This is a genomic window from Streptococcus intermedius SK54 = ATCC 27335 (assembly GCF_000413475.1).
GTDB lineage: Bacteria > Bacillota > Bacilli > Lactobacillales > Streptococcaceae > Streptococcus > Streptococcus intermedius.
This window is the reverse complement of record NZ_ATFK01000002.1, coordinates 115,344-290,000: the sequence shown is the minus strand read 5'-3', so window position 1 is coordinate 290,000 and position 174,657 is coordinate 115,344. Positions and strand designations below refer to the sequence as shown.

Annotated in this window: 160 protein-coding genes, 3 tRNA genes, 2 rRNA genes, 1 other RNA gene, 13 pseudogenes and 2 riboswitches (2 of these 181 running past the window's edge); of the genes and pseudogenes, 40 read left to right on the top strand and 139 right to left on the bottom strand. The window is 38.0% G+C overall.

The annotated features are described in order from the left end of the window. From HMPREF1654_RS04090 to HMPREF1654_RS04055, 8 genes are all read right to left on the bottom strand, one after another. Positions 1-1,878 (bottom strand): 23S ribosomal RNA (locus tag HMPREF1654_RS04090); it reaches 1,023 nt to the left of the window's first position. Positions 1,879-2,019: 141 nt separating this feature from the next. Beyond that, positions 2,020-2,092, bottom strand: a tRNA-Ala gene (locus tag HMPREF1654_RS04085). A 56-nt stretch (positions 2,093-2,148) separates the two neighbouring features. Then, a 16S ribosomal RNA gene (locus HMPREF1654_RS04080) occupies positions 2,149-3,704 on the bottom strand. The 16S and 23S rRNA genes sit together here with 1 tRNA gene alongside, the layout of an rRNA operon. Before the next feature lie 221 nt (positions 3,705-3,925). Next, complete coding sequence (locus tag HMPREF1654_RS04075) at positions 3,926-4,408, bottom strand: hypothetical protein (protein WP_014829578.1); 483 nt, start codon at positions 4,406-4,408, stop codon at positions 3,926-3,928. A 31-nt stretch (positions 4,409-4,439) separates the two neighbouring features. Further along, positions 4,440-4,865: a transcription antitermination factor NusB gene (gene nusB / locus HMPREF1654_RS04070; RefSeq protein ID WP_003077471.1), complete on the bottom strand. Its 426-nt coding sequence runs from the start codon at positions 4,863-4,865 to the stop codon at positions 4,440-4,442. Further along, a complete protein-coding gene (locus tag HMPREF1654_RS04065) occupies positions 4,858-5,247 on the bottom strand; it encodes an Asp23/Gls24 family envelope stress response protein (protein ID WP_003077589.1) in 390 nt (129 codons plus the stop codon). Before HMPREF1654_RS04065 ends, nusB begins: the two co-directional genes overlap by 8 nt. Before the next feature lie 109 nt (positions 5,248-5,356). Beyond that, a complete protein-coding gene (gene efp, locus HMPREF1654_RS04060; protein ID WP_003077808.1) occupies positions 5,357-5,917 on the bottom strand; it encodes an elongation factor P in 561 nt (186 codons plus the stop codon). A gap of 58 nt (positions 5,918-5,975) precedes the next feature. Continuing rightward, positions 5,976-7,037, bottom strand: a complete 1,062-nt coding sequence (locus HMPREF1654_RS04055; RefSeq protein WP_003077449.1) for a M24 family metallopeptidase — start codon at positions 7,035-7,037, stop codon at positions 5,976-5,978. 147 nt (positions 7,038-7,184) lie between these two features. On the opposite strand from HMPREF1654_RS04055, the gene HMPREF1654_RS04050 reads away from it, so the two are divergent. Next, entirely contained in the window at positions 7,185-7,940 is a 756-nt protein-coding gene (locus tag HMPREF1654_RS04050; RefSeq protein WP_003077557.1) for a hypothetical protein, read from the top strand. A gap of 37 nt (positions 7,941-7,977) precedes the next feature. Here HMPREF1654_RS04050 and uvrA read toward each other — a convergent pair whose 3' ends face one another. Continuing rightward, positions 7,978-10,803, bottom strand: a complete 2,826-nt coding sequence (gene uvrA / locus HMPREF1654_RS04045) for an excinuclease ABC subunit UvrA (RefSeq protein ID WP_003077752.1) — start codon at positions 10,801-10,803, stop codon at positions 7,978-7,980. Between the two features lie 122 nt (positions 10,804-10,925). Between uvrA and HMPREF1654_RS04040 the strand changes: the two genes are divergently transcribed. Both HMPREF1654_RS04040 and HMPREF1654_RS04035 read left to right on the top strand, forming a co-directional pair. Further along, positions 10,926-11,870, top strand: coding sequence for a magnesium transporter CorA family protein (locus HMPREF1654_RS04040; RefSeq protein ID WP_003070861.1), 945 nt, complete (start codon positions 10,926-10,928; stop codon positions 11,868-11,870). Positions 11,871-11,885: 15 nt separating this feature from the next. After that, positions 11,886-12,563 carry a DUF1129 domain-containing protein gene (locus HMPREF1654_RS04035; protein ID WP_003077758.1) on the top strand — a complete coding sequence of 226 codons (678 nt, stop codon included), beginning with the start codon at positions 11,886-11,888 and terminating at the stop codon, positions 12,561-12,563. A gap of 151 nt (positions 12,564-12,714) precedes the next feature. On the opposite strand, the pseudogene HMPREF1654_RS04030 reads toward HMPREF1654_RS04035, so the two are convergent. The 17 genes and pseudogenes from HMPREF1654_RS04030 to HMPREF1654_RS03950 all read right to left on the bottom strand — a co-directional run bounded on the left by HMPREF1654_RS04030 (position 12,715) and on the right by HMPREF1654_RS03950 (position 29,144). Continuing rightward, a pseudogene (locus HMPREF1654_RS04030) lies at positions 12,715-13,233 on the bottom strand (GNAT family N-acetyltransferase). A gap of 408 nt (positions 13,234-13,641) precedes the next feature. After that, positions 13,642-13,881, bottom strand: coding sequence for a 30S ribosomal protein S18 (gene rpsR, locus HMPREF1654_RS04025; protein WP_000068664.1), 240 nt, complete (start codon positions 13,879-13,881; stop codon positions 13,642-13,644). A gap of 36 nt (positions 13,882-13,917) precedes the next feature. Beyond that, entirely contained in the window at positions 13,918-14,388 is a 471-nt protein-coding gene (locus tag HMPREF1654_RS04020) for a single-stranded DNA-binding protein (protein WP_003074535.1), read from the bottom strand. A gap of 11 nt (positions 14,389-14,399) precedes the next feature. Further along, entirely contained in the window at positions 14,400-14,690 is a 291-nt protein-coding gene (gene rpsF / locus HMPREF1654_RS04015) for a 30S ribosomal protein S6 (RefSeq protein ID WP_003077639.1), read from the bottom strand. A 288-nt stretch (positions 14,691-14,978) separates the two neighbouring features. After that, positions 14,979-15,809, bottom strand: coding sequence for a hypothetical protein (locus HMPREF1654_RS04010; protein WP_003077480.1), 831 nt, complete (start codon positions 15,807-15,809; stop codon positions 14,979-14,981). A 68-nt stretch (positions 15,810-15,877) separates the two neighbouring features. Then, entirely contained in the window at positions 15,878-16,714 is an 837-nt protein-coding gene (locus tag HMPREF1654_RS04005) for a hypothetical protein (RefSeq protein ID WP_003077839.1), read from the bottom strand. A gap of 9 nt (positions 16,715-16,723) precedes the next feature. Then, on the bottom strand, positions 16,724-18,031 hold the full coding sequence (locus tag HMPREF1654_RS04000; protein ID WP_003077710.1) for a hypothetical protein: 1,308 nt from the start codon (positions 18,029-18,031) through the stop codon (positions 16,724-16,726). Positions 18,032-18,053: 22 nt separating this feature from the next. Next, positions 18,054-18,353, bottom strand: coding sequence for a hypothetical protein (locus HMPREF1654_RS03995; protein ID WP_003077672.1), 300 nt, complete (start codon positions 18,351-18,353; stop codon positions 18,054-18,056). A 14-nt stretch (positions 18,354-18,367) separates the two neighbouring features. Continuing rightward, entirely contained in the window at positions 18,368-18,649 is a 282-nt protein-coding gene (locus tag HMPREF1654_RS03990) for a hypothetical protein (protein WP_003077760.1), read from the bottom strand. Positions 18,650-18,658: 9 nt separating this feature from the next. After that, positions 18,659-19,051 (bottom strand): hypothetical protein, encoded by a 393-nt coding sequence (locus HMPREF1654_RS03985; RefSeq protein WP_003077724.1) that lies wholly within the window; start codon positions 19,049-19,051, stop codon positions 18,659-18,661. 11 nt (positions 19,052-19,062) lie between these two features. After that, positions 19,063-19,365: a DUF4176 domain-containing protein gene (locus HMPREF1654_RS03980; RefSeq protein ID WP_003077585.1), complete on the bottom strand. Its 303-nt coding sequence runs from the start codon at positions 19,363-19,365 to the stop codon at positions 19,063-19,065. 9 nt (positions 19,366-19,374) lie between these two features. Continuing rightward, complete coding sequence (gene essC, locus HMPREF1654_RS03975) at positions 19,375-23,799, bottom strand: type VII secretion protein EssC (RefSeq protein ID WP_014829574.1); 4,425 nt, start codon at positions 23,797-23,799, stop codon at positions 19,375-19,377. A gap of 17 nt (positions 23,800-23,816) precedes the next feature. Further along, positions 23,817-25,052 (bottom strand): type VII secretion protein EssB, encoded by a 1,236-nt coding sequence (gene essB, locus HMPREF1654_RS03970; protein ID WP_003077682.1) that lies wholly within the window; start codon positions 25,050-25,052, stop codon positions 23,817-23,819. A gap of 3 nt (positions 25,053-25,055) precedes the next feature. Continuing rightward, positions 25,056-25,295, bottom strand: a complete 240-nt coding sequence (locus HMPREF1654_RS03965; RefSeq protein ID WP_003077579.1) for an EsaB/YukD family protein — start codon at positions 25,293-25,295, stop codon at positions 25,056-25,058. Further along, the gene (essA, locus tag HMPREF1654_RS03960) at positions 25,296-25,760 is read right to left on the bottom strand and encodes a type VII secretion protein EssA (protein ID WP_003077812.1); all 465 of its coding nucleotides are present in this window, start codon (positions 25,758-25,760) and stop codon (positions 25,296-25,298) included. Continuing rightward, a complete protein-coding gene (gene esaA, locus HMPREF1654_RS03955) occupies positions 25,761-28,772 on the bottom strand; it encodes a type VII secretion protein EsaA (RefSeq protein ID WP_003077485.1) in 3,012 nt (1,003 codons plus the stop codon). It abuts the gene before it with no gap. An 81-nt stretch (positions 28,773-28,853) separates the two neighbouring features. After that, entirely contained in the window at positions 28,854-29,144 is a 291-nt protein-coding gene (locus HMPREF1654_RS03950; RefSeq protein WP_003077647.1) for a WXG100 family type VII secretion target, read from the bottom strand. Positions 29,145-29,393: 249 nt separating this feature from the next. Between HMPREF1654_RS03950 and HMPREF1654_RS03945 the strand changes: the two are divergent. The 3 genes and pseudogenes from HMPREF1654_RS03945 (at position 29,394) to HMPREF1654_RS03935 (ending at position 31,741) form a co-directional block, all read left to right on the top strand. Then, a pseudogene (locus tag HMPREF1654_RS03945) lies at positions 29,394-30,436 on the top strand (GtrA family protein). Next, a complete protein-coding gene (locus tag HMPREF1654_RS03940; protein ID WP_003077550.1) occupies positions 30,433-31,338 on the top strand; it encodes a phosphodiester glycosidase family protein in 906 nt (301 codons plus the stop codon). Before HMPREF1654_RS03945 ends, HMPREF1654_RS03940 begins: the two are co-directional and overlap by 4 nt. After that, positions 31,313-31,741 (top strand): hypothetical protein, encoded by a 429-nt coding sequence (locus tag HMPREF1654_RS03935; protein WP_014829573.1) that lies wholly within the window; start codon positions 31,313-31,315, stop codon positions 31,739-31,741. Before HMPREF1654_RS03940 ends, HMPREF1654_RS03935 begins: the two co-directional genes overlap by 26 nt. Before the next feature lie 185 nt (positions 31,742-31,926). Here the strand turns inward: HMPREF1654_RS03935 and HMPREF1654_RS03930 are convergent. The 5 genes and pseudogenes from HMPREF1654_RS03930 to metE form a co-directional block, all read right to left on the bottom strand. After that, a pseudogene (locus tag HMPREF1654_RS03930) lies at positions 31,927-32,214 on the bottom strand (hydrolase); the annotation flags it as partial. A 177-nt stretch (positions 32,215-32,391) separates the two neighbouring features. Further along, entirely contained in the window at positions 32,392-32,907 is a 516-nt protein-coding gene (locus HMPREF1654_RS03925; RefSeq protein ID WP_003077465.1) for a DUF6568 family protein, read from the bottom strand. Next, positions 32,897-33,706, bottom strand: coding sequence for a CDP-diacylglycerol diphosphatase (locus HMPREF1654_RS03920; RefSeq protein ID WP_003077819.1), 810 nt, complete (start codon positions 33,704-33,706; stop codon positions 32,897-32,899). The genes HMPREF1654_RS03925 and HMPREF1654_RS03920 overlap by 11 nt, the downstream gene beginning before the upstream one ends. Before the next feature lie 28 nt (positions 33,707-33,734). Further along, entirely contained in the window at positions 33,735-34,880 is a 1,146-nt protein-coding gene (locus tag HMPREF1654_RS03915) for a hypothetical protein (protein ID WP_003077732.1), read from the bottom strand. A gap of 440 nt (positions 34,881-35,320) precedes the next feature. Further along, positions 35,321-37,573, bottom strand: coding sequence for a 5-methyltetrahydropteroyltriglutamate--homocysteine S-methyltransferase (gene metE / locus HMPREF1654_RS03910; protein ID WP_003077440.1), 2,253 nt, complete (start codon positions 37,571-37,573; stop codon positions 35,321-35,323). A gap of 252 nt (positions 37,574-37,825) precedes the next feature. Beyond that, positions 37,826-37,913, top strand: a riboswitch (TPP riboswitch). Between the two features lie 83 nt (positions 37,914-37,996). Between metE and HMPREF1654_RS03905 the strand changes: the two genes are divergently transcribed. Genes HMPREF1654_RS03905 through HMPREF1654_RS03895 form a run of 3 tightly spaced genes read left to right on the top strand, consistent with a single transcriptional unit; the run spans position 37,997 to position 40,543 of the window. After that, a complete protein-coding gene (locus tag HMPREF1654_RS03905; protein WP_003074546.1) occupies positions 37,997-38,557 on the top strand; it encodes an ECF transporter S component in 561 nt (186 codons plus the stop codon). Position 38,558: 1 nt separating this feature from the next. Next, positions 38,559-39,893 (top strand): ATP-binding cassette domain-containing protein, encoded by a 1,335-nt coding sequence (locus HMPREF1654_RS03900; protein ID WP_003077778.1) that lies wholly within the window; start codon positions 38,559-38,561, stop codon positions 39,891-39,893. Beyond that, positions 39,890-40,543 (top strand): energy-coupling factor transporter transmembrane component T, encoded by a 654-nt coding sequence (locus HMPREF1654_RS03895; RefSeq protein ID WP_003077836.1) that lies wholly within the window; start codon positions 39,890-39,892, stop codon positions 40,541-40,543. Before HMPREF1654_RS03900 ends, HMPREF1654_RS03895 begins: the two co-directional genes overlap by 4 nt. Positions 40,544-40,611: 68 nt before the next feature. Here the strand turns inward: HMPREF1654_RS03895 and HMPREF1654_RS03890 are convergent, their stop codons facing one another. Beyond that, positions 40,612-42,219, bottom strand: coding sequence for a glycoside hydrolase family 13 protein (locus HMPREF1654_RS03890; protein ID WP_003077498.1), 1,608 nt, complete (start codon positions 42,217-42,219; stop codon positions 40,612-40,614). Positions 42,220-42,442: 223 nt separating this feature from the next. On the opposite strand from HMPREF1654_RS03890, the gene HMPREF1654_RS03885 reads away from it, so the two are divergent. Then, positions 42,443-43,351, top strand: a complete 909-nt coding sequence (locus HMPREF1654_RS03885) for an ABC transporter ATP-binding protein (protein ID WP_003077719.1) — start codon at positions 42,443-42,445, stop codon at positions 43,349-43,351. A 13-nt stretch (positions 43,352-43,364) separates the two neighbouring features. Next, entirely contained in the window at positions 43,365-44,123 is a 759-nt protein-coding gene (locus tag HMPREF1654_RS03880) for an ABC transporter permease (RefSeq protein ID WP_003077842.1), read from the top strand. A 324-nt stretch (positions 44,124-44,447) separates the two neighbouring features. Here HMPREF1654_RS03880 and HMPREF1654_RS03875 read toward each other — a convergent pair whose 3' ends face one another. The 10 genes and pseudogenes from HMPREF1654_RS03875 to HMPREF1654_RS09755 form a co-directional block, all read right to left on the bottom strand. Then, positions 44,448-45,314 (bottom strand): sensor histidine kinase, encoded by an 867-nt coding sequence (locus HMPREF1654_RS03875; RefSeq protein WP_003077746.1) that lies wholly within the window; start codon positions 45,312-45,314, stop codon positions 44,448-44,450. A gap of 2 nt (positions 45,315-45,316) precedes the next feature. Beyond that, positions 45,317-45,994, bottom strand: a complete 678-nt coding sequence (locus tag HMPREF1654_RS03870; RefSeq protein WP_003077611.1) for a response regulator transcription factor — start codon at positions 45,992-45,994, stop codon at positions 45,317-45,319. A 342-nt stretch (positions 45,995-46,336) separates the two neighbouring features. Then, positions 46,337-46,999 (bottom strand): annotated as a pseudogene (locus HMPREF1654_RS09925) (family 1 glycosylhydrolase); the annotation flags it as partial. 24 nt (positions 47,000-47,023) lie between these two features. Then, positions 47,024-47,566, bottom strand: coding sequence for a GNAT family N-acetyltransferase (locus HMPREF1654_RS03860; protein WP_003077531.1), 543 nt, complete (start codon positions 47,564-47,566; stop codon positions 47,024-47,026). Positions 47,567-47,649: 83 nt separating this feature from the next. Next, a complete protein-coding gene (locus tag HMPREF1654_RS03855; protein ID WP_003077458.1) occupies positions 47,650-48,480 on the bottom strand; it encodes a GIY-YIG nuclease family protein in 831 nt (276 codons plus the stop codon). Positions 48,481-48,618: 138 nt separating this feature from the next. Further along, positions 48,619-49,353 carry a PHP domain-containing protein gene (locus tag HMPREF1654_RS03850; protein ID WP_003077663.1) on the bottom strand — a complete coding sequence of 245 codons (735 nt, stop codon included), beginning with the start codon at positions 49,351-49,353 and terminating at the stop codon, positions 48,619-48,621. A 218-nt stretch (positions 49,354-49,571) separates the two neighbouring features. Continuing rightward, positions 49,572-49,874 (bottom strand): annotated as a pseudogene (locus HMPREF1654_RS10200) (DUF3847 domain-containing protein). Between the two features lie 106 nt (positions 49,875-49,980). Continuing rightward, the gene (locus HMPREF1654_RS10115; protein ID WP_014829571.1) at positions 49,981-50,322 is read right to left on the bottom strand and encodes a hypothetical protein; all 342 of its coding nucleotides are present in this window, start codon (positions 50,320-50,322) and stop codon (positions 49,981-49,983) included. Next, positions 50,286-50,543, bottom strand: coding sequence for a hypothetical protein (locus tag HMPREF1654_RS10110; protein ID WP_003077463.1), 258 nt, complete (start codon positions 50,541-50,543; stop codon positions 50,286-50,288). Before HMPREF1654_RS10110 ends, HMPREF1654_RS10115 begins: the two co-directional genes overlap by 37 nt. Before the next feature lie 58 nt (positions 50,544-50,601). Continuing rightward, positions 50,602-51,048, bottom strand: a pseudogene (locus tag HMPREF1654_RS09755) (DUF4368 domain-containing protein); the annotation flags it as partial. Between the two features lie 194 nt (positions 51,049-51,242). On the opposite strand from HMPREF1654_RS09755, the gene HMPREF1654_RS03830 reads away from it, so the two are divergent. Further along, complete coding sequence (locus HMPREF1654_RS03830) at positions 51,243-52,388, top strand: cobalamin-independent methionine synthase II family protein (RefSeq protein WP_003077435.1); 1,146 nt, start codon at positions 51,243-51,245, stop codon at positions 52,386-52,388. Positions 52,389-52,666: 278 nt separating this feature from the next. Here the strand turns inward: HMPREF1654_RS03830 and HMPREF1654_RS09920 are convergent. Both HMPREF1654_RS09920 and HMPREF1654_RS03820 read right to left on the bottom strand, forming a co-directional pair. Next, positions 52,667-53,048 (bottom strand): annotated as a pseudogene (locus HMPREF1654_RS09920) (VOC family protein). Continuing rightward, positions 53,038-54,477 (bottom strand): glycoside hydrolase family 1 protein, encoded by a 1,440-nt coding sequence (locus HMPREF1654_RS03820; protein ID WP_003077665.1) that lies wholly within the window; start codon positions 54,475-54,477, stop codon positions 53,038-53,040. Before HMPREF1654_RS03820 ends, HMPREF1654_RS09920 begins: the two are co-directional and overlap by 11 nt. Before the next feature lie 111 nt (positions 54,478-54,588). Here HMPREF1654_RS03820 and HMPREF1654_RS03815 point away from each other — a divergent pair, with 111 nt between their 5' ends. Together HMPREF1654_RS03815 and HMPREF1654_RS03810 are read left to right on the top strand one after the other, a co-directional pair. Then, positions 54,589-55,458, top strand: a complete 870-nt coding sequence (locus HMPREF1654_RS03815; RefSeq protein ID WP_003077609.1) for an AraC family transcriptional regulator — start codon at positions 54,589-54,591, stop codon at positions 55,456-55,458. Positions 55,459-55,472: 14 nt separating this feature from the next. After that, positions 55,473-55,982 (top strand): HXXEE domain-containing protein, encoded by a 510-nt coding sequence (locus HMPREF1654_RS03810; protein WP_003077830.1) that lies wholly within the window; start codon positions 55,473-55,475, stop codon positions 55,980-55,982. Positions 55,983-56,564: 582 nt separating this feature from the next. On the opposite strand, the gene HMPREF1654_RS03805 is transcribed toward HMPREF1654_RS03810, so the two are convergent. From HMPREF1654_RS03805 to HMPREF1654_RS03775, 7 genes are all read right to left on the bottom strand, one after another. Further along, positions 56,565-57,917 carry an MATE family efflux transporter gene (locus tag HMPREF1654_RS03805; RefSeq protein ID WP_003077451.1) on the bottom strand — a complete coding sequence of 451 codons (1,353 nt, stop codon included), beginning with the start codon at positions 57,915-57,917 and terminating at the stop codon, positions 56,565-56,567. A 62-nt stretch (positions 57,918-57,979) separates the two neighbouring features. Beyond that, complete coding sequence (locus HMPREF1654_RS03800; RefSeq protein ID WP_003077753.1) at positions 57,980-58,549, bottom strand: TetR/AcrR family transcriptional regulator; 570 nt, start codon at positions 58,547-58,549, stop codon at positions 57,980-57,982. 213 nt (positions 58,550-58,762) lie between these two features. Next, positions 58,763-59,080 (bottom strand): PTS sugar transporter subunit IIA, encoded by a 318-nt coding sequence (locus tag HMPREF1654_RS03795; protein ID WP_003077657.1) that lies wholly within the window; start codon positions 59,078-59,080, stop codon positions 58,763-58,765. 9 nt (positions 59,081-59,089) lie between these two features. Then, positions 59,090-59,410: a PTS sugar transporter subunit IIB gene (locus HMPREF1654_RS03790; protein WP_003074583.1), complete on the bottom strand. Its 321-nt coding sequence runs from the start codon at positions 59,408-59,410 to the stop codon at positions 59,090-59,092. Between the two features lie 17 nt (positions 59,411-59,427). After that, complete coding sequence (locus tag HMPREF1654_RS03785) at positions 59,428-61,119, bottom strand: family 16 glycosylhydrolase (RefSeq protein WP_016670383.1); 1,692 nt, start codon at positions 61,117-61,119, stop codon at positions 59,428-59,430. 20 nt (positions 61,120-61,139) lie between these two features. Further along, positions 61,140-62,036 carry a DUF7916 family protein gene (locus HMPREF1654_RS03780; protein ID WP_003074588.1) on the bottom strand — a complete coding sequence of 299 codons (897 nt, stop codon included), beginning with the start codon at positions 62,034-62,036 and terminating at the stop codon, positions 61,140-61,142. Positions 62,037-62,048: 12 nt separating this feature from the next. Then, positions 62,049-63,314, bottom strand: a complete 1,266-nt coding sequence (locus HMPREF1654_RS03775; protein ID WP_003074590.1) for a PTS sugar transporter subunit IIC — start codon at positions 63,312-63,314, stop codon at positions 62,049-62,051. Between the two features lie 172 nt (positions 63,315-63,486). Between HMPREF1654_RS03775 and HMPREF1654_RS03770 the strand changes: the two genes are divergently transcribed. Next, positions 63,487-64,665: an ROK family transcriptional regulator gene (locus HMPREF1654_RS03770; protein WP_003077443.1), complete on the top strand. Its 1,179-nt coding sequence runs from the start codon at positions 63,487-63,489 to the stop codon at positions 64,663-64,665. Positions 64,666-64,928: 263 nt separating this feature from the next. Here HMPREF1654_RS03770 and HMPREF1654_RS03765 read toward each other — a convergent pair whose 3' ends face one another. The 6 genes from HMPREF1654_RS03765 to HMPREF1654_RS03740 all read right to left on the bottom strand — a co-directional run bounded on the left by HMPREF1654_RS03765 (position 64,929) and on the right by HMPREF1654_RS03740 (position 72,267). Then, positions 64,929-65,558, bottom strand: coding sequence for a putative bacteriocin export ABC transporter (locus HMPREF1654_RS03765; protein WP_003077437.1), 630 nt, complete (start codon positions 65,556-65,558; stop codon positions 64,929-64,931). Between the two features lies 1 nt (position 65,559). After that, the gene (locus HMPREF1654_RS03760; protein WP_003077781.1) at positions 65,560-67,557 is read right to left on the bottom strand and encodes a bacteriocin-associated integral membrane family protein; all 1,998 of its coding nucleotides are present in this window, start codon (positions 67,555-67,557) and stop codon (positions 65,560-65,562) included. Between the two features lie 59 nt (positions 67,558-67,616). Beyond that, the gene (locus tag HMPREF1654_RS03755; RefSeq protein WP_003074603.1) at positions 67,617-67,913 is read right to left on the bottom strand and encodes a lactococcin 972 family bacteriocin; all 297 of its coding nucleotides are present in this window, start codon (positions 67,911-67,913) and stop codon (positions 67,617-67,619) included. 800 nt (positions 67,914-68,713) lie between these two features. Then, positions 68,714-69,982, bottom strand: coding sequence for a TRZ/ATZ family protein (locus HMPREF1654_RS03750; RefSeq protein ID WP_003077623.1), 1,269 nt, complete (start codon positions 69,980-69,982; stop codon positions 68,714-68,716). 123 nt (positions 69,983-70,105) lie between these two features. Continuing rightward, a riboswitch (purine riboswitch) is annotated at positions 70,106-70,208 on the bottom strand. Positions 70,209-70,278: 70 nt separating this feature from the next. Further along, positions 70,279-71,214: a peptide-methionine (R)-S-oxide reductase MsrB gene (msrB, locus tag HMPREF1654_RS03745; protein ID WP_003077728.1), complete on the bottom strand. Its 936-nt coding sequence runs from the start codon at positions 71,212-71,214 to the stop codon at positions 70,279-70,281. A gap of 117 nt (positions 71,215-71,331) precedes the next feature. After that, positions 71,332-72,267, bottom strand: a complete 936-nt coding sequence (locus HMPREF1654_RS03740; protein WP_003077804.1) for a dihydroorotate oxidase — start codon at positions 72,265-72,267, stop codon at positions 71,332-71,334. 335 nt (positions 72,268-72,602) lie between these two features. Between HMPREF1654_RS03740 and gdhA the strand changes: the two genes are divergently transcribed. Continuing rightward, positions 72,603-73,949 carry an NADP-specific glutamate dehydrogenase gene (gene gdhA, locus HMPREF1654_RS03735; protein ID WP_003077512.1) on the top strand — a complete coding sequence of 449 codons (1,347 nt, stop codon included), beginning with the start codon at positions 72,603-72,605 and terminating at the stop codon, positions 73,947-73,949. A 56-nt stretch (positions 73,950-74,005) separates the two neighbouring features. On the opposite strand, the gene HMPREF1654_RS03730 is transcribed toward gdhA, so the two are convergent. The 7 genes and pseudogenes from HMPREF1654_RS03730 to HMPREF1654_RS03705 form a co-directional block, all read right to left on the bottom strand. Next, complete coding sequence (locus tag HMPREF1654_RS03730) at positions 74,006-74,374, bottom strand: EXLDI protein (protein WP_003077552.1); 369 nt, start codon at positions 74,372-74,374, stop codon at positions 74,006-74,008. A gap of 62 nt (positions 74,375-74,436) precedes the next feature. Then, entirely contained in the window at positions 74,437-75,339 is a 903-nt protein-coding gene (locus tag HMPREF1654_RS03725; protein ID WP_003077520.1) for a DUF2268 domain-containing putative Zn-dependent protease, read from the bottom strand. 183 nt (positions 75,340-75,522) lie between these two features. Further along, positions 75,523-75,648, bottom strand: a pseudogene (locus tag HMPREF1654_RS10195) (DUF4352 domain-containing protein); the annotation flags it as partial. A gap of 63 nt (positions 75,649-75,711) precedes the next feature. After that, positions 75,712-76,566 (bottom strand): mechanosensitive ion channel family protein, encoded by an 855-nt coding sequence (locus tag HMPREF1654_RS03720; protein ID WP_003074617.1) that lies wholly within the window; start codon positions 76,564-76,566, stop codon positions 75,712-75,714. 147 nt (positions 76,567-76,713) lie between these two features. After that, positions 76,714-78,153, bottom strand: coding sequence for an APC family permease (locus tag HMPREF1654_RS03715; RefSeq protein ID WP_003077488.1), 1,440 nt, complete (start codon positions 78,151-78,153; stop codon positions 76,714-76,716). 253 nt (positions 78,154-78,406) lie between these two features. Beyond that, positions 78,407-78,814, bottom strand: coding sequence for an SRPBCC family protein (locus tag HMPREF1654_RS03710; protein WP_003077720.1), 408 nt, complete (start codon positions 78,812-78,814; stop codon positions 78,407-78,409). Between the two features lie 100 nt (positions 78,815-78,914). Further along, a complete protein-coding gene (locus HMPREF1654_RS03705) occupies positions 78,915-79,661 on the bottom strand; it encodes a LysR family transcriptional regulator (RefSeq protein WP_003077559.1) in 747 nt (248 codons plus the stop codon). Between the two features lie 108 nt (positions 79,662-79,769). Between HMPREF1654_RS03705 and HMPREF1654_RS03700 the strand changes: the two genes are divergently transcribed. Beyond that, the gene (locus HMPREF1654_RS03700; protein WP_003074627.1) at positions 79,770-80,288 is read left to right on the top strand and encodes a DUF4865 family protein; all 519 of its coding nucleotides are present in this window, start codon (positions 79,770-79,772) and stop codon (positions 80,286-80,288) included. A gap of 160 nt (positions 80,289-80,448) precedes the next feature. Here the strand turns inward: HMPREF1654_RS03700 and trxA are convergent, their stop codons facing one another. From trxA to HMPREF1654_RS03675, 5 genes are all read right to left on the bottom strand, one after another. Then, entirely contained in the window at positions 80,449-80,763 is a 315-nt protein-coding gene (gene trxA / locus HMPREF1654_RS03695; protein ID WP_003074629.1) for a thioredoxin, read from the bottom strand. Positions 80,764-80,867: 104 nt separating this feature from the next. Beyond that, entirely contained in the window at positions 80,868-82,289 is a 1,422-nt protein-coding gene (locus tag HMPREF1654_RS03690) for a C69 family dipeptidase (protein ID WP_003077740.1), read from the bottom strand. A 61-nt stretch (positions 82,290-82,350) separates the two neighbouring features. Then, positions 82,351-84,684: an endonuclease MutS2 gene (locus HMPREF1654_RS03685; protein WP_003077475.1), complete on the bottom strand. Its 2,334-nt coding sequence runs from the start codon at positions 84,682-84,684 to the stop codon at positions 82,351-82,353. A gap of 59 nt (positions 84,685-84,743) precedes the next feature. Beyond that, complete coding sequence (locus HMPREF1654_RS03680; RefSeq protein ID WP_003070931.1) at positions 84,744-85,292, bottom strand: CvpA family protein; 549 nt, start codon at positions 85,290-85,292, stop codon at positions 84,744-84,746. Further along, the gene (locus HMPREF1654_RS03675; RefSeq protein WP_003074635.1) at positions 85,289-85,594 is read right to left on the bottom strand and encodes a hypothetical protein; all 306 of its coding nucleotides are present in this window, start codon (positions 85,592-85,594) and stop codon (positions 85,289-85,291) included. The genes HMPREF1654_RS03680 and HMPREF1654_RS03675 overlap by 4 nt, the downstream gene beginning before the upstream one ends. 85 nt (positions 85,595-85,679) lie before the next feature. On the opposite strand from HMPREF1654_RS03675, the gene rnhC reads away from it, so the two are divergent. From rnhC to recD2, 3 genes are all read left to right on the top strand, one after another. Beyond that, positions 85,680-86,570: a ribonuclease HIII gene (rnhC, locus tag HMPREF1654_RS03670; RefSeq protein WP_003077692.1), complete on the top strand. Its 891-nt coding sequence runs from the start codon at positions 85,680-85,682 to the stop codon at positions 86,568-86,570. Positions 86,571-86,573: 3 nt separating this feature from the next. After that, positions 86,574-87,188 carry a signal peptidase I gene (gene lepB / locus HMPREF1654_RS03665; protein ID WP_003077544.1) on the top strand — a complete coding sequence of 205 codons (615 nt, stop codon included), beginning with the start codon at positions 86,574-86,576 and terminating at the stop codon, positions 87,186-87,188. 225 nt (positions 87,189-87,413) lie between these two features. Next, positions 87,414-89,768 carry an SF1B family DNA helicase RecD2 gene (gene recD2, locus HMPREF1654_RS03660; protein ID WP_003077655.1) on the top strand — a complete coding sequence of 785 codons (2,355 nt, stop codon included), beginning with the start codon at positions 87,414-87,416 and terminating at the stop codon, positions 89,766-89,768. Between the two features lie 214 nt (positions 89,769-89,982). On the opposite strand, the gene dinB is transcribed toward recD2, so the two are convergent. Beyond that, entirely contained in the window at positions 89,983-91,047 is a 1,065-nt protein-coding gene (gene dinB / locus HMPREF1654_RS03655; protein ID WP_003077853.1) for a DNA polymerase IV, read from the bottom strand. Positions 91,048-91,378: 331 nt separating this feature from the next. Between dinB and pflB the strand changes: the two genes are divergently transcribed. From pflB to HMPREF1654_RS03630, 5 genes are all read left to right on the top strand, one after another. Then, positions 91,379-93,694 (top strand): formate C-acetyltransferase, encoded by a 2,316-nt coding sequence (pflB, locus tag HMPREF1654_RS03650; RefSeq protein ID WP_003074645.1) that lies wholly within the window; start codon positions 91,379-91,381, stop codon positions 93,692-93,694. A 160-nt stretch (positions 93,695-93,854) separates the two neighbouring features. Beyond that, entirely contained in the window at positions 93,855-94,571 is a 717-nt protein-coding gene (locus tag HMPREF1654_RS03645) for a threonine/serine exporter family protein (protein WP_048785449.1), read from the top strand. Positions 94,572-94,574: 3 nt separating this feature from the next. Further along, complete coding sequence (locus HMPREF1654_RS03640) at positions 94,575-95,024, top strand: threonine/serine exporter family protein (protein WP_014829568.1); 450 nt, start codon at positions 94,575-94,577, stop codon at positions 95,022-95,024. A 132-nt stretch (positions 95,025-95,156) separates the two neighbouring features. Further along, on the top strand, positions 95,157-96,329 hold the full coding sequence (locus HMPREF1654_RS03635; RefSeq protein WP_003077772.1) for a hydroxymethylglutaryl-CoA synthase: 1,173 nt from the start codon (positions 95,157-95,159) through the stop codon (positions 96,327-96,329). A gap of 1 nt (position 96,330) precedes the next feature. After that, the gene (locus HMPREF1654_RS03630; protein ID WP_003077459.1) at positions 96,331-97,611 is read left to right on the top strand and encodes a hydroxymethylglutaryl-CoA reductase, degradative; all 1,281 of its coding nucleotides are present in this window, start codon (positions 96,331-96,333) and stop codon (positions 97,609-97,611) included. 28 nt (positions 97,612-97,639) lie between these two features. Here HMPREF1654_RS03630 and fni read toward each other — a convergent pair whose 3' ends face one another. From fni to gla, 8 genes and pseudogenes are all read right to left on the bottom strand, one after another. Further along, positions 97,640-98,656, bottom strand: a complete 1,017-nt coding sequence (gene fni, locus HMPREF1654_RS03625) for a type 2 isopentenyl-diphosphate Delta-isomerase (RefSeq protein ID WP_003077502.1) — start codon at positions 98,654-98,656, stop codon at positions 97,640-97,642. Then, positions 98,653-99,651, bottom strand: coding sequence for a phosphomevalonate kinase (locus tag HMPREF1654_RS03620; RefSeq protein ID WP_003077659.1), 999 nt, complete (start codon positions 99,649-99,651; stop codon positions 98,653-98,655). The genes fni and HMPREF1654_RS03620 overlap by 4 nt, the downstream gene beginning before the upstream one ends. After that, on the bottom strand, positions 99,644-100,588 hold the full coding sequence (gene mvaD, locus HMPREF1654_RS03615; RefSeq protein ID WP_003077756.1) for a diphosphomevalonate decarboxylase: 945 nt from the start codon (positions 100,586-100,588) through the stop codon (positions 99,644-99,646). Before mvaD ends, HMPREF1654_RS03620 begins: the two co-directional genes overlap by 8 nt. After that, the gene (gene mvk / locus HMPREF1654_RS03610) at positions 100,570-101,448 is read right to left on the bottom strand and encodes a mevalonate kinase (protein ID WP_003077595.1); all 879 of its coding nucleotides are present in this window, start codon (positions 101,446-101,448) and stop codon (positions 100,570-100,572) included. The genes mvaD and mvk overlap by 19 nt, the downstream gene beginning before the upstream one ends. A 165-nt stretch (positions 101,449-101,613) precedes the next feature. Beyond that, the gene (locus HMPREF1654_RS03605) at positions 101,614-102,549 is read right to left on the bottom strand and encodes a serine hydrolase domain-containing protein (RefSeq protein WP_003077486.1); all 936 of its coding nucleotides are present in this window, start codon (positions 102,547-102,549) and stop codon (positions 101,614-101,616) included. Then, the gene (locus HMPREF1654_RS03600; RefSeq protein ID WP_003077825.1) at positions 102,546-103,286 is read right to left on the bottom strand and encodes a CppA N-terminal domain-containing protein; all 741 of its coding nucleotides are present in this window, start codon (positions 103,284-103,286) and stop codon (positions 102,546-102,548) included. Before HMPREF1654_RS03600 ends, HMPREF1654_RS03605 begins: the two co-directional genes overlap by 4 nt. Positions 103,287-103,367: 81 nt before the next feature. Continuing rightward, positions 103,368-104,629: pseudogene (locus tag HMPREF1654_RS09745) on the bottom strand (DUF308 domain-containing protein). Positions 104,630-105,121: 492 nt separating this feature from the next. Beyond that, the gene (gene gla / locus HMPREF1654_RS03585) at positions 105,122-105,973 is read right to left on the bottom strand and encodes an aquaglyceroporin Gla (protein ID WP_003070952.1); all 852 of its coding nucleotides are present in this window, start codon (positions 105,971-105,973) and stop codon (positions 105,122-105,124) included. A gap of 107 nt (positions 105,974-106,080) precedes the next feature. Between gla and HMPREF1654_RS03580 the strand changes: the two genes are divergently transcribed. Beyond that, positions 106,081-108,360: a Xaa-Pro dipeptidyl-peptidase gene (locus HMPREF1654_RS03580; RefSeq protein WP_003077745.1), complete on the top strand. Its 2,280-nt coding sequence runs from the start codon at positions 106,081-106,083 to the stop codon at positions 108,358-108,360. Positions 108,361-108,396: 36 nt separating this feature from the next. Next, complete coding sequence (locus HMPREF1654_RS03575) at positions 108,397-108,696, top strand: YbaB/EbfC family nucleoid-associated protein (protein ID WP_003077600.1); 300 nt, start codon at positions 108,397-108,399, stop codon at positions 108,694-108,696. Positions 108,697-108,746: 50 nt separating this feature from the next. On the opposite strand, the gene HMPREF1654_RS03570 is transcribed toward HMPREF1654_RS03575, so the two are convergent. Genes HMPREF1654_RS03570 through HMPREF1654_RS03560 form a run of 3 tightly spaced genes read right to left on the bottom strand, consistent with a single transcriptional unit; the run spans position 108,747 to position 111,859 of the window. After that, entirely contained in the window at positions 108,747-110,501 is a 1,755-nt protein-coding gene (locus tag HMPREF1654_RS03570) for a glycerophosphoryl diester phosphodiesterase membrane domain-containing protein (RefSeq protein ID WP_003077565.1), read from the bottom strand. After that, complete coding sequence (locus HMPREF1654_RS03565) at positions 110,498-111,316, bottom strand: hypothetical protein (RefSeq protein WP_003077431.1); 819 nt, start codon at positions 111,314-111,316, stop codon at positions 110,498-110,500. The genes HMPREF1654_RS03570 and HMPREF1654_RS03565 overlap by 4 nt, the downstream gene beginning before the upstream one ends. Before the next feature lie 48 nt (positions 111,317-111,364). Continuing rightward, a complete protein-coding gene (locus HMPREF1654_RS03560; RefSeq protein WP_003029403.1) occupies positions 111,365-111,859 on the bottom strand; it encodes a DUF536 domain-containing protein in 495 nt (164 codons plus the stop codon). Positions 111,860-112,024: 165 nt separating this feature from the next. On the opposite strand from HMPREF1654_RS03560, the gene aao reads away from it, so the two are divergent. Both aao and HMPREF1654_RS03550 read left to right on the top strand, forming a co-directional pair. Next, complete coding sequence (gene aao / locus HMPREF1654_RS03555) at positions 112,025-113,200, top strand: aminoacetone oxidase (RefSeq protein WP_003077736.1); 1,176 nt, start codon at positions 112,025-112,027, stop codon at positions 113,198-113,200. Between the two features lie 44 nt (positions 113,201-113,244). After that, positions 113,245-113,700, top strand: a complete 456-nt coding sequence (locus HMPREF1654_RS03550; RefSeq protein ID WP_003077687.1) for an 8-oxo-dGTP diphosphatase — start codon at positions 113,245-113,247, stop codon at positions 113,698-113,700. A 31-nt stretch (positions 113,701-113,731) separates the two neighbouring features. Here HMPREF1654_RS03550 and HMPREF1654_RS03545 read toward each other — a convergent pair whose 3' ends face one another. From HMPREF1654_RS03545 to tsaB, 10 genes and pseudogenes are all read right to left on the bottom strand, one after another. Continuing rightward, a complete protein-coding gene (locus HMPREF1654_RS03545) occupies positions 113,732-114,472 on the bottom strand; it encodes a MerR family transcriptional regulator (protein ID WP_003077522.1) in 741 nt (246 codons plus the stop codon). Positions 114,473-114,549: 77 nt separating this feature from the next. Then, positions 114,550-116,250: an ABC-ATPase domain-containing protein gene (locus HMPREF1654_RS03540; RefSeq protein WP_003077445.1), complete on the bottom strand. Its 1,701-nt coding sequence runs from the start codon at positions 116,248-116,250 to the stop codon at positions 114,550-114,552. 15 nt (positions 116,251-116,265) lie between these two features. After that, the gene (locus HMPREF1654_RS03535; RefSeq protein ID WP_003077747.1) at positions 116,266-117,438 is read right to left on the bottom strand and encodes an MFS transporter; all 1,173 of its coding nucleotides are present in this window, start codon (positions 117,436-117,438) and stop codon (positions 116,266-116,268) included. Positions 117,439-117,650: 212 nt separating this feature from the next. Then, positions 117,651-118,193 carry a PadR family transcriptional regulator gene (locus HMPREF1654_RS03530; RefSeq protein ID WP_003077851.1) on the bottom strand — a complete coding sequence of 181 codons (543 nt, stop codon included), beginning with the start codon at positions 118,191-118,193 and terminating at the stop codon, positions 117,651-117,653. A gap of 123 nt (positions 118,194-118,316) precedes the next feature. Continuing rightward, positions 118,317-119,059: pseudogene (locus tag HMPREF1654_RS03525) on the bottom strand (class I SAM-dependent methyltransferase). Between the two features lie 121 nt (positions 119,060-119,180). Continuing rightward, on the bottom strand, positions 119,181-119,519 hold the full coding sequence (locus HMPREF1654_RS03520; RefSeq protein WP_003077641.1) for an AzlD domain-containing protein: 339 nt from the start codon (positions 119,517-119,519) through the stop codon (positions 119,181-119,183). Next, positions 119,509-120,204, bottom strand: a complete 696-nt coding sequence (locus HMPREF1654_RS03515) for an AzlC family ABC transporter permease (protein WP_003077633.1) — start codon at positions 120,202-120,204, stop codon at positions 119,509-119,511. The genes HMPREF1654_RS03520 and HMPREF1654_RS03515 overlap by 11 nt, the downstream gene beginning before the upstream one ends. 9 nt (positions 120,205-120,213) lie before the next feature. Then, positions 120,214-121,224 (bottom strand): tRNA (adenosine(37)-N6)-threonylcarbamoyltransferase complex transferase subunit TsaD, encoded by a 1,011-nt coding sequence (tsaD, locus tag HMPREF1654_RS03510; RefSeq protein WP_003077506.1) that lies wholly within the window; start codon positions 121,222-121,224, stop codon positions 120,214-120,216. Further along, positions 121,214-121,657 carry a ribosomal protein S18-alanine N-acetyltransferase gene (rimI, locus tag HMPREF1654_RS03505; RefSeq protein ID WP_003077764.1) on the bottom strand — a complete coding sequence of 148 codons (444 nt, stop codon included), beginning with the start codon at positions 121,655-121,657 and terminating at the stop codon, positions 121,214-121,216. Before rimI ends, tsaD begins: the two co-directional genes overlap by 11 nt. Continuing rightward, on the bottom strand, positions 121,654-122,337 hold the full coding sequence (tsaB, locus tag HMPREF1654_RS03500; protein ID WP_003077661.1) for a tRNA (adenosine(37)-N6)-threonylcarbamoyltransferase complex dimerization subunit type 1 TsaB: 684 nt from the start codon (positions 122,335-122,337) through the stop codon (positions 121,654-121,656). Before tsaB ends, rimI begins: the two co-directional genes overlap by 4 nt. Before the next feature lie 276 nt (positions 122,338-122,613). On the opposite strand from tsaB, the gene HMPREF1654_RS03495 reads away from it, so the two are divergent. Continuing rightward, entirely contained in the window at positions 122,614-122,844 is a 231-nt protein-coding gene (locus HMPREF1654_RS03495) for a DNA-dependent RNA polymerase subunit epsilon (protein ID WP_003077554.1), read from the top strand. 3 nt (positions 122,845-122,847) lie between these two features. Beyond that, entirely contained in the window at positions 122,848-124,530 is a 1,683-nt protein-coding gene (gene rnjA, locus HMPREF1654_RS03490; protein ID WP_003077695.1) for a ribonuclease J1, read from the top strand. A 155-nt stretch (positions 124,531-124,685) separates the two neighbouring features. On the opposite strand, the gene gap is transcribed toward rnjA, so the two are convergent. Further along, positions 124,686-125,693 carry a type I glyceraldehyde-3-phosphate dehydrogenase gene (gene gap, locus HMPREF1654_RS03485; RefSeq protein ID WP_003074699.1) on the bottom strand — a complete coding sequence of 336 codons (1,008 nt, stop codon included), beginning with the start codon at positions 125,691-125,693 and terminating at the stop codon, positions 124,686-124,688. A gap of 454 nt (positions 125,694-126,147) precedes the next feature. Between gap and HMPREF1654_RS03480 the strand changes: the two genes are divergently transcribed. Genes HMPREF1654_RS03480 through HMPREF1654_RS03470 form a run of 3 tightly spaced genes read left to right on the top strand, consistent with a single transcriptional unit; the run spans position 126,148 to position 128,227 of the window. Next, positions 126,148-126,426 (top strand): hypothetical protein, encoded by a 279-nt coding sequence (locus HMPREF1654_RS03480; RefSeq protein WP_003077743.1) that lies wholly within the window; start codon positions 126,148-126,150, stop codon positions 126,424-126,426. A gap of 59 nt (positions 126,427-126,485) precedes the next feature. Next, entirely contained in the window at positions 126,486-127,622 is a 1,137-nt protein-coding gene (locus tag HMPREF1654_RS03475) for an ABC transporter permease (RefSeq protein WP_003077496.1), read from the top strand. Next, positions 127,619-128,227, top strand: a complete 609-nt coding sequence (locus tag HMPREF1654_RS03470) for an ATP-binding cassette domain-containing protein (protein ID WP_003077827.1) — start codon at positions 127,619-127,621, stop codon at positions 128,225-128,227. The genes HMPREF1654_RS03475 and HMPREF1654_RS03470 overlap by 4 nt, the downstream gene beginning before the upstream one ends. A gap of 163 nt (positions 128,228-128,390) precedes the next feature. Here the strand turns inward: HMPREF1654_RS03470 and fusA are convergent, their stop codons facing one another. The 9 genes from fusA to rsgA all read right to left on the bottom strand — a co-directional run bounded on the left by fusA (position 128,391) and on the right by rsgA (position 137,285). Next, positions 128,391-130,472, bottom strand: a complete 2,082-nt coding sequence (gene fusA, locus HMPREF1654_RS03465; RefSeq protein WP_003074701.1) for an elongation factor G — start codon at positions 130,470-130,472, stop codon at positions 128,391-128,393. A 148-nt stretch (positions 130,473-130,620) separates the two neighbouring features. Then, positions 130,621-131,091 (bottom strand): 30S ribosomal protein S7, encoded by a 471-nt coding sequence (gene rpsG, locus HMPREF1654_RS03460; protein WP_003026449.1) that lies wholly within the window; start codon positions 131,089-131,091, stop codon positions 130,621-130,623. A gap of 19 nt (positions 131,092-131,110) precedes the next feature. Beyond that, entirely contained in the window at positions 131,111-131,524 is a 414-nt protein-coding gene (rpsL, locus tag HMPREF1654_RS03455) for a 30S ribosomal protein S12 (protein WP_003026451.1), read from the bottom strand. 482 nt (positions 131,525-132,006) lie between these two features. Then, the gene (gene purR, locus HMPREF1654_RS03450; protein WP_003077581.1) at positions 132,007-132,825 is read right to left on the bottom strand and encodes a pur operon repressor; all 819 of its coding nucleotides are present in this window, start codon (positions 132,823-132,825) and stop codon (positions 132,007-132,009) included. A 92-nt stretch (positions 132,826-132,917) separates the two neighbouring features. Next, positions 132,918-133,862 (bottom strand): 3'-5' exoribonuclease YhaM family protein, encoded by a 945-nt coding sequence (locus HMPREF1654_RS03445; protein ID WP_003077508.1) that lies wholly within the window; start codon positions 133,860-133,862, stop codon positions 132,918-132,920. Next, positions 133,852-135,108 carry a DNA recombination protein RmuC gene (locus HMPREF1654_RS03440; RefSeq protein ID WP_003077738.1) on the bottom strand — a complete coding sequence of 419 codons (1,257 nt, stop codon included), beginning with the start codon at positions 135,106-135,108 and terminating at the stop codon, positions 133,852-133,854. The genes HMPREF1654_RS03445 and HMPREF1654_RS03440 overlap by 11 nt, the downstream gene beginning before the upstream one ends. A 1-nt stretch (position 135,109) precedes the next feature. Further along, positions 135,110-135,742 carry a thiamine diphosphokinase gene (locus HMPREF1654_RS03435; RefSeq protein ID WP_003077645.1) on the bottom strand — a complete coding sequence of 211 codons (633 nt, stop codon included), beginning with the start codon at positions 135,740-135,742 and terminating at the stop codon, positions 135,110-135,112. Beyond that, positions 135,735-136,394 carry a ribulose-phosphate 3-epimerase gene (rpe, locus tag HMPREF1654_RS03430; RefSeq protein ID WP_003077561.1) on the bottom strand — a complete coding sequence of 220 codons (660 nt, stop codon included), beginning with the start codon at positions 136,392-136,394 and terminating at the stop codon, positions 135,735-135,737. The genes HMPREF1654_RS03435 and rpe overlap by 8 nt, the downstream gene beginning before the upstream one ends. Positions 136,395-136,406: 12 nt before the next feature. Beyond that, positions 136,407-137,285 (bottom strand): ribosome small subunit-dependent GTPase A, encoded by an 879-nt coding sequence (gene rsgA, locus HMPREF1654_RS03425; RefSeq protein WP_003077493.1) that lies wholly within the window; start codon positions 137,283-137,285, stop codon positions 136,407-136,409. Positions 137,286-137,397: 112 nt separating this feature from the next. On the opposite strand from rsgA, the gene HMPREF1654_RS03420 reads away from it, so the two are divergent. Together HMPREF1654_RS03420 and HMPREF1654_RS03415 are read left to right on the top strand one after the other, a co-directional pair. Continuing rightward, positions 137,398-137,480: transfer RNA gene (locus HMPREF1654_RS03420), tRNA-Leu, on the top strand. A 131-nt stretch (positions 137,481-137,611) separates the two neighbouring features. Next, positions 137,612-137,700 (top strand) — tRNA-Ser (locus tag HMPREF1654_RS03415). Positions 137,701-137,764: 64 nt separating this feature from the next. Here HMPREF1654_RS03415 and rsmA read toward each other — a convergent pair. From rsmA to HMPREF1654_RS03290, 28 genes and pseudogenes are all read right to left on the bottom strand, one after another. Then, complete coding sequence (rsmA, locus tag HMPREF1654_RS03410) at positions 137,765-138,640, bottom strand: 16S rRNA (adenine(1518)-N(6)/adenine(1519)-N(6))-dimethyltransferase RsmA (RefSeq protein WP_003077789.1); 876 nt, start codon at positions 138,638-138,640, stop codon at positions 137,765-137,767. Positions 138,641-138,658: 18 nt separating this feature from the next. Then, positions 138,659-138,787: a hypothetical protein gene (locus HMPREF1654_RS10305; RefSeq protein WP_003074715.1), complete on the bottom strand. Its 129-nt coding sequence runs from the start codon at positions 138,785-138,787 to the stop codon at positions 138,659-138,661. 193 nt (positions 138,788-138,980) lie between these two features. Continuing rightward, complete coding sequence (locus tag HMPREF1654_RS03405; RefSeq protein WP_003074717.1) at positions 138,981-139,715, bottom strand: hypothetical protein; 735 nt, start codon at positions 139,713-139,715, stop codon at positions 138,981-138,983. A 449-nt stretch (positions 139,716-140,164) separates the two neighbouring features. Beyond that, entirely contained in the window at positions 140,165-140,596 is a 432-nt protein-coding gene (locus tag HMPREF1654_RS03400; protein ID WP_003074719.1) for a hypothetical protein, read from the bottom strand. A gap of 315 nt (positions 140,597-140,911) precedes the next feature. Next, entirely contained in the window at positions 140,912-141,484 is a 573-nt protein-coding gene (rnmV, locus tag HMPREF1654_RS03395) for a ribonuclease M5 (protein WP_003077629.1), read from the bottom strand. Then, positions 141,484-142,260, bottom strand: a complete 777-nt coding sequence (locus tag HMPREF1654_RS03390) for a TatD family hydrolase (RefSeq protein WP_003077477.1) — start codon at positions 142,258-142,260, stop codon at positions 141,484-141,486. The genes rnmV and HMPREF1654_RS03390 overlap by 1 nt, the downstream gene beginning before the upstream one ends. A 134-nt stretch (positions 142,261-142,394) precedes the next feature. Further along, positions 142,395-142,529 carry a 50S ribosomal protein L34 gene (gene rpmH / locus HMPREF1654_RS03385; protein WP_003026476.1) on the bottom strand — a complete coding sequence of 45 codons (135 nt, stop codon included), beginning with the start codon at positions 142,527-142,529 and terminating at the stop codon, positions 142,395-142,397. A gap of 137 nt (positions 142,530-142,666) precedes the next feature. Continuing rightward, positions 142,667-143,299 (bottom strand): hypothetical protein, encoded by a 633-nt coding sequence (locus HMPREF1654_RS03380; RefSeq protein WP_003074728.1) that lies wholly within the window; start codon positions 143,297-143,299, stop codon positions 142,667-142,669. Positions 143,300-143,366: 67 nt separating this feature from the next. Then, positions 143,367-143,630 (bottom strand): annotated as a pseudogene (locus HMPREF1654_RS10355) (hypothetical protein); the annotation flags it as partial. Positions 143,631-143,685: 55 nt separating this feature from the next. Then, positions 143,686-144,723: an RNA-binding cell elongation regulator Jag/EloR gene (jag, locus tag HMPREF1654_RS03375; RefSeq protein WP_003077618.1), complete on the bottom strand. Its 1,038-nt coding sequence runs from the start codon at positions 144,721-144,723 to the stop codon at positions 143,686-143,688. A 12-nt stretch (positions 144,724-144,735) separates the two neighbouring features. Continuing rightward, a complete protein-coding gene (locus tag HMPREF1654_RS03370; protein WP_014829564.1) occupies positions 144,736-145,551 on the bottom strand; it encodes a membrane protein insertase YidC in 816 nt (271 codons plus the stop codon). Continuing rightward, positions 145,535-145,894, bottom strand: a complete 360-nt coding sequence (gene rnpA / locus HMPREF1654_RS03365) for a ribonuclease P protein component (RefSeq protein ID WP_003074739.1) — start codon at positions 145,892-145,894, stop codon at positions 145,535-145,537. The genes HMPREF1654_RS03370 and rnpA overlap by 17 nt, the downstream gene beginning before the upstream one ends. Before the next feature lie 256 nt (positions 145,895-146,150). Next, on the bottom strand, positions 146,151-147,662 hold the full coding sequence (gene glpK, locus HMPREF1654_RS03360) for a glycerol kinase GlpK (protein WP_003077583.1): 1,512 nt from the start codon (positions 147,660-147,662) through the stop codon (positions 146,151-146,153). Positions 147,663-147,814: 152 nt separating this feature from the next. Continuing rightward, entirely contained in the window at positions 147,815-149,164 is a 1,350-nt protein-coding gene (locus HMPREF1654_RS03355; protein ID WP_003074745.1) for a glucose-6-phosphate isomerase, read from the bottom strand. A 238-nt stretch (positions 149,165-149,402) separates the two neighbouring features. Next, positions 149,403-150,650, bottom strand: a complete 1,248-nt coding sequence (locus HMPREF1654_RS03350; protein WP_014829563.1) for an MFS transporter — start codon at positions 150,648-150,650, stop codon at positions 149,403-149,405. A gap of 192 nt (positions 150,651-150,842) precedes the next feature. Then, positions 150,843-152,267 carry an ABC transporter ATP-binding protein gene (locus HMPREF1654_RS03345; protein ID WP_003077516.1) on the bottom strand — a complete coding sequence of 475 codons (1,425 nt, stop codon included), beginning with the start codon at positions 152,265-152,267 and terminating at the stop codon, positions 150,843-150,845. Continuing rightward, entirely contained in the window at positions 152,268-152,999 is a 732-nt protein-coding gene (locus HMPREF1654_RS03340; protein ID WP_003077454.1) for an energy-coupling factor transporter transmembrane component T, read from the bottom strand. Then, entirely contained in the window at positions 153,000-153,578 is a 579-nt protein-coding gene (locus tag HMPREF1654_RS03335; RefSeq protein WP_003077748.1) for an MptD family putative ECF transporter S component, read from the bottom strand. 46 nt (positions 153,579-153,624) lie between these two features. Beyond that, positions 153,625-155,355: an ABC transporter ATP-binding protein gene (locus HMPREF1654_RS03330; protein WP_003077651.1), complete on the bottom strand. Its 1,731-nt coding sequence runs from the start codon at positions 155,353-155,355 to the stop codon at positions 153,625-153,627. A 1-nt stretch (position 155,356) separates the two neighbouring features. Further along, a complete protein-coding gene (locus HMPREF1654_RS03325) occupies positions 155,357-157,093 on the bottom strand; it encodes an ABC transporter ATP-binding protein (RefSeq protein WP_003077483.1) in 1,737 nt (578 codons plus the stop codon). Between the two features lie 156 nt (positions 157,094-157,249). Further along, positions 157,250-158,212: a helix-turn-helix domain-containing protein gene (locus tag HMPREF1654_RS03320; protein ID WP_003077577.1), complete on the bottom strand. Its 963-nt coding sequence runs from the start codon at positions 158,210-158,212 to the stop codon at positions 157,250-157,252. Between the two features lie 264 nt (positions 158,213-158,476). Further along, on the bottom strand, positions 158,477-159,343 hold the full coding sequence (locus HMPREF1654_RS03315; protein ID WP_003077802.1) for an Rgg/GadR/MutR family transcriptional regulator: 867 nt from the start codon (positions 159,341-159,343) through the stop codon (positions 158,477-158,479). 101 nt (positions 159,344-159,444) lie between these two features. Further along, an RNA gene (gene ffs / locus HMPREF1654_RS09730) (signal recognition particle sRNA small type) lies at positions 159,445-159,543 on the bottom strand. A gap of 26 nt (positions 159,544-159,569) precedes the next feature. After that, complete coding sequence (locus HMPREF1654_RS03310) at positions 159,570-160,112, bottom strand: hypothetical protein (protein ID WP_003077762.1); 543 nt, start codon at positions 160,110-160,112, stop codon at positions 159,570-159,572. Next, a complete protein-coding gene (gene tadA / locus HMPREF1654_RS03305; protein WP_003077676.1) occupies positions 160,109-160,576 on the bottom strand; it encodes a tRNA adenosine(34) deaminase TadA in 468 nt (155 codons plus the stop codon). Before tadA ends, HMPREF1654_RS03310 begins: the two co-directional genes overlap by 4 nt. A gap of 11 nt (positions 160,577-160,587) precedes the next feature. Further along, complete coding sequence (locus tag HMPREF1654_RS03300; protein WP_003077527.1) at positions 160,588-161,187, bottom strand: restriction endonuclease; 600 nt, start codon at positions 161,185-161,187, stop codon at positions 160,588-160,590. An 18-nt stretch (positions 161,188-161,205) separates the two neighbouring features. Beyond that, positions 161,206-161,490, bottom strand: a complete 285-nt coding sequence (locus HMPREF1654_RS03295) for a restriction endonuclease (RefSeq protein WP_231840236.1) — start codon at positions 161,488-161,490, stop codon at positions 161,206-161,208. A 251-nt stretch (positions 161,491-161,741) separates the two neighbouring features. Beyond that, complete coding sequence (locus tag HMPREF1654_RS03290) at positions 161,742-163,034, bottom strand: adenylosuccinate synthase (protein WP_003077484.1); 1,293 nt, start codon at positions 163,032-163,034, stop codon at positions 161,742-161,744. A 355-nt stretch (positions 163,035-163,389) separates the two neighbouring features. Between HMPREF1654_RS03290 and HMPREF1654_RS03285 the strand changes: the two are divergent. Next, positions 163,390-164,091, top strand: a pseudogene (locus HMPREF1654_RS03285) (glutathione biosynthesis protein GshAB); the annotation flags it as partial. A gap of 86 nt (positions 164,092-164,177) precedes the next feature. Here HMPREF1654_RS03285 and HMPREF1654_RS03280 read toward each other — a convergent pair. The 10 genes and pseudogenes from HMPREF1654_RS03280 to HMPREF1654_RS10100 all read right to left on the bottom strand — a co-directional run. Then, entirely contained in the window at positions 164,178-164,735 is a 558-nt protein-coding gene (locus tag HMPREF1654_RS03280) for a GNAT family N-acetyltransferase (protein ID WP_003077549.1), read from the bottom strand. Between the two features lie 814 nt (positions 164,736-165,549). Then, entirely contained in the window at positions 165,550-166,287 is a 738-nt protein-coding gene (locus HMPREF1654_RS03270) for an ABC transporter permease (RefSeq protein ID WP_003077680.1), read from the bottom strand. Further along, positions 166,284-167,180 carry an ABC transporter ATP-binding protein gene (locus HMPREF1654_RS03265; protein ID WP_003077741.1) on the bottom strand — a complete coding sequence of 299 codons (897 nt, stop codon included), beginning with the start codon at positions 167,178-167,180 and terminating at the stop codon, positions 166,284-166,286. The genes HMPREF1654_RS03270 and HMPREF1654_RS03265 overlap by 4 nt, the downstream gene beginning before the upstream one ends. Then, positions 167,173-167,433: a hypothetical protein gene (locus HMPREF1654_RS03260; RefSeq protein WP_003077691.1), complete on the bottom strand. Its 261-nt coding sequence runs from the start codon at positions 167,431-167,433 to the stop codon at positions 167,173-167,175. Before HMPREF1654_RS03260 ends, HMPREF1654_RS03265 begins: the two co-directional genes overlap by 8 nt. Beyond that, a complete protein-coding gene (locus HMPREF1654_RS03255; protein WP_003077473.1) occupies positions 167,423-168,505 on the bottom strand; it encodes a radical SAM/SPASM domain-containing protein in 1,083 nt (360 codons plus the stop codon). The genes HMPREF1654_RS03260 and HMPREF1654_RS03255 overlap by 11 nt, the downstream gene beginning before the upstream one ends. Next, positions 168,492-169,304, bottom strand: a complete 813-nt coding sequence (locus HMPREF1654_RS03250) for a radical SAM protein (RefSeq protein ID WP_003077547.1) — start codon at positions 169,302-169,304, stop codon at positions 168,492-168,494. Before HMPREF1654_RS03250 ends, HMPREF1654_RS03255 begins: the two co-directional genes overlap by 14 nt. Next, positions 169,305-169,568 (bottom strand): radical SAM domain protein, encoded by a 264-nt coding sequence (locus HMPREF1654_RS03245; protein WP_003077490.1) that lies wholly within the window; start codon positions 169,566-169,568, stop codon positions 169,305-169,307. 70 nt (positions 169,569-169,638) lie between these two features. Beyond that, a complete protein-coding gene (locus HMPREF1654_RS10380; RefSeq protein ID WP_016670377.1) occupies positions 169,639-169,746 on the bottom strand; it encodes an HGH motif RaS-RiPP peptide in 108 nt (35 codons plus the stop codon). Positions 169,747-169,830: 84 nt separating this feature from the next. Continuing rightward, positions 169,831-170,685 (bottom strand): Rgg/GadR/MutR family transcriptional regulator, encoded by an 855-nt coding sequence (locus tag HMPREF1654_RS03240; protein ID WP_003077649.1) that lies wholly within the window; start codon positions 170,683-170,685, stop codon positions 169,831-169,833. Positions 170,686-170,961: 276 nt separating this feature from the next. Next, positions 170,962-171,231 (bottom strand): annotated as a pseudogene (locus HMPREF1654_RS10100) (alcohol dehydrogenase); the annotation flags it as partial. Positions 171,232-171,520: 289 nt separating this feature from the next. Here HMPREF1654_RS10100 and HMPREF1654_RS03230 point away from each other — a divergent pair. From HMPREF1654_RS03230 to hslO, 3 genes are all read left to right on the top strand, one after another. Next, a complete protein-coding gene (locus HMPREF1654_RS03230; protein WP_003077806.1) occupies positions 171,521-172,339 on the top strand; it encodes a hypothetical protein in 819 nt (272 codons plus the stop codon). Positions 172,340-172,357: 18 nt separating this feature from the next. After that, positions 172,358-173,629 (top strand): toxic anion resistance protein, encoded by a 1,272-nt coding sequence (locus tag HMPREF1654_RS03225; RefSeq protein WP_003077837.1) that lies wholly within the window; start codon positions 172,358-172,360, stop codon positions 173,627-173,629. A gap of 208 nt (positions 173,630-173,837) precedes the next feature. Next, positions 173,838-174,657, top strand: partial view of an Hsp33 family molecular chaperone HslO gene (hslO, locus tag HMPREF1654_RS03220; protein WP_003077705.1) — the 5' portion only. The gene runs 53 nt beyond the window's last position; 820 of the gene's 873 nt are visible here — the first part of the coding sequence; it begins with the start codon at positions 173,838-173,840; its stop codon lies off the right edge, out of view.

Sequence of the window (174,657 nt, the reverse complement as noted above, 5' to 3'; positions counted from 1 at the left end):
TTCGCTTACGCTAAGCACTCCTCTTAACCTTCCAGCACCGGGCAGGCGTCACCCCCTATACATCATCTTACGATTTAGCAGAGAGCTGTGTTTTTGATAAACAGTTGCTTGGGCCTATTCACTGCGGCTGACCTAAATCAGCACCCCTTCTCCCGAAGTTACGGGGTCATTTTGCCGAGTTCCTTAACGAGAGTTCTCTCGCTCACCTGAGGCTACTCGCCTCGACTACCTGTGTCGGTTTGCGGTACGGGTAGAGTATAAATTATCGCTAGAAGCTTTTCTTGGCAGGGTGACATCACTCACTTCGCTACTAAACTTCGCTCCCCATCACAGCTCAATGTTAGAGATATAAGCATTTGACTCATATCACACCTTACTGCTTAGACGTGCTCTTCCATTCGCACGCTTGAGTTAGCCTTCTGCGTCCCTCCTTCACTCTATACTCTAGTACAGGAATCTCTACCTGTTGGCCATCGGATACACCTTTCGGTCTCTCCTTAGGTCCCGACTAACCCAGGGCGGACGAGCCTTCCCCTGGAAACCTTAGTCTTACGGTGGACAGGATTCTCACCTGTCTTGCGCTACTCATACCGGCATTCTCACTTCTATGCGTTCCAGTGCTCCTTGCGGTACACCTTCTCCACACATAGAACGCTCTCCTACCATACCTATAAAGGTATCCACAGCTTCGGTAAATTGTTTTAGCCCCGGTACATTTTCGGCGCAGGGTCACTCGACTAGTGAGCTATTACGCACTCTTTGAATGAATAGCTGCTTCTAAGCTAACATCCTAGTTGTCTGTGCAACCCCACATCCTTTTCCACTTAACAATTATTTTGGGACCTTAGCTGGTGGTCTGGGCTGTTTCCCTTTCGACTACGGATCTTAGCACTCGCAGTCTGACTGCCGACCATAATTCATTGGCATTCGGAGTTTATCTGAGATTGGTAATCCGGGATGGACCCCTCACCCAAACAGTGCTCTACCTCCAAGAATCTTTCTGTCGACGCTAGCCCTAAAGCTATTTCGGAGAGAACCAGCTATCTCCAAGTTCGTTTGGAATTTCTCCGCTACCCACAAGTCATCCAAGCACTTTTCAACGTGCCCTGGTGCGGTCCTCCAGTGAGTTTTACCTCACCTTCAACCTGCTCATGGGTAGGTCACATGGTTTCGGGTCTACAACATGATACTAAAACGCCCTATTCAGACTCGGTTTCCCTACGGCTCCGTCTCTTCAACTTAACCTCGCATCATATCGTAACTCGCCGGTTCATTCTACAAAAGGCACGCTCTCACCCATTAACGGGCTCGAACTTGTTGTAGGCACACGGTTTCAGGTTCTCTTTCACTCCCCTCCCGGGGTGCTTTTCACCTTTCCCTCACGGTACTGGTTCACTATCGGTCACTAGGGAGTATTTAGGGTTAGGAGATGGTCCTCCCAGATTCCGACGGGATTCCTCGTGTCCCGCCGTACTCAGGATACTGCTAGGTACAGAATCTATTTTAAATACGAGGCTCTTACTCTCTTTGGCTGATTTTCCCAAATCATTCTTCTATAAATTCTGAGTCCACATTGCAGTCCTACAACCCCGAAGAGTAAACTCTTCGGTTTGCCCTTCTGCCCTTTCGCTCGCCGCTACTCAGGCAATCGCTTTTGCTTTCTCTTCCTGCAGCTACTTAGATGTTTCAGTTCACTGCGTCTTCCTCCTCATTCCCTTAACAGAAATGGGTAACAGGCATCAACCTGCTGGGTTCCCCCATTCGGACATCCCTGGATCAACGCTTACTTACAGCTCCCCAAGGCATTTCGTCGTTTGTCACGTCCTTCTTCGGCTCCTAGTGCCAAGGCATCCACCGTGCGCCCTTACTAACTTAACCTTATTTTGACCTTTCAGTCATAAACTCATTAATATTCACAGCGTTTTCGGTTTATTTTCTTGTTACTATTTGATATCGTTATTCAATTTTCAATGTGCTACTTTAGGATATCATCAACTAAAGGTGAATTCCATATCCTAATGGAGCCTAGCGGGATCGAACCGCTGACCTCCTGCGTGCAAAGCAGGCGCTCTCCCAGCTGAGCTAAGGCCCCACAAGACCTCTCAAAACTAAACAAAACGAACTCAATGTCTTCCGTATTTTCCTTAGAAAGGAGGTGATCCAGCCGCACCTTCCGATACGGCTACCTTGTTACGACTTCACCCCAATCATCTATCCCACCTTAGGCGGCTGGCTCCTTACGGTTACCTCACCGACTTCGGGTGTTACAAACTCTCGTGGTGTGACGGGCGGTGTGTACAAGGCCCGGGAACGTATTCACCGCGGCGTGCTGATCCGCGATTACTAGCGATTCCGACTTCATGTAGGCGAGTTGCAGCCTACAATCCGAACTGAGACTGGCTTTCAGAGATTAGCTTGCCGTCACCGGCTTGCGACTCGTTGTACCAGCCATTGTAGCACGTGTGTAGCCCAGGTCATAAGGGGCATGATGATTTGACGTCATCCCCACCTTCCTCCGGTTTATTACCGGCAGTCTCGCTAGAGTGCCCAACTGAATGATGGCAACTAACAATAAGGGTTGCGCTCGTTGCGGGACTTAACCCAACATCTCACGACACGAGCTGACGACAACCATGCACCACCTGTCACCGATGTACCGAAGTAAAGCTCTATCTCTAGAGCGGGCATCGGGATGTCAAGACCTGGTAAGGTTCTTCGCGTTGCTTCGAATTAAACCACATGCTCCACCGCTTGTGCGGGCCCCCGTCAATTCCTTTGAGTTTCAACCTTGCGGTCGTACTCCCCAGGCGGAGTGCTTAATGCGTTAGCTGCGGCACTAAGTCCCGGAAAGGACCTAACACCTAGCACTCATCGTTTACGGCGTGGACTACCAGGGTATCTAATCCTGTTCGCTCCCCACGCTTTCGAGCCTCAGCGTCAGTTACAGACCAGAGAGCCGCTTTCGCCACCGGTGTTCCTCCATATATCTACGCATTTCACCGCTACACATGGAATTCCACTCTCCCCTTCTGCACTCAAGTTAAACAGTTTCCAAAGCCTACAATGGTTGAGCCACTGCCTTTAACTTCAGACTTATCTAACCGCCTGCGCTCGCTTTACGCCCAATAAATCCGGACAACGCTCGGGACCTACGTATTACCGCGGCTGCTGGCACGTAGTTAGCCGTCCCTTTCTGGTTAAGTACCGTCACAGTATGAACTTTCCATTCTCACACTCGTTCTTCCTTAACAACAGAGCTTTACGATCCGAAAACCTTCTTCACTCACGCGGCGTTGCTCGGTCAGGGTTCCCCCCATTGCCGAAGATTCCCTACTGCTGCCTCCCGTAGGAGTCTGGGCCGTGTCTCAGTCCCAGTGTGGCCGATCACCCTCTCAGGTCGGCTATGTATCGTCGCCTAGGTGAGCCGTTACCTCACCTACTAGCTAATACAACGCAGGTCCATCTGGTAGTGATGCATTTGCACCTTTTAAACATCTACCATGCAGTAAATGTTCTTATGCGGTATTAGCTATCGTTTCCAATAGTTATCCCCCGCTACCAGGCAGGTTACCTACGCGTTACTCACCCGTTCGCAACTCACAGAATACGGTGTAGTAAACTACGGTGCATCCTGTGCGTTCTACTTGCATGTATTAGGCACGCCGCCAGCGTTCGTCCTGAGCCAGGATCAAACTCTCATTTATAGTTTGAGTCTTCACTCATTTCTGTCACTGACAGATTTATTTGCTTATGTTTGACTGACTGTCTCTCAACAGTCGCCTGCACATTGGTTCGTCTTGTTCAGTTTTCAAAGGTCTTTATCGCCATTCAAGCGACAACTATCTTAGTATATCACCTACTACTCTTCTTGTCAATACCTTTTTTCATCTTTTTTTCTAACGCTCTGATATTTCCCTTGATTACGCTACATCTCATAGTCTTTTAAGTAGGTTCGTAACTCTCGAAGCATCGCTTGGCGGCCTTTGAACCTTTCATCTGCCAGTAACCGCTCATACTGCTCTTGCTTGGCGGGACTCAGTTGCTTTTGATAGGACTTTAATTGATCGCGGAGTATTACCAACTCGTCTAGATACAGACCTTTCAGACTTAACTTGTGCCCAATCTCACTTACCTCTTCATACACTTGGCGATCCAGTTTGCGCTTTTGACTTTCTTGTTTGCGCAGAATATCCTTTATGTGATTCCGAAACTTTGTCTTATAGTAGACATAGAGATGGGCTTCTTCCTCTACCAAATAGGGGTGGCGACTTACCAACTCATACAAGACTATCATCCCTTCTTGATCCCAATCGCTTAGCTCCCACAGATGGACATAATATTCCCGCCGACACTTCAGCACAATTCCCCTTACTTTCTCATATAACTTATAAAAAAGAGGACTTCGCACCCTCTTTTTTCTTTGTTCATTTCTTGAAATTTTATTCTGTGATAAATTTACTCAAAATCCCGTTAATAAACTTACTTGATTTCTCATTGGAAAAATTTTTAGACAATTCAATTGCTTCATTGAGTGCAACTAGCTGAGGTGTATCAAACTCTGTCATTTCAAACAATCCCAATCGAAGAATATTTTTTTCTACTAACGTCAGACGTCCTAAAGTCCAGCCTTCTTTTAGATAGTGACTAATTTTCTCATCCAATTCACTTTTGGACTGTTCGACACCCATGACAAGATTCAATAAAAATGTAGGAATTTCCACATCTGAATCGCTTGTAGAATCTTTATCATATGTATATGCAAAGCGACAAGCTTCTATCACATTTCTTTCATATTCCAAACTCATTAACGCTTGAAAAGCACGCTCACGTAGTTGTCTTCTCATTTCCAGCTGTACATCAGTCATTGAGAAAATCCTCATCGAACAAATCTTTTAAATCCGGTTTTGGTGTTTTTTCTGGAACAATGCCAGCTACATGAATGTTCACTGCAGATAATTCAACCTCTGCCATATCAGAAACAGCACTTTTCACTGCTTTCTGAATAGCCACTGCTACCGCTGGAACACCTACACTGTATTCTAAATATAAATAAATGTCAACAGTTACTTCGCCGTCACTGGCGGTATGAAGATAGACACCACGTCCTAAAGAACGTTTTGCAAGGTTATCAGACATACTTTTATTTGCGAAAGAGTAAACACCATCTACTTTAGCGGTTGCAATAGCAATAATTTTTTCTAAGACACGTGGTGCGATAACGATTTCGCCTAATTGTTCAGTTGCCATAACTTGTCCTTTCTTAAGACACAAAGATATTCTGGGAGTCTGTTCAATGATTGCTAGACTCCAAGTCCCCGTTTAATAGTAATTAAGAACTTCTAGTTCTTAGAATAAATTATGCACGAGAAACGTAGGTTCCTTCTTGCGTATTGATAATCAATTTTTGTCCGACTTCGATAAAGTCTGGTACGTTTACTACGAGACCCGTTTCAAGAGTAGCTGGTTTACCAGAACCTGTTACTGTTGCTCCTTTGATAGAAGGTTGTGTATCTGTTACAACTAATTCTACGGTCGTTGGAACCGTAACACCAATAACTTCACTTCCGTAGAATTGAATTTTCACTTCTGAATTTTCAAGGATAAATTTCAATTCTTGCTCTACATTCGCTACTGGGATTTCATATTGTTCAAATGACTCTGTATCCATGAAATAAGCCGTGTCATCCATTTGGTATAAGTACTGTGCTGGGCGTGTTTCAATAATCGCTTGTTCAAATTTTTCTTCTGGACGGTAAGTTGTATCAAAAGTTGAACCTGTACGTACATCACGTAGTTTCATACGCATAACAGTATTCCCTTTACCTGGTTTATGGTGGCTTGCTTCAAGGACACGAATCAATTTCCCATCCGTTGTTTCAAACGTCATACCAGCTCTCAGCTTACTTGCTTCAATCATTATTATTACCTCTTTTAAAATAGATTTCTCTTTATTTTATCATAAAGATTGACAATTCTCAAATCACAATTAGCTCTTTTGGGGCAAGAGTCAATACTTCACAACCTGTTTCCGTGATGACAAGATCATCTTCAATACGGACGCCATATTTACCATCCAGATAGATACCTGGCTCATCTGTTAAAACCATCCCTGTTTCAATCGACTCAGAGGACTTACCAAAGTAAGGGATTTCATGAATATCAAGCCCAATTCCATGGCCAATCCCATGAGTAAAATAAGCTCCGTAACCCGCATCATTGATGATCTGACGTGGAATCCGATCAAAGTCAATACGACTGACTCCAGCCTTGGCTTGATCAATCAAAGCCTTGTTGGCACGCAAGACAATATCATAAATCTCACGTCCCTCATCCGTCACATGCCCTACATGAACGGTTCGTGTCATATCGCTAACATAGTGATTGTAATAACAACCAAAGTCCATCGTCAAGGTTTCACCAGTTTGAATCACTTTCTCACTAGCTACTCCATGAGGCATGGCAGAACGGTATCCCGAGGCTATGATGAAATCAAAAGACGCACCTGAAGCACCTAGTTTGCGCATGCGAGCATCTAAAAAGTTCATAACTGCCAACTCGGTTGTCTCACCTGGTTTGATAAAGTCTAATACATCTAGAAAGGCTTGATCGGAAATTTGACAAGCTTTTCGAATCGTATCAATTTCTTCCACGTCTTTTATCATGCGTAGATTCTCGATGAAACTGCTCATAGCTATCAGTTTATAGGCTGCAAATACGCTTTTCAGCATCTTGAAATAGGCATAGGGCACTTGATCATCAAAGCCAATTTTTTCTAATTTATCGTCCCCAATGATTTTAGCGATTTCTCCCAAAGCATCACGCGTTTCAATAATATCAAATCCTTTGACCACACCTTTGGCAATCAAGGTATAGCGGGAATCTGTCAAAAAAATCCGTCGCGTTTTGCTAATAAAAACCGTCGCTTCTGTTCCGCTAAAACCCGTCAGATAGTAAATATTCTTCAAATTGGTTACTAAGACAGCATCACACTCTGTCTGTTTTAAGGCTACTTCAAATTTTTCAACTCTTGATAACATGAGAAAACCTCCGTAAAATGATTCAATTTATTATAGCAAAAAAACACTGAAAATAATACAATCTATATAGTTAGGATTAGATGAAATTGACATTTGAAAGCGATAAATGTATAATTTTTGTTATACAAGAAATAATGAGGTAACGATATGAATAAAACTGAATTACTGTTACAAAGACTAGATGAGATTGGTCAGTCTCTAAAAGATTCGAAACAAGCACTAGCTTTGCTGGCACTTGGTTCTTGCGGAACAGAAAGAGAACGATTGGATCAGTACTCAGATTTAGACTTCTTTGTTATTGTAAAAGATGGCTACAAGCAGACCTATATCCAAGACCTAACCTGGTTAAGTAAGCTAGAACCAATTGCATTTCACTACCAAAATACAGTAGACGGACATAAAGTTCTATTTGAAGATGATGTTTTTTGTGAATTTGCTGTCTTTGAAGCTCATGAACTAGTAAACATTCCCTTCGCTGAGGGCAAGATTATCTGGAAGGAGGTCGGTTTTGATGAAACAATCTGTCAGCCACAAAGACTGCCATCAAAAGAAAACAGAGACCGTGAATGGCTGTTGGGAGAAATTTCATGCAATCTATATTTAGGGCTAGGTCGCTATCAGCGAGGCGAAAAATTAGCTGCTTATGATTTCATCCAAAACAGAGCCGTCAAGCTTTGGACTGAACTAATCAGTTTGGAAACCACTTCTAAATCTAATTTTATAGATGTCTTTAATACCAACAGACGATTTGAAGACGGTTATCCAAAGGAAGCCGAGCAATTGCCTCACTTTTTGCAAGGTTACGAACGCATTTCTGAGTCTGCTCAAGCACTCCTAGAATATCTGGATAAACACTATTCTCTTAACCCATTTATAAAAGAAAAAATTCGTAATTTATTATAAAAAAGACTCTGCCTAAAAAAGCAGAGTCTTTTAAATCTTATTTTAACTTTCCTTTTAGATACTGGCCAGTATAGCTAGCAGAGTTTGCAGCTACTTCTTCTGGTGTACCAGTAGCAATAATAGTACCTCCACCAATACCACCTTCTGGTCCAAGATCAATAATGTGATCGGCCGTCTTAATAACGTCCAAATTATGTTCGATGACGAGAACCGTATTGCCATCGTCTACAAAACGTGATAGCACTTGGAGAAGTTTCGCAATATCCTCCGTGTGCAGACCTGTAGTTGGTTCATCCAGAATATAGAAAGACTTACCTGTTGAGCGCTTGTGAAGTTCGCTGGCTAGTTTCATCCGCTGAGCCTCACCACCAGAAAGAGTTGTGGCAGGTTGTCCTAATGTTACATATCCTAGTCCTACGTCTTTGATGGTCTGAAGTTTCCGCTCAATTTTAGGAATATGCTTAAAAAATTCCACTGCATCATTGACCGTCATATCCAAAACTTGAGCAATGTTTTTCTCTTTGTAGTGCACTTCCAAGGTTTCACTATTGTACCGTGTTCCATGGCAAACCTCACAAGGGACATAAACATCTGGTAAAAAGTGCATCTCAATCTTGATAATCCCATCCCCAGAGCAGGCCTCGCAGCGTCCCCCCTTCACATTGAAAGAGAAACGCCCCTTTTTATACCCACGAATCTTAGCTTCGTTGGTCTTAGCAAAGAGATCGCGAATATCATCAAAGACGCCAGTATACGTCGCTGGATTGGATCTTGGTGTTCGGCCGATCGGGCTCTGGTCAATATCAATCAAACGATCAATATGCTCAATTCCTGAAATATTTTTGAATTTACCCGGTTTGTCTGAATTACGATTGAGTTTTTGAGCGATTGCTTTTTTCAAAATGGAATTAACCAAGGTGGATTTCCCAGAACCGGAAACTCCCGTCACGGCTATAAATTTTCCTAACGGGAAGCGGGCCGTGATGTTTTGCAAATTGTGCTCTCGCGCACCTGTTACTTCAATAAAGCGGCCGTTTCCTACGCGGCGCTCCAATGGCACTGGAATTTCACGTTTGCCCGATAAATACTGACCTGTAATTGATTTCTTGCTTTTTGCAACTTGCTCTGGAGTGCCTGCCGCAACAATTTCACCACCAAAAACACCTGCTCCAGGTCCAACATCAATCAACCAATCCGCTTCGCGCATAGTATCTTCATCATGTTCAACCACAATGAGAGTATTGCCCAAATCACGCATTTTTTTGAGACTGGCAATCAAGCGATTGTTATCCCGCTGGTGTAGACCAATAGAGGGTTCATCCAAGATATAAAGAACACCACTGAGATTGGAGCCAATTTGAGTTGCCAAGCGAATCCGCTGACTCTCACCACCCGACAATGTTCCAGCAGAACGAGATAGTGTCAAGTAATTAAGCCCGACATTATGAAGAAAAGTCAAGCGATCGCGAATTTCTTTAATAATCGGTGTTGCAATGGCCACTTCATTTTCAGTCAAAGTCAGATGAGAAAGTAATTCTAAATGATCTGCAATAGACAAATCAGATACTTGCCCAATATTAACACCACCTTCACCCCCCACTTTAACAGACAAGGCTTGTGGATTCAATCGATAACCATGGCAACTTGCACAAGTCAACTCATTCATATAAAGACGCATTTGGCTACGGGTAAAATCACTGTTAGTTTCATGATAGCGGCGGTTGATATTGGTTACTACTCCTTCAAAAGGGATGTCGATATCCCGCACGCCACCAAATTCATTTTCATAGTGAAAATGGAACTCTCGACCATCTGAGCCAAAGAAAATCAGCTGTTTTTCTTCCTCACTCAATTCCTCAAAAGGCTTATCCATCTCGATGCCAAAGGCTTCCATCGCCTGAGCTAACATTTGCGGATAATAACTAGAAGAAATTGGATTCCACGGTGCTAGAGCTCCTTCACGTAATGATTTACTACTATCAGGCACTACAAGATCCAAATCAACCTCTAACTTGATACCTAAGCCGTCACAGTCAGAGCAGGAGCCAAATGGGGCATTAAAAGAGAAAAGGCGCGGTTCGAGTTCAGGAACCGTAAAACCACAGACTGGACAGGCATAATGCTCGGAAAAGAGTAATTCTTTGCCATCCATCGTATCAATCACCACGTAACCTTCCGCAAGCCTTAAAGCTGCTTCAATCGAATCAAATAATCGACCGCGTACACTCTTCTTAATGACAATCCGATCCACCACTACTTCGATATCGTGCTTTTTCGTTTTAGAAAGCTCTGGGACTTCGGTTACATCATAAATATCTCCATCCACGCGCACCCGAACATATCCATCTTTTTGAATTTTATCAAAGATTGTCTTGTGCTGTCCTTTTTTCTTACGGATAACTGGCGCTAGAATTTGTAATCTCTGACGTTCGGGTAATTCCAAAACTTGATTGACGATTTGTTCTACAGAAGAAGCTTTAATGGCTCCATGCCCATTGATACAATATGGAGTTCCCACACGCGCATAGAGCAAACGGAGGTAATCATTGATTTCTGTAGCTGTTCCGACTGTTGAACGAGGATTCTTGCTAGTCGTTTTTTGGTCAATGGAAATAGCAGGGCTAAGACCGTCAATTGAATCCACATCTGGTTTTTCCATGTTGCCCAAAAATTGACGGGCATAAGCCGACAGGCTTTCTACATAACGCCGTTGTCCCTCTGCATAGAGAGTATCAAAAGCTAAGCTAGACTTGCCTGAACCAGACAGCCCTGTCACTACAACCAACTTATCCCGCGGAATCGTAACATCAACATTTTTTAAATTATGGGCTCGCGCTCCATGAATGATAATTTTATCCTGCATTCTTACCACACTTTATTTTAGACTTCTTTCTATTATAACAAAATTTTCTACAATCTTTTACCCAAAAACTCGGAATTTTATAGTATAATAGTACGGTGTGCAAATAACTGAAGGAGGCAAACATGAAACAAGTCTTTCTATCAACAACAACTGAATTTAAAGAAATTGATACGCTTGAGTCGGGGACTTGGATTAATTTAGTCAACCCTTCTCAAAGTGAGTCTACTGAAATTTCCAATGCCTTTGACATTGATATTACGGACTTACGAGCACCCCTTGATGCAGAGGAAATGTCTCGTGTTACCATCGAAGATGAATATACTTTGATTATCGTGGATGTTCCAATTACAGAGGAGCGAAATAATCAGACTTACTATGTAACCATCCCTCTAGGGATTATTATTACCGAAGATGCGATTATTACTACCTGTTTGGAAAAACTTCCATTGCTCGATATTTTTATTAATCGACGGTTACGTAATTTCTATACATTTATGCGTTCTCGCTTTATTTTCCAAATTCTTTATCGAAACGCCGAGCTGTATTTGACAGCGCTTCGTTCCATTGATCGTAAAAGTGAGCAAATTGAAAGTCAGCTACACAAGTCAACTCGGAATGAAGAACTAATTGAACTCATGGAACTTGAAAAAACGATTGTCTATTTTAAAGCGTCCTTAAAAACCAATGAGCGTGTAATTAAAAAATTAACCAGTGCTACAAGTAATATCAAAAAATATTTGGAAGATGAGGATTTGCTAGAAGACACACTCATCGAAACTCAACAGGCAATTGAGATGGCAGATATTTATGGAAATATCTTGCACAGTATGACAGATACGTTTGCTTCTATTATTTCAAACAATCAAAATAACATCATGAAAGCTCTAGCTTTAGTGACGATTGTCATGTCCATTCCAACTATGATTTTCTCAGCCTATGGAATGAACTTCAAAAATAATGACTTACCACTCAATGGGGAACCACATGCTTTTTGGATTATTATTTTTATCGCCTTTGCAATCAGTGTTTCCTTAACAGTCTATCTCATTCACAAAAAATTATTCTAATTAAAAGGAGATCTTATGTCACACATTTCTTTGGCTAAACTCAGTAAAAAAAATCAAGAATTTATCCGTATCGCAACCCACCAACTCATCAAAGATGGAAAGACAGACGAAGAAATTAAAGTTTTACTAGAAGAAATTATTCCCACGATTCTTGAAAATCAATCCAAAGGAATTACCGCCCGCGGATTTTATGGAGCACCTACTGTTTGGGCAGCGAATTTTTCAGAAGCAAAAGAAAAAGAATCTCAAACTATCAAAGAAAATACCAATCCGTATCTCATGATTATGGATGCTTTCTTATTTGTCTTTAGTTTATTTGCTATCTTAAATAGTAGTGTTAACTTATTCTCCAAAAATCCTAGCAATTATGGTATTGTGACGATTGTACTTGGTAGCGCGGTGGGGGCACTCGTATTTTATGGAATGTATTACTTTATTTACCGCTTTTATTATACTGATCAAGATCAAAGTCAAAAACCACCATTTTTCAAATCACTCCTTATCATTTCAGCTGCTACGATGTTATGGGCTATTGTTCTTTATGGAACAACCTTCCTATTACCAGCCATTTTAAATCCAAAACTACCAAACTTATTTATCCTTGTGTTCGGTGGTGGAACTTTGGCACTCCGTTTTTATCTCAAGAAAAAATTCAATATCCGCAGTGCTCTTACCTCACCAAGACAAGTTTAATATCATATTTATGATAATAGTTAAAATCCACTTTGAATTAAGTGGATTTTTGAGTTCTCTTTCGCTGTATTCTATTGTATCCAACCGCTGTCAAGCCTAATCAATCAACGCAAACTTTTCTTGAGCGCCAGCTAATGTTGTCTCCAACTTTTTACTTTACCTTTTTGGATAAATACAGCACCAAGTCATCATTGTTCTCACATGGAACATAAGCTGCGAGCAATTGTTGTTATACCAGACACCAGAACCATCTGGAATAAAACCGGATTTGATATAAAGACGCTGTGCTGCTCCATAACCATGATGCAAACCAACTCCCAGAGTCACTACATTGGAGAATTTTTCTGCCTCCTGCACTGCCTTTTCCAGCAAAGTTCTGCCAATTCCCTTGCTTTGAAACTTTTCAAAAACATTGAAATCTGACAATTCAGGATAACGTCCGGCAAAAGGGCCGTGTTTTGCAATTGGCAAGATTGTGATATAGCCTGCTAACTCGGCACCTAGCTCAGCAATCATCAGCAATCAACACTTGCCGCTTGCCCTCCTCCTGTTCATGGAAATATTTTCTTAAAATTTCCTTCCGACCGGGCCAGCCTTGAGCCATAAAGCTTTCAGATAGAATGTCTATATCAGCCAAGACCATCTCTCTAATGGATAAGTATTCTTTCATACATTCCTCCTTTACTGGATTTTTCTCCATTATAACATATTGTCTACTCAACAGAACCATCAACAAAGTAGGAGACTAGTCACAGACTGTGTCCCCTTCTTAACCTGAACTAAAACTTTTGACTGTTCTTCGAATTTATTTTAAGGTACAGTTCTAACTTAGAGTGGCACCAATACCTCTAATACTGTAAAAAATCACAAGCTAGCAAGACAAGCTGGCAAAAATGAAACTAGGATTCAACAAAGAGACGTAACATAACGCGAAATACTCTTTTAACGTTGCAGCTAGTGCTCGCAAAGGAAGGATTATTTTGATTTTCTCAGAATATAAGTTCTCTGCCCTTCTCCATCTAGGTAAATTAAACCAGAAGATATAGAAAAATCCCCGTCAACGACAGGGAATTTTCTATTAATCTTCATTTACGAAAGGCATCAAAGCCATTACGCGAGCGCGTTTGATAGCTGTTGTCACTTTACGTTGGTTCTTAGCTGAAGTTCCTGTTACACGACGAGGAAGGATTTTCCCACGTTCTGAAACAAAACGGCTAAGAAGCTCAGTATCTTTGTAATCAACATATTCAATTTTATTTGCTGCGATATAATCAACTTTTTTACGGCGTTTAAATCCGCCACGACGTTGTTGAGCCATATTCTTTCTCCTTTATATCATTATTCTGTTTACCCATTAAAATGGTAGATCGTCATCTGAGATGTCCATTGGATTGGTATTCCCAAATGGATTTTCATCACGAGAAAAGTTGGGTACTTGGTTGGCAGAAGGTGAACTTCCAAAATTGTTAGAAGTATAGCCGCCAGAAGATTGACCTTCACGACTAGCGCGACTTTCCAATAACTGAAAATTATCCGCTACGACTTCTGTCACATAGACACGTTGACCTTGCTGATTTTCGTAGTTACGTGTCTGAATGCGACCAGTAACTCCGATAAGAGCTCCTTTTTTAGCCCAATTTGCAAGATTTTCTGCCTGTTGGCGCCAAATTACAACGTTAATAAAATCTGCTTCTCTCTCGCCACTTTGATTTTTAAAGTTGCGATTAACAGCAAGAGTAAAAGTTGCGACCGCTTGATTTTGCGGCGTATAGCGAAGTTCGGCATCTCGGGTCATCCGACCCACAAGTACAACGTTATTTATCATAGTAACCCTTCTTATGCGTCAAGCTTGACAATCATGTGACGAAGAATGTCAGCGTTGATTTTTGAAAGACGATCAAATTCATTTAAAGCAACTGCGCCTTCAGCTTCAACGTTCACGATATGGTATAGTCCTTCACGGAAATCTTGGATTTCGTATGCAAGACGACGTTTTTCCCAGTCTTTTGATTCAACAACAGTTGCACCATTGCCAGTCAAGATAGAGTCAAAGCGTGCTACCAAAGCGTTTTTCGCTTCTTCTTCAATGTTTGGACGAATAATATAAAGAATTTCGTATTTAGCCATTGATTTTTCCTCCTTTTGGTCTAATGACCCCTAGATTTTACAAGGGGTAAGTGAGGGATGCTCACGAGATACTATTATACTAAACTTTCTGAGAAATAGCAAGAAAAACTCGCATATGTTTTTTGAAAGCAATCTCTGTAATTCATAAACTATCTTCTAATTTAGAAAAAAGTAAAATTTAGTTTGAGATTTGATCAGACAAAAATATTAGAATGTGAAGATTAACATCAAGTGTTTTCCAATCCTCTGAGTACTAGCTTAGTCGGTAGAATGTAACATTGCCTACTTCTACTTGCTCTCTTTTGCTTTCTTAGAGCGCGGTCCATACCACTCCTCAACCGTATAACCAGACAGCTCCCGATACTCTTCCATATATTTTTTAATATAATAACCTTGAAAATTGTCTGCACCTAGAGCAATCATAAAATAAATAGGAATTACAAATATTAACGGTAAAATCAATGACCCAATAATTTTAAAAAAATCATTATGTTGCGCATTATTCGGAAAAAGCCATCGAAGAAGAATTAAAAGAAAAGCAATTATTCCACCATATTTTTTGGCAAACACAACAAAATACTCTAGAAAACGGACTAATGGGTTCTGAAACTCTTTCTGTCCATACAAGGCTTCCAAAGTGCTTGTTTTAAACCACTGATAACATCTAAGTAAGATTAAAATATAAACACTACTGAAAAATAAGCTAGAAAATAAAGAACCTAAATATTGTCCTGCACCTCCTATTATTAAAAATATACCTTGTAAGACAAAACAGAACATCACAATAAACATCGTTCTGTTATAATAATAATAGGATAAAACACGTCTGTCTTTTAATCCTGTTAATACTATGAAATAATGAAAAATTTCAACTGTACCAACTATAAGTAATAGTAGATTAATAATCGATACTTTTTGAAAGAAGAAACTAGCTCCAAAATGGTCTGTTGCAAAACCTATACCATATCCCATGAATAGAAATAAAATCATAGTAAATCCACCTATAATCTTTCGCCAATACCCCTTTTCATTAATATCTTCCATAGCGGTCTGAATATATTTGTCAGTCACTAGATTCATACTTTCTTCCAACGAAGCATTAAAGATTGTTTGTTTCATCGTTTCCTCCTATCCAAACCAGCCAAGACTCGGGGGCTTTTAAGTGAGATAAAAAGCCCTGTGCACTCTTACCTCATTTTACTATTCCCTTTTGCTTTCTTAGAGCGCGGTCCATACCACTCCTCAACCGTATAGCCAGACAGTTCCCGATATTCTTCCATATATTTTTTAATATAATAACCTTGAAAATTGTCTGCACCTAAGGCAACAACAAAGTAAACTCCTACAAGCATTAAAAATGCATAAAATATAACCCCCGCTGTCCTAAAAAATTCACTATGATGATTAATGGGGAAAATCCATCGAAGAACAATTAAAAGCAAGACAATTATTCCGCCATATTTTTTGGCAAACACAGTAAAATACTCTAAAAAACGGGCTAATGGATTCTGAAACTCTTTCTGTCCATACAAAGCTTCCAAAGTACTTATTTTAAACCACTGATAACGATCTAAAAATGCAAAACCATAGATAAAAGTGAATAAGATACTGGCAAAAGAATTCCCAATAAACATTCCTGCTCCTGAAATAGCTACGATTATTAATTGTAAATAGAAACACATAGTTATCCGAAACATATTTTTATAGTAATAGTAATAAGAAAGAACTCGATTATTCTTAATCTTTAAAATATCCTTTATATAAATTACAAAAAATAATACCCCTAATCCCAGTAAAATTGCCATCCATACAGATACCTTTAGAAAATAAAATCGAACATGCAATGTATCTACCGCAACACCTAACCAATACATCAGAAACATGAAGAATAAGGTTGTTAACCCACCTATAATCTTCCGCCAATATCCTTTTTCATTAATATCTTCCATCGCGGTCTGAATATACTTGTCGGTTACTAGATTCATACTCTCTTCCAACGAAGCATTAAAGATTGTTTGTTTCATCGTTTCCTCCTATCCAAACCAGCTGAGACTCGGGGCTTTTAAGTGAGATAGAAAGTTCTGTGCACTCTTACCAATCCCACTCATGCTTTTAGCAAGCTTTCCAACACCTTGAGTAATAGATTGGCTGGCAGAAGTAGTAACATTCCTAATGGAACTGGCAACAGCTTTACCAACTCCTCTCAGTTTATCAATTCCTTTATACGCTTTATCTTTAAGCCAATCTTTAGCATTTGGAAATAAAAATTGTCCTAATTGAAGCCCCGCACCAATACCAAAACCAATTGCTGCTCCTATAGGGCCACCAACCGAAGCTCCCATCAAAGCGCCATCTAGTGGTCCGATACTTGCAATTGCATCAATTGTTCCACCTACAGCAGATTTTCCAACATCTCCATAAGCTTTGTCATTTTTATCAAAATATGAGCTGACACTTGATACAACTCCTTTTGCTCCTACGAGAAACCACGGAGAAGTAATAACCTTTCCTAAACCTGTATTTGCAAGTTTGCTGAGAAGTTTTACAGGTTTACATTCTGCTAATTTTGTAGCCCATTCCACAAACTTCCCACCTTTGTTTAGCAGTTTGTAACCTTTGTCATAAATCTTTGCCATTATATTTAAGACTTTATCCTGACCCTTAAGGGATAACTTATCTGCCCACTTAACAAAGAAATCATTATCAATCAAAGCATTCATCAAGCTTTTTGGAAGCTTTTCTGAGTCGTTGATTTTATTCATCAAGCCCCAAAAGAAGCGGTCAATTTTCCCATTTTTAGCAATCGTTGCTAAAAATTTCTCATTTCCCAAGAGCTTTTCTAGTGCTTTACTCGGATTTGTTTTCGCTAACATTAGCAGGCGCTTTACATAGTCGTTATCACCAATTGCTTTTCCATATTTTTGAATCCAAGCCATGACCTCACGAACCTCTTTTTCATGAGCAATCTGATTAGATAACTGACCAACTACTTCGGTCACTTTACTTCTATCAGTACCCGTTGATAAGCCAGAAAAAGTCGAAGCATATGCATTATCTGTTGAGACTACGCCATTTAGGGGATTACTACCACCCTCCATTGACATATTATTTAGAACCGTTTCACACTGCCTCAAACTGACCAATTCCGTTTTAGCAGTTGTATAGGCTGAAAAGCTTTCTACGATTCCGATATCTCGGTCGTCCAATTCTCCAATATGTCTGCTGACTTGATTTAAGAAGTTATTTTCAACATCGTTAGCAAGTTCTGTAACTTTTGATTTTACATTTCTAGAGGTTTCATAATAAGTTCCCAAGGGAATTTTAAATGTTCCTTCTGCCATATCCTCTCCTATCTATTTCTCATTAATTACCATTAACAGTCTGCTGTGCTTTTTTATCAGCTTCCTTGATTAACGTCTCAATCTGATTTGCATTTGTTGACACAGTGGACCAACTCTCTTTTTCTGTATTCAGTTTTGTAAGTAAATTGGATAGCTCCGTAGATAAATTTGTAGTTGCATTTCCTTCTAAATGCTCATCTACACTCTTTTTTAATTTTTCTAGCTCTGTTATGAGATTCCCAAAATTATCTCCTATTTTTTTCAACTCAGACTCTAATGCCTCATGCTTCCCTGCATCATAACTAATCTTACCATCTGCCATTTTAGTACTCTCCCTTACCCAAACTTCACTGAAGCCTCTTCTGTAGAAATATCTTCTGTAAATTTCCTTGCATTAGTGGCAACAACCATACATTCTGCGACTAGTTCTTTTTGTGTATCAAGAGTTTTATTAATGGAATTTACTAATGAAGAGTAGGCCTTTCCTGTTAAAACATCTTGAAAGGCACTGAACTGAGCAATAGAAGATACCGTTGATACTCTATAAATATCCACTTTTCTTTCAAAAGCTGTGATAGCAGTTGCTACGGTTTCTTTATCCATTTTAATGGTTGTCATACAATCTCCTTATCCAATCATTTGCAACAATCTTTTTTTAACGCTTTCGTCAACATATAAGTTTGCTACAGATTGCCTTTTTAAGGCTCTATTTTTTGCTGAATCTTTACTATCATATGTTACATTCACTACATACTTATAACTCTGTACCTCAAACTCAAGTTGATTAACTAATGCAGTGATTTGCCCATCCACAGCTGCTAAAAAGCTTGACTTTCTACCTGCAATATTCTTTGACAGTTTTTTCACTTCGTTTATATATTCATCAAATTTTGTTTTTGCGTTTCCTTCCCAAGCACTAATCTCTGATGATACACCACTGACATTATCTGTCGTATCCCCTGCAGAAGTAATGGTTGATTTAAAGCTTTTCAACGCTGCGATTCTCTCATCATAGTTCATTTCGCCTCTCCCTATTTTATTTCTTTTTTAGGAACTGTCACTTTTTTTAACCATTCTTCATAGACTTGTAAAAAGCGATCTTCTTCATCATCTTTCAAACCTTCAAAAACAATTCGATCTATATTTTCATGATTAAAGAAAATTGTATTGTTTGGATTGACACCTGTTGGATAAAGACATCCCATATAGTCTACAAATACATCTGAATTTGTTTCTTCGTCTTGGTAAATAACACCGCGCCCAACAACCATTACTTTTTCTGTACCATCTTGTAAATAGAGCACCGTTCCTAACGGATATAATTGATTTGTCATTGTTATCTCCTATATTTCATTTGTTATAATTTTTATTTTAGTATATTTTTCATTGTTATACAAGTACATTTCATCATTTTGAAGTTGAAGTTCTTTTGATATCTCCTCGTGTTTTATAAGCGCTTGATCATACATCCTCATCGCTACAAAAGCAGTTGATACCTCCTCTTTTATAACTTGAACAATAGTATCTGTTTTATAATAAATCGACTTTGTCCCAGCAATCACAAAATGAAGGCCATATTTATATCCTTCAGTATAAAGAGTTTTAAAGTCAGCCGCAAATGATGAAAATCTCTCTAAAAAGACAGATAAGTCTGGGATGATAACGAAAGTTTCAACATCTTTTGGAGCCACTTTTCGGTCCGCCAACTCTTTTTTCATTTGGTCAAATAACTGTTCACTCATTTTACTATTGAGATAAACATCTGCTATAGAATTTAAATAGTTGTATTCATCACTTGCATCTGCCACTAAAATATGCCCTTTGAAAGATAGATTATTTACAACAGTTACAATATGTGATAAAACATTTTCTAAATGAAGCTTACTTTCATATAAAATGACGATATTCTTCAAATTGTAAATAGGCAAGCTCACGTTTTCTACATGAAGCAAATCCAATCCTATTGGTAGTTCATTAATCTTAAGAGCTGATTGAACAGACTCTTTTGCTAAAAATTCTTCTAGAGATAACTTCTCTGGGACAATAGGAATAGGTTTTGGTCGAGACCCATTCCACATTTGAGACATTTTTTCTGCCTCTGTTTGAATAGAAGCAATTATTTCAAAACTTTCTTTCCCATTAGCTGGTAGTGCAACTTGGAAGACCTCTGGTTTTCCATATTGAATAAGACCGCGTCCTGGAATATTTTCCATAATATAATCATGACGTCCCATAATAGTTTTAGATTCATTATCTTCGGTTAGCTTAAGTACCATACGAGTTTTCAAATTAGCTTGCAACGCAGGCTTTAACACTCCAATACGGCTTGCTGTTATAACCATGTTCATTCCAAGACTACTACCATCTCTCAACAGAATTTGGAAAAGAGCCTCTAACTTCTCACCCGAGACTGCCTCTTTTACTCCATCATAGCTATCAACAATAATAAGCAATTGAGGAAGAGGTTTCCCAGTAATTTTACGATACATCGTAATGTTAGAAACAGCAAACTGACTAAACAATTTCTTACGAGCTACAATTTCTTCATGAATACGCAAAATAAATTTTGATATTTTCTCCTGCTCCTCTACCATAAAATAATCTGCCGTATGAGGAAGATTGCGTAGTGACAAAAGACCGTTTGTTCCAAAATCAAACAAGTAAAAATGTATCAATTCTGGTGTATTCTGCCGAGCCAAATCCATGACAAGAGTTTGAAGGAAAGTAGATTTACCCATACCTGGAGCAGAACAAAGTATTAAGTTACCATCAACCTCGAAATGATGGCAAGCAATTTCCTGTGCCTGCTGACTAGGAACATCCACAACACCAAGAATTGCTGTTAAACTTCCGCTAATATTGCTTTCCCACAGTTCTTGGAAATTGCCCACTCGTAAGCTTTGAACATTTATATGTTTTTCTAACGGCGGAAGCCACGGCTGCGGCAAGGCAATAATTTGTTCTCTTTTTGCTTCCTGAATCAACTCTGCTACAATAGCATCTAGTTCTGTAGGAACCTGTTGAATGTCATCGATGTGTTCTAAACCAGATAAATCTTCATTAAGTAATTCATATTGACCTAAGGCGTTTATTTGATAAATCGTATGATCCTCAATGCCCTGACCTTCTTTTTCAGGCTGATAATCTGCACCTGACCAAGCAGACTGGAAGAGTTCATACACCTCATTGTTGCCTACTTGCAGATAAGCTCGCCCAACTTGAGTAATTTCTGCCGCATCTGGTGTATGAAGCATTTCATTGGAATCACTCTTATCTGCTACTTTCAATGCAATTTTAAAACGCGAGTTAGACCAAATCTGATCATCTACTACGCCTGTCGGTTTTTGTGTAGCAAGGATTAGATGAATTCCCAAGGAGCGCCCAATACGTGCGGTAGAAACCAATTCCTTCATAAAATCTGGTTGATTTGCTTTTAATTCTGCAAACTCGTCTGAAATCAAAAATAGATGAGGCATTGGTTCAGTAGCTTCTCCCAGACGATATTTCTTCTGATATTGATTGATATGATTTACATCATATTGTGCAAAGAGGCGCTGTCTCCGTTTTAATTCTGCATTAATAGAGACCAGTGCTCGCATAGATTGGACGCCATCTAAATTGGTAATCGTCCCAAGTAGATGTGGTAAATCTTTAAATAGATTGGCCATCCCTCCGCCTTTGTAATCAATGAGCAAGAACCCTACGTCATAAGGGTGGAAATTGACTGCAAGAGACAGAATATAAGACTGGATAATTTCAGATTTCCCAGAACCAGTCGTTCCTGCAATCAAGCCATGCGGCCCATGGGCTTTTTCATGCAAATTGAGTGAAACAACATCCCCTTGACCTCTCAATCCTAACGGCACAGCCAAACTCTTATAAGGAGCATGCTCTTTCCAACGGGAAGTGATGTGTAAATCTTCAACTGTCTCTGCTTGATAGAGCTCCATAAAGGTAACTGAATCCGGAATCGAACTTTTCAGATTTTGTAAATGATTCAACGGCGCCAAACGACGAGCAATACGTTCTTTATCATAATCAACAGGAAAATGGTCTAATTGAAAATCAATTTCTTTTAATTCGCCTTCTTCCAATACTAATTGGCCCATGTTGCGGTCTTTGATATTGATAACAGTCTTTACATTTTCAGATAGAGAGCTGAGGACGTCTTCTACGAAGATAAGACTGCAACCAAGATTTGTCGGATCTTCTGTGAAAAATTCCATAATCACATGATCAAGAATCAGCTTTTCATCCGTCACCAAGACAATATAATGTGGGGTAAACAAAGTTGATTCTCGCTTACTCTGTTCCGCTTGTTGATGCTGTCTTAATTTCAAGATCTGGTTTAAACTATTTAAAACCTGATCACGTGTTCGTTGATTATAAATCAGACCTCGTACATTGAGATTCTGTAAACTGGCATGAGGAAACCACCGCATCCAATCCCACTCTTCTTTTTCTTCCTCCGGTACAATAGTAATAAATTGCACATCATGATAACTATGGAAAAAAGCAATTTGATTGATCAGCAACTGTAGTTGTTCAATCACCAAAGAACGAGGACCAATATAACCAACTGGACCATGTGCTAGATTAGCAACAATCGGCATGTCTTGAATCTTTTTATGACGAGAGTATAGACGATACCCTTCTTGTTCTAACGAATCTGTCTTTTTACTTCTCTCTTTTTGATCATAACTAATATGATAGCTGGTCGGAACTGTTCCTAAACCCAGTCGATAATGTAGAAAATCAAAGTGAAGAGGTGTCTTTTCATAAATACGATGATTGTACTCTTGACTCAATTGATCTAATACAGTGACGGAAGGATAATGGTACAGTTGTCCTTGTCTTTGCTCTTTTTGAAGCTTCATAAACTCCATTGATTTTTTTGCTAGATAGAGTCGATAATTTTCGATTCTATCTGCAACATTTTGCTTGTATTGCCGACGATTTTTAAAATAGCTAGTAATCGAAAAGATAATTGTCATCAAAGACATAGACAAAGTCGCCAAAATATAGAGACCACGCGGCTGAAATAACATAATAAGCACAGTCACTCCTATCATAACCATAGGTGGTAGGATCAGCCGTATCAACTCACCAGCCGGCTTTTGAATTTCAGCTTCTGGTGCATTCAAACTTACTTTATCTTCTGAACTACGGTAAATAATACGCGGCGATCGATGATAATCTGGATATTCATCATAAAAATCATAATTTGACTGATATTTTTCAATAATTTCTTCTTTAACACTGACCGCACCCAACACTTGAAGTTCATCTTCAAATACTTTTAATTTAAGATTGGCAACACTTAACTCATCGCCCATTTGAAGCGGAAGACGAGAAGCTTTCGTTTGGATGTTATTTAAGTAAAGTATTCCCTTTAGCTGTTGGAGAATCCATTCTTTCCCTTCTTTCTCTAAACGAAATTGAATGGCAGGGGATGAAATCTGAATATCGTTTGTGGGTACCGATCCTACTAGAAATTCTTGCCGTTGAAGTGGCGCTAAAACACGAGAAACAGCATCTAAAAAGTAAAAAAACAGCTCTCCGATTTTTTGACCTTCCAAACATTCTCCTGCATCTTCTCCTATTTGATAATAGACTCTGCTATCTCTTAGCTTTAATGTCAAAGGAATAACCTGAGCAGGAATTACCAAGTGAGCCTGTTCCTTATTAGAAATCACATAGTTCTTATCTGGTTCAAGAACTAGTTCATATCGTAAATCTTCCGCATAAATTGCTAAAGAAACCATCATAATTTTCTTCCTATTCTTTATTTTGAACTGCTTGTAGTAGATGATTTACTAGCTTCTGTTGACGAACTTGAGGATTTTTGACTAGAATCTGGTGTCAATTTAGCCGTTCGTTCTTTCCAATATTTTTCATACTCTGATTTCAAATTACTCAATTGTTCTTCACGTTTTTGACCAGAAAGATTTTTATCCTCACGGACCTCTTTTATTTTCTGGGTCAAAGCATAAATAATAACATCCGAATCATCCAATCGTTTAGCAATATCAAGTGCGTTATTCGTTCTATTTCGCCCAATTTCGATCCAGTAATCCAAGTAAAGCTCATCGGATTTCAGAGTAACATTATTTAAAATCGTTTTGCGCTGTTCATCAGAAAATTTCAATCCTTGAATATAAGAATAAGCCAATTCATACTTTTGCGTATATGGTAAATCTTTTAATGCTACATTTTCTAATTTTGAAATGACACCTGTATAGTCTACCTTGATAAAAGCTGTATCTGCTTTCAACAACTTTTCCTTAAATGGACCTTGGATAAATACCAAGTAGGTTAAAGGAGCAAGTAAGAGAACCAGTCCCACCGTCAACCAAATTGATGCAAATTTATACAGCTTATACTGGGATTTTGATACAAGCGTAAGTTGTGCTTGTTCCTCCTCAAATTTTTCATGATAGTTTGCTGACAATTCTTTTTCTAAAGCTTCTATTGTTTCTAATTCTCGAATTTTCTTTAAAAAAGGAGAAACAGGCACAACTTCCAGCGAACCTTGATACAGATTACTGAAAGAATCCTTGGTAAATAATGTATAGATAAAACATTTAACCTGTCTCAAAAAATCTGCTTCATCAATCTGCTTTGGAACCATCACTTCTGGTAAACCACGATAAGCAATCAGTGGGCAACCATCTTTTGTTACGAAAATATTTTCAGGAGCCAAAAAAAATGTCACAGGAAGTTTCAATACTTCTCTTAATTTCAATAAATTGAGAGAAAAGCGTAATTTCTCAGAAAAAGTTCTAGATTTTAATTCTGTATAAGAGAGCCATTGATCTTTCACAAAATATGTAAATATAACACTATCCGAATCATAACTGAACTCTGATTCTAAAAACATAGGGTGATGCAAGTTTAAAATTCTCAGTTCATCTATGTTTTGTGTGGCAATATCTGAACGCTTCACTGTCAAATGCCACCATTCCTGACTCTTTTCAAATTCAAAAGCCTGCCCTGAAAACTCCACTATTTCTTTTTCCACTTACTACACCTCCACTATTTCTAGGATATCACCAGTTGTTACTGGGTAATTTGATAAAACCTTTCCCTCATCTAAAATCAAACCCTTATTTTTTATACGAAGTTCATATTTTTTGCGTGCGTCTGTTTTCCCTAAAATCTGATCTAATTCCCGGATTAGCTTTCGAATTTCAAGGTTACATGGAATTCTCATGTCCATTTTAGTATCTCCAGACAATAAGGTAATATTTATATGCTGCTCCATTTACAATTCTCCTCTGTTTATCCTGTATGTTTCAAAACCAGCTAACACTACCAAAAGCACAGCTAACATGCCATATAAAAGTGTTGGTACTATGTCCGAAAAAACAGTATCATCTTCTGACACAGTTGCAGCTGCACTGGTTTGATTAAAATGTTGAGAAGTAAACAGTTCCTTCGTATGATACCAATCTGCTTTTACACTTTTTTTTATAAATAACTGTTTGGCTTGATTTTGCGCGTGCAGATTCTGTTCTTCTTTTAATTTTTCAAGTTGTACTGTTGTTCGAGACAGGAACAAAGAAGCACTTAGCTCGGATGAGTTATCTGTACTCCTTTCTTCCCCTCTCTCTAATCTTTGACTATCGAACGAAAGAGTATTATCTCTAAAATCACTTGCATAAGAGGAGGTTGCAGTCAGACACAAGAGTACTGTAACACACAATACAACAGTCAATTGTTTTTTCATTTATACCGTTTCCTCAACGATTGGTGATGATTTTCTTACAACAAGATTCACAATCATCAACATAAATACGATTAGTAATAAAACAATAAATAAGATAAAACCAGCAGGCCTTCCTGTAAAGTAGCCCGAAATGCTATTTTCAATAAATGACAAGAAATTTAGACGTTTTATGATAGCTGGCAATCCTTTTAAAACAACAGTTGTTCCAATTGCATTTGATAAATAAACAAAACTAATTAACATAAAAAGACTAAGCCCCATGCCAACTACTTTATCCAGTTTCATAACTAAATATTGCCCTTGAACCAAAGCAAGGCTAAAGAAAATCATTAGTAAGATCCAAGCAGGCATATATTCTTTTTCAACAGCCAGTTGTCCACTGGAGATAATCCCTAACGAAAGACCAATTACCAAGCTAAGACCAGTTAAACTGCCAACATTGAAGAGATCTTTTGTAAACATGTCATCGATTTTAAATTTATCTTTTGTTTTTTGCGCTATCTTCTGTGTTGCAAAGATATAAGCTGTAAATAAAGTAATCACTTCGAGTAGCAAAATCCAAGTAAACGGCTGATATACTTTCTCAGTTGCTTTCATAGACGATGCTCTTTCGACCACTGGTTTGGAGAGGAAGTCAAGAAATGCTTCATTTGGAACTCCGTTTGTGTGAGCATTCTTTAAAACTTTAGCAAAAGCTGTTGTGAAGGCACCACTATCCGTTAATTCCTTTTCAAAGCTTGACATAACATGTTCCGCATCATTTGATAGTTTTTCACCATTTGCTTGCGCTTGTTTCACTTCGTCACTAAATGAACTAAAAATCTGATTAACAGTTTTTGCTTCCTCAGAATTATGACTTGCTGTAGATTGAACATCAGCAGTTGATGCCATCAGACTCTGTAATTGTGTGTTTAGTTTAGCAATATTAGAATCTGTTTGCGATAAAGTTTTTGAGTATTGAGATTGTTTGGTTATCACAGCAGATAACTGAGATTTCAATTCTTCTACATAAGTCAACTGTTGTGAAATCTGGTCTGTCACACGTTGATTTGTTTCCTTAATAGCAGCAAGTTGAACAGATAATGGTTCTTTCAGTGCTTCAAGCTCTTTCACCCGAGCATCCAAGACAGATGTTGTCATATTAGATGAAAGATTGTTCAAATTTTGTGTAATAGACCTGCTTAGTAAATCAATTAAAACATTTGAAAGATTTTGATTAAATATTCCATCGACCGAAGCTATCAAGTTTGTTCGTACTCCATTCGCGCCTTTTGGATAATAACTGTTAATCAATTCTCCTGCATAGTTATAAGCATCTATAATTTCTTGTACTTTGGTAGAATAAGCGGCTACAGCCTTTCGATACGCTTCTTCGTTAGTTTTAACAGTTGCAGCAGTTTGTCCATCAACTGTCAAAGTTATGGCTTGATTGGTAATTGTTTCTGTCGATGAAACAGGATTAGTATGTTTATAGTTCACAATAAAAGTGTTCTTTGATTTTTTAATCGGTGCCACTACTGATGCCCCCATATAGGTAGTACCATTGATTACAATAGACTCAACTTGTACAGTATCAGGTGTACTCACCACTACATCCACTTTTTTTTCAGTTAAATCAGTGTTCGTCTCCACCGTTTCAGCTACTGATTTCTGTTTATTTAACTCTGCCAATGCGGCATCCAATTCCGTCTCAAGATTAGATGGCTTGAATTGTTGACCAAATTCAGAAGCTGCAAAATCTCCAACATCATAAGTTAGTCGGTTAGATGCAGTTGGTTCAATAGCATTTAATTTAGAAAGGATATGAGCAGGAGATAGATTTGGAAGTTTGTTTACTACTTGTTGAACCTTTTCTTTTCCTTTGCTTACATAAGTGTGATAAGCTGATTGGTAATTTCCTGCAGTTTTTTCATCTTTTGCAAATAAATCTTTAACTGTAATGTCTTTATCTTTACCAAAATAAGCTGTTAATTGTGAATGTACAAATGTCTTGACAGATTCTTTTTGCTCTTCTAACTTATTTCTCTCAGAAATCAAAGAAGCTTTAACAGTATCAATTTGTTTGATTAGATCTTTGTTTAACTTACTATAAGAATCTTTATCATCCTCATCTCCTGTTCCAATTTGCTTACTTAATAACTCTTGAGTCGACTTCAATGATTGAAATAAAGTTTGAGTTGCATCGCTTAACACATTATTATTCATAGTCATTAAAGAAGCAATAAAATCTTCATAATTCACTTGCCCCTCTGAACGCTGAGCAACAAGTTGTTCAAAATCAGTCTTATATTCATTTTGTTGACCCGCGAAACGAGTATATTGATCGATTGTCCCATTCAATGATTTTATCAAGTTATCATTTGAAGAAACTGTACTGGTAGTTTGAGCCACAAGATTTGGAAAATAAGATTTAAAATTGACAGCAGGTTGATAAAGGCTTGCTCGATAGTTCCCAATATTTGTTGTCTGTGTATCAGCCAATGCTTGAACATTTTGCTGCGCTGTATAAAGATTGGCCAAAATACTAGCCACGTACAAGTCAACCAGCTGTTTGTTCAAATCAGCCACAATATTTTTCCCAACTTTATTGGCTTCATTTTCTATTTGAAAATTTCCATTTGAATTTACTTTATACATAACATTCACTTTATCTACATTTGTATTATTTATATCTAAAACCTTGGCAGAAAAATCACTTGGAATAGTAACCATTAATTGATACTTTCCTGTATTCAATCCACTCTCCGCTGTCCCTCGGCTAACAATAGACCAATTTTGTGAATCATCTCGTTCAATATTTTTAATATAACTCGCACCTAAATTATATTCTTTGTCACGATTGGTTACAGGCTTATCTTCATTAACAACTGCAACATTTAATTTACTAATCTTAGTCGCTTCTTGCTTAGCTGAGGTATTATTCTCTTGAATTTTTATATTCAAAAAAACAACCATTACAAATACAACTATAAGCAAGGCAATTGTTGCAATTAGATTTGGCTTTTTAAACATTTCTTTTTCACTCCCTTTTCTATTAAAAATAAAAGAGAGAAGGCTGAGAACACCTTCCCTCTTTTATTCGAATGTCAAGCGTTACCCATTAATTTGAGAAGCAATATCTTGGTCAGTTTGCTCAATAATGTCAGCAACCTTGTTTAACTGAGCATGAATGTCGCTCAATAATTGTGAGAATTCTCTAATTTTTGGTGATAACTCATTGAATTGAGCTTCAAAACTATCAAAAGCAGTACCATCCCAGTTTGCATCAATAACTGCTTGCTCATTTGTCAAGCTTGATAAAATTTGATCAATCTCTTCTGACCCCGAGCTGTACTTAAGAGCTGAAGCTCTTAACTCTTCTGGGGTTAATTTAATTTGTGCCATAAAATTAGACTCCTTTATTATTCATTTACTAGATAATGATAGCATATTACAAACGATTTTTCAATAATTTTCTTAATCATATACCTATATTTTCTAAAAATTTACATAACATTCTCCTCATTTACTCTGTTTTTCTTTACACTTTCTTCTCTAAAACCTTAAAGAAAGCTGATATCAGTTAGCTTTAAGTTAGCATCTCTATACTAATGTGTATCTTTTCTATCATTTGTCTAAGAAAGGAGTACACACATGGATTTTTTAGTCATTCCCGCTTACAAACCTGACCTCACTCTCATTCATCTTTTACAAAGGGTGAAGGCAAAGAGTTCCTTACACATCGTTGTTGTTAATGACGGTAGCCCAGCTAGTTATAATTCGATTTTTCAAGAAGCTCAGAAATGTGCCACCATTTTATGCTATCCAAGCAATCAAGGAAAAGGACAGGCATTGAAAAACGCTTTTACTTATATTGATACCTTAGGGCAATATGGGACGGTAGTTACAGCTGATGCAGATGGTCAACACAACGTATGGGATATTTTTCGCGTGAGCAAAAAAGCTCAAGAAAACCCCAACCACTTAATTCTGGGAGTTCGTTCTTTTTCTGGAAAGGTCCCTTTGCGATCGGCTTTTGGAAATAAAGTAACACGATTCCTATTTCAGCGACAGACTGGTGTTTCTGTGACAGATACTCAGACCGGACTTCGTAGCTTTACAACCAATATGATTCCATTTATGTTAGAGATTGAAGGACAGCGTTATGAATACGAAATGAATATGCTGTTATCTGCTTCTACAAAATATCCTATCATCGAAGTTCCAATTGAAACCATTTATATCAATGACAATCAAGCTTCTCACTTTAGACCAATACGCGACGGACTCATGATTTACAAAGATATGTTTAAATTTGCTCTCTCCTCCATCAGTAGCTTTTTGATTGACTATATTGTTTACGCTCTGACACTTTTAGTGCTCGCTGCGACGCCAACTAGTCTTAAAGTTTTACTAGCAAATGGAGTCGCTCGTGTCACTAGTTCAATTTTCAATTATTCAGCAAATAAAAAGCTGGTCTTTAGAAATAGAGACAGTATTTCCAAAACAGGGACTGGTTATTTCGGGCTAGCCTTGGGCTTGTTTATCCTCGATACCCTTCTAATCAGACTGTTTTATGCAATCTTTGGGCTTCATTTGCTGATTGTTAAAATCATTGTTGGAGCTCTACTCTTTTGCCTATCCTGGCTCGTTCAAAAAAAATTATTTTCAAAGAAAGGACGCATACTTTATCATGAAGTTTTTCAAAAAATCCTATGCTTATGCTAGTCTCTTTGGTATGTTGTTGACAGGGGCGTTTACCTACTCAATGTTGAAAACTTTTGTTCTATCAGAAGCTATTACAACGGTCAAATCTTCTTCTACCTCAACCAGCACAACAAGTGCTAAAACAGCAACAAATGCGACAAAGACAAATACAAGCTATAAGGACGATAATGTTTCCATTAACCTAACTACAAAAACCGTCAGCAACACAAAAGTGTACATTGCAGATATTACGGTCAGCTCCCCCAAATATCTTAAAACTGCTCTAGCGCAAAATACATATGGAAATAACGTAACCGCTAAAACTTCGGTTACAGCAGCCAATAACAATGCCATTCTGGCTATCAACGGTGATTTCTACGGAGCAAATACAACTGGTTACGTCATCCGCAATGGTGTTGTCTATCGAAATACCGTTCGTGAAGATGCTAGTAATGGTGATTTAGCAATCTATAAAGATGGGAGTTTCGGAATTGTTTACGAAAATGATGTTTCTGCTGAAGACTTGGTTAAAAATGGTGTTGTAAACCTTCTTGCCTTTGGTCCTACTTTAGTTAACAACGGTAAGATTACTGTTTCAAGTAATTCGGAAGTGGGGCAATCCATGGCTTCTAATCCACGTACAGCTATTGGGATAATTGATAAAAACCATTATGTCATCGTTGTATCAGACGGCCGAACATCTGAAAGTCAAGGCCTGTCTCTTTACCAACTAGCTCAGGTGATGAAATCCTATGGTGTTAAAACTGCTTACAATCTGGATGGCGGTGGTTCGTCTACTCTTTACTTTAATGGAAAAGTCGTCAATAAACCAACGACTAACGGAACAATTTCAGAAAGGGCGGTGAGTGACATTGTCTACATTGGTTACTAAAACAAACAACAAACGTTTTAAAAAGACAGCGGTGGTCTATACCCTCATTACAGTATTTTTCTTTATCTTTAGTCGCATTTACGAACACTTCAGTTTTGGAGAGACTTCAGTCTATATGCACTGGCTCTTCGGAGTACCGCTAATAGGCGGGGTTGTGCTCCTTATTTTTCAAAAACTTATTCTTAATCTTTCGCGACTCAGTCTCAATCTTTGGAATTCTGCAGTCGCAACCATTGCCGCTGGCGTTCTTTTTCGCGGTATTGTCAATCTATCTGGTCGCTCTACCACACTAGATTTACCTTACTGGTATGTTGGACTTGTATTAGCCGGGCTAGCCCTACTCTCAATGATTTTTACCAGAAGCGTATGGGAGATAGACATACAAGATATCAAAAAGGATTAACACATACAGAACTTAAAACATCATGGTCCCCTCTCTTTACAAAACAAGAGTCTGAGAAATCTTATTTTCCCAGACTTTTTTCATTCACAGTCATAAACATCTCCTGTCAGTGGATCAATGACTTCTGCTAGCTTAAAATGCCCCTGGTCATAATGGGAATGACAGATAGCACAGTTACTAAAGCGCACCTTGGGGTCACCGAAAGCCAGAGTATCCTTCCTGCCAGCATGCAGATGTTGTAAGAGAACCTCAATGGCATGCGTCTTGGTAATATCTTTGACTCCCAAATCACCAAAAAGAGCATGCTTGCCCTTGCCTCCCCAAGTACCTATCTTAAGCACAGGAAAAGCTGACTTAGAGTCTAGATGACCTTGGTAGTTTCTGAGAATAAAGCTGACTTTGTTCAGGTCATCCCGATAGAGCTCCCCACCATAAACCAAGCCCTGAAGGGCTTCTTCTGCCTCCATTGAAATCCTCACAAATATTGGTACTATTCTATGAAAGATCTTTCTCACTAGAAATAACAAGAAAAGCTTTATTAACAATTGATAATCAAAAAGTGATTAGAATGATTTCTAATCACTTTCCGCCCAGCATAACTATTTTCTTGTATTATCAAGTTCGTACTTTTTCTTGTAAAAAGCACAACACTACTTTTCTCCTTTCATCCATTGGAGTAACTCTTCATCTGAATCACCACTATACATTTCAAAATGATTATCTGAGTCTATCCTTAATAAGGTCGGAACGCCCTCGATTTGATACTTCTTTCCAACTTCTTTGAGTTTGGCATCAGTAGAAGCCTTCTCTGAGTCTAAATAATAAATCTTAAGCTTCAAATCTTGCGCAGTCTTTTTTAAAATCGGGACAAACTCTTGACAATGTGGACAAGTTTTTTTCCCAACATATAGAAATAGTGGTGTTTTTATTTTATTTTCTAGAATATCCTTTGCAGTAATTTTAACAAAATCTTGGGTATTTTTTTCATATTCTAAAATCTGAGTCTGCTCACCACTTTGCTGAACGTTCTCAATTGATCGATTCGATTCTGAAGAATGCCTTCCTGATGTCATCAGTTTTACACCATAAATCAAACAGCCAATTGTTGCGACGAGCAACAATACAACAGTCACTATTTTTTTATAACCTATATGTCTAGTTTTCACTTGTTCCTCCGAATGCACAATTAGGATCTGCTAAAATTCTATTTGGGGCTGCTAAAACTGGATCATCTGTTACCATCAGCAAAAATGTACTTTGATCCAATGGCCAGAGTGCTATTCCGAAATTCGGATATCTTTCTCCAGCCAATCCTTGAATCATTCGATGTAAGCGACCTTTTCGCACATCATTTATAGTTACTTTTCGGGCAACAAAATTCATTGCTTGCTTTGTGAAAGGATTTTCTACAGTAAAAGGAAGTTTTTTCCAGTCAAATGTGTATTGTTTAATATTTTCAGGATCTGAAAATTTTCTTTTATATTCTTTCTTCATGCAAGTCATATGAATGTGCAAGCGATCCTGTGTCCGAGATTGGGTTGCATTGACTGAAAATAAGTAATCCCTGTCTTCTAAACTCACTCTTTGACCTAGCCGTTTTGCGAGCTTTTTATTCATCAAGAAGCGATTTTCCCACGCTAAATTGAAATAACTTGGCGTTCTGCGACTGAACAAAATACTATCTTCTACACCGTGAATATTATCATTAGGTAAGAATAGTAATTTAGCAAGTCCATCTCTAGAGTTTAAAATGGTATAGTTGGTATCTTTACGCACAGATACTTTTGAGCAAAATCTCGGCCAAGACTGATGATTTTTTTCCGCATACACACATTTATTAACTAGTTTTACCAGCTTATATTTAACTTTTTGAGGTGGAATGAGCGAATTTTCTGATGCTAGTACACTTACACTAGAAAACAGAACTACAAGTCCTATAAAAGTTTTAAATAAGCGTTTCTTCATATAATAATTTCCTATCTCTAAAAATATTTTAACGAACTATCCCTTTGGCAATTAAATCAGGGTGTTGGTGTTCTTTTTTTACGTTAATTTGTGCTTCATCATATGAATCATTTGGTAATTTGATAGCAGAAACTGGAACAAAGAAACCTGTTTTATCATAATAGTCTTTCTGCATTCTTTGTGCTGCTCCAAGGGATTCTTTTGTTTTGTTAGCATCTTCAGTTTCAATAAAGAAGAAACTCATAAACGGAACTTTCTTAACATCCAATCCCTGATCCTCTGCTGGCCAGCCACTTGTGATAATTTCAGAATGTCTAAATGTTCCTGTAACATTTTGGAAATATCTAGTTGCTCGCATGGAAATGAATGAATTATGAGCAGCATACCGTTTGTTTCTCAAATCAAAACCACATTGTTCTTGATAGAACAATTTGCTGTGACTTTTATTATAGTGTCTTTTCCATTTGTAGAAAGTTTTTACATCAATAAGATGACATCTTTCGGAAAAATCTGTATTTACCTTCTCAATCCCTTTAGGATCTTTTAAAACAACTTTATTTGTTTTTCCACAGCCATATTCATCTCGATAATCAGTATAGCCATCGATTGGAAATTGACACAAGGCACGCAGAGAAATTTGCTTGTTAGGTTTTTGAGGCATTCTACTTGTTGGATAAGCAATGAAGCCTGCAGTATAAGTGAATGGGAAGCGTTTAAAACCTAAGTCTTTCCTTAAATATGTGAAAGAAAGAACGTTCCCTCTTTGTTTTGCTTTCGGAGATACTGACCAAGGTACATAGTACGTTCCGCCTGGTGTATATAGCCCTCTCATCAATAGGCCAGAGCATTCGTACGCTGCTTGATTATAAGCACATTCTCTTCGCGTATCCTGATATTGCCTGTTCAACTGTGATTCTAATTCTGCAATCGTACGGTAACTTCTGCCAGCATAAGGATCTTTAGATTTTTCCTCTGAACCAGGTTCTTTTAGCCACTGTCCCTTCTCTTCATCATTATATGGAAAAGCTCTATAAGGCGTCAGGTCTTTTGCGAGCTCTAGACCATCTTCATTGATTTCTGCGGAGACAGTAAAACTGCTAAAGCTTAGCAAGCTCATACTCATCATACCAAATATCAGCAGATATTTCAGACATTTTAAATTTTCACGTTTCATTATTAAGCCCTCTCTAATTGATAACAATAACTTAAACTTTTCATTATAGAATAGACGCAGTTTGTATATATTTTATTAGACATTATTATATCTTACTTAATTTACACCTCCCTTTTTTCTTTACTTTGCTAATCAAATTTTCTGTCTAACTCATCTATTCCTCCCTTCAAAAAAAATAATTTGTCAAATGATAATTTACTTTAATCTAAAAATAGGGGAATAACACTCTTATCAAAGCAAATAATATCCCTAAGCTCAAATAAGTTTCTATTATAAAATGATTAGCTTTTGTCATTTATCTATTTTATTATACCTCTAAATATTATAATTGTAAACGTTTTTCCTATGGTTTTATCCGAAATTATAATATTATTATATAAAAAACAAAAACCACTAAAATGAATCTGACATCAAAATCAACTCTTGAGGTTCGAGGAGGATTATTTCAAGTGTTGTCTAGCTGCTTTGGCTGCTTCTATTAAGCGCACCAAGCTAGCCTTGGTTTCTGGAATACCACGAGTTTTAAGACCACAGTCAGGATTGATCCAAACTTTCTTGCTTGGTACTTTATCCAAAATGGCTTCAATCGTATGGTCAATTTCCCCTTCATTTGGCACGCGCGGTGAGTGGATATCGTAAACTCCAGGCCCCACTTCTGTCTGGAAGTTCTTAGCCTTGAGCTCGTCCAGAATTTCCAAGTTAGAGCGGCTTGCTTCAAAGGAAATCACGTCGGCATCCATGTTGTCGATAGCTGGGATAATATCAGTAAATTCTGAGTAACACATGTGAGTGTGGATTTGCGTGTCTGGAGCGACTGTTGAATGTACCAAACGAAAGGCTGGAATTGCCCAGTCCAGATAGTCTTCATACCAGTCGCTACGACGGAGTGGCAATTTTTCACGAAGAGCAGCCTCGTCGATTTGGATGACCTTCACGCCTGCAGCTTCAAGGTCAAGCACTTCATCCTTGATTGCAAGGGCGATTTGAAAAGTAGAATCCTTAATAGAGATGTCTTCACGCGGGAAGGACCAGTTGAGGATAGTTACAGGACCAGTCAGCATACCTTTGACAGGTTTGTCTGTACGGCTTTGGGCGTAGCTAGACCATTTGACAGTGATTGGGTTGAGACGGGTTACATCACCCCAGATGATTGGTGGCTTCACCCCACGCATACCGTATGATTGTACCCAACCATTCTTAGAGAAGAGGTAACCAGACAGGTTTTGACCGAAGTACTCAACCATGTCATTACGCTCAAACTCACCGTGAACCAGCACGTCAAAGCCGACTTCTTCTTGCCACTTGATCCAGTCATCGATTTGCTCAGCCAAGAACTTATCATAGTCTTCTGCTGATAGCTCACCCTTACGGAAGGCCAAGCGTTTGACACGGACTTCTTCGGTTTGAGGGAAGGAGCCAATTGTCGTAGTTGGCAACGGTGGCAGATTGAGTGTCTTGTGCTGGATTTCCTCACGCTCTGCAAAGGCTGGCAGGCGAGTGTAGTCAGCGTCTGTCAAACCAGCAATCCGCGCACGAAGTTCTGCATTTTCACCCACACGTTCAGTCGCAAAGAGTTCTTTGTTAGCAGCAAGTGCTTCTGCACCACCGCCATTGCGAATAACAACCAAGTCACGGATTTCATCCAATTTTTCTACTGCAAAGGCAAAGTGGTTCAAGATTGCTGGTTCAAATTCTTCATTAGCTGTTGTAAATGGCACATGGAGCAGCGAACATGAGCTTGTTAAAACAAGATTTTCAGCTGAGATTTGCTCAAGCACTGCCAAGCTCTTTTCGTAGTTATTGCGCCAGATGTTCTTGCCATTGACAATCCCTGCATAAAGAGTCTTATCAGCTGGGAAGCCACCTTTAACAAGTTCAAGAGTTTTCTTACCTTCAACGAAGTCAAGACCGATGGCATCAACTGGCAAGTTCACAAGGTCAGAGTAGACGTCACGAACGTCACCAAAGTAAGTTTGAAGCAAGACTTCAAGACCTTTCTTGTCAGCCAAGAGTTTGTTGTAGAGGTTCAAGAAGAGAGCTTTTTCTTCAGCTGACAGATCCTTGACCAGACTTGGCTCATCCAGCTGGATGCGCTCCGCACCCAGCTCTGCTAATTTCGCAAAGACTTCTTGATAAGCTGCCATCAAGGCATCTACAAAGTCAGCTGGTGCCATACCATCTTCAAAGTCAGATACTTGCAGGAGAGTGAATGGGCCGACCACAACAGGACGGGTTACTAAGCCTAGCTCTTTAGCTTCTGCAAATTCGTCAAAAATCTTGTGGCCTGCAAGTTTTACTTGAGTTTCTTTTTCAAATTTAGGAACGATGTAGTGGTAGTTAGTGTTGAACCATTTCTTCATCGGAAGAGCACGGACATCCCCTTTCTCGCCCTGATAGCCACGAGCCAAGGCAAAATAACGCTCCAAGTCAGTCAATTCTAACCCTTGCACAGATGACGGTACTACGTTAAAGAGAAAAGCTGCATCTAGCACATTGTCATAATGTGAAAAGTCATTTGACGGAATCTCTGAAATTCCTTTTTCCTTAACAATATTCCAGTGCTTAGCGCGCAGTTCTTTGGCCGCAGCCAGAAGCTCTTCTGCTGAGATTTCATGTCTAAAGTATTTTTCAGTTGTAAATTTCAATTCGCGGAATTCACCCAAACGCGGAAAACCAATGATAGTCGTTGACATAAACGTCCTCCAAAATTTTTCTTGATTTTATCTTATCAGAAAATCGTCTCTCTGCATAATTAGAATTTATATGGGGTGTTATAATGATAAACTATAGCAAACTTGCTTAAACTTATTACAGGTTACTTTTACAGTATATCATTTAACATTTTATAGCGTTTCAAGTGATAACGCTCTCCAAACCGAAACCTTTAGAATCCTTTTCTTGCTATTTTTGAGAATAGATGTTAGAATAACAACATAATAAAAAACAAAGAACATTTGGGGTGCTGAGGCTGAGATTATACCCATTGAACCTGATGCAGTTAATGCTGCCGCAGGGAAATGTATAAAAAAGACCAAAACGTTCTAATCATTTGTGTGATTAGATTTTATTTTGTTGTGCCAAAACTCCTCATCTGCTTTGTTAGAAGGAGTTTTTTTATGTTTCAAAAATGGAGTTTACGAGATGTTATCCTCTTAGCTCTTTTAGCTGTTTTATTCGGAGGAATCTTTGTCGGTTCCGGTTTCCTTTATAACATTTTAACAGCTATTTTAGCACCGGCAGGCTTAAAGCCATTTGCTAATGAAGTTTTATTTGGGCTCTGGTGTATGGCGGCTCCTATATCATCTATGCTTATTCGTAAAGCGGGCAGCGCTACGATTGGAGAAGTATTTGCAGCCCTCGCTGAAGTTCTGTACGGGAGCCAATTTGGCCTGAGTACTTTGATTTCTGGACTCATTCAAGGATTCGGGAGTGAACTTGGTTTTGCAGCAACACGATACAAACGCTATGATTGGCTATCATTGATCTATAGTACCATAGGGGCGACCTGTTTGAGCTTTGCCTATGAATATTTTAAAATTGGTTATTATGCTTTCAAACCTGAGTTTGTTTTAGCATTGTTTGTTGTTCGCTTTCTTTCGGTATTCTTCTTCTGTGCTGTTCTGGTTAAAATCATTATGAATCTTTACAACAAGATTAACCAATCCGCTGGTAAATAATATGGGATTAACATTAGAGCATATTTATCTTAGAGATGTCTTTGAAGACTTAACCTTTACCTTTGAAACAGGAAAAATGACACTCTTGATTGGTGATACCGGTGCTGGCAAATCAACCCTTTTCCGGATTTTAACAAATTTCAATGAATTAGACTTTGCTGGAGAGGTAAAGTTAGGTCATACATTGCTGTCTCACTTACCGATTCATGAACGAGTTACCTATCTTAGTATGATGTTTCAAAATCCAAGCCGTCAATTTACCATGACAACCCTTTATGAGGAATTGATTTTTACCTTGGAAAATCTCCAAACGCCTGCTGAACAGATTGATGCAAAAATCAAGTATGCTATCACTCTTGGGAAAGTAGAACACCTGCTCCATCGTAATTTTCTGACCTTATCTGGCGGAGAAAAACAACAAGTTTCTCTAGCCGTTCTGCTAGCTATGGATTCACAAATTATTTTGTTAGATGAACCCTTTGCTTCTGTCGATCAAGTAGCACGCAAACGCTTGATTCATTTATTAGCAGATTTGACAAAAATGGGGAAGACTGTTATTTTATGTGACCATGATCGTAGCCTCTATGCTGACTATGTCGACTGCCTTGTTGAATTAAAAAATGGGAAACTTTTTAAACAAGATGTAGCTCTTTTAAAAAAGGCTCCTCCAAGTTATCAGTTGGTATGCGAACATACTCAGCAAAGCCCTTTCTTACAGCTGCAACATGTCTCCTGCCAATTTGACCAAAATACACTTTTTACGATTGAAGACTTTGCTTTTCAGAAAGGTATTACGACTCTCATCGGGGCCAATGGCACTGGTAAATCAACTCTCTTTCGTGCCATTTTGCAATTGCAAAAATACAAAGGCAGCATGCGCTATCAGGGTCGAAAAATTAAGAAGAACAAGAAGTTATATCGCCATATTACTGCCGTTGTTCAAGATGCTGAAAAGCAATTCATTCGGACGACCCCCGCAGAGGAATTAAACCTGCCCTCTCTTTCCAGTGAAAACCAATCAAAGACACAAGAAGCCTTAACTTTGTTTGGTTTAGACAGGAAAATGGATTCTAGTCTTTTCCACTTGAGTGGTGGGCAAAAAAAAATCATTCAATTATTATCTATCCTGACCTTGGAAACCCCTGTCATACTCATGGACGAACCATTTACTGGGTTAGATAAAAAGGCCTGTGATTTTTTTGCCAATTGGATTAAAGACAAGGCTGCTCAGCAAAGCTTTATAATTATTTCTCATCGTTTGGAGCCCTTGGACGGCATTAGTGATCATTTGGTAGAGCTGACGTCCGACGGGCTGACAGAAAGAAGGTCGCTATGAAAAAAGAAGAAACAAATGTCTTCGCCCTTGTGCTCCTTCTCATTGCCTTGACATTAGAAATTTCCTTTATCCAATCAACGTGGCTCAACTGTGCGATTGTCGCAGGAGTACTCTCCCACCTCATTTACCTAAGGAAATGGTGGGGCATTTTCTGGACACTGCTCTTACCTTTGCTACCAGCACTAGCAAATTACTGGGCTATTCAACTTCATGGAGATAATAGTCAAGCAATGATACTGTTTACCCGATCTTTTGCTTTAGCAGCTTTGGGAATGACCTTTTTATATAGCGTTCATCTCAATCAGCTCTTGCGCTATTGGCAACAAAAAGGCCTTCCAAGTCACTTCACCTATGGACTGCTCGTTGTACTAAACGCCATTCCAGTCATTCAAAAAGAAATCCAAGCTGTCCGAGAAGCGAGTCTCCTGCGAGGAAAAACACTTCATTTCTGGTCACCACTCTTTTATATCAAAGCTATTTTTATCGCTTTTAATTGGCGAGATTCTTACATAGAAGCTATGTACGCCCACGGATTTGATGAAACAATCAAGCGAAGTTGTTACCGACAATTGGAAACACCCAAAAGTGCAAGTCTTACTTGCTTCTTGATTTTCCTCCTTATCAATTTGACCCTTTTGATCCCAAGATAGAACTCGACACAAAAAATACTGTGGAATTTTTCACAGTATTTTTTATGTTTTTGTTCTTGCCAATCTTTCTACTCAATTTCCACACAAAAAGCATCCCAGCCTTGTAATTTATGGGTTTGAAGTATCTTAGTTACATCTGTGTTAGCAATCAAAACTTCCTTTACAGTATTTTCCAAGACAAAACTTTGCTCTTCATTTGAGAAGTTCATCACGACCAGATATTTCTTTGTTGTCGTTTCTCGTAAATAAGCAAACACCTTATCAGCCGTTTCAAGTAGTTTAAAATCTGCTGTCACCAACCAATCATTGCTCTTTCTCAATTGAATCAATTGTTGATAAGTATAGAAAATAGAATTCGGATTTTCCAAAGCTGCTTCAACATTGACTCTTGGATAATTAGGATTGACAGCCAGCCACGGTTGACCAGTTGAAAAACCAGCATGCTGATGGGCATTCCACTGCATAGGCGTGCGAGCATTGTCCCGCCCAATCGTACGAATACTGCCCATAATATCATCGAGCGGCACACCCTTATCAAGGGCTTCGCGGGCATAGTTGAGAGATTCAATGTCTTCAACATCTTCTAAGTTCTTGAAAGGATAATTGGTCATACCAATTTCTTCCCCTTGATAAATGTAAGGAGTCCCACGCATCAGATGAAGGAGAATTGCTAAAGCTTTCGCTGACTTTTCGCGGTATTTCGTATCATTTCCCCATATGGAGACAACGCGCGGAAGGTCATGGTTATTCCAAAAGAGCGAATTCCAACCTTCCTCTACACCTAGTTCATTTTGCCATTTGGTAAAAATTTCTTTTAATTTTGGTACGTCCAATTCATCTGCTACATCCCATTTTGGTTGATTCGGCTTATGTTGAAGACCAATGTGCTCGAATTGGAAAACCATAGATAATTCATGATTCTTTGGGTCTGAATACTGTTTTGCAATGTCAGGAGTTGCTCCCCAAGTTTCACCAACTGTCAATAAATCCTTATCCCCAAAAGTCGCACGGTTCATTTCCTGCAAGTAAGGATGCAGCATTGGACCATTATTGACAATTTTCTGGTCAGGTACCTTTCCAATCATATCAATCACATCCATGCGAAAGCCACCAATTCCTTTGTCAATCCAGAAATTCATCATCTTGTAAATTTTTTGACGTAGAGTTTCATTTTCCCAATTAAGATCCGGTTGTTTTGTGCTAAAGAAATGTAGATAATATTGACCAGCTTTTTTATCATATTGCCAAGCAGAACCGCCAAAAATAGAGTCTAAATCATTTGGTTTGTCTCGCCAGATATAATAACTGTGCTCTGGACTATCTGGATGTTCTCGCGCCTCTACAAACCAAGCGTGCTCGTCAGAAGTATGATTGACCACCAAGTCCATAATGATTTTAATATCGCGCTTCTCTCCTTCTGCGATCAGTTCTTCCATATCCTCCATAGAGCCAAAAATATCTGCAATTGCTTCGTAATCAGCAATATCATAACCGTTATCGTCCATCGGACTCTTATAAACCGGAGAAAGCCAAATAGCGGTAATTCCAAGTTTCTTCAAGTAATCCAATTTACTTGTAATTCCTTGTAAATCACCAATTCCATCTCCATTGCTATCCATAAAACTTTTTGGATAAATCTGATAAATTACGGCATCATGCCACCATTTTCTTTGCATTGTGCATCTCACTTTCATCTTTTTCACCTTCCATACTATATAATTTTTCACTTCTTTGCAAGCGTTTGCGTTATATTTTAGTCTTCTTTTTACACGTAAAAAGTTTAACTCTGTAAATTTTAGAAATATTTGAGAATTACTTGAGACTTATTTGACAAGCATTTTGTATACTAATCCTTGAAGAGAGGAGAAACTCTACGATAGAAAAAATGGAGGTCACATTATGGAAACTATTTTGAATGTGAAACACATCAGTAAGAGATTTGGTCAACAGCTGGCTCTAGATGATGTTAGTCTTACTGTGAAACAAGGAGAAATTTACGGTCTAATTGGGAAAAATGGAGCTGGTAAGACAACACTCATCAAAGTGATTACCCAGCTGATTCAGCCAAATAGTGGTACGATTGCTCTCTTTGGTTCTTCCACCAAATCTGAATGGACACATGCACTCAAGCGAGTCGGTTCTGTCATTGAATCTCCAGCGGCTTATGCCCACCTGACCGCTTATGAAAATTTAAACTATTGCTGCAAAATACGACATATTCCCAATGCAAATAAGGTTATTCAAGAAACTCTCTCTTATGTCGGCCTAACCAATACTGGTAAGAAAAAGTTTCGAGATTTTTCTCTTGGAATGAAACAGCGCTTAGGTATCGCTATTGCACTTCTATCAAAACCAGATTTGATGATTTTAGATGAACCAATCAACGGACTTGATCCTGTCGGAATCAAAGAATTCCGACAACTAGTGCAGCAGCTCAATGACGAATTGGATATGACTTTCATTATCTCTAGCCATATTTTAAGTGAACTTTATTTAGTTGCTACAAAATTCGGAATCATCGAAAATGGGAAACTCATCAAAGAAATTACTAAAGCAGAGTTTGAAGAAGAAAGTGAAGATTATATTGTTTTGAAAACAAATAATCTCGCCAAGGCAAGCAACATACTCCACGATCATCTGGGCTACCGTCTGAAAGTCGTGAATGCAACAGATGAGATACACATTTTTACTCATTCGCATGAGATTAACACTATCATTCAAGAATTAGGAAAGATGAATATTGCTATCAACGAAATCTACTATGCGCGCCAAGACTTAGAAAAATACTTTACAGATTTGGTAAAATAGAGGGAGGTTTATCATGATTCATACTATTCAAGCAGACTTTTATCGTTTCTTTCGCTCAAAGGGTTTTTGGATTACGGAGTTCTTCTTTATCATCACACTATTATCTGGTGTGCTCTATGGTGTTATGGGGAATGTAGGAGTACATACAGACACAAAAGCTTTAAACGCATTGGAGAAGAAGAGTGGTTGGACTGGTTTTGAAGCTATCACTAAAACTTCTGGTAATTTTAGTAATACTATTATTTTTATTATCATCCTTGTTGTTTTATTAATTGGAATTGATCTTACTCAAAAATTATATAAAAATTCTATTACTAGCGGTATCTCACGAACAGAATTCTATTTATCTAAATTCTTTGTTCTAGCTAGTCTTATCGTGTTTCAAATGATTTTAACCTATTCTGCATTTATTCCAGCTGCACTCATCAATGGCATTGGAACAGCACCAAAACATTTCCTTTCGAATTTTCTCATTATGATTGGCGTCCAATTTATCTGTGCCTTTGCTTGGGTTAGTCTTGTTTCATTCACATTATATGCTACTAACTCTATTATAGCTGCTATTTTCACCTATTTTGTCGGCGTTTCCTTGCTAAGCCTGCCAACTATCTTTTATCCAGATGTTGATTGGTTGAAATACTTGGACATGCAATTCTATTTTGACATGGTCTCTAAGCAAGATATGGTCTTCAAAACCATAACAATTGCCCTTCTCATCACACTTTTCTTTGCATTTAGTGGTTTACAAGTATTTAAAAGAAAAGATTTATAGCATACAAAAAGGCTGGGAAAAAGATCCTAGCCTCGTTTTATTATGATCGAAAGTTCTTAACATGGTCACTGATTGCTCAACAGCCAATGGCTGTCGAGGTTGCAAATTAGGCTTTCGAAGCAAGTTACTTTCATTTTTTAGTTGTCTTTTCGATTCCCAAAAATTTATTTAACAAAAACTTCGTTTTCTTCATCCATCACTTCACAAGGCTGGGACTATTTAAAAGGTCTGGGAGACCTTTTAAGCCTGAACCTAGAAACAAGAGAGCAAAGCTAAAAATAGTCAATTTTTAGTTCTGCCCCACCGCCTTTCTGTATCAAGCCCTTACAAACGAATAAGCAACTCAAACCATACATCCTCTGCCTTCATTTCTAGCTGCCCTTGCAGGATTTCCACCAACTGCTGGGTGATATAAAGCCCTAAGCCAGAGGATTCTTCTGCATTTGAGAGATTCTCAGAATAAAAACGGTTGGTTAATTTTTCCAAATATTGAATGGGTTGGCGAACAACGTTTTTTACGCTTAAAAGAATAGATCTATCTGTACGTGTCAAAGATATCTGAGCTGTTTCTTTACCATGCTTGAGGACATTACTTAACATATTTTGGACAATTCGTTCCAAAATTTCTGGATCTGTCTCTAGCACTAACCCTTCTTGCAAATTCACCTGTAAGTCAATTCCTTCTTCTTGAAAAGCATCATAAAAAGAAAGCATTTGGTTCGTTATCAGTTTGGAAATATCTATTTGTCGAAACTGCGGTCGAACAGCCCCTTCCATAAGTCGGCGATATTCCATAAGGGCTTCCAAACGATTGGAAACAACAGATAGATTGGTCGCAATTTTCAATAATTGTTCATTCTCTTCTTTTCCCTTCATAAGCTGTTGGGTATAACCGCTAGCGATGGTCAAGGGTGTGCGAATATCGTGAGCAATATTGCTAATAGCCATATCCAAAGTTTTCTTCTCCTGGCGAGCAATAAAACGTGTTTGTTCTACTTCTTGAAAGAGTTTTTCCACTTCATTTGCCACCTCAATCATTGTTTGACCATGATATTGAGGTGTTAAGCGTATCTGACTACCAGTTTCTCGTTTCTCACGAATCTGTTGTGAAAGATTACGGACTGCAATATGATAACGCAATAGCAAGAGTCCAAGCAGACTGATTAATGCAACTAGTATCCAAACCAGCATTCTTAGTCCTCCTTAATTCTCACACCTAAGCCCCAGATTGTTTCAATGTATTCTTCAGTCGGATCTAGTTGGGCTAATTTTTTGCGAAGATTGCTAAGGTGAGTGTTCAGCGTATTATCTCCCGGCAAGTAGGGTTCTTCCCAAACCAATTCAAATAATTCTTCTTTTGTGTAAATTTTCTTAGGATGACAAAGCAACGTTTGCAAGATTTGATACTCTTTTCTCCCTAAACGAACTCGATTGTCTCCCTTAACTACTTCAAATGTATCTGGTAAAAGGCGGATATTTTTAACTCGTTGTATCTCATCTATTTGATCTCGTGAAAAGTGGCTTCGCAGCTGCACCGTCACACGTGCAAAAACTTCATCCAGATTGAATGGTTTAACAATATAGTCATTGGCACCATTTAACAGATATTGACTGACCAGTGATTTCTCACCTAAAGCAGTCAGCATGACCACTGGAATCTGACTGCTTTTGCGAATTTCTGCTAAGACTTGATCACCATTTTTTCCCGGTAACATAATATCCAGCAGCACCAAATCAATCTTCTGCTGTGCAAATACAAGCAATCCTTCTGTTCCAGAATAAGCTGAATAGACTCTATGTTCAGCTTGAAACAAATCTTTTAAAAGTTCATGAATATCGTTATTGTCTTCTATGATTAAAATATTTGCCATATTTCTTCCATTTCTAATGAAATCTTTTATCCTTAGTGTAACAAGGAAAAAGACGGAAGTCAACGGAAAGTCAAACAGAGTCTAGGGAGAACAGTGCCTTTAACTGACACTGCTCTTGCAATAAATGCGCAACGTATCAGCGACGTTCAAGGTTATTTGTTTTTCAAATTCAAAAGAATACCTGATGAAATAAACAATATTTTGTCTATTGCAATCTCCAACAATCAACTAAAGTATTAATTATGGATGTTAAACTATACAAAATGTCTGGGTACTATTTTGCACTAGAGCCATAAAGTGATTAATATTTTCAATATTAAAAGCTGGAACACTCCAGCTTTTCTATTTCACAGATACTCCATTAGTCGCGATGACTTCCTTATACCAGTCAAAGGATTTTTTCTTGGAGCGTTTGAGTGTTCCCTTGCCTTCATTGTCTCGGTCCGCATAGATAAAGCCATAGCGCTTCTTCATCTCGCCAGTGCCAGCTGATACCAGATCATTACAGCCCCAGGCCATGTAGCCCCACAGAACCACGCCGTCTTCATTGATAGCTTCTCGCATAGCCTTTACATAGGCCTAGGCCGCCAGATAGTCAATCCGGCAATCATCAACCACATAGCCATTTTCATCTGAAGTATCCACTGCACCCAGACCGTTTCCCACGATAAACATGGGTTTTTGATAGCGATCCCAGATGGTATTTAGCGTAAGGCGCAAGCCCAGAGGATCAATCTGCCAGCCCCACTCAGACCTTTCCAAATAAGGATTCTTGAGAGAAGCAAAGATATTGCCCTCCGTCAGCTCATTGACCTTAGGAACGCCCGAAGCTACCCGACTAGAGTAGTAAGAGAAGGAAATGAAGTCCACCGTATGCTCCTTGAGCAGCTGCAGGTCTTCTTCTGTCATTTCGACAGTGATGCCCACGCACTCCCAAGTTTTCTTAGCATAGTTGGGATATTCACCACGCGCCTGCACGTCGACGAAGAAATAGTTTTTCCTGTCCCAAACCATGCAAAAAGACTAGTTTCATATGCTGTTCCTTTCAGTCACATTTATCCAGTACCGCTTCATCATGTTCCCCGTTGATTTATCCAAACGGCTATCTTCATAGACACCTCCGTTTGCAAGGATAGTACGTTCAGAACCAATATTCCAGTCTGCGCAGGTCACCAAAACCTTGTTAATGCCTAATTTCTTAGCTTCTAACAATGCTAGGCGCAGCTGCACTTTAGCGTAGCCTTTCTTACGCTCATCAGGCCGAATAGAATAACCAATGTGGCCTGAAACATTAAGCAAACCTAAACTATTTAGATGATGTCTGACATTGCAAATACCAATCATTCGCTTATCGGACTGACGAATGCAGAGAAAAACCGTTGCTGTCCATCCTTCTTCTGCTGGTTTATCCTTTGAGAGCCTGTCTAGGTAAACCAGCCAATCAGACAACTTATCAAATTTGTAAAGACCAGCTCCGCCGTACATGTGCGCACTTTTAAACGCTTCCTTATAAGCCAGTAATTCCTCTTCCCAATCAAGACTGGGACGAACTAGGATTAAGTTTTCGGTCATAATGTGCACTCGCTTTCGTTGAGTTTATTTTAATATGATTCAATTTGTAAGTAAAATCAATATTCAAAAGCTATCAATTAAAATTAATTATCATTATAACCAAATTTTATTGATTGTAATACCTTCTTCCACCATTGTTCCCGACCAATAATATAATCATCATCAACTTTTCCATTGAAGTTTTCCAAAAGACTGTATTGAAAATTTTCTTTTACATAGTTAAAACCTTTTTCTGTGACTAATTTATGGAGTTCTGTATTACCACCATGACCATTATTTACATATGAATTCCATCTACTAAGCAACATTTTATCTTTACTTGTAGCTGAACCAACATATAACTGTCCTGTTTTTTTATCTGTAATTAGATAAACAGCTTTTTGATTTTGTAAAGCAGTTAACCAATCTCTCTTCTCCAGTCTAAAAATACTTTCTAATTGAGAATATGATAAACAAATTTCATCATAACCATTAAAATCATCACCTCGCCATGGTTCTGATAGGATTTCGGAAACGATAACATCATCATAAAGACTTGCATATTTTCTCACTCTCATGCGACCTGGCTTATATTTTATGATTAAACGATCAAAATATGGTTTAAATTTTTCTACATTTTCTCCTTCATAACCTTGATCATTATATCGATTTAAATCTTTAGTCACTTTTTTTACCATAGTAACCAAATATTTATCATAGTCTACTTTTACTACATTTATCACCGTTTCTCCAACTTTAAAATGTTTCTTATCAGCATTATAGAAAATATTCCAATGGTTAACTTGTTCTTTATTAGATAGATAATAATCTTTTGTATAATTCACATCGCTTTTCCACACATGAAAATAAATTTTTACATGTGGAATTTCTTCTTCAGTAAATCCAAATATATCATTTAATTTTATATCACTCATTTCAATATCCCCAATCTATCATAATCATTCAATTTAGCTATAAAACCGTATGTTTGCTGGCGTGCCGAACCACATGAGCTGGCTGACAATAGGAATACTGTTTACAAACGAAATGCTACAACAACCCACCGCTGCTTTTTAAATTATATCCCCCTCTTCAATTCCATACTCATCTAAGATGTCTTGAATTTTGTCAAAGGCTAGGCGGAAGTGTTCGAGTTTGTGACCGTCGGAGCCGATGGAGTATTTGTGGCAGCCTAAGTTTTTGACTAGGCCTAAGGCATAGCGGTAGAGATGCTCGTGTCCATAGAGGTACATGGACTTGCTGTTGAGTTCAAAGGCTAGGTTGTGGTCGATCATCTTGTGAAAAATGCTGCGCAGCTGGGCTTCATGAGTCTTTAATTCATCAATCGTCAGGTCAAACAAGCGAAAGCCATAGTCGAAATGCGCCAGCACATCAGCTTCTACGCGCCCGATAGCGTATTCCAGCTTGTCTAGGTATTCTTGGATAATGGTCTCTTTGTCCATATCTGCCACTTCATCATCCAGATAATCATTGACCCCGTTGTGGTGGACAGAAAGTAATTTCAAATCATAGTCCTTGTCAGCTAGGAAGCTGAGAATATCCGCTTCACGGGGTTGGTAGTAGCCAATTTCAATGCCTCGCTTGATGCGGTTGCTGTATTTCACATTAAGCTCGGCTATTTCTTTAGAATAAGCCTCATAATCAGGCACATCATCCTGCTGAGTGTAGGGGTTGGACAGGTCGTAGTGCTCAGTTGTGACGATATCACCATCATAGTGAGCTAGATAGTCTTCAAAATGAGCGTCAGAATCATAGGAAAAATGGGTGTGTAAATGGTTATCGCGCATCGGTTATAAGTTGCTCCTTGTTTTTCTTCTATTTTACCAAAAAGGAGAGGGAAGAGAAAACTTATTTTCATTTGGATTAAGAGCTTTTATATAAAAGATGTCACCTTTTTAAAATGATGTATCATTTTCATCTAAAGGGAAAAACAGTCATTTTTAATGGTAAAATAGCAATCATTATATGATATCGAAAGGAGATACAATGCTATTTCAATATAACGTCAGCCCGCTTCTTGCTCTCGTGGTTCTGTATTTTTCTTTCCTCTTTCTTCTCGCTTCTCTATGATTTTTAAAATTTTTTTATTGATTATTTCTTTCGGAAATGTGATTAATTGATAAAATTCATCTTTGGTAAAATCCTTACTCTTGGTAAAGATACTTTCAAAGACTGCTCCTTTTTCATAAAGCCGTCTATCTCTTTTCTTTCATTCTTCCTGTTTCTACTGACTGATGAGCTTTTTTCTTTTGTTTTGTAACTGCTTGATTTCTTCTGCCATTAAGACTTTTTCATCTATATTTTTCATTTTTCTGTTTTCCTCTCTTTCTGTTTTTGAGCAAAGAAAAACCAGTAAACCTTTTTTGATTCACTGCTTCCTTGAATTTTAACTATATTTTTTGATCTACTAATTTTTATTTATGAATTGTCCAATAATCTTTATATGAATATCCATCATGCGTTCCTACTAAAAAATTATCCGATTTTGTAAAACCAATGCCAGATACAGCAGATATTCTTTCAATGGCGTAATTAGGAACTTTAGTAATAACTTCTTCGCAATCAAATAGTTCATAAGTTGGCGGAACTATAAGCTCCAAAATTTCTTTAATAACTTCTTCTTTTTCATATTCGCTTTTCAAATCCAATCTAAGTACGCTCATGCCATTAAACTTATCTTCTGATGTTCTATTAAACAGTTCAATAGTTCCAATTACTTTTAGTGAAATCTTATCAATAATAACCCAACGAACCATTTTGTCTGATATGATTTTAGCCAAAAATCAATAGCTTGTTTCATCTTGTCTTTTGTTGAATAGTAAAAATTATCCCCATCACAATTATCGCTGTTGAAAAAAGGCAATGAATTTTTATCACTATAAACTGCGAATAAATCTTCTACATCATCTTTATCTACAAATCGGAGTAAAAATTTTCCACTTTCAAATTTAGGAACGTTCTCATATACATTTGACATAGTTTAGCCCTCCTAACTAATATATCTCACCTTGAATTTGTTATATATTATACCATTTTTAAGCTATTTTTTCTATATCGGCTTTCTGTGGTATTTGACAGCTCCCTATAAAGTTAAAGTACACATCAACTTGTTGTTTTCTGTCTGTTCCTTTTCTTCCCTCTGTTGCTTCATGAACTACAACTTTTTCTATATAGTCATTTATCATTGGTATAATCAGTTCCTCAATATCGGTATATTTCTCTATCATTTTTAGAAATTTATCAGTGTTAACTTTTCTCTGATGACCGCTTTCTATTTCTTGTTCAAAATACTGTATTTATTTTTCTAAATCTTGTTGCTCTGTATTATCGAACATTAATAATCTATCAAAGTGTTTTACAGGAATTTTTCCAAGTGTGTGCTCTTCATATAGCTTTACAATAAGTGTTGGTAATTCGACATTTCTTGATGATAGTTTTTCTAACTTCTCTTTATCCCCTTGATACTCTTCTTCTCTTTTTTCAACATAAAAAATTTTTTAACTCTATAAACGACTAAATTAGTTCATTTGCAAGCGAGAAGAGCCCTAAAACGAGACTTTGCCTTTTAGCCCGAGATATAGTTTTAAGCTATACCTTTTTCTCTAAATTAACTATTTTTCAAAAGTGCTCAGCTTTTGTACAATAAAAAGCAAGAAATTTAGAAAGAGGCATGTATATGACACAATCAAAATTCCAACTAGTTGGATCTCTTCTTCGTCCAGCTGATCTGCTTGACTATAAAAATAAAATTGAACATCGTGATGACATTCAGTATCCTTTTTATGATAGTTTTCCGGGTTATCATGAAATAGAAACAGCAGAGATTAAAAAGGTCATTGCTGATGAAAAGGCAAATGGTATTGATATTTTGACAGATGGTGAATATTCTAAGTCCATGTGGCATTTAGATTTTATTTGGGGACTTAAAGGTATTGAACGCTACATTGCAGACCACGGCTACACTTTTAAAGACCATGATGGCGGACAGTACGAAACACGTAAAGACATCGGTATTCGCATTACCCAGCCACTTTCAGGTAAAAATCATCATTTTTTAGATATTTACAAACTGCTCAAGGAAGAAGCTGGTGATAGGCAAACAAAATTAACGATTTGGGGACCTGCGCATGCTTATACTGAACTGACTATCTTTGATAAACTTGCTGGTGAAGGGCAAGTTTACAAAACCAATGACGAATTAAAAGCTGGTCTTATCAAGGCCTACAAGGAATTCTTGACAGAATACAAGGAAGCTGGCGGTGAGATTATCCAGTTTGATGATTGCCTTTGGGAACTTTTTGATGAATCAAATCCTGCTTCGTTTTTTGCTGATGGCAATGCTGCGCTGGCTGATTTAGCTGATGAATTCATTGCGATCAATAACGAGGTAGTTGATTACGGGCATCAATTAGGACTCAAAGTTTGGACACATAACTGCCGCGGAAATTATGAAAGCCGTTCTGCCTCAGGCGGAACTTATGAAGCGATTGCGGAAAAATTCTTGCGTGATCAACACTATGACCGCTTCTTCTTAGAATGGGACAGTGACGTCTCAGGTGATTTGAAGGCTCTTGCTTCTCTTAAAGATAAAGATGCTGAGGTTGTTCTTGGACTCCTTTCCAGTAAGACAACTGATCTTGATGATGAAGAACGTGTTCTCAAGTTATTAGAACAAGCCAGCACCATTTTGCCTAAGGAACGTTTGCTGCTGTCACATCAATGCGGTTTTGCTTCTTGTGATTCTGGCAATGAGTTGGCTATCCCGCAGCAATGGGCTAAAATCAAACAAGGCCAAGAAATCGCTAAGAAATTTTGGGGTTAAACTGCAAGCACATGACTATTTAGCGAACACTGACAAAAACGCGAAAACAAACTTCTTTTTGAGGTTTGTCTTTTTGATTTCCAGCAATAAATACCACTGAAAAAAATACTATTAAAATGATTTCTCTATTGAGAAATTTTTGAAGACAAAACTACAATAATCTACACTTCAACCATTTTCCCTTGCCCCTCTGTTACAATTCTTCAGTTCATTTGTGTAATCTGAAAAAGACTGAATCGAAAGATTCGGCCTTTTTTATAAGGAGCAAATTTATCAAATTATACTGTCAATTCAATCTGATTGCCTTCCAAAGCTAGAATACAACTTTCATAGTAACCATCGCCTGTCAAACGTGGCCTGCTTAAAAGTTGATAGCCGTCTTCTTGGTGTCTAGTTGTCAGTTCATCTACCTTTTCTCTGCTCCCTAGCCTGAAAGCAATATGATGATAGCCCAAAAAGAGAAGCTCTTGATTTTTCTTAGTCAGCTCTTCTTTTCGGGTCATGATTTCCAGCCTTGCTCCTTCGTCAAAGCTGAGGAAGTAAGACTGCAAGCCAGCTTTGGATGATAGAGATGATTAGTTTTTGCATTAAAATGCCTTTCAAAAAACGCTTAGCACCTTCTAAATCTCGACCATAAAGAACTACATGTTCAATCTTCATAGAGTTTTTCTCCATTCGTTGCAATAACTTCTTTATACCACTCAAATGATTTCTTCTTGTAGCGAGCTAAAGTTCCTGTCCCATCATCATTTCGATCAACATAGATAAATCCGTAGCGTTTACTCATCTGAGCTGTTGAAGCAGACACAAGGTCAATACAGCCCCAAGTGGTGTAACCCCAGAGTTCAACGCCATCCTCAATGGCTTCACCAACCTGTTGTAAATGTTGTTGCAGATAATCAATGCGATAATCATCTTCAACAGTTGGACCATTAGGACCATCTATCAAAACATCCTTAGCGCCAAGACCATTTTCTACGATAAAGAGTGGTAATTGGTAACGGTCATAGAAAGCATTGAGAACCAAACGCAGACCAATTGGATCAATTTGCCACCCCCATTCTGAAGCTGTTAAATAAGGATTTTGTAGACCTCCTAGAACGTTCCCTTTCCCAGAAGAATAACTTTCTGGGTCATGCGCAGCAACTACGCTCATGTAATAAGAGAAGGAGATGAAATCCACGGTATGCTCTGCCATCAATTCTTTATCACCTGGTACAAATTGGATCTCAATGTCATTTTCTTTGAAGAAGCGGTTCATATAAGCTGGATATTTACCACGCACATGAATATCTGAAAAGAGATAATTTTGATTTTCAAACTCACGGGCAGCCAGTACATCCTCTGGTTTTGGCGTCATCGGATAAGTCGGCATGGCTAGCACCATACACCCAATCTTAAAATCTGGATTGATTTCATGCCCAATTTTAGTTGCAAGAGCTGATGCCACTAGTTCGTGATGAACAGCTTGATAAAGATCTTGTTTGGACAATTCTTCTACTGGAGTTGCAATCCCTCCACTCATAAACGGCGCATGTAAAACAGAGTTGATTTCATTAAAGGTCAACCAATAGTTCACCTTATCTTTGTAACGAATAAAGACAGTACGAACATAACGCTCATAAAAGCCAATCAAATCACGATTTGCCCAACCATTATATTGACGCGCCAAATGCAAAGGTGTTTCATAATGCGATAAAGTCACTAAAGGTTCAATGTTATATTTGGCCAATTCATCAAAAAGGTCGTCATAAAACTTTAGCCCTGCTTCATTTGGCTCCGTTTCATCGCCATTTGGAAAAATTCGTGACCAAGCAATAGAAGTACGATAAACCTTGAAGCCCATTTCTGCAAAAAGGGCAATGTCTTCTTTGTAACGATGATAAAAGTCAATTCCTTCCAATTTGAGGTTGTCAGCTGTTGGCCTATCTGTAATTAAAGGATTGAGATCACCCGCGTTAGACGATAGACCGCCTTTTGGCGTCACATCTTGAACCGAAAGACCTTTACCGTCCACATCGTAAGCACCTTCGTATTGATTGGCAGCTGTTGCACCACCCCAAAGAAAATCTGCTGGAAATTTACCCATGGCTTCTACCTCTTTTATTTTTTACTCAATTATATTATAATCTTAAGAAAGAATATTTTCTAACACAATTCTTCTATAAATTGGTATTATTCTACGAAAGAGGCAACACTTATGGATCTGGGAACATTACATAAAGATATCGTTTACAAAAACCAAGGTACTCCGTACTCTCTCACACGAACCATTACCCGAAATGGTCAACCAGACATTCTCTTTCATTGGCATACGGATATTGAACTGATTTACGTCCATGAGGGGACAGCACAGTTTCACATTGATTATGATTACTTTAATAGTGAAGCAGGTGATATTATCCTTATTCGTCCCAATGCTCTTCACTCGATTCACCCGATTGAAAATCGCCGCCATTACATGGATGCTCTCAACTTTCATTTGGATTTGATGGGCTATTCTACTATGGACCAAGCCAGTATTAACTATTTGCAGCCACTTTACAATGGACAATTAGATTTTGTACACGTCATCAAGCCTAATCAACCAGCCTATACAGACATTCGGCAATGTTTACTTGATGCTATGAAAATAGGCTATTATCGCACAAAATATTTTGAATTTCAACTCAAAGCCCAGCTCAATCAACTCTTTTATCTTTTATTTGAAAATGGTTATGTCATTTCAAAAGAGCAAACCTTAGAAGGCTATCGCAAGGAAGAAAAAATCCGTACCATTATTGACTATATCAGCGCTCATTATCAAGAAGAAATCACTATTGACCAACTTGCCAAAATTTGTAGTTACAGCGATACGCATTTCATGAATTTCTTTAAGAAACATTTGGGGGTGTCTTGTATAGAATATGTAATTCAATTTCGCTTGCGAAAAGCGGCTGAACTCTTGCAGCATTCTACCTTACCCGTCCTAGAAATTGCTGCCCAATCTGGATTTAACAACCTCTCTAACTTCAATCGGCAGTTTAAAAAGTATTACCAACTAACTCCTAGTCAATATCGTAAAAAATAACAAGGAGGGACTCCATGAAAGATATTATCTGGTTATTTCCACTGCTTTTCATTTTTCATGATTTAGAAGAAATCATTGGTTTCATACCATGGCTACAGCGGAATGAGCGGCTACTGGCCAAAAAAGCCACGGCTATTCTAAAGACCCACAAAGACTTATCCACAGAAGGGTTCGCACTAGCTGTGGCAGAGGAATTTGTCATGGTGCTCTTTGTCGCTTTCTTGGCTCTTTTTTACCATACTCGCTTCCTTTACCTCATCTGGTTGGGTGGATTCGTCGCTTTCGCTCTTCATCTGGTGCTTCATATCCTGCAAGCTATCTGGCTTAGGCGCTATATACCAGCGCTTGCAACCTCTATCCTGTGTTTACCGGTTAGCAGTATCATCATTTGGAAAACCACCGCTTTACTTCATGTCAATACAATTGAACTTCTTGTTTTCAGTCTCATTGGTATTCTCATCGTTATCGTCAACCTATTTTTTGCACTTTGGTTAGGAAAACAATTTTCTGACCGGTTAAACTAAAGCCATTTTGAATATCTAAAATAATGCTTAAACCGTATCTACCATTCCCTCAGGTTTCAGAGAAAAGCGCAGATGCATCCCAATGTACTAACTTGGTAATATTTTCCTTCCCACCAACGCGAACAACAATTCCTGAACTAAGTCAGTATAATCTTTTGCCATAATAGCTCTCTTTTAATTTTCAGGCTATTTTGCACATATAAATATTTGACAACTGTGACAAAAAACCTAAACATATATCAAATAGAAAGTAGTTTCTCTACTTTCTATTTCGTATTTGCCTACATGACCACTAACAATCCATAAGTTAGGATAGCGCAACTTCATTTCATTATAAACGATTTCTAAAACTTTTTAAAAACCATTATTAAATCGAAACCAACGAAAGTTCTAAAATAAAATTAGCCACTTGAAGATGGAACACAACTTGTTTTGAATATCACAAAAGAGAGAACCAATCTGATTCTCTCATATTTAATTATAACTTTCCCACTATAATTAACAAGGAGTCTATTTATACTAACTATAAATCGTTCTCTTTCCTAATCAATTTAAGCAAACTATAACCTTTTTAGAAACAAATTACTTCATAGTTTTAAGTTGCCTCAAATCTTTAAAATCTTTAGACAATACCACTATTACAATTACCGAGAGACATATATCTATCACAAATGATCCTATGTATATGGACTGGATACCAAAAATTTTTGGTAATACAATCATAAGAGGAATATACAAAAACAACTGTCTCCCAAGTCCGATTGCCATTGCAGGAGTGGCTTTTTTTATTGACGGCCAGAAGGTCATGGCTGTCATAGTAACAGAAAGCAGTGGAGCAATTGACATAAATATTCTGAAACTGAAAATATAGCTAGGGTCAAAATTGACTTGCGGCAACATACTTCCTAAAACAAGCTCTGGACTAATCATCGAAAAAAGCCAAAATGGCAACATGATGATCAATGCTACAAAAGAAAATATTTTAAACGAACTTATACTTCTTTCATATTTTTCAGCTCCGTAATTTATACCTGCCACCGGTTGCAACGCTCTCATAAGTCCATAAATAGGCGTAAGAGAAAAATTAAATATCCTAAATACAGCTCCATAAAAAGTAATATCAAGCTCACTTCCATAGGCTTTCAATGCCCTTAGAATAATCACGCCTTGTATAATACCCATTACACTCATAATAAGTGATGGCATTCCTAAAGAAATAATTTTTTTGATTATTTCTCTATCGGCTCTTATGGTAAATATATTTGCATTAAAACTCGCTTTTCCCTTCTTGCAATAGGTTACAAATAAGAACGCATAAACAAACATACCTATATTTGTACCCCATGCCGCTCCAGCGACACCCATATTGAGAACCTTCATCAATATATAATTTGATATGATATTCACCACAAGACCTATTCCCATCATAATGGCAGCTGTCTGCATCTTGCCTTCAGCTCTTACTATCATATTGTATGCAAGACCTATAATCCAAAAGAAACTCCCTATCAGGGTAATCCTGAAGTAAGTCACAGCGTAGGACAAGGCCTCTCCTTCAGCTCCGATAGATGTGAGTAAGGGTGTCATAAACACGAACCCGAAAAACATTATAATCACTGTAACTACTATGGAAATCAAATTTGCATTTCCGACAATTTTTCCCTGAGTGTCCTTGTCATCTTCACCTAACAAAATACTGAGGTAAGAACCCGCTCCTACACCCACTAATGAACCTAATCCTAGACTCAATTGTGTAAGAGGATAAACGATGGATATTCCAGCAAATGCTGTCTCTCCTACTAATCTACCTACAAATATTCCATCAAAAATGACGTTTAACCCATATAAAATCATGGCAATAATAGCCGGCAGTGAAAGCTTATAACAAACTTTCCATAAATCTTCATTTAATATCATTTCTTTTTCTTTATTCACATGTTTTTCCTTTCAAACATTTCTTCACGCCTTTAAAGTTTAAATATAGTCTCTAACTAGAATTATGTTAGATAAGCCTCAAACATAAGCTTGAGCATCTCTTTCAGTTTTGCTCTATCGACATTATCAAACAGATAAATGCCCATATACAAACAGTTCATCAAAAAAGTAAATTCACGATTACTTATTGCATTGTATTCCTCCAATCCTTCCTTTTTAATAAATTCCACAAAGTTATCATGACTTTCATCATATATTTTTTCAAATAACATTTTAAATTTATCATTTCCCTGCATCTCTATAAGAAATACAGTGTATAAATCTTTATACGGATTTTTATCCAAGATTCTTTCCAACAAAATGTCCACAATTTTGTCTCTTCGACTCAGTAAATTTTCCCTCATAGATTTTTGCACAATATCTTTTCTATACTCATCACCATCTCTTAAAAGTTCTAAGAAAATCTCCTCTTTATTGGAAAAATGATGGTACATTCCACCTTTGGATATCCCTACTGCCTGTACTATTTCTTCCATAGTAATTTTTGAATACCCTTTGTCCACAAAAAGTTTCAAGGCAATCTCTTTAATCTGTTTTCTTCTTTTTTCTTTACTTAATCTTTTTCTTTCCATGATCCAACTCCTTATAGACTAGGTCGTCGGTAATGAAATAATACTACTTTTAGATTTTTTTGTCAAGCTTGCATTTTACAATTTGAAATCATATTTTTAAATATTTTCTGTGTATAGAAAGCTGTAGGGATAAGCCTCTTCAAACAAAAAAACCTTGGTAAAGCACTTTTCTGCTCTACCAAGGTAAAGAGGTTTTCGTCTCAATCACTTCAGTCATATCTTGTTTAGACGTTCATGTATATCAACAACTTCTTTTGCCAAATCAATAAAAGTTAAACTAGTCATCAAATGATCTTGAGCATGCACCATTAAAAGACTAAACTCAATTTTTTCACCTTGAGCTTCCTGTGTCAGCATTTCTGTCTGTGACTTGTGTGCTAAAACTAATGCCTCATCTGCTGCTTTTAACTTTTCATGTGCTTCTTCAAAAAGGCCTTTTTTAGCTTTTTGAATTGCTTCAAAAGCATTGCTCTTCGCCTCGCCACCATACATAATGAGGGACATGATACTTTCTAAATTTGAATTTTCCATATCAACCTTCTAGCCTCCGATCAGTTCCTCAGCTAATGCTAGCACCTTTGAACCGTTCATCATGCCATAATCCACCATTGGGATAACTCCAACTGGGATATTCTTTTGAGCTAACTTTTCTGTAAATTGATCTAAAAGATAGCGCACTTGCGGGCCCAATAACAAGACATCTACTTTCTTCTCAGAAAGGATATCATCTACTTCTGGTGCTGGAACTGCAAAAATTTCTGCATCTAATCCTTTTTCATCGGCTGCAGCTTGCATTTTTGTAACAAGCAAGCTGGTACTCATACCCGCAGCACATGCCAACATAATGGTTATTTTAGCCATGGTTTTTTTATTCCTTTCTATTCAGTAATTGTCAAAGTCACCGTTTTTCTAGCAACTTTTGATTCATAAGTCATATTTGACGAATAAGCGCTATAGTGAATATTATACACTCCTGGTTTCAATTGCGCAATTTTATTTTTTTCAGCTTGCCCTTTTACCAATAAATCAACAGAAGTGTTACCACCCTTATCTTGGAATGACTGCTCATTGTCAATTGAGTAATCCACCTGATAACCTGGTGTTGCAGTAATTCCCTTTAATAAGTCAGGAATTTGACCTTTTGAAATAGTCACATTGCGAACGCCATTTAACTTAGGAGCATTCGCATAATATTCTTGCGCTTGTTTTTCTTGCTCCGCATTGCGAGAGTATGAAACATAGTCTATAGCAAATTCAGTACCTGCTAAGTTTTGACCAACTGGTCCTGGCCAAGCACCACCCATTGCTAAGTTTAATTGGGCAAATTGCGGTTTGTTCAAGATTTTTCTAGCAGTTTCATCATCGCTATAACGGACTGAACGAACCACTTTATTATCTACTAACCAATCAATGTGATCTTTATACCAGTCAATCGCAAATGTATGATAATCATCATTAAAAGTCCCATTAGGAAGACTGTAGGCTGTACCATTTCCAGCAAATTTTCCATTATCTTTTTCTCTTTGACCATAATGAAGTGTTTGGTAAACTGTACGATTTCCTCTGGAGAGCAGATTTTGTTCTCCAACTAATTCCATGATATCAATTTCACCAGTTGAAGGCCAACCATGTCCTTGAGCTGAATGAATCTTGCCATCTAATGTAAAATCTGAACCCAGAGTCCAAAATGCCGGAAAAACTCCTTGACCTTTCGGAAGTTTCGCGCGTACCTCGAGACGACCATAGAGGAATTCTTTCTTTCCATGCGTTCTCACGCTGCCAGAATTATAAATAACCTTGCGGCTTTTGTCGCGCGGATTTGCATATTGATCTTCGGGAGCACGATTGGTTGCTCTTAAGATAAGATTGCCATCTCGCAAGAAGACATTCTCTTTGCTTCTAACGTAATGTTGTTGTTCGATGCCTCGAATTGAGCCTAATTCATAACCCCAATTTGTCTTATCCAGTTCTGTGCCATCAAAATCATCACGCCAAATTTCTTTATAGCTTTGTTGATTAGACTGGGCTTTCATTTCAACATTATCAATGTATATGTTAGACTTTTTCGTTCTTTCATCATCTGACCATTTTACCAATTGGAGTAATACTTTGCGATGATTCCCAGAATGAAAAGTAAAGGTATATTTTTTCCAGCGAGTCGTGTTGACATTCTGATCAACTGCTGCTCCTGAAGAATTTTTCACAAGTTCTCCTTGCGTATTATTGTCAAACCATCTCGCTGTAAAATAACCTATAGCTCCTTCCGTATCTGTTTTAGCATAAGCTGAAACAGTGTACGTTGTATTTGGTTTTACATCAATAACTTGCCCAATGTAGCCACTGGCTTTATTATTTGTAATTGCCGTTGCAGGAACTACACCTGAATATTTCCCGTTACCATAGCTGACTTTAGAACTAATTTCACCTTTATTTCTGGAAGTCCAGCCGGCTTCGCCCTGTTCAAAATCCCAATTCTTTACGAGATTTGTGTCGGCAAAGACCTTATGGGATGCAAACAACATACAGCACACGGTTACTAGTATTACCAGTGAAAATCTTTTTTTCTCCATTTTCACTCATCCTCACATTTCTACCGATTAACGGATCTTGCTAAACGTGACACAGTATGTCGAATGCCACGAATAGTATTGCTCAGTGCATAAATATTATCCACTACTGCCAAACCACCATAGCCTGCATCCCCAATATGTTGAATATCAACACCACAAATTTTATTACGAAGTGCGATTTGTTTAATTGTTTCAATATCTGACGTCTCTTGGCTAGTGCCAATAGCGCTTAAGACTAAACCTCTTTTACTATGTACTAGATCTACGACAGCTCTCATTTCTTCATCACTAAAAGCAGGAACTGTACCAACCGCTGGCACCAAAATCACATCTGCACCAGCTTCTAATAATTGTTCAGCTATCTGAATGTCTGCAACCGGCTCAGATACCCCTGCACCGTGCATTTTCCCAGCTATAATCAAACCTGAAAAATGCTGCTTAGCTAATTTTACTGCATCAATAATTTCTTTATTGCTAACTCCTGTTCCTGGATTACCTGTCAAACAAACAAAATCAAAACCTAATTTTTCGATTTGCTCAAAAGAAGCCTGACTAGCTTGCCGACCGGCAGCAATCACTTGTACTTCTTCCAACATATCAGCTTCCAAATCAACAGGTTCTAAATTCACTCCAATCGGAGCTCCCACTAAGCGATGCAATTCGTGAACAATTTGCTCTTTTTTACAATCTAAGCCAAATATTTCTGGCTGAAAAACATCTAAACAATTCAGTAGAATCATATCTGCGCCGAACGCTCTTGCAATTTCAGCATTGGTGATATCTCCGATAAAGGTTTCACGAATGACCACATTTTCAGATAAGACAACCCGCCCTTCACTCGCTTGAATGCTTTGCTTGAGCTCTTGGGCTGTCATATTCAAAATTTCCGAAGGATTTGCACTAATTAATCGTTTCATATTCTCATCTCCCTACTGATTTTCTTCTGCTTTAAAGCGTTTTTCAATAGCAATCACAAATGGAATATAGATTAAAATATCAATTACAATAAGAACAGCTTGTAAAATAGACGCTTTAAAACTTCCCGTTGCCAGCAAGCCACTAATAATCGGAGGAGTTGTCCAACCTGGGTCAGTATATGTTAACGGTACAAGACCACTTGCCATGGATGACCATGCAACGATGAGATTCGCAATCGGTGCCAAAATGAATGGGAACAGAAGCAAGATATTTAAGACAATTGGAACACCAAACATCGTTGGCTCATTGATATTGAACAAACCTGGAACCACTGTAATAGGTGCCAGTGTTTTGATTTGTTTGCTTGATTTTCTCTTTTTCGCCAAATAACCAATCGCTAATACCAAGCCAATAGTTGCGCCGCCACCGCCAATGAAGACAAAATTATCCATAAAGACACTGGTAAAGATATGCGGTAGTTTTTCCCCTGCTTGATAAGCAACTTTATTGGCATCGAGATTCGAAAGCCACAATGGTTTCATAACCGCATTGACAACATTGCCTCCATGAAGTCCAACAAACCAGAATGAACTATTTAAAGCAACTAGAATCATCAAACCAAATAAATTATTACCTAGTAGGCCTAGCGGTTTTCCTAAAACAGTTTGAGCTACTGCATGCAAATTTGGTAGTTTTAAACTTGCTAAAAGGGCATAAACCAACAACCAACCTGTGATAATCACTGCACCTGGAATAATGGCGCTGAAACTTTTTGAAACTGCCGGTGGAACACCATCAGGCATTTTAATTTGGACATTATGATTGATGAACCATTGATAGATATAACCATTTACCAAACCAAGAATGATTGCTACAAAAAGACCTTGTGAAGCTAAAAATGCTGTGGGAACACCGTTTCCTGTTTTAGTAGCAAGGAATGGTGTCACTGTGATAAAGGCAGCAAGCGAGATAATCCCAGAAGGAATCCCATCCACTTTGTATTGGCGGCTCATATAGTAGGCAATCCCAAAACTGGCTACCAAACCAATCAGACCAAAACTACTATCCACGCCTTTCCATAGATAGGCAGAAACCCCAATTTTTGTCAAATAAGCTTCCCATCCTGGAACAGGAAAACTAGCAATAACCATAAACAAAGAACCAATCAACAGTAATGGTACTGCAAGCGTAATTCCATCCCGAATTGCCACTAAGCCTTTATTATTTCCCAGCTTAATGGCAATGGGCATTAACTTCTCTTGTAAAAATTTGTCCATCTTTACAATCTCCTTTGGTTATAATATATTATTAATCAGCAGATAAAATCAACTTTATCTTACTTTTTAATTATATTTTAAAACGATTTTTCGTAAAAGTCAAGCGCTTTCACTTATATTTGATAATTTTTTATAATCAATATATAATAGATGCAGGGAAGGATGGTAGATAATGAATCAAACGAAAAAACAAGCTGAATTACGAACAATTATTTTAGATAAAATTTACGCCAAGGGGCCAATTTCTCGCATTGATATTTCAAAAGAGACGGGCATTACTCCTGCTACAGTTAGTGCGATTACAGGAAGTTTGATCCAAGAAAAACTGCTGTATGAGCTGGGGGAAGATGAAGAACACACAAAAGTCGGGCGAAAGAAAATCCTCTTGGGTATAAAAAAACAGCACTCTTATTTCATCGGTTGCGAACTATCAGAAAAATATTTTTCTTTTGTGTTGAGTGATAATACAGGAAATGTGATTGATAAAGAGAAAGCAACTGTCAGCTCAGAAAAGATTCTGTCAGAAGGTGCAGATTCATTTTGTCACTTACTGAGACAATTCATTTCTCAACATGTATCCTATCCGATTCAGGCTGTAGGAGTAGCCATTCCAGGGCGATATCTGCACAATGATTTGATTACAACAAATAATCAAACATGGAAACAATTTGATTTAGCGAAGATTAAAAACGAGTTTTCTTTTCCAATTTACTTTTCTAATAATGTCAATTGCATGGCACTAGCAAAGCGCCTTTTTTCTGCTTACCAACTGGATGAGAATTTTATCTATTTTCATTTTGCAAGGGGTATGCACTGCTCTTATATGTACAATGGCAAAATCTACGGCAAAACCAATATTGTCATCGGCGAAATTGGTCATACCGTCGTTTGTCCTGACGGAGAAGTCTGTGGTTGTGGACGCAGAGGCTGTTTGCAGACTTATGCTAGTGAAAGCTGGCTGATAAAAAAAGCTAAAATCATCTTTGAAACTGCCGAGTTAACACATTTAAAATCACTTGTCACAGATAAAGAAGAGATCACGATTCAAACTATTCTTACGGCATACAACTTAGGAGACCAATCCGTCCTCAATATCTTGCATTTGGCATTTAAGTATCTGGCACAATCCCTTCTCAACCTCAGTATGATAATTGATGCCAAGAAAATTTATCTGCACAGCCCCATTCTGACTGATGACAAAGTCATTGCAGCATTCTACCAAGAAATTGCCCAACAGCCAAAATTACTCTTCAAAGACTTACCTGAACTCATCATCGAGCCTTACGATGACTTCACTGGCGCAATAGCTGGCGTTGCGCTTTGTCTGCAAAAAGAATTTTTGTCTATTTAACTTTATTATGACTTCTGAACTTAGTGCGTATTTTTATTACAAAAGAGGTTAGGACAACTGTCACAAACCTCTAATTTTTTACTATAAACTACAAGATGTATTTGCTAAATAGTCTGAAATTAGTGTAACAACTTTTGTCAGACCTAGCCATTCTTGCGGAGGCAGAGCGATCCCCTCGCGTTACTAATTTTTATTCTACTCTCTGTTTCTCTCATATTTCAACAAAAGAAGCTAAAGGCAATATAAGTAAAATTATTTCACATTTACAAATCATGAATAGAAATAACTTCATCTGCCATCTCCCAAATGATAGGATTATGCGTTGCAATAACAATGACTCTATGGTCATTTTTTAAAGCTATCAGTCTTGTCATAATATCTTTTGATGTTTCAGGATCAAGGGCAGCTGTTGGTTCATCCGCCAAGATAAGAGGCGGATTTTTTAAGATAATTTTAGCCAAGGCAACACGCTGAGCCTCACCACCAGATAGTTCAAAAATCCTTTTGCCTAAGTCAAGATAGTCCAACCCTACATTTTTTAGAGCTTCTAATTCCCTCTTTTGCCGCTCATCTTTTTTCAACTTTTGTCCAATTAAACCTAATCTTAAATTTTCATCAATCGTTTGATTTTCTAATAAACCAAAATTTTGAAAAAGATAGCCCAGTTCCTTGCGGAAAAAGTCGCTGGTTTTATATTGTTTCAAATTCTTTCCACGATAAATAATTTGACCTTCATAACTCTCTAATTTTGCCAGCATATTTAACAAGGTTGTTTTGCCGCTACCACTTAATCCGATTAGAGCATATGTTTTACCTGCCTTAAATTCAATAGAAATATCCGAAAATAGCAGCCGTTCTCCAAATTGTTTACTTACTTTTTCTAAACGAATCATCTTATGCCCCTTTCAAAATCATCACAGACATTTTACTTTCTTTCTTCATTTGAAGCTGCAATAATACTACAGAATTTCCAGTAAATAGCAAAAATACTATAAAACTCAGCCAAATGCTTTGTGTCAAAAAGAGACTAGCTAACAGCCCAAGGAAAAACACCAATAATTGTGCCAATAAATAAGAGTGATGCAATTCCCAAAAAGTGAATCCAGAAACTTGTTTAATAAAAATATCTCGTCGAAATTCCTCAAAATAAAGTAAGTTCATCGTATTAAAGAGCAAAATCGAAGTCACTATTCCTAAGACAGCTCCTGCAATTGTCATCCAGATTTCAATTTGAAGTTTCTCGACTATCCTTCGGTAAACCAGTCGAGCGGGAGTCAACTCAGATGCCCAGTGAGAAATTTGGTATTTTTGCAACAACTCTTGTGTTTCTTTTACACCATTCAAAAGAAGATCATTTTGTAACGTATTGCTCCAAAATTCATAAGATTGCTCTCCTGTAGACTGAGGTGTCAGAACTACTATAATGGGGTCTTTTAAATATTGCTGATAAGCAATCGGGGTTGTATTATACACAAATCGCATTTGATTGACTGGAAGATAAGACACTATCGCTTTCATTTTTTGTTGTTCTTCTCCCTGACGAGAAGCGATCATTGATACATCTTTTTCGTACAATACAGTGTACTTTTTTTGCTCTGCTTTCAAGCTTTCTGGCAAAAGTAAAGCAAACTCTCCTTGCTGCAAATTGTTTATCTTTTCTCTTATGGCTGAATCAAGTTTTATACCTTGTTTTTGGAGATAGTTCGGCGTGACAAATAAAACATTTCCCTGTGGGCTGTAATCCTGCCAATCTGAATGTCTTTCAGTCGGTTGTTTAAAAACTTGTTGTACTAAATTATGCTTACTCAGTAACGCATCATGCTTGGCAACAGCCTCCTTAACAAACTGGAACCAACGCCACTCTTTCGGATCAATTTTCTCAGAACGTTTTATGTTTAGTCCATCTCGACTGCGAGTCAACTGTACTAGTCGACTTTCCTGCGCCCAGGCTTGTCTTCCTTTCTCTTGCTGTTGCCAAGCTTTCGAATAGATGAAAGCTCGATTAATTCCCAAAGAAACAATGATAACCGCGACTAACTGCCCTATCAAAATCAAACTGATGATCCCTCTGACAGGAATCTGCCCTTTGATAACTTGCATAAGATGAACTTTTTTAATTCCTATCGCAAATAGAGCGCAAAAATTGAAAGAAATCCCCAATAGTAGTAGATTATAGACGAATATTCCTACAACCATTAAGTACAATGCAGCAAAGGGAAAAGAAAAGACAAAGGTCGCAAGTACTGCACCCAAAAGAGCAGGAAAAATTCCCAGCAAACAACTTAGGAAATCTTCTTTAATTGGGTCAGTAAAGATTTTCCAACGATGCTCACCTGAAATCAACCGAATCCCCGCAGTTCTCAAAGCCCGAATCTGACTAATAACACTAAGAGCGGCAAAACAAAGCAAGAAGATAAACAAGCTCAATAACTGAAATCCACTGCCAAAAATAGCCGCTAATGAACCAAGGAGAAAAGGCTTCACCACTGATAAGTGCGTTAAACCTAACTGGTTAAGCTCCTCTTTTAACCGCTCAACCGTTAGTTTTCCTCTAAAAATAAAGTAATTGGATTCAACGCCTCTTGCCTGTTTGGAGTCAGCTTTTTCTACTAAACCTCTTGGCAATTTCCCTTTGCCAAAGCGATTATATGAAACCACAGAATCACCATTGGAACCTGCCTCATAGTGTTGTATCGCAATCAAACTATTCGTTTCATTTGCTAACTTAGTCAGCTTTTCAGCTACTTTTTTATATTGAATACCCGATGCATTGCCTCTCACAGCAACAAATGGATAATAACGCGAGACCACTGTAGCTGATATAATAGTAAATACCCATATAAAAAAACAGCAGACTAGCACATTAGAAATCACTACAAATATCCGTTTCATATTCTGCTCCTTTTCTTTAAAAAGGAGACGAAAATCGTCTCCTCCTGCCTATAACAACCTCACCAACCAGCATCAAAAGTGACTCTCTCCCCAAAATTAGTGTTAATAAAAGCATAAGATGTATGACCAGCCTGCACCGATGGTCGACGTTCATTATTTCTTTCTAAGCTTCCAACATAGGAAAAGTGATACCTATCTCTATGATAATAATTAGAAAAAGCACCCCAATTTCTTGGATCGTGATGGCCGCCATAATTCCATTCGCCACCCAGGTGTGAAACTGCAAAAACTGGCAACACTAATGAAAATGTTAAGATTGTGAATGCAGTAACAACTACTGTTCGTATCTTTACCATATTTTCTTCTTCTTCATAAATACAATAATGAAATATAATAATGCAAAAGGCAATATTTTTTATCATTGACAAGCGGCTATCTGAATATCGTTTCCGTTTTTCTATCCTTTCTACAGAGAAGCGCTTTCACACTTTTATTATATGCCTCAAATATCTATTTGTCAACTCTACAAATCTATCTATTTTGCCGGCGAACAAAAAGAAAAAGTACTCTTAATTATACGAAAGAGTCGCTTTAAACTATCATTCATAAAATCCATTTTTTATACTTCACTAACAATCAAACAGCACTAAGAATCGATCCACAAGCCATACTGGAGTACAGCAAAGTGAAGCGGACAAAGTTTGAAGAGATTTTCACAGAGTATTAATCGAGAGGGGGGCTTATTTTACAGACTTATAATAGTACTTTGAGCAATCATGGATGTTTATCCAATAATAGAACACATAAATAACTGCTATAACTAGCACTACTAAAATCGGTGTTACTTGAATTGTTTCAGATTCGACAGCCGCTTTATAGTTACAAGCATTGGCAACACGCTGTCCACGCACTAACAGCCGATGATGATCGACACCCTAGAGAGTATAAATTCTCAACATGCAATAATCCTCCCAAAGCTAACACATCATCTGACTCTACGTCCCTCCGCATAGCTCGAAAGGTTAGAGGAATAGACATAGACAACTGTATCCCTAATTTAATGCAAAAAAACAACGGCAGCAAAACCGTTGTTTTTTTGCATTGAAACACTTGTGTCCCAGTCTCTTCTTTTTACTATAACTTATAATGCATTTTCTTATAAATCACTCAATTCTACTGTTAGAACCTGTCCATTTTTTACGACCTGCTCACCAGCTATATAGACATCTTTAACATCATTTCCTTTAGCAGCATAGATCAGGTGAGAGAGCATGTTTTCCTCTGGATACAAGTGCACCTTTCCTTTCGGCTGAATGATTAAAAAATCTGCTTGCTTACCAACTTCTAAGCTGCCAATCTGATCATCCATACCAAGTGCTTTAGCTCCCTCAATCGTCATTATTTTCAGAGCTTGCTCAATGGTAAATTGAGTTGCATCACCTGTGCGCATTTTCTGTAAAAGGGCAGCGGTACGGCTCTCTTCAAACATATCTAAATTGTTGTTAGAAGCAACCGAATCCGTTGCAAGTCCGACTATTACACCAGTTTGAACTAAGTCTGTTACAGGAGCAATCCCTGATGCTAATTTGAGATTGCTGATAGGATTATGAGCGATATGAATATTTGATACTGCTAATTCAGCAATTTCTCGTTCATTTAATTCTACACCATGAGCAAAGACACCATCATGCTCCAGATACCCTAAGTCCTTTAAGAAGGCAAGCGGACGTTTTCCATAACGCTCTAAAATCATACCATTTTCTGCTTGTGTCTCTGCCACATGGATGTGCAATTTCAATTGCAATTCTTGCGCTAGCTTCAAACTGCCTTTTAACAAGTCCTTACTGCAACTATAAGGAGCGTGCGGTGCCACCATTACTTTAAAACGTTCATCATTGTATGCTAGAATTTCCTCAATAATAATCCGAGTACGTGCTAAGGTTTCTTCTGTTGTCTCTACATCTGAGCTAAACAAAGTTGGTGAAAAATAACAACGCATTTTAGAACCTGCTACAACTTCATGAATTTGCCCAATTTCCACACCATTTGGATTATACATATCATTAAAGGTCGTTGTTCCCGTCTGAAGCATTTCTATAAGCGCTAACTTAACCGCTTGTGTCGTCACTTCTGGAGTAGAGTCCCTCTCTGCTGGCCAAATGTAATCTTCTAGCCATTCGTGAAGATTGCTATCATCTTGAATACCACGAAGCGTAGTCATTGCAGAATGGGTGTGACAATTCACTAGACCAGGCATAAGCCACGCGCCTTCACAATCTACCACCTCATCTGCTCGATCTACCCAAGTAGCATTCTCATTTCCACAATAGACAATCTTATCCTCATGTATTACCAGTAGTCCATTTCGATAGACGTGAAAATCTGCATCACATGTTACCAAATTCACCTGTTTAAATGCTTTCATTCCTTCTCCTTTAAAGCAAATATCAGAGCCATTCAGGTCTTATATTTAGGAGCAGGGCAGGGTAGAACACAACATAGCTATCCTACAACTACTTAACATTTAACCTGATACTCTATTTGTGTTTGACAACATAACTAAGGACTATGCCACGCTTATTTACGGTAAGACGGTAGAAACTCTCCAACCTTATTATGGAGATTATATGTTTTCATGAATTTTTAGTTATTGTAGCAAAATACGTCCTAAATAGCAAGTTCTGAAGCACAAGAACAAGTGATAAACTGAACGCATCCTCTTCATCTCATATATGAAAGTAAATAGCCATAGCCTGTTTCTTCCATTTCTTCTTTTTTGATAAAGCGTAACGCTGCTGAATTAATACAGTAGCGCAAACCGCCTTGTTCCTGCGGACCATCTGTGAAAACATGCCCTAAATGCGCATTCCCAGAGCGAGAACGCACCTCAATTCGCTCCATACCGTGACTTTTATCTTGATAATACTTAATCACATCTTTGGCAATTGGTCTTGTAAAGCTTGGCCAACCACAACCAGAATCAAACTTATCACCGGCAAAAAACAGTGGTTCTCCTGTTGTCACATCTACATAAATGCCTTCTTCAAAAGTTGCAAAATACTCATTTTGGAATGGTCGTTCAGTTGCAGCATGTTGGGTGACCTGATAAGCTTCTTCAGACAGTGTCTCCTTTAAAGTTAGCTCACTCGGTTTTTCATACTGACTCGGGTCTACTAAAGGTTGGTAAGCATCATTGACATTGATATGACAATAGCCACTGGGATTTTTCTTGAGATAATCTTGGTGATATTCCTCTGCTAAAACATAATGGCGCAGCGGTTCTACTTCTACTGCAATCTTCTGACCAAATTGCTCTTCCTGCTCTTTCGTGACTTCGGCAATGATGGGTGCATCCGTATCATTTGTATAATAAATCCCTGTGCGGTATTGGCGCCCAATATCATTCCCTTGCTTATTGATAGATAAGGGATCAATCACTCGGAAGTAATAAAGCAAAATTTCTCGCAACGTAACAAGATTGTCATCATAGGTCACCTGAACTGTTTCAGCATGATCAGTTTGGTGAATCAACTGATAATTTGTCGATTCTACTTGTCCATTGGCATAACCGACAGTTGTATCAGTCACCCCTTTGATACGAGAAAAATATTCTTCCAATCCCCAAAAACAACCACCTGCTAGATAAATTTCTGACATAAAAACACCTCATTTCTTTATTCTTATTTTCTCACAAATTCCTAAAATATTATAAGGATTTGATTAGAAGTTTCTTTAAAATGATACGACAAAGAAATACTGTAACGTCTCCTCTAATTAATTCAGGTGGTTCAATTTCCCACGAAAATCTTCTATACTTTCGTAGCCTTTTTCTGCCATCATCACCTTCAGCTCTTCTGTAATACGCTCAAAGGACTCTACACCCTCTTTGTGAAGCGTTGTTCCGACTTGTACCATGCTGGCTCCACAGAGAATATGTTCAAAAGCATCTCGACCAGTCAACACACCACCTGTACCAATGATTTGAATAGTAGGATTGAGACGTTGATAGAAAGCATGAACATTAGCAAGAGCAGTCGGTTTAATATACGCCCCACCAATTCCGCCAAACCCATTTTTCGGACGGATAACAACTGATTCATCCTCAACATACAAACCGTTACCAATTGAATTGACACAATTGACAAAACAAAGTGGGAATTTATTAAAAATTGCTGCTGCTTGATCAAAATGCACAATATCAAAATAAGGTGGTAATTTAATCCCCAGCGGTTTGGTGAAATAATCAAATACGTCACTCAAAATTTTATCTGTCATTTCAAAATCATAAGCAATCTGCGGTTTACCAGGTACATTGGGGCAGGAAAGATTGAGCTCAGTCAAACCTTTAAAATCACTATCCTGCACCTTTTTCAGAAGCGTGTGGGTTTCTTCTGGCGACAATCCCACAAGAGATAAAAAGAATGTTCGATTGGGCTCTATCTTTTGCAAATCTAATAAGTAATCCAGATAGTAATCTAGTCCATGATTTGGTAACCCCATTGAATTGATAGAGCCTAGCGGTACATCTTGGTAACGAGGTTCAGGATTTCCTGCTCGGGCTTGCAAAGTGGCTGTCTTAGTGACAAAGGTTCCTGCAGCAGACTGTTTGACTTTTTCTAGCTCCTCTATTGTCATACAAGCTACTCCAGCCGCATTCATCAGGCAATTGTCAAAAGAAAAACCAGCAATTTGTGTTTGAGTTGATACCATGAAATACTCCTTTAGTTTTTTCTATTGTACCACTAAAAGGAGAAATATGACTCTTTTAATAGAATAGAAGGAGAAAATGTTCGTAATCAGGAAAAAATTTTTGCTAAGCAATGACTTGTTATAAATACATGTTAGAATTTTCAGAAAATTCAACTTTTTTCTTTACAGTATAAAATTTTTCTGCTATAATGACACACATAATAAAAGATAATACACATCGAACTTGGACAATAGTCTAGCAAGAAGATTGGCTTCCTTGTGTTCATCGAACACGGCGTCCGCCTCCTATTTTGTACGACTTTTAACCGTCCTCATATCTTATTAAGGAGAAGTCTATGACAACTGCTAAAGAATATATCCAAAGTACTTTTGAACTGGTGAAAGCTCGCAATGCTCACGAAGCAGAATTTCTACAAGCGGTGGAAGAATTTTTAAACACGCTCGAACCCGTTTTTGAAAAACATCCTGAATACATTGAAGAAAATATCTTGGCACGTATCACCGAGCCAGAACGCATCATCAGTTTTCGCGTCCCTTGGGTTGATCGCAACGGCAAGGTGCAAGTCAATCGTGGTTACCGCGTTCAATTCAATTCCGCAGTTGGCCCCTATAAAGGCGGACTTCGGTTCCACCCAACAGTCAACCAAGGAATTTTGAAATTTCTTGGTTTTGAACAAATCTTTAAAAATGTCTTGACCGGTCTACCGATCGGCGGTGGTAAAGGTGGAGCTGATTTTGATCCGAAAGGCAAGACGGACGCTGAAGTCATGCGTTTCTGTCAAAGTTTTATGACAGAATTACAAAAATATATCGGCCCTTCTCTTGATGTCCCTGCAGGTGACATTGGAGTTGGTGGACGTGAGATTGGCTACCTCTATGGTCAATACAAGCGCCTACGCCAATTCGATGCTGGGGTCTTGACTGGCAAACCTATTGGCTTTGGTGGTAGCTTGATCCGTCCGGAAGCAACTGGTTATGGGCTTGTTTACTACACACAAGAAATGCTCAAAGCGAATGGCGAAAGTTTTGATGGCAAAACCGTTGTTGTATCGGGTGCCGGAAATGTCGCCCAATATGCTGTACAAAAAGCAACAGCTCTCGGTGCTAAAGTTATTTCCGTATCCGATTCAAATGGTTATGTCATTGACAAAGATGGTATTGATTTTGACCTTCTAGTTGATGTAAAAGAAAAACGACGTGCTCGTCTGACAGAATACGCTGCTGAAAGGGCAAGTGCTACTTACCATGAAGGTTCTGTATGGACTTACACTGAGAAATATGACATAGCTCTGCCATGTGCTACACAAAATGAAATCAATGGCGAAGTTGCGAAACGCTTGGTAGCTCAAGGAGTGATCTGTGTATCTGAAGGTGCCAACATGCCGAGCGATCTTGATGCTATCAATGTTTATAAAGAAAATGGACTCCTTTATGGGCCTGCTAAAGCAGCAAATGCTGGTGGTGTCGCAGTATCTGCTCTGGAAATGAGCCAAAACAACCTTCGTCTGTCATGGACTCGCGAAGAAGTTGACGGCCGTCTCAAGGACATCATGACCAATATCTTCAACACAGCTAAATCTACCGCTGAAACTTACGGACTTGGCAAAGACTATCTGGCTGGCGCTAACATCGCTGCCTTTGAAAACGTAGCGAACGCTATGATTGCTCAAGGTATTGTTTAAGCACTATCAAACGGGAACCAAAAGAAATCCGACTGCTTATCAAAGCAGCCGGATTTTTATATATCTAATTTTTCAAAAAATTTTCCTGCTGCCTGCTTTTCTTTTAGCTTCTCCAGCAGTTCACTCTCTAAAAAAGGACACAGTTCGTCAAAAGCTTGACAAACCTTAAAGACAATCTCTCTGTCCAACTGGTCATAAGCTAGTTCATAATAGTCCTTCTTATGATGCCAGTTCTGGTCATAGTTGACATCTGTCCGTTGATAGTAAACAATGTTTTGTTTCGGTGTCAGGTAAATCTTCTGTGTTAGAATACTTTTCTGATCTTTGGACAGCTTGCTACGGCTGAAAATCTTAACACCTTGAAAAATCTTGTGCTCATGAATACCTTGATTTGTGACTTTCAATTCAACTCTTTTATGGTACATATAGTCACCTCCAGAAATTACCTACATTATATCAGGTTCTGGCAAATTTTCAAATAAAAGTGTCATTTCCAAAAGGCTTCAGTCGCCTCTAAAATCTCTGCTGTTGGTGTTACTGTGGCCTCAATAATGCTCTTGCCTGTCCTTTTCAGATAAGCTTGTATCAGATGATAGCCATAAGCATAGCCCGCAGCATAAGGCATACCAACCGGTATCTGACCTTGAAGCTCTGCAATTTCATCACCGTAGAGATAAGGAGCCATTTCCGCCATCCCTGTTAGCTGAAGCTGACTTGAGATGATGGGCTTAATCTCCTCTAATTGCTCTGGACTGGTTGAAGTAACCCAAGATCCGATGAGCTCCTTGCCATAGAGTTCAGCAGCAAAAGACTCTGCCAACCCCTCACTGACTACCCAGTCTGCTAGTGTCGTCTGCTGGTTCCATTTGATAAATTGGAAGCGGACATTGTGGTTGCACTCGTGAGCCAGTGCCGCTTGAATACGTGGCAAAGTATAGTCATTGGGCAGTATGCTTAACATGAGATAACCTGGAATTCCACCATCTCCGCTGTAACCCTTATTGAGTTGTAGCATAGGTTTTTCTGGATTGCCCAATAAAATAGTAAATTGATAATCCTCAACCTCTAAATCATAACCAGCTTGTTCAAAGAGACCAAGACTTCTCTTGATGGTTTCCTGGCAGTCTTGCCAAAGCTGATCTGAACTGAGGGCATCAATAGCTGGTCTATCCTTTTCTGAGAGAGTTGCGGGCAACTGGTTCATAAAGCCAAGTAGAAACAGAGCATCAAATCCTCCAGGATACTTTGCCTTCAAAGGAATGTGTTGAGTTTGGTATTTGGTTGCAAAAGGTGCTAATATTTTAGCTCTAAAACAGCCTTCCCTTTTTTCCAAGGGTAATTCGAGCAACTCCTGATAAACTTTATCTGAACGAATGATATTGATGTGCATAGTAATCTCCTTTTCTAATTTTTACCAGTATACACCCTCCTCTAAGGTCAGAGTCAAGAAAAAGATTTGAAACATTTATCTCAAATCTTCTTTTATTTATAAAATGAATTGCTTCCACCTATGAAGTTGTGTTTAGAAATTAGAAAAGGCACTAAAGTGATGGGCTGTGACCCCCTATTGCCTCTACTTTTTCTCTTGCTTTGTCTTATTTTTCTCCTTTTGCCGTTTGGCATTTTCGTAAGTTATGGTATAAGTATCCTCAGCGCCACCTTTTTCTTGTCCATCAAAGACTAAGTCAAAGCGGATAGACGTAACCGCTGAGCATCGTTATTTCATCTGGTATTTATGCACCCAGCATAATTTCCTTTCTGTTTATGCCAATGTATAAATGGTTGGCAAATCAATTCCTCCTTTTAAGAGAGCATCATGATACAATCTGTAAAATTGATGATAAACAGTGCTTTGTGTACCACTTTGGACTGTAATACTGACACGAAAATAAAATTGTCCATTGTCTCCGAGTTGTGGACCTAAAATGACAGGTTCTTGTAAAATTTCTGCTTGCTTGGCAGCATAATCTTGATTGACTTGCTGGATAATCCGAGTAACTTTCTCCAAATCCGTCTGAGCGTAAAGGGGAATATCAATAAGTGCACGCATATTACCTCGCGAGAGATTACTCACAACAGTGATATTGCGATTAGGAACATAATGCAGTGTGCCATCCGCATCACGTACTTGTGTCGTCCGAATGCCTACACTGACTACAGTTCCGGCAATTTTAATTGAGCCATTCGTCAGCCGAACACTGTCTCCGACATCTAACTGCCGCTCCAACAAAATAAAGAAACCATTGACCAAATCGGACAAAAAACCTTGAGCTCCCATTCCGATAGCCACCCCAGCAATCCCTGCACCAGCTAAAAGACTGGAAACCGGCAAACCTAAAATGGATAAAATCCAATAGATTAAAAGGAAATAAAGGGCATAATTGAGGACGTTCTCAATCAAACGGCTAATGGTCTTCTGTCGAGCAATATCGCTACTAGAAAACTTTAATGATGGAGAAATGATCCTGCTGACAAAGACATGAAGAAGTTTCTTCGCAATGTAAAATAAGATCAATAAAAATAACAGAGAAATCAGCTTGGAAAAGGCATCATCTAAAATAGTCGTCCAATTAAACTGTTTAAAATAACGAGAAAAAATATTGCTTGAAAGAAACATTGCTTACCTCATACAATCTCATTTATTCCAGTATCAGAAGGAATATAATCTATTATAGCACAAAGCCCTTACTTGAAAAAGGATAGGATTTTTAGATTTCTTAATAAGAAAAAGCTGGGACAGTATTTTGACTTGCCCCAACTCTCTTCATTTCTTCTCTCGACGAGCAGCCAGTGGAAGAAGCAAACCTAAGCCTAAGAGGGCTATAGGAGTAATAATATTTGTGATGAGGGTAAACCACCATTCGGTTGGATGAGTTGCCATATCTACTTGTGGAGCCATCCCCAGAATACAAGCAAAGGCAGTGAAAGCAAAGCCCCAAGCACCTACTAGAAAACCAAGTCTACGATTTTTTACAAATTTGTATTCGACGTTTTTAAATTTATCCCATCTACGGTACAAGAACATATACGCTACAAAAACCCAAAGGAAACACATTGGAGAGACGATAGCATTAAGATTGGTCATCCATACAACCAGACCATCGATTTCCTTCAATCCAAGAAGTGGCAGTACAATGATAATTGCTACTAGTATTCCTGTTAAAAGATAGCCATTAATCAGCATCCCTGACTTGGTACGCTTACGCAACCAGCTTGGAATAAAATCTTTGTCCGCACTACCCAAAAAGATTTGCAAAGGCGCATCAATACAAATGGCTAGTGTAGCTGCTTGTCCAATTGCTTGAGTAAGAGCATAGACAGTAACTAAGAAATTGCCTATTCCCCAATGCTTCCCTAAAACAGCAAAGGCTTGGTAGGCACCATTCCTCATCAAATCGGCTGGGATATGGTTGCTATCAAAAATCATGGCCATGGCGAGAGAGCCTAAAATAGCACAAGCTCCAACCATGATAACCATAGCTATCATACCTTTTGGAAAGCCCTTTGCTGGATTTTTCACTTTATTAACATAAGGAGAGATGGCTTCCGCTCCACCTACTGAGAAGACTAACAATGCAATCGTCGTAAAATAGGAGAAATCAAATTTTGGAATATAAGTTGATAAACGGTCCATGTGTTGGGTGGCCAATTGTAGATCTGACTTAATCAAAGGCACACCAACAGCCATTAGAATAAAGAGAACTGACATGATTAACATAGCTCCTCCAGCCAGTGTTCCCAAAAATTTCAGGGCTTTTAATCCCTTGGTCGAAATATATAAGAGGAATAGGAAAGTTAGTAAAGAAAGACCAACAATCATTGGCATGGACAGACTTTCCAAAATTCGTCCATTCCCCTGAAAGGCCCACCCTAGAGCGATTAAAATTGTTTGAGGCTTTTGAGCCAAATATGGTATCTGCACTACCCAGTAGGTCCAAGCTGCAAAAAATGCTAGCTGTTTAGTAGACGTAGACTTAATCCAATCACTAACCCCACCTTCACTATTCTTAAATGTTGAACCCAGCTGCCCAACCATCAGTGTATAAGGAATAAAATAGATAATCAGCAACAGGATCCATGAAGTAATCACGACAATTCCCTGCTGAGCAAAATTATTCACGACATTACCTAAGCCCCAAACAATATTAAAGGCTATCAAGGCTATCATGAGCCAACTTAACTGCTTAGAATCTTTTTCTTCCATACGATTCCTCCTTCCAATCGCCAAAAACTCTTTTTGTCTCTCATATTAAAGGCAACAATTAAGTAAATTATTAATATATTTCATTGTTATTATAACACTTTAAAAAATAAAATAAATCGCTTTCAAAAACTAATTATCACTTTTTTCTTTTTAGCTAGGATGCAACATAAGAATAACATTACAACTTTAGTGTATCTTGCACCCCCTTCAATTTAACAAAAAGAAAAATATTCTCTAGCTAAGTAGAGAATTCTTATTTTTCCAAACAATTTTTTAAAATAAAAATAGATTGAGGAACATCTGAGAAAACTTGGCTTAAAAATTCCAAATGTTGCTGATCTTTGCTATCTAAAGCTACGGTGTGCTTGACATTTACAGTGCCATCATCGTTCTCAATGATCTGATGACCAAAAAGGATATCTCCAAACGGGGTCGCTGTTTTATCCCAAAATTCCTCAAAGGGCTTGACAAGTGTCAGCTGATATTCTATTGGGGGCATTCCTTCGAGTTCCATTATCCCACAAGATCCTGTCTTAAATCCACCATTTAATGTAATATTTTTTAAATCTTCTTCCCAGTCATACCACTTTTCAATATTTTCATAGTAGGACCATACATCTTCTTTTGCTGCTTTCATGCTTAAACTGAAACTAAATTCCATTACAATAACTCCTTTATAATATGTATACTTATTATAAGTATATTTACAATATTTGTCAAATGTTTTTTCTTTCTAGCACTAATATTTCTTCTAAAATAGCCTACTTAATTTGATTCTGCTTTTCATACTGATAAAATGGGATAAGAATGATGTCTTGGTCGTATGGCTTGATATTCGCTCTCTTATTTAGCCATTTAGGCAATAGTGCGATTCCTTTCCCGTTTTCAACTAAGCTGATAATGTTCTCAAAAGAATCAATTTCTACAACTGATTTTAAATGAGCAAACTTCATTAAGCTTTGTTTTCTAAAAGGGCAATTTTTATCTTTATTAACGAATATGGGCATTTCCTCAGTAGCCTTTATGATGCTCGAATAAGCATAAACTGACTCAACATGTCCGATAGTCTCATCATAATGTTTCAAATTTTCAATTTTTTGAAAGCAAAAAATTTTATCAAAGTCTTCCTGATGAGCAATGATTGGTATATCCGAAGTTTTTTGGATATTAATCTCACTTTTATCCAAATCAATTGTTTGCGAATTATTAATATCGTGATTGAATAACAATTCTGAAATTAAGATCGATATTTTCGAGGTTTCACATTTCTTTTTTAATTTCTCTAAATTGTTAGAAGTTTCCTTACAAAATTGATAAAATAAGTCTCCACTTTCTGTCGGGACTAAACCATTATATTTTCTGTAAAATAATTTCGTATCTAATTCAGTTTCAAGCACCTTCAATCTAGCACTGAGATTAGATTGTGCATATTGTAATATCTTTGAACTTTTATTTATTGATCTTGTCTCATAGATTGTCACAAAAATGCTCATATCATTAAAATTCATTTAAAACACCCTATCACTTTTTATGATAATTATATCATTTTTAAGTATTATTCAACATGATATAAATCATTTATACTGTCAATAGTTCATTAGAAAAGGGGTACTGCAATGCAAGCAATGCAATATACTATAAAATTACCAGCAGATTATGATATGGATATCATTAGACAACGTGTCCGAAATACAGGTCATTTGATGGATGGATTCGACGATTTGTTTTTCAAAGTTTATTTAATCTCTGAAAAATCTGAAGGCCAATTATTTAACAGTTACTGTCCGCTATATATTTGGAAAAATACCAACGGAATGACAAAATTCATATTTGATGGTTACTTTGATCATATTTTAAATTCGTTTGGCTGGCAAAATATTGAAATCGGAATAACTTCATCAGTCGAAATATCTGATCATTTTGACTCAAGTAAATATGCTACATTAGAAGTCATTGATATAGAAGCATCTGAAAGTTTAAAATCCTTTACCATTCACGAGCAAATGCAAAACAACGAAAGTGGCAAAGCCGTTATTTTCAATCCTGATAAATGGAAAAAATGTATCTTTACTTTTTATACCAATAAACCCGACACACAACTACCAACATTTGAAATTTTGCACATTTCACAATAAGCGCTTATGATAAGTTATAGGGAAACGCCTGAGCAAACACTTCTTCAGTATTTTGCACACTATGATAGTATACTTGCTCTTCCCAAAATTGTATGACCTTTACTGTCATCGGCTAAATGAAAAAATCGTTACGACATGTAACGATTTTTTGGCTATGCTATTAACTCAATTCGGCGATAATAGCCTTGAGCTGATCTTTGGTGTGAACACCAGCGACTTGCTTAACGACTTGACCGTCTTTCTTGAATAGAAGGGTCGGAATGGACATAATACCAAATTCACGGGCAGTATTTGGATTTTCATCCACATCCATTTTAAGGATTTTCACTTCATCTTCATGGACTTCCCCTGCCAACTGCTCTAAGATAGGCGCCTGCATACGGCATGGACCGCACCAAGTTGCCCAAAAATCAATCAAAACGAGTCCGTCTTTTGTTTCTTCTGCAAAATTTGCATCTGTAACTGCTGCTACCATATTGTTCTCCTTTGACAATGACTAATGTCATCGCTCTATTTCGTTCTTGACATCATTCTACACTAAAAAGAAGCATTTGCAAAATATTTGCTACGGATAAGGCCTCAGTCACTCAAGGAGAAATGGTTGGTCATGAGATTGCTGGCATCTAAGAGAATTTTTTCCAAGAGCTGATCTGTCGCTTCTTGTACCTTATCGCTCATGGCTTGATTTTCAGCTTCAAAGTCAACAGCTTCTCCCTTAGCCAGGGCTCGGTCTACCCGACCAATCATTTCGTGCCCCCAAGCCATAGTCTTTTCCTGATAATCATCCAAATCACCAACATGACTGCTGAAATGAGCATCAGCCAGTCCAGCGATTAAGCGATTGGCCCAGTAGAAGGAATCCGTCAAAACCTTGTCCGTCGTGTTGGCAAAGTAGGCTGGTGTTGTAGAGACTTGGGTAAAGAAAGGAACAGCTGTATTGTAAGGCATGGAGCCGTAGGACAGCCACTGGATCCCTGCCGTTTCCTGCGGTTGGTTAGGGCGCAGCTGCAAGATGGCTGTCTGACTGGTCCGATTGATCCCGATAGTTCGAAAGGCCCGTCTGCTGTGGCAGTCTCCCTCAGCTCCATAAGGATCATAAGGCGAATCCTGGTAGTGACTGCTCAGGACATACTTGACATCTTCGATCGTAATCTTGCGGTAAGGCTTGCGGCACCAAGGAATGAAGAAACTCCTTGGATCTTGCTCCACTTCTGGATTGAGAAAACGCTGAATATCCCAAGCTCGCGGTGTATTGTAATGGCGATCCTTGTCCTTCTGGCTGCCAAAAGCATAACGTGGATTGAAGCCCTCATCATCTGAATAATTCAGATTGAGATGGTTTTCCTCGATAAAACTTTTAAGATTTGGATGACAGAGGAAGTGCTCTGGATTGTCAAATTCAAAATAATCACTGCCCAGCTGATTTGGATTGGTCACATAGGCATCATCCGGCACGCGCCGCGCCATCCAATGGTGGCCGCCAATGGTTTCCAGCCACCAGATTTCATTGACATCCGAAATAGCAATCCCATTAGACTCATAAGTACCATATTCTTCTAGGATTTTCCCTAAGCGTAGAATCCCTTCGCGAGCCGTCTTGATATAGGGCAAGACCAGTGTGAGGATATCTTCTTCGCTGATACCTGACTCTACCAAAGGATCCGCCCCTAACACTCGGCTGTTGGTCGTAATCGTTTCCGTCGCACTGACAGCAACATTATAGCTGTTAATCCCAGCTGCTCCCCAGATCCCGTCTTTGGGCACTGCGTCTGGCACCGCCGTATAACGGACTGGATTGTCCGGCAAATCTATCTCAAAGGACGTCAAAACTGACTGATAATGGCGGGGCTGCTCTTGTGGCTCCACTACAACAAATTTCTTGGGTGTAAAGACCCCGTTTTGTGAATCCTCTGTACGAGCCACAATGGTTGAACCATCGTAACTGGCCTTCTTCCCCACTAGAATCGTTGTACAAGAATCTTGTATGTCTTTTTGTCTCATAAATATTTCCTCTTTTCAATTTTTTTGTTATGAATCGTTTTGCTTTATTCACTAACTCTTTTCACTTAAACACCACAATCGTCGCGCCGCTGCCACCGGCATTTTGCGGAGCATAACCAAAGGACTTGACGTGCTTGTTGCGGCGGAGGTACTTAGTCACACCTTCACGGATCACACCGGTCCCGATACCGTGAATAATATCAACCTGAGCCATGTTGTTGAGGAGAGCCTGATCAATAAAGGCGTCCAGCTCTTGCATAGCTTCTTCATAACGCTTGCCTCGCAAATCCAGTCTAGCTCTTGGTCCGCTTGTGGTTGTTCGTTTCACCACATTGACCTGCTTGCGCTTAGGCTGCTGCTCCTTTTCAGCCTTTAGAAGATTAAATTCCTGCTCTTCTAGAGTCATCTTGATAAGACCGACCTGAGCCTCCCAACGGCCGTCCTTGAGCTGCTTGACCAAGGTTCCTCGCTGACCATAGCTGGTTACCAGAATATCATCTCCCACCTTGGGCGCACGATTTTTCTTGGCCTGCTTGAGCACCTTGTTCTTTGATAAATCAACGGTTTCTGGCGCCAACTTTTTAAGCTGGGCCTTAGCTTCGATAATCTCATGCGGTTTGAGACTAGACTTATCATGGAGATTTTTGAGAATGCTCTCACTCTCTGACAAAGCCAGATCAACAATTTCCTGAGCTTCCAACCGTGCCTTATTGAGTTCGGTTTCTTTCTCTCGGTTAAACTCATTGTAAAGTTTTTTGAGTGCTCGGTTAAATTTGAGATTTTCCTGCTCAACCTCACGGATATTGTCTAAGCGCTTGCGGCTTTCCAGCGTTTGCTCCTCCAGTCTCTCAATGATCCGATTGACATCGCTGTCCGTGTTGGTCTGCTCTTGGGCATGGCGAACGACAAGTTCCGACAAGCCCAAACGGCGAGCAATTTCAAGGGCATTAGAACGCCCTGGCACCCCCTGCATAAAGCGATAAGTTGGTCTTAGACTTGCCGTATCAAACTCCATGCTAGCATTTTGTACGCCAGCCATTTCAATCCCATAAGCCTTAAGCTCTGGGTAATGAGTCGTTGCCATTGTCTTGACCTGCCGCAGTCGCAGGTCTTCAAGGATTGCCATCGCAAGAGCTGCACCCTCCTGCGGATCGGTTCCAGCTCCAAGCTCATCCAGAAGTACCAGAGCATTTTCGTCTACTTGCTCTAAAATGGCAACAATATTAGTCATGTGGCTAGAGAAAGTCGATAAGCTCTGCTCAATAGACTGCTCATCTCCGATGTCGGCAAAAATTTGGTCAAAAATCCCCACTCGACTACCATTATCCGCCAAAATAGGCAGACCAGACTGCGCCATGAGTTGAGCCAAGCCCAAGGTCTTCAGCATAATTGTCTTCCCACCTGTGTTAGGACCAGTAATGACGATTTCCGTTAAATCCGACGCAAAGTACAAATCATTAGCCACTGCATTTTCTATCAAAGGATGAGTAACATGGAGCAGGCGAATATCCTTACTATCAGACAGCATCGGCACCACCGCGCCTCTCTCCTGCATAAAACACACTTTCGCCCGAACTAGATCCAAATGCCCAATAATCCAAGCGTTATTAGCAATTTCAGCAATATGAGGACGTATTCGGTCGGACAACTCTTGCAAGATACGTAGAATCTCATGACGCTCGTCTGCCTGTGCATTGGTGATTTCTTCGTTGAGGTTGACTACTGCCCTCGGCTCGATATATACTGTATTTCCACTAGCAGAAATATCATGTACCACGCCTGAAATCCGATTACGAAATGTATTTTTAACTGGCAAAACATTGCGACCATTTCGACTAGCTACTACTTGATCTACCAACATATCGCCCTTCGTTTTGAGAATATCTTGCAGAATATCTCTTACTTGAACTTCATTTTCTTGAATTTTCCGACGAATGCGAGCTAAATTGTCACTCGCAAAGCTTTCGACAAATCCACCCTCATTGATGGCTTGCAGTAATCCTTGCAGGTTAGGAAAAGCCAATAATTTTTCAAAAAGACGGTTCAAGCGTTGCAAATCAACATTTTCCAACTTATCATAGAAATCAGTTAATTCTTGCGTGACAGTTAAAATACGCTTCAGAGCAAGAAATTCTTCAATATTTAAGTCGCCTTCCAGCTCCAAACGCTTGGTCAGTCCAGTAATATCTTGAGTCGCAGCCAAGCTGAAATGCGGACGCTGCACAAAAATCTGCTGCATGTCCGTCATTTCTAAAAATGCTGTCTCCAACCGTTCCTGTTTATTAGATGGAAAAAGCTGTCCTAGCTCTAAACGGCCTTGTTCTGTTAACAGATAGGGTTCAAAGAGTGCCTTGATTTTCCCAAATTCTAATGTTTCTAAAATTTTTCTATTCATATGCTTATCTTTCCCGATGAAAAAGAAACTCAGCTAGCACCACCAACTGAGTCTTTGTATTATCCAATGATTTTGGTCACCCAGAGTTGTTTTAACACTCCTGAAGTAATCGGTGTGTGACTAATAATAAAACGAGCTATACTACTTGTATTGAGATGATTTTGAACAACTGGCAAGGGAATCGTCGCCAAAACGGTTAGGAACATTTGAATCCCAAACAAGGTAACACAAAGAGCTAAAACACCACTAGCAACATTGTACCAACGCTCGTTAGCTTTTTTATTTGGAACCAAGTGGATAAAAATTCCAATAAAACGAGCTACACTATACACAATCGTATAAATTACGAGATAAGCCAGACCAGCATAAAATACCTTGTCCAACTGGAACAATTGGCTACTTGGGAAAAAATACGTAAATGTCCCTTCCTGAGCACTCGCATAAGGTACCAAAAGATTGATTTGTTCACCTAAAGATTGGTATAGTAGCCCTGCGATAATAGCTGAAACGATCGCCGAAATAGTATAATAAGTTTGTAATACAATTCCGCGTGAGTAGCCAATGTAAAAACTCCAAGCTAAAATTAGCAAAATCACTAACGAAATCATACAGTTTCCTCTTGTTCACTAACTTTTTGCTTGTTGGCTTCTAGCACTTTCTTACGAAGTTCTTCCAGCTCTTGCTCCTTGTCATCAAACTCAATTTCACGTGACAATTGTGTCGCTAAGCTATTGATTGCCAGTAAAATAGCTAGTGTTTCATCATCAGCCATCGGCATCTTTTCTTTAATTGCGTGATATTTTTCTGTCGCAACCTTTTCGACCTCTTCCATGAATAAATTATCGTGTTCTGTTGTTAAGGTTACGCTTTTCTTTCCGAAAATAAATTTGTATCGATTTAAGTTTGCCATAAAATCACCTCAAAATATTATACCAAAAGGAAGCTATTTTGTCAGTTTTTAAAGAAATTTATCACTTTTATGGTACAATAACAATATGGAAAGTATTACTTTACAACCCAGTGAGAAACAAATTCAAAATTTTGTTGCCCAATACCAGGCACAGCTTGTTTCTAGTAAAAATCCTTATATTCGTTACCTTTTTAAGCTTGATAAGGCAACTGCCTCCATCTATACTTCAGGAAAAGTCCTCTTCCAAGGAGAAAAAGCAGAACAGGCAGCACAATTTTTTGGCTATCAGGCTTCCAGAGAAGAAACGACAGCTCCTCAGCAAAATTGTCCTCTTATCGGGACAGATGAAGTCGGCAATGGCTCTTATTTCGGCGGACTTGCTGTTGTGGCATCTTTTGTCACAACAGAACAGCATAGTTTTCTACGAAAGCTGGGAGTTGATGACTCTAAAAGCCTGACAGACCAGAAAATCAGGCAAATCGTTCCCTTGTTAAAGGAAAAGATTCAGCACCAAGCTCTGTTACTGTCTCCAAAAAAATACAATCAAGTCATTGCTGCTGGCTATAACGCAGTTTCTGTCAAGGTTGCTCTCCACAATCAAGCGATTTATCTGTTACTACAAACAGGAGTACAGCCTCAAAAAATCGTTATTGATGCTTTCACCAGCGACAAAAATTATCAAAAATATCTCCAGCGAGAAAGCAATCATTTTCCAAACCCTATTACGTTAGAAGAAAAAGCCGAAGGCAAATACCTAGCGGTAGCAGTCAGTTCTATGATCGCACGCGACTTATTTTTAGAAAATCTTGAAAATTTAAGTCAAGAGCTCGGCTACGAATTACCTAGTGGAGCAGGAGTAAAGTCCGATAAAATCGCAAGTCAGCTTCTTCAAACCTACGGTATGAAGAGTTTGGAAGCGAGCGCAAAACTACATTTTAAAAATACTGAAAAAGCCAAAAAACTTCTAGAAAGGTAAGTTATGCAAGCAAAATCAACTACTTTTTCAAAATTTATGAAAGAATGGGGATTTTTTATCCTCTTTATGGCGATTCTATTCTTATCACGCGCCTTTTTCTGGGTTCCTGTTAAGGTAGATGGTCATTCAATGGATCCGACTTTAGCAAACGGAGAATATTTATTTGTGGTCAAACACCTCCCTGTGAATCGCTTTGATATTGTCGTTGCAAGCGAAAAAGACGAGGATGGGAAAACCAAGCAAATTGTCAAGCGTGTTATCGGTCTTCCCGGAGACACTATCCGTTACGAAAATGACCAGCTTTATGTAAATGGTAAAAAGACTAATGAACCCTACCTTAAAAACTATATAACAAGATTCAAAGAAGATAAATTGCAGTCAACCTATTCTTATAATAGTTATTTCCAATCTTTAGCAGATAAAGCCAAGTCCTTTACGCAAGATGCCAATGGCAACACTAACTTCACCATTGAAGTTCCAAAAGGTGAATACCTGCTTCTAGGAGATGATCGTCTCGTTTCAAAAGATAGCCGTCAGGTAGGAACGTTTAAAGCTAGTCAACTTCAAGGTGAAGCAAAATTCCGCTTCTGGCCTTTGAATAGAATTGGCACTTTCTAGTCAAGGAATTTTACTTTGATTATTTGAGTCTGGAACATCCGTTTCCAGGCTTTTACCATATCTTTCTGATGACAAATCACAACGGTTGGCTAATCATTCTAGCTCCTTGTCAAGCAAGAAAGGATAAGCTAGTTGCTTATGTAAAGGCGGGACGACAAAAGTGACTTCTTACGAAATACTGACGTTTGTCCCATTCCCATTCTTTTAGTATTAAACAGGAAAATTATGGAATTTTACTTTTCAGGTACCATCGAACGCATTATCTTTGAAAATCCCAGCAGTTTTTTCCGGATTCTGTTGCTAAATATTGACGACACCGATGCGGATTTTGATGATTTTGAGATTATTGTCACCGGCACTATGGCAGATATTATAGAGGGGGAAGACTATACCTTCTGGGGAAATCTCGTGCAACACCCTAAATATGGTGAACAGCTCAAACTAATACGCTATGAGCGTGCTAAACCAACCAGCAAAGGCTTGGTCAAATATTTTTCAAGCGACCATTTTAAAGGAATCGGTGTAAAAACAGCACAAAAAATTGTGGATCTCTACGGCGATAACACGATTGATAAGGTCTTGGCAGAACCCGAAAAATTACATGATATTGTAGGCCTTTCTGCTAAAAATCGCGAAGCCTTTATTATGAAATTAAGACAGAACTACGGTACCGAGCGAGTCCTTGCAAAGCTATCTGAGTACGGCATTTCAAATAAACTTGCCTTTCAGATTCAAGATTTTTACAAAGAAGAGACTCTCGAAATTGTCGAACACTATCCTTATCAATTAGTGGAAGATATTCAAGGAATAGGATTTAAAATTGCCGACCAACTGGCGCAAAGCTTAGGAATTGAAAGTACTGCTCCAGAGCGCTTCCGTGCAGGATTACTCCACACACTTCTAACCCAGTCCATGGAAAAAGGCGACACCTATCTTGAAGCAAAAGAGCTTCTGGAACACACCATTGAACTTCTGGAAAGCTCCCGACAGATCGAACTAGATCCAAATTCCGTTGCAAATGAGCTAGCTCATTTGATTGAAGAAGATAAAGTCCAACATGTCGATACGAAGATTTTTGAAAACAGTCTCTTTTTTGCTGAAGAAAGAATTTGCAACAATCTCTTACGCATTCTGGAGAAGGGAAATCAAAATAAATATGAACCAGAAAACATCGAAGCTGCGCTTGCTCAAATCGAAGAAAAATTTGCTATTTCTTACGATGCGATTCAGAAGCAAGCTATTTGCGATGCTATCCAGCATAAAATTTTCATCTTAACAGGTGGTCCTGGAACTGGAAAAACGACTGTTATCAATGGAATTATTGCTGTCTACGCGCTGCTACATGGTCTGGATTTACACAAATCTCAAGATTTACCTATCCTTTTAGCCGCTCCAACTGGGCGTGCTGCTAGACGCATGAATGAATTAACAGGACTGCCAAGTGCGACGATTCATCGGCATTTAGGCATGACAGGAGACGATGACACCAGTCATTTAGACGATTATTTGGACGCAGATTTTATTATTGTGGACGAATTTTCAATGGTAGATACTTGGTTAGCCAATCAACTACTCAGCAATATCTCTTCCAATAGCAAGCTACTCATTGTCGGAGATGCCGACCAGCTACCCTCTGTCAGTCCTGGACAAGTGTTAGCAGATTTGCTGAAAATCCCCCTCCTTCCACAGACCAAATTAGAAAAAATTTATCGGCAGGGCGAAGATTCCACGATCGTTACCTTAGCTAGTCAGATTCAAAAAGGCACTCTGCCAATTGATTTCATTGAAAAAAAAGCAGATCGTTCTTATTTTGAAGTTCGTAGCGAGCAGATTCCACAGATGATTGAACGCATTGTGGAAGTCGCTATCCGTAGTGGTATTCCAGCTCAAGATGTACAAGTACTTGCTCCTATGTACCGTGGACAAGCAGGAATTGACCACATCAATCAACTCATGCAAGATCTGATCAATCCTGTTGTAAAAGAACAACTTATCTTTGAAGCTACTGATGGTCAATACCGACAAGGTGATCGGGTTATTCATCTCGTCAACGATGCTGAAAGCAATGTGTTCAACGGTGATTTGGGTTATATCACCGATTTACTACCAGCAAAATATGCTGATTCCAAGCAAGATGAACTGACTATCAATTTCGACGGCAATGAGATTGTTTATCAACGCAGTGAATGGTACAAGATTCGTCTGGCATACGCTATGAGTATCCACAAATCTCAGGGCAGTGAATTTCCAGTCGTCATTTTACCGATTACGTCTAGCAGCCACCGCATGCTGCAACGCAATCTTATCTATACTGCTATCACCCGCGCCAAGAGCAAATTGATTCTTCTTGGGGAAAAGTCTGCCTTTGCCTTTGCTGTCCAAAATACTGGGACAACACGTAAAACCTATCTCCTTCAACGTTTTGCAAATCTACCAACAGATGAAAAAATAATGCACACTTCTATGGATGATTTGAAAACAAGCGTGGAAGACTATGTCTTGACTGAAGAAAATTTTTCGAAAATAAATCCTATGATCGGACTGACTGAAGAAGATATCCACAGTATCTTTGGCAACTAAAATCGAATGAATAGAAATTGCCAGCTCGCAAAGCTGACCCCCCTCACTCTCTAATTTCTATGTTTGAACTAAAAAACGCATTAAGCCATCTTTGATGCTTGCTAGGTCAGCCCTATTGACCTGCTTTGAGTACACCAAATAAAGACTGCATCATGAAGGATTATCTTTACATAAAAGAGTCTGAGATATGTTTATCTCAGACTCTTTTACATTCTTACCCAAATCCTGTCACTGTCACACCTAAAAGTCGCACACCACTTACTTGTTCATCTAAGCTATCATAAATTTCATGGGCAATGCGCTCAATCTGCTCTGCATCTTGCGTCCTAGTCATTAAACTTTGCCTCTTTGTCAACGTCGAGAAATCCGCATAACGAATCTTCAGGACAATCGTCTTCCCAGACTTTTCATGTTTTTTTAAACTACGAGCAACCTTTTGCGATAAAAGTGTCAATTCCTTTTTTATGTCGTCTTCGTCATATAGTAATTTTCCGTAAGTCCTTTCCTTACCAATAGACTTACGAATACGATTGACTTTCACTGGTGAATTACTGATGCCTCTTGCCTTGCGGTAAAGGTCAAAACCAAACCGCCCAAACAAATCAATCAAGGTCATCTCAGAAATTTTCAACAAATCTTCTCCCGTATAAACACCCATATCATGCAGCTTCGCCACTGTCTTCTTCCCAACACCATAAAATTCACTTACATCCATTGGAGAAAGGAAGGATTCTGCTTCTTCGGGCAAAACAACTGTCAAACCATGAGGTTTTTTATAATCACTAGCCATTTTTGCTAAAAATTTGTTATAGGAAACACCCGCAGAACTTGTTAAATGAAGTTCTGTCCATATCTCGTGCTGGATTAGCTTGGCTATCTTGACAGCAGATTTTATACCCAATTTATTTTTTGTCACGTCTAGATAAGCTTCATCAATACTGAGGGGCTCAATCACATCTGTATACCGTTTAAAAATGTCTCGAATTTCTTGACTGACAGCTTGATATTTTTCATAATTTCCCGAAATGAAAATCGCCTGCGGACAGCGTTCGTATGCTTCTTTAGAACTCATTGCTGAATGTACACCGAACTTTCGCGCTTCATAATTGCAAGTCGAGACAACACCCCGTCCACCAGTCAAACGAGGGTCTCTCCCTATGATGACAGGTTTTCCTTTTAGGTCTGGGTTGTCTCTTTCTTCTACGGAAGCAAAAAAAGCATCCATATCAATGTGAATAATTTTCCGAGACGTATCATTGTTGAGCGGAAAAATTAACATTTATTCTCCTACAAAGTATTAAAGTATAAATAAAAAAGCAGCTATTACATACAAGGTAAACCACAGGAAATCAAAACCTGTAATAGTTTTACTTTTCCCATGATCAACTTCTCCCTTGACTTTGTAAACTATCTAAGTTTATTAAACTCTTTTCCTATTTTCATCTAATCTTTCAAAATTATAACACAGTTATACAACTTTTGTCAATCTGTATTATAAAAGAAAGTGCTTTTATTATTATATTTCGTTTGTGTAAACGATTACTATATGCTATACTGATTTTATAAATGTAACAGTTTTGTGTTACTAGAAAGATTCAAGAGGAAAAAACATGGTTGTTAAAACTGTTGTCGAAGCACAAGATATTTTTGATAAAGCTTGGGAAGGCTTCAAAGGCGATGATTGGCGAGAAAAAGCCAGTGTATCTCGTTTTGTACAAGCAAACTACACTCCTTATGATGGAGATGAAAGTTTCTTAGCTGGACCAACTGAACGCTCTCTTCACATTAAAAAAATTATCGAAGATACAAAAGCACATTATGAAGAAACACGTTTCCCAATGGATACACGTGCCACTTCAATCGCTGATATTCCAGCAGGATACATTGATAAAGACAATGAATTGATTTATGGTATCCAAAATGATGAATTGTTTAAGTTGAATTTCATGCCAAAAGGTGGTATCCGTATGGCAGAAACTGCCTTGAAGGAACATGGATATGAACCTGATCCTAAAATGCATGAAATTTTCACAAAATACGTGACAACTGTAAATGATGGTATTTTCCGTGCTTATACAACCAATATTCGTCGTGCACGTCATGCGCATACCGTTACAGGTCTGCCAGATGCTTACTCACGCGGACGTATCATCGGTGTTTATGCTCGTCTTGCACTTTACGGAGCAGATTACTTGATGGCAGAAAAAGTTGAAGACTGGAATGCTTTGACAGATATTGATGAAGAAACAATTCGTCTTCGTGAAGAAGTCAATCTTCAATACCAATCATTAAAAGAAGTTGTTCGCCTGGGTGACCTTTACGGAGTAGATGTTCGCCGTCCTGCCTTTGACGTTAAAGAAGCTATCCAATGGACTAACATTGCCTTCATGGCTGTCTGCCGTGTCATCAATGGTGCTGCTACTTCTCTTGGACGTGTGCCTATCGTTCTTGACATTTATGCAGAACGTGACTTGGCTCGTGGTACTTACACTGAATCAGAAATCCAAGAATTTGTTGATGATTTCGTCTTGAAACTTCGTACTGTAAAATTTGCTCGTACAAAAGCATACGATCAACTCTACTCAGGTGACCCAACCTTCATCACAACGTCTATGGCGGGTATGGGAAATGATGGTCGTCACCGTGTAACAAAAATGGACTACCGTTTCTTGAATACACTTGACAATATTGGTAACTCACCAGAGCCAAACTTAACAGTTCTTTGGACAGATAAATTACCATATGCATTCCGTCATTACTGCATGCACATGAGCCACAAACACTCTTCTATCCAATACGAAGGTGTAACAACAATGGCTAAAGACGGATATGGTGAAATGAGCTGTATCTCATGCTGTGTGTCTCCGCTCGACCCAGAAAATGAAGAACAACGCCATAACATCCAATACTTTGGTGCTCGTGTAAACGTATTAAAAGCTCTTCTTACAGGTCTTAACGGTGGTTACGATGATGTTCACAAAGATTACAAAGTATTTGACATCGAACCTATTCGTGATGAAGTCCTTGACTTTGATACTGTTAAGGCAAACTTTGAAAAATCGCTCGATTGGTTGACAGATACTTACGTAGATGCATTGAATATCATTCACTACATGACAGATAAATACAACTACGAAGCTGTTCAAATGGCCTTCTTGCCAACCCATCAACGTGCTAATATGGGATTTGGTATCTGTGGATTTGCCAATACAGTTGATACATTGTCAGCTATTAAGTATGCGACAGTCAAACCAATCCGTGACGAAAATGGTTATATCTACGACTACGAAACTACTGGCGAATACCCACGTTGGGGTGAAGACGATCCTCGTTCAAATGAATTGGCAGAATGGTTGATTGAAGCTTACACTACTCGTCTTCGCAGCCATCGACTTTACAAGAATGCAGAAGCGACTGTATCACTTCTCACTATCACTTCGAACGTTGCCTACTCTAAACAAACTGGTAACTCACCGGTCCACAAAGGGGTATACCTCAACGAAGATGGTTCAGTAAACTTATCTAAATTAGAATTCTTCTCACCAGGTGCGAACCCATCTAACAAAGCTCGTGGTGGTTGGTTGCAAAACCTCAACTCACTAGCCAGCCTTGACTTTGGCTATGCAGCAGATGGTATCTCTCTCACTACACAAGTTTCACCTCGTGCTCTTGGTAAAACTCGTGAAGAACAGGTAGATAACTTGGTGACGATTCTTGATGGTTACTTTGAAAATGGAGGACAGCACGTCAACTTAAACGTTATGGACTTGAAAGATGTCTATGATAAGATTATGAATGGTGAAGATGTTATCGTTCGTATCTCAGGTTACTGTGTCAATACCAAATACCTTACTAAAGAACAAAAAACTGAATTGACTCAACGTGTCTTCCACGAAGTTCTCTCAATGGATGATGCCCTCAGCTAATTCAATTCTATTCTCAAAAACCAGTTGGAAATTCCAACTGGTTTTCTTCTTTTTTATGCTATAATAGAGGTATTGTTAGTTAAAAGAAAAGGGTGTACATATAGTGGAGAAAAGAGATGTAGAAAGGGAAGACAAATTTAATCTAACCGTTGATGTCCTGATGTTAGCAGGTACGCTTTTGCTTCAAAGTGGTTCTGAAATTTATCGGGTTGAAGATACCATGATTCGGATTGCCCATTCTCAAGGAATTATGGATTGTAATGCACTCGCAATGCCAGTTGCCATTTTCTTTTCAATTGAAAACACCAATATTTCGCGTATGAAACGCATTACTCATTCAAACTATAATATTGAAAAAGTATGTGATGTCAATCAAGTGTCACGTGAGCTAGTTGGTGGGAAGATCAGTCTTGAAGAAGCTTTTAAGAAACTGATTCAGCTAAAAAAGAAAAAACCTCCATATACAAACAGGCAACTAACACTTGCGGCGACCATTAGCGCTCCTTTTTTCTCTATCATGTTTGGGGGCAATCTCTATGATGCACTCGGAGCTGCTCTTGCGACCTTCTTTGGCTTTTCTTTTTCTCTTTCAGTCAACAAATTCGTACGTATTCCTTTTGTCACAGCTTTTGCCGGTGCTTTTGTTTTTGGACTGCTGGCACAAATCTGGGCACGTTATTCTGGCTTTCCTTCAAGTGCGGACTTAATCATCGCTGGCGCTGTCATGCCTTTTGTCCCTGGCATTGCTCTAACCAATGCTGTCCGTGATTTAATGACTAACCATCTCAATTCTGGAATGAGCAAAATTTTTGAAACATTGCTAATTACCCTAGCGCTAGGAGCCGGCACTTCCGTAGCTCTCATCCTAATGAAATAAAAGGTGATTCCATTGACTGTCTTACTACAAGCTGCTGCAAGTTTTCTTGCGATTGTAACGTTCTTAATCGTTTTAAATGTTCAAAAAAGCATGTTAATTCCAGGAGGAGTTCTTGGAATGTTTACATGGCTATTATATTATATGTTAAAAGAGCCTACAAATGTTATCATTGCTACATTTATTGCAGCCATTATCGGGTCTTGCATTAGTCAAATATTGAGTATTCTCTATAAAACACCAGCTGTCGTCTTTATCTTAGCCATTCTGGCTCCTTTGGTTCCAGGCTACCTTTCCTATCGCACAACTGCCTTTTTTGTTACTGGAAACTATAGCCACGCTATGGTAAACACGACACTAGTAGTGATTTTAGCCTTGGTCATTTCGATTGGAATGGCTAGCGGTACAGTCGTGCTTAAATTATATCATTATCTTCAACAACATCATTCTTCCTAATTCAACATAAACTTTAAAATGTCCAAAGTCCTTCTTTTTACAAGAAGACTTTTTTCTCAGTTTCCACTTTAATTATGATAAAATGGAATAGAATAAGTTTGATATAAAACCGAAAAATATACAGAGGTACTGATGAATATTGGAATTGATAAAATTGGCTTTGCGACAACCAATTACGTATTAAAATTAGCAGATTTAGCAGAAGCACGCGGCATTGTCCCAGATAAACTAAGTAAAGGGCTCCTATTAAAAGAACTCAGTATCGCTCCTATTACTGAAGATATCGTAACTATGGGCGCGAGTGCTGCAGAGTCTGTTTTAACAGCAAAAGATAAAAATGAGATTGACATGGTTATCGTAGCCAGCGAATCTGGAATTGACCAAAGTAAGGCTTCTGCTGTTTTTGTTCATGGCCTGCTGGGGGTTCAGCCATTTGCACGTAGTTTAGAAATGAAAGAAGCGTGCTACAGCGCTACTGCTGCACTAGATTATGCGAGGCTACATGTCGAAAAACATCCCAACTCAAAGGTGTTGGTCATTGCAAGCGATATTGCTAAATACGGTGTCGATACCCCTGGGGAACCGACCCAAGGGGCTGGAGCAGTCGCTATGCTCATCACGAATAATCCACGAATCCTCATTTTTAATGAAGATAATGTTGCTCAAACACGAGATATTATGGACTTTTGGCGGCCAAATTATTCTACAACGCCGTTTGTCAATGGCATGTATTCCACACAACAGTATTTAGATAGCCTAAAAACAACTTGGGTGGAATATCAAAAACGCAATCAAGTATCTTTAAAAGATTTCGCAGCTATTTGTTTCCACTTGCCTTATCCTAAGCTAGCTTTAAAAGGCTTGAAAAAAATTATGGATAAAAGCTTGTCCCTTGAACAACAAGAGCAACTACAAGCAAATTTCCATCAATCTATTCTTTACAGTCAAAAAGTAGGCAACATCTACACAGGCTCTCTCTTTTTAGGTCTCCTTTCTCTACTTGAAAATAGCTCAACACTTAAAACAGGTGACCGGATTGCGCTCTTTAGTTATGGTAGCGGAGCTGTATCAGAAATCTTTAGCGGTCAGCTTGTAGCAGGCTTTAAGCAACGCCTTCAAACCAATCGTATAGAAATGCTCAACAATCGCACGCCACTAAGCATACCAGATTATGAGAAAATATTTTTTGAAGAAGCTCAACTAGATCAAAATGGTTCTGCTAGCTTTATGAACTATGAAAATCAGAACTTTGCTTTAGCAGAAATTGTTGAGCACCAACGTAGATACATCAAGGTGGAAAAATAACATGAAGTTAAGTTGGACAGTTTTTTCTAAAAAATCGCTACAAGAACGATTAAAGTTCTTGCAAGATTATCACTTGCTAAACAAAGACAACCAAATAGGTCTTGAACACAATTACACACTTCCTCTTTCGACAGCCGACCAAATGAGCGAAAATGTAATTGGAACACTTGCTCTTCCCTACGCTCTTGTTCCTGATGTCATGGTAGATGAGCAAATTTATCAGGTTCCTTTCGTAACAGAAGAGCCCTCTGTTGTTGCAGCTGCCACCTTTGCAGCAAAAATCATTAAGCGTTCTGGTGGCTTCAAAACAACTGTTCACAATCGTCAAATGATTGGACAGGTTGCTCTCTATCAAGTAGCAAATATTGAAGTAGCTATAAAAAATATCCAAAACCACAAGCAAGAGTTATTAGAATTGGCCAATCAAGCACACCCATCGATTGTCAAACGTGGAGGTGGAGCACGCCATTTGCATATGGAATATCTAAATGGTGAAGCTGAATTTCTAATCGTCTACCTAACAGTTGACACCCAAGAAGCTATGGGAGCCAATATCCTTAATACCATGCTAGAAGCATTAAAAACACCATTAGAAGACTTATCTGGTGGTAAAAGCTTGATGGCAATTTTATCAAATTATGCGACGGAAGCCTTAGTAACTGCCACCTGTGAAATTGATATCCGTTTTCTTGACCGAAATAAGTCAAAAGCCCTTGATATTGCTAAGAAAATAGTGTTAGCAAGCCAATTTGCCAAGCAAGATCCTTATCGCGCCAGCACCCACAATAAAGGCATTTTCAATGGCGTTGATGCTGTTGTATTAGCGACAGGAAATGACTGGCGGGCAATTGAAGCGGGAGCACATGCCTATGCTAGCAGAAATGGAACTTATCAAGGATTGACGACTTGGTCCATAAAGGAAGCTACTCAAACACTCTACGGAGAGATTACTCTTCCACTTCCCATCGCTACAAAAGGCGGTTCCATCGGACTCAATCCTACGGTGCAAGTTAGCTTCGATTTGCTAAAACATCCAACTGCCAAAGAGTTAGCTAGTATCATTGCGTCTATCGGTTTAGCACAAAATTTTGCAGCTTTGAAAGCGTTGGTTAGCACCGGTATTCAACACGGACACATGAAACTACAAGCCAAGTCTCTCGCTCTTTTAGCAGGAGCACAGAATACAGAGGTTGCTCCTCTGGTCTCTCAACTCATTTCCGAGAAAAATTTTAGTCTCAAAAGAGCGCAAGAGATTTTAGAAGACTTTCGTCAAAAATCATAAGCAAAAAAGAATCCGATAAGTGAGCAACTCATCGGGTTTCTTTTTTTATTTGATTTTGTGCTTCTTGCAAACGTCCATACAAAAGATAAGGTACTTGCCTTAACTCCATCAAATTTTGACAAGCAAGTGCACACATAATCAAGCGTATATCTTCCTTCCAACTATTGATAATAGAAATGACTTCGGTTACTGAATACCTCTCAATTAATTCTAACATCGTGCGCGAAAGCCCAACAGCTTTGGCACCTAAAACAAATGCCTTAACCATATCAAGCGGCTGACGTACTCCGCCGCTAACAAGAAGGTCCATTTTATCCATCATCGGCTGAGCATTCAATAAGGCCTGAAGAGTAGACTGCCCCCAATTATTGAGATAATCACGATTGCCACCACGCCTGTTTTCAATATAGGCGAAGCTCGTTCCGCCACGTCCAGAAAGGTCTACTGTTCGGATACCCAAATCATAAGCCATTTGAATCGTCGCTAAGTCCATACCAAAACCAACTTCTTTCAACACCACTGGAACTGTACTCTTCTCAGCGTAATCTTTTAAATGTGTTCGCCAAGTTTTAAAGGAACGTTCTCCTTCAGGCATGAGCAATTCTTGCATGAGATTGATGTGCACTTGTAAAAATAGAGGGTGAAGATTTGTGATAGCCTGCTGTCCCAGTGAATAGGGCTTATCCAGTCCAATATTGGTGGCAAGGAGTAGATCTAGCTTATCTTTTTTAACGGCATAAGAATCGTCCGCTGGATTATTCAAAGCAGCACTGTAAGATCCTGTGACAAACAGAATACCGCACGCTTCCGCTACTTGAGCCAAGCGTTGATTGATGGCTTTCCCCTTCTCGCTTCCACCTGTCATAGCATTAATGTAAAACGGAAACTCCCAGTCTCTACCTGCAAAATGCGTTGTTACATCAATCTCGTCCAAATCATACTTAGGAAGCGAGCAATGAATGAGCTCCATGTCATCAAAACTATTATAAGGCGACTCGTACTTAAGTGCGTACTTTATGTGTTCATCTTTACGATTTTGACTCATCTATCCCACCTCTCCTTATATAAAACCTCGATTCCTGCCGCTTGCCACCGCTCCACTAAGATTTGACTGGCTTCGGAATCAAAAGACAAGGCTATGCCACAGTCACCACCGCCAGCGCCGCTGCTCTTTGCCATACAGTCCAATCCTCGACTAGACCTTTTTAAAGCTCTCAATTTTTCATTATAAATAGCAGGGCTCAGTTGCAGCAGGAGGCAACTAACTTTTTCTAGACTTTGCTTCACAATTTCTTTCTCACCAACAAGCAACGCTTTCTCCAGTCGAAGGACTTCTTCTTGCGTTTGTGTTAAAAAAATTGATGAGATTTTTGCTTTGACTTGATTGATGAGAACGCTAGAAATAGCTGGTTCTCTCGTCCAGCCCACGAGGAAATCACATGGAAGCTGTGGATGGATTGTCCGGATAATGTATCCCCAATCTTGGGCCACTATCTTTTCTAAAGGAAGCTCATTAATCTGCTCTGCTATTTTTTTTCGATTAAAAGATTGGTAATAAATCAAGTCCTCATAGGCGATACAAGCTACATCTCCCATTGAACCATTATCTCCCCGTTTAAGGAGAACATAGGCTGCCAACTTAAAGGTTTCATCCGCAGATAATGTCACATCAAACAAAGATGCTATCGCCCTTATCGTCACAACCACTACGCTACCACTAGATCCTAAACCGAGCTTTTTCCCATCTCGTTCCATTTTCCCAGTAATGGTTAAAGAAAAAGGACTTAATGAAATAGATTGACTTTGTAAAAACTCATCCATGACAGCAACCGTCTCTTGAATGAGACTGTAATCATCATCAGGTGTCAGATCCACAGCATGGTCAAACATATCTGAAAATAGGCGATACTGTTCGGCAAAATGAATTTTCCCAGTCATGTAGATAGGAATATGTTTCAAAATCGCTCCTTGACCCGCCGTCAAGACAGAATATTCTCCTGCTAAATATAATTTCCCACATGTTCTTACTGTCTTAATCATCTGGTAATTCCTTCGTTTTAGAAACAATGAGATGATATTTCTCAGCAAATATTGGTACTAAATGTTCCAAATCTTCTTCTAAACACAAAACTTTTACATTTGGTCCTGCATCCATGGTGAAATAGCAGCGCTCTCCCTCACTTCGTAATTGCTTAACAAAATCCATCGCTTCATAACTTTTCTCGGTCAAATAAGAAAAAGGGGGGCTTGCAGTCTGAGTGGTAGCATGCATGGCAAGTGCATTTTTTTCTGTTAGTTCTCCAATTTTAGAAAAATGATTGTTAGAAAGATAAATCAGCATAGCTTTGTAATCTTCTTCTGACTGTCTCACCCAATCATCAAATATTGTTGAAGTTTCTGCACACCGTTTCATACCTTCACGACTCGAAATAGGCTTTTTCTGATCATATAAGACCAACATAATCATGGCTAATTTCAAATCCGTCTTTACTGGATAAATTTCACCGCTATCTTTGTCCCAAGCCGAAATTGGACCATAAAAGCTCCGCGAAGACGAGCCAGAAGCTAATTTTGCTTTTTGTGCCAGTTGTTTTGTGGACAAGTGCAGTCCAAAAAATTCATTGCATGCCTTAACGAGGGCAGACAAACCGCTTGAGCTAGAAGATAAGCCTGCTGCTGTCGGCATATTATTTTTTGTATCAATTCGCACAAACCCAGAGCCTGCTGGACGGAAACGATCTATGATTTCACCCATTTTTTTGTGTTCAGTTTGATCTTGCAAAATACCATTGATGTAAAATTCATCTGACTGGGCACTGGCTGGCAAACTTGATAAGCTCGTTTCTGTGTACATATTTTCCAAGGTCAAAGAAATGCTGCTCGTCGCAGGAATCATCTCAACAGTATCTTTCTTACCCCAATATTTGATAATGGCAATATTAGCATAAGACCGCACGTTTACAGACTTTCGATCCATGTATGCACAGCTCCTTTCTCTCTCAATAACTGGGATAGCCAACTAGCTTTTTCTTTGTTAGCCACTAGAGCAATGATGCAACCGCCAAGACCACCACCGCTCATTTTCGCACCAAGTGCTCCATTTGCTTGCGCCATAGAAACCAGTTTATCTGCTTCTGGGCAACTAACACCTAAACTTTTTAGGCTGAGATGAGCTTCTGACATAGCCATACCAATTGCTTCTAAATCTTTAATTTTCAACGCTGCTTCAACTTCATTCGTCAATTTACCAAGCTGATGCAAATGTGGTAAAGCCCTTCTTCCAATACTCTCCACCTTTTGAATCGCTTCGCGTGTATGCCCATAAATCCCTGTGTCTGCTATCACAAGATAAGCTCCAAGATTCGTCTCAAACTCTGAAAAACCAACATTTTTGATAAATTTAATAGCACGATCGCTCAAGCAAGTCTTCGCATCCAATCCACTCGGATTCATGTGGGCAATCATCTCCGCTCGATTCGCTAAAATCTCAAGAGTTTCTTTATCTAAATCTTGCTCATAATAGTCAAAAACAGCTCGAATCGCAGCAATGCTCACTGCCGCCGAAGAACCCATTCCCCGCTTTTCAGGTACCATTGATTCAATCTCGCAACGAATATCAGCCTCTTGTATCCCTAAAAATTCTAAAGAAGCAAAAACCGCCATAGAGAGGGTATCTTCCTCGTATAAAACCCATGTATGATTTGACGGTAGAATACGACAAGTCACTTCGATATTATTTAAAGGCAAGGCTAACGCAGGGTAACCATATACAACAGCATGTTCCCCTATCAAAATAATTTTACTATGTGCCCGACCGACACCTACTTTTTTCGTCATAGTCTCTCTCTATATCACATACTTCATCTATTATTTTAATATAATTCAGAGAAAAAAGCGATCGTTATTTTTCAATTCCTTTTATATTCCAAACTAATTTATTTCAACTCTTAAAACAGCGAAAAAGAGCAGGAAACCCAGCTCTTACTCCTACTGTCTTCATTTTTACAGTTCTTGTTTTATAAAATCCATGAGCTTATTGCGTTCTAAAATCCACTGCTCACGTTCATCCTTCTCATACGTCCGATTGGAAAGAAAAATAACTGCTTTCTGCTGCGCACGATTAAACATAATAAACGTTCCTGTATAACCTGTGTGTTGCAACCATTCTCCATCTAAATCCCAAGCAAGACTGCGCTTTTTCCCAACTTCTCTTGAAAAATTTTGTGTCAAGATTGCTGCAAAATCATCCTGCAAATAATGTTCCAAAAATATTTCTAAATCTTGAACAGTAGAAAACAGACCCGCACTCCCTGCATGTCTGCCTAATACACGCGCTTTTGGATCATGTACAATGCCTGATTTCACACCACGAACAGTCGGAACTGCCTGCTCAACAGGCCCAAAGACTGTTTTTTTCATATGCCAAGGCTGACAAATCTCTTGTGCAACTATTTTATCCAAGGAGGAATGAAAAATTTCTTCCAACATAAAACCTAGCAATAAAAAGTTCACATCTGTATAACGAAAACTCCTGTTATCTAATACCGTTAAATGATTCAAGGCATCCGTTAATTCTGTGGCATTGAGTTTATTACGATTTGGAATAAAAGGATCTAACCCTGATGTGTGAGTCGCTAGCTGCCTCACCGTGACAGAATCATCCTGAAAAGCCGGGTAGTAATTCGTCAAAGGCTGATTAAGATCAACAGCTTGCTGATCCACCAAGAAAGCAAGTATCGTTCCGACACCCACAACCTTGCTGACGCTTGCCAAGTCATACAATAACCCCGCCCGACTTTTCTCGCCTCGCTCAGGACTACTCTCACCGAGATAGGCTTCCTGCCACTTTCCATGAGCATACAAAGCTAAGCTAGCTCCGGGATAAATACATTGTATAATCTGCTGTTCAACTTTTGAGAGAATCTTATTCAAACTCATACCGCTTCAATCCAGATTTCAATCTGGCTGTCATCTTTTGTTAAGAAAAATTTACCTGACTTAGGTATAAAATTTTCTTTTCCTTGAAATAAGGTTTGCAAAGCTGCTACGTCGAACTGTTCAACGGTAAATTTGATTGTTGCTAAATCCCAAGTTTGACTGCTCTCTGTCACCAAATCTGACCCATCTGCTTGTGAGAATGCTAGAATAGACTGATTTTCTAGCCATTCCCGATAAAAAGTGACTGCCTTTTCCTCATCTAAAACGTTAATCTGAATTTTCTCTATGATAAATTGACTAAGTCCAATAAAATCCTCTAATGGTTCAAATGCTGGGGCTATCAGCATTCTATCCAAAGTCGTCCAGTCTTCCTCACTATGCAATAAAAACTTATCTCCTTCTGGAGAGCTTGCTTCAAAGGCATAACCATTTTTCCCTTGATACAGCGTATCAATCTTATTGCCACGCGCTAAAAGCGCTTCAATTTCTCGTGGATTGGCTACTTTGATAATAATTTTAGCTAATTTCTTTGTTCCTACAACTTTGCGAGTCCGCATACTGGGTGACTCTTCTAGCTGTAATTTTTCAACTTTTGTTTGATCTCCAAGACTGACAAAAGCTCCTTCTTCTAACAGATCTTTCATCCCTAAAGTTTGACGATAAAAGGCAAGATTGTTTTTCCGATTATTGATTTTTAATACTGGTATCGTATTTACAATTTTATTTGTTGAACTCATAAATTCCTCCAAGCCTTTCTATTTTAAATAATTTTTGTATATTTTACAAATATTTATGTTCAAATAGAAAAAATTGTAATATTACTGATAAATACTTCGTGCCACTACTAAATCATTCGCTGACTCAAATTCATATTGAAGGTAAGATTGATAAGTTCCTGGCGCAATAATCCCACGCATATCTAAAATGGCTGTTCCAGCTTGTCCAATGATACTATCTGCAAGCAAGCAACAATTGGTCGACAAAACAAAATAGGTTTTAAAACGACTCGTTTTAAACTTATATAAATCAGCTCCCAATTCATACCGCAACTTATAAGCATATGTATGGTCATTATTTTTTAACTCAGCCGATGGATTCCACACTGCCAGTAGTTCATCAATTTCAGCCAAGCGTTTCTCCACAGCACGTTTTTGTGCATCTGTTAAAGACAAACCATAACCAAACAAGGTTTTTTTGCTTTCTTCTTTGCACAAGTCAATATAAGCATCTTTATCCACTTTAAACAAAACACCATCTCCAATCGTACCAAATAAACGCTCAGAAAAGGTATCATAACTACCATAAGAAATAACTTTTCCTTGATAGCAAATATCAACGTGCCCAATCATCCCAAAAAGATTTTGATCGGATGTATGAATCAACACTTCTAAGTCAACCGACTTTTGATCATTTTGAATACGGCTGTAAACTTTTTGGTGGCCTCGTTTTTCACCCTGCAACAAATGATTGAAACGATTCAATTGCTCTGCTGGGAAAAAGGCAGCAATAATGACAGGAAGATTGATTCGGATATGACGTCGAAGCTGCTTTTTCTCCAAATCTGTATTGAAAAAGCACCATCGCGAACATTGGAAAAACCTAATAATATTAAATAAATACCAACAATTAAAAATTGCATTCTACCGTCCTTGCCGGGAGAAAATACAGTGGTTAGCCCAATTCCACCATAAACCAAAGTATCAAAAAGATAACGAAAGCTACCCTTGAGCTTATTCTGACGATAAAGAAAATAAGTAATACCATAGACTGCTGCCGTACACAGTTGATAGCATCCTAATATGATAATGACAATATTGACCGGTATATTACTGGCACGGTTAAGAAAGCCAACAACCGATCCTACAAGAATATGCAAAAGAGCAGAAATAAGGCTAATACGATTCCTCACTAAAAAGCGAAAGAAAAGATTAATGGTTCCTACAAATAAAAAGTAAATAGCCAATAAATCTAGGGCAAATTTTGTAAAATCAACACCATTTGCAATAATGATGGCTCCAAAAACAATTGCCAAAATACCAAATAGGAGTGTTCGTCTGCCACTTAATCTGTCAAATTCCATTTCATCTCTCCCAAAGAAAAGATAGAGTCAGATCAAAACCAGTATTTTGTAAAAAATCGATTTTTCTGTCCACCCTCGAATGTTAACTTGGTTGTCGCTAAAAGGTTAGACGAAAGTTTCTAGCTTTAGATCGAACGATGCAATAAACCAAAATGTAGTACCCGATTAGTCGAAGAACTCCCATAAGCAGTAGATACTCAATACCACTTGCTTGCCCAACTCAGAAGAGTAGTTATGACACTACATTCACTACCTCAACAGTTCCCGAAACTATCTCACCATCATTAGCACTACCTATCAACCACTATATTTCAGCGTAAATAACATAAGATAAAAAGATAGGGATTTCATCTCAAACTCATTGTTGTTATGCCTACTCTGCTAGTATAACATTTTATCTCAGCAAGCGTCTAATCGCTTGCCTATTTTTAACCAGACTGGCGCTTAAACATCAAAAAACGGCTCGCAAGAACCGTTCTTCATTTTTACAGATTATCCATAAATCAACTTGTAAAGTGCCACAGCAACAATACCGGCAAGAATCGGAGACACGACTGGTACCCAAGCATACCACCATTTTGAATCTCCTTTATGTTCACCAAGAACTGATTTCGGAAGAAGGAAGTGAAGAATACGTGGACCTAAGTCACGTGCAGGGTTCAGACCTGGACCTGTAGGACCACCGAGTGATGTTACTAATGCCATTACGAGGAAACCAAGCGCTAAATGAGCCACAGCGAGGCCAGCATTGATGTGGGATCCAATGGCAACTTTTCCTTGAAGTTGTGTTGCATCAACTCCTCGAGTTGCAGCGTATTTGATAACTTCTGCGCCAAAATAATTCTTAGTCATTGCCATCGCTGCAAAGAACAAAACAAATGAACCAATAAATTCATTGATAAAACCGTTTATCATAGAAGCAGCATGTGATTGCTTGCTTCCATCATCAGTATTCACAATGGTTGAGAACGAACCCAAAATAGCATTTGGATTGGTTGTTTGTAAGTAATAAGGGCGGTGACTTGCTACTACTAGCGCTTGACCGAACATTGCTCCTAATAACTGTGCAATAATGTAAGGTACGACTTGCACCCAAGGGAAATAGCCACTAATCGCAAGTCCCAGTGTAAAAGCAGGATTGATGTGGTTTCCTGATACATTTCCAAACATAAGTGCAGGAATCATAACTCCCATACCGTAACCAACTGCGATGACTAACCAGCCACTTTGATGACCTTTCGTTCCCTTTAATTCCACATTGGCAACCGCTCCGTTCCCCAAAATAATGAGAATTGCCGTTCCAAGGAACTCTGTAATATATTTCACAATCCATGTGACGTCCATTTTGTTCTCCTCTTTCATTAAAAAATTTTAGACAAATCCTATTTTATCAGTTACAATGGATAATGTAAAGGTTATTTTTTGATAAAATGTAAAAAAGGAGTAAAAATATGCGCTATAATCAGTATAGTTATACACCAGAAATAAACGAAATAATACTTGCTGAAATGGAAAGTATGGGCTTTTCTTTTCCTTCAAATCATTCTGATAAACAACATTTAGAGACTTTTGTACGGAGAACTTTTTTTAATTATAAAAATACAGACTACGCCTTAAAATCATTGGTTGCCGATTCAAAAACAGACTTACTTAGCTTTTTTACATCCCATCAAGAATTGACAGCAGAGACCTTTTATATTATTGCTTTTCAATTACTAGAATTTGTGCCTTTTGTGGACTTTGACGATGTAGAAAAATTCCGAAAGGACGTAAATTTCCCCATTATCTATGGAAACCTACTTGAAAATCTGTATCAGTTACTCAATACGCGCACCAAAAACGGTAATCTCTTGATTGATAAACTCGTCAGTAATGGTTTGATTCCAGAAGATAATACTTATCATTATTTCAATGGTAAAAGTTTAGCGACCTTTACCAGCCACAATGCTATCCGCGAAGTTGTCTATGTAGAATCACGCGTGGATACTGATAATGATAGTCTACCTGATTTGATTAAAGTCAGTATTATTCGTCCTCAATTTGACGGAAAAATTCCTGCGGTTATGACTGCTAGTCCCTATCATCAAGGAACGAATGATAAGGCTAGCGATAAAACTCTGTATAACATGAATGTGGACTTGATTAAAAAAGAGACTGGAAAAATTACTGTTCATGACCCAGAACTGCACTTGGTTGAACCTCAAGGACAAGCTACATTAGTTGAGCAAACGGAAGAAACACTTGGGCATATCGGTACTTATACACTCAATGACTACCTTCTTCCTCGTGGTTTTGCTAATTTATATGTATCAGGTGTGGGAACAAAGGACTCTGACGGTCTTATGACGAGCGGAGATTATTATCAAATTGAGGCTTATAAAAATGTTATTGATTGGTTAAATGGTCGCTGTCGTGCTTTTACTGACCATACCAGACAACGAGAAATCAACGCCACTTGGTCCAATGGAAAGGTTGCTACAACAGGAATCTCTTACCTCGGAACTCTGTCAAATGGGCTAGCTACAACTGGCGTAGATGGTCTTGAGGTCATTATTGCTGAAGCTGGCATTTCTTCTTGGTACAATTATTATCGTGAAAATGGTTTGGTGACAAGTCCTGGGGGCTATCCTGGTGAAGATTTTGACTCTTTGACTGAATTAACTTACTCACGCAATCTTCTAGCGGGCGAACGTCTTCGTCACGATGCCGAGTATCAAAAGAGCCTCAAAACATTAAAAGCAAATTTGGAGCGCGAAACGGGTGATTATAATCAATTTTGGCATGACAGAAACTATCTGATTCACGCGCACAAGGTCAAAGCCGAAGTCGTCTTCACTCATGGCTCCCAAGACTGGAATGTCAAACCGCTGAATGTTTACAATATGTTCCACGCCTTGCTACAAGACATCAAAAAACATTTATTTTTCCACAACGGCGCTCACGTTTACATGAACAATTGGCAATCCATTGACTTTCGTGAATCTATGAATGCACTTCTCAGCAAGAAACTGCTGGGCTACAATTCCCACTTTGAATTGCCGACTGTGATCTGGCAAGACAATAGTCAGGCTCAAAGTTGGCTGTCTTTAGAAACATTTGGCGATCAGAAATACGGCACTCATTTCAACCTAGGTAAAGACACACAAATTATCCCAAACCAATATGCTCAAGAAGACTACGACCGTTTTAGCAAAACTTATCAGACTTTCAAAAATGAACTTTTTGACGGAAAACTCAATCAAGTGACAGTGAATGTGACACTGGAAAAAGATTTATTCTTAAATGGTCCTGTTAAACTTAACCTTCGCCTTAAATCCAGTACTGATAAAGGCTTGATTTCTGCACAATTACTGGATGTTGGACACGCCAAACGGCTCCTTCCACTACCTAGTGTACTTGCACCAAAAGCTATGGATAACGGTCGCTTTTATATGTTGGAACATTTGATGGAATTACCCTTCAAAGAAACACCACATCGCGTCATCACCAAAGGTTTCCTAAATCTTCAAAATCGCACTGATTTGCTAACAGTCGAAGAAGTCACACCAGATCAATGGATGGAAATTTCTTTTGAACTTCAACCCACTATCTACAAAATGGCAGCAGGCGATACACTCCGTCTTGTCCTTTATACTACTGACTTTGAACACACTGTCCGTGATAATACCGACTATCACTTAACAATTGATTTAGAAAAATCTAGCCTAGATATACCAGATGTGTTAAAATAAAATCATAACTATTGAATATTAAGGAGAACCCAAATAATGATGAACATGCAATCAATGATGAAACAAGCACAAAAGCTACAAAAACAAATGGAAAAAGGGCAAGCCGAGCTTGCGGCGACAGAATTTGTTGGCAAATCCGCTCAAGGTCTCGTAGTCGCAACTCTTACAGGTGACAAAAAAGTCGTCAAAATCGACTTCCAAGAAGCTGTTGTCGACCCAGAAGACTTAGAAACTTTATCTGACATGACAACCCAAGCAATCAATGCTGCCCTTGCTGAGATTGATGATGCAACCAAGAAAAAATTAGGTGCATTCGCAGGGAAGTTACCATTTTAAATACACTAAAAAACCAGCCCCTCCTAGTTCATTACTAAGAGGGGCTTACCTTATGTAAAATTAAAAAAGTCAAAAGCTTGATTGATTAGCAAGTCGGCGTATTTAGGATTATTTTGCAATTCTTTAATAGCTGTTTGTACTAACTGCACATCATCAGTGATAATGCCATCTACACCTAAACGCAACGATTTTGAAATAGCATTTTCATCATTGACCGTCCAATCATACAGTTTCTTATCCGTTTGCCACAGTTTGAAAATAAAATTATCATCAAGTGTGGAGTACTCCATTGTATAGCCACTTGCCTTAGTGCGTGGGAAAATGGTATTGTAAGGAAGAATGAAAAAAGTTGGAATGCTGGCATCATATTTAACTACTTTATTGATGACTTTATAATCCAGTGAATGCATTTGGTGGCCATATTGTTTAATGGTGTTCCCATATTTATTCAGAAAGCGCTCCATCATATCAGGCGAATCTTTCTTACTGGTTTTTATTTCAATCAGCAAACGTTGACCCAATTCATTAGCACGTTTTAAATAAGCATCAAAACTCGAAATCTTTGTACGATAGCCATTTTCAGTAACATCCAAAGATGTTAATTCTGTCAACGTCAAATCTTGTGGCTTCGCGTTGACTCCAGTCAAGGCAGATAAATTCGCATCATGCATCATGACAAATTGTCCATCCTTTGTTTCTTGAACGTCCATTTCAATATAGTCTGGCTTTAATAAGGCTGTCTTCTCTAACGATTGAATCGTATTTTGGACACCGTTTGCCCGTGAAACACCACGATGTGAAATCACAGCAGGATTGTTGCTCAACGGAATCTGAAGATAACTATAACCCTCAGCTGCAAATGCTAAAAAAGCAATCGACATAACAACCCAACGATAGAGTCGATCTAACTTCCTGCGTGCACTGTGACAAAGTCTTTTCTCTGTCAAAAAAGCTACAAATTTAACTAAAAAATAGGTCAACATCAAATAGTGAGTCGTTTTCATCAGCACATAATTGACAACTCCGGCTATAAGCGCAGTTTGATTGGACTGACCGTCCATATAAGTTTGAAGGCACAATAATGGAATCGTTATAGCGAAAAAGAGTAGAAAACTCTTGGTAACAATCCAAAACAAGTGCCAAGAATAGAACAGCAAACGCTTATGTGTTTTTTCCAAACTAAATCGAACCGCTTCTCCGACGGAGACATTCTCAATCAGAATTTTTGGCAACGCAAACATCAAACGGACAGCAATCAACAGCATCAGCAATACTAGTAAAGCAAGTCCCATTCCAGCTAAAAAGTAAGTATCTCGCAAATAAGACACGATAAAATTCGGAATTAAAATTTTATTTAAATAATAAATTTTCAAGATTTTCCGAATGAACGGAAAAAGCAAAGCAATGTACAATAAAACAAATGCAACTTTGCTGGGACGAACTTGTTTTAAAAGTGAAAAACCATCAGAGACTGTTTTTTTAGTGAATGCAAAAAGTGTATTTCCCTGCTGAGTCAGCAAATTATGAGCACCTAAAAAGAGCAAACCAACCTGAAAATAAGCGACTAGCAGATTCACTAGAAATAATACAATAAATGCTAGAGTTAGCAGCAGATTGCTGGATAGTACCGCTAAGACATTATTGTACGATAAAAATTGATAACCTGTCAGCCTTAGCAAAGAATCTGCAGCCCAGGAATTAAAAGGTAACCAGAGATACTCCATTACCATAAAAATGATAAAAAATAAAAATAAAATTTTATCAAGGTTGTAATACAGCTTATGAAAGTCTAAACGTTGTTTCATCGTTCTCCTTTAACTATCTCATCAGTAGAAGCATATAGAGAATTCGCTATGCGAATCAAATCTCCATAACTTTTCTTTAATGTTTCAAAAGCAGTTCTAACCTCTATAGGAATTTCTACGTGCGAAATATAGCCTCTTCCCCTTGGTCCATAGCCCGATTCATCATCTAACAAACGATGAATTTCTCCCATCAACAGACTGATATAATGCTCTATTTCCCACATACCGTAAATCGACTGTTTAAATTCAAGCTTCTGATTCTTTACGGTTACATCAGCCTGATAAGTAGCAAAATTGATGATACATGTATCTGGAGAAAGATAGTTCCTGATTCCTGCTTCCATACGCGCCTGCATTGTCGCATCTTGACTAAGAATGATAGAATGAAAATCAATCTTTTCTCTTTTCAGCAAATCCAACAAATAAGTGATGTTGTTCCCACAATTAGTCGAGTGAGATTCCAAGTAATCAGCCGTTAAATTATACCTTTCTTTCAAATAAGCATTAAAAATTTCTGCCTCCGAAAAAGTTTGTGTTTCTATTTTCGGATATTTCTTTGCGACCACTTGCCGAAGAGTCTCCGTCGTATGCCCTGCCCCACCGACAATAACATAAGTCTTTGCTATTCCCTCTAACATAGCCTGCGCCAAAACGTCTCCACCAGCCAAAATACTTCCGCCAAACAGAACCATAACATCAACTTGTTTCAAGTGATATTTCTTTTTTAACGCTAACTGTGTTAATTCTGGCAAATCGCGTTTTCCACAAAAAGAGCCAAGGATATTGATATTGTTTGCTAGTTCTTCCTTTACCATACTTTTCATTCTATAAAAAAATCCCAGTTTCTTCAACCGAGATTCTCATTATCTTCCAAATAATCTTGCAAAGAAGCCCTTTTGTTCTTGTGCTTGTACTTTTTCCTTAGCTTCGTCTAATTCTAATAGCAACGTTTCACGTTCATTCATGGCCTTTGCAGTCAGTTGTTGCTGTTGATCTAATTGCTTATCTTTTTCAGCGATTTGAACATCTTTCACACGCAACTGCTCATCTTTTTTAGCCAATTGAACATCTTTTGCTTTTAGCTGATCATACAAGCGCACGATTTCAGCATTTTTCTCATCTACTAAAATTTCCATGAGTTCACGCTGTTTCACGTCCTCGCTGACTGGTTCATCTTCAAAAATCGTCTTTTTGTAGATTTCCTCCAGTTTTATCAAACCGCTACGCGTCACAACAGTGACCCCTTTTTCATTTTTGTCAGTATCTTCGGGTGCAAGAGTTTTAACTCGATTATTCATTGCCTGACGGCTAATTCCTAAAATTTCGGCTAACTCGCTGACTGTTTTTTCAATTGCCATAATTTCCTCTAAAACATTTCTAGATATAGATACCTAAATCTTATCATATCAAGGCTTAACTGTCAAATTTGCTCTAGATTTCAAGGAATTTTACCACATTTATGATACAATAACATTTAATAAATCCCTTATATACTCATTCCAAGAAAGAGGTACAATGGTACAATGAAACATTTTGATACAATCGTTATAGGCGGAGGTCCGGCCGGCATGATGGCTGCCATTTCCAGTTCTTTTTATGGACAGAAAACCCTGCTTCTCGAGAAAAATAAACGTCTGGGTAAGAAACTAGCAGGAACAGGTGGCGGTCGCTGCAATGTGACTAATAACGGAAACTTGGATGACCTCATGACTGGCATTCCTGGCAATGGTCGCTTCCTGTACAGCGTCTTTTCTCAGTTTGACAATCATGATATTATCAACTTTTTTACAGAGAATGGTGTCAAACTCAAGGTCGAAGACCACGGTCGTGTTTTTCCAGCTACAGATAAGTCTCGTACCATTATCGACGTATTGGAAAAGAAGATTGCAGAGCTGGGTGGCTCTGTCATCACCAATACCGAAATCGTCTCTGTCAAAAAATCCGATGAGCGTTTCACTGTCAAATCCAGCGAGCATGCTTGGACCTGTCAGAAATTGATTGTGACAACAGGCGGTAAGTCTTACCCTTCCACTGGCTCGACAGGCTTTGGCTACGAAATTGCCCGGCACTTTAAGCACACTGTGACCAACTTGGAAGCTGCCGAAAGTCCTCTTCTGACCGACTTCCCTCACAAAGCACTTCAAGGGATTTCGCTGAACGATGTGACTCTGAGCTATGGCAAGCATGTCGTCACCCACGACCTGCTCTTTACCCACTTCGGGCTATCCGGTCCTGCTGCCCTACGTATGTCTAGCTTTGTCAAGGGAGGAGAGGTTCTCTCACTAGATGCCTTGCCTCAGCTTTCTGAAAACGAATTGACAGAATTTCTAGAAGAGAATCGGGAAAAATCCTTGAAGAATGCCTTGAAAACCTTACTTCCTGAACGCTTAGCTGAATTTTTTGTTCAAGGCTTTCCCGAAAAAGTCAAACAGCTAACGGAGAAAGAACGTAATCAACTCGTCCGGTCCATCAAGGATCTCAAAATCCCCGTGACTGGTAAAATGTCCCTTGCTAAGTCCTTTGTCACAAAAGGCGGCGTCAGCCTCAAAGAAATCAATCCTAAAACTCTGGAAAGCAAACTCGTTCCCGGCCTCCACTTTGCTGGAGAGGTCCTAGACATCAATGCCCACACGGGCGGCTTCAACATCACATCTGCCCTTTGCACCGGCTGGGTGGCAGGGGGCTTGCATTATGAGTGATTGTATAGATTTCACCATTCAGGTCAAACAAAAGGAATAAGCAAATGAATCGACTAGAAAATGTAGAATTCGTCAACATGTGCATGATTTATGACGGAGAAAAAGTTCTCGTCCAAGAACGAGTGAAGTCTGACTGGCCCGGCATTACTTTTCCTGGCGGGCATGTAGAGCGCGGAGAATCTTTTACCGATGCAGTTATCAGAGAAGTCAAAGAAGAAACTGGACTAACCATCTCCAAGCCTCAACTTTGCGGTATAAAGGATTGGTATGATGACAAGGATTTTCGTTATGTCGTACTGCTCTACAAGACAGAGGACTATTCCGGTGTGCTGCAATCCTCAGATGAAGGAAAGGTCTGGTGGGAAGATTTTAAAAATCTGTCCCATTTAAAGCTGGCAACCAGTGACATGTCTGATATGCTGCGTGTTTTTTTAGAAGACGATTTAAGTGAATTCTTTTACTATAAAGACGGCGACGACTGGATTTATGACTTAAAGTAGAACAAAATAGGCTAGGAAATTCCTAGCCTATTTATTTCGCATTGGTTCGAACGTAAACTGCAATCACATCTGCTGTATACTGGGCAGTGCCTGGTCCAAATTTATCGATATTTTTCTTGAATTCTGGATTGTGGACATAGCCCTGACCGATGTGAGCAAAGACTTGCAGTGAGCAATCAAAGCCATAAGTGCGAATGGCTTGCAAGAGCTGCTCTGCCTGCTCTTGATTTTCTGCTGCCTCAACTGGCAAGCCTTGTTGCATATTCTCTGCCAGACTTTGAAAAACTTGATTGAAGGCTGCGGCAGATTCTTCTTCCCGTCCATTTTGACGAACCAATGCTTCCGACATGACTTCTTGACCGTATTCCTCTACAGCTTCCTGGTAGTATTTATGATTATCTTCGTAGGTAAAACCTACAAATTTTTCTTCTAATGTCATCTTCTTTTCTCCCTTTTGCGCTTGAATGGTATTCTGCAAAGTAGAGATTAAAGTATCTAGGTGATCTCTTTCCTGTTCCAAATACTCCAACTGTCGTACTAGATGTGGCAATAAGGCCTGATCGTCCTGACTCAACAGCTCTGCTATTTTCTCCAAGGAAAAGCCCAAGTACTTATAGTAAAGGATGACTTGTAGGCGCTCTAAATCAGCTTGACTGTAGGTTCGGTAGCCATTTTCTGATTTAGCAGGCACTAAAAGCCCAATTTTATCGTAGTGATGTAGGGTTTTGACAGAAACACCTGAAAGCTGGGCAGCTTTTTTGATATGGTACATGTAATTGCCTCCTCGCCTAACTAGTATATACTATGACCTTAGGGAAGGGCAAATTTTTAAAAAAATTTTCTACAATGTTACTTTATTTTCAAACCTCGATAACGATTAAGCGTGGCATAAAATTCCTGTTTTCTTGGTAAAGCTAAGTTGCCGGGATGTCCAGTATAAGGTGAGACAGCATCTAATCCAAAAGTTTCAATGTGTTGATAAAGTTGTTCAACCGCTTCTGATAAAGAAGAATGGTCATTTAAAAAATGATTTTTAAAATAGGCTAACATAACAGCAAGAGCATTAGTTTGACTGTCATCGACTAACTGCTCTAACCCAGATAAATCAATCGTTTCCCAACCATAAAGAAGATGCAATCTTCCCTTGGCTCTTAGACGATCTTCCTTACCAGATAAGGGGAAACTAGAACTAAGAGGAACACGCCTACTAAGGATTTCAAAGGGTTCCACAGAATCTTCTCGATTGTAAGAATCAGCTGTTGCAATATTTTTTGCCTTAGCCGTAACATCTTTAGGTAGGTATTCATCCATCATAATAACTCTGTCAGCAATTTCAAAATAATCGCCTGAGCCGCCAATAATTAAAATAGTTGATACCCCTAAATCTTTATAGAGGGATTGTACTCTATCAACAAAAGGTGTGATTGGTTCTTTTTCTTTGACAATCAGCTGCTGCATCCTTCTATCACGAATCATAAAATTCGTAGCCGATGTATCTTCATCAATGAGAAGCAAAGATGCCCTAGCTTCCAATGCTTCCACAACATTCGCAGCCTGCGAAGTACTGCCGCTGGCATTCATGGTTGAAAATTGTTTTGTAACTTTATTACCAGGCAAATGATTAATAAAGGGACTGATATCTACCTTTTGAATAGAGCGGCCATCTTCCGCACGAATTTTTACTGCATCAGAAACCGTTAGTACAAATTCACGACCATCATTAGGAATATGGTTATAAACACCACGTTCAAGTGCCTGCAAAACTGTCGACTTTCCGTGAAAACCGCCACCCACGAGCAAGGTAATTCCTTTTTTTATGCCCATGCCAGTCACAGTTTTTCCGCTTGGTAAATGAAATTCTATTTCCAGATTGGCCGGACTTTGAAAAGGTTTGGCTCCTATCAAAGGCTTATCTGAAATTCCGCTTTCTCTTGGTAAAATTGATCCATTTGCTATAAACGCGACTAAATTTTGTTTAGGTAATTCTTCTCTGAGATATTTTTGATCCAAAATAAGATCAATCTGAGTTCGTAAAGCTGTCTGATTTAGATGACGATAGAAAAGAGCTTGCTTAATGATTTCTGGAAGAATATCTTGAAAAATTCGATTTGCCGCTTTTCCTAAAATGCGTCTCCCAGCAGCCGGTAGACCAACTTCAAAACGAACTTCAATCTGATTATCTTTTATTAAAACAGCTGTTCGCTCCAACATTTCTTGGCCACAGCGGTCAATCATAATGAGACCGCTGGTACCTGTCCCTTTTACTGAATGATTAAATTTTTGGCTTTGTTTATAAAAGTTTCGTGTTAAAAAATCCGAAACAGCAATTCTCTTATTCTTTTGATTGATGTACTCTTTGGGAATGTCCACTGTTTCACGCTGTATAAGAATTCTCATCTTTGATGGTGGAGCGTAGGGATCTACCTGAACATGATCAATCGCTAAAATATAATCAGGAAACCGATAAAAACCTTTTATTCTTTTATAGCCTGAGTAGCTTTGCCCATCTATAGACAGCAATAGCTGCTGAAGTTTTTTATATTCTTTCAAAACGAAACCTCCTTTTTAATGATTTAAGCGACTTACAAAAACCATCATATAAAGAACGATGGCACCTGCCAAAATAACATAAGCCCATTGCAGACCAAAGTTTTCAGATAAGAGACCACTCAATACAGGGCCTATCATCATACCGACAGAATAAGCTGTATTATAAATCGCAAATGTGAAACCATAGCTAGCATTTTCTTTTTCCTGAGCTAAATCAGCCATACGAGGCAGACTAGGTGCAAGAATCATTCCCATACCGATGCCAATCAGACTCAAAGCTACTATTTCTAAATAGATATTGCTAGTAAGAGTGACAAATGCCATGGCTAGCGCAGTGATAATGAAACCTAGAACAGTCATCCTTGCATGACCTAATTTTGTAGAGATCCTCCCAATCAGAGGAGCAATGACTGCATAAGCAATCGTAGGCACAGCGAAAAGTAATCCTATAACAAGTGGTGTAGCATGAAATACTTCTTCAAATCTAGCGGGTAAAGTCGGCTGCAGGGCACTTGGAACCGCAGCACCAATCATGACAGCACCGACTATCAATAGAAACTGCTGATTTCTTAACAGTTCAAATGGCTGCTGTTCTGTTTGTTTCCCTCTATGCGGCTCTTCTTTCAATAAAAGAAGACGCAGCAAACCATCTAAAACAGCCATACCTGCTGCTACAAAAAATGGAAACATATAACCACCAATTTGGTAGAGCCAGCCGCCCAGACTTGGACCAACAAGAATCCCCATAGCCTGACCTGATAAGGCAATTCCCATAGCTTGCCCTCTCTCTTCAGATGGATAAAAATCTGCCAAGAGAGCCAAACCAGCTGTCCATGTGATTGCAGCAGCACAGCCTTGTAAAATACGAGCTAAAAGCAAAAACCAAAAAGTATTTGCAAAAGCAAAGAGTAGGGTTGCAGCTGCCAAACCAAGAATTCCCCAAAGCATCGGCCCTCTACGGCCAAGCTTGTCAGAAATCATTCCAAAAATAGGAGTTGTGATTAACAGGGCTAAAGCATAGCTTCCAAATAAAAACCCCAAAGCTGTCTGGGAAATCCCTAAAGAACCTGCGTAAATTGGTAGGATTGGCACAATCATACCATGAATAAACATGTCTGTAAAAATGGCTAAAGCGACAACAAATAAAGCTTTTTTTCGATTGGTATTTAATTTTTCTTGTTTTTTCATAGTGATTCCTTTCAATATATAAATCTTTAGATTGTATTGTCAAACCACCACTGCCAGCTTCCTCCACCACCGATAACAATCATTTCAGTTAACTGTCTAAAACTCTGAAACAACAGTATCCTTTTTTGATAATTATTCATTTTTACTCCTCGTTGTATATTCTATATTGAATATAAGAGTAGTTTTTAAGAGTTAGAATGTTTTCTAACCCTCTACTGCTCTTCAGTTTGCAAATAGTCTTGAGCCTGCTTGATAAAATCTCGTTGGGCACGAACTATCGCCAGCATATGATCAAAAATTAGTTGTACCATAGGCGATATTTGATTGTTCAAAGCTTCTCGTTTTTGTTCCCATCCCTGTAAAATAAGCATTTCTTCCCGGTCTAACTTATTTTCCTGCTCCTGCAGAGCTAAGCTCACCTCATCATCTGATAATTGCTCATAAAAAGACAAACCAGCATATAAAGCCGAAGGATAAGTAAGGACTGGGCTTTCCAAAGCTTCACGAATAAGTTCTTTTAAATGGACTCTTCCCTGATCTGTTATCTGATAAATCACTTTTTGGCGATGACCTGTCTGCTCGACACTAGAAATAGTAATATATCCTTCATGCTCTAATTTCTTTAGAGCATGATAGATAGAGCCTACTTGAACAGCTCCCCATCTTTGAGCGTCTGTTGTCTGCATCATTTGCTGAACATCGTAACCCGACATTGCTTTCATATCCAAGATAGCTAATACTAATAATTTTGTCATCATCTCACACCTATAATCAACATTGAATATTCTTGAAAAAGTATAACAAGTTTCATAAAAGATGTCAAGTACTCCGACAAACAAAAAAACACCCTCCTAGATCGAGTCCAGAAGGTTAATTCTCTATTTCCAGGAAACCATAGCAATAAAGCCCAGTTTTTCTTGATTTTTTTGAGACATCTTAAACATCTTCATAAATTGGCTGTAATTTTCTTTCTTGAGGGCATTGAAGCAGATTTTCAGGGTACCACCCAGTCCTTCGTCATATATCATACCTCGAAGGCTCATCAAGGTCATTTCGCCAACAAAGGTATCTACACAATCAAACGAGTGAGAGCGAGCTGAATCCAAGACCCTTCTGTCAGAGGACCAACATTAACATTAATCGCACGTGACAGCTCTTCCCGGACATTCTCATCTTTTTGCTTGAGCATGACGTCGTGGGTCAGAAGCACTCCGCCTAGCTTCAGCATCCGGTAGTACTCATCCATATATTTGGCCTTTCCCTTCTCTGTCTGCATGGTCAGCATGACTTCATTAATAACGATATCAAAAGAATTGTCATCATAAGGCGGCTTCATGGCATTAGCCTGCTCAAATGTGACGAGCTCACCAACACCAGCCTTGTCTCCATTAAGCTGAGCTTGATTCAGCGAAATCTTATCCAAATCAACTGCAGTAATCTGGCAGCCATATTTTTTAGCTAGTTCGATCGTTGTGGTTCCCATATTGCAGGCAACTTCTAGAACCTTCTTTTCGCTGGAAAACTGCCCCTGCTCAATCAGCCAGTCTGTTGCCAGCTTACCACTAGGGCGAAGGCGTTTCTTTCCTATTTTTGCTAAAAATTTATGGCCTGCTTCTGCCATTTCCGAACCTCTATGATTTTGATTGGTTCCATTATAGCATAAAATATTATATTTTCAGACAATTCTTAGAGTTTAGTAAAAACAGACCGAATCAATCGATTCAATCTGTCTTGTCTCTTCTTTACAAGCCAAGAAATCCAGCCAGATAGCGCAGCAAGGCCATCAAGACTACGCCAAATACAACAGTTGCAATCAAGTTTTTATACTTAAAGGCAACATAGCTAGTTGGAAAAACAGCTATTAAATCTAGCCATTTGAAGGTTGGCAGCTGCCCTATCTTCCCATTTACAATGCTGGATAAAATCAAGGCAAAAATAATAGAGACTGGTAAATACTGTAAAAACCGCTCTACAATCTTAGGCAAGCCACGATATTTCACCAATACAAATGGACTAATCCGTGATAACCATGTCACCAAGGCTGAAAAAAGAATGGCGACAAAAATATAATTATTTATCATCTAGCATTACCCCCACAGCACAGCCTAATAAGGTCGACATTAGAACAGCTAAAGACGAAGAAACAAGCATACTTAACGCATAAAATGATAAAGCTACTACAGCCAAAATTACGATTAGTTTTTGAAGTTTTGTTTTATGTAACATCACTAAAAATTGGGAAGAAAAAATACCAATAAACATGCCCACAAGCGCAAAGTCTAATCCAAACACTTCTGGATTTGGCAAAAGACTTCCTAATGTCGTTCCGACCACCGTTCCTATCATCCAAGCAAGGTAGCTTGTTATATTATTTCCATACATCCATTGAAGCGAAATATCCTTTGTATGAACGTGCTCACTTAGTAAAACGCCGTATGTTTCATCTGTCAAAAGGATTCCGATACCGATATTTTGCCATAGACTTGCATGTCGAAAAAAAGTAGATGTATGAAGTCCCAGCAAAAATAGACGCAAATTGATCAAAAAGACTGTCAGAAGAATAGCTGTCACTGGTGCATGGATGGCAAGGAGTGCTAGCATAGCAAACTGAGCGCTTCCTGCATAAACAAGAATACTCATTAGTGCCATTTCAAGAGGAGTGACATAGGGAGCACCAATAATGCCACAGGCTAAGCCAATACTAATATACCCCATAGCCGTTGGCGCTGCAGCTTGTGCACCCTGTTTAAATGTCTGTCCGCGCATTGTTCTCCTTTACTCCATCGTCTCAAACGCCAGACTTGGCTTGGCATTCAGATTTAACGTTGCAAGATTGGCGTTGTTCCACTCGCTGACACTGGCATAAGCAATCATTCCTGCATTGTCACCGCAGAGACGCAGAGGCGGTATGATAACCTTGACGTCTGTTATTTCAGCTGCTAAACGTTCACGTAAGCCTTGATTAGCTGCAACACCACCCGCAACTACTAAAGTCTTAACTGGATATTTTTCCAAAGCATTTTTTGTTTTTACCATTAAAATATCCAGAACCGCTGCTTGAAAACTAGCTGCCAAATCTTCTTTAGATAATACTTCTCCTTTTTGCTGGGCATTGTGATGCAAGTTGATAAAAGCAGACTTGAGACCGGAAAAGGAAAATTCCAGATTATCTTCCTTGATCATAGCCCGCGGAAAATCATAAATATCCTGTCCTTTATGAGCCAATTCATCTATCTCACGCCCTGCTGGATAGGTCAAGCCCATGACTCGACCGACCTTGTCATAGGCTTCACCGACCGCATCATCGCGGGTTTCCCCAACAATCTTATAATCACCAACCTGACTGACGTAGACCAGCTCCGTATGACCACCGCTAACCAATAACGCTAAAAGTGGATATTCTAAGGTTTCCTCATGTTGGGCTGCCATCAAATGTCCCGCCATGTGATTGACTGGAATCAGCGGAATCCCATGAGCCCAAGCAAAGGACTTGGCAGCCGCCAATCCAACCAAAAGAGCCCCCACCAAACCAGGTCCGTAGGTGACCGCTACTGCTGTGACGTGCTCCTCGCTAATCCCTGCCTCTGCCAGGGCCTCCTCAATACAAACCGTAATTACCTCCACATGGTGACGGCTGGCCACTTCCGGTACTACTCCGCCAAAACGCTTGTGGCTCTCAATCTGGCTGGCAATGACATTGCTCAAAAGCTCAGTCTCATTCTTCAGAACCGCCACGCTGGTCTCATCACAAGACGTTTCAAAAGCTAAAATATATCTATCTTCCATAGTTCTCCCTTTTCATGACGATCGCGTCTTCCACTGGCGCATGGTAATAGGCCTTCCGCCGCGCGATTTCTTCAAATCTTTCTTTTTTGTAGAATAGCAGAGCTGGCTTGTTGGACTCCCTCACTTCAAGGAAAATCTCTTTGTTAATTGGCAGATGTTCAAACAAAGCAGTCGCAATTTTCTTACCTTGATAAGCCTTCTTAACCGCAATTTGCAAGACTTCCGCTTCAAAATCTGACTCCTGAAAAGCCAGGAAACCAATTAAATTTTGACCCTCTAGAGCTAAAATATAGCTCGACAAAGGATGTTGTAAATCTCTCTCTATTTGTTCCATGCTCCATGGACTGACTGCATACACGTCTTTCAATACCTGATAAATCTGCTCTGTCAAATCAACAGTCTGCTTTTTTTCATTTCTTTTAATCTCAATCATAAGCGTTTGATGTAAGACTCGTTCGTTTCTTTATGATTTTTGAGCCAATTTTCCTCCGCTTCCACTCTCTTGAGATACTTAGGAACGAAGTCATGGATAGAGCAAACTGGCAAGTGCAACCCGATTTTTGCAAGAAGTATAGTATCTGGCAGGGTTCGTTTGATAAGAGCATTTGGCAGAACGGTTTGAATCTGCTCTGTGAAGTTTTCAACTTCTCCTACAAAGGTTACTTGAGAAGCAGACTTGGCTTTTTCCAAGACCTCTTCAAAAGATAAATGAGCTTCTGGCTGAACGGTCCTACCATTTTTATAAAAACCAGCATAAACATTGTTGCGTCTAGCATCCATGAGCGGAATAACCAAGCCATCAATACTTTCTGGTACCAGAATCTGTAAGCTAGAAACTCCAACTAAACCAATCTTAAGGGTATGAGCCAGAGTTTTAGCTGTTGCCACAGCAATTCGCAAACCTGTATAACTACCCGGACCTTCTGCAACCACAATGCGTTCTAAGTCAGTTGGTTTTAAATCCAAACTTTCCATGAGAAAATCAATTGCTGGCATCAATGTAATGCTATGATTTTTTTTAATATTGATTGTCATCTCAGCAAGCAACTGTTCATCCTCTAAAATAGCAATTGCCAGTGCCTTACTAGAGCTATCAAAAGCTAAAACTTTCATTTTTGTATTTCCTTCGTGCTAATCTACTTTCTATTATACTACAAAAAATACGGATTTCCTCAATATGATTTACAAAAAACAAGACCTTGTGAAAATCGTTTTCCTAGATTTTCTTATTTCTTTCTTTTACTAAATAACCTTTTTATGATATAATAATTATAATTGTAACGTATCAAAATCAATTTATTACTCGGATAACCAAATAGATGAAAACCGCCCTTGAAAATAAGGTGGCTGTTTTCTGGTAGATTGAGTATGAATAAGAAAGGAACTGAAATGATTTACAAAATTTTTTATCAAGAAACAAAAGAACGCAATCCACGACGCGAAAACACACATACGCTTTACTTGGATATTGATGCCAAAGACGAATTAGACGGACGAATAAAAGCACAGAAACTTGTTGAAGAAAAAACACCTTACAATATTGAATTTATCACATGCTTGTCTGATAAACATTTAGAATATGAAAAAGAATCAGGCAACTTTACAATTACGGAGCTTTAAACCATGTCTTATACCTTAAAATCCGAAGAAGTCGGTGTATTTGCCATTGGTGGTCTAGGAGAAATCGGAAAGAATACCTACGGCATCGAATACCAAGATGAGATTATCATTGTCGATGCTGGTATTAAATTTCCTGAAGACGACCTTTTAGGGATTGATTACGTCATTCCTGATTATTCCTATATCGTAGAAAATATTGACCGTATCAAAGGAGTGCTCATCACTCACGGTCACGAAGACCATATTGGTGGAATTCCCTTTCTTCTTAAACAAGCAAACGTTCCTATTTATGCTGGTCCACTTGCACTTGCACTTATCCGTGGTAAATTAGAAGAACACGGTCTCTTACGCGATGCCAAGCTCTACGAAATCAATCAAAATACTGAGCTTCAATTTAAAAATCTAAAGGCAACCTTCTTCCGTACCACTCACTCCATTCCAGAACCTTTGGGAATTGTCATTCACACACCTCAAGGGAAAATAGTATGTACCGGTGATTTTAAATTCGACTTGACCCCCGTTGGAGAGCCCGCTGATTTGCACCGAATGGCTGCCCTCGGTGAAGATGGCGTTCTAGCATTGCTGTCTGACTCAACCAATGCGGAAATTCCGACTTTCACAAACTCTGAAAAAGTCGTTGGACAGTCTATCATGAAGATCATCGAAGGCATTCATGGACGGATTATCTTTGCCTCTTTTGCCTCAAATATCTTCCGCCTCCAACAAGCTGCGGAGGCTGCTGTTAAAACTGGGCGAAAAATTGCCGTTTTTGGACGCTCAATGGAAAAAGCCATTACCAATGGAATTGAGCTAGGTTACATCAAAACACCTAAAGGAACCTTCATCGAACCAAATGAAATCAAAGATTACCCTGCTGGTGAGATTCTCATCATGTGTACAGGTAGTCAGGGAGAGCCAATGGCGGCCCTTTCACGCATTGCAAACGGAACACATCGTCAAGTACAGCTTCAACCAGGTGATACAGTGATTTTCTCTTCTAGTCCTATCCCAGGAAATACTACTAGTGTCAATAAGCTTATCAACACCATTTCAGAAGCAGGCGTTGATGTTATCCATGGAAAAATCAATAACATCCATACATCTGGACACGGAGGTCAACAAGAGCAAAAACTCATGCTTCGTTTGATAAAACCGAAATATTTCATGCCCGTCCATGGTGAATACCGTATGCAAAAAGTGCATGCGGGACTTGCAATGGATACTGGAGTGCCTAAAGACAATATCTTTATCATGAGCAATGGAGATGTTCTAGCGTTAACTGCTAATTCTGCTCGCATTGCTGGAAGTTTCAATGCACAAGATATTTATGTCGATGGCAATCGTATTGGAGAAATTGGTGCTGCAGTCCTTCGTGACAGACGTGACCTTTCCGAAGATGGCGTTGTCCTTGCAGTAGCCACTGTTGACTTTAAATCCAAGATGATCTTAGCCGGTCCTGATATTCTCAGCCGCGGTTTCATCTATATGCGGGAATCAGTTGAACTGATCCGTCATAGCCAACGTATTCTTTTCAATGCGATACGTATTGCATTGAAAAATAAAGATGCCAGCATCCAGTCTGTCAATGGAGCTATTGTAAATGCTCTTCGGCCATTTTTATATGAAAATACAGAGCGTGAGCCTATCATTATTCCAATGATTTTAACACCAGATGAAGAACTCTAGCAAGATAATCTTGCATAAATAGCTAAAAAAACAACTTGATCTAATAATTTCAAGTTGTTTTTTTTCATGGAGCAAATCATAATCGGAATAATTATATACGGTTTTTAAATAACAACAAAAAAGAGAGGCAATCCTCTCTTCTCTATACTAATGAATTATTTAGCGATTTTTGCAAAGTATTCAAGAGTACGTACAAGTTGTGCAGTGTATGACATTTCGTTATCATACCAAGATACAACTTTCACCAATTGTTTTCCATCAACGTCAAGAACTTTAGTTTGAGTTGCATCGAACAATGAACCGTAAGCCATACCTACGATATCTGAAGATACGATTGGATCTTCTGTGTAACCGTATGATTCGTTAGCTGCTGCTTTCATAGCTGCATTTACTTCATCAACAGTAACATTCTTTTCAAGAACAGCAACCAATTCAGTAACTGATCCAGTTGGAGTTGGAACACGTTGAGCTGAACCATCAAGTTTACCGTTCAATTCTGGAATAACAAGACCGATAGCTTTAGCAGCACCAGTTGAGTTAGGAACGATGTTTGCAGCACCAGCACGAGCACGGCGAAGATCACCTTTACGATGTGGACCGTCAAGGATCATTTGGTCACCAGTGTAAGCGTGGATAGTAGTCATCAAACCTTCAACGACACCGAAATTGTCTTGAAGTGCTTTAGCCATTGGAGCCAAACAGTTTGTAGTACATGAAGCACCAGAGATAACTGTTTCAGTACCATCAAGAACATCATGGTTAGTGTTAAATACGACTGTTTTAACATCGCTTCCACCAGGGGCAGTGATAACAACTTTCTTAGCTCCACCTTTAAGGTGTTTTTCAGCTGCATCTTTCTTAGCAAAGAAACCAGTTGCTTCCAAAACGATTTCTACACCATCAGTAGCCCAATCGATTTGTTCTGGGTCACGTTCAGCAGAAACCTTAACGAATTTACCGTTAACTTCGAATCCACCTTCTTTAACTTCCACAGTACCATCGAAACGACCTTGAGTTGTGTCATATTTCAACAAGTGTGCAAGCATTACTGGATCTGTAAGGTCGTTGATACGAGTAACTTCAACACCTTCTACGTTTTGGATACGACGGAATGCAAGACGACCAATACGACCGAAACCGTTAATACCAACTTTAACTACCATTCGTGATTTCCTCCTTATGAAAATCAAAAAAATTTTTATGTGAAAAGAGTAACTTGAGTTGCTACAAATCACCTTTCAACATATCTATTATATACTTTCTCTCTTAAAATTGCAACTGATTTCAGCATAGTAAAAGAAACCTCTTTTTGTTTTTTCAAACTTTTTTCACGATAGCTCCCATACATTACAGAAAGATTCAGCATTAGAAGTACTATGCCTTGTCACAAAATCTATTTGTAGTCATATTCATTTGATTTCTAATATTAGTACTTTAGCTCTTTTCAAATTCTGTAATTATCTATAAAGTATTTTGTGATTTTTCTAAATTATCAGAAAAAGAACAATAATGTGGACATTTTATACGTGAAAGCGCTTTACATTTTGCAGTTTTTATGATATAATAAAAAATGTCTAGACAAACACTTTTATATTTATTGTAAGGAGGATAAATACAATGGTGAAAAAAGTTAAGAAAAACGCTTTATTGATTGCAATTCTTGCAACTTTACTTGGTCTAGGTGCCAAAAATATCGTCTCAGCTGCTAACATAGCCTCAGTTGTACACACTAAATATGAGGTTCATCTTGTTATGGGTGGAGTCACTCGAACATCTTATTCTTGGATGAACTTGTATTATCACAGAGGTTTTCGTGTATCCAAAATAGAACGGATTAATCGTTATGAAGGTATTAATCCAGCATTTCTTTATATCTATCACTATCAGACTTATTAATAGCTAAACATAGAGGCTATCAATCTAGCCTCTATGTTCCTTTTGTACGAGGTATATTTATGGATTTTTTTCGCTTTGAACTGAAACGCTTTCTAAAAAGTCCCAAAAATAAAATCTGTCTAATCCTGCTGGCTGCCATCTTTTTGGGGCTATTTATCTTCAACCAAACAGCAATAAACAAGCAGAGCTTCAATAGCAATCTGGCTATTATCAGAGAGCAGCTCCAACAAAGCAAACAATCGGTGAAAAATTTACAAAGTCAGGCTCAGCTAAATCCTGCCGATAAGGTTATCAGTCAACAGCTAAAATTGGAACAAGAAAGAGAAGTTCTTCTATCAGAAGAATTAGCCGCTTTAAAAAAGAAGGATCTAGAAAAAGTTGCTCAACTGGAATATCAGGGCTTGTTAACCCTACTTAACTCCACAACAGACAAAAACTCTGATGACTATCAGAATTTAAAAGCTAGTATCCGTTACCGCGAAGCTGTAAAAGCAGTCGGAGGAAGTCCGAGTCTTTCATTTAATAACACAAGCGAAGCTGCCTTTAGCATAGGCCACATCATGACAGCCTGGCTGTCCTCTACCACCATCTTTGTTCTCATCACCGTCCTTATAGCCGATTCCCTCAGTAGCGAGATTGAGAGTTCGCAGATTCGTTTTTATCAGCTGCTGGGCGGTCGCAAGCTCAAGCACCTGCTCATCAAACTGCTGGTTCCTATCTTGGTGACCTTTCTGTTCACCCTCCTGCTCTTCGCTGTCCTCTATGTAGCCAAAGGCCTGCTGGACAGTTTTGGCACCTGGAACTATCCTTATCTCTACCTGGACCGGACTATTGTGCCCATCTGGCAGATTGTCCTGCAAACCCTGCCCCTCTTTCTGGTCGCCCTCCTCTTCCTGGCCAGCCTGGGTCAGCTCCTGTCTCTCATTTTCAAGAAAAGCCTGGTTGTCATCGGCCTGATTGTTGTCTTCTTGACTGGTTTTCTCACTTTATCTCAAGAAGAATGGTTCCAGCCTCTCAAGAAATTTTTTCCTTTTGAATATCTTGGCTATGGGCAGCTCATCAATGACATTAAAATTCTCCCTCAGAATGCCTTCCTCATAGGAGTTGTTTATCTGCTCGTTTTGAGTTTGGGGTTTATACTAGCTTCCCATTATCTATATCAGCATTACTATTATAGAAAGGATGGGAAATTATGACAGGATTCTCTATAAACAATCTAACAACAACTATCTTTCAACAGTTAACGTTTGAACTGACAACTCCAGGGCTTTATGGAATGATCGGACCAAACGGCATTGGCAAAAGCACCCTCTTTAGTCTAATCAACGGAGAAATCAAAGGATTCGATGGAGAAATCCAAAGCGGAAAAGTTGCTTACATTCCAAGCCTAGACATTTTTGACAAGCATCTGTCAGCCCATGACTATCTCACATTATTGTCCTCAGAGGAGCAAAGTACATTTCAGAAAAATTTAGCTAGAATGGGCGGAGCTAATTATTTCAAGAAAAAAATCGGAAAATATTCTCTAGGAATGAAAGAGCTGTTCGCTTTCTTATATGCCCTGTCTATTCAAAGTGATATTCTTATTTTAGATGAGTTGCTGGACGGGCTGGATGAACGAAGACGTTTCGCCGCATACAATTTGCTAAAAGAATACGGCTCTGAAAAAATTATTTTACTGACCTCTCATAATTTATCCGAAGTCTTCAAAGTATGTGACACCGTCTTTCTTTTGAGCAAAAACTCCTTAAAAGCTCTTGATAGTTCCGATGATGCGGCTAAGTTTCTCTTTTCTCTGTAGAGTTGAATCATTAATTGTTCAGATTCCACAAGGATCTGAACTCTTTTATAATCATAACCATCCGTCAAACGGGTGGTTTATTTGTCTCGCACCTTACGGAGCGAGACGGACTGAAAGTCACATAAAAAACGCCCGCAGCTGCGGACGTGTAAGTTTTGCTTAATTAAGCTTCACCTTTATTTTTCTTAATGATTTCTTCTTGTACTGACTTCGGTACATCTTCATAGTGGTCAAAGACCATCATGAAAGTACCACGTCCTTGAGATGCTGAACGAAGAACTGTTGCATAACCGAACATTTCAGCAAGTGGTACATAAGCACGCACGATTTGGCTGTTACCATGAGCTTCCATACCATCAACACGTCCACGACGAGCTGTTACATGTCCCATAACATCACCAAGGTTTTCTTCTGGAACAGTAATAGTAACAAGCATCATTGGTTCAAGAATAGTTGGTTGCGCAGTCTTAGCAGCCTCTTTAAGAGCAAGAGAGGCAGCAACTTTAAAGGCTGTTTCTGATGAATCGACATCATGGTATGAACCATCATACAGTTTCGCCTTCACGTCAACGATTGGATAACCTGCAAGGACACCGTTAGCCATTGACTCAACCAATCCTTTTTCTACGGCTGGGATAAATTCACGTGGAACGACACCACCAACAATAGCATTTTCAAATTCGAAGCCTTTTCCTTCTTCATTTGGAGTAAATTCAATCCAAACGTCACCGAACTGACCTTTACCACCAGATTGACGTTTGAAGAAGCCACGCGCTGATGTTTGGGCACGGAAGGTTTCACGGTAAGATACTTGAGGAGCACCCACATTTGCTTCCACTTTGAATTCACGACGCATACGGTCTACGAGGACATCCAAGTGAAGCTCACCCATACCAGAGATAACTGTTTCACCAGTTTCAACGTTTGTTTCAACACGGAATGTTGGATCTTCTTCAGCCAATTTTTGAAGAGCAATACCCATCTTGTCTTGGTCAGCTTTAGATTTTGGTTCCACCATCAATTGGATAACTGGCTCTGGAACTTCGATAGATTCAAGGATAATTTTTGCTTTTTCATCCGTCAATGAGTCACCAGTCGTGGTATCTTTCAAACCAACAGCTGCAGCAATATCACCTGCGTAAACAGTTTCGATTTCGTTACGGTGGTTTGCGTGCATCTGCAGGATACGTCCGATACGTTCGCGTTTACCTTTAGAAGTATTCAATACGTATGAACCGCTGTTCAAGACACCTGAGTAAACACGGAAGAATGTCAAACGACCTACAAATGGGTCCGTCATAATCTTGAAAGCAAGTGCTGCAAATGGTTCTTCATCAGAAGCTGGACGAGTTTCTTCTTCGTCTGTATCTGGGTTTACACCTTTAATAGCTGGAATATCAAGTGGGCTTGGAAGGTAGTCAATAACTGCATCAAGCATCATTTGAACACCTTTGTTCTTGAAGGCAGAACCAGCAAGAACTGGGAAGAATTCAACATTAATCGTTGCCTTACGGATTGCAGCTTTCAATTCTGCCTCAGTAATTTCTTCACCTTCAAGGTATTTCATCATCAAGTCTTCGTCAGTTTCAGCAACTGCTTCGACTAATTTTTCACGCCATTCTTGAGCTTGTTCAAGGTAATCAGCAGGAATTTCTTCTTCAAGAATATCTGTCCCAAGGTCGTTTGTATAGATTTCAGCTTTCATACGAACCAAGTCAATGATTCCACGGAAGTCGTCCTCTGCACCAATTGGTAATTGAATTGGGTGAGCATTTGCTTGAAGACGATCATGAAGGGTACTTACTGAGTAAAGGAAGTCTGCACCGATTTTATCCATTTTGTTAGCAAATACGATACGTGGAACACCATACTCAGTTGCTTGACGCCAAACTGTTTCCGTTTGAGGTTCAACACCTGATTGTGAATCAAGAACAGTTACAGCACCGTCCAATACACGAAGCGAACGTTGTACTTCAATAGTGAAGTCCACGTGTCCTGGCGTGTCGATAATATTGACACGATAATCTTTCCATTGTGCTGTTGTTGCAGCAGATGTAATTGTAATACCACGTTCTTGTTCTTGTTCCATCCAGTCCATTTGTGAAGCACCTTCGTGTGTTTCACCAATTTTATGGATTTTACCGGTATAGTAAAGAATACGTTCAGTCGTTGTTGTTTTACCAGCATCGACGTGAGCCATGATACCGATGTTACGAGTTTTTTCAAGTGAAAATTCGCGAGCCATTTGCTTATTTCTCCTATTATTTTATTTACAGTTTATTATAACATATTTTAAGAAAAGCGAGTAGGCAAATCCTACCCGCTTGTTGATTACTCATGCTAATTAGTAAGAGTACTGAGCTTTTTGCAAGTCTCTAAAAAGAGTAGCAATCTTACCAACGGAAGTGAGCAAAAGCACGGTTAGCTTCAGCCATACGGTGAGTATCTTCACGTTTTTTAACAGCTGCACCAGTATTGTTTGCCGCATCCATAATTTCTTTCGCAAGACGATCTTGCATAGTGTGTTCTCCACGTGAACGTGAAATAGTTACCAACCAACGAAGACCAAGGGTTGTACGACGTTCTGGACGAACTTCAACTGGGACTTGATAGTTAGACCCACCAACACGGCGAGCACGTACTTCAAGTACAGGCATGATGTTTTCCATAGCTGTTTCAAATACTTCAAGTGCATCGTTTCCAGTAGCTTCTTTGATTTGCTCAAAGGCTCCGTAAACGATAGAAGCCGCTGTACCACGTTTCCCATCAAGCATAACGCGGTTGATAAGACGTGTCACTAATTTTGAATTGTAGAGCGGATCTGGCAATACTTCGCGCTTAGGCGCACGGTTTTTACGACTCATTTATCTTTATCCCCTTTCCTTATGCTTTTGGTTTTTTGGTACCGTATTTAGAACGGCCTTGCTTACGATCAGTTACACCTGCTGTATCAAGTGCACCACGAACGATGTGATAACGTACCCCTGGAAGGTCTTTTACACGTCCACCACGAAGAAGCACAACACTGTGTTCTTGCAAGTTATGTCCGATACCTGGGATATAAGCGGTTACTTCAATAAGATTGCTCAAACGTACACGAGCAAATTTGCGAAGAGCCGAATTCGGTTTTTTAGGTGTCATAGTACCAACACGAGTTGCTACACCACGTTTTTGTGGTGAGTTTTCACGAGTAGGTACACGCTTCAGACTATTATAACCAACGTTTAAAGCTGGTGATTTCGATTTTTCTACTTTTGATTTACGCGGTTTGCGAACCAATTGGTTAATTGTAGGCATCTACATTTTCTCCTGTATTTTTAATTTTGGTGATGATACACTTGGTGACAGCTATCATCTGTGTGCACTTTTGCAACATTTGTCAGCACGTCTCTGTACACTTTTGAGAGACCAAAAGTAAAAAGTACCGTCTATTAGTATAACACGACGGAACTTTATTTGTCAATATATTTTTTATGTTTTTTCAACTGCAACCCAACTATTGCCCTGTAGTCTTTGTAGTCGGGACATCTGTTCTTAAGGCATTAGATCTTGAGCTAGGTCGCTCTCACTTGTCCTATAATAGCTGATTATATTTAAGGGAAGGAATATCCTGCATTTGTTTGAAACGTCACAGTATCTTGATTTCCTGTAACAGGTGTACGTGCCACACCATCTTTTTTATGCAACAGCAAGAATGAATGCTAAAACTAGAACAATGAGATTATCGGCCTCAAGGAGTTCTGATCCCAATCCAACATTTTTTCAAATCCTCGCCTCATCTATTTGTCAAAAATATTTCCCACTTCTACACTGATTTTATTAGACTTCACATCGATATCTGTCACTTTCAATAATGATTTGTACTCTAGGTGTTCGCGTTCTGTCTGTGCATTCTCGGCAAAAACAGCTACACCAGCTAATTCCGAATCAAACTCTCGTAAAAGACTAATCATCCCATTAACTGTCCCACCGCCCTTCAAGAAATCATCTACAATTAGTACACGACTGCCAGCTTTTAAGCTTCGCTTCGACAAAAACATCTTTTCAATACGGTCACCGCTTGAGCCTGACACATAATTGACACTGACCGTTGAACCCTCTGTTATTTTCAAATCGCGCCGCACAATCACAAATGGAACATTTAGTACATTTGCCACCGCATTCGCCAATGGCACTCCCTTTGTAGCAACTGTCATAACAGCATCAATTTTTTGTTTTCTAAATGTTTTGGCAATAATGCGTCCAATGTTATTTAAAATAGAAGGTGTACTCAACAAATCTGACAAATAAATGTAGCCACCAGGTAGAATCCGATTGCTTTCGGATAATTTCGTACAAAGTTCTTCCACCATTGCTCTAGCTTCTTTATCTGAGATAGAAGGTGTAAAAATAACCCCTCCCCCTGCTCCTGTAATGGTTTCAATATGTCCAATCTCCATTTCTTCAAAAGCACGTTTAATAATGACAATATCTTCAGAAATAGATGATTTTGCTGACTCATACTTTTCGGCAAATGTATTGAGACTAGTTAGCTCATACGGATGATTGATTAGGTAGTTGGAAATGACTACCATACGTTCACTTCTTCTTAATTTCATGTTTTCACCAATTTTATTTTATTTTCTTCATTATATCATAATAAGCTCAAAAAACGAACATTATTTTTGCAATAACATTCGTTTTTCGTTTTTTACTTATCAAAATTAGGTTTATAGAAGGAACGATTATCCATTGCAAAGATTCGATTGGTCATTTCACCTTCACCAACTAAGGCTAAAGCCGAGGTCATCATCATCATTTCGGCATCAAAATTATCAATCATGTGGATAATTTCAGCTTCCATGATTTTTGGACGCACCGGACTACCGTATTCCAATAAACCGTGATGACTGAGCAAAACGTGACGGAGAATAATGACATCTTCTTTCGTATCATCAATTTTTAATTCTGCCAACACTTTTGTAATTTCTTCATCAATTAAGGCAATGTGACCGATGAGATTCCCTCGAATCGTATACTCTGTCTGTTCAGGGCCTGTCAATTCTAATACTTTTGCTAAATCATGTAGCATAATTCCTGCATACAACAAGCTCTTATTTAACTGAGGATAAATCTCACCAATAGCATCTGCTAACCGTACCATGGTAGCTGTATGAAAAGCCAGCCCTGCTTCAAAGGCGTGGTGATTCGTTTTTGCTGCTGGATACGAATAAAATTCTTTATCATATTTAGCATACAAGGCTCGCACCACACGCTGCCAAACTGGATTTTCAATTTTGAAAATCATTTGTGAAAGATACTCACGTAGTTCTTGTACATCAACTGGTGGTTTTTCCTTGAAGTCAGCTGGATTATTTGGTTCGTCAACTTTAGGCAACCGTAAAGTAATTTGATTTACTTGAGGCGTGTTGTTATATACTTCTCTACGCCCTTGCATATGAACAACTTTTCCAGCAGTAAATTCTTCCACATTGTGTGGTTGTGCATCCCACAATTTCCCTTCAATCGTTCCAGTGTCATCTTGAAAGGTGAATGCCAAATAGTTTTTCCCTGCCCTTGTTTGACGAAGTTCAGCAGATTTGATGAGATAAAATCCTTCAAATAGCTCATCTTTTTTCATTTGGTTAATCTTCATATTCTTCCTCTTCATCTTGAAAATCTAATAGACCATCTAAGGCCGACTTATCCGAAATTTCAACATGACGCAAAGTCCGTTCAATAGCATTAGTTCTTCGCGTCAGCAATTCATCAATATTGCCAGATGCATGTTGCAAATGTTTTTGTGCTTTGAGCAAAATACCGCCAAATTTATTAAACTCTGATTTGACATTTCCCAGAACCTTGCTGATGTCATCTGCACTTCTTTGAATATTGAGCGTTTTAAAACCGACCGAAAGCGAATTAAGCAAAGCAGATAGTGTAGACGGCCCTGCCACCACAATCTGCTCATCCCGGCGCAAATTGTCAAAGAATTCTGGATTGCGAACAATCTCTGAATAAAGCCCTTCCGTTGGCAAAAACATCACTCCAAAATTCGTGGTTGCCGGAGGTGCCAGATATTTTTTCTTAATGTCTTTAGCAAAACGTTTGACGCTAGTTAACAGAGACTTACGGCAAAAATCAATTTCTTCTTTATCTCCTGATTCATAAGCATCCTCCAAACGATAATAGTCTGCCAGAGGAAACTTAGAATCAATTGGTAAATAGATGTAATCTTTTTCCACTTGTCCCGGTAATTTAATTGCATACTCTACACGTTCACTAGAGCCTGGAACCGTGGCAAACTCACGCTCATACTGGCTCGGTGTCAAAATGTCTTCAATGATTTGACCAAGCTGCAATTCGCCTAAAATTCCACGCGTTTTAGTATTGGAGAGCACCTTATTTAGAGTGCCAACATCACGCGCTACATTTTGCATTTCTCCTAAACCGCGATTGACCGACTCTAATTGTTTTGAGACCGTTTCAAAGGACGCTTGCAATCTTGTTTGCAGTGTCTTCTCTAATTTTTCTTCTACCGTTTGGCGCATTTGTTCTAAACGGTGGTTATTTGACTCTTGAATTTGGCGCATTCGTTCATCTGTCTTATCACGATTTTGGGTTAGATTTTCACTTATTTCTAAACGCATTTCCGTTAAATTCCGATGTAAATCCGTACGCACCTCCCCCAAACGATCTCCCAGAGCCAATTCCAGTTGTTGTTGTGTCAGAAGACTTCGTTGCCGTTCTTGCTCAAAACGGTAATCCAACTGATCAGATAAGTGATCAGCTTGATCTTCCAGCAATTTCTGTACCTGATCTGCCTGTTGCTGATTCTTTTGCCATAAAAGAAAAGTCACAACAAGATTTCCCAGCAATAAGAGGATAATTATAAACTCCATACTAACTCCTATCTTTGCTATAAATGACAATAACATAACCTGATTGGCACTCTAAAAAAACGGGCTCATCTATAAATTCGTTAGAAGCATACACTTTTTTGAAAAAATAATTGGATTCATTTAAAGGATATTTGGCTCCTTCAATCGTTAACTGACTATTGCTCACAGGCATAAAGGCTAGATAATTCATACCAGCTACTGGCTTTATCTCGTGACGCCCTTTAGGACAATAGCTGAGCTCATTTTGCGCACTACAAAGCCGAATTTGTTGCATATAAGGCATGATTTCTGGATCGCTCGGCAAAAAAACATTTGCCAAAGTATGATCCAAGCGCCCTCCAAAAGCACCAAAAATAGTCACTTGCGCCTGCGGATAACGTACAAAAGCAGTCTTGACAGCTAGTTCTAAATCTGTGTCATTTTTTTCAGGTTGTGCTTGAAGTATCTCCTTAGATTGAGAACAAACCAAAGCTAGCTCTTCCTCTGAAACAGAATCAAAGTCACCGATAGCTAAATCTGGATAAATGCCTTGTTCAATGAGAAAAAGACTCCCTCTATCGACTCCGATAAAAAGATCAAAATCCACTTGAAAACTATCTATCATCCCGCCTGAAAAGATAGCAATCTTAGTCATGCAATGCTTCTTTCAATGTGTGAACCTGATGAGCCACATCATCTTTGAAAACGTAACTACCTGCCACAAATACATTCGCACCGGCTTCTTTAGCTACTCGAATGGTTTCATTATCGATACCACCATCTACTTCAATATCAAAGCCTAATTGATTCACTTCTCTCAAAACGACTAGTTCACGTACTTTATCCATCGTTTCTGGCAGAAAGGCTTGTCCGCCGAAGCCTGGATTGACAGTCATAACCAAGACTTGATCCACCAAATTCAAAACATTTTTCACCGCTTCAACTGGTGTTCCAGGATTGATAACCACACTTGCCTTGACACCAGCTGCCCGAATCTTCTGCAACGCCCCATGAATATGAGATGTCGCTTCGGCATGGATGCTGATAATATCTGCACCGGCACGGGCAAATTCTTCAATATGATGCTCAGGATTGGAGACCATCAGATGACAGTCAAAGGCTAGCTTGCTATGAGGGCGCATACTGGCGACAACGCCAGCTCCAAAGCTGATATTGGGCACAAAATGACCATCCATAATATCAATATGGGCGTACTCAGCACCTGTTGCTTCTAATTTTTTCAATTCTGATTCAAAATTCGCATAATCTGCACTTAGAATAGATGGTGCAATTTTATAAGAATTCATTTAGATTCCTCCTCATTTAGGTTGCTTCTTAGCTATTTTTTTATACGTTTCACGACGATGTTCAATTTCACTCAAAAATTGCAAGTAATCCTCGAAACGAAAGCTTGCAATTTGCCCCTTTCCAACAGCAGGCTTTACTGCACAATTTGGTTCATGTGTATGAGTACACGACCGAAATTTACAGTCTCGACTGACAGCAGCAATTTCCGGGAAAGCGCGATTTAATTCCTCTGCATTGTCCACTTCGTAATCTAAGGAAGAAAAACCCGGAGTGTCTGCAATCTTTCCTCCATTGAGATTATAAAAGCTAACCGCTCGCGTGGTATGACGGCCACGCCCAAGGCTTTCTGAAATCTCCCCTGTTTCCAATTTCAGATCCGGTGCAATTTTATTAAGCAAAGTGGACTTACCAACTCCTGTCTGCCCCATAAAGACCGTCTTTTTTCTGATTAAAAACTGCAGTAGTTCTTCTACTGTTTTGGCAATATCATAACCAATAGCTTGATAAGCTTTAAGGAAAACATCTAGCTCCGCGTCATCCCTTAACAAATCTAATTTACTGATATAGATAATCGGCCGGATAGCTTTTTGTTCCAAGAGAACTAAAAATCGATCCAACAGATTAGGATTAAAATCTGGCTCTTTGGCGCTCATTATCACGACGGCTTGATCTATATTGACAATAGGTGGACGCACCAGACTATTTTGTCGCTCTGCTATTTTTAAAATGTACCCTTCAGAATCTTTCTCAGCAGAAAATTCAACTTCATCCCCCACATAGGGTGTCTGCCCCTTTTTACGAAAGTTTCCTCTAGCCCTGGTCTGATAAACCTTGCCTTCGGACTCTACATAATAGAAACCCGCTAAGGCTTTCACGATTATTCCTTTCAAATGGACTCCTTTAACGCTTAATAAGTTCATTATAACAAAAAAAGCAGTATTTTGCTTTTTGGTACAAAAAAATGATTAAAAAACGTTGCGAATGTGGTATAATAGATAGCAAGCGGAAATGGCGGAACGGCAGACGCGCATGCTTCAGGCGCATGTGTCCATTCGGACGTGAGGGTTCAAATCCCTTTTTCCGCATTTTTATTTCGTTTGATCTTTCGTTGATGCAGCGCTTCTAACTCACACTAGGATATGTTTTGTCTTCTCGTTTGGAACGAAATAACATAGTTGGATATACCCCATTCAAAAAGTGTTTATTCTGTAATGTTGGAAAGGTGGCCCAGCTTGGTACGGCACCGGACTCGAAATCCGGCAAATGGATTTTATTCATGCGCGGGTTCAAATCCCATCCTTTCCTTATGAAGAACCTCGCTAAGATGAACTTAGCGAGGTTCTTTGTTATGTGATACTTATTATGCAGTTTATCTGAATCCCTCTTCATATAAGCTGTCTGCTAAACGTGCAAATTCTTGCAAAGCAAGCGCTTCTCCTCGTACACTTGGAGATAATTCAGCATTACTCAAAGCGGCTTCCAACTTTGTTTTGACTTCATCAGTTTTTCCAAAATAACTAGTCAAATTATTCCAAAGGGTTTTCCTTCGGTGGGTAAAGCTTACTTTTGAGACCTTGAAGAAGAATGATTCATCTTCAACCTCGACTGCCGGCTTGTCTCTGCGAGTCATTTTTAGAATAGCCGAGTCTACATTTGGTGCAGGAACAAAGACCCCCCGCGGTACGATAAAAGCAACCTTAGCCGTCATATAATACTGCACTGCTATTGACAAACTGCCATAAGACTTACTATTGGGCTGCGCCGAGATGCGATCAGCTACTTCTCGCTGCATCATCACAACAAACTCACTAAAGGAAATGCCACTTTCAATTAAACGCATCAAAATAGGAGTCGTGATGTAATAAGGAAGATTAGCTACTACTTTGATAGGCAGTTCTGGATTAGTAAATTCCTTGATCCGAGCTTGTAAGTCTGACTTAAGAATATCTTCATTGATAATCTTAACATTTTCAAAATCCCGCAGGGTATCTGCTAAAATCGGAATTAGACGCTCATCGATCTCAAAAGCCATGACTTCTGCTGCATTCTCCGCTAAAAACTCAGTCAGTGCCCCAATACCCGGTCCAATTTCGATAACATTAACATTCTCATCAATTTCAGCCGTATCCACAATTTTTTGTAAAATATTGGTATCCGTCAGGAAGTTCTGCCCAAACGATTTTTTAAAAGTAAAGCCATGACGCTCAAGTACTGCCCGTGTCACGCTATAATCTGCAATTCTCATAGTTCTCTTTTCTATCTATTAGCTAAATAAAATATATAAAATCCGCATAATTCCTAGTACAAGCAAAATCCAAAACGCCAAATGAATACGGCGTTTTTGTCCCCTCATAGACCCATGATTTATTTTTTTATCTTGTTCTTTTTCCATATGATTCCTCTTTATCTTTTATACCTTAGTTCATAACTAAAAATTGATATAACTCAGCCATAGAGTAATTAAGCTGCTGACAACAGTATGTGCTATAATTGCAAGCCTAGTAATAGTATAAGTCTACCATTTCAGTTTGTCAACGACCCCCTAGTTTTAGTAGAGCCATCCAGAAAGCGAGAGCTCCCTTTTTTCACTTCCGAGTAGAAGATAAATTTTCTTTTACGAATGCAGTATTTACTTTGCTATTATCATAGAAAAATGTATACTGCATTAGTATTTTCTCATTACCAATTTCAACATCAAATTCTACAGTATTCACTCCATCATTAGGGGTAAACTGTAATTGAAACTGAATGGACGTTGGTTCTGAAATACTATTGACGCTTGGAGTTACTGCAACATTTTGAGCACCTCGGCCACGGATATTTGTTACACGTACTGAGGTTGCAACATATTTATTTTCTTTATTATCATTTGCTTTCATCTCCGGATAAACCGAATCCATCGCAAACGTTTTTGATACTGTAGATGGCAAATTATCATTTTCCACATTTATAAAGGAATAACTTGGTATTGTCCCTGTAGTTGCTCCTTTAGCACTAGCATATTTTTCTAACAAATTTAACTTAGTATTGTAAGAGTTAATCTGTTCATCTGATAGAGCACCCATAGCCTTCAATTTATTAAACAAGGCTGTATAGTCTCCAGCTCTAACACTAATAGAAGCGATTGTACTATTAACTTGATTAGTATAATCAAGAGGTAATTCTGCTCGCTTTGAGAATGTATGCATGACTTGCTTTGCTAAAGCTTGCTTCACACTCTTTTGATCAACAGCATCATTAATAGCTTTTAAAATTGCTTTTTCAAAATACAAAGCAGTTGCAGAGTGATTATAAAGATCAAGATAAAAATTCTTATCCACATTGTACTGCTTTTGCAATGCGCCATTAACTACTTTTGCAGTGTAGTTCTGAAAAAGAACCCGCTAATAAACTTGCATAATATCTTTGTTACTATTTTGGACACCATTTTTATTAAAATTAATCATATTAGCTGAAGCAACTAGCTTTTTTACGTCTAATTTTTCTTTTGTTGCTTGCTGTTCAGTTCTATCTATAAAGAGATTCGAAGCATATTGATGCTCTATTTCATTTCCACTAGAATGTTGCTTTCTCTGAGTGATGGAATTATTTCATTGGTCTACTAATACATCAGTCTATTTTGTTAAATCTAATTATGGTAAAAATTGTAATTTGTAACTCATATGCTACTAACTCTTTATCGCAAAACAAGCTGAGGGAGAAATCCCCCAGCTTGTTTTATACTACACCTATCATAATAAACACCATTGTGAGATTAAACATTTGGAGACTACTTTGTATTCATATACTTTTGAGCATATTGTTTATAGTTCGGTTGTTTCTTTTTGTTCATGGCATAAAGCATCGTTCCATATAAATCATCTTTTGATGATGTTGGCTGAATCATTATAGCAATATTTTTATCCTTTTCAGGAAAAATGACAGAATAGTCTTCACCGTTCTGTTCTATTTTATAATAAGTGAGACCTTTTTTAGTTTTTACCGATTTTTGTTTATAAGCAAATTTTTTCTCTCCTACAGTAACACTATCTTTATCAAATGTAATAGTTGAATTTTGGCCATTAGCAGTCTGAACCTTCCATTCTCCTTGAAGATAATTAGTATTAGCATGATTGCCAGTAGAACTACTACAAGCTGAAAGAATCATAAGGAAAACTGATAACAGACCTGCTACCACTAAATAAAATTTTGTTTTACGCATTTATTTTAACACTCCTAAACATATTTTGAACTTTTAAATAATCTTTATTTCGAGCTTGTTCTTTCAAACTGTAATTTTGAAATGTATTTTTTATATAACTAACAGTATTGATAACTGAACTTTTTTGTGATTGACCACAAAACCACGATTTTTTCAATTCAAGAGTACATAGTTGCCCTTGTATTCCGTAAAAACGGCCTGTATCTCAGTATTGATGCCATGGTCCTTATCTGCTCTATCTAGCTGTTTAGCTGCTTGATAACCTATTCCGCTATTTCTACCTGTTCTGATACATTTTTTCAGACTATTCCTCTATTAGTTTTCGCTTTCTTGATAATACGCCATCACCTTCTCAACTTTTGCTAAACTGATTCCAAATAATTCTAAGCGTTTAAGCAACTGTTTCCCATTTGAATAGCCAATGCGGAGTTCTTCTCCTAAAAATTCACGACGTTTGCGGCTGTCATTGCCTGCCAGAAATCCTAAGCGAATCAAATCTGAACGTGTGATATCAAAATCAGTCTTTTTTTCAAAATTTTTAGTTACCTGAGAAAGAGCAGCTTTTAAATCTTCATAAGAAGCATGCTCGATCCCCAATGACTTCCCTTTATTTCTAGACTTAGGAGCGGCTTCATCACGCCTTAAAAAAGCATGTTGAACACTAGGAATAGCGGTCATGATCATCCTACGAATCCTCTCACCATTGACATCTGGATCAGTAAAAACGATCACTCCATGCAGGTCATGAAGACGTTTAATACGCTTCATATCTTCTTGGCAAATTGCAGACCCTCTCGTTTCGTAAGTTTCGACGTCAAAATACCGTTTGAGATTGGCCGTATCATCTCGACCTTCTACAACTAGAACCTGAGAAATCTTTTCTTTCATCAATCTTCTTTCAAATTAAATATTCGCAGTGCATTTTCATACGTTACTTGTGCAACTTCTTCTGTTGTCAAGCCACGAAGCTCTGCAATCTTGTCTACAACATAGCGAGTATAAGCTGTGCGATTTTCATGACCGCGTTTTGGTACAGGAGCTAGATAAGGCGCATCTGTCTCAACTAAAATCTTATCTAAAGGCAACTTCTGCGCAGCCTCTTGTACATCCAGTGCCTTCTTAAAAGTAACCACACCAGAAAATGAAATCATCATTCCCAGCTGGATAAAGCGCTCTGCCATTTCCAAAGAACCTGAATAAGAATGCATAATGCCTCCACGCGAACCGACACTTTCAGTTTTAATCACCTCATATGTATCGTCTAAAGCATCACGCGTATGCACTACAAAAGGCAAGTTCAACTCTTTTGATAACTGAATCTGTCGGCGAAAAACACGTTTTTGTACATCCTTTGGTGCTGTCATCCAATGATAATCTAGCCCAATCTCACCTAGAGCAATAACGTTTGGATCGTGTGAATGACTGATAATCATCTCTTCAACTTCCTGTGTGTACGTTCCTGCCTCAGTCGGGTGCCAACCAATCGTACTGTACAGTTCCTCATATTGCCGAGATAGTACTAACGACTTTTCAATAGTTTCTGCATCAAAACCTACAATATTCATCTTAGTAACACCGAACTCACGAGCGAAAGCAATCTCCTCAGCTTCTTTTCCTGTAAAATTCTCCACATTGAGGTGGGTATGTGTATCAAAAATGTTCATCTTATATTTCCTCTTTATATCATCTTCTATTATATCAAAATCTTGTAGTAAATGCAGATTGTCTTCTTTGCTATTCAACAAAAAAACCAGCGGTCTCGAGTTTCCGTTGGTTCTTCATCTTGTATTCGTTTGGATTATGCAGCCAAAACTTTGCGTCCTTTACGACGACGGCTAGCAAGCACGCGACGACCGTTTTTAGTTGCCATACGATGACGGAAACCGTGTTTGCGCGCACGACGGATTTTACTTGGTTGATAAGTACGTTTCACTTTGAATACCTCCTCTTAGATTCTTGTATTCGTTTAGCCGGCTATTGTGATCAGTTACTAAACATACTTAACTATTCTATATGATTCTGGGGCTTTTGTCAATACTTACTGAAATAACTTTCTCTTTAAAAACGTAATCATAGGCTTCGAGTCGCTTCGTAAAAGGGAATTAAGCTTGTCATGGCCTCCTGCAACTGGGACAGCACCTGATCCCTTGAAGTGGCTCGATAGAGGGGAATATCGTATTTGACCAGAACCTTGCGAGCCTGACCGGCTGCCACTTGCTGGATAAGAAACTGACGATTTTTCTCCGTACCTTCAAAGCGCTGACTCAGACCATTGATCTGGACAAAATAGTAAGCTGGTGACTGGATAGGCAGATTCAGTACTCGGTTTTGCTTACTAAGGCTATGCTCATCTTTCTTGCGCTCCATGAAACTCACCTCTAGTGACACCCCAAAGTCTTCTGCAGTTCCATACAAGCGCAGAGCAAACATAGGCTCCGTAATTTCCCCATAACCTTTAAGATAATTCCAAAAATGTGGCCGCAGCATCTGCGCCTGATTCATCCACTGACTAGTTCGCTCCAAGGTCAGCTTGGGATAAAGGCACTGAAAATCCTTGACCAAGTCTGCAAACTCCTTACGCGCTGCCTGTCCATTAGCCTTGAATTCCAGCATGGACTTGCGCAACTGGCCTGCCTTATCTGGAGAAATGTACTTGACTCCCTGATGGGGTAGAAAGCTTTCAATAGCTGGAAAAAGTGACATGAGAACTCCTTTCTTTTTTACTCTTTATAATAGAATGCTTCTGAGTTATTCACGTTAACGCTTTGCGTAATAAGAATCCTGTCCCATTTTTATCAATATCATAAAATGTGTATATCTTCGCACAGCCTTCAGAAGTATCTTTCTTTAATTTATCCAAAGTCGAAGCATATAATTTTTCATCTTATGCTACTGAAATCGAAGGACTCTTTTGCTCTTTGTCCAATGTACTCTTACTTGAGTCAGAAGTATTCTCCTGCTTCTCTATTTTCTTTTGACCACAGGCGTCAAGTAGTACTAACCCTAAAATAATTAGAAAAACTCTCTTCTTCATATATCCTTCTCCTAGTTTATTACTACAAAAGCCAGCATCTCTGCTGGCTTTCTCTTTATTCACTATCAATATCCACTACAACATAACGGTTTGGTTCATCACCCTCTGAATAGCTGGTAAGTCCATCCATTTTAGAAACGATTCGATGAATAATTTTCCGCTCATTGTTGGACATAGGATCTGTCTTTTGACTATGTTGATATTCTAATACACGGTCAGCTAGCTTTTGAGCGTAGCTTTGTAGAACTTCTGCTCGATGTTCTACATAATCATTGACATTGATAGAAATGTAAAAGCTCTTAGAGTAACGATTATAAAGATAATTCTGTGCTAATAGCTGAAGAGCTTTCAGTACTTTTCCGTGATATCCGATAATGCGGCCAGGCTCATTAGTATCAATCTGCATATTGATTGTACGGCGATTATGAGTACTTGCAAGGCTAGCTTCTACATCCATTTCATCCACGATGTTTTGCACATAGCTTGTCACACTCCCCATCACTTCTTCAAGATCATAATTTTCTTCAACTTGAATGCCTAAATCTTCAAAATTAGCTGACTCTTCATCGATTGGTTGGGTGTTCGAGTGCTTTTCTGCAGCTTGATCAAAAGAAATAATCTTGTCAGTTGGCTTTTCTTCTTGACCGACCGATTTTTGAAAATTTACGATATCACTATCTTTCAGTAAGTCAATCGTTCCCGTTTCTTCAAGAATCGTACTCGCTTCTTTTTCGTGTTTCAAAATTTCAGCTTTGACATCATCTGAAATTTCTTTACCTTCTTCTTCGATTTTCTTAATCGCTGCTACAACATGTCCTAAATCAACCGTTGCCTCGCTCACACTTTTTACGGGCTCATTTTGCGCATTAATAATATCCGGAACACCTTTGACAGCTCTTTGATTAGCTTTTACTACTGTTGTTTCATTGATAGCCTCAACATCAACTTGAGCCAATTTCTTACCAAATAATCCTAAAAACCCTTTTTTCTCACGTGAAATCACTTTGATATGTGCCTTCATCCGTGGAATATCTAACTCGCGCAAGCCATTTTGAATAGCTTCTTCAACACTCGTTCCTGTAAACAATACCATACAAGCGCCTCCTTACTTTTTCTTTTTTTGTGCTTTGCGATAGGCACGTTTTTTCTTTTCTTCCCGTTCACGCTCAAGCATCGCTTTTGCTTTTCTCTCTGCAATAATTTTATATGGATTGCTCAATAAAAGCGTTTGGAAAACCTGATAAGCATACGATGTGCTCCAATATAAAGCAACCCCACTAGCTACGTTGACCGCAAAGAAAAAGACAAAGACTGGCATGATAAACATCATTCCCGTCATCAAACCATTACGTTCTGCCATTCCTTTATTGCTCAACCAAGTGCTTAAAAAGGTGAACGCAGCTGCTAAAACTGGCAAAATATAATAAGGGTCTGTCGCCCCAAGATTCATCCATAGAAAATGCCCAACTTTAAGAAACTCAACACGAATCAAAGCATGGTATAACGCAATCAGCACAGGCATTTGAATGAGCAAGGGCCATAATGATGCCGAAGGCTTCACTCCTAATTCTCTATATAGTTTTTGCGTTTCTTGAGCCAGACGATTACGGCTTTCCATATCACGCCCTGGATACTTCGCTTGCAATTCTTTCACCAATGGCTGTGCTTCCTGCATTTTGCGTGAAGCGTTAATCTGCAATTGGAAAACCGGCAAAAGCACCGTCCGAATAATTAAAGTGAAGAGGATAATCCCAATTCCTGTACTTCCATTAAACGAAAGAAACCGAATCGTTACAGCAAAGAGATAGACAAATCTCTCCCATAAATCTGACGAACTCGCTGTGACTTCACTTGTTCCACACGCTGTTAAAATGAAAGAGGCTAGAACTAAAAGCCCCATCAACTTACTTTTCTTTTTCACTACTTAAACCATCCTGATAAATTTTTGCTATTTTTAACACATGAAGCAAGTTTTGTTCTAATTCTTGGTAGGTCAAAATTTCTACACCTTTCCGTGAAATGACAACAAAATCAAGCGCCGCTAACTCTACTTGATGAGTTAACAAAACGTGCCGAATACGTCGCTTAATCTTGTTGCGCATGACTGCATTTCCTAGTTTTTTACTGACGGATATTCCTACTCGAAAATGTTTTTGTTCCTTTTCTAATTTATAAATAACGAATTTTCTGTTGGCAACACTTTGCCCCTTTTTGAAAATTGCATTGAAATCTTTCTCGCTCTTGACGCGATAGCTTTTCTTCAAAACTCAACTCCATCTACCAAAATTATATCTATTATACCATAATTTTCAAAAAAACCAATAAGAGCAAGCATATTCGCCATTTAACCTACTCTCCTTACTTAAACTAAAATGAAGGTTATAAGCGATTTTTCTAAGAATTTAAAGTTAACGTTGTTTTTAAGATCTTAAACCAAAAAGAACAATCAAGATTTGCTCCTAATCGCTCTTTTACAATGACTAATAAATGTTACTTGCATTCACAATCTTGTTTTTTCAACTATTTACTAGTTTCTTTTGCAAAAAATTGTGTCGCTGCAACTGCTGTTTTCCAGCCTTCATATAATTTTTGGCACTCTAGTTCTAGCATAGTTGGATAGAATATTTCCCCAACCGCATTTAATGTTTTTAGCTCCTCCACATCTTTCCAATAGCCAACCGCAAGCCCCGCTAGAAAAGTTGCTCCAAGAGCCGTTGTTTCCAAATTTGTCGCACGTGCTAACTCAATCCCAAGAATATCTGCTTGAAATTGCATAAGAAAATCATTCATTGCAGCGCCACCATCTACCTTTAGAACTTGGATAGCTGTATCAGTATCCATTTGCATCGTATCAATGATATCGCGCACCTGATAAGCAATGGATTGCAAAGTGGCTTTGATAAAATCTTCTTTACTCGTTCCACGTGTCAAACCAAAAACAGAACCTCTAGCTTCTGGATTCCAATAAGGTGCTCCAAGGCCTGTAAAAGCTGGAACGATATATACTTCATTTTCATTGGTGGAATTTTTTGCATATTTTTCAGATTCAGGTGAATTAGAAATCATGCGCAGGCCGTCACGAAGCCACTGAATAGCACTACCCGCAATGAAAATCGACCCTTCCAAAGCATAAGTCACTTTGCCATTTATCCCATAACCAATGGTTGTCAAAAGATTATTTTTTGATAAATTGCATTCCTGCCCAGTATTCATAATAATGAAAGAGCCTGTCCCATAAGTATTCTTCACCATTCCCGGCTCAAATGCCAACTGACCAAAGAGAGCAGCTTGCTGATCGCCTGCCATTCCTGAAATCGGTACTTCTCCTCCATAGAAATGGTAGGGAACTGTTTTTCCATAAATTTCTGAGTTTGAACGAACTTCTGGTAACATGACTTTTGGGATATTGAGCAAAGATAAAATCTCATCATCCCACTTCAAATCCTTGATATTATACAACATCGTCCGCGCTGCATTGGAATAATCAGTCACATGAGCTGCACCATCCGTTAATTTCCAGACCAACCATGTATCAATCGTTCCAAAGAGCAATTCCCCTTGTTCTGCTCGTTCCTGAGCTCCCTCTACTTGATCCAAAATCCAGCGTACCTTAGTTGCAGAGAAATAAGCATCTATAATCAAACCTGTTTTTCGATGAAAGAACTCTACATAGCCATCTTGCTTGAGTTTTTCTGCTAAAGGAGCTGTTTGTCGAGATTGCCAAACAATAGCATTATAAATAGGCAAACCTGTTTTCTTATCCCAAACAACCGTTGTCTCCCGCTGATTAGTAATACCAATTGCTTCAATCTGATTTGGCTTAATGCCACTTTCAATAAAAGCACCTGCAATAACCGACTGTACAGAATTCCAAATCTCATTTGCATTGTGCTCAACCCAGCCTGCCTGTGGGAAAATTTGAGTAAATTCTTTTTGACTTGTGGCAACCTTCTCACCTTTTTTATTGAAAATAATCGCTCGCGAGCTAGTTGTCCCTTGGTCAATCGCCATGATATAAGTTTCTTGTGACATAAAGCGCCTCCGTTGTATAATCTGCTTTTATTATACACAATAAAGCGCTTTCTTTCTATCTTTTTCTTCTGTTTTTGTGAAAATTTCACTCAATTATATGCTCGGCGTATAAAAAACGACTCCTTTTCAGAAGTCGTTCCATTGTATACAAATTACAAACGAGCGTTCAATTCTTTGCTCAAGTCTTCAAATCCTGGTTTCCCAAGGAGGGCAAACATATTTTTCTTGTAAGCCTCAACACCCGGTTGATCAAATGGATTAATAGCATTCAAATAACCAGAAATCGCAATAGCAAGTTCAAAGAAGTAAATCGTGTACCCAAGAGTAAAGGCATCTTGCTCAGGAAGCGTTACATACATGTTTGGCACATCACCATCTGTATGAGCCAGAAGCACACCATCTGTTGCTTTCTTATTAACGAAGTCAACATCCTTGCCTTGTAGGTAGCCGAGTCCATCTAGGTCTTCTGCCAATTCAGGAATCGTCACGTTCTTGCGTGGTTTGTCCACACGTACAACTGTTTCAAACATAATACGCGCACCTTCTTGGATAAATTGACCCAATGAGTGCAAGTCAGTTGAGAAGTTAGCTGAAGTTGGATAGATTCCTTTTTGGTCTTTTCCTTCTGACTCGCCAGCTAATTGTTTCCACCATTCTGAGAAGTATTGAAGTGATGGCTCGTAGTTAACCAAAATTTCAGTTGCATAACCTTTGCGGTAAAGGATATTACGAAGAGCTGCGTATTGATAAGCTTCGTTTTCTGCAATCTTGTCTGAAGTGTAGTCTTTACGTGCTGCGTTGGCACCTTCCATAAGGGCTTTGATGTCAGCGCCTGATGCAGCGATCGGAAGCAATCCAACTGCTGTCAATACTGAGAAGCGTCCACCGATGTCATCTGGAACCACAAATGTTTCCCAACCGTTAGCATCTGCTTCAACCTTAACAGCACCTTTTTGGCGGTCAGTTGTCGCATAGATACGTTTGTTAGCTTCTTCTTGACCATATTTATTAATCAAGAGTTCTTTGAAGACACGGAATGCGATGGCAGGTTCTGTCGTTGTCCCTGATTTAGAAATCACATTGACTGAGAAATCTTTATCCGAAACATATTCCACCAAGTCTGCAAGATAAGTAGATGAAATAGAGTTTCCTGCATATAGAATTTGAGGAGCTTTGCGTTCTTCTTTGGTTTGCAAGTTCGCAAAATGATTGTTCAAGAAGTCAATTGCGGCCTTTGCTCCAAGGTATGAACCACCAATCCCAATCACCACCAAGACATCGCTATCTGATTTGATTTGTTCTGCTGCTTTCAAAATACGAGCAAATTCTTCTTTATCATAGTTTTCTGGAAGGTCAAGCCAACCACGGAAGTCACTTCCTGCACCAGTTCCTTTGCGCAATAGTTCATCTGCTGCAGAAACTTGTGTTTGCATATAGTCCACTTCATGCGGTGCAACAAATTTTCCAAGAACGTTTGAGTAATTAAACTGAATATGTGTCATTATAGTCCTCCAATTTTTCTTCCCTACTATGATACCGCTTTACCACTTTTTTATCAAGCAATTTTCTTGACTAAAACGTTTCCAAATTGTTTTTTTATAGTTAACTTTCAAAAATCGCAATCTCATACCAATCTTGAAAGCAATCGTTTGCGTAAATCAAGAAATAATCACCCACAGAATACTTCTAAAATAAAAAATAGAGGAAAATAAATAGCAGCTTAATCTTAGTTTCTAGAGTTTAACCAATGTCTCCTTTTTTGAGTCGATTATTTTGCAAAGACAGCAAAAGTGCCAATAGTGAACAGACAGCAAAAATAAACCAGCACAAATAGATATTGTAGGCAGAGAGAACTGAAAAGAGGACCGTTCCCAATGGTAAAGAAAAGGTAAATAACAATCCAAGAAAGTTATTACTTTGAGCCAACACATTAGATGGTAAATTAGCCATTAACATAGCATCCAGTTTAGGTGTAGATTTTCCCATTATATAAGCTGAAAAAGCTAAGATAATAATCCCAATGATTGGTGGCAGACCTACTAAATTACTAATGCCAACTAGTCCAAATGAAGAACTATTCATGACAAGCAGAAATGAAAATGATTTTTTTGAAAAATAATCGTGAGGTGTCAAACTTCCTAGAATGGCGCCAACCAATAGAACAACTTCTACAATCAAAAGAGATTGCGCATAAGTAAGATGAAAAATGGTATGTTTTAGAAAATAAAAATTGTAAATACTGTTAATAGCTCCTCCCATCATATTCAAAGTTAAAATCGCAAGCAGCAAGTGAATGAAAGAAGCATTTTCAGATTCTTGAAAAATCAACTCCATATTTTGATAAAGCATTTTAAATTGTGTAAAAAGAGAATTTTTCTCAAAAGTTGAGGTCACAGTTTCATGAATTAACTGACGGCGTTTATGTAGAAGCACCATAGAAGAAATTAAAAATGATAGAGCATTGATCGTAGCAACTAATGCAAAATTATTGGCTGAAATTGCAAGCAACCAAACCCCTACTGTTTGTCCAGTAATGCTACAGCAATAAGTGATAAATTGAGTAAAAGAGTAAGCTTCAAATAACTCATCTTTTTCTAAATTCTTTTGTAAAATCGGCATTCTTAAGCCACCAGCATAGTCACTTAAAACATCTGTCACGACATTTAAGAAACACACAATTGCAAAAACAAGGAAGGTTTTATTAGAAATCAAGAAAGCTACTACTGTAAATAGAATCGCCTGAACAAAGCCTATGACAATCATGAGATCGCCTTTTTTACCTGTTCTATCGGCTTGTACTCCTATCCAAAATGTAAAAAACGTTGGAATAATCGTAATGATATTTGCAATAAATACAGCTATATTTGCGTAGGGTAAACTAGCAGCATAAATCACAAATACAATATTGTATATGTAAGACCCCATTAAATTGAACATTCTTGATAGTGTGATACTTCTATATAGTGCATTAGAAAAAAATAATTTCATATTAAGTTTCCTTTCCAGTCTTTGTATGATTAGTAATAGACTTTTATTGCACTCAGTATATCTTAAAAGGTAACATTCAAACTAAATTTGTCATATATTCAAATCCATTTTTCAGCAAAAAATAAGAAAGACAGTCCTTTTAATATATTTAAAAATGTACCCAGTATTTAACTCTATTTAAATTTTTTCCAATTAAATTGGAAGAACATAGTCTACCAACTGAAAGACGACTTCCACATCATGCGTGACGATAAAAATAATATTATCTTTTGAAGATATTTTTCGAACTTGATTACAAAAATCATCAAGCGATTGTTTATCTAACCCCGAAGTTGGTTCGTCAAAGACTATTATTTTTTTGTATGACAGTAAAGCAGAAGAAATCGCAACTCGCTGCTTCTCTCCACCTGAAAGAGACGCAGGGTGCCTGTCTTGTAACTTTTCTATCCCAAGATTTTTAAGCAATTCAACCGCCTCTGATTTTGAAGCCGTGTTTCCCAATTGAACTTCATTTAAAACTGTATCTGAAAAGAGCTGATGGTTAACATCTTGCATTACCATAAACCCCTGCTCATTTAACGATTTACTCTTTTGTATTTGCTGATTTAGTTTTATATGCCCTTTATGCTTCATAAAGCCCAATAAAGTATTGACGAATGTCGTTTTCCCAGCTCCGCTTTTACCAATTATTCCAATAATTGTCCCACTTTTAAAAGTTATATCTGAAATATCAAATACAGTGTTTTTTACATAAGATATTTTCACATTTTCTAAATGAATCTCAAAATCAGAAATATTTTTTGGTTTATTCACTTCATATAATTCCCATTTTGGTTTATTTAAAAATTCTTCATATCGTTGAAAGTTATCAGATATATTTAGCAACCTTAAACCTAATTGAGAGAAATTTTTCCCTTGGCTTTCAAGCTCACGATACGTGTAACTTTGCTCAATTTCTCCATTTTTTAAATAAAGAAACGTATCGGCTAATCCATGTAGCCAATAAAGTCTATGCTCTGCAATTATAATCGTAAACCCTTTGTTTTTTAGCTTAATAAGAACATCTTTTAATTGTTTTATAGAAGCGTGATCCAGGTTGGCAGTCGGCTCATCCAATACTACTATCCGTGGTTCCATCGCAATGACTGATCCACAGGCAATTCGTTGTTTTTCTCCACCAGAAAGCTCAAATATATTTCGATTAATCAACGATTCAAGAGATAAAAAAGTGATAACATCATTAACTCTTGATATCATCTCATCATAGCTTAGATTAAGGTTTTCGCAACCAAATACAAGCTCGTTGGAAGTATCAATATTAAAAAATTGTGATTTCGGATTTTGGAAAACCGTTCCTATCATTTTAGATAAATCACTCTGCGTTTCGTCTTTTATCTCACTTTCAAATATTTTAATGGTTCCTTCTTTCTGAAGTGATTCGTAAAATTGTGGTATCAAACCATTGACTAATCGAGTAATCGTTGTTTTCCCACAGCCACTTTTACCACACAAAACGACACATTCGCCCTCTTTTACTGTGAAAGATATGTCATTCAGCAATTTCGAGGAATTATCATTTGAGAGAACAGAAACATGGCTAAATTCAAGTGCGTTCATTTATCCTATCCTTCGTAAGTAAATAAATATGATGATCATCAAGCTCCCAATCAGTACATCAGTAATAGATAGTTTAAAAGTTAATATTGTATTCCTTTTTCTTCTAACATCTAATCCTCTAGTAAGTGCAGCAGCAGAAAGTTCTTCAATCACCTTTCCTGAAGAAATAAGTAATGGTACCACAACACGCTCAACTGCTACAGAAGGATGTGTTAAAAAAAGTGCAAGGCCAACTTTTAAATTTCTAAATTTTAAAGCTTTTTGAATATTGACTATATGTTCTTTCAAAGTAGGAATCAACCTAAGCATTACAACAAATGAAACTGAAAAAGAATCTGGTATGTGAAATCGTTTAAACATTGATAAGTACTCACTAGCGGTTGTCTTTTCTGAAAGAATATAGTACAAAGCCATCGTAGGTAAAAACAAACGAAAAATTTTTAACAGACCAAATACAAATACAATGAAGCTAGAAAGAATCAACATCCTTATACTTACCTCAAATAAAATTGTTCCAAAATATAAGGATGTGAATACGAGAGTCCGTTTTTTCTCTTTGCTATTGACAAGAATTAAAATAGTAATGATGCCAACTGTTATTTCTGAAATGAGTGATCTATTTTGAAGCATTAATGTCGATGAAATGACAAAGATAATGATTTTTGCTAGCGGTGAAACATCTAGGAAAGAATCACTTTTAAATCGTAATTGGCTATCTGCACGACTTTTCACCTATACTAATCCTGCCCTTTCAAAGTGTTTTTTATTAAGTTTTTGACCCAATCTTGCACCAAAGAAACCACCAATTAATGCTAAAACAACTAAGACAATTAAAATCCATGAAGGAGTTAAGGAAGTAATTTTATCAACATAGGCTTGTCCATAATACCCAAGAGAAACTTTCAGAAACTGTTCTCTTGCAAAGATAAGTAATGTAAATGGCGCCATAGTTAAAAGATTAAAACTACAATAAGCAAGCGTAAAGCTACCTTTTAAGTCCTTATCACGATTCTTCATAAATATTTCAGCAACCACCCCACTTACAACTGCCACAATAAACGGAATAGGAGAGTATGCAGTAATTAATAATCCACATAAAGTGGACAACAATAATATAGCTCCCCTTTTAGGTACTTTAGAAGTATATAAAGCAAATACTGGCCCTTGAATAATGCCAACAATAAGTGGTGTGAACAAGTACATTAACGGGTTAATAGCAAGTATCGCTACTGATGCAAATAAAATAACAATATAGATTGCACCAAATGCACCAGCAAAAATATGGTCTTTTGTATTCATTTTTTTCTTCATAATTTTTTCCTTTCACAATTGTTAAAATTCTATTTATATTTTTAATTTAAATAGGCGAGTTCAATCTAAATAATTTAGAGTACAAATTATTTAATTTCACCAACTCATCATGTGTTCCTTCTTCTACTACGTTTCCATGATGAATGACAAGTATTTTGTCTGCGGACTTAATGGTATTTAGTCTATGAGCAATAATAAGCAAAGTTTTATTTTTCACCAATTCAGAAATAGCTTGTTGGATATAATATTCATTATCTGCATCAACACTTGCCGTTGCTTCGTCAAGGATAATAATTGGAGCATCTTTAAGAATACATCTCGCAATTGAAATCCGTTGCCGCTGTCCACCAGAAAGGCTTTCACCGCCTTCACCAATAACAGTATCTAAACCATCTGGAAATTCTTCAATAAAATCGTAGCAACGAGCTTTTTTAGCCGCCTCAATGACTTGCTCTCTTGTAGCTTTTGGATGTCCTAATTTAATATTATTTAAAATAGTATCTTGGAATAAATAAGTTTGCTGGAAGACAACACTCATGGAATCCATCAAATCCGCTAATGGAATATCTTTAATGTCCGTACCTCTAATTTTGATTTTTCCTTGTTGTACATCCCAGAATCGTGCCAACAAATTTGCTATGGTACTCTTTCCTGATCCGGACGGACCAACTAATGCAGTTATAGTTTTTGGTGCCAGCTTAAAACTGATATTATTTAATACAAGATTTGTATCATATCCAAATGAGACATTTTCAAATTCAATTTCGGCTAAATTATTACTATCTTGCGGAACTACTTTTTCCCCTTTATCTTCTAAGACCTCAACATTAAATACCTCGTTGATGCGATCTAGACAGGCATCCATAATTGCAAACAATGCCACATCACCACTAAGTGCTTTTAAGGGAATAAACAATCCGAGATAAAAAAGGGTAAGAGCAAGGAGATATTCAACCGAGAAGATACCGGAATCGTATAAATAGAAGGGCATTCCCAATAAAATAGACGTAGATGTAGCTAATAGTATATAGACTTTTCCTAGATTTCTAGTAAATATACTTTCCATATCTAATGTAATCTGTTTACTTTTTTCAAATGTACTTCGTAAAGATTTTGAACTCCTTCCTAAACGGTTAAAACTCTTCATAACAGCAATTCCGTCCAGAAAGAACAGAACTTCATTGGTAAGCTTTTCATTTTGCTGTTGTTTGATCTGACCTTCATCCAATGATGCTTTAGCAAGCTGTTCAATCAAGAAATAGTAGATAATCAATGTTATCGTGACAACAAGTCCAAGTCTGTAATCTAGCACAAAGCTGAAAACGACTAGTATCATTGTATTGAATAGGTAATTAGCCACTTGAGATATTGTTCTCATAACATTTTCTTCTATGAACATCATATCTGAACTTAATACGGAACTTAATTTCCCTATATTTCCAGCTGTATAATAACCCATGGGTAGCTTTCTTAAATGGTCTGCCAAACTAACTCTAAGATCTGCAAAAACTCTATACCCCGCATCGCTTTGCAATTGATCGTTTATATAGTGAAATATCATTTGTAAAACGACACTAATAACCAATACCGCAAATATCAAAAAGCTATCAGAAGGCGATAATTCTTGATTCATCAGTTTTATAATTGTTATAGCTGCAAGTCCAATAGGAACCTTCTGACAAATTGATTCTAAAATTGAAAATACAAATGATTGTCTAATATTTGTTCCATGCTTTCCGGAGACCTGTAAAATTCTTTTTAGAAATCTGAATATCATATCAAGCCCCTCCTTTCGGTTGCCACATTTCGCTCTTAATCGCAGCATGCCATAACTGTTGGTATGTTTTGCTTTCACTCAATATTTCTTCATGTGAGCCAAAGCACTCAACTTTACCTTTATTTAAAATATAAATCCGTTGAGAATCTTTAATATTTTTTAAACGATGAGCAATCATAATGACTGTTTTATTTTCAGCAAGCTGGTTTATTACCCGACGAATAAGCTTTTCATTTTCGGCATCAATATACGCTGTTGCTTCATCAAGAAGTAAGATTGGAGAGTTTTTAAGAAATGCTCGCGCAATTGAAATTCTTTGTTTTTCTCCTCCAGACAACTTATCTCCTTTAGCACCAACAATCGTATGAATACCATTAGGAAGATGCTCGAAGATTGACAAACATTGCGCTTTCATTGCTGCTTCTATAACTTCTTCGTCTGTTGCAGTGGGTTTGCTGAGACGAATATTTTCAAAAATGGATTGATTGAATAGAAACACATCTTGCGATACATAAGATACTAATGAGCTTAGCGTGAATAAACTTAACTCCCTAATATCTTGCCCACCTATAGTGATCTTTCCAGAATGAGGATCATAATAGTGCACTAATAATTTTGCCAAAGTGCTTTTACCACTTCCTGACTCCCCAACCAAAGCAGTTGTTTCACCCTCTTTAGCAGTTAGAGATAAATCATCAACTACAGGTGTGTCGTCGTAAGAGAATACTACATTTTCAAATGAGACATTATAGTTTTTTCCTGTAAATTCATTATTTCCCACTTGAAGAGGCTCACAATTCATAATATTTTCTAGTTCATCAATTTTATAGTTTATTTGCATCAAAGCGGGCAAGAAAGAAACCAATCTTAATAAGGGCGTCCCCAAACTAGTTGCCAAACATAAAACTAAAACTAAATTAGAAATGGAAGCACTTTGATTCATAACTAAGTAGGATCCTATTGGTAATAAAGCAAGCTCTGATGCAGTGAACATCACACTATAAGTTGCAACAGAAGATCGAGTCGCTTTGTATTGGGAAATTGTTTTATCCCGATAATTTAAGATACTCTCTTTATACTTTCCAAAATAATAACCATCCTGATTGAAAACCTTAACAACCTCCATACCATTAACGTATTCAATAATGTTATTATTCATATTTTGACCCGCTGCATAATACTCAGCCATATATTTTGAGCCAATTTTAAACATAGACATAAATCCTGCAATAGCTATTGGAAAAGCAGCTAAAGCTAACAACCCTAAACGAATATCAGCAAGAAGCATCATCACTATCACAATCAACGTAACCAAAAGATTTGAGATTCCTTCTGGAATAGCATGGGCTAAAAGCATTTCAATACTATCAATATCTTCTACAAACACCTGCTTTATAGTTCCTTTACCCTTATCTTGTATATACCCGATAGGTAATGCTTCTAGGCGTTCTTGAAGACTTTCCCTAATATTTTGCAACACATTGAAAGCAAAGATATGAGAATTATTTAACCCAATTAAGTAGATAATATTCTGCAGTATAAGCATAACAAAAACTATACTAGCAGCGATTGCTAAGAAACCTCCCTCCATCTTTTGGTTAGTAACAAGCTTGTCAATTACTAAATAAGTAATAAAATAGGGTATAATGCTACAGATTATACTCAAGATACTTTGAAAAATTGAAATTTTAAGTAGCTTGTTGTCGTTTCCTGAATATTTCAAAATTTTCTTAAACATGATTTCTCTCCTTTTAGTATAAACAGTATTCTACTCTACTCATAAATCACTTGCGCTTCTGTTTGGTCATGAATATACTAATCGGACATCAATTTTCATTTTCCGTATAAAACAAAAACTCCATAGCCAAGAGGCTGCTGGAGTTAAAATGAAGTTCTATTGAAATTTAGTAAATAGCTTATTTTCTCGAAATCTACTTGGAGAAGTATGATATACTTTCCTAAACGCTCTTGCAAAACTACTTGAATTCACATATCCAACTTCTAAGGCAATTGATAAAATGTCATTATTTGTATGCTCTAGTAGTTCTGCTGCTTTTGTCATTCTTGCCTTTAAACAATACTCATACGGAGCATGCTGATACAACTCTTTAAAGCAATTTTTAAATAAAGTTAGCGTTAAATCAAATGTTATACATAAATATTCTACCGTGATGTTTTTCTCTAAATTGGCATCGATATACGCTTTCGCCATCCTTGTTTTTTCGATGGTTTCTTTCGTGAAATTCCTATAAATATGTACCTGATTTATATTTGTTTCATAGAGAAGCAATAGCAGCTCTATTGTCTTCACTCGTATAACCCCAATCATTTCCTCTAAAATATTTTCATATAATTCTTCACAAATATGAATGGCATTATCAAAAGATTTAAGTTTCAATACCGGCTTCATGGTCTGAATCTTCTTATATAAATCTGCTACGTTCAAATCAAAATATTTTAGAAAATAGGCACTTGTTTCAGAATCAATCGTCTCAGGTGTTATGATTAAATGAAAGCCATGAAAATCCGTTGTTAAAACTTCAGAATAGTATCTTCTATTAACATCATGAAAAATGTATAAGTCTCCTGGATCGCACCAAACCGTTTTGCCTTTATTCAATTCAAGTTGCAGGGCTCCATTATGACTATAAGCAATTTGAAAGTATTTAGGAACTTCAAATATTGCAGGAACAGACCACTGCTCATTGTTAACAAAATTACAATACATAACCTCAATACCTGAAAACAACTTATAAACGATATATTTTTCCTCAGATGCAGTATCTATATATATTTTCTTATTCTCATCTTCATAAAATAAATTCATTTTCCATTGACTATAATCAATTTCTTTCATAGAATTTCTCCTCAACATTTTTATTACAGCTTGTTCTTATTTACATCTCTTCTATTTGAACCATTATATCATAAACTAATAATCAGTACGTTATAAGCCGTAATATTGGTTTTTAACAAAATCTAAGAATCAACCTCCAAAACAAAATTATCATATACTCAGCTTCATTTTTAGGCAAAAAAATAAGGAAATCAATCCATTTTTAATTCTATAGACTTATTTCCTCGTTTTAATTTTTTTTTACAAAAAAGTTTCAATTGTCATTTATTCAAATTCTTTTAACCATTCGGACATATTTTTAGAGTAATAATTTGCGCTATGCTCACAGCCGATGATTTCAAGAGTTGATATGGCATTTTTCATTTTTGTAAGCCCCTCATTTCTCTGTCCTAAAATATAATCATGCTGTCCATCTGCGAACAAATAGACAATTCGCAAATAGGCTTCATTTTCATCAAAAAACTTTTCTTTTATTTTTTTATCAAAATAAGCTGCTTTATTTAAACTTTTTTTGTCAATTGCTTTAAACAGTCCATTCAGGAGAATGGTGTAGATATAATTTTTATTTTTCTGTAGATCCCCTAAAAAATCAACTCTTTGTAACATTTCTCGAGTGTACCGGAAATAGAGATCAATAGGAAATAAAGCTGCTATATCTGAAAACAATCGCAACTCATATTCTCCCCAGATTTCAACAGAAAAGAAATAATCATATAAAAAATTCAGCTCGACCTCTGTTGCTTTAATGGTTTCATCCAGGAAAAACATGTGACCTTTGATAACAATAGCATTTAGGATATGCTCCTCTTCTTTTTTAGATTGGTATTGATCTATTTCATTGTTGTACATTTCCCATAACGTCTTTATATCCTTCTGTTCTTGAGCCTCCCATAGTTTATTTTTTAGTAGAGTGTATGAAGTAGGCTGAAAGCCACGTACTAAATAAACAAATTCTTCTAGTTCTGTTCTAATATTCTCTAAACCAATTAACAGTTTTGAGGCCGAAATATCTGACGTTCCATTTTCAAACTTACTGAGCATAGAATATGAAAACTCCTCTCCAGTTGCTTCCTTAAGAGAAAGGTGCCTCCCTGTTCGTAGTTCTCTAAAAATCTCTCCCATGTAATACATCTGTCTTTTCCTTTCTCAGAAATGATACTGATTTATAACTAAACACTATTTTTGAAGAAGTTTTTCAATTCTTCAACACGCGCTTTAGAATTGTTCCTATTCTTCATACCATAAAAAGAGCACACAATTCACACTCGCTTAGGGCTGCTGGATTCCTCCCCTGACCCGCTTCACGCAGAATTGTTGCTCCGATAAGTATTATACCATAAATTTGTTTCTATGCCAATTAAGATTTTCCCTTCATCCAAAAAGAAAGGAAAAATAAACAGATAAATAAACCTAGAATCGCTGGCACCACAATTGTTAAACCAGCTCTCCCACTATCTAGATAAGACCAGAGGATTTTCAAAAAAGCTGTAAGAATCAAAAGTATTGCCAACAATTTCCAACTATGGAGCCAAGTTGCTCTAACCAGGAGCAGAAAGAAACTAATCACCAAAAAGATAAATAAAATTTTTTTAAGATTCCAATCTGCCTGTAAAAAATCTTGCTCATAAGTTAGAAACTCTTTTACCAAAGGAAAAGTCGTCTTTGGTTCCCAAAACCAAATCATACTGGTAAAAAGAGCAAAGATGCTAGCAGAAATTCCAAGAAGGCTCTTTCGATAGGAAAAATAGATAATCGGTAAAATGAGAATCGGACGGATATACCAAGATAGCTGATTTTGATGACGTGTGAAAGCCCAAGCTTGAAATTCTACATTCCCTATCAGCAACCCAATAAACAACAATGTCAAAAGAAAGAATAAAATACTTAGCCAACGTTTCATCTCTGTCTCCTCTTTCTAAAAAAATCTTGCATCATCTGAGCACATTCTACCTCCAAAATCCCAGTTTCCAGTTCAACTCGGTGATTAAGACGTTCATCTGTTAAAATGTCATAAAGACTGCCTGCTGCTCCGAATTTTGGATTCTTTGCACCATAGATGACTTGCGGAATCCGTGCTAGCCCAATTGCTCCGCTGCACATGACACAAGGTTCAATAGTGACAAAAAGGGTCGTATCCAGCAGACGCCAGCTATGCTCATGCTGATTGGCTTTCTCAATTGCCATCACTTCCGCATGCATGACCGCTCGCTGCAATTCCTCACGTGCATTATGTCCACGACCGATAACCTTCCCGTCCTTGACAATAACACAACCAATCGGAATTTCATCATTAGCAAGCGCAATCTCTGCTTCTTTCAAAGCCTCCCGCATAAAAAATTCTTTTTCTTCAACTGTATAGTTCATCTTTTAACCGTCTAATCCTCTGTATGATAAAAATCTCCTAATTCATAAGTCATGACTTCCCTGACATGAAGTTTATATTTGGCAACTAGATCCGCAATATCCTCGCTATTGATTAAAGTAATGACTCTAGTCCCTTGACGAGCTGCTTCAGTGGCACTTCTTGAAAAATCAGAAGTTGTAATAAAAATACCATATTCTGCATTGTATTTATCCATTGCACCACGGAATTTATCAATCTCCGAAGAAGGAACTTTGTTTTCCCAATGCTTTGCTTGGATAGCTACACGATTGGTTCTGAAGTCATCTGTACTAGTAATATCGCCAAAACCATCTAAACCACCATCATTAGTATAACTAACCCCAATTTTTTCATCTAGTTTGATACCCATCTCCTTGACTAGACCACGAGCAAAAGTTTCAAATTTTTGTGGTGACATAGATTTTAAAGCTTTTGTCAACTCAACTCTCCAATTTTCTTTTGAGTCATCTAGTGAATGTTTTAGTTCCTTTTCAAAGGATAACTTGAAGAATTGTTTTGACTTCTTTTCATTTTTCCAAAATTGAATGGCTTTCTGTTGAATATCGCTAGCAAAATGCTCATCCAGTTTCACTTTTCTACCTATATTCTGTCAATTCAAAAGTCGATTGCTTTGGTTTAGAAAGATAACCCGTGGTAAGCAAACTTTTGACAGAAAAATCAAAAGTGTAATCACTAGGTTTATAAATTTTCCACTTTTTTGAGACACTTTTTCTTCCTCAAAAAAATTCTCATCTATCGTATTTTCTCCCTTTTTAATAGCATCTAGCAACTCTCGTTTGGTTGCATAGCCACCTAGCTTTTTTAAATTCCTGATAATTTTACTTATCATTATTTTTTCCTGTTCTTTATTAGACAAATCTGTAAAGTTCATCATTTATCTCCTTTGTTCTCCATTTATTATATCATGTTATAAACCCGAAAATATAAAAAAAGCCACCTTTCGATGGCTTTCAGGAGATTATTATGAAAAAGTTTAGGATTTCTATCAAATAAAGTTAGGAGGTCTTCATCTGATGATTTTAGTATAACCTAGCCAGCTTAAAATTAACTTAAGAGAGAATCATTATTTAAACTTTTTTATTGCGTCAATAAAAAGCGAGCCGAAACCCGCTTTGTTTGCTTCTATTACAAACTTGACCAAACACTTTCCAGGATATTTGTCTGTTCACGATCAGGACCGACAGAGAAAGTAGAAATACGAACACCGACCAATTCACTGACACGGCGGACATAGTTGCGAGCATTCTCTGGCAACTCTTCTAAACTGCGAACACCTGTAATATCTTCTGACCATCCCGGCAATTCTTCATAGATTGGCTTGCACCGTTTGAGCTGCTCCAAACTAGCTGGGTAATAATCAATGCGCTCACCATCTAAATCATAAGCGACACAGATTTTAACTGTATCAAGCCCCGTCAAAACATCAATCGAATTGAGAGAAAGATTGGTAATTCCAGATACACGGCGGCTATGGCGCATCACAACTGAGTCAAACCAACCAACACGGCGAGGACGTCCTGTTGTCGTTCCATATTCATGGCCTACTTCACGAATGCGGTTGCCTACTTCATCAAACAATTCTGTTGGAAATGGTCCATCACCAACACGACTGGTATAAGCTTTACAAACCCCGACAACTTTGTCGATTTTACTTGGCCCTACTCCCGAACCAATCGTCACACCACCTGCAACAGGATTAGATGACGTTACAAATGGATAAGTACCTTGATCGATATCTAGCATCACTCCCTGCGCCCCTTCAAAGAGCACTCGCTTGCCTTGATCAAGAGCATCATTCAAGATAACAGAAGTATCTGTCACGTATTGTTTAATTTGCTGACCATATGCATAGTATTCCTCAAACATATCGTCAAATCTGATAGCTGTGCTGTCATAGAGTTTTTCAAACAGACGATTCTTCTCAGCCAAATTACGCTCTAAACGTTCTCTGAAAATATCCTTATCTAGCAAATCTGCAATCCGAATCCCGACACGAGCGGCTTTGTCCATGTAAGCTGGGCCAATTCCCTTAATAGTCGTCCCGATTTTATTATCACCTTTTGCTTCTTCTTGTAAGCGGTCTAACTCAATATGATAAGGTAGGATAACATGAGCACGATCTGAAATCCGAAGATTATCCGTCGTAACACCTTCTTCGTGCAAATAAGCCAATTCATGTACCAAAGATTTTGGATTAACCACCATTCCATTCCCAATCACAGAGATTTTTTCTGGGAAGAAAATCCCTGATGGAATCAGGTGCAGCTTGTACTTCTTACCGCCAATCACGATGGTATGGCCGGCATTGTCACCACCCTGATAGCGGGCAATGACTTCGGCATTGGCTGAAAGGAAATCTGTAATCTTTCCTTTTCCTTCATCTCCCCACTGGGTCCCTACAACAACAACTGATGTCATAATCTTGTCTGAGCTAAGTGCTCGTCCTTTCTTGTCTACATGGCAGGAGTCTCACCCGCAATTATATCTTACACTTTATTATAAGAAAAATTCCTTCTTTTTTCAAGATAAGACCGCCATCGTTATTTGCAAATGACGAAGTTTGAACATCTCGCTTTTGTAAAATCTGTATCTTATCTAAAATTATGAGCATTTTCTTTTAAAAAAGTTCGGAAAATGTAGTAGACATTTGTCTTCTAAGCATTTTTATAATAGACTAAAAGTATTAGAAAACAAACAGGTATTTACCGTGAACATCAATCATTTGTTAGAAAAAATAGCAGTAGATGTTCCTATTCTACAAGCTACTTTCGGAAAGGACAAATCGATTGTCATCAAACCTAAATCCACTAACTTCGGTTTAGGAATTTCTATTTTTCAAGAGCCTACCAATCTAGACAGTTCCCAAAAAGCATTGGAAATTGCCTTTTCAGAAGACAGCTCTGTCCTTGGCGAGGAATTTATCGCAGGAACCGAGTACTGCTTTTTCGTCCTAGATGGCAAATGTGAAGCGGTACTCCTACGTTTGCCAGCCAACGTTAGAGGAGACGGTCGACACACTATTCGAGAATTGGTCGCTACGAAAAACGCCAATCCCCTGCGCAGTCGAGATCACCGCTCTCCTTTGGAAAGAATCAAACTAGGAGAGATCGAGCTACTCATGCTAGCTCAGCAAGGTTATAAAGCAGACGATATCTTACCAAAAGGAGTTCAAGTCTTTCTCCGGTGCAATTCTAATATTTCTACTGGCGGAGACTCAGTAGATGTGACTGAAATCATGCACACTTCCTACAAGGAATTAGCGGCAGAAATGGCAACTGCTATGGGAGCTTGAGTTTGTGGCGTGGATTTAATTATCTCGGATAGCACGCTTCCAGCCAGCAAAAAAGAGTCCAACTGCACCTGCATCGAACTCAATTTCAAGCCATATATATACATGTACACCTATTGTGCAGAAGGACCCGGTCAAAGCATTACGCCTAACATTTTAGCGAAACTTTTCCCAGAAATTTATTAAACTTTATACCACAAAAAACGAGCATAAATAGCTCGTTTTTTATATATAGCAATGAAAAATTTAAAAATTTTGACGGGGCTTCTCAGCTACTCCCAGTCTCTTCCATGACCGTGTTTGATTTCAAATTCAAAATAGCCATCTTCTTGAATCTTTTTGAAAATGTCCCGATAGGCTCCCTCATCAAAAAACGGTCCTTTATAAAGGATTTCAAAACTTAAACCGTCGTATTCTAAGTAGGCATGTGAGGAGCGAAAACCATTTCTCTTGTAAAAATCCATACGGGCTTTTCGCTGTTCCAGATTATCACAAGGCTCATCCAGCCGTTCTACTTCTAAAATCATGGTTCTTTGATAAAAATCCACCAACTTATCAATAAGTTTGCCACCATAACCGTGACTGCGCAAATGAGGCATAATCGCAAAAAAGCTGACATAAAAGGCTCTTTCATTGTAAACCGAAAAGGCAAATCCGACAAATTCATCACCGTCATAAAAGGCAAAGAAATGAGAATATTCCCCATCTCCATAGCGTAGCAACTCAGATAGCGGTGCACGCTCCTCCTCAGGAAAGGCTTCTGTATTGAGTTGTTCTACTTTTTCTAAATCCGGAAATTCGGCTGTAATAATTTGACTAGTTAAGGACATCGCTTTTCTCTTTCTAAGCCGTTTTTCTTTTATTTTACCAAAAATTAAGATATTTGAGAACTATTGGACAGAAATATAAAGTGCGACTAAAACGCCCTTTAAATTTACTCATTTTTATAATATAGTCATTCAGTTTATTTTTAGTACGTTGTTAACTCACCTTACCTAACTCCAGTTATGCCTGTGAATCATTGTCCAACACTAAATTAAAACTGAAATTCTTTTTGATAACTAGTTGTTTCCCAGAGATAAAATTTTGTTTAACATATCTGCAAATGTTTCAAAAGATGTTGGAAAAACCAAACCTGAATAAAATAAAAAAATTGTGTTCAGAAAATTCAATAATACGGATACACGTTTAAATTTTTCTGTTAACTTTATCACTCCCATATAAAACACTAAAAATAACACTAAATTAATTGACACAAACACAATAGCGCCAAATATACTCATTTTAGGAAATACAAAATGAGTGCTACTACCAAAAACGTTTGACACAAAAAGTGAAATAATAAAGAGTATAGAGGACCAAACTAGATAAGCTACAATACGTCTCAAATATATTCGCTTCACTTTATACTTACTTGTTATTAAATTGTCGTATTGACTGGTTCTAATCTCATATTCTAACTCCTCATTTGCTAATAATGTAATATTTGTTACTAGAAAGTAGATATAAAAATACAAAATATTTAATAATGTTTGGCCCGAAAAAATCATGATGATCCCTACAATAAATATCAATGTATAAATAGCATCACAAAGGCTATCAAATTTGTATTGTTTTCTATAATAAAAATATCTCTTTAACTCGTTAAACATGAAAAATATTTCCCTTCTTTTTTGCCATTTTTAAAAATATGTGAAACAGTACAAAACCAATACTCCAATAAACCACACCATACCATAGTATTATAAGCACTTCAGTAATTGATGGACGGTGAATGAATTCTCTTAATGTATAGAACGGAAAAATGTGTCCAAGTATTCCCAAAAAGCCATCAAATGGTTTTAAGATTCCTGTAAAAAAGAGAATGAAATATGATAACAACGATGTAAAACTAGATGTCCTATTCAAAGTCAAGCAAAAACTAGAAAGACAGAAACCTAAACCGTATAATATTAAAATAACTAACAGACAAATTAATACAATAACAAAAATCTCTACTATAGAGGCTGGAAATGTTATATCACTTAAAAATGAGAGTATCAAAAAAATCGGTATAGCCTTTATCAAATCTATAAGTATTTGAACAAGTATTTTAAAAAGCAATACATGCACAACACTTTTTTTACTTTGAATAACACTAATCAATGTCCGATCATAAATATCATCTTCTATAAAAAATGTTGGATGTGTAATACTATGGCTAGTAAAATACCAAGTAAAGAGAAGACAAAAAAGAGTAAATTTATTCTGAGACTCTTCAAAATAATGCAGATAAGATGAAACCATAATGAATATTGAAAAATTAGCAAAGAAAAGATTAAATTTAAATTGCATCGTCTCTTGTATCTGTCTCAAAAATTCTCTCTTTACATCTTTCATCATTTAGATAAAACCTCGTATAAAATTTCTTCAATATCCTGTTCTATTTCCTCAAATCGGACAATATCTGTTTCTTTTAGTAAGCGGTCTTTTACATCTTTCTCTTGAGTTTGTATAATCATTTCCTCATCTTGTATAACATAATGTAAATTCTGAAATGATCGCTCAATTATATTCTGAAAAGAAAGAGGTAAAACAATTTCATATTTTTTCCAAGTATTTTTGCGACTGAAAACATGCTCAAAACTATCATCCTTCTTAATTCGACCATTATCCATTACCAAAACTCTACTAGAAATATCTCTCGCAAACGAAATATCATGTGTAGTTAGTAGAACAATCGTATTCTTGCCCTTACTCAATCCTAATAATATTTGAGCTAATTGTTTTTTTGCAATCACATCTAATCCATTTGTCGGTTCATCTAGACAAAGAACCTCTGGGCGACACAACAGAGCAATAATTAAAGATAGCTTTTGTCTAGTTCCTTGAGAAAGTTCTGAAACAAGTGTATCAGCGTGTTGTTGAAAATCCAACTTCTGAAACAAAACCGCAATGTTTAAAGCTAAATCACTTCGGGAGGCTTTATTGAGTTTGAGAAAATAGTCAATATTTTGATTAGCTGTAAGATAATCGTAGTATCCTTTACCGCTTTCTAGGACAAATTTAGTGACTTGGTGAATTTTAGGAGAAAAATTGGAGTAACCGCAAATATTCACCTGCCCTTCATCTTGTAGCAACAAACCTGAAATAGTCTTGATAAAGGTAGACTTCCCAGCTCCATTAACACCTAAGACAGAAATAATTTCTGATTTAGAAGCTGTGAACTGTGGAATATCCAATACTACTTTTCCATGAAACACCTTTTTTAGATTGCTTATGCTAATGTCAGTCATTTAGTATAACTCCTAATGATATTAAGTTTTCTAATATAGTTTTTGATATCTGTTCAACATCTGATTGATTAATATTATATTTTTTCATGATCAAAATAGAGAACTCTTTTTTTTGATTTATATTATTAATAAAATCAAAATATACCTCAGATAATTCATACAAATCCCCATTTAGTTTATTATATAATATAGTCTTTTGAGAACTTTGAAAATTTGGCTCAAATCTAACAAACCAATTTTTACTAATTTTCATGTAAAATACACCTCTTATCATAATTTAATTGGGATACATAGGCTAACGCATAACAACCTCCGCCACAATCCTTAAATAATGCACATGATTTACATTTTTTATTTTCAGACCATGATGCTTTATTTAACTCTTTAACCCCTGAATTCCAAACTTCATCAAAGGTATCAGACAGCAAATTTCCCATTTTATGAGTTTCATCATGCAAGAATGGACATGGGTAGACATTCCCCTGCATATCAATTTCGAACTCTGTTTTCTGTGCTGGGCAGTACATGGGAGAATCATATTTTAGGTTATGTTTGATAGCATATGACCATGGATGGCAAAATGGAGAATTTTGAAAACAAAGTCCTTTCTTACTATACTTAGTAATTATTTGGTTATAATGTTTAGCATAAATTTCATCTGAAACCAACAATCGTTTGCTAGTTGTAAATATTGTAGACAGCTGCACTTTGAACAAATTATGACATAAACAAAACTCCATAATTTCATCTAACTCATTTACATTTAACGAACTTATTACAGTATTGACCAATAAATTTTTATATTTTTTCTCTTTACATTGTTTCACAAAAGAGATAATTCTTTCTAGTGGATTCTTATCGATTATATTAGGACGTAGCTTATCAAAATTTTTTATTGAATCAATGCTAATTTGAATTGATGAAAACTTACTTAAATTATTAAGAATATAATTTCTACTTTGCATGTTAATAACCCCTGTTGTATGTAGTTTAACTAATATTCCTAAATTAGTAAGATAATCTACAATTTCCGAAAATTGTGGGTGAAGAATTGCTTCGCCACCAGTTAAATATACTTCAAAGGGCAGTTGGGGTAACTTTTGGAAAATCAATTTTAAATTATCAAAATCAACATAATCATTATCTTTATAGACAAAACAATAAGGGCATCGAAAATGGCAAGCATTTGTTAGCTTAAGTCCGATTTTAAGTGGTGCACTAACTTTTTCATTGGTATCTGTTTTTACTTTAGTATATATATAATAAGGTAAATCAAAATCATTACCTAAATCTTGAGAAATTTTCAATAAATTATTGTTTTTCATTAAATACACACCTTTTGTAACTAAATGCAATCTCAGGATATGACTTAGCATAGGCAAATCCGGGACAAGATTCTACCAAACTACAGTTCATACATTTTAAACCTTGGTTTGAATGTTCTAATACATTTTTTTGTATAGTATAATCATTTGCTTCCAGTTCTTCAATTGTATTTTCATATATATTACCTACTTTCAGTTCTTTATAGATAAATTGATCCATAAAATGAAATATGTCTCCTCTACCATCAATTGTCCAATGCAATAAATCTGTATTAAAACGTTGAAAATAGGTGCTTTCTTGAGTATAAGTTGCCTTTTCTGAGAGGACTTCCATAGGGTAAATTACCGTTAAATTCATTTGGCTCTTACGTTTAGCATGCATTTTTTCAATTAATTTCCCTTTATGTAAATATTGAGTATAGTCTACTAACGAAACTAGCTTTTTTCCTCTTCTCAATGGATAAACTGGAGAAATTGAAAAAGAAGTTATACCTATGCTATCGACTAGCTCATAAACATCAATCATTTCTTCTATGTTTAAATGTGTAATCGTCATATTTACTCTTATATTCAGATTGTATTTTACTATTAACTTAATATTTTCAATCACTTTTTGAAAATCATCAGAACCACGTTGCTTTTTATAAGTAGTTCGAAGACCGTCCAAACTGACTTGAATAAAATCTAAATCCCCAAACAAGCTGGATAATTTTTTTATTGATTTTTCAGAAAATAAAACTGCATTCGTAAACAATTCAACTATGGGGAAATTTTTCTTAGCATAGCCAAGAATATCCAACTAATGTTCATGTACTAAGGGTTCTCCCCCTGTAATGGTTATATGAAGTGGATTTAAAATTTTTATTTTATTTAAAGCCGCAATGATTTCATCAAATGAATGATTTATTGTCAGATTTTTTCCAGCCCAACAATGAGAACACCTTTGATTACAATTTTCACTTATTTTAAAACCAACATATACTGGTTTTATAGCATCTGTAAAGAAAATATCATTTTGAATATAAAGACTATTCCAATTTGTCAACCATAAACGTTCATCCATGTTTAATTTCCTTTTTCTTTTACTATTGTGTAATTAAAAGGGTAGGAAGAATACGATCCTACCCTTATTTCTAGTGTCCGTGAGCTTTTGAACTATCACGTGTCAGTACAGCAACACTTAAATCAACTTTCTTGACTGATAAATCAAGCTTCTGATTTGGCTTCATATCAAGTTTCATGACAATATACTCCTTATTTGATAATTCAATTATACTTCTATCCACTTTAAATAAAATAAATTCCCACATATGCTTCACAAAGGACTATTTTAATAGTTTCGTCAAATGGATATCAAAAGTCTCTGCTAATCCATTACTCCCAGCTAATTTTAAAGCTGCAATATACTTTTTCATTTCAATAATTGAACGTGTATCATTTGTCTTCTTCAACTTGTACAATTCTTTTGCATATTGAAATACTAACCTTTCATAAATTTCTGTCTCAATAAAGAAGCAAGCCTTTAACTGTTTTTCAAAATAAACAGCATCCATTAACTCGCATCGTTCTATGCATGTGATGTAAGAGTTTAAGAGCAACGTAGATATAATTCTACGATTATTAGGAATTTCTTTATAAAAATCCGAACGTCTAACCATTTCTCGGGATAATACCATAAAAGTTTCATGATTAAAAACATCTAAAGTATTTGCGAAAAGAAGTATTTCATAGTTTCCCCAAAATTCTACACTAAATAAATAATCTATTAGATGTTTGATATCCTGTTCTGACACACTATCTTCTCCAGATATATCTTGAAGTTTAATTTTAATTAAAATAATATTTAATTCATGAAATATTTGATGTTCAGGAATCTTTTCTTGTTGTTCAATCAATAACTTTTTCAAATTCAATATATCTCTTGTTGTAATATATACTCTAATTCTTTCCAACAATTCATTTAGTTCATCTCTACGAAAATCATGTACAGCATACATAAATTCATCAATTGGCATATTTATTACCTGCAATGCTCTTATAAACTTTGTAATTGTTAAATCAGTTTCTCCACGTTCAAATCTAGATAATTGAGACTTTGATAGACCATGTTTCGCAACGTCTTTTAACTTTATTCCTCTAGATTGACGAAATTTTTTAAAAATTTTTCCAAAATGAGTCATTTTAAACCTCCAGCTTCATATACGGGAATTTTTTATAGTATCTTTAACAAAATTATATCATAGAAAGAAATGAATGGAGGTAAACTTTATGAAATCTTTTAAGATGACTTCTCTTTTGCTTCTTGTTTTAGAGGGAATTCTCGTAATTGTTGTAGGATAAAAAAGAGACAAATTTTTTAAAAATTCAAATAATCCTGCAAGACGATAGTCTCAGTCTATCAATTATAGACATAAAATAAAACGAACTACCCCAAAAATTCAGTAGTTCATTTTATTTTACATCACAATCATAGCTTTAATCGTTTTTCTATCAGCCATATCTTTGTAGGCTTGGTCAATGTTTTCCAATTTGTAAGATTAAGTGAAAACTTTACCAGGATTGATTTGGCCGCCTAGAACTGCTTTTAACAAGACTTCTTTATCATAAGTTGTACAAGAAGCAGGTCCACCAGTCATTGCCAAGTTGACCATCCAATAGTCACCAATATTGATGTCTCCTGTATGTGGCACTCCGACACGACCAACAACCGCACCTGGACGAGCAACCTCTCTGACCTCCATTTTTTCTGGTTCTACAAAAACTGCTGCTTTCATCTTATTGTTTCTTTCTCTATTAAAAAGATGATGCTCCACATTCATCAAAAAATAAACTATTTACAATTTTATTATATACCTTAGAGTTAACTCTAAGTCAAGAATTTTTTGAAAAATCTTGCTAGCCTCTGCTTATACTCAACTAAACTTTTTATTAAACATATCATTCAGTACCGTCTTTTATACATTTTTATGCTAAAATAGACTTAGAAATTTCAGAAGAAACAGGATTAGATACTTTATGCCCAGAAGAAATTATAACAATGTACGTTCTAGAAGATGGATCGGTATACTGCTTATTCTTATCGCAGTTGGTATTATTATACAGTACCTCATTCCAATCCTTCTTTCCATCGGCATAGGCTACGGAATTTACTACTATGCAACTCATAAACCGAAAAAAATCACAGAGCCCAGCGCCAGTCAGCAAATTGAAGATTTGAAACAGGAAATCAGAGCTGCAGATAGTCGAATCAAACAGCTGGACAATTATCTGAAAGAAAAATCTTATGCAAATTACCAACAATTAGCTGATCAGCTCTTGCCTCAATTGAGTTATATTCAAGGCCGAGCTGACACCTTAAAAAAATATATCTCGCCTGAAATTTACCAGCGAATTCAACGAAAAGTGCAAAATGTAACAACAGATATCCATGAGCAACTACACAATCTTCACGCTCAAACTTCCGAAGGTTTAAAACTAAACTTGGAGGAATTAGCACCTGAATTACTTGAAACTATTCACAATATTCAAATCGACCACGAAGCGATTCTCAAGAAAATTTCTCAGTCAGAAAGCAATAACAAGGAAGAATTAACTGCAATCCATCAGTCTCAAATGGAGCATTATGAGGATATTTTGGAAGGCTACCTAAAAATCAAGACCTCACCAAAAGATTTTTATAATGCAGAAGAACGACTTTCTAGCGCCAAAGCAGCTATTGAGCAGTTTGATTTAGACTTGGATGAAACACTCCGTCAACTCAACGAAGCGGATCTACGAGATTTTGATATCAGCTTGAGGATTTTAAGTAAAAAAGAACCCAATACCGAACTATAACCATCAAAAGGAGACCTTATGAGCCAAGAATTTAACTTTGACATCGACAAAATCGCTAATAATGCCATTTCCAAAACAGACAGAACTACTGAAATCATTGAATCAACCGAAACACAAGCAAACGGACAGATGAACTTTTTGGAGAAATTAACTCCTGAACAACAAGATGCGATCATAGCAAAAGCCCCTCAGCTGGTAGATAACTTTATTTCCGATCAAAATACTCTTTTAGATTTTGGGCAAGCTGCAGTCGAAGAAGTTAATAATACTGTTAATCGCATTTTAGCCGAACAAAAGAAACTTCAAATCCCACAAGTAGATGAATTGTTAAAAAACACCAACAAAGAGTTAAATGGTTTTGTTGCTAAATATAAGGATACTCAAATTGCAGAACTAGATAAAAAGCCAAATTTTTTAGAAAAACTCTTTAAACAAAGTAAGAACACCTTGCAAGAGTTCTATTTTGATTCACAAAATATTGAGCAAAAAATGGATAGTATGGCCGCCACTGTCGTCAAGCAAGAAGATCTGCTCGCACGCAATATCGTTTCTGCCGAAATGTTAATTGAAGACAACACCAAATCCATTGAAAATCTAGTCGGTGTCATTTCCTTCATCGAAGCCACTCAAAAAGAAGCTGGTGCGCGTGCCTCGACTCTTCAAAATGAGGTGGCACAATTAGATACTGCCACTCTCGATTACCAAACCAAATCACAAGAATTGGCTCGCTTAACTGAGGTTGTGAATACATTGGAACAACAACATACAGAATACATCAGCCGTCTATATGTCGCTTGGGCCACTACCCCGCAAATGCGTAATCTCGTAAAAGTATCTTCTGATATGCGCCAAAAACTTGGCATGCTCCGTCGCAATACCATTCCGACTATGAAGCTCTCTATCGCTCAACTAGGAATCCTGCAGCAATCAATGAAATCTGGTCAAGTAGCAGACGCTATTTCTAATGCCAACAATGCAGCGCTGCAAATGCTAGCTGAAACCAGCAAAGAAGTCATTCCACAAATGGAGAGGATTTCCCAAAATCCAACAATCGCTGTCGAATCCGTCACCAAATTAGCTGAAAGCTTAGTCGCTCAAAACCAAGGAATCATCTCTGCCATTGATAAAGGGCGGGAAAAACGCGCTCTCCTTGAAGCAACTGTAATCAAATCCGCTGAAACCATTAATGACTCTGTTAAATTACGCGACCAAAAAATTATCCAAGCTTTGCTAGATCAGGGAAAAGAAATCCAAAAAGAAGTGGATAAACCGACTACAAGTGAAACATAACGAGCTGAAACATGGACGTAAGACAAAAATAAACTCTTGTGGTATGCTGTTTCATCCAAACAAAGTAACAGTATACAGCACTAACTCTTTGCTATGTAAATAATGACCAACCTCGTCAATGGTGCGGGGCAGGACAACAAAATCACTTTCTTACGAAATACTGATTTTTGTCCCGCTCCCTTTTCTTTTTTATGTTACAATAAAAGGTATGGATAAGATTATTAAAACTATTTCAGAAAACGGGGCTTTCCGAGCTTATGTACTAGATAGTACCGAAACTGTTCGAACAGCTCAGGAAAAACACCAGACCCTTGCTAGCTCAACCGTAGCGTTAGGTCGCACACTCATTGCCAGTCAAATCCTTGCCGCAAACGAAAAAGGAGATACAAAAATCACCGTCAAAGTACTAGGGACAAGCTCTCTTGGTGCGATTATCACCGTCGCAGATACAAAAGGTACTGTCAAAGGCTATGTGCAAAATTCCGGTGTGGACATTAAAAAAACTGCAACAGGTGAAGTGTTGGTTGGATCATTCGTTGGGAATGGCGAATTTCTCGTTATTACGGATTATGGAACTGGAAATCCTTATCATTCTATGACTCCACTTGTGTCCGGTGAGATTGGAGAAGACCTTGCATTCTATCTAACAGAAAGTCAACAAACTCCTTCAGCTGTTGGCTTGAATGTACTACTAGATACCAACGACAAGGTCAAGGTTGCTGGCGGATTTCTCTTGCAAGTTCTCCCTGGTGCCAAAGAAGAAGAAATCACCCACTTTGAAAAACGAATCCAAGAAATGCCTGCTATTTCAACACTTTTGGAATCTGAAAACCATATTGAAGCCTTGCTTTCAGCTATCTATGGCAACGAACCCTACAAACGCTTGTCAGAAGAAGAGCTCCGCTTCCAATGTGATTGCAGCAAAGAACGGTTTTTAAATGCCCTCTCAAGCCTACCTAAGTCAGATCTTGAAGAAATGCGAGATGAAGACCACGGCGCTGAAATCACTTGCCAATTCTGTCAAAGCA

Excerpts from the sequence above, each read along its gene's own strand:
- nusB (WP_003077471.1), bottom strand. The coding sequence starts at position 4,865 with ATGACTGATGTACAGCTGGAAATGAGAAGACAACTACGTGAGCGTGCT.
- HMPREF1654_RS04065 (WP_003077589.1), bottom strand. The coding sequence starts at position 5,247 with ATGGCAACTGAACAATTAGGCGAAATCGTTATCGCACCACGTGTCTTA.
- efp (WP_003077808.1), bottom strand. The coding sequence starts at position 5,917 with ATGATTGAAGCAAGTAAGCTGAGAGCTGGTATGACGTTTGAAACAACG.
- HMPREF1654_RS04055 (WP_003077449.1), bottom strand. The coding sequence starts at position 7,037 with ATGTTATCAAGAGTTGAAAAATTTGAAGTAGCCTTAAAACAGACAGAG.
- HMPREF1654_RS04050 (WP_003077557.1), top strand. The coding sequence starts at position 7,185 with ATGAATAAAACTGAATTACTGTTACAAAGACTAGATGAGATTGGTCAG.
- uvrA (WP_003077752.1), bottom strand. The coding sequence starts at position 10,803 with ATGCAGGATAAAATTATCATTCATGGAGCGCGAGCCCATAATTTAAAA.
- HMPREF1654_RS04040 (WP_003070861.1), top strand. The coding sequence starts at position 10,926 with ATGAAACAAGTCTTTCTATCAACAACAACTGAATTTAAAGAAATTGAT.
- HMPREF1654_RS04035 (WP_003077758.1), top strand. The coding sequence starts at position 11,886 with ATGTCACACATTTCTTTGGCTAAACTCAGTAAAAAAAATCAAGAATTT.
- rpsR (WP_000068664.1), bottom strand. The coding sequence starts at position 13,881 with ATGGCTCAACAACGTCGTGGCGGATTTAAACGCCGTAAAAAAGTTGAT.
- HMPREF1654_RS04020 (WP_003074535.1), bottom strand. The coding sequence starts at position 14,388 with ATGATAAATAACGTTGTACTTGTGGGTCGGATGACCCGAGATGCCGAA.
- rpsF (WP_003077639.1), bottom strand. The coding sequence starts at position 14,690 with ATGGCTAAATACGAAATTCTTTATATTATTCGTCCAAACATTGAAGAA.
- HMPREF1654_RS04010 (WP_003077480.1), bottom strand. The coding sequence starts at position 15,809 with ATGAAACAAACAATCTTTAATGCTTCGTTGGAAGAAAGTATGAATCTA.
- HMPREF1654_RS04005 (WP_003077839.1), bottom strand. The coding sequence starts at position 16,714 with ATGAAACAAACAATCTTTAATGCTTCGTTGGAAGAGAGTATGAATCTA.
- HMPREF1654_RS04000 (WP_003077710.1), bottom strand. The coding sequence starts at position 18,031 with ATGGCAGAAGGAACATTTAAAATTCCCTTGGGAACTTATTATGAAACC.
- HMPREF1654_RS03995 (WP_003077672.1), bottom strand. The coding sequence starts at position 18,353 with ATGGCAGATGGTAAGATTAGTTATGATGCAGGGAAGCATGAGGCATTA.
- HMPREF1654_RS03990 (WP_003077760.1), bottom strand. The coding sequence starts at position 18,649 with ATGACAACCATTAAAATGGATAAAGAAACCGTAGCAACTGCTATCACA.
- HMPREF1654_RS03985 (WP_003077724.1), bottom strand. The coding sequence starts at position 19,051 with ATGAACTATGATGAGAGAATCGCAGCGTTGAAAAGCTTTAAATCAACC.
- HMPREF1654_RS03980 (WP_003077585.1), bottom strand. The coding sequence starts at position 19,365 with ATGACAAATCAATTATATCCGTTAGGAACGGTGCTCTATTTACAAGAT.
- essC (WP_014829574.1), bottom strand. The coding sequence starts at position 23,799 with ATGATGGTTTCTTTAGCAATTTATGCGGAAGATTTACGATATGAACTA.
- HMPREF1654_RS03965 (WP_003077579.1), bottom strand. The coding sequence starts at position 25,295 with ATGGAGCAGCATATAAATATTACCTTATTGTCTGGAGATACTAAAATG.
- essA (WP_003077812.1), bottom strand. The coding sequence starts at position 25,760 with ATGAAAAAACAATTGACTGTTGTATTGTGTGTTACAGTACTCTTGTGT.
- esaA (WP_003077485.1), bottom strand. The coding sequence starts at position 28,772 with ATGTTTAAAAAGCCAAATCTAATTGCAACAATTGCCTTGCTTATAGTT.
- HMPREF1654_RS03950 (WP_003077647.1), bottom strand. The coding sequence starts at position 29,144 with ATGGCACAAATTAAATTAACCCCAGAAGAGTTAAGAGCTTCAGCTCTT.
- HMPREF1654_RS03940 (WP_003077550.1), top strand. The coding sequence starts at position 30,433 with ATGAAGTTTTTCAAAAAATCCTATGCTTATGCTAGTCTCTTTGGTATG.
- HMPREF1654_RS03920 (WP_003077819.1), bottom strand. The coding sequence starts at position 33,706 with ATGAAGAAACGCTTATTTAAAACTTTTATAGGACTTGTAGTTCTGTTT.
- HMPREF1654_RS03915 (WP_003077732.1), bottom strand. The coding sequence starts at position 34,880 with ATGAAACGTGAAAATTTAAAATGTCTGAAATATCTGCTGATATTTGGT.
- metE (WP_003077440.1), bottom strand. The coding sequence starts at position 37,573 with ATGTCAACGACTATCATTGGTTTTCCGCGTTTGGGTGAATTCCGCGAA.
- HMPREF1654_RS03905 (WP_003074546.1), top strand. The coding sequence starts at position 37,997 with ATGTTTCAAAAATGGAGTTTACGAGATGTTATCCTCTTAGCTCTTTTA.
- HMPREF1654_RS03900 (WP_003077778.1), top strand. The coding sequence starts at position 38,559 with ATGGGATTAACATTAGAGCATATTTATCTTAGAGATGTCTTTGAAGAC.
- HMPREF1654_RS03895 (WP_003077836.1), top strand. The coding sequence starts at position 39,890 with ATGAAAAAAGAAGAAACAAATGTCTTCGCCCTTGTGCTCCTTCTCATT.
- HMPREF1654_RS03890 (WP_003077498.1), bottom strand. The coding sequence starts at position 42,219 with ATGCAAAGAAAATGGTGGCATGATGCCGTAATTTATCAGATTTATCCA.
- HMPREF1654_RS03885 (WP_003077719.1), top strand. The coding sequence starts at position 42,443 with ATGGAAACTATTTTGAATGTGAAACACATCAGTAAGAGATTTGGTCAA.
- HMPREF1654_RS03880 (WP_003077842.1), top strand. The coding sequence starts at position 43,365 with ATGATTCATACTATTCAAGCAGACTTTTATCGTTTCTTTCGCTCAAAG.
- HMPREF1654_RS03875 (WP_003077746.1), bottom strand. The coding sequence starts at position 45,314 with ATGCTGGTTTGGATACTAGTTGCATTAATCAGTCTGCTTGGACTCTTG.
- HMPREF1654_RS03870 (WP_003077611.1), bottom strand. The coding sequence starts at position 45,994 with ATGGCAAATATTTTAATCATAGAAGACAATAACGATATTCATGAACTT.
- HMPREF1654_RS03860 (WP_003077531.1), bottom strand. The coding sequence starts at position 47,566 with ATGACCGAAAACTTAATCCTAGTTCGTCCCAGTCTTGATTGGGAAGAG.
- HMPREF1654_RS03855 (WP_003077458.1), bottom strand. The coding sequence starts at position 48,480 with ATGAGTGATATAAAATTAAATGATATATTTGGATTTACTGAAGAAGAA.
- HMPREF1654_RS03850 (WP_003077663.1), bottom strand. The coding sequence starts at position 49,353 with ATGCGCGATAACCATTTACACACCCATTTTTCCTATGATTCTGACGCT.
- HMPREF1654_RS10115 (WP_014829571.1), bottom strand. The coding sequence starts at position 50,322 with ATGGTTCGTTGGGTTATTATTGATAAGATTTCACTAAAAGTAATTGGA.
- HMPREF1654_RS10110 (WP_003077463.1), bottom strand. The coding sequence starts at position 50,543 with ATGTCAAATGTATATGAGAACGTTCCTAAATTTGAAAGTGGAAAATTT.
- HMPREF1654_RS03830 (WP_003077435.1), top strand. The coding sequence starts at position 51,243 with ATGACACAATCAAAATTCCAACTAGTTGGATCTCTTCTTCGTCCAGCT.
- HMPREF1654_RS03820 (WP_003077665.1), bottom strand. The coding sequence starts at position 54,477 with ATGGGTAAATTTCCAGCAGATTTTCTTTGGGGTGGTGCAACAGCTGCC.
- HMPREF1654_RS03815 (WP_003077609.1), top strand. The coding sequence starts at position 54,589 with ATGGATCTGGGAACATTACATAAAGATATCGTTTACAAAAACCAAGGT.
- HMPREF1654_RS03810 (WP_003077830.1), top strand. The coding sequence starts at position 55,473 with ATGAAAGATATTATCTGGTTATTTCCACTGCTTTTCATTTTTCATGAT.
- HMPREF1654_RS03800 (WP_003077753.1), bottom strand. The coding sequence starts at position 58,549 with ATGGAAAGAAAAAGATTAAGTAAAGAAAAAAGAAGAAAACAGATTAAA.
- HMPREF1654_RS03795 (WP_003077657.1), bottom strand. The coding sequence starts at position 59,080 with ATGGAAAATTCAAATTTAGAAAGTATCATGTCCCTCATTATGTATGGT.
- HMPREF1654_RS03790 (WP_003074583.1), bottom strand. The coding sequence starts at position 59,410 with ATGGCTAAAATAACCATTATGTTGGCATGTGCTGCGGGTATGAGTACC.
- HMPREF1654_RS03785 (WP_016670383.1), bottom strand. The coding sequence starts at position 61,119 with ATGGAGAAAAAAAGATTTTCACTGGTAATACTAGTAACCGTGTGCTGT.
- HMPREF1654_RS03780 (WP_003074588.1), bottom strand. The coding sequence starts at position 62,036 with ATGAAACGATTAATTAGTGCAAATCCTTCGGAAATTTTGAATATGACA.
- HMPREF1654_RS03775 (WP_003074590.1), bottom strand. The coding sequence starts at position 63,314 with ATGGACAAATTTTTACAAGAGAAGTTAATGCCCATTGCCATTAAGCTG.
- HMPREF1654_RS03770 (WP_003077443.1), top strand. The coding sequence starts at position 63,487 with ATGAATCAAACGAAAAAACAAGCTGAATTACGAACAATTATTTTAGAT.
- HMPREF1654_RS03765 (WP_003077437.1), bottom strand. The coding sequence starts at position 65,558 with ATGATTCGTTTAGAAAAAGTAAGTAAACAATTTGGAGAACGGCTGCTA.
- HMPREF1654_RS03760 (WP_003077781.1), bottom strand. The coding sequence starts at position 67,557 with ATGAAACGGATATTTGTAGTGATTTCTAATGTGCTAGTCTGCTGTTTT.
- HMPREF1654_RS03755 (WP_003074603.1), bottom strand. The coding sequence starts at position 67,913 with ATGGTAAAGATACGAACAGTAGTTGTTACTGCATTCACAATCTTAACA.
- HMPREF1654_RS03750 (WP_003077623.1), bottom strand. The coding sequence starts at position 69,982 with ATGAAAGCATTTAAACAGGTGAATTTGGTAACATGTGATGCAGATTTT.
- msrB (WP_003077728.1), bottom strand. The coding sequence starts at position 71,214 with ATGTCAGAAATTTATCTAGCAGGTGGTTGTTTTTGGGGATTGGAAGAA.
- HMPREF1654_RS03740 (WP_003077804.1), bottom strand. The coding sequence starts at position 72,267 with ATGGTATCAACTCAAACACAAATTGCTGGTTTTTCTTTTGACAATTGC.
- gdhA (WP_003077512.1), top strand. The coding sequence starts at position 72,603 with ATGACAACTGCTAAAGAATATATCCAAAGTACTTTTGAACTGGTGAAA.
- HMPREF1654_RS03730 (WP_003077552.1), bottom strand. The coding sequence starts at position 74,374 with ATGTACCATAAAAGAGTTGAATTGAAAGTCACAAATCAAGGTATTCAT.
- HMPREF1654_RS03725 (WP_003077520.1), bottom strand. The coding sequence starts at position 75,339 with ATGCACATCAATATCATTCGTTCAGATAAAGTTTATCAGGAGTTGCTC.
- HMPREF1654_RS03720 (WP_003074617.1), bottom strand. The coding sequence starts at position 76,566 with ATGTTTCTTTCAAGCAATATTTTTTCTCGTTATTTTAAACAGTTTAAT.
- HMPREF1654_RS03715 (WP_003077488.1), bottom strand. The coding sequence starts at position 78,153 with ATGGAAGAAAAAGATTCTAAGCAGTTAAGTTGGCTCATGATAGCCTTG.
- HMPREF1654_RS03710 (WP_003077720.1), bottom strand. The coding sequence starts at position 78,814 with ATGGAATTTAGTTTCAGTTTAAGCATGAAAGCAGCAAAAGAAGATGTA.
- HMPREF1654_RS03705 (WP_003077559.1), bottom strand. The coding sequence starts at position 79,661 with ATGAATTTTAATGATATGAGCATTTTTGTGACAATCTATGAGACAAGA.
- HMPREF1654_RS03700 (WP_003074627.1), top strand. The coding sequence starts at position 79,770 with ATGCAAGCAATGCAATATACTATAAAATTACCAGCAGATTATGATATG.
- trxA (WP_003074629.1), bottom strand. The coding sequence starts at position 80,763 with ATGGTAGCAGCAGTTACAGATGCAAATTTTGCAGAAGAAACAAAAGAC.
- HMPREF1654_RS03690 (WP_003077740.1), bottom strand. The coding sequence starts at position 82,289 with ATGAGACAAAAAGACATACAAGATTCTTGTACAACGATTCTAGTGGGG.
- HMPREF1654_RS03685 (WP_003077475.1), bottom strand. The coding sequence starts at position 84,684 with ATGAATAGAAAAATTTTAGAAACATTAGAATTTGGGAAAATCAAGGCA.
- HMPREF1654_RS03680 (WP_003070931.1), bottom strand. The coding sequence starts at position 85,292 with ATGATTTCGTTAGTGATTTTGCTAATTTTAGCTTGGAGTTTTTACATT.
- HMPREF1654_RS03675 (WP_003074635.1), bottom strand. The coding sequence starts at position 85,594 with ATGGCAAACTTAAATCGATACAAATTTATTTTCGGAAAGAAAAGCGTA.
- rnhC (WP_003077692.1), top strand. The coding sequence starts at position 85,680 with ATGGAAAGTATTACTTTACAACCCAGTGAGAAACAAATTCAAAATTTT.
- lepB (WP_003077544.1), top strand. The coding sequence starts at position 86,574 with ATGCAAGCAAAATCAACTACTTTTTCAAAATTTATGAAAGAATGGGGA.
- recD2 (WP_003077655.1), top strand. The coding sequence starts at position 87,414 with ATGGAATTTTACTTTTCAGGTACCATCGAACGCATTATCTTTGAAAAT.
- dinB (WP_003077853.1), bottom strand. The coding sequence starts at position 91,047 with ATGTTAATTTTTCCGCTCAACAATGATACGTCTCGGAAAATTATTCAC.
- pflB (WP_003074645.1), top strand. The coding sequence starts at position 91,379 with ATGGTTGTTAAAACTGTTGTCGAAGCACAAGATATTTTTGATAAAGCT.
- HMPREF1654_RS03645 (WP_048785449.1), top strand. The coding sequence starts at position 93,855 with ATGTTAGCAGGTACGCTTTTGCTTCAAAGTGGTTCTGAAATTTATCGG.
- HMPREF1654_RS03635 (WP_003077772.1), top strand. The coding sequence starts at position 95,157 with ATGAATATTGGAATTGATAAAATTGGCTTTGCGACAACCAATTACGTA.
- HMPREF1654_RS03630 (WP_003077459.1), top strand. The coding sequence starts at position 96,331 with ATGAAGTTAAGTTGGACAGTTTTTTCTAAAAAATCGCTACAAGAACGA.
- fni (WP_003077502.1), bottom strand. The coding sequence starts at position 98,656 with ATGAGTCAAAATCGTAAAGATGAACACATAAAGTACGCACTTAAGTAC.
- HMPREF1654_RS03620 (WP_003077659.1), bottom strand. The coding sequence starts at position 99,651 with ATGATTAAGACAGTAAGAACATGTGGGAAATTATATTTAGCAGGAGAA.
- mvaD (WP_003077756.1), bottom strand. The coding sequence starts at position 100,588 with ATGGATCGAAAGTCTGTAAACGTGCGGTCTTATGCTAATATTGCCATT.
- mvk (WP_003077595.1), bottom strand. The coding sequence starts at position 101,448 with ATGACGAAAAAAGTAGGTGTCGGTCGGGCACATAGTAAAATTATTTTG.
- HMPREF1654_RS03605 (WP_003077486.1), bottom strand. The coding sequence starts at position 102,549 with ATGAGTTTGAATAAGATTCTCTCAAAAGTTGAACAGCAGATTATACAA.
- HMPREF1654_RS03600 (WP_003077825.1), bottom strand. The coding sequence starts at position 103,286 with ATGAGTTCAACAAATAAAATTGTAAATACGATACCAGTATTAAAAATC.
- gla (WP_003070952.1), bottom strand. The coding sequence starts at position 105,973 with ATGGACGTCACATGGATTGTGAAATATATTACAGAGTTCCTTGGAACG.
- HMPREF1654_RS03580 (WP_003077745.1), top strand. The coding sequence starts at position 106,081 with ATGCGCTATAATCAGTATAGTTATACACCAGAAATAAACGAAATAATA.
- HMPREF1654_RS03575 (WP_003077600.1), top strand. The coding sequence starts at position 108,397 with ATGATGAACATGCAATCAATGATGAAACAAGCACAAAAGCTACAAAAA.
- HMPREF1654_RS03570 (WP_003077565.1), bottom strand. The coding sequence starts at position 110,501 with ATGAAACAACGTTTAGACTTTCATAAGCTGTATTACAACCTTGATAAA.
- HMPREF1654_RS03565 (WP_003077431.1), bottom strand. The coding sequence starts at position 111,316 with ATGGTAAAGGAAGAACTAGCAAACAATATCAATATCCTTGGCTCTTTT.
- HMPREF1654_RS03560 (WP_003029403.1), bottom strand. The coding sequence starts at position 111,859 with ATGGCAATTGAAAAAACAGTCAGCGAGTTAGCCGAAATTTTAGGAATT.
- aao (WP_003077736.1), top strand. The coding sequence starts at position 112,025 with ATGAAACATTTTGATACAATCGTTATAGGCGGAGGTCCGGCCGGCATG.
- HMPREF1654_RS03550 (WP_003077687.1), top strand. The coding sequence starts at position 113,245 with ATGAATCGACTAGAAAATGTAGAATTCGTCAACATGTGCATGATTTAT.
- HMPREF1654_RS03545 (WP_003077522.1), bottom strand. The coding sequence starts at position 114,472 with ATGTACCATATCAAAAAAGCTGCCCAGCTTTCAGGTGTTTCTGTCAAA.
- HMPREF1654_RS03535 (WP_003077747.1), bottom strand. The coding sequence starts at position 117,438 with ATGAAAAAACAAGAAAAATTAAATACCAATCGAAAAAAAGCTTTATTT.
- HMPREF1654_RS03530 (WP_003077851.1), bottom strand. The coding sequence starts at position 118,193 with ATGACAAAATTATTAGTATTAGCTATCTTGGATATGAAAGCAATGTCG.
- HMPREF1654_RS03520 (WP_003077641.1), bottom strand. The coding sequence starts at position 119,519 with ATGATAAATAATTATATTTTTGTCGCCATTCTTTTTTCAGCCTTGGTG.
- HMPREF1654_RS03515 (WP_003077633.1), bottom strand. The coding sequence starts at position 120,204 with ATGCGCGGACAGACATTTAAACAGGGTGCACAAGCTGCAGCGCCAACG.
- tsaD (WP_003077506.1), bottom strand. The coding sequence starts at position 121,224 with ATGGAAGATAGATATATTTTAGCTTTTGAAACGTCTTGTGATGAGACC.
- rimI (WP_003077764.1), bottom strand. The coding sequence starts at position 121,657 with ATGATTGAGATTAAAAGAAATGAAAAAAAGCAGACTGTTGATTTGACA.
- tsaB (WP_003077661.1), bottom strand. The coding sequence starts at position 122,337 with ATGAAAGTTTTAGCTTTTGATAGCTCTAGTAAGGCACTGGCAATTGCT.
- HMPREF1654_RS03495 (WP_003077554.1), top strand. The coding sequence starts at position 122,614 with ATGATTTACAAAATTTTTTATCAAGAAACAAAAGAACGCAATCCACGA.
- rnjA (WP_003077695.1), top strand. The coding sequence starts at position 122,848 with ATGTCTTATACCTTAAAATCCGAAGAAGTCGGTGTATTTGCCATTGGT.
- gap (WP_003074699.1), bottom strand. The coding sequence starts at position 125,693 with ATGGTAGTTAAAGTTGGTATTAACGGTTTCGGTCGTATTGGTCGTCTT.
- HMPREF1654_RS03480 (WP_003077743.1), top strand. The coding sequence starts at position 126,148 with ATGGTGAAAAAAGTTAAGAAAAACGCTTTATTGATTGCAATTCTTGCA.
- HMPREF1654_RS03475 (WP_003077496.1), top strand. The coding sequence starts at position 126,486 with ATGGATTTTTTTCGCTTTGAACTGAAACGCTTTCTAAAAAGTCCCAAA.
- HMPREF1654_RS03470 (WP_003077827.1), top strand. The coding sequence starts at position 127,619 with ATGACAGGATTCTCTATAAACAATCTAACAACAACTATCTTTCAACAG.
- fusA (WP_003074701.1), bottom strand. The coding sequence starts at position 130,472 with ATGGCTCGCGAATTTTCACTTGAAAAAACTCGTAACATCGGTATCATG.
- rpsG (WP_003026449.1), bottom strand. The coding sequence starts at position 131,091 with ATGAGTCGTAAAAACCGTGCGCCTAAGCGCGAAGTATTGCCAGATCCG.
- rpsL (WP_003026451.1), bottom strand. The coding sequence starts at position 131,524 with ATGCCTACAATTAACCAATTGGTTCGCAAACCGCGTAAATCAAAAGTA.
- purR (WP_003077581.1), bottom strand. The coding sequence starts at position 132,825 with ATGAAATTAAGAAGAAGTGAACGTATGGTAGTCATTTCCAACTACCTA.
- HMPREF1654_RS03445 (WP_003077508.1), bottom strand. The coding sequence starts at position 133,862 with ATGAAGATTAACCAAATGAAAAAAGATGAGCTATTTGAAGGATTTTAT.
- HMPREF1654_RS03440 (WP_003077738.1), bottom strand. The coding sequence starts at position 135,108 with ATGGAGTTTATAATTATCCTCTTATTGCTGGGAAATCTTGTTGTGACT.
- HMPREF1654_RS03435 (WP_003077645.1), bottom strand. The coding sequence starts at position 135,742 with ATGACTAAGATTGCTATCTTTTCAGGCGGGATGATAGATAGTTTTCAA.
- rpe (WP_003077561.1), bottom strand. The coding sequence starts at position 136,394 with ATGAATTCTTATAAAATTGCACCATCTATTCTAAGTGCAGATTATGCG.
- rsmA (WP_003077789.1), bottom strand. The coding sequence starts at position 138,640 with ATGAGAATTGCAGATTATAGCGTGACACGGGCAGTACTTGAGCGTCAT.
- HMPREF1654_RS10305 (WP_003074715.1), bottom strand. The coding sequence starts at position 138,787 with ATGGAAAAAGAACAAGATAAAAAAATAAATCATGGGTCTATGAGGGGA.
- HMPREF1654_RS03400 (WP_003074719.1), bottom strand. The coding sequence starts at position 140,596 with ATGCGTAAAACAAAATTTTATTTAGTGGTAGCAGGTCTGTTATCAGTT.
- rnmV (WP_003077629.1), bottom strand. The coding sequence starts at position 141,484 with ATGAAAGAAAAGATTTCTCAGGTTCTAGTTGTAGAAGGTCGAGATGAT.
- HMPREF1654_RS03390 (WP_003077477.1), bottom strand. The coding sequence starts at position 142,260 with ATGAACATTTTTGATACACATACCCACCTCAATGTGGAGAATTTTACA.
- HMPREF1654_RS03380 (WP_003074728.1), bottom strand. The coding sequence starts at position 143,299 with ATGTCACTTTTTCCAGCTATTGAAAGCTTTCTACCCCATCAGGGAGTC.
- jag (WP_003077618.1), bottom strand. The coding sequence starts at position 144,723 with ATGGTATTGTTTACAGGAACGAGTGTTGAAGAAGCTATTCAAAATGGC.
- glpK (WP_003077583.1), bottom strand. The coding sequence starts at position 147,662 with ATGTCACAAGAAACTTATATCATGGCGATTGACCAAGGGACAACTAGC.
- HMPREF1654_RS03355 (WP_003074745.1), bottom strand. The coding sequence starts at position 149,164 with ATGACACATATTCAGTTTAATTACTCAAACGTTCTTGGAAAATTTGTT.
- HMPREF1654_RS03350 (WP_014829563.1), bottom strand. The coding sequence starts at position 150,650 with ATGAAATTATTTTTTTCTAATGCACTATATAGAAGTATCACACTATCA.
- HMPREF1654_RS03345 (WP_003077516.1), bottom strand. The coding sequence starts at position 152,267 with ATGAACGCACTTGAATTTAGCCATGTTTCTGTTCTCTCAAATGATAAT.
- HMPREF1654_RS03335 (WP_003077748.1), bottom strand. The coding sequence starts at position 153,578 with ATGAAGAAAAAAATGAATACAAAAGACCATATTTTTGCTGGTGCATTT.
- HMPREF1654_RS03330 (WP_003077651.1), bottom strand. The coding sequence starts at position 155,355 with ATGATATTCAGATTTCTAAAAAGAATTTTACAGGTCTCCGGAAAGCAT.
- HMPREF1654_RS03325 (WP_003077483.1), bottom strand. The coding sequence starts at position 157,093 with ATGTTTAAGAAAATTTTGAAATATTCAGGAAACGACAACAAGCTACTT.
- HMPREF1654_RS03320 (WP_003077577.1), bottom strand. The coding sequence starts at position 158,212 with ATGAAAGAAATTGATTATAGTCAATGGAAAATGAATTTATTTTATGAA.
- HMPREF1654_RS03315 (WP_003077802.1), bottom strand. The coding sequence starts at position 159,343 with ATGTATTACATGGGAGAGATTTTTAGAGAACTACGAACAGGGAGGCAC.
- HMPREF1654_RS03310 (WP_003077762.1), bottom strand. The coding sequence starts at position 160,112 with ATGAAACGTTGGCTAAGTATTTTATTCTTTCTTTTGACATTGTTGTTT.
- tadA (WP_003077676.1), bottom strand. The coding sequence starts at position 160,576 with ATGAACTATACAGTTGAAGAAAAAGAATTTTTTATGCGGGAGGCTTTG.
- HMPREF1654_RS03295 (WP_231840236.1), bottom strand. The coding sequence starts at position 161,490 with ATGATGAACTTTACAGATTTGTCTAATAAAGAACAGGAAAAAATAATG.
- HMPREF1654_RS03290 (WP_003077484.1), bottom strand. The coding sequence starts at position 163,034 with ATGACATCAGTTGTTGTTGTAGGGACCCAGTGGGGAGATGAAGGAAAA.
- HMPREF1654_RS03280 (WP_003077549.1), bottom strand. The coding sequence starts at position 164,735 with ATGTCCTTAACTAGTCAAATTATTACAGCCGAATTTCCGGATTTAGAA.
- HMPREF1654_RS03270 (WP_003077680.1), bottom strand. The coding sequence starts at position 166,287 with ATGATGAAAGATGTAAAGAGAGAATTTTTGAGACAGATACAAGAGACG.
- HMPREF1654_RS03265 (WP_003077741.1), bottom strand. The coding sequence starts at position 167,180 with ATGACTGACATTAGCATAAGCAATCTAAAAAAGGTGTTTCATGGAAAA.
- HMPREF1654_RS03260 (WP_003077691.1), bottom strand. The coding sequence starts at position 167,433 with ATGAAAATTAGTAAAAATTGGTTTGTTAGATTTGAGCCAAATTTTCAA.
- HMPREF1654_RS03255 (WP_003077473.1), bottom strand. The coding sequence starts at position 168,505 with ATGAAAAACAATAATTTATTGAAAATTTCTCAAGATTTAGGTAATGAT.
- HMPREF1654_RS03245 (WP_003077490.1), bottom strand. The coding sequence starts at position 169,568 with ATGGATGAACGTTTATGGTTGACAAATTGGAATAGTCTTTATATTCAA.
- HMPREF1654_RS10380 (WP_016670377.1), bottom strand. The coding sequence starts at position 169,746 with ATGAAACTTGATATGAAGCCAAATCAGAAGCTTGATTTATCAGTCAAG.
- HMPREF1654_RS03240 (WP_003077649.1), bottom strand. The coding sequence starts at position 170,685 with ATGACTCATTTTGGAAAAATTTTTAAAAAATTTCGTCAATCTAGAGGA.
- HMPREF1654_RS03230 (WP_003077806.1), top strand. The coding sequence starts at position 171,521 with ATGCCCAGAAGAAATTATAACAATGTACGTTCTAGAAGATGGATCGGT.
- HMPREF1654_RS03225 (WP_003077837.1), top strand. The coding sequence starts at position 172,358 with ATGAGCCAAGAATTTAACTTTGACATCGACAAAATCGCTAATAATGCC.